192 protein-coding genes, 3 tRNA genes and 1 riboswitch (1 of these 196 cut by a window edge) are annotated in these 230,686 nt (G+C 38.4%); of the genes, 108 read left to right on the top strand and 87 right to left on the bottom strand.

Annotation, left to right across the window (positions count from 1 at the left end; all coding sequences use genetic code 11):
• The 3 genes from ACSVH6_RS00975 to ACSVH6_RS00965 form a co-directional block, all read right to left on the bottom strand.
• Nucleotides 1–915 carry the 5' portion of a saccharopine dehydrogenase family protein gene (locus tag ACSVH6_RS00975; protein WP_438074658.1) on the bottom strand. Its footprint begins 459 nt before the window's first position, so only the first 915 of its 1,374 coding nucleotides appear in the window; the start codon lies at nucleotides 913–915; its stop codon lies off the left edge, out of view.
• 77 nt (nucleotides 916–992) lie between these two features.
• Nucleotides 993–1,316: a hypothetical protein gene (locus ACSVH6_RS00970; RefSeq protein WP_438074656.1), complete on the bottom strand. Its 324-nt coding sequence runs from the start codon at nucleotides 1,314–1,316 to the stop codon at nucleotides 993–995.
• Nucleotides 1,317–1,328: 12 nt separating this feature from the next.
• Complete coding sequence (locus ACSVH6_RS00965; RefSeq protein WP_438074654.1) at nucleotides 1,329–2,090, bottom strand: DUF3108 domain-containing protein; 762 nt, start codon at nucleotides 2,088–2,090, stop codon at nucleotides 1,329–1,331.
• Nucleotides 2,091–2,217: 127 nt separating this feature from the next.
• Here ACSVH6_RS00965 and ACSVH6_RS00960 point away from each other — a divergent pair, with 127 nt between their 5' ends.
• On the top strand, nucleotides 2,218–2,604 hold the full coding sequence (locus tag ACSVH6_RS00960; RefSeq protein ID WP_438074652.1) for a DUF423 domain-containing protein: 387 nt from the start codon (nucleotides 2,218–2,220) through the stop codon (nucleotides 2,602–2,604).
• A gap of 82 nt (nucleotides 2,605–2,686) precedes the next feature.
• Entirely contained in the window at nucleotides 2,687–4,312 is a 1,626-nt protein-coding gene (pckA, locus tag ACSVH6_RS00955; protein WP_438074650.1) for a phosphoenolpyruvate carboxykinase (ATP), read from the top strand.
• Between the two features lie 71 nt (nucleotides 4,313–4,383).
• On the opposite strand, the gene ACSVH6_RS00950 is transcribed toward pckA, so the two are convergent.
• Both ACSVH6_RS00950 and ACSVH6_RS00945 read right to left on the bottom strand, forming a co-directional pair.
• On the bottom strand, nucleotides 4,384–5,133 hold the full coding sequence (locus ACSVH6_RS00950; RefSeq protein WP_131475235.1) for a uroporphyrinogen-III synthase: 750 nt from the start codon (nucleotides 5,131–5,133) through the stop codon (nucleotides 4,384–4,386).
• Nucleotides 5,134–5,143: 10 nt separating this feature from the next.
• The gene (locus tag ACSVH6_RS00945) at nucleotides 5,144–5,818 is read right to left on the bottom strand and encodes a DUF4271 domain-containing protein (protein WP_438074648.1); all 675 of its coding nucleotides are present in this window, start codon (nucleotides 5,816–5,818) and stop codon (nucleotides 5,144–5,146) included.
• 106 nt (nucleotides 5,819–5,924) lie between these two features.
• On the opposite strand from ACSVH6_RS00945, the gene ACSVH6_RS00940 reads away from it, so the two are divergent.
• From ACSVH6_RS00940 to ACSVH6_RS00930, 3 genes are read left to right on the top strand one after another with little or no spacing between them, the layout of a single operon-like run.
• Nucleotides 5,925–6,650 (top strand): polyprenol monophosphomannose synthase, encoded by a 726-nt coding sequence (locus ACSVH6_RS00940; RefSeq protein ID WP_438074647.1) that lies wholly within the window; start codon nucleotides 5,925–5,927, stop codon nucleotides 6,648–6,650.
• Between the two features lie 10 nt (nucleotides 6,651–6,660).
• Nucleotides 6,661–8,001, top strand: a complete 1,341-nt coding sequence (locus ACSVH6_RS00935) for a dihydroorotase (protein WP_438074645.1) — start codon at nucleotides 6,661–6,663, stop codon at nucleotides 7,999–8,001.
• 11 nt (nucleotides 8,002–8,012) lie between these two features.
• Entirely contained in the window at nucleotides 8,013–8,399 is a 387-nt protein-coding gene (locus tag ACSVH6_RS00930; protein ID WP_438074644.1) for a DUF4296 domain-containing protein, read from the top strand.
• On the opposite strand, the gene ACSVH6_RS00925 is transcribed toward ACSVH6_RS00930, so the two are convergent.
• A complete protein-coding gene (locus ACSVH6_RS00925) occupies nucleotides 8,400–9,398 on the bottom strand; it encodes an NAD-dependent epimerase/dehydratase family protein (protein ID WP_438074643.1) in 999 nt (332 codons plus the stop codon). It lies immediately after the preceding gene.
• A gap of 263 nt (nucleotides 9,399–9,661) precedes the next feature.
• On the opposite strand from ACSVH6_RS00925, the gene tyrS reads away from it, so the two are divergent.
• Nucleotides 9,662–10,957: a tyrosine--tRNA ligase gene (gene tyrS / locus ACSVH6_RS00920; protein WP_438074642.1), complete on the top strand. Its 1,296-nt coding sequence runs from the start codon at nucleotides 9,662–9,664 to the stop codon at nucleotides 10,955–10,957.
• Here the strand turns inward: tyrS and ACSVH6_RS00915 are convergent.
• The 5 genes from ACSVH6_RS00915 to ACSVH6_RS00895 all read right to left on the bottom strand — a co-directional run bounded on the left by ACSVH6_RS00915 (nucleotide 10,950) and on the right by ACSVH6_RS00895 (nucleotide 18,230).
• Nucleotides 10,950–11,930, bottom strand: a complete 981-nt coding sequence (locus tag ACSVH6_RS00915) for an acyl transferase (RefSeq protein ID WP_438074641.1) — start codon at nucleotides 11,928–11,930, stop codon at nucleotides 10,950–10,952. The two genes, tyrS and ACSVH6_RS00915, sit on opposite strands and share 8 nt — an antisense overlap.
• Before the next feature lie 81 nt (nucleotides 11,931–12,011).
• Nucleotides 12,012–13,724: a T9SS type A sorting domain-containing protein gene (locus ACSVH6_RS00910; protein WP_438074640.1), complete on the bottom strand. Its 1,713-nt coding sequence runs from the start codon at nucleotides 13,722–13,724 to the stop codon at nucleotides 12,012–12,014.
• Nucleotides 13,725–13,828: 104 nt separating this feature from the next.
• Entirely contained in the window at nucleotides 13,829–14,143 is a 315-nt protein-coding gene (locus tag ACSVH6_RS00905; RefSeq protein WP_438074639.1) for a T9SS type A sorting domain-containing protein, read from the bottom strand.
• A 110-nt stretch (nucleotides 14,144–14,253) separates the two neighbouring features.
• Nucleotides 14,254–15,444, bottom strand: coding sequence for a hypothetical protein (locus ACSVH6_RS00900; RefSeq protein ID WP_438074638.1), 1,191 nt, complete (start codon nucleotides 15,442–15,444; stop codon nucleotides 14,254–14,256).
• A gap of 38 nt (nucleotides 15,445–15,482) precedes the next feature.
• Nucleotides 15,483–18,230 carry a TonB-dependent receptor domain-containing protein gene (locus tag ACSVH6_RS00895; protein ID WP_438074637.1) on the bottom strand — a complete coding sequence of 916 codons (2,748 nt, stop codon included), beginning with the start codon at nucleotides 18,228–18,230 and terminating at the stop codon, nucleotides 15,483–15,485.
• Between the two features lie 195 nt (nucleotides 18,231–18,425).
• Here ACSVH6_RS00895 and ACSVH6_RS00890 point away from each other — a divergent pair, with 195 nt between their 5' ends.
• Together ACSVH6_RS00890 and ACSVH6_RS00885 are read left to right on the top strand one after the other, a co-directional pair.
• Nucleotides 18,426–19,109 (top strand): response regulator transcription factor, encoded by a 684-nt coding sequence (locus ACSVH6_RS00890; RefSeq protein WP_438074636.1) that lies wholly within the window; start codon nucleotides 18,426–18,428, stop codon nucleotides 19,107–19,109.
• Complete coding sequence (locus tag ACSVH6_RS00885) at nucleotides 19,110–20,153, top strand: sensor histidine kinase (protein WP_438074635.1); 1,044 nt, start codon at nucleotides 19,110–19,112, stop codon at nucleotides 20,151–20,153.
• Here the strand turns inward: ACSVH6_RS00885 and ACSVH6_RS00880 are convergent.
• Nucleotides 20,127–21,191 (bottom strand): glycosyltransferase family protein, encoded by a 1,065-nt coding sequence (locus ACSVH6_RS00880; RefSeq protein WP_438074634.1) that lies wholly within the window; start codon nucleotides 21,189–21,191, stop codon nucleotides 20,127–20,129. The genes ACSVH6_RS00885 and ACSVH6_RS00880 overlap by 27 nt on opposite strands.
• 86 nt (nucleotides 21,192–21,277) lie before the next feature.
• On the opposite strand from ACSVH6_RS00880, the gene trmB reads away from it, so the two are divergent.
• The 7 genes from trmB to ACSVH6_RS00845 all read left to right on the top strand — a co-directional run bounded on the left by trmB (nucleotide 21,278) and on the right by ACSVH6_RS00845 (nucleotide 26,362).
• Nucleotides 21,278–21,952, top strand: coding sequence for a tRNA (guanosine(46)-N7)-methyltransferase TrmB (gene trmB, locus ACSVH6_RS00875; protein WP_438074633.1), 675 nt, complete (start codon nucleotides 21,278–21,280; stop codon nucleotides 21,950–21,952).
• Nucleotides 21,953–22,579 (top strand): LysE family transporter, encoded by a 627-nt coding sequence (locus ACSVH6_RS00870; protein WP_438074632.1) that lies wholly within the window; start codon nucleotides 21,953–21,955, stop codon nucleotides 22,577–22,579.
• Nucleotides 22,579–22,905, top strand: coding sequence for an MGMT family protein (locus ACSVH6_RS00865; RefSeq protein WP_438074631.1), 327 nt, complete (start codon nucleotides 22,579–22,581; stop codon nucleotides 22,903–22,905). Before ACSVH6_RS00870 ends, ACSVH6_RS00865 begins: the two co-directional genes overlap by 1 nt.
• A 524-nt stretch (nucleotides 22,906–23,429) precedes the next feature.
• Entirely contained in the window at nucleotides 23,430–24,563 is a 1,134-nt protein-coding gene (locus ACSVH6_RS00860; protein ID WP_438074629.1) for a P-loop NTPase, read from the top strand.
• Between the two features lie 80 nt (nucleotides 24,564–24,643).
• Nucleotides 24,644–24,883 (top strand): NifU family protein, encoded by a 240-nt coding sequence (locus ACSVH6_RS00855; RefSeq protein ID WP_438074627.1) that lies wholly within the window; start codon nucleotides 24,644–24,646, stop codon nucleotides 24,881–24,883.
• 85 nt (nucleotides 24,884–24,968) lie between these two features.
• Entirely contained in the window at nucleotides 24,969–26,027 is a 1,059-nt protein-coding gene (locus tag ACSVH6_RS00850) for an NAD(P)/FAD-dependent oxidoreductase (protein ID WP_438075751.1), read from the top strand.
• Between the two features lie 2 nt (nucleotides 26,028–26,029).
• A complete protein-coding gene (locus ACSVH6_RS00845; RefSeq protein ID WP_438074625.1) occupies nucleotides 26,030–26,362 on the top strand; it encodes a ferredoxin in 333 nt (110 codons plus the stop codon).
• A 39-nt stretch (nucleotides 26,363–26,401) separates the two neighbouring features.
• On the opposite strand, the gene ACSVH6_RS00840 is transcribed toward ACSVH6_RS00845, so the two are convergent.
• The 6 genes from ACSVH6_RS00840 to ACSVH6_RS00815 form a co-directional block, all read right to left on the bottom strand.
• Complete coding sequence (locus ACSVH6_RS00840; protein WP_438074623.1) at nucleotides 26,402–27,187, bottom strand: DUF3050 domain-containing protein; 786 nt, start codon at nucleotides 27,185–27,187, stop codon at nucleotides 26,402–26,404.
• Nucleotides 27,188–27,309: 122 nt separating this feature from the next.
• Nucleotides 27,310–28,488 (bottom strand): acyl-CoA dehydrogenase family protein, encoded by a 1,179-nt coding sequence (locus tag ACSVH6_RS00835; protein ID WP_438075749.1) that lies wholly within the window; start codon nucleotides 28,486–28,488, stop codon nucleotides 27,310–27,312.
• Between the two features lie 140 nt (nucleotides 28,489–28,628).
• Nucleotides 28,629–29,354, bottom strand: a complete 726-nt coding sequence (locus ACSVH6_RS00830) for a hypothetical protein (RefSeq protein WP_438074621.1) — start codon at nucleotides 29,352–29,354, stop codon at nucleotides 28,629–28,631.
• Between the two features lie 97 nt (nucleotides 29,355–29,451).
• Complete coding sequence (locus tag ACSVH6_RS00825; RefSeq protein ID WP_438074619.1) at nucleotides 29,452–30,114, bottom strand: tRNA1(Val) (adenine(37)-N6)-methyltransferase; 663 nt, start codon at nucleotides 30,112–30,114, stop codon at nucleotides 29,452–29,454.
• A gap of 127 nt (nucleotides 30,115–30,241) precedes the next feature.
• Complete coding sequence (rimM, locus tag ACSVH6_RS00820; RefSeq protein WP_438074617.1) at nucleotides 30,242–30,766, bottom strand: ribosome maturation factor RimM; 525 nt, start codon at nucleotides 30,764–30,766, stop codon at nucleotides 30,242–30,244.
• A gap of 16 nt (nucleotides 30,767–30,782) precedes the next feature.
• Complete coding sequence (locus ACSVH6_RS00815; RefSeq protein ID WP_438074616.1) at nucleotides 30,783–31,382, bottom strand: 30S ribosomal protein S16; 600 nt, start codon at nucleotides 31,380–31,382, stop codon at nucleotides 30,783–30,785.
• A 199-nt stretch (nucleotides 31,383–31,581) separates the two neighbouring features.
• Here ACSVH6_RS00815 and ACSVH6_RS00810 point away from each other — a divergent pair, with 199 nt between their 5' ends.
• The 11 genes from ACSVH6_RS00810 (at nucleotide 31,582) to ACSVH6_RS00760 (ending at nucleotide 46,308) form a co-directional block, all read left to right on the top strand.
• Nucleotides 31,582–32,343, top strand: coding sequence for a DUF6252 family protein (locus ACSVH6_RS00810; protein WP_438074614.1), 762 nt, complete (start codon nucleotides 31,582–31,584; stop codon nucleotides 32,341–32,343).
• Between the two features lie 121 nt (nucleotides 32,344–32,464).
• The gene (locus ACSVH6_RS00805; protein ID WP_438074612.1) at nucleotides 32,465–32,785 is read left to right on the top strand and encodes an RNA recognition motif domain-containing protein; all 321 of its coding nucleotides are present in this window, start codon (nucleotides 32,465–32,467) and stop codon (nucleotides 32,783–32,785) included.
• A gap of 134 nt (nucleotides 32,786–32,919) precedes the next feature.
• Nucleotides 32,920–37,416, top strand: coding sequence for a DNA polymerase III subunit alpha (gene dnaE, locus ACSVH6_RS00800; protein WP_438074610.1), 4,497 nt, complete (start codon nucleotides 32,920–32,922; stop codon nucleotides 37,414–37,416).
• Between the two features lie 115 nt (nucleotides 37,417–37,531).
• On the top strand, nucleotides 37,532–37,849 hold the full coding sequence (gene trxA, locus ACSVH6_RS00795) for a thioredoxin (protein ID WP_121312549.1): 318 nt from the start codon (nucleotides 37,532–37,534) through the stop codon (nucleotides 37,847–37,849).
• Between the two features lie 118 nt (nucleotides 37,850–37,967).
• A complete protein-coding gene (locus ACSVH6_RS00790) occupies nucleotides 37,968–38,894 on the top strand; it encodes a DUF58 domain-containing protein (protein ID WP_438074608.1) in 927 nt (308 codons plus the stop codon).
• Nucleotides 38,895–38,979: 85 nt separating this feature from the next.
• A tRNA-Asp gene (locus ACSVH6_RS00785) sits at nucleotides 38,980–39,053 on the top strand.
• Between the two features lie 393 nt (nucleotides 39,054–39,446).
• Nucleotides 39,447–40,775 carry a DNA phosphorothioation system sulfurtransferase DndC gene (gene dndC, locus ACSVH6_RS00780; protein ID WP_187656012.1) on the top strand — a complete coding sequence of 443 codons (1,329 nt, stop codon included), beginning with the start codon at nucleotides 39,447–39,449 and terminating at the stop codon, nucleotides 40,773–40,775.
• Nucleotides 40,776–40,777: 2 nt separating this feature from the next.
• The gene (dndD, locus tag ACSVH6_RS00775) at nucleotides 40,778–42,895 is read left to right on the top strand and encodes a DNA sulfur modification protein DndD (protein WP_187656013.1); all 2,118 of its coding nucleotides are present in this window, start codon (nucleotides 40,778–40,780) and stop codon (nucleotides 42,893–42,895) included.
• Nucleotides 42,885–44,462, top strand: coding sequence for a DndE family protein (locus ACSVH6_RS00770; protein ID WP_187656014.1), 1,578 nt, complete (start codon nucleotides 42,885–42,887; stop codon nucleotides 44,460–44,462). The genes dndD and ACSVH6_RS00770 overlap by 11 nt, the downstream gene beginning before the upstream one ends.
• Nucleotides 44,463–44,467: 5 nt before the next feature.
• Nucleotides 44,468–44,968: a hypothetical protein gene (locus ACSVH6_RS00765; protein WP_438074604.1), complete on the top strand. Its 501-nt coding sequence runs from the start codon at nucleotides 44,468–44,470 to the stop codon at nucleotides 44,966–44,968.
• Entirely contained in the window at nucleotides 44,968–46,308 is a 1,341-nt protein-coding gene (locus ACSVH6_RS00760) for a DGQHR domain-containing protein (RefSeq protein WP_438074602.1), read from the top strand. Before ACSVH6_RS00765 ends, ACSVH6_RS00760 begins: the two co-directional genes overlap by 1 nt.
• Before the next feature lie 296 nt (nucleotides 46,309–46,604).
• Here the strand turns inward: ACSVH6_RS00760 and ACSVH6_RS00755 are convergent, their stop codons facing one another.
• The 4 genes from ACSVH6_RS00755 to ACSVH6_RS00740 all read right to left on the bottom strand — a co-directional run bounded on the left by ACSVH6_RS00755 (nucleotide 46,605) and on the right by ACSVH6_RS00740 (nucleotide 49,871).
• Nucleotides 46,605–47,633: a hypothetical protein gene (locus ACSVH6_RS00755; RefSeq protein ID WP_438074600.1), complete on the bottom strand. Its 1,029-nt coding sequence runs from the start codon at nucleotides 47,631–47,633 to the stop codon at nucleotides 46,605–46,607.
• The gene (locus tag ACSVH6_RS00750; RefSeq protein WP_438074598.1) at nucleotides 47,624–48,085 is read right to left on the bottom strand and encodes a hypothetical protein; all 462 of its coding nucleotides are present in this window, start codon (nucleotides 48,083–48,085) and stop codon (nucleotides 47,624–47,626) included. The genes ACSVH6_RS00755 and ACSVH6_RS00750 overlap by 10 nt, the downstream gene beginning before the upstream one ends.
• 5 nt (nucleotides 48,086–48,090) lie before the next feature.
• A complete protein-coding gene (locus tag ACSVH6_RS00745; protein WP_187656019.1) occupies nucleotides 48,091–48,360 on the bottom strand; it encodes a hypothetical protein in 270 nt (89 codons plus the stop codon).
• 191 nt (nucleotides 48,361–48,551) lie between these two features.
• Nucleotides 48,552–49,871, bottom strand: coding sequence for a hypothetical protein (locus ACSVH6_RS00740; RefSeq protein ID WP_438074596.1), 1,320 nt, complete (start codon nucleotides 49,869–49,871; stop codon nucleotides 48,552–48,554).
• A gap of 96 nt (nucleotides 49,872–49,967) precedes the next feature.
• On the opposite strand from ACSVH6_RS00740, the gene ACSVH6_RS00735 reads away from it, so the two are divergent.
• Nucleotides 49,968–50,204 (top strand): helix-turn-helix domain-containing protein, encoded by a 237-nt coding sequence (locus ACSVH6_RS00735; protein WP_187656021.1) that lies wholly within the window; start codon nucleotides 49,968–49,970, stop codon nucleotides 50,202–50,204.
• Here the strand turns inward: ACSVH6_RS00735 and ACSVH6_RS00730 are convergent.
• Together ACSVH6_RS00730 and ACSVH6_RS00725 are read right to left on the bottom strand one after the other, a co-directional pair.
• The gene (locus ACSVH6_RS00730) at nucleotides 50,188–50,607 is read right to left on the bottom strand and encodes a hypothetical protein (protein WP_187656022.1); all 420 of its coding nucleotides are present in this window, start codon (nucleotides 50,605–50,607) and stop codon (nucleotides 50,188–50,190) included. The two genes, ACSVH6_RS00735 and ACSVH6_RS00730, sit on opposite strands and share 17 nt — an antisense overlap.
• Before the next feature lies 1 nt (nucleotide 50,608).
• On the bottom strand, nucleotides 50,609–51,787 hold the full coding sequence (locus ACSVH6_RS00725) for a site-specific integrase (RefSeq protein ID WP_187656023.1): 1,179 nt from the start codon (nucleotides 51,785–51,787) through the stop codon (nucleotides 50,609–50,611).
• Nucleotides 51,788–52,421: 634 nt separating this feature from the next.
• Between ACSVH6_RS00725 and ACSVH6_RS00720 the strand changes: the two genes are divergently transcribed.
• Entirely contained in the window at nucleotides 52,422–52,799 is a 378-nt protein-coding gene (locus ACSVH6_RS00720) for a hypothetical protein (protein ID WP_438074592.1), read from the top strand.
• Nucleotides 52,800–52,801: 2 nt separating this feature from the next.
• Nucleotides 52,802–53,281 (top strand): hypothetical protein, encoded by a 480-nt coding sequence (locus ACSVH6_RS00715; protein ID WP_438074590.1) that lies wholly within the window; start codon nucleotides 52,802–52,804, stop codon nucleotides 53,279–53,281.
• A 420-nt stretch (nucleotides 53,282–53,701) separates the two neighbouring features.
• Here ACSVH6_RS00715 and ACSVH6_RS00710 read toward each other — a convergent pair whose 3' ends face one another.
• Nucleotides 53,702–54,835 (bottom strand): glycosyltransferase family 2 protein, encoded by a 1,134-nt coding sequence (locus ACSVH6_RS00710; RefSeq protein ID WP_438074588.1) that lies wholly within the window; start codon nucleotides 54,833–54,835, stop codon nucleotides 53,702–53,704.
• Entirely contained in the window at nucleotides 54,817–55,749 is a 933-nt protein-coding gene (locus ACSVH6_RS00705) for a hypothetical protein (protein ID WP_438074586.1), read from the bottom strand. Before ACSVH6_RS00705 ends, ACSVH6_RS00710 begins: the two co-directional genes overlap by 19 nt.
• 62 nt (nucleotides 55,750–55,811) lie before the next feature.
• On the opposite strand from ACSVH6_RS00705, the gene ruvC reads away from it, so the two are divergent.
• Nucleotides 55,812–56,366, top strand: a complete 555-nt coding sequence (gene ruvC / locus ACSVH6_RS00700) for a crossover junction endodeoxyribonuclease RuvC (protein ID WP_438075748.1) — start codon at nucleotides 55,812–55,814, stop codon at nucleotides 56,364–56,366.
• Between the two features lie 40 nt (nucleotides 56,367–56,406).
• On the opposite strand, the gene ACSVH6_RS00695 is transcribed toward ruvC, so the two are convergent.
• Entirely contained in the window at nucleotides 56,407–56,940 is a 534-nt protein-coding gene (locus tag ACSVH6_RS00695) for a DUF6252 family protein (RefSeq protein ID WP_438074584.1), read from the bottom strand.
• 170 nt (nucleotides 56,941–57,110) lie between these two features.
• Here ACSVH6_RS00695 and hemW point away from each other — a divergent pair, with 170 nt between their 5' ends.
• Genes hemW through ACSVH6_RS00665 form a run of 6 tightly spaced genes read left to right on the top strand, consistent with a single transcriptional unit; the run spans nucleotide 57,111 to nucleotide 60,885 of the window.
• The gene (gene hemW, locus ACSVH6_RS00690; protein ID WP_438074582.1) at nucleotides 57,111–58,244 is read left to right on the top strand and encodes a radical SAM family heme chaperone HemW; all 1,134 of its coding nucleotides are present in this window, start codon (nucleotides 57,111–57,113) and stop codon (nucleotides 58,242–58,244) included.
• Nucleotides 58,245–58,255: 11 nt separating this feature from the next.
• Complete coding sequence (locus ACSVH6_RS00685; RefSeq protein ID WP_438074580.1) at nucleotides 58,256–59,008, top strand: cyclase family protein; 753 nt, start codon at nucleotides 58,256–58,258, stop codon at nucleotides 59,006–59,008.
• Nucleotides 59,005–59,406 carry a GNAT family N-acetyltransferase gene (locus tag ACSVH6_RS00680; RefSeq protein ID WP_438074578.1) on the top strand — a complete coding sequence of 134 codons (402 nt, stop codon included), beginning with the start codon at nucleotides 59,005–59,007 and terminating at the stop codon, nucleotides 59,404–59,406. The genes ACSVH6_RS00685 and ACSVH6_RS00680 overlap by 4 nt, the downstream gene beginning before the upstream one ends.
• Entirely contained in the window at nucleotides 59,403–59,759 is a 357-nt protein-coding gene (locus ACSVH6_RS00675) for a DUF4260 domain-containing protein (RefSeq protein ID WP_438074576.1), read from the top strand. The genes ACSVH6_RS00680 and ACSVH6_RS00675 overlap by 4 nt, the downstream gene beginning before the upstream one ends.
• Nucleotides 59,760–59,761: 2 nt before the next feature.
• Nucleotides 59,762–60,133, top strand: a complete 372-nt coding sequence (locus ACSVH6_RS00670) for an MmcQ/YjbR family DNA-binding protein (RefSeq protein WP_438074574.1) — start codon at nucleotides 59,762–59,764, stop codon at nucleotides 60,131–60,133.
• A gap of 44 nt (nucleotides 60,134–60,177) precedes the next feature.
• Nucleotides 60,178–60,885: a PH domain-containing protein gene (locus ACSVH6_RS00665; RefSeq protein WP_438074571.1), complete on the top strand. Its 708-nt coding sequence runs from the start codon at nucleotides 60,178–60,180 to the stop codon at nucleotides 60,883–60,885.
• A 35-nt stretch (nucleotides 60,886–60,920) separates the two neighbouring features.
• Here the strand turns inward: ACSVH6_RS00665 and ACSVH6_RS00660 are convergent, their stop codons facing one another.
• Nucleotides 60,921–62,021 carry a DUF4407 domain-containing protein gene (locus tag ACSVH6_RS00660; RefSeq protein WP_438074569.1) on the bottom strand — a complete coding sequence of 367 codons (1,101 nt, stop codon included), beginning with the start codon at nucleotides 62,019–62,021 and terminating at the stop codon, nucleotides 60,921–60,923.
• 282 nt (nucleotides 62,022–62,303) lie between these two features.
• On the opposite strand from ACSVH6_RS00660, the gene ACSVH6_RS00655 reads away from it, so the two are divergent.
• Nucleotides 62,304–63,122, top strand: coding sequence for a hypothetical protein (locus tag ACSVH6_RS00655; protein ID WP_438074567.1), 819 nt, complete (start codon nucleotides 62,304–62,306; stop codon nucleotides 63,120–63,122).
• A gap of 31 nt (nucleotides 63,123–63,153) precedes the next feature.
• Here the strand turns inward: ACSVH6_RS00655 and ACSVH6_RS00650 are convergent, their stop codons facing one another.
• Entirely contained in the window at nucleotides 63,154–64,542 is a 1,389-nt protein-coding gene (locus tag ACSVH6_RS00650) for a dipeptidase (RefSeq protein WP_438074565.1), read from the bottom strand.
• A gap of 134 nt (nucleotides 64,543–64,676) precedes the next feature.
• Here ACSVH6_RS00650 and ACSVH6_RS00645 point away from each other — a divergent pair.
• Together ACSVH6_RS00645 and ACSVH6_RS00640 are read left to right on the top strand one after the other, a co-directional pair.
• Nucleotides 64,677–64,758: transfer RNA gene (locus ACSVH6_RS00645), tRNA-Leu, on the top strand.
• A gap of 150 nt (nucleotides 64,759–64,908) precedes the next feature.
• Nucleotides 64,909–65,673 carry a hypothetical protein gene (locus tag ACSVH6_RS00640; protein WP_438074563.1) on the top strand — a complete coding sequence of 255 codons (765 nt, stop codon included), beginning with the start codon at nucleotides 64,909–64,911 and terminating at the stop codon, nucleotides 65,671–65,673.
• A 31-nt stretch (nucleotides 65,674–65,704) separates the two neighbouring features.
• Here ACSVH6_RS00640 and ACSVH6_RS00635 read toward each other — a convergent pair whose 3' ends face one another.
• The 6 genes from ACSVH6_RS00635 to ACSVH6_RS00610 all read right to left on the bottom strand — a co-directional run bounded on the left by ACSVH6_RS00635 (nucleotide 65,705) and on the right by ACSVH6_RS00610 (nucleotide 71,976).
• On the bottom strand, nucleotides 65,705–67,471 hold the full coding sequence (locus tag ACSVH6_RS00635) for a DUF885 domain-containing protein (protein WP_438074561.1): 1,767 nt from the start codon (nucleotides 67,469–67,471) through the stop codon (nucleotides 65,705–65,707).
• 66 nt (nucleotides 67,472–67,537) lie between these two features.
• A complete protein-coding gene (locus ACSVH6_RS00630; RefSeq protein ID WP_438074559.1) occupies nucleotides 67,538–67,900 on the bottom strand; it encodes a nuclear transport factor 2 family protein in 363 nt (120 codons plus the stop codon).
• A 58-nt stretch (nucleotides 67,901–67,958) separates the two neighbouring features.
• The gene (locus ACSVH6_RS00625) at nucleotides 67,959–68,867 is read right to left on the bottom strand and encodes a pseudouridine synthase (RefSeq protein ID WP_438074557.1); all 909 of its coding nucleotides are present in this window, start codon (nucleotides 68,865–68,867) and stop codon (nucleotides 67,959–67,961) included.
• 148 nt (nucleotides 68,868–69,015) lie between these two features.
• A complete protein-coding gene (locus ACSVH6_RS00620; RefSeq protein WP_438074555.1) occupies nucleotides 69,016–69,936 on the bottom strand; it encodes a geranylgeranylglycerol-phosphate geranylgeranyltransferase in 921 nt (306 codons plus the stop codon).
• Nucleotides 69,937–69,952: 16 nt separating this feature from the next.
• Complete coding sequence (locus tag ACSVH6_RS00615) at nucleotides 69,953–70,891, bottom strand: mevalonate kinase family protein (protein WP_438074553.1); 939 nt, start codon at nucleotides 70,889–70,891, stop codon at nucleotides 69,953–69,955.
• Complete coding sequence (locus tag ACSVH6_RS00610) at nucleotides 70,888–71,976, bottom strand: diphosphomevalonate/mevalonate 3,5-bisphosphate decarboxylase family protein (RefSeq protein ID WP_438074551.1); 1,089 nt, start codon at nucleotides 71,974–71,976, stop codon at nucleotides 70,888–70,890. Before ACSVH6_RS00610 ends, ACSVH6_RS00615 begins: the two co-directional genes overlap by 4 nt.
• An 87-nt stretch (nucleotides 71,977–72,063) precedes the next feature.
• Between ACSVH6_RS00610 and ACSVH6_RS00605 the strand changes: the two genes are divergently transcribed.
• The gene (locus ACSVH6_RS00605) at nucleotides 72,064–72,540 is read left to right on the top strand and encodes a TspO/MBR family protein (RefSeq protein ID WP_438074549.1); all 477 of its coding nucleotides are present in this window, start codon (nucleotides 72,064–72,066) and stop codon (nucleotides 72,538–72,540) included.
• A 41-nt stretch (nucleotides 72,541–72,581) separates the two neighbouring features.
• Here ACSVH6_RS00605 and ACSVH6_RS00600 read toward each other — a convergent pair whose 3' ends face one another.
• From ACSVH6_RS00600 to ACSVH6_RS00545, 12 genes are all read right to left on the bottom strand, one after another.
• Nucleotides 72,582–76,316, bottom strand: a complete 3,735-nt coding sequence (locus ACSVH6_RS00600) for a DUF7619 domain-containing protein (RefSeq protein ID WP_438074548.1) — start codon at nucleotides 76,314–76,316, stop codon at nucleotides 72,582–72,584.
• Between the two features lie 181 nt (nucleotides 76,317–76,497).
• Nucleotides 76,498–80,142, bottom strand: coding sequence for a DUF7619 domain-containing protein (locus tag ACSVH6_RS00595; RefSeq protein WP_438074546.1), 3,645 nt, complete (start codon nucleotides 80,140–80,142; stop codon nucleotides 76,498–76,500).
• A 34-nt stretch (nucleotides 80,143–80,176) separates the two neighbouring features.
• Entirely contained in the window at nucleotides 80,177–82,594 is a 2,418-nt protein-coding gene (locus tag ACSVH6_RS00590; RefSeq protein ID WP_438074544.1) for a DUF7619 domain-containing protein, read from the bottom strand.
• A gap of 158 nt (nucleotides 82,595–82,752) precedes the next feature.
• On the bottom strand, nucleotides 82,753–83,997 hold the full coding sequence (locus ACSVH6_RS00585; RefSeq protein ID WP_438074542.1) for an NAD(P)/FAD-dependent oxidoreductase: 1,245 nt from the start codon (nucleotides 83,995–83,997) through the stop codon (nucleotides 82,753–82,755).
• Entirely contained in the window at nucleotides 83,994–84,641 is a 648-nt protein-coding gene (locus tag ACSVH6_RS00580) for a glycerophosphodiester phosphodiesterase (protein ID WP_438074540.1), read from the bottom strand. Before ACSVH6_RS00580 ends, ACSVH6_RS00585 begins: the two co-directional genes overlap by 4 nt.
• On the bottom strand, nucleotides 84,641–86,281 hold the full coding sequence (locus ACSVH6_RS00575; RefSeq protein ID WP_438074538.1) for an alpha-amylase family glycosyl hydrolase: 1,641 nt from the start codon (nucleotides 86,279–86,281) through the stop codon (nucleotides 84,641–84,643). The genes ACSVH6_RS00580 and ACSVH6_RS00575 overlap by 1 nt, the downstream gene beginning before the upstream one ends.
• A 4-nt stretch (nucleotides 86,282–86,285) precedes the next feature.
• The gene (locus ACSVH6_RS00570) at nucleotides 86,286–88,679 is read right to left on the bottom strand and encodes a TIM-barrel domain-containing protein (RefSeq protein WP_438074536.1); all 2,394 of its coding nucleotides are present in this window, start codon (nucleotides 88,677–88,679) and stop codon (nucleotides 86,286–86,288) included.
• Between the two features lie 20 nt (nucleotides 88,680–88,699).
• On the bottom strand, nucleotides 88,700–90,532 hold the full coding sequence (locus tag ACSVH6_RS00565) for a glycoside hydrolase family 13 protein (protein WP_438074534.1): 1,833 nt from the start codon (nucleotides 90,530–90,532) through the stop codon (nucleotides 88,700–88,702).
• Between the two features lie 63 nt (nucleotides 90,533–90,595).
• Nucleotides 90,596–92,902, bottom strand: coding sequence for a glycoside hydrolase family 65 protein (locus ACSVH6_RS00560; protein ID WP_438074532.1), 2,307 nt, complete (start codon nucleotides 92,900–92,902; stop codon nucleotides 90,596–90,598).
• A 34-nt stretch (nucleotides 92,903–92,936) separates the two neighbouring features.
• A complete protein-coding gene (gene pgmB / locus ACSVH6_RS00555) occupies nucleotides 92,937–93,590 on the bottom strand; it encodes a beta-phosphoglucomutase (RefSeq protein WP_438074530.1) in 654 nt (217 codons plus the stop codon).
• Entirely contained in the window at nucleotides 93,583–95,112 is a 1,530-nt protein-coding gene (locus tag ACSVH6_RS00550; RefSeq protein WP_438074528.1) for an MFS transporter, read from the bottom strand. The genes pgmB and ACSVH6_RS00550 overlap by 8 nt, the downstream gene beginning before the upstream one ends.
• A gap of 444 nt (nucleotides 95,113–95,556) precedes the next feature.
• Nucleotides 95,557–96,579, bottom strand: coding sequence for a LacI family DNA-binding transcriptional regulator (locus ACSVH6_RS00545; protein ID WP_438074526.1), 1,023 nt, complete (start codon nucleotides 96,577–96,579; stop codon nucleotides 95,557–95,559).
• A 227-nt stretch (nucleotides 96,580–96,806) separates the two neighbouring features.
• Between ACSVH6_RS00545 and ACSVH6_RS00540 the strand changes: the two genes are divergently transcribed.
• The 8 genes from ACSVH6_RS00540 (at nucleotide 96,807) to ACSVH6_RS00505 (ending at nucleotide 111,351) form a co-directional block, all read left to right on the top strand.
• Nucleotides 96,807–99,761 carry a SusC/RagA family TonB-linked outer membrane protein gene (locus ACSVH6_RS00540; protein ID WP_438074524.1) on the top strand — a complete coding sequence of 985 codons (2,955 nt, stop codon included), beginning with the start codon at nucleotides 96,807–96,809 and terminating at the stop codon, nucleotides 99,759–99,761.
• A gap of 11 nt (nucleotides 99,762–99,772) precedes the next feature.
• Nucleotides 99,773–101,362 (top strand): RagB/SusD family nutrient uptake outer membrane protein, encoded by a 1,590-nt coding sequence (locus ACSVH6_RS00535; RefSeq protein WP_438074522.1) that lies wholly within the window; start codon nucleotides 99,773–99,775, stop codon nucleotides 101,360–101,362.
• A gap of 24 nt (nucleotides 101,363–101,386) precedes the next feature.
• Nucleotides 101,387–102,388 (top strand): SusE domain-containing protein, encoded by a 1,002-nt coding sequence (locus ACSVH6_RS00530; protein ID WP_438074519.1) that lies wholly within the window; start codon nucleotides 101,387–101,389, stop codon nucleotides 102,386–102,388.
• A gap of 19 nt (nucleotides 102,389–102,407) precedes the next feature.
• On the top strand, nucleotides 102,408–103,181 hold the full coding sequence (locus tag ACSVH6_RS00525) for a SusE domain-containing protein (RefSeq protein ID WP_438074517.1): 774 nt from the start codon (nucleotides 102,408–102,410) through the stop codon (nucleotides 103,179–103,181).
• A 64-nt stretch (nucleotides 103,182–103,245) separates the two neighbouring features.
• Nucleotides 103,246–106,098: an alpha-amylase family glycosyl hydrolase gene (locus tag ACSVH6_RS00520; protein ID WP_438074515.1), complete on the top strand. Its 2,853-nt coding sequence runs from the start codon at nucleotides 103,246–103,248 to the stop codon at nucleotides 106,096–106,098.
• 122 nt (nucleotides 106,099–106,220) lie between these two features.
• Entirely contained in the window at nucleotides 106,221–109,007 is a 2,787-nt protein-coding gene (locus tag ACSVH6_RS00515; protein WP_438074513.1) for a hypothetical protein, read from the top strand.
• Between the two features lie 55 nt (nucleotides 109,008–109,062).
• Nucleotides 109,063–110,388 (top strand): hydroxymethylglutaryl-CoA reductase, degradative, encoded by a 1,326-nt coding sequence (locus tag ACSVH6_RS00510; protein WP_438074511.1) that lies wholly within the window; start codon nucleotides 109,063–109,065, stop codon nucleotides 110,386–110,388.
• Between the two features lie 27 nt (nucleotides 110,389–110,415).
• Nucleotides 110,416–111,351 carry a GYDIA family GHMP kinase gene (locus ACSVH6_RS00505; protein WP_438074509.1) on the top strand — a complete coding sequence of 312 codons (936 nt, stop codon included), beginning with the start codon at nucleotides 110,416–110,418 and terminating at the stop codon, nucleotides 111,349–111,351.
• A gap of 137 nt (nucleotides 111,352–111,488) precedes the next feature.
• Here ACSVH6_RS00505 and ACSVH6_RS00500 read toward each other — a convergent pair whose 3' ends face one another.
• The 7 genes from ACSVH6_RS00500 to ACSVH6_RS00470 form a co-directional block, all read right to left on the bottom strand.
• Nucleotides 111,489–113,579 carry a peptidylprolyl isomerase gene (locus tag ACSVH6_RS00500; RefSeq protein WP_438074507.1) on the bottom strand — a complete coding sequence of 697 codons (2,091 nt, stop codon included), beginning with the start codon at nucleotides 113,577–113,579 and terminating at the stop codon, nucleotides 111,489–111,491.
• A 108-nt stretch (nucleotides 113,580–113,687) separates the two neighbouring features.
• Nucleotides 113,688–114,947 (bottom strand): hemolysin family protein, encoded by a 1,260-nt coding sequence (locus tag ACSVH6_RS00495; RefSeq protein WP_438074505.1) that lies wholly within the window; start codon nucleotides 114,945–114,947, stop codon nucleotides 113,688–113,690.
• A gap of 2 nt (nucleotides 114,948–114,949) precedes the next feature.
• Nucleotides 114,950–115,147, bottom strand: a complete 198-nt coding sequence (locus ACSVH6_RS00490) for a hypothetical protein (protein WP_438074503.1) — start codon at nucleotides 115,145–115,147, stop codon at nucleotides 114,950–114,952.
• A 2-nt stretch (nucleotides 115,148–115,149) separates the two neighbouring features.
• The gene (lptC, locus tag ACSVH6_RS00485; RefSeq protein WP_438074501.1) at nucleotides 115,150–115,701 is read right to left on the bottom strand and encodes an LPS export ABC transporter periplasmic protein LptC; all 552 of its coding nucleotides are present in this window, start codon (nucleotides 115,699–115,701) and stop codon (nucleotides 115,150–115,152) included.
• Nucleotides 115,701–116,975 (bottom strand): tetratricopeptide repeat protein, encoded by a 1,275-nt coding sequence (locus ACSVH6_RS00480; protein ID WP_438074499.1) that lies wholly within the window; start codon nucleotides 116,973–116,975, stop codon nucleotides 115,701–115,703. The genes lptC and ACSVH6_RS00480 overlap by 1 nt, the downstream gene beginning before the upstream one ends.
• A 13-nt stretch (nucleotides 116,976–116,988) precedes the next feature.
• Nucleotides 116,989–118,269, bottom strand: a complete 1,281-nt coding sequence (locus tag ACSVH6_RS00475; RefSeq protein WP_438074497.1) for an outer membrane protein transport protein — start codon at nucleotides 118,267–118,269, stop codon at nucleotides 116,989–116,991.
• Nucleotides 118,266–118,994 (bottom strand): type III pantothenate kinase, encoded by a 729-nt coding sequence (locus ACSVH6_RS00470; protein WP_438074495.1) that lies wholly within the window; start codon nucleotides 118,992–118,994, stop codon nucleotides 118,266–118,268. Before ACSVH6_RS00470 ends, ACSVH6_RS00475 begins: the two co-directional genes overlap by 4 nt.
• A 100-nt stretch (nucleotides 118,995–119,094) precedes the next feature.
• Here ACSVH6_RS00470 and ACSVH6_RS00465 point away from each other — a divergent pair.
• Nucleotides 119,095–119,167: transfer RNA gene (locus tag ACSVH6_RS00465), tRNA-Phe, on the top strand.
• Nucleotides 119,168–119,222: 55 nt separating this feature from the next.
• Here ACSVH6_RS00465 and ACSVH6_RS00460 read toward each other — a convergent pair.
• Nucleotides 119,223–120,242, bottom strand: a complete 1,020-nt coding sequence (locus ACSVH6_RS00460; RefSeq protein ID WP_438074493.1) for a hypothetical protein — start codon at nucleotides 120,240–120,242, stop codon at nucleotides 119,223–119,225.
• Nucleotides 120,243–120,417: 175 nt separating this feature from the next.
• Here ACSVH6_RS00460 and ACSVH6_RS00455 point away from each other — a divergent pair, with 175 nt between their 5' ends.
• The 4 genes from ACSVH6_RS00455 (at nucleotide 120,418) to ACSVH6_RS00440 (ending at nucleotide 126,233) form a co-directional block, all read left to right on the top strand.
• The gene (locus tag ACSVH6_RS00455; protein ID WP_438074491.1) at nucleotides 120,418–122,586 is read left to right on the top strand and encodes a S9 family peptidase; all 2,169 of its coding nucleotides are present in this window, start codon (nucleotides 120,418–120,420) and stop codon (nucleotides 122,584–122,586) included.
• A gap of 26 nt (nucleotides 122,587–122,612) precedes the next feature.
• A complete protein-coding gene (locus ACSVH6_RS00450) occupies nucleotides 122,613–124,136 on the top strand; it encodes a peptide MFS transporter (RefSeq protein WP_438074489.1) in 1,524 nt (507 codons plus the stop codon).
• Nucleotides 124,137–124,212: 76 nt separating this feature from the next.
• Nucleotides 124,213–125,712: a peptide MFS transporter gene (locus ACSVH6_RS00445; RefSeq protein ID WP_438074487.1), complete on the top strand. Its 1,500-nt coding sequence runs from the start codon at nucleotides 124,213–124,215 to the stop codon at nucleotides 125,710–125,712.
• 53 nt (nucleotides 125,713–125,765) lie between these two features.
• Nucleotides 125,766–126,233: a thioredoxin family protein gene (locus tag ACSVH6_RS00440; RefSeq protein ID WP_438074485.1), complete on the top strand. Its 468-nt coding sequence runs from the start codon at nucleotides 125,766–125,768 to the stop codon at nucleotides 126,231–126,233.
• An 8-nt stretch (nucleotides 126,234–126,241) separates the two neighbouring features.
• On the opposite strand, the gene ACSVH6_RS00435 is transcribed toward ACSVH6_RS00440, so the two are convergent.
• The 4 genes from ACSVH6_RS00435 to surE are packed head-to-tail and all read right to left on the bottom strand — an operon-like array spanning nucleotide 126,242 to nucleotide 130,918.
• Nucleotides 126,242–128,269 (bottom strand): ComEC/Rec2 family competence protein, encoded by a 2,028-nt coding sequence (locus ACSVH6_RS00435; protein WP_438074483.1) that lies wholly within the window; start codon nucleotides 128,267–128,269, stop codon nucleotides 126,242–126,244.
• A 38-nt stretch (nucleotides 128,270–128,307) separates the two neighbouring features.
• Entirely contained in the window at nucleotides 128,308–128,973 is a 666-nt protein-coding gene (locus ACSVH6_RS00430) for a C40 family peptidase (protein ID WP_438074481.1), read from the bottom strand.
• Nucleotides 128,974–129,018: 45 nt separating this feature from the next.
• Complete coding sequence (lpxB, locus tag ACSVH6_RS00425) at nucleotides 129,019–130,131, bottom strand: lipid-A-disaccharide synthase (protein ID WP_438074479.1); 1,113 nt, start codon at nucleotides 130,129–130,131, stop codon at nucleotides 129,019–129,021.
• Nucleotides 130,132–130,147: 16 nt separating this feature from the next.
• On the bottom strand, nucleotides 130,148–130,918 hold the full coding sequence (surE, locus tag ACSVH6_RS00420; RefSeq protein ID WP_438074477.1) for a 5'/3'-nucleotidase SurE: 771 nt from the start codon (nucleotides 130,916–130,918) through the stop codon (nucleotides 130,148–130,150).
• 216 nt (nucleotides 130,919–131,134) lie between these two features.
• On the opposite strand from surE, the gene ACSVH6_RS00415 reads away from it, so the two are divergent.
• The gene (locus ACSVH6_RS00415) at nucleotides 131,135–133,408 is read left to right on the top strand and encodes a carboxy terminal-processing peptidase (protein WP_438074475.1); all 2,274 of its coding nucleotides are present in this window, start codon (nucleotides 131,135–131,137) and stop codon (nucleotides 133,406–133,408) included.
• Between the two features lie 103 nt (nucleotides 133,409–133,511).
• On the opposite strand, the gene rodA is transcribed toward ACSVH6_RS00415, so the two are convergent.
• The 6 genes from rodA to purH all read right to left on the bottom strand — a co-directional run bounded on the left by rodA (nucleotide 133,512) and on the right by purH (nucleotide 140,730).
• Nucleotides 133,512–134,771, bottom strand: a complete 1,260-nt coding sequence (rodA, locus tag ACSVH6_RS00410) for a rod shape-determining protein RodA (protein WP_438074473.1) — start codon at nucleotides 134,769–134,771, stop codon at nucleotides 133,512–133,514.
• Between the two features lie 12 nt (nucleotides 134,772–134,783).
• Nucleotides 134,784–136,721, bottom strand: coding sequence for a penicillin-binding protein 2 (gene mrdA / locus ACSVH6_RS00405; protein ID WP_438074471.1), 1,938 nt, complete (start codon nucleotides 136,719–136,721; stop codon nucleotides 134,784–134,786).
• Nucleotides 136,718–137,224, bottom strand: coding sequence for a rod shape-determining protein MreD (locus ACSVH6_RS00400; protein WP_438074469.1), 507 nt, complete (start codon nucleotides 137,222–137,224; stop codon nucleotides 136,718–136,720). The genes mrdA and ACSVH6_RS00400 overlap by 4 nt, the downstream gene beginning before the upstream one ends.
• A complete protein-coding gene (gene mreC, locus ACSVH6_RS00395; protein WP_438074467.1) occupies nucleotides 137,217–138,044 on the bottom strand; it encodes a rod shape-determining protein MreC in 828 nt (275 codons plus the stop codon). Before mreC ends, ACSVH6_RS00400 begins: the two co-directional genes overlap by 8 nt.
• 73 nt (nucleotides 138,045–138,117) lie before the next feature.
• On the bottom strand, nucleotides 138,118–139,146 hold the full coding sequence (locus ACSVH6_RS00390) for a rod shape-determining protein (RefSeq protein ID WP_121312631.1): 1,029 nt from the start codon (nucleotides 139,144–139,146) through the stop codon (nucleotides 138,118–138,120).
• A 57-nt stretch (nucleotides 139,147–139,203) separates the two neighbouring features.
• The gene (gene purH / locus ACSVH6_RS00385; RefSeq protein ID WP_438074464.1) at nucleotides 139,204–140,730 is read right to left on the bottom strand and encodes a bifunctional phosphoribosylaminoimidazolecarboxamide formyltransferase/IMP cyclohydrolase; all 1,527 of its coding nucleotides are present in this window, start codon (nucleotides 140,728–140,730) and stop codon (nucleotides 139,204–139,206) included.
• A gap of 186 nt (nucleotides 140,731–140,916) precedes the next feature.
• Here purH and ACSVH6_RS00380 point away from each other — a divergent pair, with 186 nt between their 5' ends.
• On the top strand, nucleotides 140,917–142,173 hold the full coding sequence (locus ACSVH6_RS00380) for an ABC transporter permease (RefSeq protein WP_438074462.1): 1,257 nt from the start codon (nucleotides 140,917–140,919) through the stop codon (nucleotides 142,171–142,173).
• 332 nt (nucleotides 142,174–142,505) lie between these two features.
• On the opposite strand, the gene accD is transcribed toward ACSVH6_RS00380, so the two are convergent.
• The 3 genes from accD to ACSVH6_RS00365 form a co-directional block, all read right to left on the bottom strand.
• Nucleotides 142,506–143,360 carry an acetyl-CoA carboxylase, carboxyltransferase subunit beta gene (accD, locus tag ACSVH6_RS00375; RefSeq protein WP_438074460.1) on the bottom strand — a complete coding sequence of 285 codons (855 nt, stop codon included), beginning with the start codon at nucleotides 143,358–143,360 and terminating at the stop codon, nucleotides 142,506–142,508.
• 73 nt (nucleotides 143,361–143,433) lie between these two features.
• Complete coding sequence (fbaA, locus tag ACSVH6_RS00370) at nucleotides 143,434–144,501, bottom strand: class II fructose-bisphosphate aldolase (protein ID WP_438074458.1); 1,068 nt, start codon at nucleotides 144,499–144,501, stop codon at nucleotides 143,434–143,436.
• A 50-nt stretch (nucleotides 144,502–144,551) separates the two neighbouring features.
• Entirely contained in the window at nucleotides 144,552–147,095 is a 2,544-nt protein-coding gene (locus ACSVH6_RS00365) for a BamA/TamA family outer membrane protein (protein ID WP_438074456.1), read from the bottom strand.
• Between the two features lie 37 nt (nucleotides 147,096–147,132).
• Here ACSVH6_RS00365 and ACSVH6_RS00360 point away from each other — a divergent pair, with 37 nt between their 5' ends.
• Complete coding sequence (locus tag ACSVH6_RS00360; protein ID WP_438074454.1) at nucleotides 147,133–147,858, top strand: TrmH family RNA methyltransferase; 726 nt, start codon at nucleotides 147,133–147,135, stop codon at nucleotides 147,856–147,858.
• Nucleotides 147,859–147,881: 23 nt separating this feature from the next.
• On the opposite strand, the gene ACSVH6_RS00355 is transcribed toward ACSVH6_RS00360, so the two are convergent.
• Nucleotides 147,882–148,583, bottom strand: a complete 702-nt coding sequence (locus tag ACSVH6_RS00355) for a porin family protein (protein WP_438074452.1) — start codon at nucleotides 148,581–148,583, stop codon at nucleotides 147,882–147,884.
• 23 nt (nucleotides 148,584–148,606) lie between these two features.
• On the bottom strand, nucleotides 148,607–149,338 hold the full coding sequence (ubiE, locus tag ACSVH6_RS00350) for a bifunctional demethylmenaquinone methyltransferase/2-methoxy-6-polyprenyl-1,4-benzoquinol methylase UbiE (RefSeq protein ID WP_438074450.1): 732 nt from the start codon (nucleotides 149,336–149,338) through the stop codon (nucleotides 148,607–148,609).
• 343 nt (nucleotides 149,339–149,681) lie between these two features.
• Here ubiE and ACSVH6_RS00345 point away from each other — a divergent pair, with 343 nt between their 5' ends.
• Nucleotides 149,682–149,849 (top strand): hypothetical protein, encoded by a 168-nt coding sequence (locus ACSVH6_RS00345; RefSeq protein ID WP_438074448.1) that lies wholly within the window; start codon nucleotides 149,682–149,684, stop codon nucleotides 149,847–149,849.
• Between the two features lie 53 nt (nucleotides 149,850–149,902).
• Here ACSVH6_RS00345 and ACSVH6_RS00340 read toward each other — a convergent pair whose 3' ends face one another.
• Both ACSVH6_RS00340 and ACSVH6_RS00335 read right to left on the bottom strand, forming a co-directional pair.
• A complete protein-coding gene (locus ACSVH6_RS00340; protein ID WP_438074447.1) occupies nucleotides 149,903–150,385 on the bottom strand; it encodes a dihydrofolate reductase in 483 nt (160 codons plus the stop codon).
• Nucleotides 150,382–150,720 (bottom strand): 2TM domain-containing protein, encoded by a 339-nt coding sequence (locus ACSVH6_RS00335; RefSeq protein ID WP_438074445.1) that lies wholly within the window; start codon nucleotides 150,718–150,720, stop codon nucleotides 150,382–150,384. Before ACSVH6_RS00335 ends, ACSVH6_RS00340 begins: the two co-directional genes overlap by 4 nt.
• A 238-nt stretch (nucleotides 150,721–150,958) precedes the next feature.
• Here ACSVH6_RS00335 and ACSVH6_RS00330 point away from each other — a divergent pair, with 238 nt between their 5' ends.
• Nucleotides 150,959–151,255, top strand: a complete 297-nt coding sequence (locus ACSVH6_RS00330; RefSeq protein WP_438074443.1) for an isoamylase early set domain-containing protein — start codon at nucleotides 150,959–150,961, stop codon at nucleotides 151,253–151,255.
• Nucleotides 151,256–151,305: 50 nt separating this feature from the next.
• On the opposite strand, the gene ACSVH6_RS00325 is transcribed toward ACSVH6_RS00330, so the two are convergent.
• The 6 genes from ACSVH6_RS00325 to ACSVH6_RS00300 all read right to left on the bottom strand — a co-directional run bounded on the left by ACSVH6_RS00325 (nucleotide 151,306) and on the right by ACSVH6_RS00300 (nucleotide 157,208).
• Nucleotides 151,306–152,256, bottom strand: coding sequence for a TonB family protein (locus ACSVH6_RS00325; protein ID WP_438074441.1), 951 nt, complete (start codon nucleotides 152,254–152,256; stop codon nucleotides 151,306–151,308).
• A gap of 10 nt (nucleotides 152,257–152,266) precedes the next feature.
• Nucleotides 152,267–153,691 carry an FAD/NAD(P)-binding protein gene (locus ACSVH6_RS00320; protein ID WP_438074440.1) on the bottom strand — a complete coding sequence of 475 codons (1,425 nt, stop codon included), beginning with the start codon at nucleotides 153,689–153,691 and terminating at the stop codon, nucleotides 152,267–152,269.
• An 84-nt stretch (nucleotides 153,692–153,775) separates the two neighbouring features.
• Nucleotides 153,776–154,600 (bottom strand): thymidylate synthase, encoded by an 825-nt coding sequence (locus ACSVH6_RS00315; protein WP_438074438.1) that lies wholly within the window; start codon nucleotides 154,598–154,600, stop codon nucleotides 153,776–153,778.
• 1 nt (nucleotide 154,601) lies between these two features.
• Complete coding sequence (locus ACSVH6_RS00310) at nucleotides 154,602–155,228, bottom strand: bifunctional nuclease domain-containing protein (protein ID WP_438074437.1); 627 nt, start codon at nucleotides 155,226–155,228, stop codon at nucleotides 154,602–154,604.
• 249 nt (nucleotides 155,229–155,477) lie between these two features.
• Nucleotides 155,478–156,446, bottom strand: coding sequence for an electron transfer flavoprotein subunit alpha/FixB family protein (locus ACSVH6_RS00305; protein ID WP_438074435.1), 969 nt, complete (start codon nucleotides 156,444–156,446; stop codon nucleotides 155,478–155,480).
• A gap of 15 nt (nucleotides 156,447–156,461) precedes the next feature.
• Nucleotides 156,462–157,208: an electron transfer flavoprotein subunit beta/FixA family protein gene (locus ACSVH6_RS00300; protein ID WP_438074434.1), complete on the bottom strand. Its 747-nt coding sequence runs from the start codon at nucleotides 157,206–157,208 to the stop codon at nucleotides 156,462–156,464.
• A 245-nt stretch (nucleotides 157,209–157,453) separates the two neighbouring features.
• Here ACSVH6_RS00300 and ACSVH6_RS00295 point away from each other — a divergent pair, with 245 nt between their 5' ends.
• From ACSVH6_RS00295 to ACSVH6_RS00260, 8 genes are all read left to right on the top strand, one after another.
• Complete coding sequence (locus ACSVH6_RS00295; protein ID WP_438074432.1) at nucleotides 157,454–158,431, top strand: pyruvate dehydrogenase complex E1 component subunit beta; 978 nt, start codon at nucleotides 157,454–157,456, stop codon at nucleotides 158,429–158,431.
• Nucleotides 158,432–158,492: 61 nt separating this feature from the next.
• The gene (locus tag ACSVH6_RS00290; protein ID WP_438074430.1) at nucleotides 158,493–160,982 is read left to right on the top strand and encodes a DUF5686 family protein; all 2,490 of its coding nucleotides are present in this window, start codon (nucleotides 158,493–158,495) and stop codon (nucleotides 160,980–160,982) included.
• Between the two features lies 1 nt (nucleotide 160,983).
• Nucleotides 160,984–161,577 (top strand): DNA-3-methyladenine glycosylase family protein, encoded by a 594-nt coding sequence (locus ACSVH6_RS00285; RefSeq protein WP_438074428.1) that lies wholly within the window; start codon nucleotides 160,984–160,986, stop codon nucleotides 161,575–161,577.
• Nucleotides 161,578–161,685: 108 nt separating this feature from the next.
• The gene (locus ACSVH6_RS00280; protein ID WP_438074426.1) at nucleotides 161,686–164,259 is read left to right on the top strand and encodes a sodium-translocating pyrophosphatase; all 2,574 of its coding nucleotides are present in this window, start codon (nucleotides 161,686–161,688) and stop codon (nucleotides 164,257–164,259) included.
• Nucleotides 164,260–164,354: 95 nt separating this feature from the next.
• Nucleotides 164,355–166,622, top strand: a complete 2,268-nt coding sequence (locus ACSVH6_RS00275) for a beta-N-acetylhexosaminidase (protein ID WP_438074424.1) — start codon at nucleotides 164,355–164,357, stop codon at nucleotides 166,620–166,622.
• A gap of 3 nt (nucleotides 166,623–166,625) precedes the next feature.
• Nucleotides 166,626–167,618: an isoaspartyl peptidase/L-asparaginase family protein gene (locus ACSVH6_RS00270; RefSeq protein WP_438074422.1), complete on the top strand. Its 993-nt coding sequence runs from the start codon at nucleotides 166,626–166,628 to the stop codon at nucleotides 167,616–167,618.
• A complete protein-coding gene (locus ACSVH6_RS00265; RefSeq protein WP_438074420.1) occupies nucleotides 167,618–168,286 on the top strand; it encodes a copper homeostasis protein CutC in 669 nt (222 codons plus the stop codon). Before ACSVH6_RS00270 ends, ACSVH6_RS00265 begins: the two co-directional genes overlap by 1 nt.
• Nucleotides 168,283–170,769, top strand: a complete 2,487-nt coding sequence (locus ACSVH6_RS00260; protein WP_438074418.1) for a beta-mannosidase — start codon at nucleotides 168,283–168,285, stop codon at nucleotides 170,767–170,769. The genes ACSVH6_RS00265 and ACSVH6_RS00260 overlap by 4 nt, the downstream gene beginning before the upstream one ends.
• 3 nt (nucleotides 170,770–170,772) lie before the next feature.
• Here the strand turns inward: ACSVH6_RS00260 and ACSVH6_RS00255 are convergent, their stop codons facing one another.
• From ACSVH6_RS00255 to ACSVH6_RS00245, 3 genes are all read right to left on the bottom strand, one after another.
• Nucleotides 170,773–171,156, bottom strand: coding sequence for a hypothetical protein (locus ACSVH6_RS00255; RefSeq protein ID WP_438074416.1), 384 nt, complete (start codon nucleotides 171,154–171,156; stop codon nucleotides 170,773–170,775).
• Nucleotides 171,157–171,272: 116 nt separating this feature from the next.
• Nucleotides 171,273–171,887 carry a deoxynucleoside kinase gene (locus ACSVH6_RS00250; RefSeq protein WP_438074414.1) on the bottom strand — a complete coding sequence of 205 codons (615 nt, stop codon included), beginning with the start codon at nucleotides 171,885–171,887 and terminating at the stop codon, nucleotides 171,273–171,275.
• Nucleotides 171,888–172,682, bottom strand: coding sequence for a hypothetical protein (locus ACSVH6_RS00245; protein WP_438074412.1), 795 nt, complete (start codon nucleotides 172,680–172,682; stop codon nucleotides 171,888–171,890).
• A 118-nt stretch (nucleotides 172,683–172,800) separates the two neighbouring features.
• Here ACSVH6_RS00245 and ACSVH6_RS00240 point away from each other — a divergent pair, with 118 nt between their 5' ends.
• Together ACSVH6_RS00240 and ACSVH6_RS00235 are read left to right on the top strand one after the other, a co-directional pair.
• Complete coding sequence (locus tag ACSVH6_RS00240; RefSeq protein WP_438074410.1) at nucleotides 172,801–173,715, top strand: GLPGLI family protein; 915 nt, start codon at nucleotides 172,801–172,803, stop codon at nucleotides 173,713–173,715.
• A gap of 18 nt (nucleotides 173,716–173,733) precedes the next feature.
• Nucleotides 173,734–176,427, top strand: a complete 2,694-nt coding sequence (locus ACSVH6_RS00235) for a carboxypeptidase-like regulatory domain-containing protein (protein ID WP_438074408.1) — start codon at nucleotides 173,734–173,736, stop codon at nucleotides 176,425–176,427.
• A gap of 128 nt (nucleotides 176,428–176,555) precedes the next feature.
• On the opposite strand, the gene metK is transcribed toward ACSVH6_RS00235, so the two are convergent.
• Complete coding sequence (metK, locus tag ACSVH6_RS00230) at nucleotides 176,556–177,806, bottom strand: methionine adenosyltransferase (protein ID WP_438074406.1); 1,251 nt, start codon at nucleotides 177,804–177,806, stop codon at nucleotides 176,556–176,558.
• Nucleotides 177,807–178,489: 683 nt separating this feature from the next.
• On the opposite strand from metK, the gene ACSVH6_RS00225 reads away from it, so the two are divergent.
• The 9 genes from ACSVH6_RS00225 (at nucleotide 178,490) to ACSVH6_RS00185 (ending at nucleotide 189,450) form a co-directional block, all read left to right on the top strand.
• Nucleotides 178,490–179,782 (top strand): O-acetylhomoserine aminocarboxypropyltransferase/cysteine synthase family protein, encoded by a 1,293-nt coding sequence (locus ACSVH6_RS00225; protein WP_438074404.1) that lies wholly within the window; start codon nucleotides 178,490–178,492, stop codon nucleotides 179,780–179,782.
• 3 nt (nucleotides 179,783–179,785) lie between these two features.
• A complete protein-coding gene (locus ACSVH6_RS00220; protein ID WP_438074403.1) occupies nucleotides 179,786–180,244 on the top strand; it encodes an OsmC family protein in 459 nt (152 codons plus the stop codon).
• 80 nt (nucleotides 180,245–180,324) lie between these two features.
• Nucleotides 180,325–181,326, top strand: a complete 1,002-nt coding sequence (locus ACSVH6_RS00215; protein ID WP_438074401.1) for an alpha/beta fold hydrolase — start codon at nucleotides 180,325–180,327, stop codon at nucleotides 181,324–181,326.
• Nucleotides 181,313–182,413: an aspartate kinase gene (locus tag ACSVH6_RS00210; protein ID WP_438074399.1), complete on the top strand. Its 1,101-nt coding sequence runs from the start codon at nucleotides 181,313–181,315 to the stop codon at nucleotides 182,411–182,413. The genes ACSVH6_RS00215 and ACSVH6_RS00210 overlap by 14 nt, the downstream gene beginning before the upstream one ends.
• A gap of 161 nt (nucleotides 182,414–182,574) precedes the next feature.
• Nucleotides 182,575–182,678: riboswitch (SAM riboswitch) on the top strand.
• Between the two features lie 168 nt (nucleotides 182,679–182,846).
• The gene (locus tag ACSVH6_RS00205) at nucleotides 182,847–183,836 is read left to right on the top strand and encodes a homocysteine S-methyltransferase family protein (protein ID WP_438074397.1); all 990 of its coding nucleotides are present in this window, start codon (nucleotides 182,847–182,849) and stop codon (nucleotides 183,834–183,836) included.
• The gene (gene metH, locus ACSVH6_RS00200; protein WP_438074395.1) at nucleotides 183,836–186,499 is read left to right on the top strand and encodes a methionine synthase; all 2,664 of its coding nucleotides are present in this window, start codon (nucleotides 183,836–183,838) and stop codon (nucleotides 186,497–186,499) included. The genes ACSVH6_RS00205 and metH overlap by 1 nt, the downstream gene beginning before the upstream one ends.
• A 2-nt stretch (nucleotides 186,500–186,501) precedes the next feature.
• A complete protein-coding gene (gene metF / locus ACSVH6_RS00195; RefSeq protein WP_438074393.1) occupies nucleotides 186,502–187,458 on the top strand; it encodes a methylenetetrahydrofolate reductase [NAD(P)H] in 957 nt (318 codons plus the stop codon).
• 140 nt (nucleotides 187,459–187,598) lie between these two features.
• Nucleotides 187,599–188,690, top strand: coding sequence for an acyloxyacyl hydrolase (locus tag ACSVH6_RS00190; RefSeq protein WP_438074391.1), 1,092 nt, complete (start codon nucleotides 187,599–187,601; stop codon nucleotides 188,688–188,690).
• A 10-nt stretch (nucleotides 188,691–188,700) separates the two neighbouring features.
• Nucleotides 188,701–189,450 (top strand): GIN domain-containing protein, encoded by a 750-nt coding sequence (locus tag ACSVH6_RS00185; protein ID WP_438074389.1) that lies wholly within the window; start codon nucleotides 188,701–188,703, stop codon nucleotides 189,448–189,450.
• A gap of 28 nt (nucleotides 189,451–189,478) precedes the next feature.
• Here ACSVH6_RS00185 and gldA read toward each other — a convergent pair whose 3' ends face one another.
• Nucleotides 189,479–190,381: a gliding motility-associated ABC transporter ATP-binding subunit GldA gene (gene gldA / locus ACSVH6_RS00180; protein WP_438074386.1), complete on the bottom strand. Its 903-nt coding sequence runs from the start codon at nucleotides 190,379–190,381 to the stop codon at nucleotides 189,479–189,481.
• Nucleotides 190,382–190,479: 98 nt separating this feature from the next.
• Here gldA and ACSVH6_RS00175 point away from each other — a divergent pair, with 98 nt between their 5' ends.
• The 20 genes from ACSVH6_RS00175 (at nucleotide 190,480) to ACSVH6_RS00080 (ending at nucleotide 216,903) form a co-directional block, all read left to right on the top strand.
• Nucleotides 190,480–191,403 (top strand): M20/M25/M40 family metallo-hydrolase, encoded by a 924-nt coding sequence (locus tag ACSVH6_RS00175; protein ID WP_438074384.1) that lies wholly within the window; start codon nucleotides 190,480–190,482, stop codon nucleotides 191,401–191,403.
• Between the two features lie 247 nt (nucleotides 191,404–191,650).
• Nucleotides 191,651–192,478 (top strand): prephenate dehydratase, encoded by an 828-nt coding sequence (locus tag ACSVH6_RS00170; protein ID WP_438074382.1) that lies wholly within the window; start codon nucleotides 191,651–191,653, stop codon nucleotides 192,476–192,478.
• Nucleotides 192,475–193,617, top strand: coding sequence for a pyridoxal phosphate-dependent aminotransferase (locus tag ACSVH6_RS00165; protein ID WP_438074380.1), 1,143 nt, complete (start codon nucleotides 192,475–192,477; stop codon nucleotides 193,615–193,617). Before ACSVH6_RS00170 ends, ACSVH6_RS00165 begins: the two co-directional genes overlap by 4 nt.
• A gap of 10 nt (nucleotides 193,618–193,627) precedes the next feature.
• Entirely contained in the window at nucleotides 193,628–194,476 is an 849-nt protein-coding gene (locus ACSVH6_RS00160; RefSeq protein WP_438074377.1) for a prephenate dehydrogenase, read from the top strand.
• A gap of 4 nt (nucleotides 194,477–194,480) precedes the next feature.
• A complete protein-coding gene (locus tag ACSVH6_RS00155; RefSeq protein WP_438074375.1) occupies nucleotides 194,481–195,563 on the top strand; it encodes a chorismate mutase in 1,083 nt (360 codons plus the stop codon).
• A 93-nt stretch (nucleotides 195,564–195,656) separates the two neighbouring features.
• Complete coding sequence (locus ACSVH6_RS00150) at nucleotides 195,657–197,312, top strand: hypothetical protein (protein ID WP_438074373.1); 1,656 nt, start codon at nucleotides 195,657–195,659, stop codon at nucleotides 197,310–197,312.
• Between the two features lie 72 nt (nucleotides 197,313–197,384).
• The gene (rsgA, locus tag ACSVH6_RS00145; protein WP_438074371.1) at nucleotides 197,385–198,368 is read left to right on the top strand and encodes a ribosome small subunit-dependent GTPase A; all 984 of its coding nucleotides are present in this window, start codon (nucleotides 197,385–197,387) and stop codon (nucleotides 198,366–198,368) included.
• A gap of 2 nt (nucleotides 198,369–198,370) precedes the next feature.
• Nucleotides 198,371–198,823 (top strand): D-aminoacyl-tRNA deacylase, encoded by a 453-nt coding sequence (dtd, locus tag ACSVH6_RS00140; RefSeq protein WP_438074369.1) that lies wholly within the window; start codon nucleotides 198,371–198,373, stop codon nucleotides 198,821–198,823.
• Nucleotides 198,824–198,873: 50 nt separating this feature from the next.
• The gene (locus ACSVH6_RS00135) at nucleotides 198,874–200,781 is read left to right on the top strand and encodes a DUF3857 domain-containing protein (RefSeq protein WP_438074367.1); all 1,908 of its coding nucleotides are present in this window, start codon (nucleotides 198,874–198,876) and stop codon (nucleotides 200,779–200,781) included.
• 3 nt (nucleotides 200,782–200,784) lie between these two features.
• On the top strand, nucleotides 200,785–202,788 hold the full coding sequence (locus ACSVH6_RS00130) for a transglutaminase domain-containing protein (RefSeq protein WP_438074365.1): 2,004 nt from the start codon (nucleotides 200,785–200,787) through the stop codon (nucleotides 202,786–202,788).
• 2 nt (nucleotides 202,789–202,790) lie between these two features.
• Complete coding sequence (locus ACSVH6_RS00125) at nucleotides 202,791–204,773, top strand: hypothetical protein (RefSeq protein ID WP_438074363.1); 1,983 nt, start codon at nucleotides 202,791–202,793, stop codon at nucleotides 204,771–204,773.
• A gap of 1 nt (nucleotide 204,774) precedes the next feature.
• Nucleotides 204,775–205,101 carry a nucleotide pyrophosphohydrolase gene (locus tag ACSVH6_RS00120; protein ID WP_438074361.1) on the top strand — a complete coding sequence of 109 codons (327 nt, stop codon included), beginning with the start codon at nucleotides 204,775–204,777 and terminating at the stop codon, nucleotides 205,099–205,101.
• 2 nt (nucleotides 205,102–205,103) lie between these two features.
• Nucleotides 205,104–206,372: a 3-phosphoshikimate 1-carboxyvinyltransferase gene (locus tag ACSVH6_RS00115; RefSeq protein ID WP_438074359.1), complete on the top strand. Its 1,269-nt coding sequence runs from the start codon at nucleotides 205,104–205,106 to the stop codon at nucleotides 206,370–206,372.
• 121 nt (nucleotides 206,373–206,493) lie between these two features.
• Nucleotides 206,494–207,543 (top strand): tRNA preQ1(34) S-adenosylmethionine ribosyltransferase-isomerase QueA, encoded by a 1,050-nt coding sequence (gene queA / locus ACSVH6_RS00110; RefSeq protein WP_438074357.1) that lies wholly within the window; start codon nucleotides 206,494–206,496, stop codon nucleotides 207,541–207,543.
• A 218-nt stretch (nucleotides 207,544–207,761) separates the two neighbouring features.
• Complete coding sequence (gene kynU, locus ACSVH6_RS00105; RefSeq protein WP_438074355.1) at nucleotides 207,762–209,042, top strand: kynureninase; 1,281 nt, start codon at nucleotides 207,762–207,764, stop codon at nucleotides 209,040–209,042.
• A 74-nt stretch (nucleotides 209,043–209,116) separates the two neighbouring features.
• Nucleotides 209,117–211,174 (top strand): T9SS type A sorting domain-containing protein, encoded by a 2,058-nt coding sequence (locus ACSVH6_RS00100; protein WP_438074353.1) that lies wholly within the window; start codon nucleotides 209,117–209,119, stop codon nucleotides 211,172–211,174.
• 112 nt (nucleotides 211,175–211,286) lie between these two features.
• Complete coding sequence (locus tag ACSVH6_RS00095; RefSeq protein WP_438074351.1) at nucleotides 211,287–212,372, top strand: agmatinase family protein; 1,086 nt, start codon at nucleotides 211,287–211,289, stop codon at nucleotides 212,370–212,372.
• A 204-nt stretch (nucleotides 212,373–212,576) separates the two neighbouring features.
• On the top strand, nucleotides 212,577–212,984 hold the full coding sequence (locus tag ACSVH6_RS00090; RefSeq protein WP_438074349.1) for a YMGG-like glycine zipper-containing protein: 408 nt from the start codon (nucleotides 212,577–212,579) through the stop codon (nucleotides 212,982–212,984).
• Between the two features lie 113 nt (nucleotides 212,985–213,097).
• Nucleotides 213,098–215,482 carry a penicillin acylase family protein gene (locus ACSVH6_RS00085; RefSeq protein ID WP_438074347.1) on the top strand — a complete coding sequence of 795 codons (2,385 nt, stop codon included), beginning with the start codon at nucleotides 213,098–213,100 and terminating at the stop codon, nucleotides 215,480–215,482.
• Between the two features lie 80 nt (nucleotides 215,483–215,562).
• Nucleotides 215,563–216,903 (top strand): FAD-dependent oxidoreductase, encoded by a 1,341-nt coding sequence (locus tag ACSVH6_RS00080; protein WP_438074345.1) that lies wholly within the window; start codon nucleotides 215,563–215,565, stop codon nucleotides 216,901–216,903.
• A gap of 25 nt (nucleotides 216,904–216,928) precedes the next feature.
• On the opposite strand, the gene ACSVH6_RS00075 is transcribed toward ACSVH6_RS00080, so the two are convergent.
• Nucleotides 216,929–217,294, bottom strand: coding sequence for a cupin domain-containing protein (locus tag ACSVH6_RS00075; protein WP_438074343.1), 366 nt, complete (start codon nucleotides 217,292–217,294; stop codon nucleotides 216,929–216,931).
• 11 nt (nucleotides 217,295–217,305) lie between these two features.
• The gene (locus tag ACSVH6_RS00070; RefSeq protein WP_438074341.1) at nucleotides 217,306–217,674 is read right to left on the bottom strand and encodes a DMT family protein; all 369 of its coding nucleotides are present in this window, start codon (nucleotides 217,672–217,674) and stop codon (nucleotides 217,306–217,308) included.
• Between the two features lie 362 nt (nucleotides 217,675–218,036).
• On the opposite strand from ACSVH6_RS00070, the gene ACSVH6_RS00065 reads away from it, so the two are divergent.
• From ACSVH6_RS00065 to ACSVH6_RS00025, 9 genes are all read left to right on the top strand, one after another.
• Nucleotides 218,037–218,858: a MotA/TolQ/ExbB proton channel family protein gene (locus ACSVH6_RS00065; RefSeq protein ID WP_438074339.1), complete on the top strand. Its 822-nt coding sequence runs from the start codon at nucleotides 218,037–218,039 to the stop codon at nucleotides 218,856–218,858.
• 44 nt (nucleotides 218,859–218,902) lie between these two features.
• Nucleotides 218,903–219,532 (top strand): ExbD/TolR family protein, encoded by a 630-nt coding sequence (locus ACSVH6_RS00060; RefSeq protein ID WP_438074337.1) that lies wholly within the window; start codon nucleotides 218,903–218,905, stop codon nucleotides 219,530–219,532.
• Between the two features lie 17 nt (nucleotides 219,533–219,549).
• Complete coding sequence (locus ACSVH6_RS00055) at nucleotides 219,550–220,113, top strand: ExbD/TolR family protein (RefSeq protein WP_438074335.1); 564 nt, start codon at nucleotides 219,550–219,552, stop codon at nucleotides 220,111–220,113.
• Nucleotides 220,114–220,141: 28 nt separating this feature from the next.
• Nucleotides 220,142–220,930, top strand: a complete 789-nt coding sequence (locus ACSVH6_RS00050; protein ID WP_438074333.1) for an energy transducer TonB — start codon at nucleotides 220,142–220,144, stop codon at nucleotides 220,928–220,930.
• 234 nt (nucleotides 220,931–221,164) lie between these two features.
• Entirely contained in the window at nucleotides 221,165–222,085 is a 921-nt protein-coding gene (locus tag ACSVH6_RS00045; RefSeq protein ID WP_438074330.1) for a PstS family phosphate ABC transporter substrate-binding protein, read from the top strand.
• A 12-nt stretch (nucleotides 222,086–222,097) separates the two neighbouring features.
• Complete coding sequence (locus ACSVH6_RS00040; RefSeq protein ID WP_438074328.1) at nucleotides 222,098–223,759, top strand: tetratricopeptide repeat protein; 1,662 nt, start codon at nucleotides 222,098–222,100, stop codon at nucleotides 223,757–223,759.
• A 114-nt stretch (nucleotides 223,760–223,873) separates the two neighbouring features.
• The gene (locus tag ACSVH6_RS00035; protein WP_438074326.1) at nucleotides 223,874–224,506 is read left to right on the top strand and encodes a 7-carboxy-7-deazaguanine synthase QueE; all 633 of its coding nucleotides are present in this window, start codon (nucleotides 223,874–223,876) and stop codon (nucleotides 224,504–224,506) included.
• Nucleotides 224,507–224,561: 55 nt separating this feature from the next.
• Complete coding sequence (locus ACSVH6_RS00030) at nucleotides 224,562–225,266, top strand: energy transducer TonB (RefSeq protein ID WP_438074324.1); 705 nt, start codon at nucleotides 224,562–224,564, stop codon at nucleotides 225,264–225,266.
• Between the two features lie 55 nt (nucleotides 225,267–225,321).
• Entirely contained in the window at nucleotides 225,322–226,527 is a 1,206-nt protein-coding gene (locus ACSVH6_RS00025) for an aminotransferase class V-fold PLP-dependent enzyme (RefSeq protein ID WP_438074322.1), read from the top strand.
• A 64-nt stretch (nucleotides 226,528–226,591) separates the two neighbouring features.
• On the opposite strand, the gene ACSVH6_RS00020 is transcribed toward ACSVH6_RS00025, so the two are convergent.
• A complete protein-coding gene (locus ACSVH6_RS00020; protein ID WP_438074320.1) occupies nucleotides 226,592–227,290 on the bottom strand; it encodes a class I SAM-dependent methyltransferase in 699 nt (232 codons plus the stop codon).
• Nucleotides 227,291–227,343: 53 nt separating this feature from the next.
• Between ACSVH6_RS00020 and ACSVH6_RS00015 the strand changes: the two genes are divergently transcribed.
• The gene (locus ACSVH6_RS00015) at nucleotides 227,344–227,841 is read left to right on the top strand and encodes a YkgJ family cysteine cluster protein (RefSeq protein ID WP_438074318.1); all 498 of its coding nucleotides are present in this window, start codon (nucleotides 227,344–227,346) and stop codon (nucleotides 227,839–227,841) included.
• 206 nt (nucleotides 227,842–228,047) lie between these two features.
• Here the strand turns inward: ACSVH6_RS00015 and ACSVH6_RS00010 are convergent, their stop codons facing one another.
• A complete protein-coding gene (locus ACSVH6_RS00010) occupies nucleotides 228,048–229,262 on the bottom strand; it encodes an exo-beta-N-acetylmuramidase NamZ family protein (RefSeq protein WP_438074317.1) in 1,215 nt (404 codons plus the stop codon).
• A gap of 4 nt (nucleotides 229,263–229,266) precedes the next feature.
• Between ACSVH6_RS00010 and ACSVH6_RS00005 the strand changes: the two genes are divergently transcribed.
• Nucleotides 229,267–230,499, top strand: a complete 1,233-nt coding sequence (locus tag ACSVH6_RS00005) for an ABC transporter permease (protein WP_438075746.1) — start codon at nucleotides 229,267–229,269, stop codon at nucleotides 230,497–230,499.
• Nucleotides 230,500–230,686: the final 187 nt, after the last annotated feature.

The following is a 230,686-nucleotide window of genomic DNA, read 5'->3' as shown; positions in this document are numbered from 1 at the left end:
CAATTGCAAACGGGTTTTGATTTCTACCGAATCGGTTGGGGAATAAGGAAGAAACAGGTTGATAAAATCGCGGTAGCTCAGATTTTCGGAATCATCTAAAATATAAGTGTCATCGGTCATGCCCAGTTGCACAAACATGTTCCAAGCCTTGGAAAACCCAACACGACGAATGGTGCCGCGGTATACGGTCAACGCATCGTCTAAGCCGTAAACACTTCTGTATTTCAAAGAATCGCGATTGGCATATCCTTCAAATTTTCCGTAACCTTCAACGTATAAAAACTCTGTTCTGCGGAACAATTTGTGGTATGGGATGTACTTGTATTTCCCTTCCTGAATGAACTTGGCAGCTCCGCCTTGTCCGGCCAATACCACGTTGCGCGGTGCCCAGGTAAATTTGTAATTCCAAAGATTGTCATCGCTTTCCGGGGCTACCAGTCCGCCACAGAACGATTCAAATAAAATCATTTTACCGCCTTTGGCTTCAATTTCATGAATCACTTTCATGGCACTCATGTGGTCAATGCCCGGGTCGAGTCCGATTTCGTTCATAAAGATTAAGCCGTTGGCTTTTACATCGGCATCCAGACTTTGCATGGCATCAGAGACATAAGAAGCGGTGACCATGTTTTTTTTGAAAGTCACACAGTCTTTAGCGACTTCGATATGCATGTGAGCCGGCAACATAGAGATGACAATATCCGCTTTTTGAATTTCGCTTTGGCGTTGTGTCACATTGTTTATGTCTAAAGCGATAGCGGTAGCATTCGGATGATTGTTGGTTTTGCGTTGGGCCAATTCTAAAGACAAATCGCCTATGGTCAGATGTAAATTTTCCTGAGTGGATTTGTTTAACAGGTATTGTATCAGGGAAGATGCCGAACGTCCGGCTCCTATGATTAAAATATTTCTCATGCGTTTGTTTGTTGGTGGTAGCAAATGTATGAATTTGATTCAAACAAAAAGCCCATCGTTTCGGATGAGCTTTTGACTTATTCTAAGCCTTCGATTTCTTCAAGTTCTTTTTTGGCTTCTTTATTATTTTCTATTTTTTGTTCTTCAAATTGTTTGTCTTTGGCCACTTCATCTTTAATTAGTAGTGTTTTTCCAAGAACAAAGGCTGAGCAAAGAACGCCTGTGAACAGCAATATTTTTGGCAGTCTTTTTTGACGATCTTCTGATTTTGTGAGCAATAATAAGCTAAACAGTATTGCCAATCCGATAGGCAAAAAGGCCAAAGTATCCATAGGCAAGACGGAGAAAATCAAAGCCAAAACGGTAAAGACAATTGCTGCAATTAAAAACAGTTTTCTCATAATTTTTTCAGATTAAATTCCGCTGGCAGAGGTTAGTACCAATTGTCCTGTACCTACAGGAATACTGAATTTCAATAAAGCCGGAATTTTTTTGGCATCGGCCGTCAGCCAAATCAGGTTTTTATCTTTCCCGCGCAAAGCATCGGTTTTGGCGCCAATAGAAATTTTATAACATTCTTTTTTGCCCAAATTACCGGCACTTACGGTCTCTCTCCCCATGAATTTAATGGTCACCGGGATTTGTTTTTCGTCAAAAACAATCATTAATGTTTGGGTTTGACCTTCTTTGAATTTACTGAAATCCAAGGTTCTCACTTTGTAAAACATAGAGATGACATCCTGAGTGGAACCGCCAATTGTAAAGGTTTTTTGGGATTCGGGTCTCTTTCTTTTTTTAACGGTACTGTTTACCGTGTTGTTTTTGAAAATGTATTTTTCTTTTTTGGTCCATCCGCCTTCATCAATGCTTCTTTTGTACAAACTGGGTCTGAGACTCACAGGGTCTACATAGGTTTCATAAATATCTCTGATTTTGAAAAACGAATCCCATTTGCTGTAGGTTGATAATTCACAGCTCAAATGCAAATACGAATTTTTGGCAGTGGCCACTGTTTCTGTGGTCATGGTTACCTGAGCCAATTGGGTCATTAATCCGCTCATGTTATAGGAGCCGGCAAACACAAATTTTTCTCCTGATTTTATGGTTTGACTGTTTGCAGTAGTAAATAAACCGGAAATGAATATTGAACAAAGGATAAAGAGTATCTTTCTCATGATAGAATTATAAAGGTGCAAATATAAAATTTTTAAAACGGTTGAAATACCAAAAGAAACGTGAAATTTCTTTATTCGTAAACAGATAACGGATAAATTTGTGATTTTGTATACTAAACTTAAACCAATGGAAACAAAAATACTACGCACTGCGGCTTTATTCGGAATGACAGCGATAATTTTGGGAGCTTTCGGGGCTCATGCTTTAAAAAAAGTTTTAACAATCGAGGAACTTGCCACCTTTGAAACGGGCGTAAAATACCAGATGTATCATGCATTGTTTTTGTTGTTTTTGGGACTCAACTCGTTCCTTGATGAAAAAGCCAAAAAAATGATTTTTCGATTGGTTGTTTTTGGAGTATTTTTCTTCTCAGGGTCTATCTATTTGCTGGCTACTAAAACATTAACCGGCTTTGATTTTAAACCTTTCGGTATTGTAACTCCAATTGGAGGCGCCTTGCTGATAGCGGCTTGGGGCGTTTTCTTTTGGCAAATTGGCAAAAAGAGAGCATAATATTTTCAACAAAAAAAACGGTTTCTGCAATTTAATTTTTACCTTTGTAGCCTGATTTATAAAACAACACAAACTAATTTCTATGGAGAACTACGCTCAAATTACGAAATCGATTTCGTTGGACAAATACGGAATCAAAAACGTTAACGAAATTATCCACAATCCTTCTTTCGAAAAATTATACAACGACGAACTAGATCCCAATTTGGTAGGCTATGAAAAAGGCCAACTTTCTGAATTAGGAGCAGTGAATGTAATGACCGGTGTTTTTACCGGAAGATCACCAAAAGATAAATACATCGTTAAAGACAGCGTTACCGAGAACACTATTTGGTGGACTTCGGATAAGGCAGTAAATGACAACAAGCCTATTACCCAAAATACCTGGGAGGCTTTAAAAGAAACTACCGTTGAACAACTTTCCGGCAAAAAATTGTATGTGGTAGACGCTTTTTGTGGCGCCAATGAAAATACGCGATTGAAAGTGCGTTTTATTATGGAAGTGGCATGGCAGGCACATTTTGTGACTAATATGTTTATCCGTCCAACAGAAGCCGAGTTGGAAAATTTTGGAGAGCCTGATTTTATTGTAATGAACGGTTCTAAAACATCATTCAAAGACTATGCGTCTCATGGCTTAAATTCTGAAGTATACATTGCGTTTAATTTAACTGAAAAAATGCAGTTAATCGGAGGAACTTGGTACGGTGGAGAAATGAAGAAAGGAATGTTCTCCATGATGAACTATTATTTGCCATTACAAGGCATTGCTTCAATGCACTGTTCCGCCAATAAAGGAAAAGACGGCGACGTTGCTGTGTTCTTCGGCTTGTCCGGAACAGGAAAAACGACTTTGTCTACAGATCCGAAACGTGAATTAATCGGTGATGATGAGCACGGTTGGGATGACGAAGGAGTATTCAATTTTGAAGGCGGATGTTATGCCAAAACCATTGATTTGAGTAAAGAAAATGAACCGGATATTTACGGAGCCATCAAAAGAGATGCTTTGTTGGAAAACGTAACGCTTGATGCTAACGGGATTATTGATTTTACAGATGGTTCTGTTACGCAAAACACGAGGGTTTCCTATCCGATTTATCATATTCATAATATTGTAAAACCAATTTCCAAAGCAGGGCACGCGACCAAAGTGATTTTCTTAACTGCTGATGCTTTTGGTGTGATGCCGCCGGTTTCTAAATTAACTCCGGAACAAACCAAATACTATTTCCTTTCCGGATTCACGGCAAAATTAGCCGGAACAGAAAGAGGAGTTACTCAGCCGGAACCAACATTTTCCGCTTGTTTTGGGAAAGCATTTTTATCATTGCACCCAACCAAATACGGAGAAGAATTGGTAAAGAAAATGGAACAGCACAATGCAACAGCTTATATGGTTAATACGGGCTGGAACGGTACCGGAAAACGTATTTCGATTAAAGATACACGTGCGATTATTGATGCAATTTTAGACGGTTCGATTGAAAAAGCGGAAACCAAAACGGTTCCGGTGTTTAATTTGACTGTACCTACGGCATTACATGATGTGAATCCGTCTATTTTAGATCCGAGAGACACCTATGCTGATGCTTCTGAATGGAATGTTAAAGCTGAAGATTTAGCGTCACGTTTCATCAAAAACTTTGCGCAATATACCGATAATGAAGAAGGACAAAGCTTGGTAAAAGCAGGTCCTCAATTATAACAAACAAAACCCGACCAAAACGAAAAAGCCATTCAATTTGAATGGCTTTTTTTATGTTGTTATCTTATATTTTATTTTCCTTTATTGGCGTCTGCGATGTACTTTTCCAAAGCCATGGTCATGGATGGAGTTTCAGGTGTCGGGGCCAAAATGTCAATACGTAATCCGTGTTCCAATGCTTCTTTCTGCGTAGTACTGCCAAATACGGCAATACGCGTGTTATTTTGCTTGAAGTCGGGGAAGTTTTTGAACAATGATTTGATTCCTGTTGGGCTAAAGAAAGCTAAAACGTCATAATACACATCGGCTAAATCAGACAAGTCGCTCATTACGGTTTTATAAAAAGTCGCTTGTGTCCAGTCTACTTTTAAATTGTTCAGTGTTTGTGGGACGTCATAATTTAATTGGTCAGAAGCCGGTAAAAGGAATTTTTCTTCTTTGTATTTTTTGATGAGCGGAGACAAATCAACAAAGTCTTTTTGACCCACATATATTTTGCGTTTGCGGTAAACCACATACTTTTGTAAGTAAAAAGCAATGGCTTCAGATTGGCAAAAATATTTCAAATCTTCAGGTACTTTATAACGCATTTCTTCTGCTACTCTAAAGAAATGATCCACCGAATTTCGACTTGTTAGTATAATCGCTGTAAAGTTATTCAGGTCAATTTTTTGAGCCCTTACGTCTTTTGCACTTACACCTTCGACATGTATAAATGATCGGAAATCAATTTTTACCTTATGCTTTTGCTGTAATTCAAAGTAAGGTGAATTTTCCACCTTTGGTTCTGGTTGTGACACCAAAATTGTTTTCACTTTCAAATTTGACATTTTAATGTGCTAAATTTTTTGTAATCAAATAATATATAAAATAGTAGGGCGCTATTTCGAGTGCGCAAAGATACAAAATAAAATAAAACAACTTGCTCAATAGCAAATTTTGATAAATCTTCAGAGAAACCAAATAAGTATACATGTTAATTGCTAAAATCACAGCGATAATGCAAAAAATAAGAATATTTGATGAAGAATTGTTATAAAATAAATAGATGTTTACCGGAAGCAGCAGCAATGCGATAAAGGTTCGGTAACTTACTTTCTGTAAATTGAGTTGTTCGGTGAATTCTTCAATGTTGAAAGTAGTAGCTACAATTTTTTCGATTAAAAATTTTGAAAGCACAAATACACCAAAAAAAGTGAATATCCGGATAAAAAGAACCCAATCCGTTTTGGAAACATACCCAAAATGACTGAGTGCAATTTGAATAAAAAAGGAAAAAGAGATTACCTGAACAATAAATAAAAGAATGGTAAATCCGCTCATTAAGTGCGAGGTGTCTTTATAAACTTTGATGTATTTGTCTGAAACTAAAATGCGCAGAAAGTCATTGAAGCGGGTTTCAAAAGCAGTTCGGGTGACAGCGATTAAAATAAAAGCCAAAATAAATAAATAAGTAGCCCAGTCTTTGGGTTCCAAAACGCGCGGTTGTAAAACGGTTTCTATCATAATCCCGACAAAATTACTAATTTTTTATTTGTTAAATTATTATATAATTATTAAGATGAGGCTCTGATAAAAAGTTTATTTTTGCAATGAAGTTTGACTGTATTTTATGACCGACGGCATTGTAATTATTCCTACCTATAACGAAATTGAAAATATCGAAAGTATTATTCGAGCTGTTTTTTCTTTACCAAAATCTTTTCACGTTTTAATTGTTGACGATAATTCGCCTGATAAAACGGGAGACAAGGTGATGGAATTGCAGCGGGAATTCCCGGACCAACTGTTTTTGTCGGTCAGAAAGAAAAAGTCAGGACTAGGAACAGCTTATGTTCACGGTTTTAAATGGGCATTGAAGCAAAATTATGACTACATTTTCGAGATGGATGCTGATTTTTCGCACAATCCAAATGATTTGGAAAAGTTATATGACTGTTGTGTTAAGGATGGAGCAGATTTAGCTATAGGTTCTCGCTATGTCACGGGAGTAAATGTGGTCAATTGGCCGTTAAGCCGTGTGTTGCTTTCGTATTTTGCTTCGGTATATGTGCGAATGATTACCGGTATGAAAATCATGGACGCCACCGCCGGATTTATTTGTTACCATCGGGAGGTGCTCGAAAAAATAAGTTTAGACAAAATTAAATTTATTGGTTATGCTTTTCAAATAGAGATGAAATACAGAGCATTTTCCAAAAATTTTAAGATCAAAGAAGTGCCTGTGATTTTTACTGACCGAACCAAAGGACAATCTAAAATGAGCGGAGCCATTATCAAAGAAGCCATATTTGGGGTTATCGCTTTGCGATTCAGAAAATTTTTCAACCGATTATAATTTAGAAAATATGAACACCGTTTTAATTAAGAATGCCAAAATTGTAAATGAAGGAAAGATTGTTGAAGGCGATGTTTTGATTGAAAACGAATTTATAGTTGAAATTGCCGAAAGCATCAGTCCCAAATCAGTTGATTGCAAAATTATTGATGCGGAAGGGAACTATCTTATTCCCGGAGCCATTGACGATCAGGTGCATTTTCGAGAGCCTGGTTTAACGCACAAAGGCGATATCGCATCCGAAAGTCGTGCAGCTGTTGCCGGCGGAATTACGTCTTTTATAGAACAACCCAACACCGTCCCGAACGCAGTTACTCAGGAAATTTTAGAAGAGAAATATCAAATAGCCGCCCGAACTTCTTTTGCCAATTATTCATTCATGATGGGCGGCACCAATGATAATTTAGATGAAATTCTGAAAACCAATCCCAAGAATGTTGCCGGAATCAAATTGTTTTTAGGCTCTTCCACCGGAAATATGTTGGTGGATAACCAAGAAACGTTGGAAAAAATATTCTCCTCGACAAAAATGCTGATCGCTGTGCATTGTGAAGATGAAGCAACGATAAAAGCGAATTTGGAGCGATACAAATTGCAATTTGGAGAAGACATACCTGTAGAATTCCACCATTTGATACGCAGCGAAGAAGCTTGCTATTTGTCCTCTTCGAAAGCGATTGCCTTAGCCCGGAAGACAGGAGCCCGTTTGCATATTTTCCATCTTTCTACAGCCAAAGAAATGGAATTGTTTACCAACAAAATTCCGTTAGAAGAAAAACAAATTACGGCAGAAGTTTGTGTGCATCACTTATGGTTTTCGGATGAAGATTATAAAACAAAAGGCAATCTTATTAAATGGAATCCGGCGGTAAAAACAGCATCGGACCGCAGTGCTTTGTGGGAGGCATTATTGGATGATCGCATTGATGTTATTGCTACTGACCATGCGCCCCATACTTTGGAAGAAAAACAGCAATCCTATTTAAAAGCACCTTCAGGAGGACCTTTGGTACAACATGCTGTTGTGGCTATGTTTGAAGCCAATCACCAAGGAAAAATTTCTGTAGAGAAGATAGTGGAAAAAATGTGTCACAATCCGGCTAAGATTTTCAAAATTGAAAAGCGTGGTTTTATCAAAGAAGGATATTATGCTGATTTGGTAATTGTAAACCCGAGCATGCCTTGGAATGTTACTAAGGAAAATATACTGTATAAATGTGGTTGGTCACCGTTTGAAGGATATTCTTTTAAATCGAGAATCACACATACTTTTGTGAATGGAGAATTGGTTTATCAAAATTTTAAAGTAAAAGAAACTCCGGTTGGACAGCGCCTGCTTTTTGACAGATAAAATACTGCCAGATGAAAAAAATTATAACACTATTCGGATTGCTCTTCTTGATAATAAGCTGCAACTCTAAAGGAATTGAAAAACCAAAAAACCTGATAGATAAAGATAAGATGGTTAACATTTTGTATGACCTGTCCTTACTTCAGGCTATTAAATCTCAGAATGTTGGAGGCGGAATCGAAAATAAAGAAGCCAATGAATACCTCTTTAAAAAATATAATATTGACAGCATTCAGTTGGCCGAAAGCAATAAATATTATGCTTCTGATATGGAAGAATACAAAAAAATGTATGAAGAGGTTAAGTCGAGATTGGAAGAGGAAACTCAAAAATCCGGCGGGGCTACTACAACCCCGAGCGGAACTCCTGTTTTGTCTGATGCTCCGCAAGTACAGTAATTAATTGCTTTGTAGAGAAATAACTTCTTTAATAACCGAACGAATGCTTTGGAATTCAAAATTGAAAGTGGTTGCAATTTTTTGATTGGAAATAGTTTCGGATGAGGTTAGTGCATTGGCACTGTATTTTGATAATTTTCTTTTACGATTAAGAAAAGTGGCTAAGAACCAATCCAATCGCCAAGCCAAAGACAACATCCAGGGTTTTGCTTCGCGTTGTGGTTTTCTGACGTTCAAGTTTTCAGCGATCTCAAAAATAACTTCTTTAAAAGTGAGATTTTCAGCAACTAAAGTGTAGCGTTCCCCCACTTTGTTATTTTCCATTAATCGAATCATGATTCTTACGACATCTGTAATCCCCACAAATCCGGTAGTTCCATTGGTGTAAAACGGCAGTCTTTCTTTTACCGAAGTGAAAAAAGCTCCACTTCCTTGTTCCCAAAAACCAGGGCCAAAAATAATTCCAGGATTTACTACAATTACATTTAAACCTTCCTGTTGGCCCCGCCAAACTTCCATTTCGGCTCCGTATTTTGAGATGGCATAATCGCTGTGGTAGGCTTCCGGATTCCATTCGGTGGTTTCTGTTATTTCTTTTTCCTGTGGCGCCAAGTCGCCTAAAGCGGCTATGGAGCTGACATGACAAAGACGAGAAACAGATTTGGCCAAACAGAGATTCACAATATTTGCAGTGCCTTCAATATTAGTTTTTCGGAGTTTTTCTTCATCGGCCGGATCATAGGAAATTAATCCGGCACAGTGGTAGACAAACTGAATGCCTTCAAAGGCTTTTTCTAAAGCAGGAATGTCGTTGATATCAGCTTGAACCCACTCAATACAATCAAACTGATTGTGTTTTTGATACAAGATGAAGAGGTCTTTGGTTTTTTGAATGCTATTCGTTTGACGGTATGTTGCACGGATTTGCTGCTCATTTTCGGTTAAATGCAGCAATAAATGGGCGCCTACTAAACCTGTTCCACCTGTGACTAATATCATAGGTGCGAATTTACGAATTCCGAATTAGGATTAGCTATTTTTTGTTGGCTAACGAGTCAAAAGATTTGATAGTAAAAGGAGAGCTGCCATTGGCAGTCGGATTTTTAATTTGATTTAGCATAGAATAACCTGAACAATGGCCCCGATTAAAGCAAGCTACCTTGTAGCACGGAAAGCGGGGGCAAGTGCCCTAAAAAAAGAAATGTCACGCTCCTAAAATTCCCAATTCTGTTTATCTTTGCGCTCATTAGAATAATTACAAAATGAGGAATTTAGTAGCAGAATTGCAATGGCGTGGCTTGGTGCACGACATTATGCCCGGAACCGAAGAACAACTTTTAAAAGAAATGACTACGACCTACATTGGGTTTGACCCCACAAGTGATTCGTTGCATATTGGGAGCTTGGTGCCGATTATTTTGTTGGTGCATTTGGAGAAATTCGGTCATAAACCTATTGCTTTGGTAGGTGGTGCCACAGGTATGATTGGCGATCCGTCTGGAAAATCAGATGAGAGAAACCTTTTGGATGAAGCTACTTTGGAGCATAATGTGGCGGGTATCAAAGCAGTGTTGTCGCGTTTTTTGGATTTCAATTCTACGGCAGCCAATGCGCCGATTTTGGTCAACAATTACGATTGGATGAAAGATTTTTCGTTTATCAATTTTGCACGTGATGTGGGCAAACGAATCACGGTAAATTATATGATGGCTAAAGATTCGGTAAAGAAACGATTGAGCGGTGAAAGCGGAGAGGGAATGAGTTTTACCGAGTTTACATACCAATTGATTCAGGGGTATGATTTTCACCATTTATACAAAACACACCATTGCTTGTTGCAAATGGGAGGTTCTGATCAGTGGGGGAACATTACCACAGGAACGGAATTAGTACGCAGAATGAACGGCGACGGAGCTAAGGCTTATGCGATGACCTGTCCATTAATTACAAAGGCTGACGGTTCTAAATTCGGGAAGTCTGAAGGAGGAAATGTTTGGTTGACTGCGGATAAAACTTCGGTATACAAGTTTTACCAGTTTTGGTTGAATATTACCGATGTGGATGCCGAGAAATACATTAAGATTTTTACGTTTCTGGATAAAGAAACCATAGATGAATTAATTGCAGAGCATCATGAAGCTCCGCATTTGCGAGTGCTGCAAAAGCGCTTGGCTGCTGAAGTGACAACTTTTGTTCACGGAGCGGAAGAGTTAGAGAAAGCGATTTTTGCATCAGGTGCATTTTTTAGCCCAACGATGGATGACTTGAAGAAGCTGGATATCAAAACCTTTTTGGAAGTGTTCGAAGGTGTGCCTCAAGCTGAAGTTGCTAAGGGAGATGTTGAAGCGGGTATGGATATGATAGCGGCGCTTTCGGCTAAGACAGGATTCTTAGCCTCAAACAGCGATGCCCGTCGTGAGCTGCAACAGAATTCCATTTCGTTGAATAAAGAAAAAGTAGCGGCTGACTATAGCATCACTCCGAAAGACCTAATCAACAATCAGTTTTTGATGTTACAAAAAGGGAAAAAGAACTATTATTTGATAAGGGTTATATAACCATCAGGTTACAACCCCGAATGTCAGAGTTATCAAAGCGACCCAATATTTCGAAAGAGTTATTGGGTTGTTTTTTGCCCAAATCCTGCGTAGCAATAAAAGAACAGGAATTGATATTTGCCAAATCAATGATATTGACGCCGCCTGTTTTACCATAATCAACATAAGTCAAAGCATCTTCAGGGTCGCGAATGAGGATTTGCATCCAGGCCGGACATTCAAAAGTGCCGTTGCCCAAAGAATAAGCCTGTGAAAGAAGTTCCGTCATGCCATATTCAGAATGAATACTGCTTACTCCAAAACCTTTGCAGAGGATGTTGTGTAATTCTTCACGAATCATTTCTTTACGTTTGCCTTTCATACCACCGGTTTCCATGATGACGGTGTTTTTAAGTTGAAAGCTTTGTCGTTCTATCAAATCCAACAGCGCATAAGTCACACCAATCAGAATTACATTTTGTCCGGAGCTATCCAGTTCAATGAGTTTAGTGATTAATGCATCATAATCGTTCAAATAAAACCCACTGTGCTCATTGTTGGACAATTCGATTAGGTCCTTGACCATATAAATTAATGACGAGCCTTCTCTTTCCAAATAGGAAGGGAGCAAGGCTAAAACGGCATAGTCTTCAATATTTCCATAAAATTCTGAAAAGGCTAAGCGATAACTTTGTTCGTATAAAGAAACATCTGTTACTAAATGTTTGCTGGTAATCATTCCGGTTGTGCCACTACTGGTAAAGGTTTCCTGAATGGCATCAGAATTAGAAACAACATTGTGGCTTTTGAAAAACTGTATTGGGAGAAACGGAATTGCTTCCAATGATTTTATTTTCTGTTTATCCACATTCAGAAAGTCACAAAATTCTCGATAGACCTTATTGTTTTCGTGTTGGTGACGAAAAACTTTCAATGCGATTTTTTCAAACTGCTTTTGAGAAGAGATGGTAAATATGTCTTGAGAATTGATCAAGGAATTATTTTTTGGCAAAAGTAAGGAAAATAAAAAAAGCCCTGACTTTCATCAGAGCTTTTAAGTATGTTAAAGAAATGATTATTTAATAACCAATTTTCGGGTAGCAGTTTTACCTTCTTCAGTAATTTTTACTACATACACACCTGCATTTAATGAGCTAACATTAATAGCATTGTCAGCAGTAGTAGCGTTCAAGACTTGTTTTCCTAAAACATCATAAATGGTCACAACTTTAGTAGCGTTAGCAGTCGTTTCAATGAATAAAGTTCCGTGAGAAACTGGGTTAGGATATACTTTTAATCCAGTGATGTTGTTTTGAGCAACGGCTAACAATCCACCGATGGAGTCAGCAATTCTTAACTCATCAAATGTAATTGATGGAGTAGTTGTGTTTGAATCTTGTCTTAAAATAAACCCGCCTAAATCAGTTATTGCAGCTGTAGGAGTGCTTGTTAAAGTCGCTGGTGTTGATGCGTTTAAAGTTGATAAGTCTGGGTTAATCCATGCACTCAAAGTGTTTGCTGTAAAATCATATCCCACAACTACAAGAACTACATCGCCTGGATTTCTTAAGGTTGCATCGTAGTTTGTAGTTGTTGATGCAGCATCAAGACCTAATTGGTATTGACCTGAAGTAACTTTGGTAAAAATTCTGGCTTTGTATCCTTTAGCAGGATCGGTTAAACCTGCAAAATAAGTTTCAGGAACAGTAGCAGTAACGTTAGTTAAATCAGTAACATTAACTAAAAATGAAGCGTAAATGTTTCCTGAAGTAGTGCTGGTAAAAGGAGTGAAGCAATCAATTCCGGTTCCTGAGAAAGTAACTGAATTACCAGAAGAAGTAAGTCCAGTGTAGTTTAAACTTCCGGCTGCAGCTACGATGTCGTCTCCTGAGTTCACATTGGTCCATTTTTGTTGTGATCCTAATGTAGCACCAGTGCTGTATGGGAAGCTTTCGCTGTATGGTAAAGTATTGATTGGTTTACATTCCGGTGAGTTTGCGTTTGTGCTTAAATTGCATGTGCCTCCTGTTACTGTAGCGGAAAAGTTTGTTCCTTCTGCTACTCCAGAAATGGTGATGTTACCTGCGGCAACGGTAGAAGGGTTGTCTCCACCGATAGTTCCTGAAGAAGGTGTTATGGTATATGTTGCATTTCCACCTCCTGTGTAAGGAATGGTAACGGTATAAGTATCAATACCGGTAGTTGAAGCATCACACAAAGTTGTTGGCGTTCCTAAAGCAAGAGTACAAGAAGCAGATACATTGCTCAATTTAATGTCATCTAATCTGTTGTTTTTTGGAGTTGCCAAATTTTGGGTGAATCTCAAAGATAAAGTTGTTGTAGAAGGAATCGTATTTCCCGGGATAGTCACTAAACTCCATCCTGTTGCTCCCGGAGTATAAGTGATAGGTGTCCAGGTTGTACCCCCGTTTGAGCTGAATTCTAATGTTAATGTGTTAGCCACGTTTCCATCAGCATTATATCCAAAACTTAATTGTATGTCAGCCGTATTGTAAGCTGAAGTATTTATGCCGTCAATTTGAAAATACTCGGCTGCGGTATTTACTAATACGTTTCCGCTTCCGGAAGCTCCTGTGTAACCTGATGATACAGAAGTGCTTCTGACATCAGCTGTTCCTGAGTATACAATAGGAGAAGTGTTTTGCCAACCGGTATATGCTGTCACTAATGTGGTAGCAGCCGGTGTTCCCATGTTTTCAGAATAAAACGTCTGTGCAAATGACACAGAAGTCATTACTAAAAGTAATAAAGAGTAAATTTTTTTCATTTTTTTAAATTTAATTAGCCTACAAATATAATCACAAATTTTCTTTGCAGAAAAAAAGAATGTAAAAAAATGATTAAATAAAGATTAAAAAACTAAAAGTTCAACTATCTGACAATTAGTTTTCTAGTGGCGGTTGAGTCGCCTTCGGTAATTTTGATGATATAAACTCCCGGAGGTATGGAAGCAATACTCAATTCGCGTGAAGAAATGGTAGTTTGCAACACTTTTTTTCCTAAAACATCAAAAATCAAAATCTCTTTGTCTAAGCTGGTTTTTGAGGTAATGTAAATCTTTCCGTTGTTCACAGGATTTGGATAAAAACCTAAGGCATCATTCCCTTGTTGTTTTCCATCCTGCGCCAAAGCGGAGAAAGAAAACAATAATATAAGGAGTGTGATATTAAAGTAGTTTTTAGCCATGAGATTTATTTGGTTGTAACAAAGATATAAAATTTATTTCAAATACTATACCAAAAAATATCCCTCAAATTACAATTGAGGGATATTTTAACATATTCTAACTTAATTGTTTATTGGATAAGGTTTACACTTCCCACGGTAGCCCAAGCTCCGGTAGTCAGTAAAGCGCCTGTTGCAGTGGTACCGGTAGTGTATTGTCCGGCCGGAAAACTGATAGAAAAACTGGCGTTCAGAGGAGCTCCGATTTCGTTGTCTGTATTGGTAAACGTAATGTTAGTCAGTTTAATTTTTGAACCGTTCACCTGATTGGTGTTAGTGGTGGCATCTTGAATTTTAACTATATTAGCCGGATATAATATAGATCCTTCAGTATAGTTTTTGTATCCATCAATGATGATATTACTGAAATCACCATTGCCTTCTCTTTTAAACTGAAAAGCATCAACTTGTACATCTCCAACTGCTTCTGGAGTACACCCAGGAGCTCTTTTCAGAGTGATATTTGTAATTACCGGCCAATAATCGTTATTTTGAGCCGAAGCCTCGATTTCCATTCCGTAGTTTCCTTTGGTTACCTGATAGGCATACCAGTTGGAATTGTTTTGCCCCTGCCATCCGTCTTGCCAGTCAAAAGCATCATCATAATTTCCGTAAGAAATAGCATTAGTCATGCTCACGGTTCCACCAAAGAACTCGAACCCGTCATCTGCTCCTTTGTAGGATACCAAGTGATCCAAAATGGTTCCTGAACCACAAGAATAAAAAGTAAATCCATTGTTTTCTTTAGTTCCGTCAGCCAGTTTTGACCCGGCATATTCTACACGAACATATTTTAAAGAGCCTCCATTGTGCAATGGATTGTTTCCGCCATATTGTTGTACGTTTCCGTCTTCAGACATTAAACTGGTCAATCCTCCGGCACCGTGGATAGGAGCATCACCATACATAATAATTCCACCCCAAGATCCCGGAATTCCGGAAGCTTCTGTAAAAATAACCGGTTGGGATGAAGTTCCGTTCACGATTAATTTTCCGCCGTTTAACACCACCAAAGCATTATCTCCGGTAGCTTTGTTACAGGTAATGGTTGAACCAGCCTCAAAAGTCAACGTCGCTCCGGGTGCTACTTTTACAATTCCTTTCAAAGTATAATTCCCGAATTCAAAAGTTTTGTCAGTAGTATAGGTTCCTGAGATTTCGCCCGAAGCGGGTTGCGTTACTGTGATAGTATCGTTGTCACTAATAGTGCAACTGGTAAAAACAGTGCTTAAAAGGATTAAGCTCAATACAATTTTTTTCATTTTCATTTATTTTAATTAATGTGTTGTTTTTTGTTTTATTAAAAGGTGTAAGAAAAACTCAAAGAGAAACCAACGCCTTTTTTATAGGCTTCATAGGTGCGTGAATTTGCAACGAAATTGATCAGGCTGGTATCGTTGTTTTTTCCTAATTCATATTTTCTTGTTGGGTTTAGGATATTGTTTACGCCAAATTTCAAGGCATATTTTTCAGATATTTTACTGTTCCAAACAAAGTCTAATTGTTGGAAAGGCAATTCATAAATATGGTCGTAGCCCAATGATCCCACACTGTAAATTCGTTTTCCAAAAACACCATACACCAAAGAAACTGTGTTGCTCCATTTTTCGCTGAATTCAAATTGGTATTTTAAATCGGAATTGATTAACCATTTAGAAGCACCCTGCAATTCTCTGTTTTTATGCGTTTCTGCATCCGAACTCGCGGTTACTTTTGAATTCATTAAGGTCGCATTTAAACCTAAGGAGAAATTAGACAAGCTTTTATTTAATCGGGCTAAATCCAAAATACCTTCCATTTCAATTCCGTATAAATCGGCTTTGTCTGAATTTAAGAACGTGGTGATAAACCCACCGGCTTCTCCTCTGAAAGTTCTTTCAATAGGATTATCCAAATGTTTGGCAAAAGCACCAATGACAAAAAGTTCCTTGTTTGTCGGGAAAAATTCATATTTCAAATCGGTATTGATGTTGTCACTGTTTATCAAATCAGGGTTTCCTTGAACAATGGTGCCGTCTCCGTTGATATAGGATATTGGGATAATCTCCATAATTACCGGTTTGGTGAAATTTTTAGAGGCGGCAAATCGAATGTTGGCTCTTTCTGTTGCGGCATATTTCACATTTATCGAAGGGAGTACGTAGTCTTTGTCGGTTTTCAATTTATCGTAAGGCGCTGAGAAATTTCCCAATGGGCGGTATCGGATATCACGGTTGAATTTTTCAAAACGAAGTCCGCCGTTTATCTCCCATTTATCTCCGAATTTTAACAGCAAATTCGCGTAGGCTGAGTTGCTGTTTTCTACCATTTTTGTTTTGTAGTTGGAGGTAGAACTTTCTAAATAAGAATAAACACCATTTTCAAGGTCAATATTCATCTGATCGTCAAGACTATTCAAAGGTTGATTAATGATACCTGCCCCATCCGTTTTAATAAAGCGATAAGTGGTTTTGGTATACCCTCCGTTTCCGTTGTATCCCAAAGCAAGATTGTTTTGTTTTTTCCCGAATTTCAAATTGTATTCTAAAAATCCGGAAGCAAAGACATCACCCGAAACATCTAAGTACTGGCGTAAAAAGTTGTTAGCACCATAACTAATGGCAACATTCTCGCCCTGAATACCTCCTTTGAAAATTTTTCTATCGGGTTGTTTGTAGCTGGTTTTTGCCATCGAAATTCCTCCTTTCAAGGATTGAGACTTATCTTCTTTAAGGTGCAACTCGCCTAATAATTGAGAGTTCAGGTAGTCGGATTGTTCAAACTGGTTGGTTCTCACAATTACATTGTGATTGTCCAAATTGTTATCGAAAGCACCTACCTGGTCTTGGATTAAATTGTCTGTCGAACGCAGGTAAAAAGTATTTGAGGTAAGATTGAATCGGCTGGCTTTGTAATTTAAGCTCAACAAGGAGGCTACCGATGTTTTATAGTGGCTTTCCGTTTTGATGGCATTATTATTAAAATCACCATTAATGTTAAAAGTGTTGTCAGGCCCTTTGGTTTGCGTATAGCTGTTATCCGCATTGATTGACAACAAATACGAGAAAGACTGGTCGTTTTTGAATTTGAACTTTTCTGAATGTAATAGTCCAATACTAGTGTTTAACGGACTTTTGGTCTCATCAACATTCCAGCCCGATTTGAAACCTTCTTGAGCCTGGGCTACAGTTAGTTGTTGACCCGTTGGAACACTGGTAATAACACTTGGCAAACTTCTGTCGCGACCGGTTAACCCGAGAAAACCTTTAGTTGAATTCGCATCTTTGGAAAGTGAAAAAGAATGCAGGTTGTTGTCAGTTGTATATCCCAAACCAATACTTAATTTGGTTTGACTGCTTACGTTTTTAGTAGTCGCTACGTTAAAAGTCGCTCCGGCAAAATCACCCGAAATACTCGGGTTAAAGGTTTTGTATACATCAATTACCCCAACAATATCAGTAGAAAACATGTCCAATGGGATGATTTTTCGGTATGGGTTATTCGAAGGCACGGCCAAATCATTCACCAATAAGTTGTTGTACCGGTCTTCTAATCCGCGAACAAAAATCCCGCGGGAGCCTACTTTGCTGATTCCGGTGATTTTGGTCAATCCCTGTTCTACATTGCTAACGCCTTTTCTGGACATTTCCTGCGCTCCGATACTTTGTTTGATTTCGGTAGCTTTTTTCTGTTCCAGTAACAAAGCGGTTTCCTTTTCCCGGTTTGAAGTATTTTGGACCACTACATCTTTTAGCTGGTAGTTTCCTGAGCCTAATGCTTTATTCAGTACTATGGTTTCACCGGCTTTTACTTCCACTTTTTCCTCTATGGTTTCATAACCCAAAAAGCTGAATTGAATGGTATAACTACCGGCAGCTAAGCTCAGCGTATATTTTCCGGTTGCGTCAGTAGTGACTCCGATAGTAGTGCCTTTAATTACTACATTAGCAAAAGGCAAGGTTTCATTATTCAAATCTTTGTCTGTTATCGTTCCGGTAATGGTTCCTTTGTTTTGAGCAAAAGCAAAAACGGTCAGCAATAAGAATGTAATAACTAATTTAAATTTCATTTTTTGTTGTGTTTAATTTTGGGGCAAAGTAACTACCGTTGTGTAAAGGTCACGTTACTCCATTATTACCATTTTGTTCGATTAGTATTACCAAATTGTTAACATATTAAATTACCGTTAACTCGAATTTTACACAGTGTAATCATTTTGTATTATCTTTACCTTTACATCCACAAAACAATTGTGTCCCTGCATATGAAAAAAAAAGACATCAAGATTTTATTGGTAGATGATGAGCAAGATATTCTAGAAATCGTGGGCTATAATCTCTCTCAGGAAGGGTACCAGATAGTCACGGCTTCCAACGGAAAAGAAGCGATTACAAAAGCAAAAAAGGAATTGCCTCAACTCATCATTATGGATGTAATGATGCCCGAAATGGACGGTATGGAAGCCTGTGAGAACATCCGAAAAATTCCGGAATTGGGTAACGTAATCATTACCTTTCTTACGGCCCGTAGCGAAGATTATTCTCAGGTTGCCGGATTTGATGCCGGAGCCGATGACTACATCACTAAACCCATCAAACCAAAACTGTTGGTGAGTAAGGTAAAAGCGTTGCTGCGACGCTTAAAAAGTGACGATCATGCTTCTGAAACACTGAATGTAGGTGGGATTGAAGTCAATAGAGAGGAATACAAAATCATCAAAGACGGCGTTGAAATTGTTTTACCCCGTAAAGAATTTGAGCTTTTTTATCTCTTGGCTTCCAAACCCGGAAAAGTATTCAAACGCGAAGAAATTTTGGATAAAGTTTGGGGTAATGAAGTTATCGTTGGCGGAAGAACCATCGATGTTCACATAAGAAAACTGCGCGAAAAAATCGGGGAAGATTTATTCAAAACAATCAAAGGCGTAGGCTATAAACTGGAAGTGTAAATGAAAATAAATTTCAAGAAAACCTATCGTTTTGCCGTAATTTCCTCAACCTATATTACGCTCTTTGCTACCGGTTCTCTTGGTTTGTTATTGTGGTTTTTCCATGAGTTTTCCTGGCAAATATGTTTGGTCTTTGCCGTTTGCATGTTTACCTTTTCTTTTTTTGTTATTCAATATCGCGTAGAACATTTTATCTATCGCAGGGTAAAAAAAATCTACGATGATGTATCGCTTCTTGAATCTACTTCTTTCCGAAACCAACCGATTACTACTGATATGGCCACGCTGACCCGGCAGGTAAAACAATTTGCTACCGATAAAAAGATGGAAATTGAAACACTGAAAGTACGCGAGGAGTACCGTCGGGAGTTTTTAGGGAATGTGTCTCATGAACTCAAAACCCCTTTGTTTACCGTACAAGGCTATCTTTCCACTTTGTTAGACGGCGCTATGGATGATAAAAAAATCCGCAAAAAATATTTGGAACGGGCCGAGAAAGGGGTAGAACGCTTGGTATATATAGTTGAAGATTTAGACATGATTACCAAACTCGAAATGGGGGATGTGAATCTGGAAATGTCGAAGTTTAATATTGTGGATTTGGTGCAGAATGTCTTTGATTTGCTCGAAATCAGAGCGGATAAAAAAAATATTATTCTGATGTTTGACCGAAAGTATAACAAGCCGGTCAAGGTGTTTGCAGATCAGGAAAAAATTCAACAGGTGCTGACCAATTTAATTATGAACTCCATCAAATACGGCAAGGAAAACGGGACAACCGAAGTTTCCATAGAAGACTTAGTTGATGACAAAATCATTGTTCGTGTCCGCGATGACGGTGAAGGAATTGAAAAGCACAACATCCCGCGCTTGTTTGAACGTTTCTTCAGGGTAGATAAGAGTGGGGCCAGAAGCGAAGGAGGTTCGGGTCTTGGCCTTTCTATAGTGAAACACATCATAGAAGCACACGGCGAAAAAATTTATGTGGAAAGTGAATTCGGTAAGGGTTCTGAGTTCTCATTCACGCTCGAAAAGCATCAGTAGAGCGGCCCAGTCAACATCTTTGCGCAGTTGTGGCAAACCCTTATAAAGGCCGACTTCCAAAAGGTTTTCAATCACAAAATCATCTTGAGTGGCAAAAGGAACAAAACCGTCCCGTTTTAGTTTTTTAGCCAAATACTCTTGTTCAAATTGTCCGGGAGTAGGAATGAAAAAAGCCATCTTCTTCAGTTTGGCCAAATCCATAACCGTAGTATACCCGGAACGGCACAGCACCATTTTACTTTTATTGAACGTGCGCTCCAGCTCCTCCGAAGTCATGTAGTTATAGAAAAGCACATTGCGGCTTTTTTCCTTTTTTTGCTCGGGCTCGATAATCCCTTTGACAAAAACAATTTTGCCCTTAAAGCTGCGGATTTCTTTTTTTAATTTCTGCTCCAAAATGGTGCGTTGCGGCTCCGGCCCCGACAAAATAATCATCAGGTCATAAAGGGGTTTCAGCTCTTTTTTTTCCAGTCGACTGAGCGGACCGATATATTTTACACGCAGTTTTTTGTCTTTTAAATGGCCCAGTTTTCCCGTCAGATTTGGTTTTTCTTCGATGTCGGGAACCCAGCATTCCGTAAATTTTTTAATAAAATGCTGATGGAGTTTGCTCGAAATCCAGGTGGTGTCTCCTGACAACACATTGAGTTGGTGGGTAATGATCACACTGGGCACTTTCTTATTATGCACCCCCAAACGGTTATCGGATATAATGCCTTGGATGTTGAACTCGGTCAGCCACTTTTTGACTATCTTTTTTTCGGTAAAAATGGCGGCAATCATCTTCGGACTGTTCTTAATCAATGTCCATTTAAAGTCATCTTCATTCTGGGCATACTCAATATCATATGACGGTAATTCCAATGAAAGCAGCTGCGGAAATTCTTTTTGGAGCATGTGGAGTGCTGCCCCGTCTGAAGCGATAATAACGGTAAATCCATTTTTTTGCAGCTCACGAATAATCGGAATGCATCGGGTAGCGTGTCCCAATCCCCAATTTAGCGGAGCTACAAGTATGTTTTTGGTAGTTGTTTCCAAGTGCCTAAGTTACCAATTATGATTCTGCAAGATAAAAAAGATTTCCAATAGTTTATATTTCGCTAATTTTGCCAAAAATTAAATTTGTGGGAAGTAAGAATAAATTAAAACGGTTCAAGGAAAACGAGACATTTGAAAATGTTTTCCAGCCAACCCGTGAAGAAGTAGTCAGCGGTAATTTTCCGCTCAGAGGCAAATGGTCATCCGACTTTTTTAAAAATAACAATCCCATCATTATCGAGTTGGGGTGTGGCAAAGGCGAATACTCTGTCGGTCTGGCCGAGCGGTTCCCTGATAAAAATTTTATCGGAATTGATATCAAAGGGGCCCGTTTTTGGAGAGGAGCCAAGACAGCCGTTGAAAACGGCATGCACAATGTGGCTTTTGTTCGTACTCAAATTGAGCTCATCAATTTTATTTTTGCCGAAAACGAAGTAGACGAAATCTGGATTACTTTTCCCGATCCGCAAATCAAATACAAGCGCACCAAGCACAGAATGACCAACTCCGAATTCTTGCAGTTGTACAAAAAAATACTGAAGCCCGGTGGTGTGGTGAATCTCAAAACCGACAGCGAGTTTATGCACGGGTATACTTTGGGATTGTTGCACGGAGAAGGGCATGACGTACTGTACGCCAACCATAACGTATATAAAAATGAGGGCGCTCCGGCTGAAGTTATCGGCATTCAAACCTTTTACGAAAAACAATATTTGGAAATCAACAAAGCAATTACGTATATTCGTTTCAAAATCAAATAGATGACTTTTTTACTGCCGCTTGTTTTCGGTTTCTGCATTGCTTTTTTGGCGGTAATCCTCCCGGGTTTGCTCAACATGACAGCAGCCAAAATCAGTGTGCAGGAAGGACGAAGTGAGGCGCTCAGTTTTGTTTTTGGAGCTTCGGTGGTTGTTTTTTTTCAAACCCTTATTGCAGTCTTGTTTTCCCGTTTCATCAGCAACCATCAGGAAATTGTGACCACACTGCAGGAAATAGGAATCTTTGTGTTCTCCGGCTTAAGCATTTACTTTTTTTGGATTGCTAAAAAACCCAAAAAACTGAATCCTGAAATCAAAATCAAAGGCAAATCCAATCGGTTTTTCTTCGGAATGTTTTTGTCGATGCTTAACTTTTTACCCATTCCCTTCTATGTGTTTGCCAGTATGAGTTTGGCCAGTTCACGCTATTTTCGCTTTGAAAAAGTGCAAATTTATTCCTTTGTTTCCGGTGTGGTTTTGGGGTCGTTTTCGGTATTTTACTTATACATCGTATCGTTTAAAGCCATACAAAACAAAACCGATTTCCTGCTGCGCAACATCAATACCATCATTGGTTCTGTGACCACTTTTATGGCAGTGATTACCATCATCAAACTTTTTTGGGGCTAATGGAAGAGAATTTCTTTGAACGGGTCTATGCCATCGCACGTCAAATACCGGAAGGCAAAGTCACCTCCTATGGTGCCATTGCCAAAGCATTAGGTACTGCACGTTCTGCCCGAATGGTTGGCTGGGCCATGAATGCCTGCCATGGGAGAGAGGATGTGCCGGCTCACCGCGTGGTGAACCGAATCGGAGTGCTTTCGGGCAAACACCATTTTGAAGGAACCAACCTGATGCAGCAACTTTTGGAAAACGAAGGCATTGAAGTCGTCGATAATCAGATTGTGGATTTCGAGAAGCATTTTTGGCAGCCCGAAATGACTAAGCCATAAATACCTCGGGACTGTTTTTTCAAAACATCAAAGCCTTTTTTACTATTCCTCCTGAGGAGTTTTCCAAAAGATATATATCTTTTGGGTAAAACATATATATCTTTCTGATAAAACATATATATCTTTTTGGTAAAAGATGTACATCTTTTGCAAAAGACCTCCGTATGAATTTATTTTCTAATCAGCACGGTTGGATTTTATGATCAGGATGAGGTGTGTGCAGACGGCTGTGGGTGTTTTGAAAACAGGAATACTATTTTCATTTCTTTTCCGCTGTTTATTTAAAAAGGGTTTTGTTTTATAGCCGGCTGTAACGGTCCCTAACGAAGAAAGTGTTGTCTTTGATTCCCCGTATTGTCAAAAGATAAAGATACTTGATACCCGATGTCCTGATAATTTGAATATGAAATTCTCCTATAAACATTTTCAATTCTTTAAGGACACTTTCAATACATTTCCTATTATCTTTGCAATCTAAATTCAGTTTAAATAAACGCAACTGAAAAGCTTAATTACAATTCGAAATGAAACTAGATAGAAAAGAAATCTTAGCGGCATTGGAAACCATTACCATTGCCGGTGAAGGAAAGAATATGGTTGAAAGCGGAGCCGTGAAAAACGTGCTGACTTTCGGCAATGAAGTAGTAGTGGATTTGGTCATCGCAACACCGGCCATGCATATTAAAAAACGGGCGGAAGACGATATTAAAAAGTTAATCCACGAAAAATTTTCACCGGAGGCGGACGTAAAAGTCAACATCAAAGTTGAAACACCCGCACAAAACCCAAATGAGATTAAAGGCAAAGCCATTCCGGGCATCAGCAATATTATTGCCGTAGCTTCCGGAAAAGGAGGTGTAGGGAAATCAACGGTTACGGCAAACTTAGCAGTGACTTTAGCCAAAATGGGCTTCAAAGTCGGAGTATTGGATGCCGATATCTACGGGCCGTCCATGCCGATTATGTTTGACGTAGAAAACGAAAAACCCATCTCCATTGAAGTTGACGGAAAATCAAAAATGAAACCCATCGAAAGTTATGAAATCAAATTGCTGTCGATAGGGTTCTTTACGGCTCCGAGTCAAGCGGTTATTTGGCGCGGGCCCATGGCTGCCAAAGCGTTGAATCAAATGATCTTTGATGCCGCTTGGGGCGAATTAGATTTTATGTTGATTGATTTACCACCGGGAACCGGCGACATTCACTTGTCGATTATGCAATCGCTGCCTATTACAGGTGCAGTGGTGGTGAGTACTCCACAGGCCGTGGCTTTGGCTGATGCTAAAAAAGGGGTTTCAATGTTCTTGTCAGACAGCATCAATGTACCGGTATTGGGAATCATTGAAAACATGGCATATTTCACTCCAGAAGAATTGCCGAATAACAAATATTACATCTTTGGGAAAGAAGGCGCTAAAAATCTGGCAGCAGATTTAGAAGTACCGTTCCTGGGAGAAGTGCCATTGGTACAAAGCATCCGTGAAGCAGGCGATTATGGTCGTCCGGCAGCTTTGCAGACCGCTTCGGTCATCGAAAATGTTTTTGAAGAAATTACCAGGAATGTGGTCCAGGAAACGGTAAACCGCAATGAGAGTTTACCGCCAACTGAAGCCATCAAAATAACCACCATGGCCGGATGTTCGGCTGTGAAAAAATAAATTAATTTGAAGATTTGAAGATTTAAAGATGTCAAACCATTTTCAAATTTTCAAATTCTCTAATTTTCAAATTAAAAATCATGACAAACGAAGAATTGACTTTAAACATCGAAAAAGCACTTGATGAAATCAGACCGTTTCTGAATTCGGATGGTGGCGATATCAGTTTGGTTTCCATTGAAGATGCAAAACATGTCAAAGTACGCCTTCAGGGAGCCTGTACATCCTGTAGTTTGAGCATCAGCACCATGAAAGCAGGTGTAGAAACCACAATCAAAAAATATGCGCCACAAATAGAAACGGTAGAGAATATAGCGTAGGTTTAATGATAAAAATCATATTATTTGATTCGGGGTTTGCCAATCTTTGCGGCTTTAAACTTCGATAATTATGCCAAGAAAAAAAATGATTGAAACAGATATACTGATCATCGGTGCCGGACCAACGGGGCTTTTTGCCGTTTTCGAAGCCGGATTATTAAAACTACAATGCCACCTTATTGATGCGTTGCCGCAACCCGGAGGACAATTGGCAGAATTGTATCCCAAAAAGCCTATTTATGATATTCCCGGCTATCCTGAAGTGTTGGCCGGTGATTTGGTAAACAATCTGATGGAACAAATCAAACAGTTCCAACCGGGCTTTACCTTGGGGGAAACAGCCGAAACCATAGAGAAACTCGAAGACGGAACTTTCATCGTAACCACTAATGAAGGTACAAAACACCATGCCAAGGCGGTGGCTATCGCAGGAGGTTTAGGAACATTCGAACCCAGAAAACCAATTTTGAAAGATTTGGAGTTTTATGAAAAAGAAGACCGTGGTGTGGACTATTTTATCAAAGACCCTGAAAAGTACAGAGGTAAAAATGTAGTCATCTCGGGCGGAGGGGATTCTGCTCTGGATTGGAGTATTTTCCTTTCAGATGTCGCTTCATCCGTTACTTTGGTACACCGAAGAAATGAATTTCGCGGGGCTCTGGATTCCGTTGAAAAAGTGCAGGAGTTGAAATCAGCAGGAAAAATAAAATTGATTACACCAGCTGAAGTTATCGGTTTCAAAGGTTCAGAACGAATAGAATCCGTGGATATCGAAGTTAACGGAGCCCGTATGAATGTCATAACCGATTATTTTATTCCGCTTTTCGGCTTAACGCCAAAATTGGGGGCCATAGCCAACTGGGGATTGGAAATCGAAAAGAATGCCATCAAAGTAAACAATGCTTTGGATTACCAAACCAATATAGACGGGATATATGCCATTGGAGATGTCAACATTTATCCGGGCAAACTCAAATTGATTCTGTGCGGTTTCCATGAAGCGACACTGATGTGTCAAAGCGTTTACAACCGAATCAATCCGGGAAAAAAATACGTACTCAAATATACTACGGTTTCCGGTATTGACGGATTTGACGGTACCCGAAAAGAAGCTGAGAAAGCAGTAGTAAAATCGATAGACTAAGTATGGCACAAGATATAACTGTAACCATCACGGACCGAGAAGGTGCTACCCATGAAGTGCAGGCACCAACAGATATGAACATGAGCATTATGGAATTGGTTCGTGCTTATGAACTGGCTCCGGAAGGAACCATTGGTATTTGCGGGGGTATGGCCATGTGTGCTTCATGCCAGTGTTATGTGCTGAACGATGTGCCTTTACCCGAAAAAGGACCCGATGAAGAAGCCATGCTGTGGGAAGCTTTCAACGTGAAAGAAAACAGCAGGTTGGGATGTCAAATTCATATTACCGAGGCGATAGACGGATTGGCCATTGAATTGGCACCGGAAGCATAAAAATAAAAAGGCGGGAAGTATTACTTCCCGCCTTTTATATTATATCAATTCCATTTCTTTTTTAATGATTTTTTCTTCAATAGCATCCCAAAGACCAATTCTTTTTTCCAGGGCTTCGATAGAAGTTTCTTCAACCGCTGCCCACTTTTGTTCGTCTTCTTGACAAAGTTCGGTAATCATTTGCATTGCCATGGGTCCGTGCTCGTCAGCATCCAACTCGATATGTCTTTCGAAATAATAAATTAATTTGGACAAATCCGTTTCGGGGAAATTTTGTTGGAAATTTTTAAGAATTTCGGTAAACATAGCCGGAATCAAGTCTTCTCTTCCAAAGGTAAAAGCGGCCGCAATTTTATGGGCTTTTCCCTCTTCGATTACTCGGAAAGTAAAGTTCAGAAACTCTTTAATATTGGGATGCAAGTTGCTTTGCTTAATCGCGATGAACACGTTTTTAGTGTCGATTACGTTTTGTAAAAAAGCTTCTAGTTCAGTTGTTTGCGCACCGCAACTTTGCATGGCTTCCACATACATTTCAAAATGACTTAATCTTTTACCGTCTAACGTCAGGTCACTTTCTTCTGCCAAAACGATTTCATTAATTAAGTAACGGGTTTCCGGATTAGCGGAAGCAAACCATGGGGTAGTGGTACAAGTTAATTTTTGTTGTAAAGCTTTTAAAAGCGACATGAAATCCCAAACGGCATACACATGGCCTTCTAAGAACTGGTGCAAATCCTCTACTGTTTTTACTTTTTCGTAAAGCGGATGTTGCCAAAGTGTTTCTTTGTGTTTTTGAATTTTTTGGTTAATTGAAGCAATATTCATAGCGTGGTTTTTTTAGATATACGGATGATTAATCCATCAGGATTTTAATCACCTTGTACAAAAGTAAAAATGCTTCCCAGAAAAGAGAAGCATTTTATATCAATTTTATTTATTGTTTAATCTTATTTGAAAGCCGAAATTCCGGTGATGTCCATTCCGGTAATCAACAAGTGAATGTCGTGGGTTCCTTCATAAGTAATCACAGATTCTAAATTCATACTGTGACGCATGATAGAGTATTCTCCTGTGATTCCCATTCCGCCCAGGATTTGACGGGCTTCACGGGCAATGTTAATCGCCATATCCACATTGTTTCTTTTCGCCATTGAGATCTGTGCTGAAGTCGCTCTGCCTTCATTTCTCAACACACCTAATCTCCAAGTTAATAATTGAGCTTTAGTGATTTCGGTAATCATTTCGGCTAATTTCTTTTGTTGCAACTGAGTTCCGGCAATAGGTTTGTCAAACTGAATTCTTTCTTTGGCATAACGCAAAGCGGTGTCATAACAATCCATGGCAGCACCGATAGCACCCCAAGCAATTCCGTATCTTGCTGAATCTAAACAGCCCAGTGGCGCTCCAAGACCTGATTTATTAGGTAGTAAGTTCTCTTTAGGAACTTTTACATTGTCAAATATCAATTCGCCTGTTGCTGATGCACGAAGCGACCATTTATTGTGCGTCTCCGGAGTGGTGAAACCTTCCATGCCACGCTCTACGATCAAACCGTGAATTCTGCCTTCTTCATTTTTGGCCCAAACTACAGCAATGTCAGCAAAAGGTGCATTCGAAATCCACATTTTGGCACCATTCAACAAATAGTGGTCGCCCATGTCTTTGAAGTTGGTTGTCATTCCTCCGGGATTAGAGCCGTGGTCAGGTTCTGTCAAACCAAAACAACCCATCATTTCTCCGGTAGCCAATTTTGGCAAATATTTCATGCGTTGTTCTTCGTTTCCGTATTTCCAAATCGGATACATTACCAAAGAGGATTGTACTGAAGATGTTGAACGCACACCCGAATCACCTCTTTCAATTTCCTGCATGATTAAACCATACGAAATTTGGTCTAAACCGGCACCGCCGTATTCCACCGGAATATAAGGACCAAAACCACCAATTTCCCCCAAACCTTTGATGATTTGTTTTGGAAATTCAGCACGTTGTGCATAGTCTTCTATAATTGGAGAAACTTCTCGTTTTACCCACGCACGGGCTGAATCACGAACTAATTTGTGCTCTTCCGTTAGTAAATCGTCTAATAAGTAGTAATCAGGAGCTTGAAATAAATCTGGTTTCATAATGTAATAGTTTTTCGAAAACGTTTGCAAAGCTACTGAAATTGAATCGAAATTCCCATTCAACAAATGATAATTTTCAGGAGCCAATCCGGCTGTCCGCGCTACACGGTAGCTTGCTTCCATCCGGGCTGGTAACGATACTATTTTAGTTTGTCAAATTCATTTTTTTTGATAATCAGAAATTCCAAAATGGCTAATTCGTCGTTGCCTTGTGTAACTGTAGCCGATTTTGGGTCTGCCTCGCAGTACTCTAAAAAACGGGCAGTGTCACCGGGTTTGACCTTCAATGTTTCGGTAAAAAACTTAGGATTGAAATTGGCATTAGCATATTCTTTAAGAGGGATAGGTGTGGATTGCTCTGTTTTTGGTTTTTTGCTTTTAAATAATTTTCCAATCATTTTCCCAATTTGTACAAAGTCCGCAGCATATGGCATCTCGCCGGTATACACTTCTTTGTTTGTCAAACCGGATTGTTCTTTTTTGAGTTTTTCCATCTTGATATCGGCAAAAGAAACCTCGGCAGCCTTTATGGTTTTGACCTGTTGAATCTCTACTTCGTCAAGCGGAATTGGTTTTTCAGCTAACTTGATAAGGATACCGCTTTTTTCAAAGTCTTCTGGAGTTATTTTATATTTCTGATCGGCGAAGTTGTTTGACATGAAAATAAGCACATCATTCACTTTGGCCTCCAGACTAAATTCTCCGAGAGCATTTGTTTGTGTGAGTTTTCGTGTGGTGTAATTGATAACATCAATGTTTTTTTGATCAATGTCCTGGTACGAAACTTTGCCGTGGATCAATTTTGTTGTTTGTGAAAAAACGGCACACGAAAACAATAAAAATACGATGGAAACAATTTTTGGCATAAATAGTCTTATTGGTTAATACTTCAACCATTAAAGTTAGCCAAATCCCTGTAGTTTATTCTCAAGGCTTTGTTAAATTTTTATGCGAAACGTAAACTTACAGTTTTAGGTAGAAGTCCTTGGTCAGTTCAATGTATTCGGGAGTGTATTGGTGACGGCTGATTTCAATTACTAACTCGTCAGCCGTTAGTGTGCTCAATTCGTAGCGTTTGAAAGCCAATAAACTTCTGATGATTGGCGTGTCCGGAGTTCCTTTGACTCGGGTAACTTTTACCGGATATAAATCAAAATCGGCACAAAGAGTAATGAACTTTTCTTCTTCTTTATGCGGAATAATCACCGCAAAAATTCCGTTTTCTGACAGTAGTACTGAAGCTACCTCGATTAAATCATCAAACGGTAAGGCGTCTTGAAATCGGGCTAAGTCTCGGGACTGATTGTCAGTCTTGAAGTTTTCACTGTAAAAAGGCGGGTTGGAAACGATAATGTCGTATTCGTCTTCGGGTTCCTCCATAAATTCATCCAGCGAAGCATGAAAACAAAACAATCGGTCGTTCCAAGGGGAATTTTCAAAATTGTCCACGGCTTGTTCGTAAGCGTCATCGTCAATTTCGATAGCGTCAATTTGTTCGGCTTGAGAGCGCTGAGCCAACATTAAAGCAATTAATCCGGTGCCACTTCCGATGTCTAAAACAGAAAACGGTTTGTTGTCAATAGGACACCAGGCGCCAAGCAATACACCATCGGTGCCTACTTTCATAGCACAGCGGTCTTGGTTTACAGCGAATTTTTTGAATTGGAATTTAGACATTTGATACTAGGAGGGGGAGGACCAAAGGGTTTCAGATGTTGTAAATAGTATTTTTACTGAAGCGTAAAAATGGCTTCTATAAATACATCTCAATCAAGCCTTCCGGTAAATCCATCTTGACTTTTTTGTTTTTCCGGTCAATTTCTACCAGAAAGTGATCTATCATGGGGATAAGGATTTCCACTTCACCATTCAGTACTTCGAATAGAGGTTGAGCGGTTGTGTCATTTATTGATTGAATGATTCCGACTATCCCGAGGCGTTTGTCTTCGACTTCAAAACCAATCACTTCGTGAAAGTAAAATTTATTTCCTTCCAGTTTAGGCAACATCGATAATGGGAGGTAAATATCACAACCAATTAATTTGTCGGCTTCTTCTTCAGAGTCTACATCCTCAAAATGTACTCTGAGAAAATCATTTTTGTGAAGCGAACAATTTTCAATAAAAAATGGAATCAGATCCTTGTTGAATTCAACAAATACTGATTCCATGTTTTCATATAATTCGGGTTCATCGGTATCTAAATAGATGAGAAGATCCCCTTTGAAACTAAATTTTTTAGCAATTTTACCTAAGTAGAAGCAATCCTCTTTACGCATAATTGCCGAAAAAATATTAAGCTTCTGTTTCTTCGCTGGTTTCTTCAGCAGCCGGAGCTTCTTCAGCAGCAGTTTCTTCAACAGCTACTTCAGCTACAACTTCCTGAGTTTCTTCAGCTACAGTTTCTTCAACGGCAACTTCTTCAGCAACTTCTTCAGCTTTTGCAGCTTCTACAGCGGCAGCAGCACGTTTTTCGTTGGCAGCTTTTTCAGCTTTTAAAGCTTTTGCTTTTTCAGCTTCTTGTGCTTTTGATAAACCTTCTTTTTTAGCGGTTACTTTACCTGCTTTTTCTTCTAACCATTTTGCCAATTTAGCATCTGCTTGTTCTTGAGTTAAAGCTCCTTTACGAACACCTCCGTCTAAGTGGTGTTTCATTAAAGCACCTTTATACGAAAGAATAGCTCTCGCTGTATCGGTTGGTTGTGCTCCATTGTGTAACCATTGTACCGCTTGGTCAAGGTTTAAGTCAATAGTTGCAGGGTTAGTGTTTGGATTGTAAGTTCCTAATTTTTCTAAGAATCTACCATCTCTTTTTGAACGAGCATCTGCGGCTACGATCCAATAAAAAGGTTTCCCTTTTTTTCCGTGTCTTTGTAATCTAATTTTTACTGACATAATCTTTTTGATTAATTTGAGGTACTCGACCTCGGTTATTTAAGGGCGCAAAGATAGTTTTTTTTCATAAACAAACAACCACAAAAAGATTTTTTGTAAAAGAGAAGTTGTTGAAACTAAATCTTTAACATTATTTTTTTCTGAATATGTTAGCATTTTTCCATTAAAAAACTATTTTTGTGGAGTAATATTTAGAAAAATGAAAAAATTTTTGTCCCTATTTATACTGGCTTTAGCCTTTTCCTCTTGTCAGGAAGATTTGAAAACCAACAATCCCGGGTTTCAAGCGTTGAAAGACGATATGATGTGGAGAGGTACTGATGCAAGAGCTTATATTTCTACAACGGGAGAGTTGCGTATTGAGGCGCTTAATCAATATGATCAGGTTACACTTTCTACAGAAAGTGCTGATGAAGATGTTTATGTTTTAGGAACTACAGACAGTGCTAACTCAGCGTCTTATTTTTCGAGTTTTAACGATCTTGATTTAGAATATGGTACAATTCCGGTATCGGGTCCGGTTTACAGTGTTGTGTTAATAGGCGGTGGGACAGGATATACTCCTGATTGTGATATGCAGCCTAATGGACTTTACACTTGTGATTCCGCGCACAATACTACGGGTGGTTCCGGAACCGGTTTGACATTAGCCATTGGGACTAATGGTCTGGGTGGGGTTAATAAAATTGTTAAAGTGGTGTCAAGAGGAAACGGATATTTACCAGGAGATATTGTAACAGTGACTTCAGGTGATTTGAATTGTCAGGTGAAAGTAGTCAATGTGGAAACCAGTAACGGTGAAATAGAAATTACCGATTATGACCCGTTAAATATGACTGTTACAGGAACATTCAAGTTTAATGCGGTAAATGTGGATAATAACCCTTTTGGTTTGCCAGTCGTTAATTTCCAGTATGGAGAGTTTTACAAAATCCCGATTTATCCGGATTCAAAAAAATAAAAACAAATCGATAAGCCGTCCGAAAAGACGGCTTATTTTTTTAACACAATATAAATTCCAAATAGATAGTAGTTTACATATTATTTAAGCTACCTTTGTAATCGAATTTTAAATATACAATATGAACATTTTTGTTGGAAGTCTTCCGTTTAGTATAGACGAAGCAGATTTAAGAGATTCTTTCGAGGTCTATGGAACGGTTAACTCCGTAAAAGTTATTACTGATAAATTCACAGGAAGAAGCAAAGGTTTCGGTTTTGTGGAAATGGAAAATGATGCGGAAGCTGAAAAAGCTATCGAGGAGTTAAACGGTGCAACTGTGAGCGGACGTACTATCGTGGTAAATAAATCAGAGCCAAAACCGGAAGGTGAAAGAAGAAGTTTTAACAACAACCGTTCAGGTGGTGGTTACAACGGAGGAGGAAATAGAGGAAGATACTAATCTACAGTCTAAAATACCATAAAAAGCCATCTCAATTGAGATGGCTTTTTTGCTTTTGTTGATAACTAAAATTGATTTCCTAGCTCTTAAAATGTATTTTTGAAACATTACTTTTATAAAATTCCAACCTCAATATGTATTTAATTTTTGATACAGAAACTACCGGTTTGCCCAGAAATTGGGCAGCGCCGATTACCGATACCGACAATTGGCCGAGATGTATCCAAATTGCCTGGCAGTTGCACGATGCCATGGGGAATCTTATTGAGCATCAGGATTATTTAGTAAAACCGGAAGGGTTTAATATCCCTTATGATGCCGAAAGGATACATGGTATTTCGACCGAATTAGCTTTGGCACAAGGAGTTTCTTTGACTGAAGTTTTAGAAAAATTTAATCTCGCACTGTCCAAAGCCAAATTCATAGTAGGCCAAAACGTAGGCTTTGATGTCAACATCATGGGGTGTGAATTTTACCGCGTGGGCATAGCTTCAGACATGAGTACCATGCCGGTTCTGGATACTTGTACCGAAGTTACGGCAGAACTTTTGAAACTTCCCGGGGGTCGCGGAGGAAGGTATAAATTGCCTACACTTACTGAATTACACGGGTATCTGTTTGGTGTTCCGTTTGCTGAAGCGCACAATGCTACAGCTGACGTAGAGGCTACAACACGTTGTTTTTTAGAGTTAATCCGAAGAGAGATTTTTACCAAAGAAGAACTCGATGTGCCGGCTGATTACTTTAGAGAATTTGGTGAAAACAATCCCAAAGAAATCCAACTTATAGGGCTAAAGCACATCAACCTGAAGCAAGCTTCTGACGAGATCAGAAAGCAGTTTCAGTTAAAAGAAGAGGTTCCAAGTGATGAAAATCAACAAATACAACACGATTTAGCTGATGTTGATTTTGTGCATCTACACAATCATACCCAGTTTTCAGTGTTGCAATCCACCATCAGTGTTAAGGATTTAGTTGCAGCTGCCATAAAAAATAAGATGCCGGCGGTAGCCATGACAGATCATGCTAATTTGATGGGTGCTTTTCATTTTGTTCGCGATATTTTATACCACAATAAATCAGCACAAGCCAAAAACAAACAAGCCGAAGAAAATGGAGAAACGCCAACCGAAACAATTGTAAAACCCATTGTAGGATGTGAGTTTTATGTGTGTGACAATTTAAGTGACAAGTCCCGAAAAGACAATGGGTATCAAATTGTGTTTTTAGCCAAAACCAAAAAAGGCTATCACAATTTGGCGAAATTATCTTCTATTGCTTACACTGAAGGATTTTATTACGTCCCGAGAATTGATAGGAGAGTCATACAACAATACAAAGAAGATATTATCGTTTTATCCGGAAATCTTTATGGTGAAATACCCAGTAAGGTCCTGAATATTGGTGAAAATCAAGCTGAAGAAGCCTTGCTTTGGTGGAAACAAGAGTTTGGCGATGATTTCTACATTGAACTCATGCGGCACAATCAGGAAGATGAAAATCGTGTAAATACCTCGCTCATTGCTTTAGCTAAAAAGCATCAGGTGAAAATTGTGGCGACCAATAATGTATTTTATATCAATAAAGAAGATGCCAATGCGCATGACATTTTGTTGTGTGTGCGTGACGGTGAAAAACAATCCACGCCAATAGGAAGAGGCCGTGGTTATCGTTACGGATTTGACAATCAGGAATACTATTTCAAATCGGGTGATGAAATGAAAAAGTTATTTCACGATTTGCCCGAAGCTATTCTTACAACCGAGGAAATTGTAAATAAAATCGAAATTTTCGATTTGTCCCGTGAGGTATTGCTCCCTAAATTTGATATCCCTGAAGAGTTTTTAGTACCTGAAGATGAGACCGACGGAGGAAAGCGCGGAGAAAATAAATATTTGGCTCATCTTACTTTTGAAGGAGCAAAAAGACGATATGGTGACATTACGCCGGAAATTCAGGAGCGTCTGGATTTCGAATTAAAGACTATTGAAAATACAGGTTATCCGGGTTACTTTTTGATTGTACAGGATTTCATCGCTGCTGCCAGAAAAATGGATGTATCTGTAGGGCCCGGTCGTGGTTCTGCGGCAGGTTCTGTAGTGGCCTATTGCTTGGGAATTACTAATGTTGACCCATTGCTTTACGATTTGCTTTTTGAGCGTTTCCTCAATCCCGATCGTGTGTCGATGCCCGATATTGATATTGACTTCGATGATGAGGGACGTAGCCGTGTAATGGATTATGTAATCAACAAATACGGTTCCAAACAAGTAGCGCAAATTATAACCTACGGAACGATGGCGGCAAAATCTTCGGTTCGTGATACCGCACGTGTGTTAGATTTGCCTTTGTTTGAAGCCGATAAAATTGCCAAGTTAATTCCGACTACACTTAATTTGGCCAAGATTTTCACTCTTGATAATGACAAATTAAAAGCCGCCCTTCGGGCAGAAGAATACGATAAAGTAAAAGAACTGATTGAATTAGCCAATGCCAATGATCTAGGCGGAGAAACGATACAGCAGGCTAAAGTGTTAGAAGGAAATCTCAGAAACACAGGGATTCACGCTTGTGGAGTCATCATTACCCCGGATGATATTACCAATTTTGTTCCTGTGGCCACAGCTAAAGATTCCGATTTGTATGTGACACAATTTGACAACTCGGTCGTGGAAAGTGCCGGGTTGCTTAAGATGGACTTTTTGGGACTGAAGACCCTAACCTTGATAAAAGATACGGTTAAACTTGTCAAATACAGAACCGGAATTGAATTGGATCCCGATACGTTTCCGATTGATGATGTGAAAACCTATGAGCTGTTCCAAAGAGGTGAAACGGTTGGAATTTTCCAATACGAGTCGCCCGGAATGCAGAAGTATTTGAAGGACTTGAAACCTACTGTTTTTGGGGATTTGATTGCGATGAATGCGCTGTATCGCCCCGGACCGTTGGAGTATATTCCTTCTTTCGTCAGACGAAAAAACGGTGAGGAAGAAATCACCTATGACTTAGAAGCCAACGAAGAATACCTGAAAGAAACTTACGGGATTACAGTTTATCAGGAACAGGTAATGTTGCTGTCACAAAAGCTGGCTAATTTCTCTAAGGGTGACGCCGACGTATTGCGTAAAGCAATGGGGAAAAAGCAAAAAGATGTGTTGGATAAAATGAAATCCAAATTCATTGAACAAGCTGTGGCCAATGGTCATGCCGAAGATAAGTTGGAGAAAATTTGGAGAGACTGGGAAGCGTTTGCGCAATATGCGTTTAATAAATCACACTCTACCTGTTATGCTTGGATTGCCTATCAGACGGCTTATTTAAAAGCACATTATCCGGCTGAGTATATGGCAGCGGTACTGTCGAATAATATGAATGATATCAAACAAGTATCATTCTTTATGGAAGAATGTAAACGGATGGGCTTACAAGTTTTGGGGCCTGACGTCAATGAGAGTTACTATAAGTTTACGGTGAACGAAAACTATGCGGTTCGCTTCGGTATGGGAGCCATCAAAGGTGTAGGAATGGGGGCTGTTCAAACTATAGTTGAAAACAGAAAAGACGGAAAGTACAAATCTATATTTGATTTGGCCAAACGAATTGACTTAAGAGCGGCTAACAAAAAGGCATTTGAAAACTTAGCTTTAGCCGGCGGATTTGATTGTTTTGCAGATACGCACCGGGCACAATACTTTCATACCGATGGTGATAATATCACTTTTTATGAAAAAGCCATGCGGTATGGTGCCAAGTTTCAGGAAAATGAAAACTCTTCACAGGTAAGTTTGTTTGGCGATGCCAGTGATGTTCAAATTGCGGAGCCAACAGTGCCTCCGTGTGAAGAGTGGAGTACTATGGAAAAATTGGCTAAGGAAAAAGAAGTGGTTGGTATTTATATTTCGGGGCATCCTTTGGATGATTTTAAGTTTGAAATGAAATATTTCTGCAACAGCAAATTAGAGTATTTAAAAAATCTCGGAAGTTATGTTGGGAAAACACTAACCTTTGCCGGAATTGTAACCAATGTGCAATACAAAACGGCCAAAAACGGTAAAGATTGGGCTATGTTTACTTTGGAAGGCTATGATGAAAGTCATGAGTTCCGAATTTTTGACGAAGAATATTTAAAGTTCCGACATTTTTTAGTCAATAATCAGTTTGTGTATTTTAAAGTCACCGTAAAAGAAGGTTGGGTAAACAAAGAGACAGGAAAAAAATCGGACCCGAGATTGCAGTTTACCGATGTAAAACAATTGCAGGATGTGTTGCCTCAGTTTGCCAAAAAACTCAGTATTCAGATGGATATAAAAGATTTACATCAGAATGTTATCCAACTGTTGAATGGTATTTTTACTTCCAACAAAGGAGAAAATACAGTTACATTTGAAATTGTTGAGATTGAAAAAGTAAAAAAGTCAACGCCGCTGTTGCCGAAAGTTGTGTTAGATGAGGATATGGCTGCAGAAGAGGAAAACCCGGATGAAATGGAAATGGAGCTTCCGACAGTGGAAGAAGAGAATCAGATAGTTACACGGGTTTCCTTGCCAAGCCGAAAATTAAAAGTCAAAATTTCACATGAATTGCTGGTAGAGTTAGAAAAACTCAACGTTAAATTCAGCCTGAATTAGTTATCAGTTCTGACAATGATTTTATAGTCAAAACTGATTTTTTTGACGCGGAAAACTGAAATAAAATGCCTAATTTTGGCATCAAATAAATACACTAATTTTAAAAATATAAAATATGGCTTTAGCAATTACAGATGCTACTTTTGACGAAGTAGTATTAAAATCAGATAAACCGGTAGTGGTAGATTTTTGGGCTGCATGGTGTGGTCCGTGTCGAATGGTAGGTCCGGTTATTGATGAGATTTCTTCAGAGTATGAAGGGAAAGCAGTAGTAGGAAAAGTGGATGTAGATGCCAACCAAGAATTTGCTGCAAAATACGGAGTGCGTAACATTCCGACTGTTTTGGTTTTTCAAAACGGAGAAGTAGTAGGACGTCAGGTAGGCGTAGCTCCTAAAAAAACATATACAGATGCTATTGACGCATTACTGTAATTGAAAATAAACTTCAACGAAAAGGTTTGACGAAAGTCAAGCCTTTTTTTATACTTTTAAATTCAAATATTCACCCGAGGCGTAGCCGAATTGTATGAAATAAAATTATCTTTGAGACATGAAGATAGAAGAACAAAAAGAACTCGTTTCCGGTTTTAAACACTTGGAGCTACTGGCGAATCAGGTGGTAGAGGGTTTTATTTCGGGGATGCATAAGTCACCATTTCATGGGTTTTCAGCTGAATTTGCAGAACACAAAGTGTATAATTCAGGGGAAAGCACGAAGCATATTGACTGGAAATTATTTGCCAAAACAGATCGTTTGTATACCAAGCGATTTGAAGAAGAAACCAATCTTCGTTGTCATTTGATTATTGATAATTCGTCTTCCATGCATTATCCGAAATTGAAAAATGACGACTTGTTTTTTCATAATAAAATTGGTTTTTCTGTTCTGGCTTCTGCCGTGTTGATGAATTTATTGAAAAAGCAACGCGATGCTGTCGGGCTTAGTGTTTATTCCGATACTTACGAGTATTATGCTCCTGAGAAAGGCAGCGACCGTCACCACCGCATGATTTTAAACAAACTGGAGGATTTGTTGGAAAATCCAAAAGAGTCCAAGAGTACGGATACGGTCACTTTTTTGCATCAGATAGCTGAAAAGATTCATCGTCGGTCTATGATTATATTGTTTACCGATATGTTTCAAACCGGAAATCAGGAGGCTCTTTTCAATGCGTTACAGCATTTGAAACACAATAAACACAAGGTAGTGGTGTTTCATGTTATTGATAAAAAGACTGAAATTAACTTCCATTTTGACAATGCGCCGCGCAAATTCATCGATTTAGAGACCGGAGAGCAAATCAATATTTTTGCGGATTCGGTGAAAGAAGCTTATGCGGAAAAGGTAAATGCTTATTTTAAAACGTTAGCGATGACATGTGCGCAAAACAAAATTAAGTATGTTCCGGTGGCAGTGGAAGAAATTTTTGAAAAAATACTTACGACCTACCTGGTTGAGAAACAAATGTTTGGGTAGCGCAAAAAAATAGATTCGTTTTTTTATTAAAAAAAACTTGCAAAGTTCAAAAACGGTTGTATATTTGCAACCGCAATTAAGCGATGGTTTGGTAGTTCAGTTGGTTAGAATACATGCCTGTCACGCATGGGGTCGCGGGTTCGAGTCCCGTCCAGACCGCTAGAAATAGCGAATTTAGGAAAAGGTTTTCAGAGATGAAAACCTTTTTTGCCCTAAATCCTAAACGGTAGTTGTGTTGTTTACCCGAGTAAAATCGGGCGGTTTAGTAGTTAGACCAAATGAAAAGCTTTCCCTAATGGGATGGCTTTTTTGCTTTATAGAAGTTTCTATTTATTGATTTAGGCGAAATTCTTTTTACTTCTTTAGCTTTTATTTGCCCAATATCCATCCCCTAATCCGTTACCTCAAAACTATACATTTAATTAAGTTTTGTTTTGAACCTCAAAATTGAGTAAAAAAAACAAAGAAAATTAGTAAAAAAATCATAATATTGTAGGATTTGAGCAACCCTAAATATTTGTGGTTGTAAATATATATCAGAAAGCAATTAAAATGAATAAGTTTACTCAAAATATAGTTGATGAAATAATCGACCAGTACATGTTTGCTGATGATACAAAACGCCCATGGATTATTGGTTTTAGCGGAGGGAAAGATTCAACAGTAATGCTTCAATTAGTTTGGGAAGCATTAACACAAATAAAAGATTTTCATGGTGTTGTTGGAAGGGATATTTATGTAGTTTGTAATGATACTATGGTTGAAAATCCTGTGATAACCGAATATGTATATAGGGTTTTAGATAAAATTTCAGAAGCTGCTAGAGACCAAAATTTACCAATACAAGTTATAAAGACATTACCTAGATTAGAAGACTCTTTTTGGGTTAATTTAATAGGTAAGGGCTATCCTGCTCCAAATAATGCCTTTAGATGGTGTACTGAGAGATTAAAAATCAAACCAACTTCACGATTTATCCTTGAACAGTTAGACGAATTTGGAGAAGCCATAATACTAATTGGAACTCGTTCTAGCGAAAGTGCAAGTAGAGCTAAATCAATGAAAAAACATGCTATTAAAGGTAAGAGATTAACAAAACATCCTACCCAAGCAAATACTTATATGTATGCACCAATTAGACATTTAATGCTAGAGCAGGTTTGGTATATAATTAACACAATGCCCTCGCCTTGGGGTGCTAGTAATGAAGAATTATTTCAAATATATTCAGATGCAAGTGCAGATGATTATGAGTGTCCAACTGTTGTTACTGATAAAGAACACAAATCTTGCGGGCAAAGTAGATTCGGTTGTTGGGTTTGTACCGTAGTAAAACAAGATAAGTCGATGTCTGCCTTAATTGATAATGGATTGACTTGGCTAAAGCCGTTGCTAACTTTAAGAAATGAACTAGCAGAGGAGAGAAATATTATTGAAAACAGAATGCCACAAAGAAGAAATGGTACAGATGCCATTAATGGTATGGGACCATATTATCCTAAATATAGAGCATCAGTACTTGAAAGACTTCTGAAAACTCAAAGAGAAGTACAAAAAGAGAAACCTCATGTTGAATTAATTACCAATCAGGAGTTAATTGCTATTCAAACAATTTGGTATAGGGATTTTGTTTTCGGTCAGAAAGTTTCAGATATTTACAAGAACGCATATAAAACAGATTTGGATATGAATAACCAAAATGAAAAAAGAGAAAAAGAGTTAGAATTACTTAAAAAAACATGTGAAAATAGTCCACAAGATTTTGAGTTAATACAAGAACTTTTAACTCTACAAAAAAATAAGTCATTATTAAATAGAAAAAGAGGACTTAAAGACGATATTGAAACAAGAATTGAAGAATATCTAAAAAAAGAGCAATAGATATGTTCATTAAAGAAATTGAGTTAAATAATTTCAGGATATATAAAGGAAGTAATAAAATAAATCTTCTGCCTGAAAAGGATAAAAACATTATTGTTGTAAGTGGTAAAAATGGATTTGGAAAGACAACTTTTCTAATGTCATTGGTTTGGTGTTTATACGGCAAACAAATGGAAAAAGTAGATGAGTTGTATCAGAAAGAAATTGCCGATAAAGGAGGTTATGGAAAATACATAGGTAATAGTTTAAATCGTCTTGCAAAAGTTGAAGGAGAAACGAAATTTTCCGTTTCAGTAACTTTTAGAGATGTTAAAATTCCTGAAATTACTTGTAATGAAATTAAAATCACTAGAACTTATGATATTGTTACAAGTGCAAGTGATAAAGTCGAAGTCTTGATTGATGGTTTTCAGAATGAATTGATTCAAGATTTAACGACTGATGGTAAACAAGACGGCGAAGAGATATTTATTAGGGACTTTATTTTACCAATAGAAATTGCAAAATTTTTCTTTTTTGATGCTGAAAAGATAGTTTCACTCGCTGAAATCAATTCTCCCGAGCAAAGAAGATTATTGAGTAAAGCTTACACGGAAGTTTTAGGTATCAAAAAATATGAAGATTTAAAGGAGCAATTAGAAAATATTCAGGATGAATATAGAAAGAAGTTTGCTAAACCTCAAGAGAGAACAGAGTTCAATCAGATTATTGCTGACATCGATAATCGACAAATAAATATTGATGAAGTTGAATTACAGATTCAACAACTTAATCAAGAAAAAATTGAAAAGCAAAGCAATTCAAATGAAATTCAAATGAAGCTAATTCAAGAGGGTAATATGATGACTCTTGAACAACTAAACGAGCTTAAAGAATTTGAAAATACGTTAAATGGAAAAATTGGAGATTTACAAAATGATTTAAAAGAATTATTTGATTTAATACCATTTGGATTAGCAGGAGAAACACTTATGGATATATCTACTCAATTAGATGTTGAAAAAAGTTACAGAGAGAGTAAATATAAACAAGAAGATGTAGGAGATAAAACAAATAAAATTCTCAATGATATTGAAGCTCAAAAACGCAATTTTTCGGGTGTAATACCAACTGACATAAGAGATTTTTATGAAAACCAAATAAAATTTTTAGTAAAAAAATATTTTTATTCAGATTTACCTGAATTAGAAACAAACTTTAATGCTTTACATGATTTTTCTGATGTTGAAACTAATGAATTAAATTCATTAATCAATAATCTAAAACATACCTTTAAAGATGTATTTACAAAATTGAATGATGAATATACTCGTTCTAAAAGCGATTTAGATTCTATAAGAAGAAAAATTAGAGCAGCAGAAAAAGATGCTGAGGATGAATATATAGCAAATTTAAGGTCTGAAAAAGAAAGACTTGATAAAAGAATTTTTTCTATTGACAAAGATATTTACGATTTAGGGGAAAGAATAGGAGGTTTTAAAAATGAAATTAAAACTTTGAAACAAAGACAAGAAGAGTTGAGAAAAAAGATTGATGATTCAAGAAGATACTCTGAAAAAGATAAAAAAACCCAAGAATTAATTTCTAAACTCAAAGAATTCATTAAAGAGTTTAAAGTTACAACTAAAAAGAAGTTGGAAGAAAATATATTGAATGAATTAAATACATTAATGCACAAAAAGGGATTTATTAAAAATGTTGTTGTAGATATTAATCAAGCAGGAGATGATGTTGATATAAATTTATTTAATTCTAGGGGAGAAAAAATTGATAAAGGTTCTCTTTCAATGGGGGAAAGACAGATGTATGCTTCAGCTCTTTTAAAAGCTTTAGTTGATGAATCTGATATTGAATTCCCTGTATTTATAGATTCTCCAATGCAGAAATTCGATAAAGAACATGCTGAAAATGTAATCAAAGAGTTTTATCCAAATGTTTCCAAGCAAGTAGTTATTTTTCCACTTATTCATAAAGAATTGACAGAAAGTGAATTTGAATTATTAAAACCAAATATTAGTAAATCATATATTATACAAAATTTCAGTACAGACGCATCAAAATTTGTTGAGTCAACTCCTGAAAATTTAATTAAAACATACAACGATTTATATGCAAATTAATATAAGGACATCAGAAGCTAATCAAGAGATAGTTAGAAAAATAACATCCAAATTACCAGTTGGCACTAAAGAAAATGTTATTGCTAGAATAGCTCTAGGATATTCTCTTCAAAATGGTAAAAGATTTACAGTATCAGAATTTAATATTTACGATTCAAAAGGTAAGGAATATAAAGATCACATATTGTTTGATGCAAAATATAGAGATTTTTACATTGCTTTAATTTGTCAGTACTATGGGATTTATAAAACGCATGAGAATATTCCAAAGTATATAAAGCTTCATATCGACCATGGATTAGAATTAATGGATACTTTATTTGAGAATAATAACAATTACACTTTTTTAGATTTTTTAATTGAACATTTAGACAAAGGTATTTCAATGTTAGATACCGTAAAAGTAAGTCTTGATGCAGTTAAAAATAACAATCAAGGAATTGAGAAGAGTTATTTTTCTGAACCAATTAAGATTCTCATTGGGAATAAACTTGAAAATAAAAATGAAGAGATAGAATTAAATTTTAATAACACATCTCTTTACAACAACAATCATATAGCTGTTGCAGGTAGTTCAGGAACGGGTAAGACCCAATTTGCGCTACAATTATTAAAAGAAATTTCAGAAAAATCAAATCACCATGTAAACTTTATTTACCTAGATTTTAAAGGATTAAAAGATGATGATTTGATTGAAATGCAACCATTTTTTGATAAGACAAAAGCTAAGTTCATTGACGCTCCAAAAACTGCATTTCCAGTAAATCCACTATCTTTTATTGACAGTATAAACGAGGTCAATAAGCAAATGGGAATAGATAAATTTGTTGATATTATTTGTAAATATTCAAATATTGGAATTAAACAAAGAGGAAAATTAAGAGAAGCAACATATGAAGCATTTTTAACGAAGAAGCCAGGTGAATATCCAAACTTTTCCGAAATTAATGAGCAGTTATTAGAATTAGTAGGAGATAAACGTGATACTTTGACTGAGATTATTGATGAATTAAGTAGATACAACGTTTTTGAGGATAATAAGAAATTAGGTAATTTTTTAAATCAAAATATTTATTTATCATTATCAGGGGATTTATCTAATTCTGTAAGGTTCACTTCACTTTTTTTAATAATAAATTACATTTACAATGTATTTATGAACATGGAAAATACACCGAATGACAATGGTTATAGGTCTATGAGATATGTATTGTTGATTGATGAAGCTCATGTGATTTTCAAAGAAAAAAAGTATCAAGAAATTTTAGAAAAAATTTTAAGAGAGATTCGTTCAAAAGGTGTTTCAGTCGTGCTCTTGTCTCAAGGTATTGAGGAGTTTAATCAACCAACATTTGATTTTTCAAGCAATTGTGAAATCTCATTTTTATTAAATGTCAAAGATAAAAACAATGCAAAAGCTATAAATAAATTTTTAGGTTTTAGTGAAAAAGATGGAATTAAAGCATATAGAAGTTTAGAAAAGATACAAAAAGGTCAATCAATTTCTAATATAAAAGAATTTCCTAAAGGAGAATTATTTGAAATAAAACAATTTTACAATAGTTAGTTAACATGGAGAATGCCAAAGTACCTCATTTTTTTAAAGAAATTAAAGAAAGAATGAAATTACAATTTTATCCTTTCAATGATTTATATTTAACTTATCTTGTTTTTTTTGTATTACTCATAGGCGGTATTGGAATTTGGGTTTCAATTTTTCAAGAGTTTAATAAAGAAGTAGCAAATTATACAAATGTTGTTTTGAATATGGGTACTTATTATTTAGCATTAATAACAACTTCATATATTGATATTACTACAAATGATAAAATTGTAAACAAGAAAAGTTTACAGGTATATTCTTTTATCTTTTTATTTATTGTAGCTTCAATTTTTGTCTCTTCATTTTTTCTAATAGATAAATATTCGCTTTTATTATCATCAATAGGAATAATATTAGGATTATTTATTTGGCATCTTGCAAATTGTGAAAATGAAAAATTTAATGACGAAAGTTATAGTGCTAAAATTAGAGCTGGAGCAAAAAACACTCATGGTAAAGGATGGAAATAATGAATAATCTAATTAATAATAAAATTATAGGTTTCCCAATTTTTCAAAATCAACAAGATTTTATTGTGGGAAAATTTAGCATATCTCAAATTTTCAAATTCACTAGATATACTTCACGAATTTTAAATTCTTTTGATGAGGAGGGAAAACCATTATATAATAATGAAATTCAGAGAGAGATTGAAAATCCAAGAGCAAATAAGATAGCTGATTTTTTAATCGAAGACCCAGAAGCAACATTTCCAACAAATATAGTTTTGCACATTCCTAAAGAAGCAATCGAAGAGCAGAAAGAACATCAAAACTTTGTTGAAATTAAAATAAAGCAACAAGTTTTTGAAGAATTAAATAAAGCAAATGGAGATATTTACATTACAGTTATTGATGGACAACATAGAGTTAGAGGGATTGAGATTGCATTAAAAAGAATAAAAGATGAAATTAACAACTTAATAAGTGATATAAATAAATATCCCTCTAAAATCGATTTACAGGAGAAACTAGCATTTAAAAAGCAAAGATTATCCGATTTAGAAAAAATAGAGTTAGTTGTTTCTTTTTTTATAGATAAAACAATTGAGTATCAAGCAATGATTTTTTCAACTATAAATAGAACTCAAAAAAGAGTTTCTCAAAGTTTGGTATATGATTTGTTCGGTTTAGATTTAGACGACACTCCCCAAAAAACAGCAATTCAAGCTATTATTGCTTTGAATGGTCATAAGACCTCTCCATTTTACAATAGAATAAAATTTTATGGTGGGGATTATTCTAATGACTATAGTCCACCATTATCTCAAGCTACAATGGCAAAATCTATAGTAAATTTAATTTCAGAAAATCTCAGAGAATCAGAAAGGGATAGAAACAGAAAAAGGAATGAACTAAAAACCAGAACTCCTGGGTCAAATAAATTCTTGCCATTTAGAAAATACTATGCTAATAATCAAGATGAGTATATTTCTGATATTATGTTTTATTATTTCAATTGTGTAAAGTCAACCTTTAAAAATGAGCAAGGAACTTCATATTGGGATTTTAGGGATTCAACTCTAAAACCAACAAATATTTTACAAACAACAGTTGGTTATGAAGCATTATTAAATATTTTAGTTGATATACTTGAAAAGGAAAAGTTAACAGAATTCAATGTAAATGTATTTACTCCTTTCCTTGACAAATGTAAAAAAATAGATTTTGGAAACACTAACCTTTACACATTCAATAATAGAGGGAAAAAGATATTATATTTAAGTATGAGTTTAGCTATTTGGGAAACAAATAAATTAGATTCTCAAGACAATAGATATAAAGAATTAATGGAGTTAATTAAAGTTTAAATTAGTTATAAACGAAAGAGCCAAAATAGATGTTGGCTCTTTTTTTTTAGATAATATACAAGAGAGTTTATTTAAACCCATTCTAACCAATTATTATTTTTTAAAAATATAGAATTGGGTTTTTACTTTAATAAATCATAGAATCAAATAAAAAGACCAAAATCAACACAAATTAAAAACAAATCGGCAGTTAATTTATTATGTCCTTGTTATCTTATAATCGCTTTGGCTTATTTTTCAATTTCGTTTGGCTCTAAAAGGGTATTCTATTTATTATATACCTTGTTATATTTACATTAGGTATTTATATATCGAAAGTTACCCTTATTATATAACCTGTCTGTTTTCTTCCTTAATTCATATAAAATAATAGCCTTGTAATCCTTTTCGCTGATAATATGCGATTTGTATATATTCATTAAATCATTAAAAAATTTAGATTTATTGTTTGGCAAAACCATTTTATTAAAGTCTTTTATTGTGTTATGTATTCCATGACTTTTCATAAATGAATAGAACCCCCACTTTATAAAATCATTTTTGGAAATTTTCGTTTTATTATTTTCATTGATCACTTCATTTTTTGAAATAGTATCGACAAATTTAATTGCATTCAGATATTTATAAAGTTCTTTTGGTAATTCATTCCAATTAGATTTCAATGAACTTAATTTGTGATATTTCATTTTAAAAGTAGGAATACTAACTTTATTAATGTCTATTTCAAATCTTAGCATTAGATATTTACTGATAATTTTTTTATCCGTTTTGGTAAACTCTTTTTTGCCTAACATTTCAAGATATTTGTCATAAATTAACAAATCGTAATTAGTAAATCTAAAGTAGATACTGGTTACATTTTTATCATCTCTTTTAGCATTTCTATATTTTACAAAACAATCCAGTATGTCATTAGTAAATGATTTTAATAATAACGTAACTCCAATTTCCAATTGGGTAACTTTAAACATTCTCCAGATTTCACCTTTTTTTAAACCAAGTTTACAACCCAGTATTTCTATACAATCAATAAATTCATAATAGTTTAAGTCTTTTCGAGAATTTTTATCAAAATACCATTTTCTAACACTTCCGTTTATTGATAATGAATAAGTACCAGTTTTTAAATTTTCAGTCAATAGCATTCTTAAACTAAACATCCTTGATTTTTTAGTTATATTAGTCTGTAAATATCTATTTAATTCAAAATCAAGTTCTGTAAACTCTTCATCGTCAATTTCAATCTCTCTCCATTTAAAATTTTCCTTAATGAAGTCGGGATTAAAATTTTCAGCCATTAATTTAATTTTATCTATCATATCCATGTTTCCTTTAAGTGTTTTTCAAGTCTATTTAATTTTTCATAACTAAGATAATCCATACAAATACGGTATCTATACTCATCATTTTTATGATATAAAAGCATATGTTTTGATTTAAAAAGTCTTCTTTTTCTAGGAGTAAAAATCAAATCAAGTTCTGTATGTAATAATTTCAAGCACTCTTCATATTCTTCATCTGTTAATTCATTTTCTAAATATTCTTGATGGAACCAAAACTTTAATTTGCCCATAATTAATAAGACACAAGAATTATCAAGTTCATTGTATATAGTCCATAGTCTTAATGAATACTTTTTTCTCTTCTTAACACTATTGTACAAATCAGCTTTAAAAAATATTAAATTTTTATTATCAGATGAGTCATCTCTTATCCATTTTATTTTTTTAATTGGATAATAATTTTCACAACATAAGGCGGTATCATATATTATCATGTTTTCTATTTTTTAGTTAAAAATTTTTCAAGTTCACTTCTTCTGATTAGAATTTTTCCATTTCGGGTTTTCTGATTAGTGTTTAAACCTTTTCTTCTAAATCCATCAATGATTTTTCTACTCAATCCGAACTCTACTTCTACATCAGAAATAGACATCCATTCTTTGTTAAATTCGGGACGATTTGATAGTTCCGTTAATAGTTTTTTAGTTTGGATTACAGTTTTAACTAGGTTGCTGTAAACTCTTCTTTCAATTTCAATTTTTGTTTTCATATTTTAAAAAAATTTGCCGTTGTATAAATACATAATACTCGGAAATCAATTTTTTTGTTTTGAAAAATGAATAATTTAACATTTTTATTTTATTAAAAAACATAAATATCAGATAATCAGTATTTTGCATGAATAAAAAAACGACCTGATTTTTTCAGGTCGCTTTGATAAATTTTGATTTTTTTACAATTTTAATTCAATCGAAAGTTATATTCAATTTTTCCAATTTGTTTATCAGGAGCGTTATTATCGGGTTGCCATTTCGTCCCTAAAGCAGCAATTTTTGAAGCATTCAATAAACAAGCAGATTTATTTGTAGTTCCATTAACTCCAGCAATTGCGTTAATAACATTTCCATTTTTATCGACAGTAATTTCAACAACTACTTTACCTTGTTCATTACAATTATACTCTGGGGATGGTTTTTTAATAATTTTTCTTCCGTTCAATCCCGTACCGTTATTATTGTAATTTTCATAATTACTTTTACTATTAATAGTAGCTTTTAATGGAGTAATGGATAATTCAACCTTGTAATTTCCTTTTTTAGATGTTTTATTATCAAAGAATATTGTAATTATATCTTCATTATTTACATAAGTTGAATATTCTTTTGTCGTTTCCTCAAGCTTAAAATCGGTTTTATTCAAATCAATTATAATATTGTCCAATAGATTTTTATCTGAAAATTCAAAAGTAGTTATTCTGACATCTTTATTGATTCCATTATCCCAACCAACATAACTTTCTAAATATTGCTTTTCATTAACAAAAGAATACCATTCATTAAGCGGTTCTTCATTTTTTGGGTAATCAATATTTTTCCAATTAGAATTTAATTTTGAATAGATTTCGCTAGATGAAGTTTTTGAAATTAGAATCAATTCAGAAAGATTTTTGACAAGGTTAATTTTTTCTTTTACTGAATTACTCGAATTGGAAATGTTGTTAAGTGCGTTATTACTAGTCTTATTTTTAGTATTTTGGTTTTCTTTGTTCGATTTTATATACCCACCATTTATTATTTTATCTACAATTACGATTATAGAATAACAGCCATTAGGTAATTTATAATTATCATCAGATTCGGTTTGAATAGTTACAATTCTATTTCCATCTTCATACATTGAATTAGATTTCGATTTTACTTTTAATTCAAATCCTTGATAGACCAAGTTTTTTGTTATTCTATTCAATAATTCTTTATCATCAGAAATAAAATTAGTTAGCCACATTGTCTGACTAGATAGGAGATCCATTCTTCCACATTTTTTCAAGACTTGTTTTTTATTATCTTGATTGTATGAAAAAATATATCGTTCAGTAATAAATCCTTTCTCTGATGTGTCTTGTTCGGGATTGTTTAATTTCCATATTCCTTGTAATTCACTTACCACTTCTTCAACGTTTAGTTCAGAGATTTCAAGTAAATCTTTTAGATTATTAATTTGAGAATTACAATTTGTTATACCACAAATCAGAAACACTAGTGCAAATATTATTTTTTTCATTGTCTTAATTTTTCAGCTAAAATATAAAAATTGTCGCATTTATTAAGTTTTATTAATGTGGTAAATTTTAAGCGACAAATTTCCAAAATTCGCTGTATGGAAAAGTCAAAAGAAGAATTAGATAAAGAGATACTACTAGTTGCTGAAAAAATTAAAGCTTTAAGGTTAAAAGCTGGTTTTACAAGCTACGAAACTTTTGCTTTTACAAACGACATTAATAGAGTACAATATTATAGAATAGAAAAGGGTCAGAACATTACGCTCAAGACCCTTATCAAAGTGCTTAAAATTCACAACTTAACGTTACAAGAATTTTTTAAAGATTTGGAGTAAATTTACTTTTGTGTTTTTTACTTCTACTAGTCGGATTTAATAATACGGACAATCTAATTTCAGCATTTTTCATTTTCGCATTTATTAAGTCATTTCTTTCAACATCAAGTTGACCTAATAATAAATTTATACAATCTTTGTATTCTTCAACAGTTAGAGTTCTTCCTAGAATTTTTTGAGAATACCAATTGTTTAAATTACCTCTTACAAGCAAAGTAAATTTTTCCTTATGTTCATCTGCTAGCATGAATAAGGTTAAAAAATAGTTTTCCTTTTTTTTATTACTATTGTATAATAAAGCTACAAACAAGGTTTTCTTTTTATAGGTATCATCAACACTTACCCAATTTATTCTTTCTGTTGGGGAGTAATTATAGCAAGTCAATTCAAAATTATCTAACATATTACAGTCTATTAAGGTTATTATTCTCGTTTTTTGGCTGAAAGTTTACAGTACCCATTATGTCTTTCATTTTATTTACATTAATTCCAGTATAAGCATAAGTTTGGCTCAATTTTTTATGTCCCATCATTTTAGAAATATAAAATACATTAACATTATTATTTAATAAGGTAGTCCCAAAAGTATGACGTGCAACATGAAAATGAAGTGTCTTTTTTAATTCAGCTATCTCTCCAATTTTCTTTAAGTATCTATTTACTGTTTGGTTTTCTATTCGTGGAAAAATATTTTCATTCTCTTTCCTTTTAGACCAATATTTACAGATAATTTTTTTGGCTTCTAAATTCACAGGTACTTTTAAATCAACTCCAGTTTTAACTTGTTTTAGTGTAATTACTCCATTTTTGTAATTTTCCTTTTTTAAAGCTACTACATCACTATAACGCATTCCAGTATAACAACTGAATAGAAACATACATCGGGTTAGTTCTAAATGCTTTTTTGTAGATAAATCACAAATCTCAATTTGGTTTATTTCAGCAGGAGTTAAATATACCTCTCTAGCATTTGGACTTACATTTTTTAAACCTTTCCAAGATTCGTTTTTTAAAACACCTAGCTTTACAGCTTCTTTTAACACAGTTTTTAAAAATTTAATCATGTTGTATCTACCGCTTTTAGTTTCTACAAGATAATTATCAAACTCAACCATAAAAGAATAATCAATTTCTGAAACCATTAAGTTCGGTTTAAAGTCGTCTATTTTTTTTCCAAGTGTAGTGTAATGGATTTGAGTACTTTCTCTTATAGTTTGGAAATGGCGTTTACAAAAAGATTCATAAAATGTAGAAAACAAAATTTCATTATCGGTTTCAGTTTTTCCATTCCAAAAGTTTGAAATGTCAGTTTTAGATAATGGTCTGCCAATACTTTTAGATTCTCTGATAAAGTCTTCCAGATTTTGTTTTTTCTTTTTAATTACAGCATTTAGATTTCCAAAGCCTTTTCCGATACCTTGTTCTTTATCTTTATCCCAATACTTCTCTTCAATAAATTCAGATGTAGAAAATTTTTGAGTTACATTGTTGTATTGTAGTACAACGTAGATTGGACAAGTTCCATTTTTTCTAATTTTGTCCGTTCTTAAAACGGCTCTTACTGTGTAATAATTAATTGTCATTTTTAAAATATTTAATATTAATACTTACATTAACTCTAGTAAGCATTTTTTTCTCTTATTTTTTCAAGAGCTAAATTAGATACTTTTTTACAATTAAACTACTGATTATCAAATAATTATAAAAATTTAACTAAATTTGGTAACATTAAATTAACATAAATATAACATTAAAATAACATTAAGAGCCTATTTTTAAGGAAAAAAACTACAAAAAATGAATTTTAAATGACAGTTTATTTAAAAAAAGAGATTAGGGAGTGTTTTTTTTGAATAAAATGATATATTTGCACTGTTGAAATTTACAGGAAACATCCCCTAGGACATTACCTATTTAATTCCAACCTTTGTAAAGCCTAGTATTTACTCAAAATATATGGTCGAGTTCGAGTCCCGTCCAGACCGCTAAAATTGGGAAAGGTTTTCAGCAATGAAAACCTTTTTTGCCCAAAATAAGATTCTTAAAAGAACTTGTTTTCGGCTTCCAAGAAAGTATCTAAGATTAGTTGTGTTGTTTCGATACGAATTTGTAACTCGTATCAAGGTTTAGTAGTTAGACCAATGAAAAGCTTTCCCTTAACAGGGATGGCTTTTTTGCTTTTAGGAACATTGGTTTTTTTTCTTTATTTTTGATTCGATGATGAAAAAAATAATACAGCTTTCTTTTTGCACTCTTTTGTTGGTTTGTTTAACCGGCAGTGTTTTTGCTCAGGATAAACAAACTGGTGACCCCGACGGACCGTTGAAGGCAGTGTTGTATCAAAAGTATAAGAGACAGGCCCAGGCCTACGATAAGAAGGAATTTGATGCCTTGTTTTTTGAGTTTTTCCAAAAGCAAAAAAATCCGGAGTTGATACTTACCAAAGAAGAGTTCTATAGTTATACCGTTAAAATAGCGGCCTATTCTGAAAAATTAGGTCTTTTATACAAAGAGCAAAAAGAAGAGGCGCTCCGTACAAAACAAGAATGGTTGGCTAAAAGCTATGCTGATTATTTACAATCCAAAAAACATTAATCTTGAAAAAGCTCTTACCAATACTGCTGGGTGTTCTACTGCTGCAATCTTGTCAATACTTTGAGAAGCGGGTGCCTACGGAACAAGAGTTGCTCGAGAAGCAAATGAAAGAAATCAACTGGCAGGAAGTAGATGAATATCCTTCGGTGGCTGATTGTGAAACCCTGACAGATGCCCTGCAGCGCAAGCAATGTTTTTTTGATTTTATGCAAACCGTCATTGAACAAAAACTGGCGGTAGATACGTTGGCCACTTTATTCCCTAAACTGGATACGATTGAGGTTAAAGTCACCGTTTTGCCTAATGCTTCTTTAACTTTTGAGCCCCAATTTCCCAAAGACTCGGTGGCTTATGATACGATTAAAATAGACAGTATACTGCACGCCCGATTGATAGACTTTCCTAAAGTAAATCCGGCGATTAAAAGAGGTATTCCGGTGAAGACGCAGTTTGTGTTGCCGGTGATTATTAAGCAGGAATAGTTTTTACCGGTTTCCTTTATCCTTTCTTTATTTTGATTTTTGCTTTGCAGGTTTCGTTTTGTGCAAAACAGATTTCGATTTTAGCTTACCTCATTTCGTTTTGAGTCTTACTGATTTCGATTCGAATTACACCCGTTTTGTTTCAGGCAACGATTATTTTGATTTAAGCTTACCTCATTTCGGTTTGAGCTTAGCACGTTTCGTTTTGTGTTTTGATTATTTTGATTTGAGTACTACCCGCTTCGTTTCAGGCAACACTCATTTCGATTTAAGCTTATCTCATTTCGTTTCAAGCTTTGCCGGTTTCGGTTTAGGCGTGGCCGATTTTGATTTGTGTTTCATTCATTTCGATTTTTGCAAAAACGGTGTGTTTTTTTGCGAAGGGTTTCCTTTTTGTAATTTAACCGAAAAGCTATTGGATTATTTTTTAAAGGTTCTTCCCTTCCAGCTGAAGCTTCCGAACAGCGAATAGATTCCTACTGAGCTTGAGAATAAAGGATAGACCAGACTGCTTGCCAATGGGAGTACCCATTTGCCTTTTAGCAGGTATTTGTTTGCTTTGTAGAGCAGGGCATAGTCAACGGCATATTTGATTAAAAAGACGGTCAGAACGATTCTCCAGTCCAACAGGCCCATAACGGATGCGATACCTCCTGTGACCAAGCTTAGGTTCATTAGTAACACTACTAAAGCCAAAAGTTTGGCGTAGGTGTTTTGATAGCCGGTAGTTTTAGCTGCCCAGCGAACCCTTTGCATAAAGAGTTTGTACAAATCGTTCTCGGGTTTGGTTCTGACAATGGTTTCCAGGTGTTTGAGGTAATGCACTTTTTCGGGTGCTTTGGCCACGGCTTTTTGCAGCAGGAATACATCATCGCCGCCGGCTATTTTTTCATTTCCATTGAAGCCATCAAGTTCCCGAAATAATTTTTTGGTGTAGGCAAAATTAGCACCATTGCACATAAAAGGCTTACCGATACCAAAACTGCCTATAGTGGTTCCCTGCAAACTCAGTAAGTCCAATTGTTGGAAATGATGGAACCAGTTGTTCTTGGTTTTATACGCTACAGCACCCACGATCATTTCGGGGTGGTGGGATTGAATGTAATTGTCGATGGTATGCAACCAATTTTTAGGCACCGTACAATCGCCGTCGGTGGTGATAATCCAATCGTTTTTGGCAATGGGCATGGCTCGGGCTATGGCGTCTTTTTTGGGCGAATTGGTGAGTCTGAGGTTTTCTAAAAGGGTGGTATCAATGTCGTCATGCTGCACGCGCCACTGTATGCAAATGCGTTCGGATTTGTCTGTAGAGAAATCATCTACCATGATAATTTCAATCAACTCGCGCGGGTAATTCAGTTTGGAAAAAGAACGCAACAACTTGGGCAGGTTCTTTTCTTCATTTCGAAAAGGGACAATGATGGTGAAAGCGGTTTTGGGTGTTGCCTCGGTGCGTTTAAACGATTTTACTTTGTTATACCCCAAAATCAACTGGAGAATGAGTAGGGTGTAGGCGATTAAAATGAGGACTAAAACTAAGGTGCTTGTTTCCATTTCGGTTTAAATTTTAAGACAAAATAACTGCCGATAACTACCGGCAACACGACGTTCAAAAACCACATCAGGGTACTGATGAACACCACTATCCACTCGTTGACCCCTAATTTTCCGAAGAAATACACCGCAACACTTCCTTTTACGGCAAAATCAAGGAACTGAAAACTCGGTAAGGAAGACGCCAAAAAATAAACAGTGGCGATGGTAGCCATCATCGTCAGATAGGGTAAATCTACATCAAAAGCCAGAAATAAAAAATAGTATTGATGCGAAAAAACCAAATAGCGGAGGATGGCCAGCACTATATTTTTTTGATGAATGCGTTTGGGAATCTCGTTTATTTTATGTGTGAGTTTTTGAATAGAGTAGCCTTTTATTTTGATGTTTTTTGAGGCGATGGATATCAGATAAAAGAAAACAGCCAATAAAAGAATTGCTGATGCCCATTGCCAATAGCCCAATACGAACAAACCCATCGTTCCAAACAGTATGGTTAAGACCATTTGAATTCCGTTGCAGATGAGGTTGAGGAAAATGATTTTTTTGGTTTTGGTTTTTTCAAAGTACAGTGCTTTTCCGGCGTATTCTCCGAGTCCGTTTGGCGTGAAAATTCCGGCGGTCAAGGCTCCCAGGACTTGTTTTGTTGATTCGCCAACGGATATGGGTTTCAAATGAGACACCAAGTTTTGCCACTTTAGGATTTCGAGATAACGATTGGCCACACTAAAGGAGAGCAAGAACAAAATCCCGGCGACGGATTGCTTCTTTTTGAGTAGCGCGGTGAATTTGGGCCAGTCTAATTGGTCATTATGAACGAGTTGGTTGTAAATGAAATAAAAGGCGGCAGTTACAATCAAAAGTTTGATGATAAAAACGGCGAATTGCTTAGCTTTGTGAGGAATTGAAATCATTGGTACAAAAGTAGTCAATTTGAAAATGACGGTATCATTATTTGAAAACGATTAACTTAAGCATGGCAAACGAACGCATCATATTAGGGATTGACCCGGGGACTACCATTATGGGGTTTGGACTGATTAAAGTGGTCAACAAAAAGATGGAGTTTCTGCAACTGAATGAATTGATTCTGAGTAAGTATGACGATCATTACACTAAACTCAAGGTTATTTTTGAGCGCACGATTGAACTCATTGAAACCCATCATCCCGATGAAATTGCCATTGAAGCTCCTTTCTTTGGCAAAAATGTACAGTCCATGTTGAAATTGGGAAGAGCACAAGGAGTTGCCATGGCAGCCGGATTGTCGCGTCAAATTCCGATTACGGAATACGAGCCCAAGAAAATAAAAATGGCCATTACCGGTAACGGAAATGCCAGTAAAGAGCAAGTGGCTAAAATGCTGCAGCAACTGTTAGGGTTGAAAGAATTGCCTAAAAACCTGGATTCTACCGATGGTTTGGCGGCGGCGGTGTGTCATTTTTTCAATTCGGGGAAAGTGATTGGCAGTAAGAGTTACAGCGGTTGGGATGCTTTTGTGAAGCAGAATGAAAATAGAGTAAAAAAATAGCCGGAAGAAATTCCGGCTATTTTTTTATTTTAATGGCTGTTTATTCAGCATATTGGTATCTGAAGGTTCCTTCAGTGATTGTATAATCAGGAGTAGTTTGATTCTCAAGATCATCAACCGTGTTAAACTGGAAAGTTCCCTTTACAATTTTAGTTGTAGTATTTACTTCCGTTATGATGATGGTTCCGTTTTTCGTATTTTCAGAAATATTATTAGAATTATCGATTAAATCAATAAAATGAGAAGGGGGGGTGTCAAAGGTTTCCTGACCAAGGGTATAAGTACCCACTGCAATATCGGATCTTTTTAACCAGATATTAATTTCGGGATTACCCCAAACCCCACCGGATCTTCCTTGTAGCATCACGTAATCTTCCAAAGGGAAATAACTCCAGATGTTAGTGGTTGAAAACATGTTGCCGCCAAAGGGATTATTGGCTTGGAATGTTGTGCCATTGATTTTTGCTGTCATGGCATAAGTTGGAATTTGTTCTGTGCTTCCGCTGTCAGATGACGAGGAGCATGATGTTAATGCTAACGATACAGTTAGCAGTAAAAAAGCGATTTTTTTCATAAAGAGAGTTTATTGTTTATGCTAAAATAGAATTTTAATTGATTGGTTAAAGTTGTAAGACTGTTTTTTTTAGGAAAAAACAGAATAAATTTTGACACAGCCCGAATTGTCTTTTAATACGCTTTGATAGAAGGGAAGTTCTATAGAGATTGAATATATTTGCCAAATCTATGTCCGGCATCTACATCCATATTCCATTTTGCAAGCAGGCGTGTCATTACTGTGACTTTCATTTTTCGACTTCGTTAAAGAAGAAAGATGAAATGGTTGCGGCCTTGGCCAAGGAAATTGCGTTGCGCAAGGAGGAGTTTAACGATGAGGTGGTAGAGACGATTTATTTTGGCGGAGGTACGCCCAGTATTTTGGAAGTTTCGGATTTGCAACTGTTGATTGATGCCGTTTACCACAATTACGATGTAGCTGAAAACCCTGAAATTACAGTTGAAGCCAACCCGGATGATTTAACCGAAGAGCGCATCATTCAATTGTCAAACAACCGAATAAACCGTTTGAGTATTGGCATACAATCGTTTTTTGAAGACGATTTGAAGCTGATGAACCGTGCCCACAATTCGGCGGAAGCCCAAAAATGTTTGGAAATAGCTACCCGCTATTTTGATAACATTACCATTGATTTGATTTACGGCATGCCGGGGATGAGTCATGAAAAATGGCTTCAGAATATTGAAACAGCTTTGTCGTATAATATTCCGCATATTTCCAGTTATGCCTTGACCGTGGAGCCCAAAACGGCTTTGCATTCCTTTATTCAGAAAGGAATTATCCCGCCACTCGATGATGAGTTGGCTCAGGAACATTTTCATTTGCTGGTGGATACACTTGAGGCCAACGGATTCATCCATTATGAGTTGTCCAATTTTGGGAAAGAAAACTATTTTTCTAAAAACAATTCGAGTTATTGGTTGGGTAAAAAATATATAGGCATTGGTCCATCGGCGCATAGTTATAACGGAGTTTCCCGAAGCTGGAATGTGTCGAATAATTCACGTTATTTAAAAGATATAGTCGAAAATCAATTGCCTTCGGAAACAGAAACCTTAACCCGAACAGACCGGTACAACGAATACATCATGACAGGACTCCGAACCATTTGGGGTGTTTCTTTGGACAGGATTCAGGCGGAATTTGGTAAGTCCTATTTGGAATATCTGAACCAACAGGCGGCAAAGTATATCGAAGATCACTTGTTGTATGTAGACGATAACATTCTGCGAACCACTAAAAGCGGGAAGTTTTTGGGAGATGGGATTGCGAGTGATTTGTTTTTGCTAAATTTGGAGTAAAATCATTTCCATTGAAAGCACTCATTAATAATCAATTCGAAATCGACTTATCAAAACCCATCGATATTTCGATTCCTTTATCCAATACTGAAGCCAATCCGATTGCCTGGTATATTGAAAAACCAACTATAGAGCCGGTAAAATTTGGGGATTGGATAGGGAAAGTTTCGGAAGGCAGCTCGACAAATTTCAACAACATTTTCTTCAATCCTCACGGACACGGAACACACACGGAATGTCTCGGTCATATCACCAAAGCATTTTACAGTATTAATCAATGCCTGAAGCAGTTCTTTTTTATGGCCGAATTGGTTTCCGTAAAGCCGGAAGAAAAAGAGGAAGATTTGATTATTACCAAAAAACAAATCGAAACGGTTTTAAACGAAAAAAACCCTGAAGCGCTTGTCATCAGAACCATACCCAATACCGAAGCCAAACAACATAAAAATTATTCCCACACCAATCCGCCGTACCTTGAAGAGGCTGCGGCAGCTTTCATGCGCGAACAAGGAATCAAGCATTTATTGATAGATTTACCCAGTGTGGACCGGGAAGAAGACGAAGGAAAGCTGTTGGCTCACAAAGCATTTTGGAATGTGAAAGAGGTCAATAATCTAAATGCTGATGCCCGATTGGATTGTACGATTACCGAAATGGTTTTTGTAAAGAATGATATTAAAGACGGAAGTTATGTTTTAAATTTACAAATCGCTTCCTTTGAAAATGACGCTTCTCCTAGCAAACCCATTTTATATGCCCTATGATTACTGTTTCTACAGATAAAAGCAAATTGGATTTACCGTTTATTCAAAATTTCCTGAAGGATATTTACTGGGCGGCCGGGAGAACCTTGGAAGAGGTGCAAACGACTATTGATGCTTCGGTGTGTTTCGGGATTTATTTGGATGAAAAACAAATTGGTTTTGCCCGTGTGATTACTGATTATGTGGTGTTTGCCTATTTGATGGATGTTTTTATTGATGAAAAGCACCGCGGAAAGGGGTATTCTTCTATTCTGATTGAGGCGATGATGAAAGAGCCCCAACTGCAGCAGGTAAAGATTTGGCGATTGGCCACTTCGGATGCGCATTTTTTATATGAGAAATTCGGATTTACCGCCTTGGCACATCCGGAGAAAATGATGGAAAAAGTAATAAAATGAAAACAACAATTCAATTAGAGGAAGCGGGATTGTTTCTTTTGGGAATATTCATGTTCAGTCAGCTTTCTTTTGCCTGGTGGTGGTTTTTAATATTGATTTTGGCTCCTGATGTATCAATGATTGGGTATGTCTTTGGAAACAAAACAGGGGCGGTGAGTTACAACCTTTTTCACCATAGAGGAATAGCGGTTTTAATCTATTTGTTGGGTACCATCACTGTAAATCATGGGTTGCAATTAATCGGTATCATACTATTGGCACATGCATCTATGGATCGAATGCTTGGATATGGTTTGAAATATGAAAAAGGGTTCAAATACACTCATTTGGGTGAAATAGGTAAAAAGCAATAAAAATGAATATTCAACAACTTTACGAATATTGTCTTTCTAAAAAAGGAGTTACGGAACATTTTCCGTTTGATGAAGATACCTTGGTGTTTAAAGTAGGCGGGAAAATGTTTTGTCTGACTTCTTTAAAAGAATGGGAAAAAGGCACGCCGGCACTCAATTTAAAAGGAGACCCCGAGAAAAACGAGGAACTGCGGGCGGAATATGAAGGGGTGCATCCCGGTTTTCACATGAGTAAAACCCATTGGAATACGGTTGATTTTAACCGTGATGTGTCTGACAAATTGATTTGTGAGTTCATCAACCATTCCTATGATTTGGTTTTCAAAAGTTTGACTAAAAAAATTCAAAACGAAATTCTCGAAAATGAGAATTAGGCATTACTTTTGCAGAAAATTTGCCGGACATTAAAAATCAAACCATGTTAGATAATTTAAAGAAAATATTAAACGAAGACCAAGACCCTAAGGCGATTGAGAAAATCACATCTAAGCTGAATAATTTATTGATGACCAATGAAGAAATTGGTTATATCGCTGTTCAGAAAAAACCGGCTGTTACTATACTGCCTGACAGCATAGTCGTGACGAACAAACGCATCATTCTATGCAAACCAAAGAATTTGGGATTGTCCATGGAGTTTGTTGATTACGATTGGGATGATGTTGCGGCCAGTTTTGTGAAAGAAGGGATTTTGGGAGCCGATTTCACTTTCAGCACTAAATCTGAATTAACGCATACGGTAGATTATTTGCCTAAAAATCAAGCCAGAAAACTATACACCTTTGCCAAAGAGCAAATGGATGCTCTTAAGAATCCTAAAGCAGAAATGCCGGTACAGGAACAGCCAAAAGATTTGGGTTCGTTTCAAGAAGCGGAAGCGGTTGAAGAAGTTGTTGTGGAAGAGGTGACTGATTTTGCTGAAATCATTCCGGTATCTCAATCAGGATACAGAGATGAGAAGCAATTTCCGGATGAAAAACCGGAGTCAAATGAGAAAGCGCTAAGCCAATTGTCGCAAGACGAATTATTCGAAAAGTTACAGAACTATAAAAAGCTTTTGGATAATGGATTGATTATGCAAGGCGAATATGATGCATTGAAAAAAGAAATTTTGAGTTATATGTAATAAAAAATCCCTTTCGAGCAGAAAGGGATTTTTTATTACAATGATTTTTTCTGTTTGTCTACGAAACCGTCAGCCTGAAGTTTCAGTAATTCCAAAGCACCTTTTTTCTTATAGAGGTAGAGTTCTTTGTCAGTTTTGATGTCGGCATATACTTTATCATAAATTTCCGCATCCGTTTGTTTCTGCAATTCACTTTGAAAGCGATTTTGAGCGATGATATTTTTAATTCCCATTTCCATGTCTTCCTGTTTGAAATCATACTCTCCTTTTGGAGATAATAATTTGGCAATGATGGGTGAAGTTTCGATTGCTAAAAATAATAGCATGATAAAAAATGAGGGCAACCACGGTAATTTATTGAGTGCATGGATACGAGCCATCAAACCGTCAAAATTGTCAATGACAGGCTGTGTTTCTGCAACCTTTTTATCCAAATCTGATTGAAGTGTTTTCGCTTTCGCTTCTTTTTCGGCTATATTTTTAGCATTGATAATCTTTAATGAATCTAACTGTTTGGCTGCCAAATCATGAGCAGCTCGTTTTTCCTTATAGATGGGACCTTTCCCGATTTTTTTAGTCCCGGCACTTCCTTCGGCTTCGGTGATATAGGAATTGTATAAAGAAGCAACTTCCTTTTCTTTTTTGGTAATGCTCGATTTCAGACTGTCGATTTCGGCTTTATTTTTGTCTACATCCGCTTTGAAGTAATTGCTGACCTGCGTTTTGTTGGCTGCAGCCAATTCGTTTTTTTCTTTTAGTAAGACGGTGTTGATTTCTTTTTCAAAAATTTTGATTTCCAATGGTTTTGAAATCACGATAGCAATGATGACCGCCAACACAATCCGCGGAGAAGCCTGTATGAATTCATCCAAAAAACGTTCTCTTTTTTTGATGGTGGAAACGATAAATCGGTCAAGATTAAAGATTAATAACCCCCATATCAATCCGAAGAAAACGGATGTATATACCTGATCAAAAACGGTATAAAGAGCGTAAGTAGCGGCCAGGAATGCCATAAATGCAGTAAAGAAAACGGTGGCGCCAATCCCGGCATATTTGTTTTGCTCACCGTTAGAGCAGGAGTTCACTATGTCTTTATCGACACCGGAACACAGGAGGAAAAAACGTTTTAACATGATGATTTATTTTTGATTGATAATGATTAGTACAAATTTAAAGCCAAAAGTTTCAAAGGGTTCTGAATGTGGAAATTAATTTGACAATTGTATTATAAATCATATGTTTTTTAAGAAACGAGCCCATTTAATGTTGTTTGTGTAAATAATTTATTATCAGCAATATAACTTAATAAAAAATTGTAAATTAGTAGTCCTCAAAAAAAACACCCTCAAGTCTTTTCTGTCCCAAATTTCAAATTTGTAATCGATAACCAATTATAAATCACAAATTTTGAAATTATGAAAACATTGAAAATGATTTTTTTAGTAGCGCTTTTTGGCTTGCTGCTATTGGGCAATAAAAGTTTTGCTCAAGATGATAAAAGTTACTTAGTAACAGTAACTAAGCTCCATTGGAATATGAACCTGAAGAATTTTTCTATGGATGAGTGGATCAAAACGGAGAAGGAGTATTTGGATAAAGTGACTAAGAAGAACCCCTTGATTGTAGGGCAGGAGGTGCTGCTTCACAATTTCACGGCTGACAATACAGAGATATTATTAGTTACAACTTACGCCAAATGGGAAGACATTGAAAAAGCCGGCGATAAAGATGAAGAGCTTATAAAAGCAGCTTGGCCTGATGAAAAAGCACGTAAGGCTTATTTCGAAAAGAGAAATGAATATTATGCCCATAATCATTCAGATGAAATTTATGCTACCATTCCCGGAGGGAAAATACCTAAAAGCAATTTTGATAAGGATATGATTTATTATGTGAGAGTAAGTCATTTTACCTATCCGAAAGAAGGCACAGATAAAGAATACAAAGACCTAACCAAACAGTATTTTGATGCTGTAATTAATAAAAATGATTTAATCAAAGCGTATTATCCTAACCGACACGCCTGGGGAGCAGATAATACACAATTTACAGAAGTGTTTTTAGTTGACTCTTTAGCAGATTTGGATGCTGCTTTGAATAAAAACAGGGATTTATTTAAAACAGCTTGGCCGGATGAAGCGAAACGGAAAGAATTTAATGAAAAACTCGGAAAATATTACGATGGCACACATGCTGATTATATTTATAAGTCGGTGCATGAGCTGGTCAAATAATAAATAAAAAGGCGGCCCTGAGGCCGCCTTTTTATTTACTTAATTCAACAAAATATTTGTAAAACAACGGTATGGTTTCAATACCTTTCAGATAATTGAAAACACCAAAGTGTTCGTTTGGCGAGTGAATAGCATCACTGTCTAAGCCAAATCCCATCATGATGGTTTTGGATTTTAGTTCTTTTTCAAATAAAGCCACAATAGGAATACTGCCTCCGGAACGCACCGGAATGGCCGGAACTCCGAAAGTTTCGGTGTAAGCTTTAGACGCAGCTTGATAGCCGATGCTGTCAATTGGCGTCACATAACCCTGTCCTCCGTGATGTGGTGTTACTTTTACTTTAACAGCTTTGGGAGCTATGCTTTCAAAATGTTTGGTGAATAATTCCGTGATTTCTTCCCAATCCTGATTCGGTACTAAACGCATCGAAATTTTAGCATAGGCTTTACTGGCAATCACAGTTTTGGCTCCTTCACCGGTATAGCCTCCCCAGATGCCGTTCACATCCAATGTAGGGCGAATGGAGTTTCTTTCATTGGTTACATAACCGGTTTCGCCAAAAACATCATCAATGTCTAACGCTTTTTTATAGTTCTCTAAAGAGAAAGGGGCTTTGGCCATTTCAGCTCTTTCCGCTGCGGATAATTCTTCCACTTTGTCATAAAATCCGGGGATGGTAATGTGGTTGTTTTCATCGTGTAACGATGCAATCATCTTAGTCAAAACATTTATCGGATTTGCTACTGCTCCGCCATATAACCCTGAGTGTAAATCGCGGTTAGGTCCGGTTACTTCTACTTCTACATAACTCAAACCACGCAATCCTGTTGTGATTGAAGGTTGCTGGTTGGAAATCATACCGGTGTCAGAAATTAAAATCACATCGTTGGCCAATTTATCCTGATTTCTTTCTACAAACCAACCTAGGCTTTTGGAACCGACTTCTTCTTCGCCTTCAATCATAAACTTAACATTGCATGGAAGACAGTTGTTTTGAATCATATACTCAAACGCCTTTACATGCATGTACATTTGGCCTTTGTCGTCACAGGCGCCGCGGGCAAAAATGGCTCCTTCCGGATGAATGTCAGTAGTTTTGATAACCGGCTCAAATGGAGGCGATGTCCACAACTCCATAGGGTCCGGTGGTTGTACATCATAGTGTCCGTATACCAAAACCGTTGGCAAATTCCTGTCGATTATTTTTTCACCGTATACAATTGGGTAGCCAGGTGTTTCGCAAATTTCGACCAAATCACAACCGGCTTTTTCCAAAGAAGTTTTTACAGCATTGGCCGTGTCAATAACGTCCTGTGCATAGGCACTGTCAGCACTAACGGAAGGGATTTTTAACAATTCGATTAATTCATTGATAAAACGTTCTTTGTTTTGTTGAACGTAGTTTTTTATGTTGTCCATTTTGGTTTAATAAATGATAATGTCAAATATACAAATTCCGAATGCAGAAATCTCAAATCCCAAAATTTTTAGAAAATAAAAGTTATTGAGATTTGGTATTTGAAAAATATGGCTATATTTGCACTCACAATTTTGCGGGTATGGCGAAATTGGTAGACGTGCCAGACTTAGGATCTGGTGCCGCAAGGCGTGTAGGTTCGAGTCCTATTACCCGCACTGAAAAGCTCCGATGAAAGTCGGAGCTTTTTCATTTTCAATAAATTGGTTAATAAAATGTTTAAAGTTTCTTTTGGGGAATCTTTACAACTTGGTGAAATGCAGTTATTTTTACTGTATTAATTCATAGTTTGAATTTATTGTATTTAAATGAAAGGGAACCGGCTTATGATGACTGCGTTATTGGCAATTTTTGGATTTGTTTTATTGGCATTATCGGTGTATTTGCTAACTAAAAACAGTTCCAATACTATTTCTGCCGAGAAACAAAAACAATTGGATGAAGCCATCAAGCAAATTGAGGTGCTCCATGCCGAGATATTAGAGAAAGACAAAATCGTTGCTGAAAACGAGCAAAAACTGAAGAGTTTAAAATCTGAAGCCATGAGCCGATCCATGGGACAAAACATGCCTATCATCGAAATTGCAGATAATGATTTGAGTGAAGGCAGTACCCAAGAAGAAGGCAATAAAAAAGTTCATAAACTGATGTATCATCATCAGATTCGTTTCTTTTTGTTGAATGCCGGGAAAAATTCTTTGAAGGATGTGATTTTCTCTGTTAAAGATGATTATAATCGCAACAAAGAGAAAAAGAAAAAAAGTTCTGTAACAGCCAATATTGATTATACAGGAAAAAAAGTAGACAGTGAGGAACTAGGGGTTTATGAAAACATAGAAGTCAATACCCTGAATTTAAAATCCAAAAAACTAATCTACACCAGTAACCTTCCGGGGAGCTTTGGCACAGGGGATTATGAATACCATTTGATTATAGAATGGAGTCAAGGGTTTTATCAAATGCTGGTCAAGATTGAAGAAATTGATGGCAAACTGAAATACAACTACGAGTTTTTTGATGTTGACGGAAAGCCTATTGATTTTAAAAGTTTGGAAACCAGTATGGCCAATTAAAAAAGCCTCTCGATAGAGAGGCTTTCTTTTTTTATTTACCGGAGGCAATCCAGTTGTTGATTTTCTTTTCCAGTAAAGCTAAAGGCATTACGCCCGATTCCAATACTTTTTGGTGAAAGACTTTGATGTCAAATTGATCTTTCATCTTATCTTGTGCTTTTTGACGCAATTCCAAGATTTTTAATTGCCCGATTTTATACGACAAGGCCTGCCCCGGAATGGCCATATAGCGTTCAATTTCAGCAATAATGCTGGCTTCGCTTTCTGCTTCATTTTCTAACGAGTATTTGATGGCTTGCTCGCGTGTCCAACCTTTGCTGTGGATGCCCGTATCTACTACTAAACGAATGGCACGGTGCATTTCATTGCCCAGCATCCCAAAATACTGGTACGGGTCGGTATACAATCCTAAATCTTTCCCCAAGCTTTCGGTATACAAAGCCCAACCTTCGCCATAGGCTCCAAACCAATTGAATTTTCTAAAATCAGGTAATTGTTGGTTTTCCTGTTGCAGTGATATTTGAAAATGGTGACCCGGAATCGCTTCGTGTAAAAACAAATCTTCATCGCCATAGGTGTTGTAGTTGGCTACATCAGGAACCGGCACATAAAAAGTCCCCGGTCTGGAGCCATCGGCAGCCCCTTGCATGTATTCTGCACTGGCTGTTTTCTCTCTGAAAGCTTCTGTTCGTTTGATTCGGAAAGGTGTTTTGGGTTGCAAGGAGAAAAACCGGTTTACATTAGGTTCAATGATTTTATGAATTCTTTCAAAGTTGGCAATCACTTCTTCAGGAGTTTTGAAAGGCTTCAGTTTCGGGTTGTTTCTCACATAATCAAAGAATTCAATAATGGTTCCTTTAAAACCTACCTGAGCTTTTACTTTTTCCATTTCGGCTTTGATGCGTGCCACTTCTTGTAAACCTAATTTGTGTATTTCTTCCGGACTTTTGTTGGTGGTAGTCCATTGTTTTACATAGGCTTTGTATAAATCGTTGCCGCCTTTTAAACTGCCCAGGCCACTGGTTGTTCTACAAGCCGGAACATATTCGTTTTTCATGAACGCAATAAGTTTTTGAAACTGCGGCATCAGTTTGGTATTGATGAGTTCCGCATATTGTTTTGACAAATTGCTCTTTTGTTCTTCGGTGAAATCAGTTGGGAATTTTTTACAGCTTGAGTAGAATAAATTGTCTTCCACTTTAGGTGTGATAACTTCTTCAAATTGGGGGATTACTTTTTCGGCCAAAGCTTTCGGCAACACTACTTTTTGCTCCATTCCTTTTTTCATGTATACCATCGCCGAGTCAATCCAAACAGTGTAGGCATCCATTCTTTTTAGGAAATTCTGATAGTCTTTCTCGGTTTTGAAGGGTTGAGCACTTTCGGCGCTGGCAAATTGCCCCATGGTGATATGTGTGCCATCAAATTGCTCAATCGGCATTAAATTGGCATTTTGCTTAAGTAATTCAGTCCCTACTTCAGCTTCCCATTTGATAATTTCGTAGCTGTTTTTCTCTTCTTCTGAAAGTTGGGTGGTGTCTATTTCTTTTAATTCGGTTAAGTATTTTTCATAAAAAGCGTTTTTCTTTTTTCGGTACGAATCGGTCATTTCAAAAACCATTTGGTCGTTGTACTGATTCTGTCCGTTTTGGGTCGCTTCTAAAGGATTCAGCTCATTTTTTTCTTTGAAATAAGCAGCTGTTATATCTTTAAAATTCTGCGGATTTTTCTCAGATTTGCAGTTTACCAAAAGCAACGACAAGCATAGCATGGCTGAAAAGGAATATAAATTTTTCATAGTTAATGGTTTGGTAGTGTAAAACTATTGGTTTTTATGAAATGGTTTTGTTAAGGCAATGATAAATTATCCGTGATATACTCGTGAGGCAATAATCTTGCCCTCTTTGATTTCCAATACTTCAGCAACCAACATGTCCTCCTCATCCACAACGGTTCTGATGTATTCCATAAAAACACGATCGGAATTTGAGGTTAGTGAAGTTACTTTATAATGGAGTGTGGGCAATCGGTCAAACGCATCTTGCCACCAATTTCGTAAAGCCTCTTTTCCGGTAACCAGGCCCTTGGTTTCCGGATGTCGGATTTTCAGTTTCGGACTGAAATGTTCGGCTTCGTCGTCGTATAATGACAATAATTTTTCAAGGTTATGAGCGTTAAATGCTTCAAACCAAAGATGGGCAATAGATAAGTTTATTTCTGCTGACATTGTTTCAAATAAAAAATCCCAAAATTGCTTGGGATTTCATGTTGTAAATATAGTTTTTTTAAACGTTTTTCAAATTGATAATTTCCTGTTCGGTAAGGAAACGCCAATTGCCGCGAGGCAAATTCTTTTTGGTCAATCCGGCAAAAGCGACCCGGTCGATTTTCAATACATCGTATTTGAAACTTTCAAAAATGGCGCGAACTACTTTTACGTTAGGCGTTCTGAGTTTTAGTCCTATTTCGGTTTTGGGTTCACCGTCTATATAAGAGATTTCGTCAACGAATAGTTTGTGACCGTCAAGGGTGACACCGCCGGCAATTTTTTCCAAATCTTCAAATTTCAGATTTCTGTCTAAAGTCACTTGGTAAATCTTGGTCGATTTCTGATTCGGCAAACTGAACTTTCGAATCATATCGGTATCATTGGTGAATACCAAAAGCCCAGTCGTGTTCTTGTCCATTCTTCCAATGGGTTGCAGCTTGGCTTTTGTTGCGGCGCGAACCAGTTCCAATACATTGCGGTGGTCGGCATCATCTTCGTTGGAAGTGGTAAAGTTTTTGGGCTTATTTAAAAGCACGTATTCTTTGCGTTCCGGAGTTAAAACAGCACCATCAAAGTTAACAACATCACCCGGTTTTACTTTGTATCCCATTTCCGTAACTACTTCTCCGTTTACTTTTACATTACCCGATTGAATATAGATGTCGGCATCGCGGCGCGAGCATACGCCTGAGTTGGAAATGTATTTGTTCAAACGAATATCGTCTGATTTTAAAGGTTTAGGAGAATTGTTGCCGGTAGTTTTGGCTGGTTTTGGAGTTCTTTTTACAGAAGCTTCATCCGCTGCCGGCTTTGCTTTTTGGGGTTTTTGGGAACGTTTTGGCAAACCTCCGGGGATTGATTTTTTTGAACTCGGGCGAGAGCTGTTGGCTCTCGAACTGTTTTTGTTGCCGTCCTTCTTGTTCATGATTCATTGTTATTTATGACGGCAAAGATACGTTTTTAAAAGGACAAAGCTATGTATTGTTTTCAGCCCCGATTGGAACGAATTACCTCGTAATGTGGAAAGCGGGAAAAAGGTGCAGCAATTGCCAAAGTCTTTCGCTCCAAACGAATTATAATTTCAACAATCTTTTGCCGTGAATTAATACTTCAGGATTGATGAGTGCAATGGAAAAAACGCCCGACACCACTAAGAATTTCAGGGTGTTGTGTAGTTTTAGATAATCGGGTTTGGAATTGGATTTCCAAAGTTTCTTCAGAAAGAAAATCAAGACAATCATACTGATGTAAAAGTAAAGATCCATATAGCCAACATCGAAAATTTCAATCAAATAATAAATTGGAACGACAGTGGTAAGGGTAAGTAAGGTGATGATTTTTTTGGACATACTTTCGCCAAACATCACCGGTATCGTTTGATAATCATTGGCAATATCGCCTTTAATGTTCTCCAAATCTTTAATCATTTCCCGAATTAAAATGAGTAAGTACAGGAACATGGCATGAGCCAAGATTTGAGGGTACAGGTGTTTGTAGTAAAGCAGTATGGCAAAAAAAGGAAGGACAGCTAAGAAAGCGGCGCTTAGGTTGCCAACCACTAATATTTTTTTGAGTTTGTGTGAGTAAAACCAAATCAGGAAAATATAAACAGAGAAAAAAAGTACCGCGCGACCTGATACTAAAAATGCAATCAACGCCACAATAAAATTAACGGTGAAATAGACCTGGAGTTTGGTTTTTTGGCTGACCAGTCGGTCGAGTTGCGACTTGTTGGGCCGATTGATTAAATCTTTTTTACTGTCGTAAAAGTTGTTGATGATATAACCTGAGGCAATCGTCAAACTGGAAGCCAACACAATTATAAATAAATTGAAGTCGAACAACACAGCCAAGGCTCTCTTGTTTTCGGGAGCCAAAATAAAAATAGCGGAAAGGTATTGTGCCAGGACAATAACGGGAATGTTGTAACCGCGAACCACAGAAAACAAACTGATAATTTTCATTACACGAAGTTTGTTTTTACGGCTTAACATGGGTTGTTTTTCTCAATTAGAATTGGTAAACCACTTCCAGTTTATAGTCTTTCAAAGATTGTTTTGCTTTTTCTAAATCTTGCGTAAAGCCAAGAATGTATCCACCTCCTCCTGAACCACAAAGTTTTAAGTAGTAATCGTTGGTGTCAATGCCGCGTTGCCATACACCATGAAAAGCTTCGGGAATCATCGGTTTGAAGTGATTCAAAACCACTTTTGATAGTTGTTTGGTGTTTTCGAAGAGCGATTTCATATCGCCACCCAAGAAGTTTTCCACACAGGCATCGGTGTATTTTACAAACTGGTTTTTCAGCATTTTGCGGAAGCCCTCTTCTTTAAGGTTTTCCATGAAGATATTTACCATTGGAGCGGTTTCGCCTATGATTCCGGAATCCAACAAAAATACAGCTCCTTTACCCGTAGCACTTTGTGACGGAATACCGGTAGCTTCGATATTGTCTTTGGAATTGATTAAAATCGGAATGCTTAAGTAACTGTTTAGCGGATCAAGACCGGAAGATTTTCCATGGAAAAAAGATTCCATTTGGGCAAAAATGGCTTTGAGTTGCAACAGTTTTTCACGAGTTAAATTCTCTAAAACCGTGATTTTGGCATTGGCATATTTGTCATAAATAGCGGCTACCAAAGCTCCGCTGCTACCTACGCCATAACCTTGCGGTATGCTGGAGTCGAAGTACATACCTCGAGCCACATCGGCTTTCAGTGCTTCTAAATTGAAAGTCACTAATTCGGGTTGTTCCTTTTGTAATTGCTCCAAATACGTGGCAAAACGTTGCAGGCTTTCATTCGATTTAATCGCATCTTGTGACGGATGTTCGTCAACCTTCAATGCTCCGTTGTAAAAATTGTAGGGGATGGATAAACCTTTGGAATCTTTGATAATTCCGTATTCTCCGAAGAGAAGTATTTTTGAGTAAAATAAGGGTCCTTTCATAGAATTTGAATTGCTCCTGTTCCAATTGTATCACAAATATAATTACCATTTTGACAATAGCCAACTAATTCGGTGGTAATAAATTGTAAAACAGCTTCTCTAACGTTTTCGGGAAATAAAACATGCACATTAGCACCGGCATCGAGCGTAAAACAAACAGGAATTTTCGTATAATTTCTAAACTTCCAGATGCGGTTGATGATTTCCAACGTATTGGGTTTCATTAAAATGAAATACGGTAAAGAGGTCATCATCATGGCGTGCAACGTTAAGGCTTCGCTTTCCACAATCTGGATAAATTCGTCCAGATTTCCATTTTCTAAAACGGTTTTTAAGTTGGATAGGTTGTGATGTGCCTGGCTAAAGCGCTGTTCGGCAAAAGGATGGTTGTGCATTAAGTCATGCCCAATGGTACTCGATACCTGTTTTTCTCCTTTGTCTACCAGTAATATGGTATCTTGGTAGTTTTTGAAATTGTTGTGGATGGCTGATGGGAATGTTACCCCAAACAAATCCGAACTACCTGCTATTTCGTTGTGATGCCCCCAAACGACCATACTTCCTTTTACACTACGACATGCGCTTCCCGAACCCAAACGAGCCAAAAAAGATGCTTTTTGAAAAAAATAGTCATCGGGTATTCCTGGGTATAAAGCCTTTTCCATACTCATGATATTCATAGACAATGCGGCCATGCCCGAAGCAGATGAAGCAATGCCTGAGCTGTGTGGGAAAGTATTTTCGGTAGCGATGGTCAGATGGTAGTATTTCAGATACGGACAATAATCGGCGATGCGCTCCAAAAACTTTTGAATTTTGGGTTTGAACTCTTCTTTGGGTTGGCCTTCGAACAGCAAATCGAAAGAAAAATTATTTTGGTTGTCTTTTTTGGCAAAATCTATTTTGGTAATGGTTTTACAATTGTTTAAAGTAAAACTAATGGAAGGATTGGCCGGTATCTGACGGTCTTTTTTCCCCCAATATTTTACCAAGGCAATATTACTGGGAGCACTCCATTGGAAACTGCCTTTTTCGATTATATTGGAAGGAGCGTTCTGGCAAATAAAATCCTTTTCGGAAAGCATAGATTATAAATTTTGACAAAGATACTTTTTTTATAAAAACAGCTGGGTTTCGTTTAGTACATTTGAATCGTTTAAACAGAAAATGTCATGCAGAAAATATTACGAATTGCGACTTGTGTCACTACGTGCTTGGTTGTTGGTTATTTATCCAGTTTGGTGACCAAGGAAAGTATCGCTACTTGGTATTCAACACTTATAAAACCACCGTTCAATCCGCCCAATTGGATTTTTGCACCGGTTTGGACTGTGCTTTATATTTTAATTGGTGTTTCGGCAGGAATGATTTGGAACCGATTAGAGGATGATGAAGCAGCCGTGAAAAGTGCTTTTAAATTATTTATTTTCCAATTGGCTCTCAATGCTCTTTGGTCGTATCTTTTTTTTGGATTGCACAATCCTTTATTGGCTTTAATCGAAATTGTATTGTTGTGGTTGTTGATTTGGGAAACTTATACCAAATTTAAAACCCTTGATAAAAAGGCAGCCAAGTTGTTGCTTCCTTATTTGGGATGGGTCAGTTTTGCTACTATTCTTAATGCCTCTATTTGGTGGCTCAATAAATAAAAAAGTCCCGTTTAACGGGACTTTTTAGTTTTATAATTGAATTACTCAATAATTAATTTCTTAGTTAATTTTGAGTTGGTATCGGAAGTAATTTCCATTAGGTATACTCCTTTTGACAAATGAGAAACATCAAGGCTGATATGGTCAACAGCGTTAGCAGTAACATTCGAAACTTCTTTTCCTAACAAGTCAAATAGTGTCACTTTGTTTATTCTTTCAGTACTGTCGATCAAATTGATTTGAACAATACTACTTGCCGGATTCGGATAAACAACCAAGCTTTGACTGTCAAAATGAGCAGTGCCCAAGGCCTGGGTAAATTTCACATTAAACGTGTTGGTTACAATAGCCGGGTTGGTGTCAAAATAAATGGAAGCATTATTCGGCACTATAGTTCCAGCGTGGAAGCCTGCTTTTAGTTTTACTTTAAACTCGACGTATCCAATGCTTGATGTTGCATTCACTGCAGATGAAGGCAAATAGATGTCTTTGAAGGTCCATACCAAATGGTTGCCTACTCTGTCCATCACATAACTGTGACTGGCACTTTCCATGAGTACGGTTTCTTCATCCACCAAAGGACTTAAATAATCTTCAATGCTCACATTAATGGCACTGGCTGTTCCGTTGTTTTGGAATCGAATGGTGTAATGGAAGTAATCACCAGCCGCAAATTGATTAATCGGAATTTTATCTCCATGAGACTCCATTTTATTGTTGGGATCATATGAGTTTACAACAATTTGAGAATTACTGCTTGAGTTATTTACCGAGTTAATATCATTAGCGACTCCCGAAATAACTGCAGTATCGGTAAGCAAGTCGTTTAGGTTTACAGTTGGTGTTGCCGGTACAGTCATGGTGACATCAATTGTGCGTGTTTCATTCGGTAGTAGGTTCGTAAAGTTATATGTGAACCCCGAAACATTAGTGGTAGTACCTGTTTGACTAATAGAAGCAATGGTTACCGGAGCCGGTTTGGCAAAAGTTAATGTCCCGCTGGCTGACGCAATACCCATATTTCTGTAAACAATTCTGTTAATATAATTCAGAGAAGGTCTTGGGGCATTTACAGGAACAATGGTAACAACAACATCGCTGTAGGTTTGGGTAAGAGTCATCGGGAAATACAATACTTGGGTTCCACCACCCGGAACTATACTTATATCATTGTAAGCAGTTGTACCGGCACTAAAATACGGAGTATATTCAGTTTGCATTTGATAACTGAAATCATAAGAGTTAGCAGTGTCATAAATCGGATAACGTCCCGTTGGTGAATATGCTTCTACGTTAATTCCGTCATTATTTTGTTGGTAAACAAATGAACCTCCGGTAAACAAATTCTCGTTGGTATCTTTAATACCATTACCGTTGGCATCAACAAAAGCGACCAACATAATTTTATCAGAGTCGGGAGCGCAAATCACATTGGCCGTCCAGCCACCTCGGTTTACAGTGTTATCACTGCGGAAACGAAATGTTAAACAGCCATCAGGGCTTGATGAGGTAAAAGGTCCCGGGAGAGTTGTACCCCAATATCCACCGGCAACTCCACCCGGTACATTAGAAGCCGGGTTGTTACTGGCTATTTGAGGGGAAGAAATTGAATTTCCGTCATAAACGTATAAAGCATCCCAAGTCGCTTCTGTATCAAAAGAAGTGAATACGACTGTGACAATTTCACCGGGATTAGTCGGACAAATGGTATAAGTGTTATCCGAATTGTCGGCATAGTTAGCATTAGGTCCACCGTTGTCTACAAATTGACCTCCACAAGTTGGAGGGGTTAGCAGGGAACAGAAATTAGCCCCCACTGACCAAATACTGCTGTCAGTTTCAGAACAAATGGCTCTCACGTAAAAATTATAACAAGTGTTTGGAGTTAATCCGGTGATTGTAACCGGATTTGTAGTAACTGCAACACCTGTTGTTGAGACAGTAGGTTCCGGAGTTCCATTTACTGCCAAATAATATTCCCAAGAGGTGGCATTACTGTTATTAGTCCAACCTAAAGTGACCGAAGTAGCTGTAATGTTAGTCGTGGTTAAGGCCGTTGGTTTAGGACAGGTAGGAGGTGGAGCACAAGTGACATTGGCTATCCATCCCGGATTGTTAATCGTTGTATCGCTTCGGAAACGGAAGGTTAAGCAACCGTCCGCACTTGTTGAGGTAAAAGGACCGGGCAAAGCTGTTCCTGTTAGATTACCCCAAAATCCTCCGGCTAATCCTCCTGGGACATTGCCTGCTGCGTTAGTGCTTACAATCTGAGGAGCGCTAATCGAATTTCCGTCAAAAATATATAGTGCGTCCCAAGTAGCCTCAGTATAAAACGAAGTAAAAGTAACGGTAACCTTATCTCCAGGATTGGTTGGGCAAATGGTTGTAGTAGCATCGGTGCTATTCGCATAGTTGCCATTTGGACCGCCATTATCAACAAATGTGCCGCCGCATATAGGTGGCGCCACTAGGGTATTAAAGGCATAAGGGCCTGCCCATGAGCTGAAAGTCCCGTTTCCACAATCTGCCCGCACGTAATATTGATATGCAGTGCCAGGGGTTAAATTGGACACAAGATAAGAGGTGTTCGTATTGGCTGTTACTCCTGGTCCGGTAGGAGTGGGAGACCCTGCTGCTTGAACAACAACTTCCCAAGAATTGGCATTGCCCAGATTAGCCCAAGATAATTGTACCGAGGTAGAAGTGATACCGGAAACCGCTAAGGTAGTTGGAGCAGGACAAGTAAAAGGTTGCAACACTAAAGTATAACCAGTGGTTTGCGGAGCTGCCCATGTAGAAATCACAAAATAGTAGGTTTGGCCTGCAGTTACCGATAAATCAAAAGTTCTGGGAGTCGTACCGGCATTAGCCACGCCGTTTACACAAGCAGTACCAATATTAGCACAATCGGTATATACAAAAATCCCCGAATAGGTTGCTGTTGGGGTCATCATCACATTAATGGTGCCCGTGGTTGTGGCCGTATAAGCATATACCACATCATTTCCGTTTAAATAGGAGTTGGTGGAACCACATCCGGAACTTCCCGGGCTTCCTTCTATAGTCGCATTATCGGAGAAATTTGCAGTGTCGTTAGTCGTGCTGTAGGGTAATGCGGTTATTTGTATAGGATTGTTACAAGATATTCCCGGTGTCGGATTAATCGTTCCAGAATTCACCGAAACATCGTCAATCATCCATCGGTCTCCACTAGTCGTAGTGGTGGTTTGGGTGTTTACCTTAACAAAGGCAATATAAACATCCTCGCCTGAATGAGAAGTCAAGTCCACTACTTTTTCCTGATAAATATTGAATGTTGTGTTTAATTCTGTTTCAGACCATTGTTGGATTAATGTATAGTTTTGAGTAACAGATTGGTCACTCGATGCTGGGGCTATTTTGATTTGGTATAAGGTTCCTTGATCTCCATTGGTAAAACTTCTGGTGTAAAAATGCAACTGCCCGTTTGCAGGAACATGTATTCCCGGTGTTATCAGATAGTCTTCGGAAGTATTTCCCTGTCCTATATTTTCGGTACCGACATAGGCAGCGTTACTTCCCTGATAGACCATAGGAGGGGTAGCTACCGTATTAGTAAATCCCCAACGGACGGCATTCCCGACGCCGTTGTCAACGATCATCCAATTGCCCGAACTCAGTGTCCAGTTTGTGGAAGGCAAGGCATCAGGCCCGTTGGTGTTTTCAAATCCTTCAAAGAATTGGGAGTAAGATGATAGGGAGCAAATCAACAGTAAAAAGAGTAGTGTTTTTTTCATAATTGGTTTGGTTATTGACCATCAAATATAATTATTTTTTTGTATTAAATTTAGTGTCAGCAAATTAGTTCTGGAGAATTATTGCTTTTTAATGTCCTTACTTCAAGTAATGTGGGCGAATAACAAAATGAGCCTGACTAAAAAAGGCCTCGGAATTTTCCAAGGCCTTTTGAGGTCTTTTTTATTTTACGACCAATTTCTTAATTACACGGCTATTGCTCTCCGAAGTTAGCTCTATCAGATACATTCCTTTAGCAAAATGAGAAACATCAATTGTAATTTCATTAACGATGTTGTGAGGATGAGTATAAATTCTTTTACCTGAAACATCATAAATTACGAGGCTGACAATTTTTTCATTGTTGCCATGATTTGTTATCATTACGGAACTATGGGCAGGATTGGGGTATAAATCAATAGCATTAGTATTAAAAGTGGCTGTTCCCAGAGCTTCCACAAATTCAGTATTAAAAGTATTGGTAGTGATGGCAGGATTGCTGTCAAAATAAATATCAGCAAAATTTGGAATTATATCACCTACAGCATAACCCGGTTTAGGTCTGATTTTGAATTTAATATATCCTTTGCCAACATCCGTATTGGCAATTGAAACAGGAAGCATAATGTCTTTAAATTTCCATTGTAAGGCATTGGATACTCTGTCCAGAATATAATCGTGACTGGCATCTATCATGGTTACCGTGCTTTCATCCAAACGATTGTCTAATAAATCATTGACAACGACATCAAGCGCCGGGGAATTACCGGTGTTTTCAAACCTAATGGTGTACTCCAAATAATCGTTTGCTGTAAAGGAACTGAAGAGGATTTTTTCACCATGCGATTCGATTTTGTCATTCGGGTCATAAGAAGCAATTACTGCCTGAACACTACTACTGCTGTTATTCCCGGATACAGCATCATCCGATGCTGAAGTAATACTAGCCGTATTGGTTAACAATTGACCAATAGCTACTGTTGGTATTGGGGGAACTGACAAGGTCACAACGATGCTTCTGGTTTCAAAGGGTAGCAGATTAGTAAAACTATAAGTGAATCCGTTTGAGACAGTCGTTGTACCAGTTTGTGAAATATTAGTAATAGTAGTTCCGTTAGCATTGTTAAAAGTAAGTGTGCCGGAAGCAACAGATTGATTACCGCTATTGAAATAAATAATTTTGTTTTTATAGGTGAAACCGGCTCTTGGTGCACTCAAAGGAATCATACTAATACCTACATCATTAAAATTTTGCAAAACAGTAATGGGAAAATTATAAGTCGTCATCATTCCTCCGGAAGTAGGAGTAATGTTAGTATAGCTCACAGAAGTTGAATACATGTTGTTGTATTCCGAATTAATGGCATAGCTGAAATTATAGCTGTTGGTAAGTAAATTGTCGTAAATCACATAAGTTCCTGATGGCGATGTTATGTTATGAATCTCACTGCTATTGTTTAGGGTGTAATGAAATTGTCCCAAAGGAAAATTCATTTCCCCACTGTCTTGAACCCCGTTGCCATTGATGTCTAAAAAAGCATTGAGTCTTATTCCTGAACAGTCTATAGAACCGGCTCCCACTTCACCAATGTTGCTTTGAAGCACATTGATGATTCCCGGTTGATTGCTGTAATTGGTTACTAGTAAAATATAATATTCTCCTTCTAAAGCATTGGTAATATTGAGGTTTTCGGTTGGGCTGGCAGAATAGCTGCAACCTGTGGTTTGATTTTGTATGCCTCCAATTTCAGGGGTAGCATAAGGTTGAGAAGACCCAATGTAATTACAAGCATCGCTTTGAGAAGCAAAGGGTCCCCAGGCAGCATAATCTACATCTAAATTAGGTACTGAACTTCCTATCGTCGATTGCTTTATATTTAAATTTACGGCACCACTCGAAGCGATTCGGAGGGTGAAAAAAGTAGCGTTTGGCGTTGTGAATAAGCAACCAATTGTTCCCATATTAGGGATGTTAGTCGAGTTGTGATAGCTATTGGCCCCACAAATGGATTGTGCACTGTTGCAAGTGGAAGGCGTTGTGATGCATACACTAAAACTCACCGTCTGTGCAGTGGCCTGATTTGAATACACCCGCAGATAATAGGTTTGGCCAATAGTTAAATTACTCAGGGTTACAGAAAGAGAGTTGGCAGAGCTACACGTAACTTGAGTTAAATTGTCACAGGTTCCTGAATAAACGATGAAATTCAGGTTGTTTGTTGAACCTGTAACTTCCTGCAATGAAACTGCCAAAATAGGCGATGAAGCAACAAAATTAAACCAAACATCATCATCTGGAGTTCCGATACAGGCAGATGAAATTCCTTCAGAGGCGGTAGCTCCCGCAACCGAGCCCGCAACGAGCTGATTGCACCCGTTGTAGTTTATCGGAATTGACAGGGCGCCGGAGCATTCGTCATTAGACGGTAAGGTAAAGCCCGAGGCTCTGATTGACCAATCGCTTTTGTCTGCTGCCGAACAGATTGAACGAACATAAAAGTTATAACAAGTTCCCGGAGTCAAGCCGGTTATCGTTGAAGGATTTGTGGTTACAATTTGACCAAAATCAGCTGCTGTCGGATTAGGGGAATTACAAGGGAGCACTAAAACCTCCCAACTCGTGGCTGTGTTGTTTTCTGTCCAGTTTAAAGTGGCTGTAGTTAAAGTAAGTGAACTAACTTGTACCCCCGAAGGTCTGATACAAGTAGGAGCTGTATCACAAGTTACATTTGCAACCCACCCGGGATAATTTCCACTGCCATCACTTCTGAAACGGAAAGTCAAACAGCCATCCGGACTGGATGAGGTAAAAGGACCCGGTAGAGACGTTCCGGTTAGGTTACCCCAATACCCACCGGTTAATCCACCGGGAACATTAGCGGCCGGATTGCTACTGGCGATTTGCGGAGCATTGATAGAGTTTCCGTCAAAAACATATAATGCGTCCCAATTGGTTTCTGTAAAGAAAGAGACAAAGGATACGGTAACCAAATCGCCTGGGAGTTCCGGACAAACGGTATAAGTTTCATCAGCATCATTGACATAGTTGCCATTAGGCCCTCCAATATCAACAAACTGTCCTCCACAAACAGGTGGTGCCACAGTTGTACAAAAATTTTTTCCTGTAGACCAAATACTTCGATCAGTTTCTGAACAATAGGCTCTTACATAGACCGTGTAACAGGTTAAAGGTGTCAAGCCGGTAACGATTACCGGATTGCTGTTAGCGGAAACATAACCGTTAACATCCATAGTAGGGGCAGGGCTTCCGACAGGTAATACGATATATTCCCAAGCTGAAGCTGTCCCACTTTCCGACCAGCCCAAGGTTGTGGTAGTCGCTGTGATATTGGAAGTGCTTAAGAGAGTTGGTTTTAGACAAGTGGGAGGTGTGCCACAAGTTACATTCGCAACCCAACCGGAATATGAAAAACTGTTGTCACTTCTGAACAAGAAAGTTAAACTACCATCAGGACTGGTTGAGGTAACAGGTTCAGGAATAGTGCTGCCCCAATACCCGCCGGCTAAACCACCGGGTACACTCCCGGCCGGATTATTACTGGCTATTTGCGGTGCATTGATAGAGTTTCCATCAAAAATATACAGCGCATCCCAACTCGATTCTGTGCTAAATGATAAGAAAGTAACGGTCACGACTTCTCCCGGATTTGTTGGAAATATGGTAACAGTATAATCGGAGTTGTTGGCGTAGTTAGCATTTGCTCCAGCTGGGTCTGTAAATGTCCCTCCGCATATAGGCTGCGCTTTTACGCTAATGACAGATACAAAAAACAGTATCCAAAAAAGGCAAGGTAATTTTGTTTTCATAATTGTTGGTTTTTTGATTGACAGGATTATAAGATTATTTCAAAATAAGTTTTTTAGTGATTTTGTGATTTTGTCCGGAAACCAATTCCACAAAATAGAGTCCTTTAGCAAAATGAGAGGTATCAATAGTGGTCATTTCCGAAATGATATTATTCTTGTGGTATACTTTCTTTCCCAAAACATCATAAATACTAATAGTTGTAAGATGTTCATCCAAATTTTGATTTGCTACTGTAACAAAGTTGCTGGCAGGGTTGGGATACAAACCGATATGGTTAAAACTAAATGTTGAAGTACCCAAAGACTCCACAAATTCGGTATTGAAGGTATTGGTTATTATAGCCGGGTTGTAATCAAAATAAATGGAAGCAGTGTTCGGAATGATATCGCCCAAGGCATAACCGGTTTTTGGTTTTATTTTAAAATGCACATAACCATGGCTGTCCGCAGGGTTTGTAGTGGTTGGAGGTAAATTGATGTTATAGAAATGCCAAGTCAGTTGGTTTCCATCACGTTTGGTATTGACCGGATGACTGGCACTGATCATTTCAAAAGTAGTTTCGTCTAATTGGTAGTTTAAGACATCGGTAACTTTTACAAATTCTGCGTTGGCGGTTCCGGTGTTTTCAAATTGAATGGTGTAATATAAATAATCACTGGCCGTAAAATCAGTATAAACAATCTTGCCGCCACGCGCTTCGCACTTGTCGTTCGGGTCATATGAACCTACAATCGTTTGAGTTATTGTCGAGTTATTGTTCGATGAATTTGCATCATTAGTAATGGCAATGGAGGTCGAATTGGTAACCAATTGGCCTAAAGTCACTGTAGGGATGGTTGGAACCAACAACTCTACATAAATGTATCGGCTTTCAAAAGGAGCTAAGTTGGTGAAATTATACGTAAACCCATCACTGGTTGCAGTAGTTCCCGGTATTGAAATCGAAGCAATACTTAGATTAGGATCTTTGGTAAAAGTCAGTGTGCCATTGGCTATAGTTTGCAAACTGTTATTTTGGTAATAAATGATATTGCTGTACGTAAAGCCCGGTCTTGGTTGGCCTATGGGGTATACATATACCTGAACATCATTATACGGTTGAGTCATGACCACCGGGAAGTATAACATATTGGCACCGCTACCAGAAGGAAGCGTAATATTATTGTGTGACACAGTGCAAGCATAATATCCGCTGAATTGATCATTCACCACAAAACTGATATCATAGGAATTCGCCGGATTTTGATCAAAAATATAGTAAGAACCATTGTTGGCATAGCCGTATTCAGGTATTCCGGTGTTATTTACCTGATAAACAAAGGAACCGTAATTAAAATTGATTTCTCCACTGTCTTTCACCCCGTTATTGTTGGTGTCTAAAAAGGCATTTAAAACCAAACTTTGCGGACATGAGACATTGTTTTCACAGTTGACCATACAAAAGCTTACCGTGTTCGACCAATCGGATATTCCGGAAGAAGAGTTACAGGGAAGGCTTATGGAAGCTGTATAACACTGGTTTGGAGTTAATGGTAAAATGATAGTATTTGATGTGGCATTAACAGCATACATGTTAGTCAATCCATTAGAATTCAGTAGAATATGCACGGTAGTCGGAAAGCTAAGGTTGGCACTATTCCATGAAAATACTGCAGTTGACTCTGTTATACTCGAAACGGCAAGGCCGCTAGGAACGTCACAAATCACAGGCAGACAATCTACGTTCGCTGTCCAACCTTCTAAGGTAGTGGCAGCATCGCTAACAAATCGGAATGTTAAACAACCATCTGCACTGGTTGAGGTAAATGGCCCGGGAATTGAATTGCCCCAATACCCGCCTGCTAAACCACCCGGTACACTTCCTCCCGGATTGGAGCTTGAAAGTTGTGGGGCTGCCATTGAATTTCCGTTGTAGACATACAAAGCATCATGTTCGGCCTCGGTATTAAAGGAAGAAAAAGTGACCCTAACGGCTTCCCCCGGTATACTTGGGCAGATAGTTACGGTGTTATTTTCATTGTTGCCGTAATTGGCTATGGTGTCTCCTGAGTCTACAAAGTTGCCCCCGCAAACCGGTGGTGCAGAAAGTGTTGTAGCCGAAACCAAGTTCGACCAGTCACTGATTTCTCCACCGGGACAAACCGATCTTACGTAAAAATCATAAGTGGTATGTGGATTTAACCCAGTTATCATTGCAGGATTTGCGGTTAGAGGTATCGAACCGTTAGTGCTGGGTAATGGAGCTGGGGAGCCCGCTGGCAGCATCAGTACTTCCCATTGAGTGGCTGTTCCAGTTTCAAGCCAATTAAGCGTGAGCGAAGTAAAGGTAATTTGGGTAACTGTAACGGATATTGGTGCTGGGCAGTTAAAGGTATCGGTTGTCTCTAAAGATTTGGAAAACCCGGTATAACTAAGTAAAAGGAGTAAGCTGAAGAGTAGTTGTTTTTTCATAAGTTTTAAAACGTGAGTTGTGCGATACTCAAAAGTAACTGTAAACTTTTTAAACTTTGATTACAAATGAGTAAAAGCGATATCTGACTGAGAATTTGTTTTTTCTGACAAATCAAATATAATTGATTTTTAAACAACTAGGTTCAAAAAAATAAGAATTATTCAGTAATTTTTTGAGCAGCGATAAAGCCCGAAGTCCAGGCGTTTTGAAAGTTAAATCCACCGGTAATAGCGTCAATATTGACAATTTCTCCGGCAAAGAATAGGTTGGGATGGAGTTTACTCTCCATGGTTTTGAAGTTGATTTCTTTTAAGTCAATCCCTCCGGCCGTGACAAACTCTTCCTTAAAAGTGCTTTTGCCATTCACTTGAAATTGTCCGTTGGTGAGTTGGTTGGCCAAGTCGGTCAGTTGTTTTTTTGAGAGATCGGCCCATTTGGTTTCGCTGTCAATACCAGAAGCCATTACCAAACGTTCCCACAACCGGTTTGGCACCCTCATGTTAGTAAATTGGCTGTTAAGCAAATCAAATGGGGATTTTTTGCTTACCACTTTTTTGGCATGTTCTTGCTTAAGATCTTTCAGTAGCTCTGTCGTTTCCTCAAAAGAGAGATCATTCAGCCAATTGACTTCTAAGGTAAACTGATAGTTTTTGTCAAAAAGATCGCGGGCTCCCCAAGCGGAAAGTCTTAAAATTCCCGGGCCGCTCATGCCCCAATGGGTAATTAACAGGGGTCCCGAAGCTTCCAGTTTGCTGTTTTTTACTTTCACGTGCGCAAAAGCCGACACGCCCATCAGGTCTTTGATTCGGGGGTCCTTGATGTTAAAAGTAAATAAGGAGGGTACCGGAGGCACAATAGTGTGTCCCATCCCTTGCAGCATATCCCAAATTTTAGGATTGCTTCCGGTAGTCATAATCAGTTTTTGGCAAGAGAAGGTTTCGTGTTGGGTTTCTACTTTCCAATAATTGTCTCCTTTGAAAAGCGATTGTACGCTTTGGCCGGTCAGTACTTCTATTTTCAGTTTTTGAACCGAACTCAAAAAACAATCAATGATGGTTTGGGAACTGTCGGAAGTTGGAAACATGCGACCGTCGTCTTCTATTTTCAATGCAACACCGTGCTTTTCAAACCACTCAATGGTATCGCCGGAGCAAAACTGATGAAACGGTCCGCGCAATTCTTTTTCGCCCCGCGGATAAAATTTGACCAAATCATTCGGGACAAAACAAGCATGGGTGACATTGCAACGTCCTCCGCCTGAAATGCGCACTTTTTCCAAAACAGTTTTTCCTCTTTCCAGGATGGCGACTTTCAACGACGGATTGTTTTCCACGATGTTGATGGCCGTGAAAAAACCGGCTGCCCCGCCGCCTACAATGATAATATCGAAGTTGTTGTTCATAGTCTGTCCGGAAAATCGCTGATGATGCCATCTACACCCAGCGATTGGACAAAGATAATATCTTCAGGCTCATTTACCGTCCATGCAAAGACTTTAAAATGCTTAGTCTGCATTTGCAGGGTATTTTCTTTCGTTAGCAAATGGTAGTAAGGATGAATTGCATACGCTTTTATGAATTTGGCAAAAGCCATGGCCAAATCAATATCGGTTTCTGTCAAAACGCCTATTCGGATGTCGTCGTCATGAAAACGGACTTCCTGTAATGCATTCCAGTCGAAACTGGAAATCAGGATTTTTTCTTTGGGGAATTTATGAGAATCGATGATTTTCAGAATATTTTGGGTGGCTTCAAACGTTTTGATTTCGATGTTTATTTCACACTGCTCCTGAACCAGATGAAACACGTCTTCCAAAGTAGGAATTCCTAATTGTTGCAATTCATTTGCAGTAAAATCAGCTACCAAGCCCGTAGCCGGTGTCGTTCGGTCAACCGTTTTGTCGTGAATTACTACCGGGATATTGTCTTTACTTTGGTAAACATCCAATTCAATCATGTCCGTCTGCAGTTCGATTGCCTTTTGAAATGAATCCAATGTGTTCTCGACACTGTATCCTTTCGCTCCGCGATGACCTATTTTAAGCATTATATTTTCTCCAATAAAACAATATCGAAATCAGTTTCTAAATTGACACTTCCTTTGGTAACCGTTGCGGTTTTCCCCGAATAAGCATCTCTCACCAGCGTTCCGTTAGCAAAAACAGCTTCGGTTGGAATGACTTTTTTTCCTAACGGCAAATCCAAACCAATGACCACTTTATCACTGTATTTTCCTTTAGAATAAATGCGACTGAATACATAAGGCGTGCTCGCAATTTGTTTGTGAGTTCCGGCTCCTACAGCCGGGTGATTTTTTCTGAAGAGTCCCAGTTTTTGCCAGTGTTTTAAAATCAGAGGACTTTTACCGGTGGACCAAATCATGTCGGAACGCAAATTGGCATCGCCTACGGCTCCTTCTATTTCTAGAGGACGCGATACTTCATCACCGTAATAGGTCTGCGAAATACCTGGGGCCAATAATAGTTTTGTTCCGGATTCAAAGGTTTTTTCTCTCGTTTTATCAAAAGGGTAACTGTCGTCATGGGATGAAATATAATTCATAACGGTGTGCCCTTTCAAATCATTCTGCAGTATGTTGGAATATTTGGAAAACAACTCTTCATAATTCATTTTGGCTTCATTTCTGAAATCAAAATTGATTAAACCCGTAAACCCGTTATCGAAATAGTTCACTTTTTTGTCCCCGAAGTCATAGTATTTTTTGTTGCCAATGTTATAGCCATACACTTCTCCTACTGTAAAAAAGCCATTCTTGTCCAAGACATCTTTGGGATGATTCTTTTTGTATTCGGCAAAAGCGCGGTCACAAACTTTTTTAAAATCAGCCCAAACGTCTTCAGTAGTGTGTTTGGCGGTGTCAATGCGATATCCATCAATCCCATAGTCGCGGATGTAATCTGAGAGCCACTTCATGATATAATATTTCGGAGCTCTCGGGTAACCGGTTTTTTTGAAAAACACTTCCAGCGAGGCCATTTCTTTATCGTAACGACCTTCTTTTTTCCATTTGTCCGTTAGGAAATTGGGCACGGCCACATTCTCATTGCTTTCGGTTTTTACATCCGGAAGGTTGTCCACCAAGGTACAGTTGATATAAGTGTCATATGACTTATACGTACATTTTGGCGAAGTTCTGACCCAGTCGCTTGGGTAAACAGAATCCTCTGAAGTAACCGGCCCGGTATGATTGATTACGGCGTCGAGCATGATTCGGATGCCGTGAGCATGTGCTTTTTTTACCAGCTCTGCCAAATCTTCTTTAGTTCCAAAATTAGGATCGAGTGAACTCCAATCACGGGTCCAATAGCCGTGAAAGGCATAGGTGAAACCGGTGCCTTCATCCACGCCATCGTGAATTTGCTCCACCAATGGTGTCATCCAAATGACATTGATGCCGAGTTTGTCAAAATAACCTTCGTCCAACTTTTGAATTACTCCTCGAAGATCCCCTCCGTCAAAACCACGCAATTTTCCGGTCGGGCGGTTGCGGTGAAAATTCTGGTCGTTGGTCGTATCGCCGTTGTTAAACCTGTCGGTTACGATAAAATAGACATTAGCCGCTTCCCAAACAAAAGGGGTTTTGGGAGTTGTGGTTTTTTTGGACTGCGCAAATGTGATGTTGCTGTATGCCAAAAACAGTAAGATAAAAAGACTTGTTTTTTTCATGCGATTAGTATTCTATTTTTATTTCCTGAACGGTTCCTTTTTTCCACTCTACCGGGATTTGAAGCGGTTCATGAAAGGTTTTGTAAATCTGCTCCTGACCGTTGACAAAAATCCGTTTGGCTTTGATATTGTGTATCAATACCGATACCTCTTTGTTGCTTGAAGTATAGTTTTTTCCGGTCGTGCTATTCAGTTTTAAAACTAATGATTTTCCATCATTTGTGCTGTTGAAATTCAAGATTTCATATTGTCCTTTTTCATAAGCATTGGGCGTTGTACCGTCATCATTGTAGATTTTTCCGGTTGAGCCGGCTACACTTTCATCAAAATAAAAATGCAAATCAAAGTTTTGTAACGAATAGGCTGAAGTGTTTTGGATCGTCGGAATCATTGGAATGAAAGCACCGCCGCGTATAAAAACAGGGAGGTGGTCTTCGTTTACGGCCACCATTGCCGTTGAACCGCCAGCATGATGGTCTTTGCTGTAAAAATCAAACCAATTGCTGCTTTTCGGGAAATAAATTTCGGTTGAAGTAACTGCGGATTTTGTGATAGGGGTTACTAAAATGTCATTCCCCCAAAGATACGTTCCGGCCATTGTCGACAGCGTTTTATTGTCCGGTTCTTCAAAAAACAATGGTCGCATCAGTGGAATTCCTTTTAGGTTATTGTCGAACGCCAAGGTGTAATTATAAGGGAGTAATTGGTAGCGCAATTCCACTTGCTTTTTAGCTTTAGCCATAGTTACAATGTCTTTGCGTGCTACTTCAGAAGCCACGTCTTCCTGAGCATGTGGACGAAAAATGGGCTGGAATACCCCATATTGTAACCAGCGTAAATACAATTCATTGTCAAAATAATCACCGGCAAATCCTCCTAAATCGGAGTGCATATAAGCCATGCCCTGCATGCCCATTTGTAATGAAATTTCCATTTGCGATTGCAATCCGCCCCAGGAACGGCTCACATCACCACTCCAGGGAATCATACCGAAACGCTGTGAACCCGAGTATCCTGAACGCATTAGAATAAAGGGACGCTGGGTAGGGAAGTCTGTTTTATACCCGTCAGAAACCAATTTGGCCCAATGGTGCCCGTAAATATTGTGGACTTCATCCGCTTTGCCTGCGGCTGTGATTGCTTTGGAAGGGAATACTTCAGGCTCTCCCAAATCTCCCCAAAGACCCCCAACGCCTTGGTTGATTAATCTTTTGTAAACAGTCCAAAACCAATTCTTTCCTTCGGGTTTGAAAATATCAACCACACTGGTATTGCCGAAATAGAAGTCCCAAGTGGCCGGTTTCCCGGTTTTATCCGTGACTAAAATGTTCTTGCTAACGGCTTCTTCCCATTTGGATGAGGTCGTTAAAATAAAAGGCTCTGTTATCAATACCGTTTTTACGCCTTTGGCATTCAGGTCGGCAATCATTTTATCGGGATTGGGGAACTTGTCTTTGTCCCAATCTAAATTACCCATAGTGCCTTTTACTTCTTTTCCAAACCAATACAAATCCAAGATTATGGCATCTACCGGAATTTGGTTTTGTTCGAATTTTTTAATCGTATTTTCTACTTCTTCCTGTGAATGGTAGCCAAAGCGACTGGAGAAATTACCGAAAGCCCAGCGCGGCGGCAGCGGTTGTTTTCCGGTAAGCCGAGTGTAATTGGAAACCAAATCGGTCCAGGTATCCCCAGTAATTACTTGGTAGGTTTTTCGACCTGATATGGTCTCATAAGTTAAGGTGTTGTCTTTTTTACTATCCAAATCCAAATAACCAATGGCAGGATTGTCAAAATGCACCGCATACATTTTAGATGACAATACCATAGGAATACAGAAGTTCATTAACTCGGCATGGGTTTCGTAACCATAATGAGCCCGGTTGTATAACTGCAAACGATTGCCGCGACGGTTCATGCCCAAAGCTCTGGCACCTCCACCATAAAGTGCTTCTTCTGAATCTAAGTTGAAGGACAGGGTTTCAGTGGAATCTTTTTTGGTATAACCATTTTTCTCAGATAAGAAGATTTTGCCTTTATTAGAATAGGCAATTTGGAATGGCGATTTCGTGATGATGGCAGCAATACCTTTAGTGGTAAGTATCAGCGTATTTGTTCCTTTTGTCAAACTGGTTTTTACCTTTTCGGGGGCTTGAATCACAGCATGTGAATCAGGATTGAATAACTGCCCGTTTGGAATAAAAGAAGTTTCCATGATTTTTTCCGAATAGGGGAGTATTCGAAAGGTACCATCATTGGTTTTAATCTCTAAAATGTTTTTTTTCCAGGTATGCGAAAGGTATTTCCTGTTTACATTTTGAGCGAACGCAACCGAAGTAACCAGTAAGAGTAAAAAGATTTTTTTAGTCATGTTTAAATCATTGGTTTTTGAATTCATGAATCTTTTATTTCACGATGTTATTTTAATTCCAAAATCAAGGCCGCTTTTCCGTCAATAGTGATGTCATTTTTCAAATCAAAAGACTTCCCGGTTACAACGTCTTTCCCGGAAGTGTGATTTTTGATGCTTTCCGCAAAGCGATTGGTTTTGAAGGTCTGCTTGTCGGGACTGTTATTGATGACCACCATTACGGTTTCTTTTTCGTTGTATCGGAAGTACACATACACGTTGTTTTCCGGTACATAATGCATCATTTTGCCAAAATGAATCACATCTGCCGTTTTGCGCCAGTGAAACAATTTGGCTGTGAAATCATAAAACTTATTTTGCTCCTCGGTTCTTCCCGATGCGGTAAAGGCATTGTTGGTGTCGCCATGCCAACCTCCCGGAAAATCACGACGGATATCGCCATCGCCTTTGCCTTTATCACCCGCCATGCCAATTTCGGAACCGTAATACAATTGCGGAATTCCGCGAATGGTGGCAATCAAGGTCATGACCATTTGGTATTTTCGGAAATCGTTTTGATAGGCTTGGTTGAAACGGTTGGTGTCGTGATTTTCGGCAAAAACCAATATATTGTTGCTGTTCGGATACAGAAAATCGTTGGCAAAATTGTCATAAATCTTAATCATGCCTTTGTCCCATTCTGCTTTGTCTTCATTGAACACAGTGCCTAAAGCGTCGAACAAAGTAAAGTCCATGACACTTGGTAGATGCGAATTGAAACTTTCTATGGCGCCTACTTTGCTGTCTTTTTGCCAATAGGCCATTTGTGCCTGATTGTGCATCCATACTTCACCCACAATATTGAAATTAGGGTATTCATCGGTGATGGCTTTGGTCCATTTGGAAATACCCTCTTTATCATTGTATGAGTAGGTGTCTACCCGGAAACCATCCAAATCAGCATATTCAATCCACCAAATAGCATTTTGAGTCAGGTAATTCAAGACCAGAGGATTGGACTGGTTCAGGTCGGGCATCGATTTGACAAACCAACCGTCCACACAATTTTTCTTATCAATGGCTGAAGCATTAGTGTCAAACTGTGTAGTCATTCTGTAATTGGATTGCGAGTAGCCGGGGAATTGATGAATCCAGTCATAGGTTGGCAAATCTTTAATCATCCAATGTTGCCAGCCCCAGTGATTGGTTACGTAATCCAAAATATTCTTCATGCCGCGTTGGTGTAATTCGGCACTCAGTTTTAGGTAGTCTTCATTGGTTCCGAAACGCGGGTCGATTTTGTACACATCCGATTGCCCATAGGTATGATAAGAGCCTCTTTCGTCATTGTCTTCACAAAGCGGCGTTGGCCAAACGGCGGTAGCCCCCAGCGATTGAATATAGTCTAAGTTTTTGATGATGCCCTGAATATCGCCTCCGTGTCTCCCGTTGGGATTGCTGCGGTCTGCTTTTTCGGTTACCGAGGCATCGCTGTCGTTGTTGGGATTTCCGTTGGCAAAGCGATCCGACATAATCAAATAAATCATATCCGAACTGTCATAGCCTTTTCGGAATTTAGAACCGGCTTTTCTGGCTTTGAGTGAATAGTTTTGAGTGAATGATTTTTTACCGTTTTTGAAAGTGAAGACAAAATCCTGTGCCGGAACATTTTTGGTGTCGATGGTTACGAAAACGTAGTTAGGATTTTCTGTTTTTTGAATGCCTTTGATGACAATGCCGTTGGAAACCGATACCTCACTTTGTGCTATGTTTTTTCCGTAGAACATAATTTGCACTGCAGAAAGATTCATATCACTCCACCAAAACGGCGGTTCCGTTTTTTGAACCTGAGCGAATGAAACCGCTGAAAACAAAAACGACAAGAAGACTATTTTTTTCATACTATTATAAAATTAAAAACCCGACAGGTTTTCAATGTCTGTCGGGTTTAACTATTCCTATTTTTAAACCGTAACCAATCCGTTAGGTTCTACCAATATTGCTTTTCCGTTGACATAAACGGTCAGTTCTTTGTCGCCTTCCAGTGAAAATTTGGTTTCGTTTTGATGCACGGCTACTTTCAGAATTTGATTTCTGAAGTTGATTTTAAACGAGTAACCATGCCATTCTGCCGGAATTCTCGGTTCGAAATGCAAGGCATCGTTTTTAACCCGCATACCGCCAAAACCTTCCACAATACTCATCCAGGTTCCGGCCATGGAAGTGATGTGTAAGCCTTCTTCGACCTCTTTGTTGTAATCGTCCAAGTCCAAGCGGGAAGTTCTTAAATAGAAGGTGTAAGCCTGTTCCATTCTTCCCAAAGTAGCTGCCTGAATAGAGTGGACACAAGGAGAAAGCGAACTTTCATGTACGGTAAACGGTTCGTAAAAATCAAAGTGTTTCTCCAATTGTTCTTTGGTAAAATGGTCTTCAAAGAAATAGAAACCCTGCAAGGTATCCGCTTGTTTGATATAAGGCGAACGCAGGATGCGGTCCCACGACCATTTTTGATTGATTGGTCGTTGGCTTTTGTCTAAATCATGCACTTTTACCAATTCTTTGTCCAGAAAACCGTCTTGTTGCAAATAGACTCCGTGTTCTTCCGAGTAAGGAAAATACATGTGGTCGGCTACTTTTTTCCAATGCGTAATCTCTGCATCGGATAATTTGACTTTGTTCATGATGCGAACATAATCCGCATGGTATTCTTGTTCTACCTTCTTGATTTGTGCCATAGTATAATCGATACACCATTTGGCCAAATAATTAGTATAGAAATTATTGTTGACGTTGTTTTCGTATTCGTTGGGACCTGTAACCCCTAAAATCATGTATTGATTTTTATGGGTAGAGTAGGTGGCTCTTTGATGCCAAAAACGGGCAATACCAATCAGTACTTCCAAGCCTTTCTCAGGGATATAACTGTAATCTCCTGTAAATCGGTGGTAGTTGAAAATGGCAAAAGCAATAGCGCCGTTTCGGTGTATTTCTTCAAAGGTAATTTCCCATTCGTTATGACATTCTTCTCCGTTCATAGTCACCATAGGGTACAAAGCCGCACCATTGGTAAATCCTAATTTGCCGGCATTTTCAATAGCTTTATCCAACTGGTTGTAGCGGTAGGTCAATAAGTTTCGGGCGACCTGCTGGTCTTTGGTGGCCATGTAAAATGGGATGCAGTAGGCTTCCGTGTCCCAATAAGTAGAACCGCCGTATTTCTCTCCCGTGAATCCTTTAGGACCAATATTCAATCGGCTGTCTTTACCGAGGTACGTTTGGTTGAGCTGGAAAATATTGAAACGAATCCCTTGCTGGGCTTTCACGTCGCCTTCGATGGTGATGTCGCTCATCTCCCAAATTTTGGCCCAGGCCTCGATTTGATTTTGCAACAAGGTGTCATACCCTAAAGTCAGTGCTTTTTGGATATTGTGCTGTGCTGCCGGAATCAGATGTTCCGTAGCGTGATTCATAGAGACGGTGTACCCTCCCAGTTTTTGCAGGGCTATAGTTTGTCCTTGACCTACCAGTGTTTCATAGGTAAAAACCACTTTATTAGAAGAGGTGTCTACAAAGGCAGGTTTGAAGTGTTGGTTTTCATTGTTGATTAAAATGGTATTGTGCATGTAAGTAGCTACCTCAAAATGGGTTTTGAAGGTGCGGGCTACTACAAAAGCTTCGTTCTCGTTGTGTTGGGTTTGTAATGGTTCCCAAAATTTCTCTTCCCAGTTGGCGTCTTCGTTATGAACCCCCGCATCCAAGTACGGTTTGAAAACTACGGTTGCCTGCTTGTTTTTGGGCGTGATTTCATATTTGATAGCGCCCAGTTCGTCTAAATCCAACGAAAGAAAACGACGCACATTCACCGCAATCTCGGTTCCGTTTGGTAAGGTTGCGGTAAAGGAACGATGGTACCAACCCTCTTTCATGTTTAACTGGCGTTTGAAATCGGCTACTTTGCAAGTAGCTAAATCCAACACTTCTCCGTTAACTTCGATGTCGATACCAATCCAGTTCGGGGCGTTGAGTACTTTGGCAAAATATTCGGGATACCCGTTTTTCCACCAACCCACTTTGGTTTTGTCCGGATAATATATCCCGGCAATATAACTTCCCTGAAAGGTGTCTCCGGAATAGTATTCTTCAAAATTGGCACGTTGTCCCATGGCTCCGTTCCCAATACTGAAAAGACTTTCGGAAGATTTCACCTGCTCGGCATCAAATCCTTCTTCAATAATCGACCAGTTGTCTGGTTTGATATAATCTTGGTTCATTGTAATTTTTTTATTGTCCTTTGATCATTCAATTTTAGTTGATGAGTGCTTCGATAAACGAAGTATCCATAAAAGTAAAATCTTTAAAATTGTATTTGGCTTCGTGTAGAATTTTATCATCGCCTATCCCTACACTAATCATGTTGGCGATGTTGGCCGCCTGTATCCCCGCCACAGAATCTTCAAATACGATGGCATCTTCATTTTTGGCATTAACCAGTTGAGCCGCTCTGAGGAATACCTCAGGGTCGGGCTTGGCATTGGTGACATCATTGCCGTCGACAATGGCGTCAAACAGGTGTAATATCTTTACTTTTTCCAATATGGGTCTGGCGTTTTTGCTGGCCGAGCCCAATGCTATGAATTGTTGTTTCTCTTTAATAAATTGGAGCACATTGATGACTCCCGGCAAAATTTCGCTTTCATCCATATTCTCAATATAGGAAAGGTAGTCTGCGTTTTTTTGGGTCAGCCATTTCTCCTTGTCTTCGGGAGTTGCTTTGATGTTGCCCAAAGCCAAAATAATGTCGAGTGAACGCACACGGCTCACCCCTTTTAATTCTTCGTTGTGTTCGGGTGTAAATTCGATTCCCAGTTCGGCGGCAATTTTTTGCCAGGCTAAAAAATGGTATTTAGCCGTGTCCACAATTACGCCGTCGAGGTCGAAAATAAATGCTTTTTTAGTCATTAATGTTAATCTTTTTGTTGGTCGCTACCGTCAAGGTTAATAATCCTGCCAATATCATAGACAGTCCGCCGATAATCAGGGCATAAATAGGTTCGTCATTGAAAAATGTATTCACTAAAAAGCCCAGTATGGTTCCGGCTACAATTTGCGGAATCACGATAAAGAAATTGAAAACTCCCATATAGTATCCCATTTTGCTCGAAGGCAAGGCTCCTGAGAGCATGGCATAAGGAATAGAAAGGATACTGGCCCAAGCAATTCCCACACCAATCATGGCCAAAAGCAATCCCACTTTATCCGAAAGGAAATAAATAGAAATTAAGCCTAATCCGCCGGCAATCAGCGCCAGCATGTGGGTAAATTTGTTGCTGGTTCGTCGGGCTAAGACCGGCAATAAGAAGGCAACTGCGGCAGCTACCCCGTTGTATACCGTAAACATCACAGAAACCCAGTCGGCAGCATCATTGTAAAGTTTTGATGTAGTATCATTGGTTCCAAAAACGTGACCGGTGACCGCTTTAGTCGTATAAATCCACATGGCAAATAAAGCAAACCAGGAAAAAAACTGTACCCAAGCCAACTGTTTCATGGTTTTAGGCATGTTTAACAAATCGGTTACAATAATGGTGAAGCCGTTTCGGATGTTGTTTTTTCGCAATTGGGAAACTATAGCAAACAGGACTCCGGCAGTCAGGATGCCTACAGACAGAATATACAGCTCTTTGTGGCTGTTTTTGCTGTTGGTGTTGATGTCGTGTACAAAATAGGACAAGATTAGCCCTATGATGGCCAATACGAGTCCAATGCTGAACTGTCTTTTCTCGGTACACCCGTTTTCAGCTTGCGAATCTGTTGGTTTGACCGCGTCTTTTTTGGCATTTTCAAAAGCTTCCAACTCTTCCGGGGAATATTCCTTGGATTTTACCACGGTCCAAATTACAGCCAAAAGAAAGACCAGTCCGCCTACATAAAAAGACCATTTTACAGAGGGCGGTACAATTCCCTCGGGAGCTGTGTTTTGAATGTTAAACCAATTGGTAAACACATAAGGGAGCGCCGAACCGACAACTGCACCTAATCCGATAAAGAAACTTTGCATGGCAAAACCAAGAGTTCTTTGCTTTTCAGAAAGGTTATCGCCTACAAAGGCACGAAACGGTTCCATCGAAATGTTTATCGAGGAGTCCATAATCCAAAGCGTGCCAATGGCAATCCACAGTGTGGGAGAATTAGGCATACAAATCAATGCCAAAGACGACAGTATAGCCCCGGCTAAAAAGTAAGGCCTGCGGCGTCCTAATCGGGTCCAGGTTCTGTCTGAGAAATAACCCACTATAGGCTGAATAATCAGTCCGGTTAACGGTGCCGCTAACCAATACAGTCCTATTTTATCGACTTCTGCGCCTAGGGTATCAAAAATTCTTGAGGTGTTTGCGTTTTGAAGGGCAAAACCGAATTGTATTCCCAAGAAACCGAAACTCATGTTCCAGATTTCCCAGAAACCTAACTTACGCTTTTCCATTATCGTAATTTATTGGTTTATAGTACGATAAGCGTTATACTTATCAAAACTTACTCTGTTTTCGAAGTAAAGTATAAGCTTTGATTATTGTGGTAAAGATACTAAAGAATTTAAATTGTGTTGGCTTTCCATAAAAAAAATGCCCTCCTGAGCTTACGAAAACGTTTTTTGTTGATAAATAGCAGCAGACTGAAACCAGTCTTCGAGAAGATGAGCTATCTTTTTTCGCTAGCCTTGGTTCAGGATGTGTGCGTGATGAAAGCATTATGTCTCCGATGTGTGTCCGATGAAAATACCTTTTTACTCGGACACACATCGCACACACATCGCACACACATCGGACACACATCGGACACACTCCGAACAAAACCCCACAAAAAGCCCTGTTGAGTACGGAGTGGAAGCGTCTCAATTTTTTATAAACAAGGAGCCTGAAAGGCGCGGTTAAATGGTGGATTCCCGTTCGACCAAATCGGTTTCGATCACTTCGGTGCGGTATTGTTCTTCTTCCTCTTCTTCGGCTTCCAGTCTCTCAATGAGCATTTTGGCCGCTTTGCCACCCATTTTGATTCCGTTTTGGCTCACAGTAGTAATGCTGGGGGAAGAATATTTGGAAATAATGCCGTCGGTAAAACCGATGACAGAGAGGTCTTCAGGGACTTTTTTACCCAATTTATTGGCCGTTTTAATGGCGGTTACGGCAAATAATTCGTTTACGGCAAAGATGGCTTCCAGGTCCGGATTGGCGGTAATCAATTCTTCTATGGAAGCTTCAAAGTTTTCGGTGTCTTCGATTTTTAAAATGATACTTTCATCCACTTTCAGGTCGTTGTTTTTCAACGCTTTGCTATAGCCTTCGGTTCTGAGTTTTCCAACGCTGACGTAGTCTATGGTGGTAATCAGTGCTATTTTTTTAAAGCCTTTGTCTATCAGGTACTGGGTGGCGTTAAAGGCGGCAAGGTTGTCGTCAATAATCACTTTGTCACACAAAATATCATTGGTTACGCGGTCAAACATCACCACGGGCATTCCCTGGTTGATGACCTCGACGATATGGTGAAAATCTTTCTTCTGTTGGGTTTCTTTAGACAGCGACATGATGAAGCCATCGATACTTCCGTTGGCCAGCATCTCCATGTTAATCACTTCTTTGTCAAAGGATTCGTCTGAAAGACAGACCAGTACGTTGTAGCCGTTTTCGTTGGCAACACTTTCTACACCGCTGATTACGGTGGCGAAAAAATGATGAATAATTTCAGGAATAATAATACAAATTGTCTTGGTTTTTTTGTTCTTTAAACTCAGGGCAATGTTGTTGGGTTTGTAGTTGTATAATTTAGCAAAAGCCTGAACTTTTTGTCGGGTATCTTCGCTGATTTCCATGCTGTTACGCAATGATTTTGATACGGTAGAGATAGAAACATCAAGTTCTTTGGCGATTTGCTTTAAAGTTACTTTTCTTTTCATGAGGTTAGTTTGGTAAAGCTGATTTCTGAATAAAGATAGATGTATTTTTTTATTCTTTCAATTTTACTATTAATTTATTATAAAATATAAAAAGTTTTCAACACGAAAACGTTTTCGATGGACATTTAACAATTGTTACATCAGGTAGGTTGAAATTTTTACATAAATTTAACATTCGAAGTATAAGTATAAGCACAAAATTCAATTTTTTAACCTAAACAAAATGTATGAAAACAATTTACAAAAAGTTGTTATTTTTATTCCTGTTGCTGCCTTTTAGTGTTTTGGCTCAGAGCACTTTAAGCGGAGTTGTTGTTGATAAAAAATCAAACCAACCCTTACCAGGAGTAAATGTAACTGTTCAAGGTGCTAAATTAGGTACCTCAACAGATTTTGACGGAAAATTTCAGTTAGGTGGACTTAAAAACGGAGACGTTGTTGTCTTCAGTTTTATTGGGTACGCCAACGAAACGGTAAAATATACCGGTCAAAAATCTGTAAACGTAAGCTTAGAAGAATCGTCCAATCAGCTACAAGAAGTAGTGGTGCAAGTGGGGTATGGTTCTGTTAAGAAAAAAGATGCTACCGGATCGGTGGCGGTTTTGGCTGCTAAGGATTTCAATAAAGGAGCTAATGTGACAGCAGAAAATTTATTAAACGGAAGAATAGCGGGTGTTACTGTTAACACTTCGGGAGCGCCGGGTTCAGGTTCTGAAATCAGAATCCGCGGAGGAGCTTCTTTGAATGCTTCCAATGACCCGTTGATTGTAATCGATGGATTGCCATTGGATAACAATACCGGTACAGGTTCCACTTCGTTTTTGGCATCACTTAACCCAAGTACCATCGAATCGATTTCGGTGTTGAAAGATGCATCAGCAACAGCCATCTATGGTTCTCGTGCATCGAATGGGGTTATCTTGATTACTACTAAAAAAGGAGCTAAAAAACTGGCCGTGGATTACAATTTCCAATATGGTTCGGGTAAGCTGGTAAAAACAGTCGATGTTTTCGGTGCAGAACAATTCAGACAGGTAGTTACCGATCATTATCCGGATGTATTACCAAGATTGGGTACTGCAAATACCGATTGGCAAAAAGAAATTTACCGCAGAACGGATTATGTAGATAACAATATTTCATTGCGCGGTAATTTATTCAATACGATACCGTCCCGCTTGACTTTGGGGAATACCTATCAGGAAGGTTTAAGGCTTACTAACTCTTTCAACAGAAACACTGTAGGAGTAGCTTTAAACCCTTCTTTTTTTAAAGATCATTTGAAATTTAAGGTAAATGCCAACTACTCAAACGAGCGTAACCGCTTTACCGATGCTGTTGAAGGTGCTGCCATCAACTATGACCCAACACAGCCGGTCTATGATGCTGCTTCTCCTTACGGAGGTTTTCATGAGTACTACAATACAACAACTAATGAGTTGATTAGTCAGACTCCGAGAAACCCGGTTGCTCAATTATTGCAAACACATGATACGGGTGAGTATAACCGATTATTTGGTAATATCGAATTGGATTATAAATTGCACTTCTTCCCTGACTTGAGAGTAGTTTTAAATGCAGGGTATGACGAAGGAGACGGTAAAAGAAGAAAACTGGCAGGTAGCGATGCTGCTTCGTCAGGACAAAACAACAATATTCCTTACGGGACAAATGAATATTCTACCTCAAATAAAAAGAATAAATTATTCGATTCTTATTTAGCGTACAACAAAACTTTTGGAAAAACAGTTTTCGATGCTACAGCAGGGTATTCATATCAAAAAATTGAAAGTAAAACCTATGTAACAGGAAATGTCAATGACCCGAACCTGGCTACTACAGGACCAACAGGATTTCCACAACACCGTTCTAAAACTCCTGTAGTATTAGTTGGTTTCTTTGGAAGAACCAATTTCAATTATGATGATAAATACTTGTTGACCTTGTCTTACAGAAGAGACGGTTCTTCAAGATTTGCAAAAGATAACCGTTACGGGAATTTCCCGGCAGTAGCTTTTGCTTGGAAAGTGAATAAAGATTTCTTCAAAGAAAACAAAACCCTAACTGATTTAAAACTTCGTTTAGGCTGGGGGGTTACCGGACAACAAGATTTAGGTCAGGATAATGCAACGGTTTACCTTCAAAGTTATGTGACCGGAAGTGGTTCGTCTCAATACTATTTTGGACCATCTCCAACACCTATTGCAGTTTCTACAGCTTACAACCCTATCATTAAATGGGAGGAAACAACTACATATAATGCCGGAATTGATTATGGTTTCTTTTCAAACCGTTTAACAGGTGCGGTAGATGTATTCTATAAAGAATCAAAAGATTTATTGGTTAACGGTCCGGTGGCTGATGGAGGTAACTTTTCGAACGTAGTGTATCAAAATGTTGGTAGCTTTACCACTAAAGGTATTGAGTTCAACTTGAATGCTGAAGTAGTAAAAGCCCAAGACTTCAATTGGAATGTAAACTTTAACGTTACTCATTTTGACAGAAAGATTACTGAACTAATCAATAATGCTGACATTAGAGTAGGGGATAACATTACCGGAACCGGTACCCAAGCTCAAATTTACAGAGAAGGGTATGCTCCATACTCGTTCTTTGTATACAAACAATTGTATGATACCGCCGGTAAACCAATTGAAGGGGCTTATGCCGATTTGAACGGGGACGGAATCATCAACGCTTCGGATAAATACATCTACAGAAACCCGGCACCAAAAGCTACTTTTGGTTTTGCTTCTTCTATGAATTATAAAAATCTTGATTTTTCATTCAACTTAAGAGCCAGTTTGGGTAACAGAGTCTTCAATGCAGTGAATGCCGGTAGAGCACAATTCCAAAACCTAAACACAGGAAACGCAGCCGGAAACATTCCGACCAACGTATTGGAGACCGGTTTTGTGACTAAATCAGACAGCAAACTACCATTGTCAGATATTTGGATTGAAAATGGTTCGTACTTAAAAATGGACAATATTACTTTAGGATATACCTTCCCGAAATGGTTAGAAGGAAAAGCCTCTGTAAGATTGTTTGCCGGTTGTCAAAATGTATTTACCATTACAAAATATAGTGGGTTAGACCCTGAAGTTGATAAAAATGGAGTTGACTTGGCCATTTACCCAAGACAACGTACTATCTTATTTGGAGCTAACGTGAAATTTTAAAAAATAGCGATATGAAAAAAATAACAATAATTGTATCCCTTATGATGTTGGCAGGACTTCAGTCTTGCACTAACGATATGGATGTAGCATCTACAGACCCGACTGTAAATTCTGCAGAGGTTTTATTTTCAACACCTCAAGGATATAAACAAGCATTAGCCGGGGTGTATGGTAATTTATCATTAACCGGTACCGGTGACGCAGGTTCCTCATTCCTGCAAGGGATTGATGCAGGAACCAGTCAGTTTGGAAGATGTATGTGGTACCTTCAGGATTTGACTACAGACGAAGCCGTTTGGAGTTATGAAGGTGACGAGGGTGTAGCTGAATTGCAAAGAAACACTTGGACTTCTGCCAATCCAATTTTATTGGGAATGTACAGTAGAACCATGGCTGAAGTGGCCATTGCCAACGATTTTTTAAGACAGTCAACTCCTGAGAAATTGGCTTCAAGAGGTATTACCAACGCTACCGATGTGGCCAATATTGCCTTGTACAGACAGGAAGTAAGAGTGTTGAGAGCGTTGGCGTATTATAACATGATGGATTTATTTGGCAAAGCCGCATTCATTACGGAAAATGACCCGATTAACTTTGTAGGTCCTGAATACAGCAGAGCACAACTCTTCACTTTTATTGAAGATGAGTTAAACGCAGTAATGCCTGATTTGAAACCAGCCAGAACCAACGAATATGGCAGGGTAGACAAAGCTGTAGCTCAAATGATTTTAGCTAAAATCTATTTAAATGCTGAAGTATACATTGGCACACCTAAATATGCTGAATGTATGGCGGCCTGTAATGATATTATGGATGGCGGCTATACTTTGAATTCAAATTATCTGTTCAACTTTACGGCGGATAATAATTCGTCACCTGAAATGATCTTCACACTGCAATCAGACGGGCAAGTAACCCAAAACTATGGGGCTACTACTGTAATTATCAACGGAGAAGTAGGTTCTGTTGAAAACAATGGTTCTGACCTGGGTGTTGGAGGCTGGGGAGGTGCACTTCGACTCAGAAAACAATTTGTTCAGAAGTTCGATGGTGCTGAATTTACCAACGATACACGAAATACTATTATCTCAGGTTCAAGACCAATTGATATCACCAACATCTCTACTCAGGGGCAAGGGTATATTTTGGCAAAATACTCTAACAAATCATCACTTGGTGTGGCAGGAACAAACTCTACCTTTGTAGATACTGATTTCCCACTGTTTAGATTGGCTGATGTATACCTAATGTATGCCGAAGCGCAAATGCGTCGTGATGGGGCTACCAATTCAACTATTGCTCCTAATGCCGATGCTACTTCACTGGGCTATATCAATGCCTTAAGACTCAGAGCAAACAGTCCTGTTGTTACTTCTGCTAACTTGGCCTTTATACTTGATGAAAGAGCCAGAGAATTACACTGGGAAGGACACAGAAGACAGGATTTGATTCGTTTTGGAAAATATACTACGGGATATAACTGGGCATGGAAAGGAAACAGTTTGAACGGAACGTCTATTTCAGATAACCGAAAAGTATTCCCAGTGCCGGATAATTCTCTTAAGGCAAATAAGAATTTAACCCAAAACACAGGTTATTAGTAAATAATTTATAGATAAATAATTATGAAAAATACACTTAAAATAGTTTTGGCTTTTATCAGTATCATGACACTTTCATGTACAGAAGATGTTCAGGATACCGGAGGAGGCACGACTGAGACAGGTTTAAAGTTATTGACACCCAATTCAAGTTTCAATATCATTATAGATGGATCTAAATTAGGGAATCTGGCTACTACCTTTGTATGGACTGATACTGAAAATCCAACCGGGAGTGATGTAACTTATACGGTTGAAGCAGCAGTTGCCGGAACCGATTTTGCAACACCACTCACTATTGGAACAACAACGGATCATTTTTTAGATGTTACTCAAGGAGGGCTTGATACTGCAGCCAAAAATTTAGGCTTGGCGCCTAGAGTTGAGGGATTGATGGATGTGCGTATAACCAGTTCAGCGGGAACTTCGAATTACTATACTTTGAAAGTGACACCTTATCAGCCTATTTGGAGCATTATTGGTAGTGCTTTGACGGGAGACGGTGGCGGATGGAGTATCGATAAAGCAATGCGATTCAATCCAATGACCGAAACTTATTCGATTACTACTGAGTTGTTCACAGGGGAATTTAAGTTTAGAGTTGACGGCAGTTGGACTACCAATTATGGTGATGACGGAAATAATCTTTCATTAGAATCCGGAGGAGCCAACATTTCGGTAACAGCCGGAACGTATACTATTGTAGCTGATTTTGTTAACCATACTTATACCATTACACCAGTGGTTGATGCTTGGGGTATCATTGGAGATGCAACACCAACAGGGTGGGGTTCTGATACCCTTATGGATTATAATCCCGTTACCGGTAAATATACCATTATCATGAACATGAGCGTAGGAGCCTTTAAATTTAGATTGAACCATGATTGGTCAACTAACTATGGGGATGATGATACCAACCTGTCTTTAGATAATGGAGGAGCCAATATTCCGATTTCGGCTGCCGGAACCTATTATATCACCGTAGATTTTACGGGCTTGACGTATACCATTACGCAATTATAATTTTAAAGAAATGCATATTATGAAAAATATATCTAGATTTCTAGTTGGTTTTATGGGGGTTGCCCTTGCGGTTTCATGTACCGATGATGTGGACAAAAGACAACCGGTATCAACAGATACAGCCCCAACACTGAAAGCACCAGCCACTCTCAGTATGGTTTTGAATCACGATACTCCCGATGATTTGGCAACGACTTTCGTGTGGGATTATGCCGCCTATGACGGTACCCAGACAGTGGTTAATTACAGTATTGAATTTGATGAGGCAGGAAACGATTTCGCATCTCCTGTAACTGTGGCTACTACTATTAGCAAATATCAAAACTTTACGGTAGGAGAGTTAAACTCAGCAGCCTTAAATGCCGGTTTTGCACCTTTTGTTGCCAGTAATATTGAGGTTCGCATCAAATCTACAGTGGGTAGTTTAGGAAGCTTACCACAATATTCAAATTCATTTACCATTACATTAACCCCTTATCCAGCTTGGCCAAACTGGGGTATCATTGGAGATGCTACACCAACTGGTTGGGGTTCTGATACCAACATGGACTATGATTTGACTACACATCTGTATTCTATAACAATCCACATGACAGCGGGAGGAGGTTATAAATTCCGATTGGATGATGGTTGGTCAACTAACTTTGGAGATGATGGTAATGATTTGTCTTTAGAAGCAAACGGGGCTAATATTCCGATAACAGTTACCGGGGACTATTTGATTGTGGCTAATTTCAGTGAAGTAGCTACTGGTGGCATTGAACCAAAACACTACACTGTTACGTTGTTATAAACTAACTTAAATTAAAATAAAAGGCTATTCTTTTTGAATAGCCTTTTTTAACTGAATAGATACTATGAAAAAAATTGTTTTGTTTTTCTTATTGGTAACCTCATTAGGGTTCTCTCAAATGACTACTACACCTTCTCCGGCAATAGCTTCCGGGGTAGTGACACTTAATTTTGATAAAACCGGAACGCCATTAGCCAGTTATACGGGTACAATTTATGCCCATATTGGCTTGACTGTTGACGGGGTACAGTGGAGTGCAGTGAAAGGGACCTGGGGTAACAACACCACCCAGCCCGCTTTGACGTTTGTTTCAGGAACGACCTATTCGCTTACCATGAGTCCTGATTTGTATACCTATTTTGGGGTTTCAACCAGTAGTTCTATCACGCAAATTTGTGTGGTTTTGAGAAATGCTGCGGGAAGTGCACAAACTGCTGATACTTTTTTAAATGTTGGAGCCTTCCAATCTTCTTTGGTAACGCCAACAGAGAATACAACCACAATTATTAACTCTGGACAAAACCTTTCCATTACAGCAAATAATACTAATGGCAATGCTGATTATAATTTGTTTGCGAATGGCGTAAGTATCAATACTAGTACTGGGGCTTCCTACAGCTTTACAGATACCAACATTACGGCCAATAAATCCTATGTGTTGCAAATAACTCAGGGGATTACTGTTTTCAACAAGCGTTTTAGCGTTATTGTTGTACCACCAACAGTCAACCAGGCCATGGCAGCCAATCTGGAAGACGGAATCAATTACAATACTTCCGACGCTTCAAAGGCAACCTTGGTGTTAACGGCACCAGGAAAGGACTTTGTTTATGTTGCAGGTAGTTTCAACAACTGGACGCCAGATGGAAACTATGCTATGAAAAAAGACCCATCAACAGGTAAATTTTGGTTGGAACTTACAGGTTTGACTCCCGGAGTGAATAACACTTTTCAATATTGGGTAGTCGATCAAACACCAACGACTAATTCACAAGCGGTTGTAAAAGTGGCTGATCCTTATTCAACTTTGGTATTGTCTCCTTATGATGATTCCACTATTCCTGCTACTAACTATCCTAATATGCCAACCTATCCTGCCGGACAACAGTTTGAAGTGTCTGTGTTGCAAACTGGACAAACTGCCTATCCATGGAGTAGTGCGACAACTAATTTTGTAAAACCAAACAAAGACAATCTGGTAGTTTATGAAGTATTACTTCGTGATTTTGACGCTAACAGATGCTTTCAGTCGTTAATTGACCGTATCAATTATTTCAAAAACCTTAAGATAAATGCAATCGAATTAATGCCTGTTATGGAGTTTGAAGGGAATGAAGGTTGGGGCTATAATCCTGCTTTCCATTTGGCCTTGGATAAGTTTTACGGAACCAAAGCCAAAATGCAGGAGTTTATAGATTTATGTCATCAAAATGGAATTGCCGTTATTCTTGACGTGGCTTTGAATCATGCTTTTGGAAGATGTCCTTTGGTACGCATGTGGCAAACAGACCCAAACAATACCGGTTATGGATCACCAGCTTCGGATAATCCGTATTTTAATACCGTTGCCAAACACAGCTATGGAGTAGGAAATGATTTTAACCATGCCTCTGTCTATACCAAATATTTTGTAAAAAGAGTCATCAAGCAATGGGTAGAGGAATTTAAAATAGATGGATTCCGTTGGGACTTAACCAAAGGGTTTACTCAAGCATGCTCTGCCGGTGACGATACGTGTACCAACGCGTATCAAGCAGATAGAGTAGCCATCCTTGAAGACTATGCGGACTACTCTTGGTCATTAGATCCTTATCACTATGTTATTTTTGAACATTTGGGCATTGACAGCGAAGAACAAGTATGGGCTAATTACCGTCTGTCTGAAACACCAAGTAAAGGAATTATGATGTGGGGAGAAATGACCTATGCCTATTCCCAATTAATGGAAGGATATACTACCGGCGCAGATATTAGTCGCATAGGAGCAACAGCACACGGTTTTTCAGGAAAACGTTTGATGGGATATCCTGAAAGCCATGATAAAGAAAGGTTGATGTACTCCGGAATTACTTATGGTTTGGGCAGCGGAACGAATCCACCAGTGGGAAGTTTGAATAACTGCCTTACCCGAATGTCATCAATTGGAGCTATTTCATTATTAGTACCCGGGCCAAAAATGATTTGGCATTTTGGCGACTTGGGAATGAATAGTTCCATCTTTACTTGTACCAATAACAGCGTTAATACTGATTCCGATGCTACTGCGGGTGATTGTAAATTAGCGACAAAACCGCAACCACAGTGGACCAACAATTGGCTGGGTGTTTCACAACGTGCTACCGTTTACAACAATTGGGCGAAAATGATTAATCTCAAAAAGAATAACGTTGTATTTAACGGTAATTACGCAATCAGTCCGGTATCCACAAATGTTCTTTTGCAACGCATCTATGTTTATGATAATTCCTTGCCGACTTCCCAATTAAAGAATGTTGTTATCTTAACCAATTTTGGTACATCTTCCCAAAATGTTACTCCCGATTTTCCCTATACCGGGACTTGGGTGAATTTAATGGATAATACCACAATTAATGTTTCCAATACTACAGCAGCAATTACCATTGAAGCGGGTGGTTTCAGAATTTACGGAAATCAGGCAGCTTTGGGAACTGAAGATTTCAATGATTTGGAAGAAGTGGTTTTAGCACCTAACCCCGCTACGGGTCATTTTACTATAAATGCCAATACTGCCAAAGTCGAAATCTATTCTGTGACCGGTCAATTAGTGAAAGCTTTTACCAATGGCCAACTGGAAGAATATGAATACAATGTCAGTGATTTGAACAAAGGAATTTATTTAGTAAAAGTTACCGATGGGAACAGTCACACCAAAACGATGAAGTTGATGAAACAGTAAGGTTAGATTAGTTAGTATAATTATTTTGAAGAGCCGTGCAGAAATGTGCGGCTTTTTGTATTTTTATGGAAATAATGTTTACAAATCTTTTGTACTCTTTTTATGAGTAGTATTTTTGTCCTATGAAAAAGCCTTCAAAATCAATAATCTTCAGGATTTTAAAGATTACCGGAGTTACCGTTGGGACCATTCTTTTAGTCCTGTTTTTGATACCTGTGCTTTTTCCCGGAAAAATTGCAGAAGAGGTAAAGGCTTTTGCCAATAAAAAACTGAACGGGGAGCTCAACTTTAAAGAAGCCAACCTGTCTTTCTTCAATCATTTTCCTTCTTTAACACTGACACTGACGGATTTCTCTTTAAAAGGTTCTGCTCCTTATGCCAAAGAAACGCTGGTTTCGGCTCACGAAATAGCTTTCGGTATTAATATCAAAACCCTGATTTTTGACAAGAAAGTGACGATAGACGAGATATATGTTTCCAATGCTTTGATGAATGTTAAAGTCAATGCCAACGGGGAAGCCAATTATAATGTTTATAATTCGGAAGAGAAGGAGACCGAAAAAGATACCACAAGCAATACTTCCCTGCGCTTGGAAAAAATTGCCATTGAAGACAGCCATCTGGTGTATGACGATAAATCAACCAAAATTTTAATCGATGCCAAAGGATTTAATTATGAAGGAAACGGTGATTTGAATAAAGCAATTTTCGATTTGTATACCGAAGCCAGAATCGAATCGTTTGACTTGAATTACGGAGGAGAACAATACCTCAAAAACAAAAAAGTCAACGCCGATTTGATTACCAAAATCAATACCAATTCCCTAGCGTTTATCTTTGAACAGAACAATCTAAAAATTAATAAACTCCCCGTAGAGTTCAAAGGAAAATTTGATTTCCTGAGCAATGGCTACGACATGGATTTTAACATCAAATCCGAAGACAGCAAACTCAACGATTTCTTTACCGCGTTGCCGCCTCACTATGTGACTTGGCTTGAAAAGTCTAAAGTACAAGGCAGCACCGATTTACTGTTGACACTCAAAGGAAAATACATTGCCTCCCTGAACCAAAAGCCCGATTTGGCATTCAACATGAAAATCAGAGACGGATTTATAGCCTATAAAAAAGCGCCTTTTCCGGCATCAAACATCTATCTGAATTTTGATACTAGACTGCCTTCGTTGGATACCGAAAAGCTCAAGGTAAACATCGATTCCATTTTCTTTAATGTGGATAAAGATTATTTCAAAGCTATTATTAAAACCGAAGGTTTAACCCAACCCAAAATAGCCGCCCGCATCAATGCTAAAATGGATTTGGCCAAAATGGATCGGGCCTTGGGACTGGAAAATATGGACTTGCGGGGGATGCTACATGTGGATCTAAACTCCAACGGGGTATACGACAAAAAGCAGAACAAAATTCCAGTGACACATGGAACCCTTTCCTTTAAAAATGGTTTGGTTAAAACGGTTTATTATCCGCATCCGATTCAAAATATTAATGTGTTGGCCACAGTTTTGGACCAAAAGGGTTCGCTGCAGGATTTGCAAGTCAATATCACGCCTGCTTCCTTCGTGTTTGAAGGCAAACCCATTTATGTGAACGCCCGATTGCAGAATTTTGACAATATCAACTATGATATTAAAGCCAAAGGCGAATTGGATTTGGGCAGAATATACAAAGTCTTTTCCCGAAAAGGGTTAGAAGTACAAGGCTATGTCAAAGCCGATCTGGCATTCAAAGGAACGAAAGACAATGTGGTGAACGGACAGTATAAAAAACTGCAAAACAAAGGCACCTTGGTGATTCGCAACATAAAAACCACTTCTGAGTATTTGCCGAAGCCATTTTTGATTAAAGACGGGACTTTTATCTTTAATCAGGACAAAATGCATTTTGATGATTTCAATGCGGCGTATGGCCAATCTGATTTCAACATGAATGGGTATTTACAAAATGTAATCGACTTTGTATTGACCGATAAAGCTATACTTAAAGGCAATTTTACCTTGCATTCGGGCTATATCAATGTGGATGAGTTTATGACCAATACTGCTGCAACACCAATTGCTACAAATGATTCATCAAAAAATGCCCCGTCAAAGTCTTCTGCTTCAGAAGGAGTCGTGGTGATTCCTCCCAATTTGGATTTGCAGTTCGTTGCGACTGCTGCTAAAGTCAATTTTCAGGAGCTGCAATTAGACCGATTGAAAGGGCAAATGAGCCTCAGTAAGGGTAGGTTAGAACTTAAAAATTCCGGATTTGATTTGATAGGCTGTAACGTCAATATGGATGTGGTTTATGGCAGCCTGTCTCCCCAAAAAGCATTCTTTGATTTTAAAGTATTGGCCAAAGACTTTGATGTAAAAAGGGCTTATAATGAAGTGCGACTCTTCCGTGAAATGGCTACCGCTGCTGAAAGCGCAGAGGGGATTATTTCTCTTGATTATAAAGTAGCCGGGATATTAGATGGTAATTTGCAGCCTGTCTATCCTTCCTTGGCTGGTGGGGGAACTCTTTCGGTTAAGGAAGTAAAGATGAAAGGGTTCAAGCTCTTTGGAGCCGTAAGTAGTAAAACCGGCAGAGAAGCTATGAGAAACCCTGATTTGTCTCAAGTAGATATTAAAACGACTATTAAAAATAATATTATTACTATTGAACGTTTCAAATTCAAGGTGGCAGGCTTCCGTCCGCGTATTGAAGGGCAAACCAGTTTTGACGGAAAACTGAATATCAAGATGCGATTGGGTTTACCTCCTTTTGGCATCATTGGTATTCCGATAAAAGTAACCGGAACTCAGGAAAATCCTAAGGTTCGTTTAGGAAAACAAACGGAAGATTTAAAAGAAACCGAGTATCAGGGAGAAACACCACCACCTTTATCCACGGAACCAAAACCCTAGGATTCTTTTTAAAATCTACTTGCTATCCACTATCTTTGTGGCATAAACTTTTACCATGTCTATGAATACTAATGCAGTGTCGGGTTTTTCCAAATTGTCCAAAGAAGAAAAAATCAATTGGATTGCCAATGAATATTTTGCTCAACCAACGAAAGCGGTTGCTACAATAAAACAATATTGGAATAGCGATGCCAAGTTGCAGCAACTGCACGATGAGTTCATAGAAAATACCATTACCAATTTCTACCTTCCTTTGGGCATAGCACCTAATTTCCTGATTAATGGTCGTTATTATTCAGTTCCGATGGTCATTGAAGAAAGTTCGGTGGTGGCTGCTGCTGCTAAAGCTGCTAAATTTTGGAGCACTCGCGGTGGTTTTAAAACCATGGTACTCAACACCGAAAAGATTGGTCAGGTGCATTTTTTATTCAAAGGAACTACAGCTCAATTACAATCGTTTTTCGATAAAACAAAAGATGCTTTATTGGCTGCGACTGAGAACATCACCAAAAACATGCAAAAGCGTGGCGGTGGGATTCTTTCCTTGGAATTGAGAGATAAAACAGCAGAATTACCACACTATTACCAACTGCATGCTACCTTTGAAACCAAAGACAGTATGGGAGCTAATTTTATCAACTCCTGTTTGGAGCAATTAGCCAAATCGCTGAAAGAGGCAGCTCTGCATTATGCTGATTTTTCTTCTGCAGAAAAAGACCTTACTGTGGTGATGAGTATCCTTTCTAATTATGTTCCGAATTGTATCGTTCGGGCCGAAGTTTCCTGTAAAGTGGAAGAATTGGCTGAAAAGAAAATAGAAAATCCACAGGAGTTTGCCGAAAAACTGGTACAAGCGGTTCGGATAGCTGAGATAGAACCGTTTCGAGCTGTAACACATAACAAAGGAATCATGAATGGGGTGGATGCAGTAGTATTGGCTACGGGGAATGATTTCCGGGCGGTAGAAGCAGGAGTACATGCCTATGCCTCGCGCTGTGGCCGTTACAGCAGTTTGTCGCATGCTCAAATTGAAAACGGAATCTTTACCTTTTGGGTGGAAATTCCGTTGGCTTTAGGAACTGTAGGTGGTTTGACTTCCTTACATCCGCTGGTGAAAATGGCATTGGAAATTTTAGGAAAACCTTCAGCAAGTGAGTTGATGCAGGTTGTTGCCGCTACCGGATTGGCACAGAACTTTGCCGCCTTGAGGTCATTGACCACTACCGGAATTCAGGAAGGTCATATGAAAATGCATCTGAATAATATACTCAATCAATACCAGGCAACTGCTGATGAGCGTAAAACCATAGCAGCCTATTTTGAAAAACATACCGTATCGCACGCCTCGGTAGTGGAACTCATTGAAAAATTAAGAAAGTAACTTTTAGCGAAGCATTGAGCCGATAGTATGGAGCAAAACGAAACAAGACAAACTTTTTACAGCAACGGCAAACTGCTCATCACCGGTGAATATTTAGTGTTGGAGGGAGCCTTGGCTTTTGCCTTGCCAACCAAGTTTGGTCAGAACCTGAAAGTCGAAGAAGGAACCGGGCAACTCTTGCATTGGACCAGTTACGACAGTGATGGCAGCATTTGGTTTGAAGATTACATTTCGTTTGACTCGATCATTCAAAAGGAGCGCTTTGTTGAAGAGAAGAGCATCAGAAATACATTAATCGAGATTTTGCATGAGGCCTATTTGGTTTCTCCTCATTTTATCAAGGAGTCTCATGGTTACAAAATCACTACCGAATTAACTTTTCCGAAATCATGGGGTTTAGGGACTTCTTCTACCTTAATTAATAATATTGCTCAGTGGTTGCAAATAGATGCCTATGAACTCCTGAAAAACAGTTTTGGAGGCAGTGGTTATGATATTGCATGTGCACAAAAAAAATCAGGTATTCTCTATCAGTTGATAGATGGTAAGCCTGTGGCGGAAGAGGTTCATTTTCATCCTGACTTTACTAATAAAATCTTTTTTGTATATCTAAATAAAAAACAGAACAGTAAAGCTGCTATTGCTTCTTTTTACGGTAAAAGAGGACATCATGATCAAAGCATAGCGACTATTAATAAACTGACGCAAGCCGTTGTTAGTGCTACAGGGCCCGGGCCTTTTGCATTGGCTCTCCAACAACACGAAATTGAGATGAGTAACGTTTTGGAGTTGGCGACCATCAAAGAGATATTGTTTCCCGATTTCAACGGGACAATAAAAAGTTTAGGTGCCTGGGGTGGTGATTTTGTGTTGAGTATTGCCAAAGATGATCCTACGGCTTATTTCAAATCAAAAGGTTTTCCGGTTGTAATTTCTTATCAGGAGATGATACTGTCGCAATAAATACGTTTTATTTATTCGTAATTCAAAGTAAAGTACGATTAGAAAAGCTTGGTCTGTGTAATGTTTATTTTGAATTTAAAGCATAAAAAAATCCTGAAGCATCTTCAGGATTTTTTATAGAATATGAGTACGATTTCTTAGTAAAAATCAGCGCGGTTGTCTTCAATATCAGCATCGTTTTTCAACGCCGGCATTACTCTTCCTGCATAATTTACTACTTGTTGTTGTACTTTAGTAATGTAATCTGTGTGTTTTGGAAGGGCAGGAGCTTTGGTAACTGATTTAGTTACAATTACAAATACGCCTGAGTTTCCATCAATGGTTTTAGAAAGCTGACCTGCTTTTGATGAGAAGGCAGTACCAACTACTTTTGGTTCGTAGCCTGCTCCAGCTAAAGCCGGATTATCCAAAGTAACATCTACTGCATTCATAACGGTAACTTTGTTAGCAGCTGCAATAGTAGCCAAAGAAGTTCCTGTCATTTTTGCTCTGATTTTCTCAGCTTTCTTTTTGTTTTTCAAAATCAATTCCACTTGTGGTCTTGCTTCTTCAACAGCCATCAAGCCTTTTGGTGTGATTTTTTTCAATTTAGCAATCACATGACCTACGTTGACTACTTCAAAACGTTTTACATCACCAATGCTGGTGCTGCTGTCAAACGCCCATTTTACAATTTGTCTTTGGTTGCTAACGTTACCGAAACTTTCGTCAATTGCTTTAACACGTACCGAAGGGTTCACGTTTAAATTCATTTTTTTCGCTAAAGCAGCGAAGTCACCTTGAGCCGCTTCCATTTCGAATTTAGTAGCCTGCTCATAGATTTTGTCATTAGTAGCTTCAGAAGGCTGAATTTTTTGAGCGATAGTAGCTAATTTAACTGCATCTTGCTTGTCAGTCACATTAATGATGTGGTAACCAAATTCTGTTTCTACCAAACCGATAGTTCCGATAGGGTTATTGAAAACAAAATCATTAAACGGTTTTACCATTTGACCCGGAGCAAAGAATCCTAAATCACCACCTTGTTGAGCCGATGAATCATCAGAGTTAGTCATTGCCAATACCGGGAACATTCCAGGATTTGCTTTTGCTTGAGCTAATAAACCTTCTGCTTTAGCTTTAGCTTGCTCTTTAGTTCTTTTCTCTTTTTTGTTAGGAACTCTTGTTCCTTCCCAGCTGATTAAGATGTGACTGGCTTTGGCTTTTGCTCCTGCTTTTCTGCCTAAGGCTTTTGATAAACAGTAGAAATTTCCTTTCATGTAAGGTCCGTAAACTTGACCTGCCGGTAAGTTGAATAAGGCATCAGCGTGTTCAGCAGGTAAATCTTGTTTGCTTACGTAAGTGGAATCAAAAGGAACATCAGAGTTTAAGTTTACAAATTCTGCATTGTCAGTAACTGATTGGAATGCCGGTATAGTATCGTTTTTACCATCTTTAAATTCTACATGTGAAGTCAATAAAGCGTTCACTTTGTTTTTGATTTCAGCTTCGTCAGCGGCTGATGGTTTTTCTTCAACCAAAACATAATCCAATTCACGTGATTCTTCTGATTTGAATTTTTTCTCTTTGGTTTTCATGTAAGCAACGATTTCATCATCGCTTATTTTTACGTCACTGTCTTTTACAGAAGAGTATGGAACCGATACAAAATCAAAATTCACTTTATTCGTTTCGGCTTCATATTTTAATTTGCCTTCCGTTTCTGTAGTGTACATTGCCCCTTTTACCAAAGAGGTATAGATTTGGTATTTTGCATTTAATTCTGCGTCTTTCTCTTTGTCTTTCAACATTTGAAGACCTTCAGGATTTGATTTGAAATAGTCTTTGAATTTAGCCAAGTCAAATTTCCCAGCAGCATTCAAAAACATTGGGTTTTGACCTATGTTTGGATCTGATTTCAAAACTTCAACGATGTGTTTTTCTCCCACACGGATACCTAATTTATCGAACTCAGCCGAAAGCAAAGCAATGTTTACTTCCTGATTCCAAACTTGATTAGAAGCTTGCATAGAAGTCATTCCTTGACCTTGACTGTTTTTTTCAACATTAGCCACTTTTACTCTAAAGTCTTCAAACGAAATATCTTTCCCGTTAACGCTTCCTACATCTTTGGATAAACTTTTAAAACCTTTGGTAAACAAATCCTGCACGACAAAAGCCAATAATGCAAAACCTATCGCCAGTAAAAGTAAACCGGAACGTTTTCTAATTTTTGATAAAACTGCCATTTTTATTTATGTTAAATTTTTATTCAGTTTGCGAAAATACAATTATCTGTGAAATAATAATACTCACCCAGTTATAATTTCAATTAATTTTTTATTTTTTTTAAGAAATTAATCAATTAGGGTCATTTTGACCAATTCAATCTTTTTGTTTGAAGCTTCTTCGATGACAAATTGGTAGTTTCCGATGGTAATTTGTTCCCCTTTTTGCGGAATCTCTTTAGAGAAATCCACTATAAATCCACCCAAGGTGCCATACGAATCACTCTCGGGAATATTAAGTTTATAGGTTTCGTTGAGGTATTCAACATCCAGTCGGGTCGAAAACAAATAACTGTTGTCTTCCAGCAGTTGTTCTGTAAGGGTTTCGTCAGAGTCATGCTCATCTTCAATTTCCCCAAAGAGTTCCTCTACAATGTCTTCCATGGTTACGATACCTGAGGTGCCGCCGTATTCATCAAGTACAACTGCCACACTTTTTCTTTTTTTGGTTAATAGGTTCATCACCTCTTTGATGAAGATGGTTTCTGGAACAAATTCTACCGGAATCATCACCGATTTGATGCTTCGGGGTTTTTTAAATAATTCAAACGAATGGACGTAACCTACAATATCATCGAGTGAATTAAAGTAGACTAATATTTTGGAGTAACCGGTTTCAATAAAAAGTTCCCGTAAATCCACAATAGAACTGTGCAGATCTACAGCGACCAGCTCAGTTCGGGGTGTCATGATATCGCGTGCTTTTACGCCTGAGAATTCTAAAGCATTTTGAAAAATCTGGATTTCAGAGTCTACATTTTCATGGTCTTCTACTGAGTTCATTTGTTCCGAAATGTAATTGCCCAGTTCACTTTTGCTGAACGAAAGGTTGATTTGGTCACCCTCGGTTTTGAAAAATTTCTTGAGGATAAAATCAGAAATCCAAATCATAAATGAGGAAATGTAGTAGAATAAGCGATAGAAAAAGTAGGCAGGTAGCGCAAAAAACTTGATAAAACTGTTGGCGTAAATCTGAAAAAACACCTTAGGTAAAAACTCTGAAGTCATCAATACAATCAGAGTGGAAAGAGTGGTTTGTAACAGTAAATTCGTTAAGTCAGTAAAGTGCAATCCAAAAGATACAAAGCAACGCATCAATACATCTCCCATAAAGAAACCATAGATTACCATAGAAACATTGTTTCCGACGAGCATGGTCGCTATGAATTTGGAAGGTTTTTGGGTAAGTTTCGTTAGGATTTTGGAAATAAAATCGTCTTGTTTTTTTTCAATTTCCAGATAGATTTTGTTGGAAGAAACAAAAGCGATTTCCATACCGGAAAAAAAGGCGGAAAGGATTAAACATAAAATGATTATTCCAATTTCCATGTTTACGGCTTTTTATTGCGTTCTTCAAATTTTTTGGCAAAATTTCTTCGGAAGAAAAACATAAAGACACCAACAAGAGTGAAAATACCCATGATGATGGCTTTGTTCATATCGCCGGCCTGATATTGATTGTAACTTTCTATTGCTACAAGGATGGCTGCCAGTAAGTAGGCGTATTGTGTAAATTTTAAATAGTTCATAGTTATTCTGATTGGACTTCTCCGGATATTTTTTTGGAGTTTATTTTTTTGAAATCTTTACTGAAGTCTATACCTTCACCATAAGAAGTTCCTTTGGCTGAAGTAAATTTAAACTTTTTTTCGGTAAAAAACCATTCGTTTTTCTGGTCGTAATACAGCTGATCGGTTTCGAGCCTGTCACCACTTTGATTGGAAATAACCACATTGCCTTGTAAGTCAATGAGATTGGTTGCCTTGTGCGATATGGCATAGTTGGCTACTATAAAGGTTTGTTTGCCGTTTTTGTCATATAGCGTGAGGTGAATGCCATTTGGAAATTCGGTAAAAGGGAATTCTACCGTGGCATAATCCAGCATTTTCGGGCTTATTAAATTGGCTGTTATTCGTCCGGAATCCGTGTATTTTAAATTGATGGAATCCGCATCGCCACTGGGAGCAAATTCAGAAACGCCCATTTTCTGCACTTCGCGAAAATTGCTTTCGCAGGCAATAATCAGGCAGCAAAAGGGAATTGCCAACAATAAAGGAATGTTATTTTTTGAAAATGAACCCATTATTTTTCAGGAAACATAACGGTTTCATTAATCCAGCAATCAATTTTTACCGATTTTCCGTTGAGTTTTGCTTTGCTGATATCAGCCGCTGACCAAGATTTGCTCTCGTACTCGCTGTTCATCTTGTCTACTGTGGGTTTTAGCCTTGGTTCTGCTGTAATTGCTTTTTTCAGGGTTTCCATGGCGAGATAGTAGACGGTTTTTTTCTGAATGTCAGTTGTGCCGCATTCTTCCGCTGCATTGCCGTACATTTCTCCCAAGAACAAGTAGGCTCTTCCGAGTTTTGGATCTAAGGAAATGGCTTTAAGTAATAGTGCTTTCGACTTAGGTTTGTCATTGCTTAGTAAACCGGTTGCCAGTGAATAGTCTAACAATGCTTTTTCCGCCGGATTTGTTTCAAGAGCTTCGGCTTCGGTGAAGTATTGAATGGCTTCCGGGAATTTACGTTGTTTCAAACAAGCATTGGCCAAATAATAAGCCGATTTTGAAGTGGCTTTTAGTTTATAATTGGTTTCGGCCAATAAGTTGTAAATAGGCATGCCACCGCATTTCAACGTGAAATTTGACAGTGCGGCGTTCAGCCATTCTGCATTGTCTTTGTTGGTTTCAAAACGGAGTTCGTAATATTTTGAAAGTGTTTCACAAGTGCTCAAATCCTTTGTCAGGGCACGCATACCTCTTTGCGCGGTTTTGTATTCAACACTCTTTTCGGGTTTGGTGCTGCTTAATTTGTCGAGCTGGCTGTTGAGTTGAAGGTATTTGTCTAAAAGCACTTCGACCGGAAATTTGGTGTTGTCTGCTTTGTATTTGTCATAACAAAGGCTGTAATATGTGTAAATAGCAGTTGCGTCTGTTACTGATGCAGAAGCTTTTGCGAAACCGCTTTCCAGTAAAGCATAAATTTCTGCAGGAGCTTTAATTCTACGTTTTTGCAATAGCATGGCTTTTTGCACTTCAAAATCCGGTATAGCTAACGGGAAGTTTTTATTATACTGATCATAAATCCTCATAGTTTCACGAACCAGTTTTTCTTTGGCTATAGTGTCGGTAGCATTGTCTGTTTTGTATTCCAGAATAGCAATACCGTCCGGGTAGATTTTTTCATCTTCTTTCGGGCAATTCAATCGGACTTCATTCCAGCTGTCATATGCTTGGTCCATCTTTTTGGCCTGAAAAAAGTCTTTGTATTCCTTTATTTTTGAAGAACAATCAAACTTTTGTGCATTGATGTTCATAAAGAACAGCACACCAACAATAGAAAAAATCGTTTTCATAGCTTTACTTTTTTTAGTCGTATTTACGTTTCACGAACCATTCATCACTTAATGATAAACCGATACTTAAATTTACATAATTTTCTTCAACTAAATTATAATACTTTGTCCCTCTTCTGCCTACTTCCAATCCAATGTTCATGTTGGAGATACTTCCTCTTAGAGGCAAACCCACTCCAATATTTCCGGCAAAGTCGTTGATGGATTTATTTTGAATTACTAAGCCGGTATTTTCATAACGAATTCCGGCACGATAGGTTATTCTCTTAAAATAGTTGGAATAAGAAGTCAGGTTAGGAGTGTAGTAACCCCCAAGACTGTATCGCACTCCGTTTTTAAATGATGAGCCCCCGTCAATGTCTGAAAAACGATTAGACATTACGCTGTAATTGATCAAGGTTACTTCTGCTCCCAATAACCAACGTTTCACATCTCCAAAACCGGATCCCAAAGCAAGTTTAGAAGGCAGTTTGATAGTGGTGTCTGCTACATCTATGGACTGATTGTCGTATACAGTTGACCCGGAAGTGAATTGTTGAACGGTTTCAATATTTCGAGTGTTGTTGGAAAATAATTTTGACTCCGGGGTGTAAGCAATGCTTCCGAAGTAAGACAGTTTTTTGTTCAACTTGGTTTGGTAGCTGATGCCCAAATCAATATTAAAGCCGTGCAATTCGGAAGTGTTTAATTCTTTTGTGCTTAGCTGAATGACATCATAATTCAACGATTCAGAACGCAGACCGGTTGTTTCTACGGTTCCGAAATTGTATTGAATGTCAGCCCCAACGTTGATTTTTTTGGTGACCTTGTAACCAAAGCCTAAAAATACTCTGTTTACGCCGCCAATCCCCCTGTAGACATTATTGATACGGGTGGTGTCGTTGTTGGAATGTGGTATAACGGTTACTTTTTGTATCTTATATCCAACAGAGGAATAAGGAATAAGTCCAAAACCGATGCCCAACTTTCCGACAGGAATTCCAAAAGCCAAATAATCCAGAGCCGTTCTTCGAGACTTGTCATAATCGGACTCTGTTTTTGCTTTTGTATTGAGATAAGAAGCTCCGACCGAAAGATTGGTGCGTTTTAAACTGGCAAATTGTGCCGGATTCTGAAGGTTGATATGAATACTGTCAGGAAAAACAGAAAGCCCACCCATAGAACGGTTTTCTACTGTTCCTTTAAATTTAATATCACCAATTCCGTAAAAAGAATAAGGGGAAGAGGTCCCTTCTTGAGCTAAGGCGGACAATGAAACAAGTAAACATAAGCTTACTATAATTTTTTTAATCATTTTTGATTGTATTGAAATGTTTGGTTCAAACTTTCCAACAGAAAATTTGAATTGGCAAATATGGTATTTTTTAATCGTTTAGCCAAAAAATCTGCATCGCCACCCGTTAAAATTATGATAAATTTAGCGTATTGGTCACTATACTGTTTCACAAACCCTTCGATTTCATGCAGCAGTCCGATAATAACCCCGGAATGAATAGATTCATCCGTAGAATTTCCTATAAAGTTTTTGGGATAACTTTGGTTCAATAACGGTAATTTGGCAGTGAATTGGTGCAAGCTTTCGTAACGCAAGCGGATGCCGGGCGATATAGCGCCACCCAAATAGTGATTGTTTTCGTCCACAAAATCATAGGTAATGCACGTTCCTGCATCTATCACCAAGCGATTTTGATGCGGAAACTGCAATGCGGCACCCGAAGCTAAAACCATACGGTCAATGCCAAGCGTTTTCGGCGTGGCGTACCGATTCTGAAACGGGAATTTGCTTTCGGGAGTAATAAATTCTATTTTGACTTTGTTTTCGAAACTTTTGACGTCATTTGGATTCAAATTTCCAACCGAAGCAATGACCAAAGTGTTAATTTTTGGGTATTGTTGTAAAATAAAATCAACTTTTGGCAAAAAAAAATCTTGGGTAAAAATAATAACTTCCAAGAGTGTATTGTCTTCAAATACAGCAGCTTTAATTCGGGTATTTCCAACATCGATGGCTAAAAGCATGGCGGCGGTTTTAAAGAGGCTAAGGTATGAATAGTTTTTTTTTATTATTTGTTTTGGATAAATTAAAAATCGTTCTATATTTGCACCCGCAACAAAGCAAGGTATCTTAGCTCAGTTGGTAGAGCAATGGACTGAAAATCCATGTGTCCCTGGTTCGATTCCTGGAGATACCACAAAAAAGCCCGAACAATTCGTTCGGGCTTTTTGTTTGCTCTTTATTCTTGTCTTTTATTTTGCGCCAATCTTTTGCAAAATTCCTTTGATAGAAGTCATGTTTAAAGGAAATTCTAAAAACACATGCACTAAACTCAATAATAAAAGCGCCATAAAACCTATTTTGAAACTATAAATATACAAGGCTACACTCACTGCCCAAATGATGAGAATAGTATAGACTTTGGTTTTGGATAAATTTTTATTCCAACCAATGACAGAGGTTTTAGAAAACCAATTCAAGTAATGGTAGGTATAAGCAAAGGCAATGAAGATTTGAGTTTTAATTCCGATAACGGATAGTAATGTAAAATTCTCTTCTTGTGCCGGCAGTAAAAATTTTGAAATTCCAAGATTCAACATCCCAAAGCCACTATCATTAAATGAGGTGACGACAGTTTCTCTTATGGGGATATAATCGGCCAAATTCACTTTGCTCAACATGATAATGACAGGGACCAATATTACAAGCACGATTGCGATAATGCCCGGAGTGCTTTTGGAATTCAAGGTGCCGTAGATCATAAACAACAACGTAAAAAGATAGACGTGAATAATTGTTGGAATAAACACCGCCATTGCCAGAGCAAAATCCGGAAAGTAATGCAAGGCTAAATAAGTTACTACGGTTGACGGAGCCAGAAACAATAACAGTTTTAGTTTGTTTTTAAAGTAAATCAGTCCTAATGCCAACAACACAGCAAACATTACAATTTCATCCGAGGACTTGTTCAGCAATGTACTGATGTTTTTTACCAATGGCTGTTCGTTCAAGTTACCCGGTAAATTCGCTCTTAAAAAGTAAGGCACAGTAACCAAAAAAGCCAGAAAAATAAAAATGACAATCCATTTGGTTTCTTTCAGAAAATAATTTTTCTCCTTCAACCAATTGATTTCCGTCAGATAATGCAAGGGTCCCAAAAAGGCATATGAAAACAGGAAAAGTTGAAACGGCAGGTTAAACGCCAACGCCAGAGAAACTACTATCAAAAACACGTTCAGGATGTCAATTTCTTTGCTATTTAGTATTGCCATATTTTTAAAGTGTTTTAAATGAGAAACAATTATACAATAATTAATTAAATCACAGAGTTTCATCAACTTTCTTTTTTCGGGTTTTTAAAAACCTAAAAAATGCATTTAACATAAAAATAGGAGGTGGATTGTAAAATTTTCACTAAAATTGACGGTTTTTATAATTAATCAGAAAATGAAGTCGAAACAATTACTGGTCTTTTTTTTAGCAACGTGCTTTTCTGCTTTAGCACAACAAAAATTAAGTGTTGAAGAAATTTATTCAGGTGCTTTCCGCCCGGAATCTATGGATGAGCTTTTTGCCATGAAAAACACCAACCAATATACAGTCTTAAATTTTGACAGAAACTCACGCAGCATGCAAATCGATTTATATGATTTTGCGACGCTTCAAAAAGTGAACACCCTTATTGATACTAAAAATTTTCCGGAGTTGGCTGATGGTATTGACAGCTTTGTTTTCAGCAGAGATGAAAAACAATTGTTAATCGCTAACAATACAAATCAAATCTACCGACATTCCTTTACAGCCGATTATTTTCTGTACAATTTGGAAACTAAAAAACTTACTAAAATTTTAGAGCAAGTTCAAGAACCCACTTTTTCTCCGGATGGTTTGAAAATTGGTTTTGCAAAAGCAAACAATCTTTTCATTTACGAAATAGCCTCAGGGAAGACCATTCAGGTTACTTCCGATGGCAAGAAGAATAGCATTATTTACGGTATTACCGATTGGGTTTACGAAGAAGAATTTGCTTTCGTAAGAGCTTTCGATTGGAGTGCGGACAGTAAAAAAATTGCTTACATCCGTTTTGATGAAAGTCAGGTTCCTGAGTTTTCCATGAATATTTACAAGAAAGATTTGTACCCTACGGTAGAGACTTTTAAATATCCTAAGGCGGGTGAAAAGAACGCTTTGGTTTCTCTGTTTGTTTATGATGTGATTGACAAAAAGGCGAAAGAAATAAATCTGAGTAATTATAGTGATTTTTACATTGCCCGAATGAAATGGACCAATGATGCTAATGTCCTTTCTGCACAAGTACTCAACCGCCATCAGGATAATTTGGACTTATTATTTGTTGACGGAACAACGGGTGCAGCCAAAATAGTGATGAACGAAAAGGATAAAGCTTATGTTGATGTCACCGATAATTTGACCTTTCTAAAGGACAACAGTTTTATATGGACATCTGAGCAAGACGGCTTTAACCATATTTATTTATACGACAAAACCGGAAAACTGAAAAACCAAATTACCAAAGGCAATTGGGAAGTCACAGCTTATTACGGTCTAGACGAGAAAAATAAAACAGTTTTTTACCAATCGGTAGAGAACGGATCCACGGTAAGAGATGTATATCGAATAGGATTAGACGGGAAAAACAAAGTGAAACTATCGCAGCAATCAGGGACCAATAATGCTACGTTTAGTCCCAACTTTCAATATTTTATAAATACTTTCTCGAGCCCTACCGTACCGCCTACGTATACTTTAAATAATGCTAAAGACGGCAAAGAAGTAAAATCAATTCTGGATAATAAAGGGTTGTTGGAAAAAATAAAAAAATACGATTTACCCAATAAAGAATTCTTTGAACTGACTACTGAAAAAGGCAACAAGCTCAATGCCTGGATGATTAAACCTAAAGATTTTGATGCGGCTAAAAAATATCCTGTTTTCATGTATCAGTATTCAGGGCCGGGTTCGCAACAGGTGGCCAAAGACTGGTTAGATACTAATGATATGTGGTTCATGATGTTGGCTCAACAAGGGTATATCACAGTTTGTGTAGATGGAAGAGGGACTGGGTTTAAAGGAGCGGCATTCAAAAAATGCACTCAGAAAGATTTAGGAAAATTGGAAGTAGAAGACCAGATTGATGCCGCCAAAGTCATCGGAAATTATTCGTATGTAGATAAAACTAGAATTGGTATATTTGGCTGGTCATTCGGAGGTTTCATGTCAAGTAATTGTATTATGAAAGGTGACGATGTGTTTAAAATGGCAATTGCTGTAGCACCGGTGACCAACTGGCGTTTTTATGACAGTATTTATACAGAGCGTTATCTGCAGACACCACAAGAAAATGCGAGTGGATACGATGACAATTCGCCGATAAATTTTGTGTCAAAACTAAAAGGAAATTTCCTTTTAATTCACGGAAGCGCTGATGACAATGTGCATGTGCAGAACAGTATGCAGATGATCGAAGCTTTGGTGCAAGCCAACAAACAATTTGATTGGGCTATTTATCCGGATAAAAACCACGGCATTTACGGTGGCAAAACCAGAATCCAGTTATTTAACAAAATGACCAATTTTATCAAAGAAAAACTATAAAACCAAAATAAATTAAAACTATAATTATGAGTGAAACTAAAGCGAAAACTGGACATCCAAAAGGATTATACTTTCTCTTCTTTACAGAGATGTGGGAGCGATTCAGTTACTATGGAATGAGAGCCATCTTCATTCTGTTTATGACCAAAGTATTGTTGATGAAAGATGCCGATGCGTCCGAAATTTACGGAAGTTATACCGGATTGGTTTATTTAACGCCACTTTTAGGGGGCTATCTTTGTGATAAATTTTTAGGAAACAGAAGAAGTATCGTTATTGGAGGATTGCTAATGGCCATCGGACAGTTTTGTATGTTCTTCAGTGCTTCTGTGGGTGCCAACGGAGGTGTAGCCATCATGTGGATGGGGCTTACAGCTATCATCATTGGTAACGGATTCTTTAAACCGAACATTTCTACCATGGTTGGACAGTTATATCCTGCTAACGACAGAAGAATTGACAGTGCTTTCACCATTTTCTATATGGGAATCAACTTGGGAGCATTCTTTTCGCCTTTGGTTTGCGGATCAATGGATTTTAAATGGGGATTCTTGGCAGCAGGGGTTGGAATGTTACTTGGGTTAGTCGCTTTTGTATTTGGTCAAAAGAAATTCCTTGTTTCCGAAGAAGGAAAACACATTGGTTTGCCGGTAAAAAAATTAGACACCAAAAGTATTGCAATGATTATTGGTTCAATCGCTATTATCTTCTTTATGTTGAACTTCAAACAAATGTTCAAAAGCGATATCGACATCATTAGTTATTTCATTTATGGTGCTATGGTGGCTATGCCGATTATCATTTTCAGTGATAAAAGCTTGACCAAAATTGAAACACAAAGAATTACGGTAATCTTCATTCTGGCGTTTTTTGTGATTTTCTTTTGGGGTGCTTTTGAACAAGCCGGTGCTTCATTAACGCTTTTTGCAGACAGACAAACAGACAGAAACCTTTTTGGATTTGAAATTCCTGCCAGTTGGTTTCAATCGGTGAATCCGCTTGCGGTAATTTCATTGGCTCCTATTTTCACCATCATTTGGGGATTCTTATATGCCCGTAAATTAGAGCCTTCATCACCAAAGAAAATGGCTATAGGTTTAGGCTTAGTGGCTTTAGGTTATGTGGTTATTGCCATTGCTGTAAAAGGATTGGGTGTAGGAGATAAGGTTTCTATGTGGTGGTTGTTTTCGTTATATGTAATTCATACGATGGGAGAATTGTGTTTGTCTCCGATAGGGCTGTCTATGGTGTCTAAGTTGGCTCCCTTGCGTTTGTCTTCCTTGATGATGGGAACATGGTTTTTGGCCAATGCTGCAGCCAATAAATTTGCAGGTACTTTGAGTGCTTTAATCCCAGGTGGAGAAGACGGAAGTGGTGGAGCAACCCATTTTTTAGGATTCCAAATCACCAATTTATATGAGTTTTTTGTGTTGTTTATAATCATGTCAGGAGTTGCTTCTGCGATATTGTTTGTGTTGAGTTCTTGGTTGGAAAAAAGAATGCACAATGACCACGTAGAAGGTATTGACTTAGAAGTTGAAAACAGATAATACATTTGAAAAAAATATTTTATATCTTTCAAACCTACAAGAATGCTTGTAGGTTTGTTTTTTTAAAGTAAAATCGATGAGTGAAAAATTGACATTAGAACAAATTCAGAATTTTGAAGGAAAGTATCCTAAACAGTTATGGTATCTTTTTACAGTGGAAATGTGGGAACGTTTCTGCTTTTATGGTATGCGCGGGGTGCTTACGATATTTATGGCCGATAAATTGTTGGGTTTGGCCCTGTCCGATAAAGAGGCAAATTTGAAATACGGGGCCATACAAGCTTTTGTTTACGCCTTTACTTTTTTAGGCGGCATTTTTGCAGATAAAGTTTTAGGATTCAAAAAATCACTCTTTTTTGGTGCTGTGATTATGATTACGGGTAACTTACTTATTGCCTTTTCGCCTCAGGATATGTTCTATCTTGGTATAACCCTGTCTATAATCGGAACCGGTTTCTTTAAACCCAATATCTCTTCTATGGTAGGCGAATTGTACAAAGATGGTGACAGTCGTCGTGATGCCGGTTTTGGATTGTTTTACTCGGGAATTAATATTGGAGCGTTGCTTGGTGGAGCGGTTTGTGTGTATTTCGGAACCAGTAAAGAGTATGGTTGGAGTTATGCATTTCTATCAGCTGCCGTAGTCATGTTCATCGGACTGGTTACCTTTATGTTTACCAAAAAATCCTTAGGCCCCATTGGAGATTCACCACTTTTAGAGTTGCCTGTAAAGAAAAGAACAACCAAAGAAATAATGGTTTATATTGGTGCCCTAATCAGTATTCCTTTAATTTTTATCATGATTAAAAATACGGATTATACCGATTATTTCATGTATACCATAGGCCCTTTGGCAGTACTTTATTTTTTTTATGAAACTTATATCGAGAAAGACAGTAAAGCGCAACGAAAATTAATTGCAGCTTTTGTATTTATTTTGTTTTCAGTTATTTTTTGGGCTTTTTTTGAGCAAAGCGGAGGCTCATTGGCTTTATTTGCCAAAGATAACTTGCATCACAGTTTATTAGGATTTGATTCCAACCCGAATATTATAAATAATACCGCCAATTCCTTATTTGTTATTGTCTTCAGTCCTATTTTAGGATTGGTGTGGTTAGCCATGGCGAAAAAGAAAGCCGAACCCAACACGGTAATTAAATTTGGATTAGGCTTTTTGTTTTTAGCTGCTGCGTTTTATGTGTTTTTCTACACCAAATTTTTTGCTGATGCGAACGGGCTTACATCGTTAAATATATTTACGTTAGCTTATTTTGTCATCACCTTCGGAGAGTTGTGCCTGTCACCAATTGGGTTGTCTATTATGACAAAATTATCCCCAAAAAGATTATCCGGGATGATGATGGGAATGTGGTTTTTAGCCAGTGCATACGGTCAATATGCTGCCGGACTTTTAGGGGCAGGAATGTCATCGCCTGATGAAAATGCTGCGCCCTTGACTAAGTTAAATGGGTATACTGCAGGGTATTATCAGTTAGCTGTTTATGCCTTGATCGCCGGATTGATTTTAATACTAATTTCCCCGTTAATTAGAAAATTGATGCAAGAAGTAAAGTAGCCGACATTTGGTTTGGCACTTTTTTTGTTATATTTGATAAAAAATTTTATAATATGAAAAAAATAGCATTAGCGTTATTCCTTGTTTTAGGAAGTTTAACGATACAAGCACAAGAATTGACCTGGCAAACCGATATGAATAAAGCCATGGAGATTTCAAAAAAGACAAAAAAACCGTTGTTGATGTTTTTTACCGGAAGTGATTGGTGCGGATGGTGTATGCGTTTACAAAAAGAAGTTTTAAAAACACCTGAATTTGCCAAATGGGCTAAAGACAATGTGGTTTTAGTAGAGCTAGATTATCCTAGAAGAACGCCACAGTTGCCGGAAATTCAGAAACAAAATGCTGAATTACAACAAACTTTTGCCATTCAAGGGTTTCCTACAGTTTGGTTTGTGAATGCTACCAAAAAAGACGGTAAAATCAATCTGGAAAAAATCGGAAGTACGGGATATGTTGCAGGTGGACCAAGTGCTTGGTTAGCAGGTGCTGATCAGATTCTTGGAAAAAAGAAAGCCTGATTTTGATTCTATAACTTATAAAATCCCTTTTCATTAGTGTTATGGAAAGGGATTTTTTCTTTCCTGCAGGTCGTTTCCCACATGCGAGAATAGCTTTTGAAGTTGGAACCATCAGCAACGATTACCTTGGGTTTAATGATTTTTAACAACCGACTTAAATTGAGTTTTGGAGATTGGGTGATTATGAGTATATCAGGATTAACAGATTTGATGTAAACGCAAGAACTGTCTATAATCAATATTTTTTTATGCTTGAAACTCATTAAATCGGGCAATGATTTTCGGGCTTTAATTTTGCAAAAATTACCTACCAAATATGAACGAAGCGGTATGTTGTTGTCCAAGTTTTTCTCAGTGCTGTTATTGCAGTACACCGTTACATTTTGACCGATTCTTTCCGATAGTAATGTTTGTTTTTTACAGTTAAAAATGATTAGCTCGGTTTCGCTCAATGTTTCTTTTTTTTGGAAAATAAAAATAATCTGTAAAAGAATAACCGATGTAAATGCTAAAGATAAACGGCTGAAGTCAGGCTTTTTCAACCAAATGATAAGCAGTATGATTGCCAAATAAGAACCCCATAGCATCTCCTTTGAAAATGAAATGTTTCGAATAACAAATTCGTCTAAAGATGCAATCCAATGAATAATTCCGTTAAGCAGGCTTATCATTATTGCCAATGGTTCTATGATATAAATGGGAACCGTTGAAAAAACAGCAACTGATATAGCCAAAACCCCAACTGCCATGATGATTCCAAGTAAAGGCAATATGAGCAGGTTAGTCAGAAAGAATAATCCGGGGAATTGATGAAAATAATAAATGCTTAAAGGCATAGTCCCAATTTGAGCAGCAAAAGAGACTGTAATTATATCCCAAAAGTATTGTGTGATTTTGTTCTCAGGACGCCATAATTTTGTCAAAATGGGCTGTAACCATAGGATAAAAAACACAGCCAAATAACTTAATTGAAAACCAACGTCAAATAGAAAAGAAGGTTTAAACAATAGAATTAAAAGCATTGAAACCATCAATGTGTGATACATATTTACCGTTCTTCTAAGTTGCACTCCAACGGCTACAAATGAAAACATAGTTACAGAACGCACGATCGAGGGAGATAATCCGGCTAATAACGCAAAGGACCAAAGTGAGCTAATAATGAGAATCAGTTTTAAGAATGAACCTCTTCGCGTATTACCAATTGGCTTAAGCAAAAAGGTAATAAACAGCAGAATGAATCCGACATGCAAACCCGAAACAGAAAGGACATGTACCGCACCGGCATATTGATAATCTTTTAAAATATCCGATGAAATCTCTTGTTGCTGTCCCAAGATAAGCGCATTCAGCACATATAATTCGTCTTTAGAGATAGCAGAACGTTTTAAATTTTCAATGATTTTTTCTCTGAAATTGGAGAAGTTGGCCCACAGACCGGGCTCATAGCGTGAAACTTTTATTTGATTTGATTTAGCATAAACTTGAGCATAAATCCCCTGATTTTCCAAATACTTGCCATAATCAAATAAATTTGGATTGAAAGGCTTTTTGTTTTTATAAACAATGCCATTTGCAGTAAGTAGTGTGCCAATTTTATAATTTTGATTTCCGGTTTTCGGGACGGCAAGAATTAATTTTCCCAAGCTTTTCAGGGAATCAAATTGAACTACCTTGCATACATAGCGTTGATTTCTTGAGGAACTTTTTAATTTTTCATTGATTAATAAAAGAATTTTGTGTCTTTCTTCATCTTCAGTTATTTGATTAATGTAATGATTTGGGATTAAGGTGTCTGTATGGAAAGTAGCGGTGAGGAGTCCTGTAAGTAATGAAATTGCATAAACAAAACAACCAAAACTGATTTTCCAAAATTGCTTGTTGCGATAAAAAAAATGAGCAATAGCCATTCCGGAAAAGCAAATGATAATCCACAGGATAATCCACACCCATGATAATTGAACTATTTGGAACAAACTAAGTCCAAACAGGAAACCGATAAAAATTTTCGATAATGGAAATTGTAAGATTTTCATGTAACTAATTTACGTAAAAAATCTTTTTTGAAAGAAAATTATTCTACAACTCTGTTGATTTGTGCAAAAGTTCTTTTGTAGTAAGGCTCATTCATTGAAGAAACTACTACGCCGCTTTGTGTCGAAGAGTGAATGAATTTAACGTCATCGCCGGTAACCTCTACGACCATACCAACGTGATTGATGTGGTGTTGTCCTCGGTTGATAAAGAAAATCAAATCTCCTTTTTTGGCGTTACTCAAATCTATTTTGGATCCGATTTCGGCCATTTCATTTGAAGAACGAGGTAAAGTAATGTCAAATTTTTTAAAAGTGGAATAAATCAATCCCGAACAATCAAACCCCTCTTTTGTTGTGCCTCCACCTCTGTAGCTAACACCCAAATTATCAGAAGCCGTGTTTATCAATTGTTCAACCAAATAACTTACATCTTCATTTTCAATAACAATATCATTGTCATTTTGGTTGTTAATACCTGGTAAGTTTTTAGGCTCAGGAGTTTGTTTTTTAGGAACAAAAGCGACAGCTTTAGTTACTTTTTTTGGTTTGCTTTCTTCTGTTTTAACTACAGGTTTTGGTACGTACACCGGTTCACTATACATTCCTTTTTTAACAGCTACATCTTTAGAAGTTATGATGGTAGCTGCAGGTTTACAGGCGGTAAATAGCGTGATTATGAATGATATGAAAATGAGTTTCTTCAAAAGAAATGATTTTGGCAAAGGTAAAAAAATCAATTCAGAATCAAACTATTTTAGCTCTTTTAAGATTAATTTAGCAGTTTTGTCACTGGCGCCAATGCCGCCCAACTTATTCTCTAATTGATTGTATTTATCCAGCAATTGCCTTCTGTAACCAGAATCAAGAAGTTTGGTAAGCTCTGATTTCAGGTTTTTTGTATTGAATTTATCCTGAATCAGCTCGGTGACCACTTCTTCATCCATTATCAAATTAACCAGAGAAATATATTTTAAAGTAATGATGCGTTTCGCAATTTGATACGAAGCCCAGCTTCCTTTATAGCAAACCACTTCAGGTACTTTAAATAAAGCCGTTTCTAGAGTAGCTGTTCCTGACGTTACCAGAGCTGCAGTAGCTATGCTGAGTAAATCATAGGTTTTATTCGAAATAAATTTTACATTTTTATCATTTAAGAATTGCTCATAAAAATGATAATCCTGACTTGGAGCTCCGGCAATGACAAATTGGTAATCAGAAAAGTCTTCTGTGATACTCAGCATTACGCCTAACATTTTGGCAATTTCCTGCTTTCGGCTTCCCGGCAACAAAGCAATGATTGGTTTTTCGTCTAAATCATGTTCTCTTCTGAAGGTGGCTTCGTCTGTTTTTGTTCGATTGTGAATAGCGTCAATCAAAGGATGCCCTACAAAATCAACCGGATAATGGTGTTTGACTTCAAAAAAATATTTCTCAAAGGGTAAAATGACAAATAACTTGTCGAAATCTCTTTTTACAGCTTGAATACGATTTTCTTTCCAGGCCCAAATTTGTGGTGCGATATAATAATGGGTTCTGATTCCGTGTAATTTGGCCCATTTGGCAATACGCATATTGAATCCGGGATAATCAATGAAAATAATTACATCAGGCTTGAATTTTTCAATGTCGCGCTTGCAGATTTTTATGTTGTTAAGAATCGTTTTCAAATTCATTACCACCTCGGCAAAGCCCATGAAAGCCAATTCTTTGTAATGCTTTACCAAAGTGCCGCCTACATTTTGCATTAAGTCACCTCCCCAAAATCGAATATCAGCGGACGGATCTTCTTTGTAAAGAGATTTCATTAAGTTGGAACCATGTAAGTCGCCCGATGCTTCACCGGCTATGATGTAATATTTCATTTTTGTATGTTTAAAATCAAAAATCCCAAGTGTTTAAGTATTGAATGGCATGATGCGCTGTCAAATCAAACTGAACGGGAACAATTGAAATGTAGCCATTGGCCAAAGCCCATTCGTCGGTGTCTTCTCCTTTATCTTGGTTGACAAATTCTCCGGTTAACCAATAATAGTCTTTGCCGAAAGGGGTTTGACGCTTGTCGAATCTTTCCGTCCAAATGGCTTTTGCTTGGCGACAAACTTTAATACCTTTAATTTCGTCTTGTTTGAGCTTAGGGAAATTGACGTTTAAGATTGTGCTTTCGGGTAATTTTTTAGAAAGAACTTCCAGAGCTATTTTTTTAATAAATGGTTTTATACTTTCAAAATCAGCGCTCCATGCGTAGTCTAACAAAGAAAAACCAATGGCCGGAATTCCTTCTATACCCGCTTCAACCGCAGCACTCATGGTACCGGAATAGATGACGTTAATAGAGGAATTTGATCCGTGATTCACACCAGATACGCATAAATCCGGTTTCTTTTTCAGGATTTCGTTAACTGCCAACTTGACACAGTCTACCGGAGTCCCGGAACAGGCATATTCGGTAATGACTGCATTTTCGGCGGAAACTTTGTTTAAATAAAGCGTGCTGTTAATGGTAATAGCGTGTCCCATAGCGCTTTGAGGGCTGTCAGGAGCTACCACAATGACATTGCCAATTTCGGCCATTACGGAAATTAATGCACGAATACCGGGAGCATTGATGCCATCGTCATTAGTAACTAAAATAGTAGGTTTGGAAGTCATTGATTTTTTTACGAATTAAGTAACAGTTTGAAGGTTTTTATGTCTAATTACCGTTTGCAAAATTAACTTTTTTTAAAGTTTTATAAAGATACATTTTTTATAACTTTGATGCTTCAGGTGTTGTAAAAACAATATCCATTATGTTTTTAACAAAAAATTATCTCCCTCAATAAAACTTGGCATGGTTTTTTGTTTACTTTAGACCAAAACTAATTAATGAATGTTATAATTCAATTTATGAAAAGAAATTATAAAATACTGCTGGTAATTATAGCTTTATCAGTAGGGCTGTGGAGTTTTATGCCTAAACAAGGTGCCTCAAAGGATCCTGAAAAGGATAAATTACTTTTAGAGTTGTTGACTTTTGTCATAGAAAAAGGACATTACAATCCGGCTGCTATTGATGATACATTCTCCAAAGGGGTTTACAAAGACTATTTGAATGCTTTGGATCCTTCCAAACGTTTCTTTCTGCAATCGGATATTGATGAGTTTGTCAAATATGAAACACAATTGGATGATCAAATCAAAAATAAAGATTTAACGTTCTTTGATTTGACTTATAATCGTTTAATGCAACGTATGGAAGAAAGCAAAAGCTATTATAAAGAGGCTTTAGCTACTCCGTTTGATTATAAAAAAGACGAGTCGTTCAATACCGATTACGAAAAAATGCCGTTTGCCAAAAGCACAGCAGAGTTGAAGGAAAGATGGCGCCTGCAAGTAAAATTGTCTGCCTTGTCTTCATTAGTAGAAAAGCAAAAGCTACAAGAAGATTTAGCCAAAGATGCCAAGAAAACCATAGAAGAAAAGTTAGCGGATTATCGTAAAGATTCCAGCGAAGAGATAACTCCTGAGATGGAGAAAAAATTTCGTGAAGATGATGCTAAAAAGAAGAATGAGAAGCCAAAAACTTACGAACAGTTAGAAAAAGAAACTCGAGAAGCAACATTGAGCTCTTTGAATGATAACTTCAGTTTTATCAAAGATTTAGACCGCGAAGATTGGTTTTCGATTTACGTAAATGCAATCGCTTCCCGTTTTGACCCACATACCTCTTATTTTGGACCAAGCGAAAAAGAAAAATTTGATGTGAGCATGAGCGGAAAGTTGGAAGGGATAGGAGCTCGTCTACAAAAGAAAGGTGATTTTACTGAAATTTCAGAATTGATTTCAGGTGGGCCGGCTTGGAGAGGAAAACAATTAGAATCAGGAGATGTTATTTTGAAAGTAGCTCAAAAAGATGCAGAACCGGTTGATGTCGTTGGGATGCGTTTGGATGATGTGGTTAAAAAAATAAAAGGACCTAAAGGTACTGAAGTACGTTTGACAGTTAAGAAACAAGACGGAACCATCAAAGTAATTACGATTGTTCGTGATGAAGTGGAAATTGAAGAGACCTATGTGAAATCGAGCATAGTTGAAAAAGATGGTTTCAAATACGGTGTGATTTATTTGCCTAAATTCTACATTGATTTTGAAGATCAAAATAGCCGTGATGCCGGGAAAGATGTTGCACAGGAAGTAGAAAGATTGAAAGCAGCCGGTGTTCAGGGAATCGTGATGGATGTGCGTGATAACGGAGGCGGCTCTTTGAAAACGGTGGTTGATATTGCCGGGTTGTTTATTGATCAAGGCCCGATTGTACAAATCAAATCAGCAGCCGGTAAAAAAGAAGTGCTTTATGATAAAGATCCTAAAGTACAATGGGACGGACCGCTGGTGGTTATGATTAATGAGTTTTCTGCTTCGGCTTCCGAAATTTTGGCGGCTGCAATTCAAGATTACAAACGCGGAGTCATTATTGGTAGTAAACAATCGTATGGTAAAGGAACCGTACAAAATGTGATTGATTTAAATCAGTTTGTTCGAGGAAGTACGTACGGTGATTTAGGAGCCTTAAAAACCACTACACAAAAATTCTACCGAATTAATGGTGGCTCAACACAATTGGAAGGCGTGAAAAGTGATATTGCAATCCCAGACCGTTATTCTTATTTGAAAATGGGCGAAAGAGATATTGACAATGCTATGCCATGGGACAAAATTGATCCGGCGGATTATCACATTTGGAACAAACAAAACAATTTTGATTTGGCTATTGCCAAAAGCCGTGAGAGAATGGCAGCAAACGCACAAATGAAATTGATTGATGAAAATGCGAAGTGGTTAGACGAGCGCAACAAAGAAAATGTGTACAGTCTTAATATTGATAAGTTCAAAGCGGAGCAAAAAGCATTAGAAGATAAAAGTAAAAAATACAAATCGTTAGCAGATTATAAAAATTCATTTGTATTCAATTCTTTGCCTTATGAAGTCGATGCAACCAAAAAAGATCCAGTGCTCAAAGAAAAAAGGGATCGTTGGCATGAAAGTTTGGCCAAAGATATTTACATAGAAGAAGCCATCCACATTCTAAATGATTTGCAATCAGAAAATAATAAAGGATTGACCAGCAAAGTAAAAAAAGATAAATTGGTTAAATCATAATCACATTGATACTGAACAAAAAAGCCACCTGTTAAGGTGGCTTTTTTTATGTCATACTTTAAAAGTAATTGTTCAGATGGATTTTCTCGGTAATAACTTAAAATTACCACTCATTCACTTTGTTAGCATCCATTTTCAAGAAGATAAACAACAAAATGGTAAAGCCCCAAAGCCCAGAGCCTCCGTAAGAGAAAAACGGTAACGGCACACCGATAGTCGGAAAAATACCGGCCACCATGGCAATATTTACAAAGAAGTGAATGAATAAAATACTGGCCACACAATAGCCGTAAACCCTACTGAACTTGGTCTTTTGTCGCTCGGCTAAATAGATAATCCGCATGATGAGACAAAGGAAAAGTGCAATAACAAATAAAGAGCCCACGAATCCCCATTCTTCACCAACGGTGGTAAATATATAATCGGTATGTTGTTCCGGAACGAATCCACCTTTAGTTTGGGTGCCTTCGAGATACCCTTTGCCAAACCAGCCTCCGGAACCAATAGCGATTTCAGACTGATTGGTGTTGTATCCAATTCCTTTCATGTCAACTTCTTTTCCCAATAAGATATTGAAACGATCCCGATGATGCTGTTTGAAAACATTTTCAAAAACATAATCTACCGAAAACACAAACCCACCAATAAGAACAAAAATGATGGCACTTAAAATCCAGTTTCGATTGATGATCCGACTTCTGTAGTAAATAAAAATAATCACTGCCAAGGCAATACCCGTCAGGACTAAAGGCTTTATGATCAGCGCTAAAACAAAGAGCACTAAAGCAATAAACCCAGTCCAAACATACCAAGACGGCAGTCCTTCTCGGTATAAGACTAAGATAAAAACACTGTAAATTAAGGCACTCCCGGGGTCATGCGGTATAATTAATAAAATAGGTAATCCAAGAATTCCAAGCGCCTGAATTTGCCTATTGGTATCTTTTAAATTCACTTGTACATCACTCAGGTATTTGGCTAATGCCAGAGCTGTGGAGGCCTTCACGAACTCTGAAGGCTGCAATCCGAAGGAGCCGAATGAATACCAGTTGGCCTGTCCTTTAATCGTTTTACCAAAAACAAAAAGTCCGGCTAAGGAAAGTAATCCAATGACGTATATCACACTGGAGAACTTTTCATAAAATTTTCCATCAACCGATAATACGACAAATATTAAAGGAACAGAAAGAATGATAAACATAAATTGCTTTCCGTAAATCTGTGTGAAATCAAAAATCGATGTCTCTTCAGGAATTGAAGACAGGGAAGAGGAATAAATGTTGAGCCAACCTAATATTACTAGGGTAATATAGATGGCGACACTTATCCAGTCTAAATTATTGGTTACACTTTGATTTTTCATCCTGTACAGAAATTATGGTTTTGGAGCTGTACTCTTTTTAACACTGCTGGTATCCTTGATTGTAACTTTTTCCGGTTCGGCTACTTTGGTGTTGATTAATGTATCTTTTATTGGCTTCGCAATAAAACGGTTGTATTCCGGTTGTAAATCCTTGGCCAGGATACGTGTTTCTAAATCCTTGCGCGTAATTTTTCGTTTCACATATTTTTCAATCATCAAACTCGCAATCGGACCCGCGATGGTCGCTCCGAATCCTCCGTTTTCTACAAGAATAGCGATAGCTATTTTCGGGTCGTCTTTAGGAGCAAAAGCGACAAAAATGGAGTGGTCTTTTAACTGAACTCGTTTGCCGTCAACTTTTGCAAAGTTCTCGGCGGTTCCTGTTTTACCACAAATGTCAATTCCTTCCACATTTAATCCGTGAGCAGTTCCAAAGTTATACACATCAAATAAACCACTAATCATGGTTTCAAAATGTTTTCTGTCAATGGTTGCCGTGTGTTTGGTGGTGAATTTTTTATCGATGGGTTTGCCTTTTATTTTTCGTACAATGTGAGGTGTATAATAATATCCTCTATTGGCTACTGTGGCCATCATATTCGCCAATTGCATTGGTGTCATCAAAACTTCACCCTGACCAATGGCGTTTGAAACAATGGTTTTACTACTCCATCTCCAACCTTTGTATACTTTGTTATACGTTTTGGAGGTTGGGATGTTTCCTTTTCTTCCTGTGGGTAAATCATACCCCATAAACTGACCGAGTCCAAAAGTCTTCAAGTGTTTACTCCACACATCCACTCCAACAGAAGCATCCGAAAACTTATCCAAAGTGCGCATGTACGAAGTAGAGAAAAAGGTATTACACGATTCATAAATCCCGCGGTGCAATTGCATTACACCACCGTGACAGTGACAACGCATAAACCGCCCTGGGGCATAACTGAAGCCGTGATTACAAACTACAGTGGTGTTTTCGTCTATGGCATTTTCCTGCAAAGCAATTAATCCGGTGAGTATTTTAAAAGGTGACCCGGGTGGGTATTGCGCCAAAAGTCCTCTGTCGTATAATGGTTTTGCAATAGAGTCATGATACAACATGGTATAGTTTTTTGAACGTTGTCTTCCCACTAATATCGCAGGGTCATACGAAGGCGCTGTAACCAAAGCCAAAATCTCGCCTGTCTTGGGTTCGATAGCAACGATTCCACCTCGTTTGTTGACCATCAATTCTTCACCGTATTTTTGAAGATCGCCGTCAATAGATAAGGTGATGTCTTTTCCCTGAACCGCAATAGTATCAAACTTACCCTCTTTGTAAGACCCGATTTCCCTGTTGTATTTGTCTTTTTGAATGTATTTTACCCCTTTGATTCCGCGTAAAATATCTTCATAACTTTCTTCTACTCCCTGTTTTCCAATCAAATCACCGCTGTTGTAGTACTTGTTTTTTTCGATGATTTTATCGTTAACCTGAGTGATGAAACCAAAAACATTAGCCCCATAGGCCACCTGATAATCCCGCAAAGCACGCTTTTGAATATAAAACCCGGTGAAATTGCGTTGTACTTCCTGAAATGCGGCGTATTCTTTTTTGTTGAGCTGCGCTAAGAATACTGATGGCAAACGCGGACTGTATACTTTGGCTTTGGCCATTTTGGTCAGGAAGTCTTCTTTGGTGATTTTTAACAACGCACAAAATTCGGTAGTATCTAAATCTTTGACGTCTTTAGGAATCACCATGATGTCATACGAAGGTTGATTTGCCACCAAAAGCTTTCCGTTTCGGTCATAGATATAACCTCTTTCCGGGTAATCGTATTTAATTTTTATTGCATTGTTGTCGGACTTCAATTTCAGGGTGTCGTCAATTACCTGAAGATAAAAAAGACGAATTACCAATAAAATTGTAGCAATGAAAATGATTGTAGGCAACAAAACTTTTCTCATCGTTTACTGGGCTTAATGATGTAAATGATAATTATACAAGTAATGATGGTAAAGAGTGTACTTAATAGGGTTCGAATCAAAATATCCCAAAGGAAACTGATTTTGAATACCTCTAAAATAAACAGGACAAAGTGATGAATCACTACCGAAATCAGGATAAAAGAAAAACGTTCGGGCGTTAAAACATCGTTCAGCTTAACCGTTTGGTATTCATAACTCAAACCGAAAGAGAACTTGAATATGGCAGGACGGTAATAGGCCAATACCACACAAGCAGCGGCGTGAACACCTCCCGAATTCCAAAACATGTCCATTAAAATGCCCAGAAGAAAGCTGGCTGCCAACAATCCGGTTTTGTTTCCGTTTACCGGATACAAAATGATGAATAACACATAGGGAAACGGATTGATAAACCCGAAAAGGTCAATTCGGTTGAAGATCAAAACCTGTGCAGCAAGCAACAGCATGAATCGGGCACTATTTCCAAGCAAGGCACTATTCATCTTTCTTATCCTTATTTTCTAAATTTGAAATTTCTTCAGCGTCTTTGTTCTTGATGATGTATACGTGGCCTAAATTGGTCATATCGTTAAACAATTTGATATCCAAGGTGTAATAGTTCGTCACATTGTCAATGTATACCTTGTCAATCGTACCGATACCGATATTTTCCGGAAAGATGATAGATTCACCACCGGTGACAATTGTATCCCCTTTGCGTACTCCGGCCAAACGTGGTACGTCAATCAATTGCACAAATCCGGTGCTTTTACCGTTCCAAACCAAGGAGCCAAAGTGATTAGACTTTTTGATTTTGGCATTAATTTTTGAGTTTACATTTAGAATGCTGATAACTGTAGCATAATTTTTTGAAGTCTTGTCAACAATACCAATAATACCGGCACTGTTGATTACCCCCATGTTGGGCTTGATTCCCGAAGCCTCTCCGCTGTTGATAGTCAAGTAGTTTTCATGAATGCTATAGGAGTTGTGAATCACTTTTGAGACAATAATATCCGTCTTCTTAACGCCTTTGATGCTGTCAATTTCAGGGAGTTTTGTGGTGTCTTTTAAGTTGAATAACAACGATTTCAAACGGGCATTTTCTTTGGCCAATTCTTCGTTCTGAGCTTTTAAACCAAAATATTCATTGATGTTGTTAATCCTCTCGTAGATGCCGCCGGTAAAGAAATTGGCCGAACTGATGATTTTACTTCTGTGATAGGAATGGGCCTGAATGGTCAGCAGGAACGATATCAGTAAAAGCAGCAAAAACAGTAAGCGATTACTGTTTTTTAGTATAAAATTAAAAATTTGCTGCATTTTTAAACTGTATAATGATTGTTGTAAATATCCGTCGAAATAAAGATAAAAAATAAAAAGTCTTGGCGTCTAATTATTTAATTAAAATACTTCTGAATTTCGGAATATTTTTAAGTGCCATTCCAGTTCCGCGTACTACCGCTCTAAGAGGGTCTTCAGCGATGTAAACCGGTAAGTCGGTTTTTTGAGAAATACGTTTGTCCAAACCTCTCAACATCGAACCTCCTCCTGCAAGATAGATACCGGTATTGTAGATATCCGCTGCTAATTCCGGTGGCGTTTGTGATAAGGTTTCCATGATGGCATCCTCAATACGTTGAATGGATTTATCCAACGCTTTGGCGATTTCCCGGTAGGACACCTCTACTTGTTTTGGTTTTCCGGTCAACAAGTCACGACCTTGTACCGACATATCATCCGGCGGAGTTTCCAAGTCATCAGTAGCGGCTCCGATAGTAATTTTGATTTTCTCTGCAGTACTTTCTCCCACAAATAAATTGTGTTGGGTTCTCATGTAGTACACGATATCGTTGGTGAATACGTCACCGGCAATTTTTACCGACTTGTCACATACAATACCGCCCAAAGCGATAACCGCAATTTCAGTAGTTCCTCCTCCGATATCTACAATCATGTTTCCTTTAGGTTGCATAATATCGATACCAATACCAATAGCAGCAGCCATCGGTTCGTGGATTAAGTAAACTTCTTTTCCGTTTACGCGTTCACAACTTTCTTTTACGGCGCGCATCTCCACTTCAGTAATTCCAGAAGGAATACAAACGACCATTCGCAATGCCGGCGTAAACATTTTTTTCTTTAAAGCCGGTATGCTTTTGATGAACATGCTGATCATTTTCTCAGAAGCATCAAAGTCGGCAATAACCCCGTCTTTCAACGGACGTATGGTTTTGATGTTTTCATGGGTCTTACCTTGCATCATGTTGGCTTCTTTTCCAACGGCGATGATTTTTCCTGATATTCGGTCCCGGGCTACAATCGACGGACTGTCAATGACAACTTTATCATTATGAATTATCAGAGTGTTGGCTGTACCAAGGTCAATTGCAATATCCTCGGTCATGAAATCAAAAAATCCCATAGGTTTATTTAGGGTTTAACGTTTATATATTTTTTTTAACGCACAAAGTTAAACAAATTAATGTTTGAAATGACGCGTGCCTGTAAATACCATAGCAACTTTATTTTCGTTGCAAAAATTAATGCTCAACTCATCTTTAATTGAGCCTCCCGGCTGTATAACTGCCGTAATACCTGCGTTGTGAGCAATCTCAACGCAATCCGGAAACGGGAAAAATGCATCGCTGGCCATTACCGCACCATGCAAGTCAAAGCCAAAAGTGTGGGCTTTTTCAATAGCTTGTTTCAAAGCATCCACACGTGAGGTTTGTCCTGTTCCTGATGCCACTAATGTACTGTTTTTTGCAAATACAATTGTATTTGATTTGGTATTTTTACAAATTTTTGATGCAAATAATAAATCTTCGATTTCCTGTTCGGTTGGAGCGGTGTTGGTTACCACTTTTAAATTCGATTTGGCGTCGGTAACAGTGTTTCTGTCCTGAACCAACAAACCATTCAAACAGGTTCTTACCTGACGGTTCGGAAGTGGCACATCGTGCTGTACTAAAATAATTCTGTTTTTCTTTTCCGACAGGATGGCGATGGCCTCTTCGTCAAAGCTTGGCGCAATCACCACTTCACAGAACAAGCTGTTGATTTCGGTTGCTGTGGCGGTGTCAATGGTGCCGTTAGCAATTAAAACCCCTCCAAAAGCTGAGGTAGGATCACCGGCCAAAGCGGCCAAGTACGCCTCTTTCATGGTGTTTCTGGTGGCCAATCCGCACGCGTTGTTGTGCTTTAAGATGGCAAATGTGGGTGCGTTGTTTTTGAATTCCAAAATCAAATTCACCGCAGCGTCCACGTCTAACAGGTTGTTGTAGGACAGCTCTTTGCCGTGTAATTTGGTAAACATTTGTTCAAACTCCCCAAAGAAGAAGCCTTTTTGGTGCGGGTTTTCGCCGTAGCGCAACACTTGCCCTTTATCCGTGCTAACTTTGAAAATGGTTTCGTCAGTGTTGAAATAGTTAAAGATGGCGGTGTCATAATTGGAGGATACATGAAAGGCTTTGGCGGCCATCATTTTTCTTTGTTCCAATGTGGTAGCGCCGTTTTGTGTTGTAATCAAGTCCAACAAAAGCGCATATTCATTTACCGAAGCCACTATGACGGTGTCCTTGAAATTTTTTGCGGCCGCTCTGATTAGAGAAATTCCGCCTATGTCAATTTTTTCGATAATGTCTGCTTCACTCGCTCCTGAAGCCACTGTTTTTTCAAACGGATACAAATCAACAATCACCAAGTCAATCTGAGGAATGTCGAATTCCTTCATTTGGGCCACATCGGACGAATTGTCCTGACGGTTTAAGATGCCACCGAAAATTTTCGGGTGTAATGTTTTTACCCTTCCGCCGAGAATTTCAGGAAATGACGTGATTTCTTCCACCGGAACCACCGGAATTCCCAAGTTGTTGATGAATTCCTCAGTACCACCGGTAGAGTAGATAGTAACGTTTTGTTCGTGCAGTTGGCGAACAATTGGCTCCAAACCGTCTTTGGAAAAGACAGAAATCAACGCCGATTGAATTGTTTTTGTAGTTGTCATGTTGTGTGTGTTTTGTCTACCGTTCGGTAGTTAGTTTTAAGGCCACAAAAGTAGTTTTTTTGAATCCAAAATTCAAGCAAGTAGTGTAACAATATTTTATTTTCTGACACCAATAAAACAATCTGTAAAATAGTGGTGTTTTTCATTATTTTTATGGAAAATTAACCACACCATAAATCAACCTGCATGCTACTCTACTTAAGACTGCTGAAAGAAAGTTTTGCTTTTGCCATGAATGCCCTGCGCAACAACAAATTGCGGACGATGCTTTCTCTCTTGGGTGTAACCATTGGTATTTTTTCTATCATTGCGGTGTTGGCAGCGGTAGATTCCCTCGACCAAAAGATTCAAAAAGACTTAAGTACCTTAGATAAAAACACCATCTACTTAACCAGTCAATCCTTCGGACCCACCGAAGTGCCGCGTTGGAAGCGGGAACAGTTTCCCAATGTCACCTTTGAAGAATACCAGTATCTCAAGACTTCGTTGAGTCATGTGGAGAATTCCTGTTTTCAGTATTTTACGTCGAGTCAAACCATTACCCATGAGTCTAAAACATCCGACAATGTGAACATGGTAGCCGTTACTTCAGAGTTTGTAGATGTGCAGCGTATGGAGTTTTCGGAAGGACGTTTCTTCAACGAGTCGGAATCGTATTCCGGGAAACAAGTGGTGGTCTTAGGTTATGATATTGCTAAAAATTTATTTGATGAAGTCGACCCTATCGGCAAAACCGTTCGCATGTACGGACAGCGTTTTGTGGTGATTGGCGTGACCAAGAAAAAAGGAAATTCCGGTATTGATATTGGGGGAGGGGATGATACTTCTGCCTTTTTCCCGTCGACTTTCCTCCGAAGAATTTATGGCGATAATAACCCGCAGGTGTTGCCTGTTATTGTCATAAAACCTGAGAAAGGGACGGATATAGCCGCTCTTAAAGGAGATATTGCTCAAAAGCTCCGCAACTTCAGAGGGGTGAAGCAGGGCGATATCGACAATTTTTTTATCAATATTCTTTCCGGTCTTACGGACATGATTGACAAATTATTGGGCAGTGTTCGCGGCGGCGGAATTATCATCAGTTGTTTCTCCTTTTTGGTGGGCGGTTTCGGTATTGCCAACATTATGTTTGTTTCGGTAAAAGAGCGCACCAACCTTATCGGAATTCAAAAATCACTGGGCGCCAAAAACCGTTTCATCCTGTTGCAGTTTCTTTTTGAGGCTATTATCCTTTGTTTGATAGGCGGTCTAATCGGTTTGGTCATCGTTTGGTTGCTCGCCATGTTACTCACCAATGTCCTCGAATTTGAATTTGTACTCAGCTTGGGGAACATCATCATCGGTACCGGTTTGTCTATCGTTGTGGGACTCATTTCCGGTATCCTTCCTGCTATTTCCGCTTCCCGTTTAGACCCGGTAGAGGCCATTCGCAGCGGGATGTAATTACCGGCTACCCCAATCTCTTGGGGAAGTATTGCTACGCATAAGCTCTTTTTTAATAATTGCCGCCCATGGTTCTGTTTGCGGCTCAGGAAGTTGTTTGCAATTCCAACGGAGGAGCATCCGGACTCTTCAGCAGGACTTTGTGAAGTTACCGCGGTAACTGCTCTAATTTACCGCGGTAACTTGTTTGATTTACCGCGGTAAAATGTCAGACCGGTCCTTACGACTTTTACAAAAGCTCTTGTTCGTATGACCCTCTTATCCTAATAAAAAAACACAAAGCGAGAGCTTTGTGTTTTACTTTATATTGATGTTCTTTTGAAAAGAGCAGACTATCGGATTTCCTGATTCAAAATCAAATCGATGTATAAGTTGATTTTGTTCTTTAATTCTTTACGGTGAGCAATGAAATCAAGGAAACCATGATCCAGTACAAACTCTGCGGTTTGGAATCCTTCCGGTAAATCTTTTCCGGTGGTATCACGCACTACACGTGGTCCGGCAAAGCCGATTAACGCTCCGGGCTCCGAAATATTGATGTCGCCCAACATGGCATAAGAAGCGGTAGTCCCTCCTGTTGTAGGGTCAGTACACAATGAGATGTACGGAACTTTAGCTTCAGCCAACTGGGCTAACTTAGCCGAAGTTTTCGCCAACTGCATCAAGGAGTAAGCGGCTTCCATCATACGTGCGCCACCACTTTTGGAAATCATGACAAAAGGGGTTTTGTTTTTGATGGCATAATCAATCCCGCGGGCAATTTTTTCACCCACAACAGCTCCCATAGAACCGCCGATAAAAGCAAAGTCCATACAACAAACGACCAAGTCTTTTCCTTTGGATTTCCCCACACCGGTTCGTACCGCATCTTTCAATCCGGTTTTGTCGATGGCGTCTTTTAAACGGTCAGAGTATTTTTTGGTATCCACAAAATGTAAAGGGTCTTTGGCAGTCATATTGGCGTCCAATTCTTTGAATTCATTGTTGTCAAACAAGATTTCGAAGTATTCTTTACTTCCGATTCTCACGTGAAAATCATCCTCAGGGCTTACCCAAAGGTTGCGGGCCAATTCGTCCTGATCAATAATTTTTCCGGTAGGCGACTTGTACCAAAGTCCTTTTGGTACGTCTTTTTTATCTTCGGTTGCGGTGGTAATCCCTTTTTCTGTTCTTTTAAACCAAGCCATAGTTAATTGTGAATTATAGTATAAATCAGGAATCAGGAGTGTAGTCCGTAATTCGCAATTTGTAATTTGAAATTTATAATGTGTTTACATTGTTTAAATCAGCAAATGCCTGCTCTAATCTTTTGTTGAAGGTCATTTCTCCTTCACGCACCCATTTTCTTGGGTCATAGTGCTTTTTGTTAGGAGCATCCGGCCCTTCAGGGTTTCCGATTTGTGTTTTCAGGTATTCGATATTGTTGGTGATGTAGTCGCGGATGCCTTCAGTGAATGCAAATTGCAAGTCGGTGTCAATATTCATTTTAATCACACCGTATGAAATAGCTTCTCTGATTTCTTCCAAAGTAGAACCCGAACCGCCATGGAAAACGAAGTCTACCGGATTGTGACCGGTATTGAATTTGTTTTGCACGTACTCCTGAGAGTTTTTCAAAATTTTCGGAGTCAGCTTCACATTCCCCGGTTTGTATACCCCGTGTACATTTCCAAAAGAAGCGGCGATGGTGAATCGAGGCGATACTTTTGATAACTCTTCATAGGCATACGCTACTTCAGAAGGTTGGGTGTATAATTTTGAGCTGTCTACATCAGAGTTGTCAACACCGTCTTCTTCTCCTCCGGTAATACCCAGTTCTATTTCTAAAGTCATTCCCATTTTACTCATACGAGCCAAATAAGTTTTGCAAATTTCAATGTTTTCTTCAATAGGCTCTTCAGACAAATCAATCATGTGTGAAGAGTAAAGCGGTTTTCCGGTTTCGGCAAAATGTTTTTCAGAAGCATCAAGCAAACCGTCAATCCAAGGCAACAATTTTTTAGCACAATGGTCCGTATGCAGGATAACCGTAGCACCATAAGCTTCGGCCAAAGTATGGATGTGCTTGGCTCCGGCAACAGCTCCGGCAATGGCTGATTTTTCACCGGCATTGGAAAGTCCCTTTCCGGCATTAAACTGAGCCCCTCCATTAGAGAATTGAATAATCACGGGCGCATTGAGTTTGGCCGCGGTTTCCAAAACCCCGTTGATAGTGCTTGAACCAATTACGTTGACGGCCGGAAGTGCAAATCTTTTTTCTTTAGCATAAGCAAAAATTGCCTGAACCTCGTCTCCGGTTGCTACTCCTGGTTTGATATTGTGAGCCATTGTCTTGTGTTGTTTTTATGTTGAGGGTACAAAAATAATAATTTCTGATTTTAGAAAGGATAATTTATTCCAATATTTAGGACCGATTTGTCAAAGCGCATTTCGCGGAACCATTTCTCATTATCTATAATAGCCGGATTGTAGGTTTTGAAGCCCATATCCAGACGAAGGATGAAGAAACTAAAGTCGTATCGGAACCCGAAGCCGGTACCCAAAGCCATGTTTTCAAGCGATTTTATGCCGCTGAACACAGCGTTTTCAGTAGTTACATTGTCGAGCACGTTCCAGATGTTTCCGCCATCGGCAAATAGGGCTCCGTTCAGTTTTTGGAAAATATTAAAACGCAATTCGGTACTGAGGGTCAGTTTCATATTGGCATCGTTGAAATCCAGGAAACTTCCGCTGCTGCCGGGACCTAAACTATAGGACTGCCAGGCTCTGATGTCATTGGATCCTCCTGCAAAATAACTTCGGGAAAACGGCACACTGGTGGAGTTTCCGTAAGGAATAGCCATACCGAAAAAGGCACGGGCAGCCAAAACTTTTTTACGTCTTAAATCCCAATGTTTGATGTATTCAAATTCGCCTTTGACATATTGTGAAAACTCTACATCAAAAATGGTATTGGCTCCGTTTTGATTTTTCAGCTGTTTGGCGGCGCGTGCAAAAGCCGACAATACGTTCCCGGCCGATTCGAATTTGGTTTTAATGGCGTAAAAATCATTGTCGAATAAATCTTTTTGGGAGGTTTTGGTATAGGACAAACTCGAAGCAAAAATCAGATTGTTTTCGGTGAGTCGGGTCTTTCTTTCCACGATACTCAAAATAGATTTCGCGTCGGTGAGACTGACCGGAGTGGTTTGATTGGCCACATCAGTTATAAACCCGTTAACACCGTCTTCAATGATAAGATTTCCGTTGGTGTCAAAATAGGTCGGGTTAACCGGATAACCTTGGGCAATGTTATTAATGGTGTTGTAGGACGATTTATAGATGTTGTAATAATTGCCCGGGTTCAGGTTTTTAACAAACTGGATGTTGAACAGTTCAAACTTGAAATTCCTGCCTTTTTTGGGAGTCCAGTTGTAGGTTAAGGAACAGGTGAAGTTTTGTTTGTCCAATCCGATGTTGGTCTGTTTGGAATACCCAACGCTGAGTTTGGTAAACGGAATCATCGTTTTCGGGATGATTTTGTCGGTTTTGAAAGGCAAAAACAACCTTGGAAAATTCAGGTTGGCATCGACTCCGATTTCAGAAATATTAAAGAAATTATTGTTGGGATTGGCCAAATCTTTGGAAGAGCCAATGTTGCCGCGGAAACCCACGTCAAAGGTTTCGGCACCATTAAATACGTTGCGGATGGCCAACAGTACATTTCCTGAAATCCCGAAATCCTGAATGTTGGAGTGTAAAAAATCGGTAGAAGAACCAAAAGTGTATTTTTTTCTCGGCGGCAGGTAAATATTGGCAATCAAACCGTTGGGCTGGTTTTTGTCTTCAACATACTGAATTAAAGGGTAGTTGAATACTTTCAGATTACTCAGGTATTTCGAAGTGAGCGCATTTTTATAATCTGCATAGTAATTGCCTTTGGTTACAAAAACACCATCAGTGATAGCTTTAGGACGGTATTTAATCTTGTTTACCCCATACAGAGTAAAGTCTTTGTAGGTGATACTATCGGTGATTTTAGCATTCGGTTCACTGGGATTGTGGTCGGTAAATATATTTACCTTACTGATTTTATATAACTCAAAAGGCGCTGAAATTAAGCTGTCTTCTGTTCGTATAGACTCGTTTTCTATGAGCAATTGAATATTGACCTTGTGGGTTTTCCCAATGGTGTCCAGATTGTAATTTACATAGTTTTGCTGAAAACGATAAGCTCCGTTATTTCTGAAATCTTCTGTGATTCGGGCTTTTTCTTCATCGAACTTTGCCTTGTTGAATTGCTGCCCCGATTTTATCAGGGAGTTGGGTTTCTTGAGTTGGTAAATAGAATCCAACGGATGACTCGAAATGGAAGAGCTCAAAGTATCTAAGACGTAGGGGGTTCCGTTTGCAATGTTGTATTTCAGTTTTATTTTTTTGGGACCTATACTGTCTATGGTATAGCCGGTGGTGACATCAAAGTAGCCTTTGTTGAAATAGTAAGATTTCAAACGACGCAACGATTTTTTGGTGCTTGCGGTATCCAAAATAACCGGTGCTTCCCCTGTTTTTCTCAGAAAATTATCAAAACCCGAATAAAGGAATGACTCGCCCAGGCGTTTGACTTGTTTTTTAGACAGCCATTTGGCTTTCCAATAATAGCGTTTCGGATGCTTAATCATTTTAGCTTTGAAGAGCGAATCGGATTTGGGTTTTGCCAGATTGTACAGATTCAATCGCAGGTGGTATCCTAAAATCGAAGAGTTTTGCTTTTGGTACAACTGATTGTAAACGTCTTCAAGGTTGTTTTTTTTCTCGTCAACATAAATATCGTTTTTGGTTAAGAGTTTTTTCCCGTCGGGAACTCTTTTTGTGGTGTTACAACCAAAGATTATTAGCCCGGTTAGAATAAATAATGATATTTTTGTGAAACTATTTTTCAAGTGGTGCGAAATATTTAATTCAAAAGTACAGTATTTTATGGTTAGTAAAAACCAAATAAAATTAATTACCAGTCTTCAGCATAAAAAATACCGACAAGAGCATCAATTGTTCCTGGCTGAAGGTGTAAAAGTAATACAGGAATTGTTACTATCAAATATTGTGCTGGAACATTTATTCGTTACCGAACCGCTGTTTGAACAAGTTCCCGATTTCCAAAAAACCATGTTGAAAGAAGCGGATATGAAACGAATTTCCGCTTTAAGTTCCCCGAGCTCGTGTTTGGCTATTTTCAAAATTCCCCAAGAAGTCCCGGTCAGTAACCGGGGCTTGATCGTCGCTTTGGACGACATCCGGGATCCGGGCAATCTGGGGACGATTATTCGCCTTTGCGATTGGTTTGGCGTAACCCAACTAATATGTTCCAGAGAAACGGTTGATCTTTACAATCCGAAAGTAGTGCAGGCCACCATGGGGTCCATTACCCGTGTGCAGGTCAATTATCTGGATTTAGTTGATTTTGTAAAACAGAGTGAGTTACCCGTTTTCGGTACTTTTATGGATGGGGCCAATGTGTATGATGAAAAACTGCCGGCAGAGGCTATTTTGGTTTTGGGCAATGAGGCCAACGGAATTTCTCATGGTTTAGAGAAGGTCATCACGCGTCGTATTGCGATTCCTCGTTTTGGTGAAATTCAAAAAACAGAAAGTTTAAACGTAGCCACCGCCACTGCTATTTTTCTGAGTGAATTCAGGCGGAACTAAATGTAGCGAACAGTTAGGGTAGGTTAGTGGAAGGTAAAGTTAATCAAAACAGCACGTGTCTTGAGTGACTGTATGCCTCCGGTCCAAGGGCTGTTAGGGTCTTCATCGCGAATCAATTCGTCTTTAAATCCAAAAACGCCTCGAATGGAAGGGGAGAATTTGAAATATTCAAAATACAAATCAATACCAAAGCCCAATTGATAGTTCTGAGTCCATGGCTTTACTCTGAATTTTTGCTGTAGATTGTCATCTTCCGATTTTGAATTACTGGAAAGATTCAACGTTGTTGAAACACCACCTACCAGATAAGGGCGAACATTCCCGGTTCTTAGGGAGCAAAATTTCAAAAGTAACGGAAAGTCTATGTAGGTAGCTTTTACTTCTCTGATGGCATCTCTATCATTGGTAAATCCCGAGTAAGTCAGCGTTCGGCTGGCATAATATAAGCCCGGTTCAAAGCGTAACTCAACATATTCGTGAAGACGTAAACTGCCCACCAAGCCTACGTTAAATCCGGTGTGTCCCTTTACATCAATGTTGTATCCGGAAACTTTGTAGTCTGTTTTGTAATCAAAAGTACTGAATCCCAAAAAATAACCCCAATACACTCGTTGTTTGTCAAAATTCTCCAGATTGATAATCGGGTCTTTGGTAAACAAGCTTTTGCCCAGTTGAGCCCGCACCTGAAAGGATAGTAAGAGTATTAGAATGAATATTTTTTTCATGGCTTGTCTGAACAATTCCGTTTTTATTTTTTTGTTGCGGTGTAAATGGTAGCCACTCCAAAAGTCTGAGGCATGGCTTTACAGTCTATAAACGAAACTTTTTGTAAAATATTGTTTAAGGCTTCACCAAAAGGGAAATTTGCAGCAGATTCTGAAAGGTAGCCGTAAGCGCTATTGTCTTTAGAGAAAAGTTTACCAACCAAAGGTAAAATGTATTTGGTGTAAAAATGATAACCCTGTTTATAAGGAAACTTAGTTGGGACCGAAGTTTCTAAAATCACAAAAATCCCGCCGGGTTTCAATACCCTGTAAATTTCTGCCAATCCTTTTTCCAAGGTTTCAAAATTTCGAATGCCAAAGGAAACTGTAATGGCATCAAAATGATTGTCAGGATAAGGAATGTTCTCACTGTCACCCACCACCATTTCAATTTTATCATTTAAATTTTTGGTCTCGATTTTCTTCTTACCAACTTCCAGCATCCCTACTGATAAATCCAGCCCAATAATTTTTTTAGCAGAAGTAGTAGTCATCAATATGGCTAAATCACCTGTGCCGGTAGCAATATCAAGTATGGTTTCCGGTTTTTTTTCAGCTACTAACGCCACTACTTTTTTTCGCCATTTGACATCGATTCCCATAGAAATTACTCTATTCAATCCATCATAGTTCCCTGAGATGGTATCGAACATCTGGGTTACTTGTTCTTTCTTTCCCAGAGAAGAGTTTTTATAGGGTGTAATACTTTTAGGCATTGGTTATTTTTCGACAAATATAAACCAATATTTTAATTAGAAGAAACTGGACTAAAATGACTGTTTTTAGAAAAGAAAAACATAATTGTAGTAAAAATACATCGTTTTTTGGTTAAAAATCCCCATTGTTGGGGATTTTTTTCTCATTTAGAATGCCAAACTTTGTAACATCAAAACCAAAGCAATTAGTAATATGAATGCAAGAATAGTAATATCAGAAATAAAATGGATTGGGATTTCCATAATAGTCACTTTCGTTCTTTTATTTCTTTTGAAGGATTCTATCAACTTAATTGGGGGCAATGCAGTTGATTTACATTTATTTATTGGGTTAAATAATTTTTTGGAAATTTTAACATATTTCACCTTTAGCACTTTTGTGGTATTTGGCGTTAAAGGGTTTTATGAAATGTATTCTCATAAAGTTTCCAATGTTATCATGATTGCTTCAGGATTATTCCTGGTACTGATCATCTTCATCCTAAGTTGCCAAATTTTATTGGAAACTTAAAGAGTAATGCATTATTTATTTTGGTTTTGTAAAACACCCGTTAGGGTGTTTTTTTATTTTCGGATGTAGGTTATAAACGTAAAATCAAAAGCATGCTTTTCGTCTTTGGGATGAAATTCTTCAAAAACGGGCTGCCAAACTTTTAAATCAATTTCCGGAAAGAATGTATCCGCTTCAAAATGGTGATGTACGCGTGTGATGTCGACCTTATCTGCTTTGGCAATAGATTGATTGTAAATTTCACCGCCGCCGATAACAAAACATTCTTCGTTTTTCGGACAGGCGGTTAGGGCTTTCTCTAAGGAATTGACCACGATACAACCGTCAGGAGCATAATCTTTTTGACGGGTAATAATTATATGAGTTCTGTTGGGCAAGGGTTTTGGAAAACTCTCAAATGTTTTTCGGCCCATAATAATATAATGTCCTGAAGTCAGATTTTTGAATCGTTTAAAATCATCGGGTAAATGCCAAAGAAGTTGGTTGTCTTTGCCAAGGGCATTATTTTCAGCTACAGCCGCTATTAGTGTAATCATTTCGCTGTAGGGTTTGAATTGTCAATGTTGTTTTTCAATTGTTCTATTTTTTTGGCTTGTTGGAGCATTAGTTTGTCAATCTGTGCCCTTTCCCAATGTTTGTTCATAAAGCTGCTGAAGATAAAGACATTGATAAAATGCAGTAAAAAAAGGAAAATCCAAATGGCAACTGCCCATGTCCACCATGTTCTGTCAGGATAGAAAGACAGCCATTTATTGGTTACAAACAGAAAAAGACTTCCGATAAGCAACACCATAAAGTGAAAATACAATCGCTTTTTTTGTTTGATACGGTCGCGGGCATACTCGTATAATTCGTGTTGATTGTTATCCATAAGACGAAATTTGTGCTTTAAAGGTAAAATTTATTTTTAAAATGATGAAATCGTCTTTTGAGATAATGCAGTAAGAAAACGTTTTCTTGATTACAGATGTGAAAATTAAAGGGGGTTAAAATGTAAATGCTTACTGAAATTGGCCAGCTTTTTAGTAATTCCCTAAAAGTGAAAAGGCCTGTAAAATGTATATAGAAATCACGTTACTTTGTTTCAGTAATCTATAAATGAATTAGTTATGGCTATTAAGAAACAAGTTATAAAAACAAAACCGGTTGTGAAAGTTACTTTTTCAATCGAGGCTAAGGAGGCAACTGCAGTTGCTGTAGTTGGGGATTTTAACAATTGGAATCCGGCTGAAGGGGAATTGTCAAAATTAAAAAACGGAACTTTTAAAGCTGTTTTTGATTTGCCGAAAGACCATTCGTTTGAATTCAAGTACTTAGTGGACGGTTCATATGTGAATGATCCGGAAGCAGACGGGTATGCTTATAACGACTTTGCCGGAGCAGAAAACAGTGTGCTGGCGCTGTAATGTTTGAATGATTTATAAATAAAAATCCGCTCTTGAGCGGATTTTTTTATTTAGTTTTCGGCATTAACTGTAATTGGCAGTGAATATTGGCATCTGACTTTTCTTCCTTTTTGCTCACCGGGAATCCAGTTTTCATAACTGCTCACTACTCGTATGGCTTCTTCATCGAGCCCGTATCCCAATCCTTTGATAATGCTCACCTCAGTAATTTTTCCTTCCTTGTCAATAATAAATTTTAAATACAATTTACCTTTAATTTTATTCCGAATGGCCTTGTTGGTATAGCTAAAATGGTTGCCAATATATTGATAAAAATCTGCTAGTCCTTTTTTGGGCTCGGGTTTTTTCTCTAGGACTTTATAATTAAAGGTAGTTCCCGTTTCATCGGTTAAAACACCATAAACAAAATGTCCGTTTTCATATGATTCATGATAGGTCCCCAATGATTTTTTAGTGCCTTTTCCATACCAATCACCTTCTTTATAACCGTTTTTATAGGCACCGTTTTCGGTATAAGATTCATTTGAAGTTTCGCAGTTGCCATTTCCGTCAATAACTGTCTGGTTTCCTTTTTGATCCCAATAATTACTTATCTTATAATAGTTGTCTGTGCCCAATTTCTCACTGTCATAAAAGCCTTCTTCCTTTAGTTTTCCGTTTTCATGCCATTTCTTAGAAAGTCCTTTTAGCTTTCGCTCCTCATATGAAAAAATGGCCTTTTTATTCCCGTTTTCATAATACAATACTTCTTCGCCAATAGGAAAACCACCGTCTTTTCCGCTTAGTGTTTTTTCAGATTTTAAATTTCCGTTACTGTAATATTCAAGATATTTGTAGGCCGGTTTCTCCAAATTATAATCTTTTACGACTTTCTTGGTGAAGTATTTATCTTCAGTAGCCACATTGCCTAAGGAATCCAGATAGGATATTTTATCTGTAGGCTCCTGGGCAGTGATTTGATTTGAAAAAAGAATAAAGAGAAACAGTATTTTTATTTTCATTAGATGTAATTTATGTAGTACCGGTTTCTTGTTTTGCTGTTTCCGGTTGTGCTTTGATACATAGCTGTCCTACCAGGTTTTCGGCTTGTCTTCTTAGTTCATTTACAGCTGTACTTTCCCATAATTCTCCTTTTAAATTGCCTCCGATAGTAAACAAATGGGAATGTGTTTTCCCTTCAGCATTGATGATTTGAAAGGTGTCAGTATTGGTTACAATTCCCAGTTTTAGGCTGTCCTGAGTCAAAATTCCTTTGAGTAAACAGTTTTTAAGAAAGCTTTTTTCTACATTCATTAAATCGGTTTCAGGCCCTGTACAATTGATGATTCGCGATACTTTCAATGTTTTGACGACATGTTCTTTTTTGTCAAAATACTCTACGGTGATAACATTCTGGTCTTCGGTGAAATTGAGTAATCTTCCGGAGCTGATTTTCAGTTTTCCATCAATTCGCAGCTGTTGTAGTTTGTCATGTGTATGAATCGGAATACGATGACGGGCAACGCCCCATAAGTGTCGTAATCTTGACATGAATATGCTTTTTTCTTCTGTTGAGAAACGCTTCCAGAGGTTTTGTGTGAATGGGCGCAATGAGTCAATCACCGGTTCGGCAGTCGCACCATATTCTCTTACGGCCTTGATGTGTTTGTGAACCAATTTTACTAAGTCAAACAAACTCATGTCTTCTCTCAATTCTTCAATAAGTTTGGTGTATTTTAATCCATTGTGTCGATGAGGTAAAATATTGAATCCGTTTGGCGATATAGAATAGATGTCGTTTTTAAAACCTTGTTCCATTAGCCCCACAACGGTATCGACCATGGTTAATCCGTTACCGACAATTAATACCGGTAAATCGGGATTTGTATTTTGAACGGAATCCGCTTTCCATGGATTTTGAAAATAGTTTGGACTCTGATAAAAGTCCGGGTTTTTAATTCGGGGATTTCTAGGAACTAAGTTCCCCGACGCAATCACGCATTCATCAACAGTTAACATTTGATTATTGTCCAGCCAAAGTTGTACGGATTCTTCCCGAGGGTCCAAATCTACTACGAAACTGTCAATTACCGTTACGGTTATGTTTTTGGTTTGTGCGATTTTTAAATAGGTATTCCAAACAGACACCAAGTATTCTCCATATAATTTTCTTGGCAGAAAGGAATTTGCAATCAGTGTTCTGTCTTTGTCGCTAAATGACTCTCTTTCCATGACCCAATCCAAGAAATGATCCTGATTGTCGGGAAAAGCACTCATCTTTCCGGCAATTACATTCAGCAGATGTTTGTCTGAGTAAGGGTTGTAGGCAAAACCCTTGTTGAGGGTTTCTCTTTCGTTGATTACAATAATCTCACAAGGAGTAGTTGATTTTTCAATAAGTTGAACCGCTGTCATGGTCCCTGAAAAACCGGCACCAATGATTCCGATAGTTTTCATGAGTAAGTTTGTTTGTGATAAAAATAAACAAAAAACCTCACCATCTAATTCGGGTTCGCCTTTTTTAGAAAATTTGGAAAGAATTTAAATAGCTACAGCACCTTTGATGTGGGGATGCGGGTCATAATCTACCAAAGTAAAGTCTTCAAATCGGAAGTCAAAAATGTTTTTCACCTCAGGATTGATTAGCATTCGCGGCAAAGGTCTTGGTTCACGTGACAACTGTAATTCTACCTGTTCAAAGTGATTGTTGTAAATATGGGCATCACCAAAAGTGTGAATGAATTCTCCTGCTTGTAATTCACAGACTTGGGCTATCATCATGGTTAACAAAGCATAAGAAGCGATGTTGAACGGGACTCCCAGAAAAATATCAGCGCTTCTTTGGTACAGTTGACAGGACAGTTTTCCGTCGGCTACATAAAACTGGAAAAAAGCATGGCATGGCGGCAAGGCAGCTTTGCCGTTGGCTACATTTTCGGCAAATGATTTTGATGTGTCCGGCAAAACAGAAGGATTCCATGCTGAAACCAGCATACGGCGGCTGTTAGGGTTTTTCTTTAAAGTATCTATCAACTCTGAGATTTGGTCAATTTCTTCGCTGTTCCAATTGCGCCATTGGTGGCCGTATACCGGACCCAAATCGCCGTTTTCATCAGCCCATTCGTCCCAAATTTTCACTCCGTTTTCTTTGAGGTAATTGATGTTGGTGTCGCCTTTCAAAAACCATAACAATTCATAGATTATCGACTTCAGGTGCAACTTTTTGGTAGTTACCATTGGGAAACCTTCGCTCAAATCAAATCGCATTTGATACCCAAAAACGCTTTTGGTTCCGGTTCCGGTTCGGTCTCCTTTTTGACACCCGTTTTCCAAAACGTGTCGCATTAAATCCTGATACTGTTTCATATTATGATTCTCTTTTCGAAATTTCGTCTCTTATTTTGGCAGCTTTTTCATAGTCTTCATCCTGAACGGCTTTTTCTAAAGCATCGTGCAATTCGACTAGGCTCAAGCTGGTATAAATATCGCTGGCTTTGCCTTCAGTGTCTAAACCAAAAGTTTCGGGTGTCGAAAGCACTCCTTCATCATCAGGATTTTGACCTTCAATTTCGGCGGGAGTATTACTTAAGTAAATACCGGCTTTGTCTAAAATGTTTTTATAGGTGAAAATCGGGGCCGAAAACCGCAGTGCTAAAGCAATGGCATCTGAAGTTCGGGCATCAATGATTTCTTCTATTTTGTCTCTTTCACAAATGATACTGGAATAGAAAACACCGTCTACTAGTTTGTGAATAATAACTTGTTTTACCACGATGTCGAATCGGTCGGCAAAACTTTTGAATAAATCGTGAGTGAGTGGACGTGGTGGTTTGATTTCTTTTTCTAAAGCGATGGCTATCGATTGCGCTTCGAAAGCACCAATGACAATTGGTAACTTTCGTTCCCCGTCCACCTCATTTAAAATCAATGCATACGCGCCATTTTGCGTTTGACTATAGGATATTCCTTTTATTGTTAGTTTTACTAAACTCATTATTTTTTAGTGTCAAGAGTTGCTTTTAAACTTGAAACTCTTTGTTTACGAATACAAAAACGATTGCTTTTTTTGTCCTGATGACCTTAAAAATCCCTTTTTGGTTTACGTAAAAAGATTGCAATGTGCAGCAGGAAAGCGGACTGCAAAGTAACAAAAACTTTTCGCTTCTAAAAAAGAAAGCACAAAAAAAGAGCTGCCAAAAAAAATATTTGATGGCAGCTCTGATTTGAATTAATAAATAGGGAATTATGCGTTTTGTGCCTTGAATTCTTTTAGTTTTTGAGTTAAGCGAGGCAGGATTTCCAAAGCATCGCCTACAATACCGTAATCGGCAACTTTGAAAAAAGGTGCTTCCGAATCGGTATTGATGACTACTTTTGTTTTTGAAGAATTGATTCCGGCGATATGTTGGATAGCACCCGAAATTCCTACTGCTATGTATAGATTGGCGGCTACCGGTTTACCGGTTTGGCCTACGTGTTCGCTGTGAGGTCTCCAGCCTAAATCGGATACCGGTTTAGAACAAGCAGTGGCAGCGCCCAATACAGATGCTAAGTCTTCCAAAATTCCCCAGTTTTCAGGACCTTTCAAACCGCGTCCTCCTGATACAACAATATCAGCGTCCGCAATGGTTACTTTGCCTGAACCTTTTTCAACTGATTCAACTGTTACATTGAAATCAGCGTCATTAAGGGTCGGAGTGAAGTCTTCTTCAGAAGCTGACGCCGCACTTTCTAACAATCCGAAAGAATTTTTGGCCAAACTTAATATTTTAATGTCTGTGTTGATTTCGGTGATGTTGAAGGCTTTGTTGGAAAAAGCATTTCTTTTCACTTGAAATGGAGAAGTGCTTACCGGCAATCCTACTACATTGGAAGCAAAACCGGCATCAAGCCCAATAGCAACCAACGGAGCCATGTAAAGACTGTCAGTTGTTGAAGATAATAAAATGACTTTGGCGCTTTCTTTTTGAGCGGCTTGTTTTACTACATCGGCATAAGCTTTAGCATTAAAATTGGCCAACTTGTCGTTGGTTACTTTTAATACTTTGTCCACTCCATATTTGGATAAATCGGAAACGTTACCGGCATTTACTGTTACAGCGGTTACGGTTGTTCCTAATGATTCGGCTACTTTTTTTGCATAAGACGCCAATTCAAAAGCTACTTTTTTGAATTTTCCGTCTGCCGATTCTGCGTATATTAATAGTGACATGTTGTGTTTTTTTAATTAGATAACTTTCGCTTCGTTGTGTAATGCATTTATTAATCCGTCCAAATCATCGGCGGCAAACAATTTTACTGCTGATTTTGGGGCCGGTTTTTCAAATTTTACTGCTTTCGTGTTAATGTTAGCATTAACCGGTTCTAATACAGTCAGTACTTTTGTTCTGGCGGTCATAATGCCGCGCATGTTCGGAATACGCAGGTCTTTTTCTTCTACTAATCCTTTTTGCCCTCCAACAACCAAAGGCAAAGCTGCCGAGATGGTTTCTTTTCCACCGTCAATTTCTCTTTGTACTTTAGCTACTGAACCTTCGATTTTTAAATCGATACACGAGTTAACAAAGTTGTAGTCTAATAATGAAGCCAGCATTCCCGGAACCATCCCGCCATTGTAATCTAAAGATTCTTTTCCGCAGATGATTAGGTCATAGCTACCTGATTTGGCAACTTCCGCTAGTTGCTTAGCTACAAAAAAACCGTCGGTTGGATTGGCATTTACTCTGATAGCCTCGTTTGCTCCTATGGCTAAGGCCTTTCTAAGGGTTGCTTCAGCATCAGCACCACCTACATTAACAACAGTGACATTGGCTCCTTGTTGTTCCTGAAACCAGATAGCTCTGGTTAAACCAAACTCATCATTGGGATTGATCACGAACTGTACACCATTTGTGTCAAATTCGCTGTCTCCGTTCACGAAATTGATTTTGGAAGTAGTATCAGGCACGTGACTGATGCAAACTAATATTTTCATAAGATTTATGTATTTGTTGTGAAATTAGAGGCACAAAATTAGAATATTATTTTGAATAATGTACTATGCATGCATAATAATTTACACTATTATATCGATTTCGTGAAACATAAAACGCAGAATTCCTTTTTCCTCCTAATTGTTATCGTTTTGGTGTGTTATGATTTATAACTCAAATATGTTTTTTAATCGTATTTAATTTTTATTTTTGCCATTCGAAAATATTGAAAAAAGATAATCCTACTATGAGAACGATACAATTTAGAGAAGCAATTGCCGAAGCAATGAGTGAAGAAATGCGTCGCGATGAGTCCGTATATTTAATGGGTGAGGAAGTTGCCGAATATAACGGTGCGTACAAAGCTTCTAAAGGGATGTTAGATGAATTTGGTCCCAAAAGAGTAATCGATACACCAATTGCAGAACTTGGTTTTGCCGGAATTGCGGTTGGCTCTGCCATGAATGGTTGTCGACCGATTGTGGAATACATGACGTTTAATTTCTCCTTGGTAGGTATTGATCAAATTATAAATAATGCTGCTAAAATGCGTCAGATGTCTGCCGGGCAATTCCCGATGCCGATGGTATTCCGTGGTCCTACGGCTTCTGCAGGACAATTGGGGGCGACACACTCACAGGCTTTTGAAAACTGGTTTGCCAACACTCCGGGATTAAAAGTAGTGGTGCCGTCTACCCCTTACGATGCTAAAGGATTATTAAAATCAGCCATCAGAGATAATGACCCGGTGATTTTCATGGAATCGGAACAAATGTATGGAGACAAAGGAGAAATTCCGGATGAAGAATATACTTTGCCATTAGGAGTTGCTGATATCAAAAGAGCAGGAACTGATGTGACTATTGTTTCTTTCGGTAAAATTATCAAAGAGGCTTATATCGCTGCCGATGAATTGGCCAAAGAAGGAATTTCTTGTGAAATTATTGATTTGAGAACTGTGCGTCCAATGGATTACGATGCCATTATCAACTCGGTTAAGAAAACAAACCGATTAGTAGTATTGGAGGAAGCTTGGCCATTTGCCAGTGTGGCTTCTGAAATTACGTATATGGTTCAGGAACGCGCTTTTGATTATTTAGATGCGCCTATTCAAAGAATTACAACCGCTGATACTCCGGCACCGTATTCGCCTACTTTGCTGAAAGAATGGTTGCCAAACGCAGAAGATGTTGTTAAGGCTGTCAAAAAAGTGACTTACAAATAATATAAATTTACTTATATTTGAAACTTCATCAGACTTATTCTGATGAAGTTTTTTTTTGCCAATGAAAAAGATTTTTACTCTACTTATTGTTTTTTTTGCTTTTGCAAATTTAGGTTCTGCCCAAACGAAAGTGAGCGGAATTGTACTTGACAATTCCAAGGAACCCATACCGTATGCCAATATTGTTTTTAAAGGTTCTAAAACCGGAGTAGTTTCCAATGAAGACGGGCGATTTTATATTGAATCCCCGGAAAATTACACAGAGCTGATTGTTTCTTTTGTTGGATTTCCCGATAAAGTGGTGAAGCTTCCTAAACAAGTGAACTACGATTTTAAAATTATTCTGACCGAAGGCAATACCCTGAAGGAAGTGAAAATTTATGCCGGAAAAACATCAAAGAAAAACAATCCGGCCTTGGATATTTTGCGCAAAATATGGGAACGCCGCAGAAAGAATGGACTCAAAATGTTCAAACAGTACCAATATGACAAATACGAAAAGGTAGAGTTTGATATGAATACCATTGACAGCGCTTTTATGAAAAGCAAAATTTTTAAAGGAATGGAGTTCGTCTTTAAAAACGTAGATACTTCCAAAGTAACCGGAAAAACATATTTGCCGATTTTTATCAACGAATCGATTTCGGAATTCTATGGCGATAACGAAAACAAGCGTTCCAAGGAGATTCTAAAAGCCAATAAAAATTCGGGACTTGGGAATGGTGACGGTGTAAATATGTTTATCAAGGATTTGTACAGTGACTTTGATATTTACGAAAATTATCTCAATCTGTTTGATAAAAGTTTTACCAGCCCGTTATCGCGCACGGGGATAGACGTTTACAACTATGTTTTGGCGGATACCGCAGTCATTGACAATAAACTGTGTTACAATATAGTATTCTATCCAAGACGTAAAAATGAGTTGACATTTAAAGGAGATTTTTGGGTTAACGATACCACATTTGCTATCAAAACCATCAATATGGCGGTAACCAAAAGTGCCAATATCAACTGGGTAAAAGATATTTATATTGAACAGGAATTTGAAGTATTAAATGATTCGGTCTTTTTGCCAACGCGTGATTACATGATGTCGGATTTCGCCTTGAGAAAAAAGGAGGAGTCTAAGGGAGTCTATGGAAAGAGAACCACTCTCTATAAGAATTTCAAGTTCAATGAAAAAAAACCGGATAAGTTTTATAAAGACGAGGTGAACTACATTGACAATTCGGTTTACAACAAAAATGACGACTATTGGGCTGAAAACCGTTTTGAAAAACTCAATAAAGATGAGCAGAAAATCTATAAAATGATTGACACGCTCAAAACCGTTAAGAAGTTCAAACATTTGTATAGTTTGGTTTCCATTTTGGGAAGCGGTTATATTGAAATTCCGAAATGGCATCTGGATTACGGACCTATTTTTTCTACTATAGGGTACAATGAAGTAGAGGGGCTGCGACTTCGTGCCGGAGCCAGAACTTATTTTGGGCCAAATGATTTGTGGCGATTGCAAGGTTACACGGCTTATGGGTTTGATGACAATAAATTCAAGTACGGAGCTTCCGGAAAATGGATGATTGACAAAAAAAACAGAATTATTATCTCAGGAGGAAACAGGCGCGATGTAGAGCAGATAGGTGCCAGTTTAACTACAACAAATGATGTTCTGGGAAGAAGCTATGCTTCGTCAGGCTTGTTTACAACAGGTTCCAATGGAAAGTTAACCAACATTAACCTCAGTACGCTCGAGATTGAAATGGAACCCATCAAAAACCTGACGTTCCAATTGGGCTTCTCTTACCGAACGCTTGAATCGGCCTCGTCTACCTTTAAATTGGATTATTTTACCGATGATACTTTTACGTCTACCAAAAGTGATGTGACACAGTCCGAATTGAACTTCCAAATTGAGTTTACTCCTAAAAAGAAAAATATAGGATACGGAGTGGAAAGACGTATTATTGACAGTCCGTTCAGTCGCGTTTTTATCAACTACAGTCAAGGATTTAAAGGGTTCATCAATAGTGATTTTGATTATCAAAAAATACAACTTTATTACAAGCAGCCAATTGTTATAGGAGGTCTAGGGCGTTCTAATTTAACAATGGAGTTAGGGAAAACCTTTGGTAAGATTCCGTTAGGGCTAATGAGTGTGGTGCCGGGGAATCAAACCTATTTTATCATTGACAATACTTTCAGTAACCTGAATTTCTACGAGTTTGTAACCGATAGCTATGCGACATTCCAATGGCAACATAATTTTCAAGGTAAGATTTTTGCCCGTATCCCGGGATTGCGCAAGTTGAATCTGCGTGAAATCATTGGTATCAAAGGGGTTTACGGAACGATTACCGATGAAAACAAAGCCATCAACGCATCGGGCTTGATTTATCAGGCTCCTGAAAAACCGTATTGGGAATACAATGCCGGTATCGGGAATATTTTCAAGGTATTCCGTTTAGATTTTGCTTGGAGAGCCAACTACCGCGATTTGCCGGATACCAATAATTTTACCATCAAAGGATCTTTTGGGTTTTACTTCTAAGATGTTGGAAGGAATAGCTTTTTTGTCTGAGAAAGATGAGGTGCTTAAAAAAATAGTTGCCGATTTTGGCTTTCCTATTATTCAAAAAAGAGATGAAGGCTTTGCTGCACTATGCCACATTATTTTGGAGCAACAGGTATCCATCGAATCGGCAAATGCTTGTTATGTTAAATTGCAGAATCATTTAGGCGAAATTAATCCGGAGAATGTTTTGCAGGTTTCGCAGGAAGAACTGCGTAGTTTTGGAGTTTCCCGACAAAAGAGTGTGTATCTGAAACATTTGGCCGAAAAGGTCGCCAGCCAAGAGCTTGTTTTGGAGAGCTTTCGGGTAAAATCTGATGAACAAATTCGGGAAGAGCTTCTGAAGTTAAAAGGCGTAGGCCATTGGACTATCGATGTGTACCTGATGTTCTGTCTGCAAACCCCTGATGTCATACCGCTGGGAGATATTGCCATCAAAAATACTATCAAAGAGTTGTACGATATTCATGCTTTGGAGGCTATGGAAATATTGTCCAAAAACTGGAAACCATACCGAACTCTTGCCTCCTATATCTTGTGGCATTACTACCTTAAAAAAAGGAATAAAATTTAGATACCTATACGAAATTAGCAGTTTTGTTTTTTATAAACTGACACAACTTGTATAAGTTCTTAAAATTTTGTTATTTTTGCCCCCGATAAAATTTATAATAGAACATTTATGGAATCATACATGATTTATGTGCCGATAGTTATGGCATTGATTGGATTGGCGTTCATGTCAATCAAAAGATCTTGGGTTTTAAAGCAGGATGCGGGTGATGGAAAAATGAAAGAAATTTCAGATTTCATCTACGAAGGGGCATTGGCTTTCCTAAAAGCAGAGTACCGATTATTGGCCATATTCGTAGTTGTTGCGAGTTTGGTTTTGGCCGGAATTACTTTCTTGCCAGGAGTTAAAACGCATTTATTAATTGTAATTGCATTTGTTTTTGGTGCGTTCTTCTCGGCTTTGGCTGGAAATATGGGGATGAAAATCGCTACCAAAACCAACGTAAGAACTACACAAGCCGCCCGTTCTAACTTGCCACAAGCTTTGAAAGTTTCTTTTGGTGGTGGAACTGTAATGGGATTAGGTGTTGCCGGTTTGGCAGTGCTTGGTTTGACAGGGTTCTTTATTATATTATTCCAAAAATTCATGGGAGGTGTATGGACTTCAACTGAAGACATGACCGTAGTTTTGGAAACATTGGCCGGGTTCTCTTTAGGGGCTGAGTCTATCGCTTTGTTTGCCCGTGTGGGTGGAGGTATTTATACTAAAGCCGCTGACGTTGGTGCTGACTTAGTAGGTAAAGTTGAAGCTGGTATTCCTGAGGATGATCCGAGAAACCCAGCTACTATCGCCGATAACGTAGGGGATAACGTAGGTGACGTTGCCGGTATGGGAGCTGACTTATTCGGTTCTTATGTGGCTACGGTATTAGCTGCCATGGTATTGGGTAACTATGTGATTAAAGATATGGGCGGAAAAATCGAAGATGCTTTCAACGGTATTGGTCCCATCTTATTGCCAATGGCTATCGCCGGTTTCGGAATCTTGTTCTCAATCGTGGGAACGATGTTGGTGAAAATTTCAAGCGATGACGCTAAAGAAGCACAAGTACAAAAAGCATTAAACATCGGAAACTGGGTTTCTATTGTATTGACTGCTGTGGCTTGTTTCTTCTTGGTACAAAATATGTTGCCGGCTACTATGAAAATGGAATACTTCGGTGAAGGGTTGCAAGACATTTCATCCATGAGAGTATTCTATGCTACTTTAATCGGATTGTTTGTAGGTGGAGCGATTTCATCTGTAACAGAATATTATACAGGATTAGGTACAAGACCGGTATTGGCTATCGTACAAAAATCATCTACGGGAGCAGGAACCAACGTTATCGCTGGTTTGGCAACAGGTATGATTTCTACTTTCCCAACGGTATTATTGTTCGGAGGAGCTATCTGGGCTACTTATGCTTTGGCTGGTTTCTATGGTGTGGCTTTGGCTGCTTCTGCAATGATGGCTACAACAGCGATGCAGTTGGCTATCGATGCATTCGGACCAATCTCTGATAACGCCGGTGGTATTGCTGAGATGAGTGAGTTACCAAAAGAAGTTCGTACACGTACAGACATCTTGGATTCAGTAGGAAACACTACGGCAGCTACAGGAAAAGGTTTTGCTATCGCTTCTGCGGCTTTAACTTCATTGGCATTATTTGCAGCTTATGTAACGTTTACAGGTATTGACGGAATCAACATTTTCAAAGCTCCGGTATTAGCGATGTTATTCATCGGAGGTATGATTCCTGTAGTGTTCTCAGCTTTGGCTATGAACTCTGTGGGTAAAGCAGCTATGGATATGGTATACGAGGTACGTCGTCAGTTTAAGGAAATCCCGGGTATCATGGAAGGTAAAAACAAACCTGAATATGGTAAATGTGTTGAGATTTCTACTAAAGCCGCTTTACGCGAAATGATGTTGCCGGGCGTATTGACTATCGGTTTCCCTATTGCTATCGTGTTGTTAGGTAAATTAGTTTACGGAGACAACAACCAATTGATTGCTGAAATGTTGGGAGGTTATATGGCTGGTGTTACCGTATCAGGTGTACTTTGGGCTGTGTTCCAAAACAACGCCGGTGGTGCTTGGGATAATGCTAAAAAATCATTTGAGGCTGGTGTAGAAATCAACGGTGAAATGACATACAAAGGTTCTGATGCACACAAAGCGGCTGTAACCGGAGATACTGTTGGAGATCCTTTCAAAGACACTTCTGGTCCATCAATGAACATTTTAATCAAATTGACTTGTTTGATCGGATTGGTTATTGCGCCAATCTTGGGAGCTGGTCACGGTGAGAAAAAAGAAATGAAGTGCACCATGGAAATGAAAAAAGAATGTTCTATGGACATGGGCAAATGCGATATGAGCAAATGTGCTACCATGACTAAAGAAGAATGTGCTGCCATGTGTGATTCTTTAAAATGTACACCAGAGCAAAAAGAAATGTGTTTGTCACATTACGGAGCTGACGGTAAATTCATCGCTGAGAAGAAAGGTGATTGTTGTGCAAAAAAAGGAGAAGGAGACATGACTTCTACTGCTGAAAAAAATGTAAAAGTAGTAATCACCAACACTAATGGAAAAGCCAAAGCTACAGTTACTACTACAGTGGGAGGAACTTCAACAACAGAAAGTTTTGAAGGAACTGAAGCTGAAGTGAAAGCTAAAGTAGATGCTTTAAAATAATTAGATTGATTTAATATATTTGGAATGCCTCACGAAAGTGGGGCATTTTTTTTGGCTTTTTTTGTTTATTTTTAGCCTTGACAAACAACACTTCAATGAATACTAAACTGATTGCCTTTTTACTTCTTTTTTTTGCTGTTGGATTTTCTCAAAATGCATTACCGCTGATTCCGCAACCACAATCCGTTGAAATTCGAAAAGGCTATTTTGTGTTGAGTAAAGAAACAATTATTCAGGCCGATGCCTCACAGTTTGAAGCCCAATATTTACAACAGGCTATAAAGCAACAGTCTGGGCTTGATTTAAAGATACAACCGGTAGCGGGAAACGTGTCCAAAATCAGCTTGAGTCATACTGTTGAGAAAATGGGGAAGGACATAGAGGCATATCAGCTCAACATTTCCAAAAACGCGATAGGTCTTTTGGCCGAAAATGGTCCCGGCTTTTTCTACGTTGTGCAAACCTTATTGCAATTAATGCCGGCTGAAAAAAAGGAAACCATACAATTACCTTGCTTACAAATTAATGATGCGCCCAAGTATGCATGGCGCGGCATGCACCTCGATTGTGCCCGACATTTCTTCCCAGTCGATTTTGTCAAAAAGTACATTGATTATCTGGCCATGTATAAATTCAATACTTTTCATTGGCATTTAACTGATGACCAGGGGTGGCGCATCGAAATCAAACAGTACCCGAATTTAACTGAAGTTGGTGCCTGGCGCAATGGCTCAATGGTTGGGCACTACAATGATCAAAAGTATGATTCGGTTCGTTATGGAGGTTTTTATTCGCAGGAACAAATCAAAGAAGTGGTCGCCTATGCCACTCAACGTCATATTACCGTGGTTCCCGAAATTGAAATGCCCGGTCATGCGGTTGCCGCATTAGCAGCGTATCCTGAATATTCCTGTACCGGAGGACCATTTGAAGTGTCCAAACAGTGGGGTGTTTTAGACGATGTGTTTTGTCCGAAAGAAGAAACGTTTACTTTTTTAGAAAATATCCTAACCGAAGTCATAGCCTTATTTCCCTCGCAATATATTCATATTGGCGGAGATGAATGTCCCAAAACCCGCTGGAAAGCTTGTCCGCATTGCCAAGGCTTGATGAAAGCCAAAGGGCTGAAAGATGAACACGAACTTCAAAGCTATTTCATCCGTCGAATAGAAGCATTTGTCAACAACAAAGGCCGAAAAGTCATCGGTTGGGACGAAATTCTTGAAGGAGGATTGGCGCCTAATGCCGCAGTGATGAGTTGGCGCGGTACCGAAGGAGGTATGGCTGCAGCCCGACAAAAACATTATGCGGTAATGACTCCGGGTTCCTATTGCTATTTTGACCATTATCAAGGCAATCCTAAAAATGAACCGTTGGCCATAGGCGGATATACTCCCATTGAAAAAGTATATTCGTTTGAGCCTACTCCTAAAGAGCTTTCGGCAGATGAAAGGCAATACATCCTTGGGGCACAGGCCAATCTTTGGACGGAATATATAGACACGCCCGAAAAGGTGGAATACATGATATTTCCACGTATGCTCGCTTTATCTGAAGTGCTTTGGGGTACTTCAAAACCTTCCGATTATGCTAATTTTCAAAAACGGTTGACCCAACAACTCAAGATACTTGAGGCTAAAAAAATAAACTACAGCAAAGCCGTTTTTGAAGTGACTTCCAGTGTGATGCCAAAACCCGGTGGCAATGGGGTGTTGTATCTGTTGCAATCAAATTTGGCCAATGGCACGATTCGGTATACTACCGATAGCAGCCTTCCCACAGCAGCAGCAAAAGCTTATTCGCAACCGTTGGACCTTTCAAAATCACAAACCGTCAAAGCTGTTTTTTTTGAGGACAATACGCCTAAGAGCGCTGTTTCAGAGCAATCATTTTGGATACATAAAGCTACAAGCCGATTGGTATCATTGCAAAATAAGCCCCATCCTGATTATGATAGAGGAGGCGCTTTTACCTTAGTAGACGGAATTAAAGGCGATACGACTAAGTTTGGGCGCGATTGGTTAGGGTTTTCAGGAACCGATTTAAATGCTACCATTGATTTAGGAAGTAAACAAAAAATCAGCCGTTTGGGAATTGGTTTGCTGAGCAGCCTTTCTTCATGGATTTATTTCCCCAAAAAAGTAACGTTTTGGGTTTCGGAAGACATGATTAAATTTGAAGAAGTTAAAACTTTTTCGTTAGAAGAAATTCAAAAAAGCAACGGCCAAATCATTGCTGATTGTAATTATAGGAACATTCAATTTGTAAAAGTAACGGCAGAAAATTTCGGCACTATACCCGACGGTCAACCCGGAGCCGGAAACAAAGCTTGGCTTTTTGCAGATGAAATAACGGTAGAATAAGATATGTCAAATCGCAGAAATTTTATTAAAACAGCGGCTGCCGGTTCGGTAGCTTTAGCTTTAAATGCTTTTTCCTCAAAAGAGGAAAATCAGGCAAAGCCAAAAGGCAATATCAATAAACCCATCGTAATTTCTACCTGGAATTTCGGAGTGCAGGCCAATGGTGCTGCTTGGGAAATTTTAAAAAATAATGGTCGTGCCCTTGATGCCGTAGAAGCCGGAGTTCGTGTCCCCGAAGGAGATCCAACCGAAAGAAGCGTAGGCTATGGCGGAAGACCCGATCGAGACGGGAGAGTAACACTCGATGCCTGTATTATGGACGACTTTGCCAATATCGGTTCAGTGGCCTGTTTGGAACACATCAAACATCCGATATCAGTGGCTCGGGCCGTAATGGAAAAAACGCCGCATGTGATGTTAGTGGGAGACGGAGCCTTACAGTTTGCCTTGTCCCAAGGATTTACCAAAGAAAATTTACTGGTGGAAGCCTCAGAAAAAGAATGGAAAGAATGGCTCAAAACCAGCCAATACAAACCGATTGTGAATATAGAAAATCACGATACCATCGGTATGATTGCCTTGGACAGTTCGGGCAATTTATCCGGAGCTTGTACCACCAGTGGGATGGCCTACAAAATGCATGGGCGTGTCGGTGATTCGCCTATTATCGGTGCGGGTTTGTATGTCGACAATGAAATTGGTGCCGCTACAGCTACCGGCCATGGAGAAGAAGTAATACGCATTGCCGGCTGTCATTTGGTGGTCGAATTGATGCGGCAAGGAAAATCCCCTCAGAAAGCCTGTGAGGAAGCAGTTTCCCGTATCGTGAAATTGACCAAAAATCGTAACAAAAACCTGAAAGACATTCAGGTGGGCTTTATCGCCTTGAATAAAAAAGGGGAGTATGGGGCATACTGTATTCAAGGTGGATTTAATTATGCTGTGAATGATAACTCCGGAAACAAATTAATAGATTCCGATTACTTTTTAAAATAATGGCCAAACTTGAAATTGCTTGCTTTAACTTAGAATCGGCCATAATCGCTCAAGAACACGGGGCCGACAGAGTAGAATTGTGTGACGGTATTGCCGTTGGAGGAACAACACCAAGTTTAGAAATTGTTCAGCGGGCAAGAAAAGAGCTGAGCATCGACTTGTATGTAATGATTCGGCCGAGAGGAGGTGATTTTGCATATACCGAAGCTGAGTTCACACAAATGAAATCGGATGTTGAAATCTTAAAGAAAGAAAATGTGGATGGTTTTGTGTTCGGAATTTTGAATGAGGACAAGACGATAAATTTAGAACAAAATAGGCTTTTAGTCGATTTGGCTAAACCTTTTCCGTGTACATTTCACCGCGCTTTTGATGAGGTGGAAAATGCTTTTGAATCTTTGGAAGACATTATAGCTTGCGGATTCAAAACCATTTTAACATCGGGTCAAAAACCCAATGTGAGTGAAGGAATGCATCGTTTGGCGGAATTAGTTTTCAAAGCTGATAACCGAATCGTCATCATGCCAGGCGGTGGTTTACGCTCGACTAATATCGAAACGATTCAGCAAAATACCCAAGCAGTTTTTTATCATTCTTCAGCTATAACCCACGGAAGTGAAGTAACTTCTGCGATTGAAGTCCAAGTCTTAAAATCCAAACTCTCATGAGAGCTTTCTCGTTATCATTCTTACTCTTTTTTTTATGTCCAATGTTGCTTTGGGCACAAAATACGGAGCGCAATTTAAGTTCCGAAAAATGGCAGTTCAAGAGTGTCAACAATGACAAATACAAATGGTTTCCGGCTAAAGTACCGGGAACGGTTCATACCGATTTATTGTCCAATCAATTAATCTCCAATCCGTTTTTAAGTGCCAATGAAAAACAGTTGCAGTGGATTGAAAAAGAAGATTGGCAGTACCAAACGACTTTTACTATCACCAAACCAGAACTCAAGCATCAAAATGCCGTTTTGCAATTCGATGGCTTAGATACTTTTGCCGAAGTTTATTTGAACGGCACTAAAATCCTTTCCGCCAATAACATGTTTCGCACCTGGAAAGTCGACGTTAAAAAAGTCCTGAAAGTAGGACAGAATAAACTTCAAATCACTTTTGCTTCTGCTGTTAAAAAAGGAAAGGGAGAAGCCAAAAAACTACCTTATACTTTACCCGGTGATGAAAAAATATTCACCCGAAAGGCGCAATACCACTTTGGTTGGGATTGGGGGCCGCGTTTCGTTACGGCCGGAATTTACAAGAAAGTTGCACTTCGTTTTTGGGACAATGCCGCCATAATGCATGTCAAAACCAATCAGGATTTGACTGATAAAACGTTGGCGAAAGTGGTGTTTTCTATCGACATCAACAGCGATACTGTTGGGCAATACCAATTAACAATCAACGATAAATCTGAAGTAATCCAAATCCAAAAAGGGCAAAATGCTTTGTCGTTGACTTATGAAATCAAGAACCCAAAACTTTGGTGGCCAAATGGTTTGGGCGAGCCCAATTTGTATCCTTTTGAAATCAGTCTTGTAGCCAACAATAGGGTAATCGATTCTAAAGAAATCAACATCGGCCTGCGGACTATTGAATTAGTTCAGGAGAAAGATGCCATTGGAAAGAGTTTTTATTTCAAAGTGAATGGACTCCCGGTTTTTATGAAAGGAGCTAATTATATTCCGCCTGACAGTTTCTTGCCGCGAGCGACCAATTCAGTTTATGCTTCTATAGTGAAAAATGCCAAAGAAACGAATATGAATATGTTGCGCGTTTGGGGAGGCGGAGTATATGCTGACGATGCTTTTTATAACGAATGCGATAAAAACGGGATCTTGGTATGGCAGGATTTTATGTTTGCCTGTGGGATGTATCCGGGTGATAACGCTTTTTTAGAGAATGTAAAACAGGAAGTTATCGATAATGTAAACCGATTGCAAAATCATCCGAGTATCGCGCTTTGGTGTGGTAATAACGAAATGGATGAAGGTTGGCACAATTGGGGTTGGCAAAAGCAATACAATTATTCAAAGCAGGATTCGACCAAAATTTGGAATGATTATCAGAAGCTTTTTCATCAATTGATTCCGCAAACGCTCGATAGCTTATTGCTAAAGAATGAAAACCGGTATTGGCCGTCTTCGCCATCAATCGGTTGGGGAAAAAAGGAGAGCCTGCTCAGTGGTGATTCCCATTATTGGGGTGTTTGGTGGGGTATGGAACCGTTTGAAATGTATAAAAAGAAAGTGGGACGCTTCATGAGTGAATACGGTTTTCAAAGCATGCCGGATATCAAAACGTTTCAGTCTTTCGCTCAAAATGACGAGCTCAATTTCGATTCGGAAGCAGTGAAGAGCCACCAAAAACATCCAATGGGTTATCAAACCATTAAGGAGTACATGGCACGCGATTATAAAACTCCGAACAATTTTGAAGATTATATTTATGTGTCCCAATTGCTTCAAGCGGAAGGCATGAAAACGGCTATTGAGGCGCATCGCAGGGCAAAACCCAATTGCATGGGAACGTTGTTTTGGCAGCTTAATGATTGTTGGCCGGTAACTTCGTGGAGCTCGGTGGATTATTACGGAAGATGGAAAGCGTTTCAGTATGAGGCGAAGCGGAGTTTTAATCCAATATTGGTTGATATTGCTGAAAATGAGGTCAATTATGAAGTCAGAGTCATCAATGATGAGCCAATACCGCATCACATTACTTTGGTTGAAGAAGTAATGGATTTTAACGGAAATTATATGGATGGTTACGAAGTGGAGTTTACTATTGAAGCCAATTCGAATGTGGTGCTTTCAGCGACGCCTAAAGACAATTACAGTACTAAAAATCTTCATCAAATGGTTATGTCGGTAACTTGTACAACAGCGACCGGCAAAACGTCAAGAGCCTTATATTATTTTGTCAAACCCAAAGAACTGCAATTGACAAAACCCAATATTCAAATTACAAAAACAGATGAACTGACTTATGAAATTACGTCGGATGTATTGGCCAAGAATGTCTTTCTTTCTGCGGTTGAAGATACTTTTTTCAGTGACAATTTTTTTGATGTCTTACCGCATCAGAAGGTTGTTGTGAAGGTATCGAATCCGGTTTCTAAAATTGCCGCCAAATCGCTGTTTGATGTCTTCCAATAGTAATTAATTTTCATCGCCAAATGATCCCCAGCTGTTGTTGAAATCATTGATTAAAACACCCAACAAAACGGCAACAATGGAGGTAAACACCAATCCGATAGTGGCAAAGTTTGACCCCCCGCGATTATAAGGGCGTATTTTTTTGACTTCCAATTCATTAATCTGGACTCTGACGTTTTCGCCTTTTACCTTTTTAATGCCATAATACAAACTGTCAGTCCTTTCGATTCTTTTCAGTGGAATTCTCTTGTCTTTAGTAGTTATTAGTAACACCTTTTGGTTTGATTCGGAAGCTTCAGCAATTGACACCGGCGTTTTTTTATAAACAGTACAACTTTGCAGGGTTATAATCAGGGCAAGAAACAGGCATGAGGATTTTGTTTTCATGATAACTCAAATTAAGTGACTAATCAGTGCATCATGGTAAAGTAACAAGCAGACTTGGAAGTTGTCTGATTTGGGAAACTAAAGATACAAAAAAAGCCCATAAAAGAGCTTTATATTTAAAACAAACCGTTGATTTCAGCGTCAATGCGGTTGATAATCATTCCTAAATCTTCGGGGTTGTTGACAAAATCTACGTTGTCTACATCGATAATTAATAATTTTCCTTTGTCATAGGTGGTAATCCAGGCTTCGTAGCGTTCGTTGAGGCGACTCAAATAATCAATAGAAATGGTGTTTTCATAATCACGGCCGCGTTTGTGTATTTGCGAAACCAAATTGGGAATCGAACTCCTTAAATAAATCAACAAATCAGGTGAACCTACTAAGCCTTCCATCAATTCAAAAAGATCGGAATAGTTCTGGAAATCACGGTTGGTCATTAATCCCATGGCGTGCAAATTGGGAGCAAAGATGTGGGCATCTTCATAGATGGTTCGGTCCTGAATGATGTTCTTGCCACTTTCGCGAATTTGCAACACTTGACGGAAACGGGAATTTAGGAAATAGATTTGCAGGTTGAAAGACCAACGCTCCATCTGGTGATAGAAATCATCCAAATATGGGTTGTCTACTACGTCCTCAAAATGAGGCTCCCACTTAAAATGTTTGGCTAAAAATCGGGTCAATGTTGTTTTTCCTGCGCCTATGTTTCCTGCTACCGCTATGTGCATTTATGGTAATTTTAATTTGAAATTCTTAATTTGTTGGTTGGTAAAAATAGCTAAAATTTGGTCTTTGTAATAAAAATTCTGAAACGATTTCTCAACAATTTCTATTTCGTAAATGACCTTCGTTTTATTATTTAGACAATATAAAATGCTGTCGTAAGAAAACAACAGTCTGTCGTTATCAATGATTTGAATTTTCTCCCAAGGCGGTACATTGGCCAATAAAGTGACTTTTCCGAATATATCCATAGCGTACCAATTGTTGATTTCGTCTATCCAATAGAAATTATTAAAATCGGATTGAGTATATTTTATCGCTTCCGGTATGGGGTTACCAAGATTTGTTGCTGTGTTTTTAGAATAATTGAACAGCATGATTTGCTGAGTCAAAGCATTGTAAATCCAAAACTGATTTTGCGACGCCATTCCTATTTTTGAGGCAAAAATGGTGTTGTCAATATCGAATAAATTGAGCTTCTGAATTTCGTTTAATTGGTTGTCGAGCGTTACGATAGTATTGAAATTTTCATAGAAAATCACTATTTGCAAAGGATTGATGAAATCAACCGAGGTAATTTTGCCCAAAGCGATGTTCTTATATTCCCACTTTTGTTTGGCATCTTGTTTGATAAAAATATTGTCCTTGATGTAATAGTTATTGTCCAAACCATCAAAACCTATGTAGATTTTGTTCTCGAGTGTTTCGGTGTCCAAAGCAGTGGTTTTCAGTTTTGGTTTTTGGCAAAAACCAATTGCTGTTGCCCATATCAAAAAGCTGTAAATAACAAATTTCCTCATAGTGCTAATTTACAGTAAACCAAATTAATTTCCACAAGTCTAATTCGCTATTTTAACAAAAAATTGGTAACACATTTCGTAGCGAATCGTCATATTTGCTACTCAAAACAAAAAAGCAATGAAAAACATAGTTTTAACCTTTAGTTTGCTGTTGGTATTTGTCACTTCACAGGCCCAAAAAGATTTTCAGGGCATGGCGGTTTACGAGTCAAAAACAAGTACCGCCGATTTCAAATCCCGTTTTGAAGGGAATAAAGAAATCTCTCCCGAAATGCAGAAAATGATTGAAGAGCGTATGAAAAAAATGTTTGAAAAAACATTCATCCTCAATTTTGATAAATCGGCTTCCATCTACAAAGAAGAAGAAAAACTGGATACGCCAGGCCAACAAGGCGGTGGCGGATTCAGAATGATGACTTCCATGATGGGCGGTGGCGGTACCTATTACAAAAACGTAAAAGAGAAAAATTATACCGTGGACAAGGAGTTTATGGGGAAAGAATTTTTGGTAAAAGACTCCTTGCCCAAACTGAACTGGAAAATGGAATCGGAAACCAAAGTGATTGGCGGGTATACTTGTTTCAAAGCCACGGCAGTGCGCCCGGTAAGTCAGTCGGATTTTAGAAATTTCCGCCCAAAAAAGCAAGACGATAAAAAAGAAGAGCCAGCTAAAACGGAAACCAAGCCGGAGGATAAAGACAAGAAAACCAATTTCATGGACGATATTGAAATGCCGAAAGAAATTAATATTACCGCTTGGTATACACCCGAGATTCCGGTTAATCAGGGACCTGAAAACTATTGGGGATTACCGGGGCTTATTCTGGAAGTGAATGACGGGAAGACTGTAATTTTATGTTCTAAAGTGGTCTTGAATACCAAAGACAAAGTGGAAATTAAAGCGCCAACCAACGGCAAAGTGATTAGTCAAAAAGACTATGACGAAACCGTCATCAAAAAAATGCAGGAGATGCGCGAGATGAATCAAGGACAAGGAGACGTAAGACGAATGGAATTCAGAATGGGTCACTAATTCACAGCGGTACGCTCTATGAAAAAAATACTATTAGGCTTGTTGTGGTGTCTGTCGGTCACGAGTTTTGCCCAAAATATACGTTTCGAAGGAGTTATTCAGGACGCCAACAAGGCGCCATTGGAAATGGCTAATATTATGGCTACCAATCAAAGCACCAAAGCCATGGATGCCTATGCTATTACCAATGACAAAGGGAAGTTTTCACTCAATTTAAAAGCCAACACCGCTTATGCTATCAAACTGAGTTATCTCGGGATGAAAAACAAGGAAATCAGCATTACTACCCAAAGTGAAAACATCACTCAAAACATCACGATGGAAAGTGGCGGTATCGAATTGGAAGGTGTAGAGATAGTACGTGAAATGCCGGTTTCCATCAAAGGCGATACGATAGTCTACAATGCCGATTCTTTTAAAACCGGAACCGAAAAAAAACTCGAAGATGTTTTAAAGAAGATGCCGGGTGTCGAAGTGAATGCCGATGGGGAAGTTGAGGTAGAAGGCAAGAAAGTATCTAAGTTAATGGTGGAAGGGAAAGACTTCTTTGACGGCGATACCAAGCTTGGGGTCAAAAATATTCCGGCAGATGCCGTCGATAAAGTACAGGTATTACGCAACTACAACGAGAATTCCATACTGAAAGGAGTAGAAAACAATCAGGACAACATTGCGATGAACATCAAGCTGAAGGAAGGCAAGAAAAACTTCTGGTTTGGTGATATTACCGCCGGGGGAGGTATAGGAGCCCGAGATAAAATGGATCGTTATATTGCTAACCCCAAAGTGTTTTACTACAGTCCGAAATACAGTATCAATCTGATTACCAATTTTAATAATATAGGCGAACTGCCACTGACTATACAGGATTATTTCAAGATGACCGGTGGATTTAGGAATATGATGTCCAAAGGCGGCAGCAGTTTTAACGTGTCGTCCAACGACTTGGGTATCTCATTGTTGAGAAACAATCGCGCCAATAACATTGACACTAAGTTTGGCGCAGCCAATTTTTCCTATAATCCTACTAAGACTTGGACGTTGAGTGGGTTTGGTATTTTTTCTTCTTCCAAAACCGATATACTGACAACCTCACAAAGAAATATATTATCAAATAATGTGTTACAAAACACTACCGAAAACTCCAATCAAAAAAGTAATTTCGGTCTGGCCAAACTAAGTTCCAGTTACAAACCGAACACCAATTTTCAGTTTGATTATGATGTCTTAACTAAGTTGTCCAAACAAGAAGAAGCGTCAACTTTGAATCAGGAGACTATAAACAATCAAGGGAGTAATTTTCAGGATATTTATACCCGTAAAAAGCAAGCGCCTGTGTCAGTCAATCAGAATGTAGGATTGTATTATACTATGGACGACAAAAATGTGTTTGCCTTTGAGGCGCAACATTTGTTTCAGGAGGAAGACCCTTTCTACAATGCCAATTTAGAAAACCAGCCTTTTAATCTGCAGGACTATGTAACGAACCAGGCACGTAATGATATCAACCAAAATCGTTTGGTAAAAACCAATAAACTCGATGCCAAGTTGGATTATTATTATATGGTGACCCCAAAAAGTAATATCAATGTGACATTAGGGAATACCTATTCGCATCAAAATTTCAATTCCCATATTTTCCAGATTTTGGATAACGGCTCCCAAAATGATTTAAACTCAACTACCAACAACAATGATGTTAATTATGATTTTAACGATGTTTTCTTGGGGTTGCATTACAAAATACTGACCGGTAAGTTTACGTTTACACCCGGTGTAAGCTTTCATGCCTATACTATGAACAACAGACAGTTGGGTTCCGACTTCAAGCGCAATTTCACCAAGGTATTGCCCGATTTTTATGCGTTGTACCAAATTAAAAAGGCAGAAACACTAACGTATAACTTCTCGCTAACCAATGATTTTACTGATATCGCTAAGTTGGCAGAAGGTTTTGTGTTTTCCAATTATAACAGTTTGTTTGGTGGAAAACGCGATTTGGAGAATGCAACCTCACAAGTACATTCGTTGCGTTACTTCAAATACAATATGTTCAACTTTGAGAATATTTTTGCCAATGCTACCTATACCCGCAGAATCGATGCGATAAAATCTCAGGTTGTATTTACCGATGGCAATCAGATTGCAACGCCCTATAAATCGAATTTTGCCGATGAGACTTTGTCAGGTATGGGAAGCTACGGGAGGTCCTTTTTAAAGTACTATAAAGCCTCAGGTAGTGCCGCTTTGAATTGGTCTAAGTTCTATAATAAAGTGGGGCCTATGGCAAAAAGCACCGAGAGTTTCACTCAAAGCTACACGCTGAAAGCCTCTACCAATTTTAAGAATGCACCCAATTTGGAGTTAGGATATACCTATTCATTAAACGAGTACAATCATACCAAATACACCACTGATAAGCCTTTTGCACGACTGGATTATTTCTTCCTGAAAAGTTTTTCTTGGGTAACAGAGTATGAGTTTTACCATTATTACAACAACAATAAAACAGTAGATAACGAATATGATTTCCTGTCAACAAGTTTGGTATATCAAAAGAAGGACAGTAAATGGGAGTACAAAATATCAGCTACAAACCTACTGAATACCAAATCACTGAATGATAACAGCTTTGATCAGTTGATTATTTCCAATTCGCAGTACTATGTGCAACCACGCTATTTGATTTTTACTTTAAAGTATAATTTGTAGCTATTCCTGCTGTCCGCTATATCTTTTGTTTGTCCGAGGGACAAAACAAAAGGATGCCGCTTCCATCAGGGCTAAAAAACAAAAATCCCGCTATTGCGGGATTTTTTATACATAGTGGTTTTCAAATATTACAATCCGAAAGCCGCTTTTACTTTGTCTACGAAATCCAATTTTTCCCAAGTAAATAACTCAACCGTTACTGATTTAGGAGCACCGTTTGGTAATTGGAAAGTCTTTGTTACTGTTTCAGGCGTACGACCCATATGTCCGTAAGCCGCAGTTTCACTATAAATAGGATTTCTCAGCTTCAAACGTTGTTCGATGAAATAAGGACGCATGTCAAAAATGCCTTCCACTACTTTGCTGATTTCACCATCGGTCATGTTTACTTTGGCAGTACCATACGTATTCACGTTGATTGAGGTAGGTTTGGCTACTCCAATAGCGTAAGACACTTGTACTAAAATTTCATCACACAAACCAGCGGCTACCAGGTTTTTGGCAATATGACGTGTTGCATAAGCTGCTGAACGGTCCACTTTAGATGGATCTTTTCCGGAGAATGCTCCACCACCGTGAGCTCCTTTTCCACCATAGGTGTCCACAATAATTTTTCTTCCGGTTAATCCGGTATCTCCGTGAGGCCCCCCGATAACAAATTTTCCGGTTGGGTTGATATGGTAGGTGATATTGTCGTTGAATAAATGCGCATACTGAGGGTATTTCGCTTTAATTCTCGGAATCAAAATAGAGATTAAATCGCTTTTGATTTTAGCTAACATGGTAGCTTCATCGGCAAAATCATCATGTTGAGTTGAGATAACGATAGCGTCAATACGTACCGGTTTGTTGTCATCAGAATACTCTAAAGTAACTTGTGATTTGGCATCCGGGCGCAAGTATTTGATTTCGTTGTTTTCTCTTCTTATGTTGGCTAATTCAATTAACAAAGCATGAGATAAATCCAAAGCTAATGGCATGTAGTTTTCGGTCTCATTCGTTGCGTAACCAAACATCATTCCTTGGTCACCTGCGCCTTGCTCTTCTTTACTGGCTCTGTCAACTCCTTGATTAATGTCTGCAGATTGCTCGTGAATGGCAGATAGTACACCACACGAATCAGCCTCAAACATATATTCACTTTTAGTATATCCTATTTTACGAATGACCTCTCTGGCAATTTGTTGCACATCAAGATAAGTATTCGATTTTACTTCGCCGGCCAATATGACCTGACCCGTTGTTACCAAGGTTTCGCAAGCTACTTTTGACTCAGCATCAAAGGCTAAGAAATTATCAATTAATGCATCTGAAATTTGGTCCGCAACTTTGTCTGGATGTCCTTCACTCACTGACTCCGACGTAAATAAATAAGCCATAATTATATTTTAATTTAAAATTAATTCTAACGAAGAAAAAGGGGGATTGCTACAAAAAGCTAAAGGAGAGTTTCTGCTTTAGCATTTTTTAACGAGGTTGCAATCAGTTCAAATTTTTCCTCTTATTTTTCGAGTGCAAATGTATAAAGACTATTTAGAATACAAAAAACAATTAGCTTTTTTTTATTTTTTTATGATTTCATCAAAAATCTAAATACGTAGTATTTAAATATATACAAACAAACTTCAAATGTTAAATTTTCAATTTTTATTTTGCCAAATGAAAAATACTTCAGAAGTTTGTTCCATCAAAAACAACGAAAAATGAATTTTACAATGTGCCATATGTGTCGTATGATGTCGGAAACTTCCGCAGAGCGCACTATTGCATAATTTTAAATTTTTTAAAACATATCAATCGAACCTCTGCACACCGCAGAGGTTTTTTATTTACAGTAAAATTCAAAAAATAAAAACAATGAAAGCAACAGCTAAAAATATGATGATGACCCGCATGATGCACATGATGATGTGTTGTATCACCATACCCTGTTGCCAAAAGCGGATGAATTAATCGTAGTTATTCTATATCCTAGAGCCCTTTTGGTAAGCCATCCAAAAGGGCTTTTTTATTCCTAAACATTAAAAATTTTCATAAACAGTAACTATTAAATTTTAAAATCATGAGCACACAAAAATTCGCAACAAACGCGTTGCACGCCGGACATGACGTTACCAAAAACGCAGGAACCAGAGCCGTTCCGATTTACCAAACGACTTCGTATGTATTCAACAATGCAGAGCACGCCGCCAACCTATTTGGCTTAGCAGAATCTGGATTTATCTACACCCGTTTGAACAATCCAACCAACGATATTCTCGAGCAACGCCTTGCCGCGCTTGAAGGCGGAATCGGGGCTGTAGTGACAGCTTCGGGGACATCAGCCATTGCCACGGCTTTATTAGTTTTACTCAAAGCGGGGGACCATATTGTCGCTTCGAATAGCTTGTATGGCGGGACCTACAATTTGCTCAACGTCACTTTACCAAGATTGGGAATCACTACCACTTTTGTTGATCCATCTAATCCGGATAACTTTACCAAAGCCACACAAGAAAATACCAGAGTGTTTTTTGCCGAAAGCTTAGGGAATCCAAAACTAGATGTGCTGGACTTGAAAGCAATTTCCAAGGAAGCCAAAGCGTTTAAAGTTCCTTTTGTCGTTGACAATACCGTGGCGACCCCTTATTTGCTAAACCCAATATTACATGGTGCTGACATAGTAATCCATTCGTTAACCAAATACATTACCGGCAACGGAACCTCTTTGGGAGGTGTTATCATCGATGCCGGAAATTTTGATTGGAGCAATGGCAAATTCCCGGAATTCACAGAACCATCAGCGGGATATCACGGACTGAAATATTACGAGTCTCTGGGTGCAGCCTCTTTCATTGCCAAAGTGCGCATCGAAGGCTTGCGTGATTTTGGTGCGGCATTAAGTCCGTTCAATGCTTTCCAAACGATACAAGGATTGGAAACCTTGGAAATTAGAATCAAAAAGCACAGCGAAAATGCCTTGGCTCTGGCCCAATGGTTAGAAATCCAAGAGCAAGTAGCTTGGGTAAACTACCCGGGTTTAACCAGCTCTAAATACAAAACCTTGGCCGACGAATATTTGCCTGAAGGCAAAAGTGGTATTGTAACTTTCGGATTAAAAGGTGGTTTTGAAGCGGCCAAAAAAGTAGCAGATGAGACCAAGTTGTTTTCGCTATTGGCTAACATTGGCGACACCAAATCCTTAATCATCCACCCCGCTAGTACCACACACCAACAGTTGTCTGATGCCGAACAAGAAGCTACTGGAGTGACCAAAGATTTAATTCGTCTCTCTGTTGGATTGGAAAACATTGACGATTTAAAGGCTGATTTGAAAGCAGTATTTGCCACCATTAAAAACCCACAAACTGTATAAATCATGAGCACAAAAACAGTAAACGTAGTAGGCTATTCCAAAGACAATAACCAGTTCATTGTCAAAGCACAGCACTTAGATATCAGAATCAGTAAAAATGCACAATCTCCTGAATTGGAAGGCCCAAGCCCTTTAGAATATCTCTTGGCGGGATATGCGGGTTGCATTAATGCCGTGGGTAAATTGGTGGCCAAAGAGCAGGGTATCGTTCTCAAATCACTGCAGGTGGAAATTTCAGGAACTCTCAGTTTAGACAAATACCAAGGAAAAATCAGTACTGAACGAGCAGGATTCAAATCCATTGAGATAGTGGTTAAACCGACATCCGATGCCACCTTAGAAGCACTTCAAGCTTGGTTGATTGATGTCGAAAACCGTTGCCCGGTCCAAGACAATTTGGTCCGTCCCACGCCGGTTTCGGTGGTATTATTCAAAGAGTATCAAACATCGGAAGTGGCGTAACATAAAAAAACATTGTTTAGAGTTGTTTGGTAAGGCTGCCTCCAATTTTTCAAACAGAGTCAGCCTATAAAAAAAGAAAAATGAAAAATTTAGAAAAAATAGATCTCTTCAACTTTGATTTAGAAAACGGAAAACAAAGAACGTATCTTCCGTTGTTCTATCAAACGTTTGGTCAACCTGTGGGAACAGCGCCGGTTGCGGTGGTGAATCACGCTTTGACCGGAAATTCAAATGTTACCGGAGAAGACGGCTGGTGGAATGATTTGATAGGTGAAAATAAAATCATCGATACAGTCTATTTTACTGTGATTGCTTTCAATATTCCGGGGAATGGCTATGATGGTAATTTCGGAAATCTGATTTCAGCCTATGTGGATTTTACCATTCGCGATGTGGCGCGTATTTTTTGGGAAGGCCTACAGTTTTTAAACGTCAAAAAAGTTTTCGCTGTAATCGGAGGTAGTTTGGGAGGAGCTGTAGCATGGGAAATGGCTGTTTTGCAACCCAACAAAATCGACCATTTAATTCCAGTGGCTACGGATTGGAAGGCGACTGACTGGGTCATTGCCAATGTGCTGATCCAAGACCAAATTCTGAATAACTCTGATGATCCTATAGCCGATGCTCGTTTGCATGCCATGCTTTTATACCGAACACCTCAGTCGATTAATCAGCGATTTCAAAGAAACAAACTCGACGATTTATCAATATTTCAAATTGAAAACTGGCTGATTACTCACGGGTTCAAACTCAAAAACCGCTTTCGTTTGTCGGCTTATAAGTTGATGAATCATTTATTGAAGACCAATGACATCACTCGGAACAGAAAAGATTTTTTGACTGTTGTTCAAACAATCCAAGCCCATATTCATGTGATTGCTGTTGATACGGATTATTTTTTCATTCCCGAGGAAAACCGCGAATCGCATCAGCAGTTGCAAACCGTAAAAGAAAATGTCTTTTATCACGAAATACAATCCATCCACGGGCACGATGCTTTTTTGATAGAATTCGAACAGTTAGCTCAAATTTTGGAGCCTATTTTTAACAAACAAAAACAACATAATTATGTCAGCGCTTAGAGTCAATGTCATCCTTTTCGGCATCGGAAATGTCGGAAGCACTTTAATCAATCAGGTAATTGAAAGCCAACAATTCTTCCTCGAAAAAAGAAATATTGAGTTGCGTTTTCCCATCATTACCAATTCCACTTTGGCCTTTTTTGAAAAAGAGGGCGTCAAAAACCAATGGGAAGCCAACTTTGCTCAATCGGCTATTCCGTTCCGAATCGAAGACATCATTGAATACGTTCAAGAGCAACAATTGGAAAACCTGATTGCTGTGGATGCTACGGCCAGTTCGGAATTGATTAAAAGCTATATTCCACTCATTCAAAACGGTTTTGACATTGTTGCCGCTAACAAAAAGGCCAATACATTAGGATTGGATTTTTATAAAGAACTGCGAAACAATTTCAAAAAATATGACAAAACCTTTTTGTATGAAACCAATGTAGGTGCCGGATTACCGGTCGTTCAAACCATAAATGACTTGCACTTCTCCGGCGAGGAAATCAGCAAAATAAGAGGAGTGTTTTCCGGCTCGTTGAGTTATATTTTCAATCGGTTTTCTGCTGAAGACATTCCGTTTTCAGCTATTCTTACGGAGGCGGAAAAGAAAGGGTACACTGAGCCCGACTCCCGGGAAGATTTATCCGGAAACGATGTGGCTCGTAAATTATTGATTCTGGCCCGCGAAATAGAACAAGAGTTTGAATTTACAGACATAAAAACAGAAACTCTTTTGCTTCCCAATCTGAATGAAAAGAATACCAAAGCAGAATATTCAGTAAATAAATCGCTTTTTGACAAACCGTTTCAAATTGCCAAAATCACCCAGGCCGATAACCATGTTTTGCGCTATGTAGGTGAATTAGATGTGGCGACAAAAAAACTGGAAGTCAAATTAATTTCGGTTCCTAAAAGTTCTGCATTGGGCCAACTCAAAGGCGCCGATAATCTGATTGAAATTTACACTAAATCCTACGGCGACATTCCCATTGTCATTCAGGGTGCCGGGGCTGGAAAAGAAGTCACCGCCCGAGGTGTTCTCACCGATATTCTCAAAATTGCCGAGAAAACAAAAATCAAAGAAACGGTTTGGTTGTGAGTACAATCAAGCCCGACTTTGCTAACTAACCTTCAACCACCTGCCTGCCGACAGGCAGGCAAAAACCTGCAACACTACAACGTTGTAGGTTTTTATTTTTTCAAATCCCTTGCAAATTAGAATTCTATAGCGTTACTTTGCACCGTTCATAATCATATTGTTCGTTATCACGAAAGCCGGAGGGAATAGACCCAATGAAAGCTTAGCAACCCTACACCCGTAGAAGGTGCTACATTCTATCTCAATTTTTGAGAGCAGATAACCACGAGAAATTTTCTCCCTTTTTTGATAACGTATATTTATGTCTGACTGAGCTTGTCAAAGTCATGAGCGAAGGGCTTGCGCGTTATTGCCATCCCTGTTCCCGCTGTCCGCACTACAAGGTAGTTGCTGCCATCGGGGCTAGTAAGTTATCCATTTTGTAAAAAAGTATATGTCAAAAATTCAAGAGGCTATCAAAGAAAGAATCCTCGTCCTCGACGGCGCCATGGGAACCATGCTCCAACGCAATAACTTTTCTGAAGAAGATTTTCGAGGAGAACGCTTCAGAGATTTTCCACATCCCTTAAAAGGCAATAACGATTTGCTTTCCATCACCCAGCCCGAGGCAGTGAAGGAAGTCCACCGGCTATATTTTCAAGCCGGTGCTGATATCGTTGAAACCAATACCTTTTCAGGAACCACCATCGGGATGGCCGATTACCATATGGAAGATTTGGTATATGAACTCAACTACCAATCCGCAAAAATTGCCCGCGAAGTCGCCGATGAATTTACCGACCGACCGCGCTTTGTTGCCGGTTCGATTGGACCAACTAACCGTACTGCTTCCATGTCACCCGATGTAAATGACCCGGGGTTCCGTGCCGTGACTTTTGACGATTTGCGCATCGCCTACAAACAGCAAGTTGAAGCCTTGATTGACGGCGGTTGCGATGTGCTTTTGGTCGAAACCATCTTCGATACTTTAAATGCCAAAGCGGCTTTATTTGCCATAGAAGAAGTCAAAGAAGAACGCAATCTTGACATTCCCGTTATGGTTTCCGGTACCATTACCGATGCTTCAGGCAGAACTTTATCAGGTCAAACAGTAGAAGCGTTTTTAATCTCCATTCAACACATTCCGCTGTTATCCGTTGGATTTAATTGTGCTTTGGGTGCCGACCAGTTGAAACCGTATTTAAAACGATTAGCCCACAATACAACCTTAAATATTTCTGCACATCCTAATGCCGGCTTGCCCAATGCTTTCGGGCAATACGATCAAACACCACAGGAAATGCAAGCCTTAATCAAAGAGTATTTACAAGATAATCTAGTAAACATTATAGGTGGCTGTTGTGGCACCACTCCGGAGCATATCAAAGCCATCTCTGAAGTGGCAAAACAATTCAAACCCAGAACAATTTTAGAAGCGATATAATGGCGGAAGCAACAAAATATTTAAAATTATCAGGATTAGAACCGTTAATCGTTACTCCGGAATCTAATTTTATTAACGTTGGAGAGCGTACCAATGTAACCGGTTCGCGCAAATTCCTGCGTTTGATTAAAGAAGAGAAATACGAAGAAGCCCTTGATATCGCTCGAAACCAAGTAGAAGGTGGGGCCCAAATCATTGACGTCAACATGGATGAAGGGATGTTGGATGGCGTGTATGCCATGACCAAATTCCTCAACTTGATTGCCGCTGAACCTGATATTGCACGTGTTCCGGTAATGATTGACAGCTCCAAATGGGAAATTATCGAAGCAGGCTTGAAAGTCATTCAAGGGAAAGGCATCGTGAATTCCATTTCCTTAAAAGAAGGAAAAGAAGCGTTCATTCATCATGCCAAATTGATTAAACGGTACGGTGCTGCCGTCATTGTGATGGCGTTCGATGAAAAAGGTCAGGCTGATACTTACGAACGCCGCATTGAAATCTGTAAAAGGAGTTATGATATCCTCGTCAATGAAGTCCACTTTCCGGCGGAGGACATCATCTTTGATCCCAATATTTTTCCGGTAGCTACCGGAATGGAAGAACACAAATTGAACGCGGTTGATTTCTTCAAAGCTACCAAATGGATACGCGAAAACCTTCCCTATGCAGGGGTTTCGGGTGGCGTAAGCAATGTATCATTTTCGTTCCGCGGCAATGATAAAGTACGTGAAGCCATGCATTCGGCATTTTTGTATCATGCGATTAAAAATGGGATGACGATGGGAATCGTGAATCCGGAAATGCTGGAGGTTTATGATGAAATCGATCCAATATTGTTGGAACACGTCGAAGACGTTTTATTAAACCGAAGAGAAGACGCTACGGAACGCTTGCTCGAACTGGCCGAAAGCTACAAAGGTGAAGCCAAATCGAATGAAAAAGCAGTGCAAGAGTGGCGCAACGGTTCATTACAAGACAGATTGACCCATTCGTTGGTGAAAGGGATAGACGAGTTTATAGAGCTTGATGTAGAAGAAGCTCGATTGACGGTAGAAAAACCCATTGAAGTCATCGAAAACCATTTGATGAACGGGATGAATGTGGTGGGCGATTTGTTTGGCAGCGGGAAAATGTTCCTGCCACAAGTGGTAAAATCTGCCCGTGTCATGAAGAAAGCAGTGGCCTATCTTTTACCTTATATAGAAGCTTCGAAAGACGGAAAATCGTCTTCGGCCGGTAAAATACTGATGGCTACGGTAAAGGGCGATGTGCACGATATTGGAAAAAACATTGTATCCGTAGTATTGTCGTGCAACAATTTTGAAATCATCGATTTAGGGGTAATGGTGCCTCCCGAAAAAATTATAGAAACGGCTGTTAAGGAAAATGTTGATATCATTGGTTTGAGTGGTTTGATTACCCCTTCGTTGGACGAAATGGTATACCTTGCCAAAGAGATGGACAAACTCAATATCAAAATCCCGGTAATGATTGGAGGTGCCACGACCTCACGTGCCCACACAGCGGTAAAAATTGCCCCCGAATATACTGCAACCGTAGTACATGTGAATGATGCTTCTCGTGCAGTGACTGTGGCGAGTAATTTGTTGCAATCAGAAACTAAAACCGATTATGCACAATCGGTTCGAGCGGAATATGATAAACTAAGAGAAGGCTATTTGAATAGAAGCAGAGAAAAAAAATATCTTTCCATTGAGGAAGCCAGAGCCAATAAACTGCAATTGGATTGGAATGCATTTACTCCGGTAAAACCCAACTTTATCGGAACTAAAACCGTTGAGGTGGCACTCTCGGATTTGGTTGGCTTTATCGACTGGACGCCATTTTTTCAATCGTGGGAACTGTACGGAAAATATCCGGCGATTTTAACTGACGAAGTGGTAGGCGAGCAAGCCACTAACTTATTTGCCGATGCGCAAAAAATGCTGAACCAAATTGTATCTGAGCAATGGTTTACCGCCAAAGGAGTCCTGGGGATTTTTCCGGTAAATACCATAAACGATGACGATATCGAAATTTCGGGAACAGATTCCAAATTCCTGACACTACGACAGCAATCCCAAAAAACAGCCGGAGCCCCTAATATGGCTTTAGCCGATTTTATTGCCCCAAAAGAAAGTGGGAAACAAGATTTTATGGGTTTTTTTTGTGTGACCACCGGTTTTGGTGTGGATGAAAAAGCGGCCGAATTTGAAAAACAATTAGACGATTACAATTCGATTTTGGTCAAAGCGCTTGGCGATAGACTGGCCGAAGCCTTTGCCGAATACTTGCACTTAAAAGTTCGTAAAGAGATCTGGGGTTATGCATCCGAAGAATCGTTGTCCAATCAGGAATTGATTGACGAGGAGTACAAAGGTATCCGCCCGGCACCGGGGTATCCCGCCTGTCCCGACCATTTGGAGAAACCCACCATTTGGAAACTATTAAACGTAGAAAGCGAAATTGGGGTAAAGCTTACCGAAAGTATGGCTATGTGGCCGGCGGCTTCCGTTTCGGGCTATTATTTTGCTCACCCGCAAAGCAAGTATTTCGGACTCGGAAAAATCAAGACTGACCAAGTGGAAGACTACGCCAAAAGAAGAAACATAAGTACAACACTAGCCACCAAATGGCTGAATCCTAATATAGCAGAATAGCAATGAAAGTAACCCAACATATAGCAAACGCCAACGGAAAACCTTTATTTTCGTTTGAAATTTTACCGCCGTTAAAAGGACAAAATATTCAATCTATTTTTGACAGTATTGATCCGCTAATGGAGTTCAATCCGCCTTTTATTGATGTAACGTATCACCGTGAGGAATATGAATATAAGGAGTTGCCCAATGGTTTGTTGCAAAAGAAGATTGTAAAGAAACGTCCGGGAACGGTGGGGATTTGTGCAGGAATTCAGAATAAATACAATGTAGATGCGATTCCGCATATTCTGTGTGGAGGCTTTACTAAAGAAGATACCGAAAATCTGTTGATTGATTTGGATTTTCTAGGAATTGACAATGTGGTGGCCTTGCGTGGGGATGCGTTGAAAACCGAAACCTATTTTCGTCCGGAGAAGGAAGGGAACGCCAATGCCACTGAGTTGGTGACTCAAATCAGTAACCTGAATAACGGAATTTATTTGGATGAAGATCTAAAGAATTCGGCGAGTACTAATTTTTGTATTGGTGTGGCAGGGTATCCCGAGAAACATATGGAAGCCCCAAGTTTGGACAGTGACATTCATTTCCTAAAACAAAAAATCAAGAATGGCGCCGAGTATATCATTACGCAGATGTTTTTTGACAACCGCAAGTTTTTTGATTTTGTAGACAAATGCCGGGCAGCCGGCATCACGGTGCCTATTATTCCGGGTCTCAAACCTATTGCAACGAAGAAGCAACTGAACTTAATTCCGCACCGTTTCAGTGTGGAGTTGCCTGATGATTTGATTATGGCTGTGGTCAAGGCCAAAGATAATGATGAGGTTAAGCAAATAGGAATTGAATGGTGTACACAACAAAGTAAGGAATTGGTAGCTGCCGGCATTCCGGTACTGCATTATTATTCCATGGGTAAGGCAGAGAATATTAAGGCCATCGCTTCCAAAGTTTTTTAATTCTTCAAATGGCCCTTTCCGTTTAGCCCCGACAGTAGCGGCACCGTGTATAGCGGATGGCGGGAACAAGGATGTTAAAAATGCCCGAACCCTTCGCTCCTAATGATAAACTGCTATATTTGTGCGGTTTTAATTTTAGGATGAGACATTTTTTCTATTTTATTGTATTGATTTCAGGGGTGGCTTTGGCGCAAAACAATGCGTTTTCGATAGAAGCTTCGGTGCTTCGCGGGAATACGCTGGCGCACAAAGAGGATATGTACCACCTTATTCAAGGGCATCCCGAAGGGTTGATGCTAAACTATACCGTGAAAACGTATGGCAAAAAAGAGTGGCAGCGGGTGTATAATTTCCCTGATTATGGTGCTTATTTTTTGTATCAGGATTTTAACAGCCAGCCACTTGGACAGGCGTATGCTTTGGGCGGATTTTACAACTTTTACTTTTTGAACCGCCATTTGCAGCTGCGCATTTCGCAAGGGATAGCTTTGGTGACCAACCCGTATGACAAATTTACGAACAGCAAGAACAAAGCCTTTGGAACTCCTATTTTGGATAATACGAATTTGGGGTTGACCTACGATAACCAAACGCTATTGAAACCTATTGGGTTTCATGCCGGACTCATGTTTACACATTATTCGAACGGAAGGGTGAAATCGCCTAACAGCGGGATTAATACTTATTTGTTAAACATCGGGCTGAATTATAATTTAGACAAAGAAAATCCAAGAGTAACAACTTTAGACTCGACAGCAAGCAAGAAGAATTATAGAAGTCACATTTATTACAATTTTGTTTTCCGTACCGGAATTAATGAAAGTCCCATCATCAGAAGCGGGCAGCGACCATTTTACCATCTCGGGTTCTATGGCGAAAAAAGACTGAACCGGAAATCGGCCCTACAGTTGGGGACAGATTTGTTTTTGACCGAATCGTTTAAGGATTATATTAAATATTACTCGGTGGCTTACCCCGAGAAGCATATCGATGCCGATACCGATTATAAGAGGGTGGGTATTTTTGTTGGACATGAGTTATTCATCAATAAAGTTTCGCTCGAAACTCAGGTGGGCTATTATGTGTACCAGCCGTTTAAGAAGGATATTGCCATTTATGATCGATTGGGGATGAAGTATAATTTTAATGAGCGGATTTTTGCCAGTTTTACCATTAAGACGCATATGTTTTTGGCAGAAGCCTTAGAGTTTGGAGTGGGAGTCAGATTATAAACAAAAAGAAATGAAAAAAATTATAATGTTCTTGGTTTTGGGTTTCATTTTCAATTCCTGTGAAAAACCCAGTGATTGTGTAGAAAGCACGGGTGTATTAGTGGTTAAAGACGTAACGGTAATGCCGTTTAAAAAAATCAAAGTATACCGAGGCATTGAAGTTGTCATTACCCAAGGCGCGGATTATAAAGTGCAGATAGAAGCCGGAGAAAATTTTATTGACAATGTGGAAGTGCTGCAAGACGGCGATCAACTGATTTTTAAGGATGAGGCCAGTTGCAATTGGGTGAGAGCCTATGGTACCACACGGATTTTGGTTACTACTCCAACTCTCGAAGAGGTGTATTCCAAAACCGAAAAGGACATCAGTTCCAACGGCGTTTTGACATTTCCTAACTTAACTTTCACTTCTTTTGATAAAGATGCTGATGGCGAGAAAGGCGCAGGAACCGGCGATTTTATCCTTAATTTGAATAATGATTTGTTGAATATTAACAGCAATAATGTGTCGCGGTTTTTTCTGTCAGGACAAACCAATACAGCCAACCTGAATTTTTATTTTGGTGACGGAAGAATTGAAGCTCAAAACCTAATCGCTCAAAATATTATAGTGTACCACCGCGGTTCCAATGACATGATAGTGCATCCGGTGCAAAGCATCACCGGGGTGATGAACAGCACGGGGAATTTGATTCTGACTAATGTGCCGCCTGTGGTAGATGTACAAGAGTTGTATACCGGACACGTTGTATATCCATAAAAAAATCCCGAAGACCGGGATTTGATAGTTATTTTTTCTTGGTTTTCTCGCGGAAAATTTCTTCCAGATTTTTATTTTTCAGACTGATTTGCAATGTTCTCAAACCATTGTCGTGCGCTAGGTCAAACACACTTGGGCGTCGGTCTTCTTCAGTGCTGAAGGTTAGTAACCAGATATTGTCGGCAGTATTTTTATAGGTTTTAATGTTAGGCAACTCAGCCAATAGTGCTTCGTTGATTGCCTGGTCGAATTCTACTTCAATGATTTGCTCTTTTTCTTCGGTTACCAGTTTGTCCAGTTTTTTATCGGTTACGATTCTGCCATTATCTATGATAATTACGCGGTCGCAAATGGCTTCTACTTCCTGCATGATGTGGGTAGAAAGAAATACCGTTTTGTCCTTGCCCACATTCTTAATCACATTTCTGATTTCTACCAACTGATTGGGGTCGAGCCCGGTGGTCGGTTCGTCCAAAATAAGAACATCGGGGTTGTGCAGTAAAGCGGTGGCCAAGCCTACACGCTGGCGGTATCCTTTGGATAACTGTCCTATTTTCTTATGACTTTCGGGTGCTAAACCGGTAAGCTCAATTACTTCTTCGATACGGGATTTGGCTACTTTATATACATCAGCATTAAATGCCAAATATTCGCGAACGTACAAATCCAAGTACAGTGGGTTGTGTTCGGGCAAATATCCTACTGATTTTTGGACATTGAGTTGCGCTTCGGCTACATCATTTCCGTTTACTGAAGCGGTGCCTTCATCGGCCGTGATAAAAGTGGTTAAGATTTTCATCAGAGTAGATTTTCCGGCTCCGTTTGGCCCCAGAAATCCCACAATTTCTCCTTTTTTGATGGAAAAAGAAACACTGTCCAAAGCTTTTTGAGTGCCATAACTTTTGGAAATATTTTGTACTTCAATTGACATAACGCTGAAATTTGGAACAAATGTAAACAGAAAAATGACGGCTTTCGTATTTTTTAGATTCCTTTAGCTAAATTTGGTTTTATAATTGGGAACACGCTATGAAAAAATTTCTTTTAGGATTTTTAGCTATTGGTTTTTGGGCACAGGCTCAAGTGAAGCCAATCATTCAAAAAAGTGAAATCGTCCGAATCGAAACGACATTGGCTTCGGATAACATGCAGGGCCGGCAGATTTTTTCAGCGGGCATTGATTCTGCTTCTGCTTTTATCGAAAAAGAATTTACCAAAATCGGATTGCAGTATTACGGCGATTTGAAGAGCTATCGCCAGGATTTCAAAGCTAAAGGGAAGTCGGCTAATAATGTCATCGGAATGTTGCCCGGGAAATCTAAACCTAATGAATATGTTGTGTTTTCGGCTCATTACGATCATTTGGGAATTGTGGATTACGGTGATGATAAAGTGTATAACGGAGCTAATGATGATGCCTCGGGTACTACGGCTGTGATTGCGTTGGCGCGCTATTTTAAAGAATTGAACAACAACGAGCGCACCATTGTTTTTGTAGCATTCACCGGAGAGGAAGTGGGCGGTTATGGCTCCAAATATTTTACTAAAAACATCAATCCCGATGCGGTGGTGGCGATGTTCAATATTGAAATGATAGGCACGGAAAGCAAGTGGGAAAGGAACTCAGCTTATATTACGGGTTTCGAAAAATCAGACTTCGGGACTATTTTGCAAAAGAATTTAAAAGGAACCAATTTCAATTTTTATGAAGATCCTTATCCTAGCGAGCACCTTTTTTACCGTTCGGATAATGCTACGTTAGCGGCACTCGGTGTACCGGCACATACGATTTCGACTTCAAAAATGGACTCAGAACCCAATTACCATCAACTCAGTGATGAGTTTACAACTCTAGATTTGGACAATATGACCGAAATTATCAAAGCCATTGCCCTCAGTTCAGAAAGTATCATCAGCGGAAAAGATACACCAAGCAGGGTAGAGAAGTTGTAAGCAAAGGTTTTTTACGAAAACGTTACCGTAATTATTTTTGCTGTTCCTTGTAAAACTTACGGTTTAATTTTTTACATTAGCCAAACATAAAAACAACAAATGAACTCATTTAATACGTTTTATACCTATTTCTTTTATTTCTTCTTCGGACAGAAAAAGGGATTGGTATTGTGTTATGTGAAAAGATAAAAAAGAAAACATACGATATATAAATCCCAACGAGAGTTGGGATTTTTTTTTGATTATTATGGAAACAAAAATTGCAATACAAGGCATCAAAGGTTCGTTTCATCATCAGGTGGCACAGGAATATTTTCATGAGAATGTTTCCGTGAATGAATGCCTGTCGTTTGAGGCGCTGGTCGACAGCCTGCTGCAGGGCAAATCCCAGTTGGCGGTGATGGCAATTGAGAATTCTATTGTCGGCTCAATCATTCCTAATTATGCGTTGATTGATAAGAAAGGGCTGCACATCATAGGCGAATATTATTTGGATATTATTCAGAATTTAATGGTGCTCAATGGCCAAAAAATCAGTGAAATCAGCGAAGTGCATTCGCATCCTATGGCCTTGTTACAGTGCATGGATTTTTTGAAAAAGCATCCGAAGATTAAATTGGTCGAAGACAAAGATACCGCTGAAACCGCACGACGAATTCATCAAAAACAACTCAAAGGTATAGCGGCCATTGCCAGTAAAGCCGCTGCATCGATGTACGATTTACATATCATAGCCCCCGAAATCCAAACGGTAAATAACAACATGACGCGCTTTTTTATCCTCAGCAAAGAAGTCGGCATTTTAGCCAAAGAAGAAATCAACAAAGCATCCTTGAAATTTGAGTTGGATGATACGCCCGGAAGCTTAGCCACCGTATTGAACGTGATGACCAATTGTAAACTCAATCTAACGAAGATACAATCGATGCCAATTATTGAAACCCCGTTTCAGTATTCATTTTTTGTGGATGTGGTATTTGAAAAGTATAAACACTATGAAAAAGCCATGAAAATTCTAGTCCTAATGACCAATCATTTCAAAGTATTGGGTGAATATAAAAACAGAAAATTATGATTACCACAGCCGACAGACTACAAAGTGTTCAGGAATATTACTTCTCCCGAAAATTGCGCGAAGTGCGCCAACTCATGACCGAGGGAAAGCCAATAATCAACATGGGAATTGGTAGTCCTGATTTGGCTCCCGATGCTACAGTGATTGAAGCCATGCATCAGGCTCTGTGGGATGACAAAGCCCACGAATATCAGAGTTATCAAGGACTTCCCGAGTTGCGCAGAGGTATGGCTGATTTTTATAAAAAACACTTCAATGTCGATTTGGATTTTGCCACCGAGATTCTGCCGCTGATGGGTTCCAAAGAAGGAATTATGTACATTTCCTTGGCGTTTTTAAATCCCGGCGATGAAGTTTTGATTCCGAATCCGGGCTATCCAACTTATGCTTCGGTGACCGAATTGGTTCAGGCAAAAGCGGTGTATTATGATTTGAAAGAGGATAATAAATGGCAACCTGACCTTGAGAAATTAGAACAAATGAATCTGTCAAAAGTCAAGCTGATGTGGGTTAGTTATCCGCATATGCCTACGGGAGCGAACGGCACTTTAGAACTGTTTGAAAAACTAATAGTGTTTGGGAAAAAACATAACATTTTGATTGTGAATGATAATCCGTACAGCTTCGTATTGAATGATTACCCACTGTCTATTTTGCAGGTTGATGGCGCCAAAGAAATTGCCTTAGAACTGAATTCCCTGTCCAAAACCTACAACATGGCCGGTTGGCGTGTGGGCATGGTAATGGGTAATGCCTTTTTGATTGAAGCAGTACTGAAAGTCAAAAGCAATATGGACAGCGGCATGTTTTATGGCATTCAAAAAGGGGCGATTGAAGCCTTGATGTTGGGTAAAGATTGGTTCGATAAACAAAATAAAGTGTACGCCAAACGAAGAGATTTAGTATTCCAATTAGTAGAAAAAATGGGTTGCACATTTGACAAGAATAGTATAGGGTTGTTTGTTTGGGCCAAACTTCCGAAAGGTGTTTTAGCTGAAAAATTCATTGATGAGGTGTTGATTGAGAAGCATATTTTCATCACGCCGGGGACTGTTTTTGGGAGCAACGGAGAAGGTTATATTCGATTTTCCCTTTGTGTTTCCGAAGCAAAAATTCAGGAAGCAATTGAACGATTTTAAAGCGATAAAGATGAAAGTATATATAATTGGAATTGGTTTGATTGGCGGTTCGATGGCGCTCGACATCAAAACACATTATGCTGAAGCAGTGATTTTTGGTATTGATGCCAATGAAAATCATTTGAACCAAGCACTCAAATTGGGTATTATTGATAAAAAAGCTCAGATGGAAGACTTGAATAAAGCAGATTTAGTCATCGTTTCCGTTCCGGTTGATATCGCTTTAGTACTTTTGCCAGTAGTTTTGGATGTGATTGAAGAAAACGCTTTGGTTTTGGATGTGGGTTCTACCAAGCTGCCGGTTTGTGAAGTCATTTCAACACATTGTAAAAGAAGAAATTTTTTGGCAACACATCCCATAGCAGGAACGGAGTTTTCAGGGCCTTCGGCGGCCATCAAAGGGTTGTTTCAAGGGAAAACGAATATTATTTGTGAGGTAGAAAAAACAACGTTTAAATTGCAGGAACGTGCTATGGAGTTGTTTCAAAGATTGGAAATGCGCATTCGGTATATGGATCCCAAATCGCACGATAAGCATATTGCTTATGTGTCGCACCTGTCACATATCAGTTCTTTTATGCTGGGCAAAACGGTGGTGGAAAAAGAAAAAGATGAACGCGATATTTTTGACATGGCCGGTAGCGGATTTGAGAGTACGGTACGGTTGGCCAAAAGTTCGCCAGCTATGTGGACGCCCATTTTTAAGCAAAATAAAAAACACGTGATTAAATCGTTGGAAGAATATATAGCCAATTTAACTCAATTTAAAACTCTGTTGGAAAGAGAAGACTATGACCAAATATTTAATGAAATGGCCAATACCAACAGAATCAAAGAAATATTAAACGGAAAAAAGTAAGACTATGAATATCACTATAGAAAACAAACAATGGCTGGATGACTTTAAATTGACACATCCCTTGGTAATTGCTGGGCCTTGCAGCGCCGAGACCGAAGAGCAGGTGTTGAAGATTGCACACGAATTGAAAGATTCGGATGTGAGTATTTTTCGCGCCGGAATTTGGAAACCCCGTACCCGACCGGGCGGATTTGAAGGAGTAGGAGCCATCGGGCTGAAATGGCTGCAAAAGGCCAAAGCCGAAACCGGTTTGTTGATGGCCACTGAAGTAGCAAATGCTGCCCATGTAAAGTTAGCTTTGGAACATGATATTGATGTGTTGTGGATTGGTGCCCGTACTACGGTAAACCCTTTTGCTGTGCAGGAAATCGCAGATGCCTTGGTGGGAACCGATAAGATTGTATTGGTCAAAAACCCCGTGAACCCCGATTTGGCTTTGTGGATTGGTGGTGTGGAACGGTTGTATAATGCCGGAATTAAAAAGTTAGGGGTCATTCACCGAGGGTTCTCAACTTATGAAAAGACCAAGTACCGCAACATTCCCGAGTGGCAGATTGCCATAGAATTACAAAGCCGTTTTCCCGATTTGCCCTTGATTTGCGATCCGTCACACATTACCGGCAGACGTGATATGATTCAGGAAGTGTCTCAACAGGCACTGGACTTGAACTATGACGGATTAATTATAGAAACGCATAACGACCCAGATAATGCTTGGAGTGATGCAGCACAACAGCTTACGCCAAGCGTTTTGAAACAGTTATTCCGAGATTTGAAAGTCAAAAAAATGACTACAGAAGAAGACGATTACAATACGGAAATGATAAAACTGCGTGCCAATATTGATGTAGCTGATAGTAAACTGTTAGAGATTTTGGGCCATCGCATGAAAGTGGCGGAGCAAATAGGAGCCTTGAAAAAAGCCAAGAATGTGGCCGTTTTACAAAACAAACGCTGGAATGAAATCTTAGGCAAAATGATTTTGGACGGAGAAGAAAAAGGACTGAGTGAAGAATTCATCCTGAAACTCTTCAAAGCTATTCATCAGGAAAGCATCAGTCATCAGGAGAAAATCATCAACGGGTAGTACCGCTTTTCAAAAAAATTAAACCTACTGTATTTCAGTAGGTTTTTTTTGTATCATTGTGGCAACAATAAAAACAACCTAAAAATAACCAAAATGAAAAAAATCTTTTTGGGTTTTATTTTTTTTGTTTGTAGCGGTATAAGCTTGAATGCCCAAAACAAAATTGATAAAATCAACATGACCTATGGTGAGGAAATCACCGATGACAGTGGTAAAATTGTCAGAATTATTGGGGAAGCCAATAACAAAATTTACACTTTAGTGCTTAAAGGGAAATCAGATTATTTTTTGAAGATATTTGATTCGGCTGCCATGAAGCAAATTTCCCTGAATCCGATTGTGCTTCCGGAACTGAATGACAAAGATCTTGATTTTGAAGATATCGCACTGATGAATGATAAATTGTATGTTATCGGGAGTGTGTTCCATCGCAAAGAGAAAAAGTTCACTTTAGTAGCTATACCGGTTTCTGAAAAAGGAATTTTAGGTAAAGACATGATTACCCTATTTGAATCCATCGTAGCTAAAAGTGCTGACCGCGGCGGTTTCTATTTCAAAAAATCTCCTGACGACCAAATGTTGTTAGTAATGCATACGGCTCTTTTTGAAAAAGAAGATGCCATGAAGTATGAAATCAAATTGTTTGACGAAACGATGAGAGCCACATTTTCTACTGAAGACAAAGTTTCGTACGATGACAACAAAAAAGATTATCAATTTACCATTTCTGATTTTGATGTAAACAATAAAGACGATGTTTTCTTGGTAGTAAACGAAGGATACCGTGATAAAAAGAAAAAAGAGAAAGTAGAAAAAGTAGAGCTTCATATTTTCAAACAAGCCAACAGCTACAAAAAAGAAGTGGTTAAAATTGACATCATCGATAAGGAAATCATCAATTGTCGTATGATGGCTACCGCCAAAAACGATGTAAAGTTGACCGGATTTTTCTCGAGTGTACGCGATAACGGAAAAGCGAACAAAGAGCTTAAAGGCGTATACAATATTACGGTAAACTTAAAAAACAACACTACCGAAAATGTGAAGTTCAACGAATTTGACATGCCTACTAAAATCAAATTATTAGGAGAAAGAAGAGCCAATAAAGGCAAGGATGTAAAACCGTTGTACAACATTCAATCCATCGTTGAAAAAAATGACGGAGGTTTGATTGTTATTTCCGAATACCGAATGATTTATGTAGGTCAAAAGCAAGGAATCGGACCGTTTGGCTTACAGCCAATTACCTATACCGCTAACGAAATGATTGTTAATTGTCTTAAGCCTGACGGATCATTGGAATGGAGTAATGTAGTGGCCAAAGAACAATCGGCATCTGTAACTGTTGCCAGCTTTAATTTTTTTAGCGGAGGCAGTAACGGTAGTTTCAGTGTAGATGTAGCGGCCAGTATTCCTTTGACCGTGATGGGAAGAGGACCTGAGTATTTGAGCGCCATTCCTATTTATAAAAACGGACAGTTAAACATACTTTTTAACGATAATGTTAAGAATAAAGGAATCACCGATATCGAAAAAATTAAATCGATGGGGAACTACAACAATGCGGTTCCTACCCTGTTCATTTTTGACGATAAAGGAAACATCACCCGAAAAGACCCGGAAGAAGTGATTAAAAATGAATTGGTTATTCGTCCCGGAATTTTTTACAGAAAAACAGATAACGAATACCTGATTTATGCTTCCCGCAAGTCTAAGGACAAAATCGGAAGAATGATTCTGGAAGATTAAAACTAAAAAGTTGCCCGAAACGGCAACTTTTTTTATGTACACAAATAAAGCAGGAAAACGTATCTTTGCGACATGACAGGACTTGTTTATAAATCTACCGGAAGTTTTTATACCGTAAAGACGGATGATGGTCAAAGCTACGAATGCCGTATCAAAGGAAAATTTCGGATGAAAGGCATCAAGAGCACCAATCCCATTGCGGTGGGCGATGTCGTAGATTTTGAATTAGACAACACAACCGACGAAATTATCGGACAGATTCATCATATTCATGACCGCAAGAATTATATTGTTCGCAAATCGGTAAACCTGTCAAAACAAACGCATATTATTGCCTCCAATATTGATGTGGTTTTTTTGTTAATTACCATCAACAATCCGCCAACGACGACCAGTTTTATAGACCGTTTCTTAGTGACTGCTGAAGCGTATGGTATCGAAGCGGTTTTGGTATTTAACAAAATTGACACTTTTGATGACGCCATGTTGGACGAGCAATTGTATCTGCAGCATATCTATTCCGAAATAGGCTATCAATGTCTGCGGGTTTCGGCCAAAGATAAAAAAGGGTTAGAAGCACTGAAAAAGATGATGACCGGCAAAGTATCGATGTTCTCCGGGCATTCGGGCGTGGGAAAATCTACTTTGGTCAATGCCTTGGAACCCGAGTTGAATCTGAAAACCAAAACCATATCCGAACAAAGCATGCAGGGGCAGCACACCACTACTTTTGCCGAAATGTATGACCTTTCTTTTGGAGCCAAAATCATAGATACTCCGGGAATCAAAGGTTTTGGAATTGTGGATATGGAGCCCGGTGAAGTGAGCGATTATTTCCCTGAGTTTTTCCGACTCAAAGACCAATGCAAATTCAACAATTGCCTTCACAAAGAAGAACCCCATTGTGCGGTGAAAGCCGCTTTGGAAGAAGACAAAATTGCTTGGTCGCGCTACAACAGTTATCTCAAAATACTCGAAGGGGATGACGAGCACTACCGCACTGATATTTACAACGACGACCGCATTGCCAGTGACCAAACCCGCAAATCAGAGTAAGCATGAGAGCCGTTATTCAAAGGGTTTCTGAGGCTTCGGTAACGATTGAAGGCGAAAAAGTAGCAGCTATTCAACACGGATTACTGGTGCTTTTAGGTGTTGAGGAAGCTGATAACCAAGAAGATATTGACTGGTTGACTGCCAAGATTGCCAACCTTCGAATTTTTGGCGATGCTGAAGGGGTTATGAACTTATCTGTAAAAGAAGTAGCAGGAGATATCATAGTGGTAAGCCAGTTTACACTGCATGCTGCTACCAAAAAAGGCAACCGCCCCTCTTACATCAAAGCGGCCAAACCTGATGTGGCTATTCCCATATATGAAGGATTTATTAAACAAATGGAAACTGAACTGGGCAAGGCCATTCAAACCGGACAGTTTGGAGCCGATATGAAAGTAGCCCTGCTCAACGATGGCCCGGTGACGATTATCATTGATACAAAAAATAAGGAATAAGATTGTTAATTAAATTAAAATATTTTTATATTTGGTAAAATTTAGTCTACATGAACTTCAAAATTTTACCTTATTTCCTACTGATTATTTCTTTATCAGTTTTTGGTCAAAAAGAAAATTACGCCACTTCAATCATTCCGGATAGTTTAAAACAAAATGCGAATGCGGTTATTCGGCTGAATGAAGTTGATATCACTATTGACTCCCAAAAATCGATGGTGTTAAAAACGGTTACAGTTACAACTGTTTTAAATGAGTTAGGTTTGAGGAATCTTGATTTAAGCGAGAGTTATGATAAAAACCGCAGAGTTAATAAAATTGTAGCCACGGCTTATGATGCTTCCGGTAGAGAGTTGAGAGTGTACAAAAGGAAAGATTTCAAAGACAACAGTGTGGCAGACGGAGTGTCTATTTTCAACGATAACCGAGTTTTATATTTAGATTATACACCTATTACTTATCCTTTCACCATTGTTTTTGAAAGCGAGATTGAAACCTCTAATACAGCTTTTATTCCTGCGTGGAGTCCATTGGAAGGCTATCTGGTAAGCACTCAAACGAGTTCAATTAGTATTACTTATAAATCCGAATTGCATTTAAAATCAAAGGAAGTTAATTTTTCAAAAGGGATTCTTGTCGAAAAAAAAGAATCAACCGGTTTTATAAATTATTCTGTAAAAAATTTAATCGCCAGAAAGCAGGAAGAAATGAGTCCGAATTTCTCGGATATATTTCCTATGGTATATTTTGCTTTGGAGAATTTCCAACTGGAAAATGTGGAAGGCTCGGCTACAAATTGGTCTGAATTTGGAAAATGGATGTACAATTCACTTTTGGCCGATACAGAGGAAATACCTGAAGCTACTGTTCAAAAACTGAAGCAATTAATAGGGAATGAAAAAAATCCCATAGAAATCGCCCGTATAGTTTACAAATATGTACAAGAAAAAACACGTTATGTCAGTGTTCAGGTGGGTATAGGAGGTTGGAAACCAATGTTGGCCAAAGAGGTAGATAAATTAGGATATGGCGATTGTAAAGCTTTATCTAATTATACCCGCTGTCTATTAAAATCAGTAGGAGTTCCATCCTATTATACAGTGGTTTATGCGGGTTCGGATAAACGAAATATTCAGAATGATATTGCCTCAATTCAGGGGAACCACATTATTTTGGCTTTGCCCACGGATAAGGAGTTGCTTTGGCTGGAGTGTACCAGTCAAATTCAGCCTTTTGGTTTTCAGGGCGATTTTACTGACGACAGAAACGTATTGATTGTGAAACCCGAAGGCGGAGAAATAGTGAAAACTAAAATATTTACCGAAAACGAAAGTACCAAATCAATAAAGGCCAGCTATTCGATTTCTGAAACTGGGGACTTAACAGGTAAAGTGAATATGATTTCTAAAGGGATGGAGTATGATGCTGAATTTTCAAAAGAAAGAATGAGCCGGGATAACCAAATCAAACAATACAAAGAAGAATTTGATAATATTAATAACCTTAAAATCGATAAGATTACGCTAAACAACAATAAGGAATCTATTGAATTTACAGAAAATATCGAGTTCAATGCTGAAGGTTACGCACAAAATTTAGGAGGCAAATTAATGTTTGCTCCAAATGCCTTTGATCAAAATTCTTATATACCAAAAAAATACAGAACGCGTGAATTCCCCTTTGAAATAAAACGAGGATACAGCAATCAAACTGAAACCGAAATCAACCTGCCTAACGGTTTTTCGATTGAGGCCAAACCTAATGGGACTGAACAGCAGACGGAGTTTGGGCGCTACAAAATTGAGTTTACGGTAGTGAGTCCGAACAAGATTTTGTGTAAACGGGAGTTAGTTATCAAAAAAGGGCTTTATGATAAAAGTAAGTATGAAGATTTCAGAAAGTTCAGAGAAACCATAGCCAAAAACGATAATTCAAAAATAGTCATTTCAAAAGCCTAACCCATGAAAAAAATAATAGTAGTTTTAGTTGTATTTGTAAGTTGCCTTGCTTTTTCCCAAAAACAAGAATTGGGTAAGGTAAGCATTGAGGAGCTCAAAGAGAAAGTGTGTCCAACAGATACCTCGGCCGTTGCAGCAGTATTGTTTAATATAGGTAAGAGCAGTATCGAATATTCAGAAGCCAGTGGTTTTGAAACCATAACGGAAATTATCACGAAAATAAAAATTTATAAAAAAGAAGGTTATGCTTTCGCCAATAAAAGTATGGGATATTATACACCCAATAATGGCAGCTCAGAAAGGATTGATGTTACAAAAGCGGTTACTTATAATCTTGTAAATGATAAAATTGAAAAGACAAAGCTGAGTAGTAATGGTGAATTTGATGAAAAAGTTGATAAATATTCCTCGCGAAAAAAAATTACAATGCCTAATGTTAAAGAAGGATCAATAATTGAATTTAGGTTCGAAATACGTTCTCCTTATGTATATATTCCTGATTGGGAATTTCAAAATAAGATTCCGGTACTCTATTCTGAATTCTCGACCTGTATTCCGGAATATTACATCTTTAATACTAGATTTAAAGGCTTCTTGTCGCCGCAAACACTGACTGAAACTAATCAGAGAACAATTTCATCTACCAACAAGGAAAGGTCTAATGGGTATTCTACCAGTACTACTTTTAGTACCAATAGCACTTCCTATGTAGAGACAAAAAATAAATATATTCTTGAAAATATTCCTGCTTTGAAAGATGAAATCTTTGTGAATAATATTGATAATTACAGAGTAACGATTTTACACGAGTTGTCAGGAAAAAGGTTCCCTCAACGCCCTTTTGAAAATTTTGCAACAGATTGGGAAAGCATAGTGAAAAAGATTTATGATAACGAAAGTTTTGGCTCAGAATTAGACAAAACTGGATATTTTGAAAAAGATATTGATGCCATACTAAAAGGAATAACAGCTCAGGAAGAAAGAATAGGAGCTGTTTTAAGCTATGTGAAAACAAAAATGAATTGGGATGAATATTATGGTATTTATTGCGATAACGGCGTCAAAAAAGCCTATCAGGAAAGCAAAGGAAATGTAGCTGAAATCAATCTGATGCTGACTGCAATGTTGCGTTATGCTGGTTTTGAGGCTAGTCCAATTTTAGTAAGCACACGGGATAATGGGATTTCACTGTTTCCCAGTCGAACGGCCTATAACTATGTTATTGCGGGGATTGAACTTCAAAATCAGGTGATTTTGTTGGATGCCACTAGCAAATATTCCCTGCCGAATATTTTGCCCATCAGGGACTTAAACTGGTTCGGTCGGATTGTCAGAAAGAACGGAAGCTCAGCCGAAATTGACTTAATGCCTAAATCGAACTCAAAAGACATCACCATGATTATGGCTAGTATTAATGTTCAGGGGGAGATTCAAGGAAAAATAAGAGAGCAGTATTTTGACTACAATGCTTTTTTGTTCCGTGAGCATTATAATAGTGTTGCTAAGGATAGCTATGTTGAAAAATTAGAAAAAGTCCACCAAGGGCTTGAAGTAGAGGAGTATGAGGTGCAAAATAAAACGGATTTGGCAAAACCAATAGTAGAAAATTATTCATTTAAGGCGACTAATTCAGTAGAAATCATAGGAGACAAAATGTATGTCTCTCCATTTCTGTTTTTTACCATGACAGAGAATCCGTTTAAACAAGAAACTCGTGAATATCCGATAGATTTTATTTACCCCGATCAAGACAGATTTAATATCAGTTTAACATTGCCGGAAGGATACGTTGTGGAGACTCTGCCACAACCAAAAGCTATTGCTTTGCCCGACAACATAGGAAGTTTTAAATATTCGATTACTAACAATGGCAATCAAATCCAGCTAGTGTATAGTTCTGATATGAATGAGGCTATCATTAAAGCTGAAGATTATGAAATACTAAAGAGTTACTATAAAGAAATGGTAAATAAGCAAACGGAAAAAATCGTACTCAAAAAAGTCTAATTGTGATTAAAAAATACAGCATTATTTTTGTATTGCTTTTTAATGTTAGTGCTTTTTCACAACTTACCGATAAAGAAAGTGTTACAAAACAAGAGCTACAGCAAAATAGTTATGCAAACGACACTACAGCATCAGCAGTAATCCTGAGTAAAAAAGCCAGTACCTACTTCAGGTATAAAAACAAAACAGGGTTTGATTCTTTTACCGAAGTGGCTCTCAAAATAAAAATTTTGAAATCCGAAGGACTGGTGTGGGCAAACTTTGAAATACCGTACTTTACAGGATATAAATTTTTAAATGATGAATGTGTTTTTATAAAAAAAGCATTTACCTATAATTTTGAAAACGGGCGAATTACAAAAGATAAAGTAACAGGTGAGAGCAAGTTTACGGATAAAGTTAATGAAAATTGGAGTGTCAAAAAATTAACTTTCCCCAATGTAAAAGTAGGCTCAGTCATTGAAATCAATTACGAATTCAGAACGGAGAACTTATCCGAGCTTCCGGAGTTTCAGTTTCAGTACACTATTCCGGTGGCTAAAATGGAATACACTACCAAAATCCCTGAGTTTTATATTTACAAAGGAATCCAAACCGGTTATGTTGAAGTGGTCAGTGAAGCCGTTTTGGAAAACACCTCTCAATCATTTGAAGGAGAGCATGGCAACACCCTGTCTATGAATTATAAGCAGATAAGAACCGTTTATAAAGCCGAAAATATTCAAGCGCTCAAAGAAGAAAAGTATGTCAATAGTATTAAGAACTATTACGGCAAAATCATACATGAATTAGAAATCATCCGCATGCCCGAGGAAGAGCCAAAGCATATAGCTTCAACTTGGGACGACATAGCCAAAGCTCTTTACAGTGAAAAAAATGTTGGCCCCCAATTGGAAAAATTCAACTATTTCCTAAATGATTTGAAAGTGCTCATAAAAGATGTCGATTCTGCCCAATCCAAAATGACCAAAGTGTTCCAATTTGTAAAAAACAAAATGAATTGGAACGGTAAGTATGGGTATTCGGTACGGGATGATGTAGCGTTGGCTTATGACCAAAGAACCGGTAATGTTGCCGAGATAAATTATATATTAATTGCCATGCTGAAATTGTCAGGTCTAGAGGCAAACCCCGTAGTGCTCAGCAGCAGAGATAATGGTTTGGCACTTTTCCCCAACAAAACATTCCTTAACTATGTTATTGCTTCGGTAGAATTGGACGGTAAAAAGTATTTGCTAGATGCCACAGATAAGTTTTCGGGAATCAATCAAATTCCGGTCAGAGCCCTAAATCTTTATGGAAGATTAATCAAAAAAGATGGAACTGCAACCGAAATTGATTTAATGCCAAAGGCCAATTCCAAAGAGGCCATTAATGGCATGGTAAGTTTGGATAGCCAAGGCGGAATCACGGGAAAAATCAGGCATCTTTATAACGATTATAACGCATTAATTTTTAGAGAAAATAAAGGAGGACTCACAGAGAAAAGCCTTGTGGAGCAACTAGAACGTCAGTATCAGGGAGTTGAATTTTCAGAATATAAAGTGCAGGATGTCAGAAATTTGTCGCAGCCTGTAATTGAATGCTATTCTTTTTCCCAGCCAAATGCAGCAGAGATTATCGGGGATAAAATTTATGTGCAGCCTCTGCTTTTTTTTACCGTCTCCGAAAATCCGTTTAAACAGGAAAGCAGGCAATACCCAATTGATTTTGTTTACCCATACCAAACCCGATACAATATAGGGTTGACCATTCCCCAAGGATATACGGTTGAAATGTTACCACAATCCAAAGCCATCGCTATGCCCGATAATTTAGGAAATTTTAAATACAATATTATCCTCAATGGGAATCAAATTCAGTTACTTTGTACTATCGATATCAATCAGGCAACAATTCCGGCCGAAGGGTATGGGGCATTGAAAAATTTCTATGAAGAAATCATAAGCAAACAAACCGAAAAAATAGTACTTAAAAAGAGCTAATATGGATTTGAAAAACGCACAACTCGAAGTTGACAACTGGATTAAAAACCACGGAGTACGCTATTTTAACGAACTCACTAATATGGCCCAGCTTACCGAAGAAGTAGGCGAGGTGGCACGCATCATTGCCCGCCGCTATGGCGAACAATCGGAAAAAGAAAGCGATAAAAACAAAGACCTGGGCGAAGAACTGGCCGATGTGGTTTTTGTGGTGCTTTGTCTGGCCAATCAAACCGGAGTAGATTTGCAGGCTGCGTTTGATAAAAAAATGGATTTGAAAACCAAACGCGATCACGACCGCCATCATAACAATGAAAAATTGAAATAAGAGTGGACTTACTTCTCAAATCTTCTGTAGCCAATCCTAAGTCGGCAATAGCCATTACCGGAAGCAAATCAGAAACCAATCGATTATTATTGCTTCAGGCATTGTATCCTAATCTTACCTTGCAAAATACTTCCAATTCGGATGACTCTCAGGTAATGCAGAAAGCACTCTCTTCTTCTGAAGAAGCTACTATTGATGTGCATCATGCCGGTACCGCCATGCGGTTTCTTACCGCCTATTTTGCCATTCAGCAAGACAGAGAAGTAGTGTTGACCGGTTCCTCGCGCATGCAGGAACGTCCTATACAAATTCTGGTGGAAGCCCTGCGTCAGTTAGGTGCTGATATACGCTATGAAAAAAATGATGGATATCCGCCCATTCGCATCAAGGGAAAAAAATTACTATTAAACAGGGTTTCATTACCCGCCAATGTGAGCAGCCAGTATATTTCGGCTCTGCTGCTAATCGCTCCCAAACTCGAAAATGGTTTGGAACTTATTCTTGAAGGTGAAATCACCTCAGTGCCTTATATCCAAATGACACTGGCACTGCTGAATGAAATAGGCGTGGAAACAACTTTTTTTGAGAATGTGATTTCAGTAAAACCACAATTCACAATTAGCTTCGCTCCGTTCGCCTTCGGCTCGAGTCACAATTCACAATTCACAATTGAATCAGATTGGTCTTCGGCTTCTTATTTCTATTCTATTGTGGCGCTTTCGGATATCGGTACAACCATCACCTTAAGCAGCTACAAAAAAAACAGTTTGCAAGGCGATTCGGTTTTAGCGGAAATCTATCAGAGTTTTGGAGTAGAAACCGTTTTTGAAAACAATACCATTCGTTTATCCAAAACAGAAAAAGTTAATTTGCCTTCGGTCTTTTTTGATTTAAACAATACACCCGACATAGCCCAGACCATAGTGGTCAGTTGTTTCGGATTGGGGATGGGCTGCCATTTAACAGGATTGCATACCCTGAAAATAAAAGAAACAGACCGGTTGGAAGCTCTAAAAAAAGAACTCACCAAACTGGGTGCCTCGGTTTCAGTAACGGATGACAGCCTCACTTTGGAACCCTCAACAACAATACGCGACACAGTTGTTATAAAAACCTATCAGGACCACCGAATGGCAATGGCCTTCGCAGCATTAGCCTTAAAAACCAATATCATCATCGAAGAAGCTGAGGTGGTTTCAAAATCCTATCCGTCATTTTGGGATGATTTAAAAAGCATTGGTTTTCAAATCGCTGAACAACCCAATGAATAAGTTTTTTCAAAAATAAAAGCCGTTTTACTTGACAACGCCTCATTTGCAATAGTATATTTGCAGGCTGTTAAAATTATGACACAATTCATAACTTATAACTCATAACTCATAATTCTTTTACATGAAATTATCTCATTTCCAGTTCAATCTCCCTAATGAATTATTGGCCGAATTCCCGGCAGAAAACAGAGACGAATCACGTTTAATGGTGGTAAACCGAAAAACCAAAACCATTGAACACAAATTATTCAAAGATATTATCGACTATTTTGACGATGGTGATGTGATGATTTTGAATAATACCAAAGTATTTCCGGCCCGTATGTATGGTAACAAAGAAAAAACCGGTGCTCGTATAGAAGTATTCTTGTTAAGAGAGTTGAATGCGGAGCAACGTCTTTGGGATGTATTGGTTGATCCGGCACGTAAAATCCGTATCGGGAACAAATTGTACTTTGGTGACGATGATTCATTAGTAGCTGAGGTAATTGACAATACCACTTCTCGCGGAAGAACATTACGTTTCTTATATGATGGTTCGTACAACGAATTCAGAAAAAAATTAACCGAATTGGGTGAAACCCCAATTCCGAAATACATCAACCGTGAGGTAACCGAAGAAGATGCGGAGCGTTACCAAACCATTTATGCCAAAGAAGAAGGAGCCGTAGCAGCACCCACTGCCGGTTTACACTTTTCTAAGCATTTGTTGAAGCGTTTGGAAATCAAGGGAATTGATTTTGCAGAAGTGACGTTGCACGTGGGATTAGGAACCTTCAACCCGGTGGAAGTTGAGGATTTGTCGAAACACAAAATGGATTCGGAAGAGCTAATCATTACGCAGCAAGCGTGTGATATTGTAAACAAGGCTAAAGCCAACAAGAAAAGAGTATGTTGTATCGGAACCACTTCCATGCGCGCTATTGAAAGTTCGGTTTCTTCAGCCAAAACATTGAATCCGTACGAAGGTTGGACAAACAAGTTTATCTTCCCTCCTTATGATTTCAGTATAGCCGATTGTATGGTGACTAATTTCCATACTCCGAAATCGACCTTGTTGATGATGATTTCCGCTTTCTGTGGTCACGATCTCATGAAAAAAGCCTACGAGGAAGCCATCAAAGAAAAATACCGTTTCTATTCTTATGGCGATGCCATGTTAATCCTGTAAGATTTATATAGTTTACTGAAGTCCCATCTTGTTACTAATGAGATGGGATTTTTTTTAGAGCCAATCGCTCGTGCAATTGCCAAACCATTTTCCTGCTGTCCGCGCTACATGGTAGCTGCTTCCATCAGGGCTAAGACAATCTTTAGTGAACTTTGTGAAGCGCTAACTTTGCCACTTTACCACTTTTCAATACTTTTACACCACAAATTAAACCACACATGACTTTTCAAAATACCCGAGAGTTTGCACAGCAACTCGATGCACAAGACGAATTAAGAGCGTACCGAAATGAGTTTATTTTTCCGCAACACAACGGGAAAAACGTAGTGTACTTCACCGGAAATTCCCTAGGATTACAACCCAAAAGAGCCAAAAAATATGTTGATGATGTAATGAGCGACTGGGCCAATATGGCTGTTGAAGGACACTTCTATGCCGAAAAACCTTGGTGGGATTACCATGAAAGATTTGCCAATCCGTTGAGTAAACTGGTAGGAGCAAAACCCTCAGAAATTACCGTCATGAATACCCTGACGGTGAATTTACATTTGCTTATGGTGTCTTTCTACCGTCCCACAAAAACACGTTACAAAATCATTTGTGAGGAAAAAGCTTTCCCGTCTGATCAGTACATGTTCCAGAGTCAAGTTAACTTTCACCAACTGAATCAGCAGGATACTATTTTGGAAATCAAGCGCAGAGAAGGCGAACACAACATTCGGTTAGAAGATGTGTTGGCTAAAATTGAAGAAGTTGGCGATGAGTTAGCATTGGTTTTAATAGGAGGGGTAAACTATTATACCGGACAGGTTTTTGATATGAAAGCCATTACTGAAGCCGGACACAAAGCCGGAGCAATAGTGGGTTTTGACTTAGCCCATGCCGCCGGAAATATTGAATTGCAATTACACGATTGGAATGTTGATTTTGCCGCTTGGTGTAGTTATAAATACATGAACTCCGGTCCAGGGAATGCCTCAGGATGTTTTGTTCACGAAAAGCACCACCACAGCAATTTGCCCCGATTTGCCGGTTGGTGGGGACATAACAAAGAGTGTCGTTTCAAAATGGAACCCCAGTTTGATCCGGTACATGGAGCAGACGGTTGGCAGGTGAGTAATTTGCCGATACTGACCTTGGCGCCTTATTTAGCTTCGGTAGAAATGTTTGCCGAAGTAGGTATGGTGAAACTAATAAAAAAGCGCAACCAACTGACATCGTATTTAGAATTTATTTTGCATGAAATTGATAAAGAAATTCCGGGGGCGGAGTTTGAAATTATAACACCAAACCGCCAGGAAGAAAGAGCCTGTCAACTTTCAGTTTTTTTACATGGGCAAGGCAGAAATTTGTTTGATTATTTAATGAAAAACGGTGTCATTACCGATTGGAGAGAACCCAATGTAATACGACTCGCACCGGCACCATTTTATTGTTCGTATGAAGATATGTATGAATTCGGACAAATCCTTAAAAGCGGAATTTTAAGCGTTAAATAATTTGTTTTCTGAAAAACAATTTGTTGATTTGCAATTCATTATTAAACCAAAAACCACAAAACCAATAAATTAAAATGAAATTAAAATTACTGTTTACAGTTGCAGCCTTGATTGTTGTTTCAGCAACGAGTCAGGCACAGGAATCTAAGCATGAAGCTGCCGCACGCGAGTGGATTAGAAATCATGCAAGTGAACTCAACGTTAATCCAGCTTCAACGTTTAAATTATCGTATGTTGTCAAAAGCCAAATAGGAGAGACTTTACGTTTTCAGCAGATGATGAATGACGTACCAGTGTATCATTCTGAAATTGTGATCAATTTTAATCCAAGTGATGAGTTGGCTTTTATATCAGATTCTGTTGATGGTTCGATACAAACGATAGCTACTTCACCGGCTATTACTAAACAAGATGCTTTAGACGCGTCTGTAGCCAGTTTAAAGATAGAAGGGGCATATACCGTGGCTGAAAATGATTTAATCGTTACCAAGGTGAACGACCAAACGAAGTTGGTTTATCGCATAGTAACCAATCCTGCCAGTGGAAACGGAAGTTGGGAGGTTTTAGTGGATGCCCAGTCAGCCAATGTTTTAAGTACTAAAGATGTGGCTGTTTATCACCATAAAAAGACAATAGCTAAGAATCCTAAAAGCAATCCGCCGGTAGCTATGGCTCCATTGGCTTTTGTTCCCGGGACGGCTATGGTTTATATGTCGGATCCTTTGTCTTATGCACACGTAGCTTATGGAACCACAGGTTATGTTGACGGAAATGATGCGGCAACAACCCAATTGAACAATGCTAGGACTTCAGTCGTACTTCCTGAAATTGATTTGACCTCAGGAGTATACAAGCTTAAAAGTTCCTATGTGGTAATCGTGGATTCTGAAGCACCTAATAAAGGTTTATTTACACAAGCAACTCCTGATTTTAATTTCAACAGAAATCAGGACGGTTTTGAAGCGGCTAATGCTTTTTACCAATTAGATAAAAGCATGCGATACATCAATCAAACCCTAGGAGTTGTTTGTTTACCACAATTAAACTCAGGGGTCCTACAATTTGACCCTTCAGGCTTGAGCGGGGCAGATAACTCGCATTTTATCCCGTCAAGTGACCAATTGGCTTTTGGTGAAGGTTGTGTTGATGATGCTGAGGATGCAGATGTAGTTTTACACGAATTAGGACACGGACTTCATGATTGGCTTACCAATGGAAGTTCTTCCAATTACATAGGTGAAGGAAACGGAGATTATTGGGCACAATCCTATAGCAGAAGTTTAAACCAATGGAGTTCAACAGATGCGGCATATCAGTACATGTTCAGTTGGGATGGTCATAATACTTGTTGGGACGGAAGAACTACTGATTATTTTGGGATTTATCCAACAGACTTAGTGGGAGGTTCAGGACATGATGACGGACAGATTTGGGCTACAGCCCTAATGCAGATTTATGACGTGATTGGAAGAACGGAAACTGACAAAGCCTTTTTAGAAGGATTGCGATTAACTAACAGTTCTACCAATCAGCAAAATGCGGCAAGAGCTGTAAGACAAGCTGCAATTAATATGAATTTTCCGTGCGCTGATATCAAAGTAATGACAGAGAAGTTCACCGACAGAGGTTATATAATGCCGGCTTTGACATTGACAATGGCTGCAATGGTTAACCAAACAGTTCAGGCCGGTGTAAGTAATACTTATACATTACCGAGTTATGCAACTTTAGCCAATCCAATCACGGATAACTGTGATGCTGCTTTAACTCAGACCCCTAATGCTGGGACGGTATTGGCTCCGGGAGTTTACACTATTACAATGGTGGCAACCAGTGGCACTTCATCAGTAACCAGAACATTTCAATTAACCGTTTTACCTTATTTAGGAGTTAATGAGGCTGTGAAAAATAACTTTGTATTATATCCTAATCCGACTACTTCTGTTTTGAATATCAAAGGTGATTTTGATATTACTGAAAATGTTACGGTATACAATATGTTAGGACAGGCTGTGTTAAGACAGAATGTGACTGGCAATGAAGAAAGTATTGATGTTTCATCATTAGCAAAAGGAGTTTACAATTTGTATTTCAGTGCTGCTAAAGTATCTTATAAGTTTGTGAAAAACTAAGATCATATCACACTCAAGTGAAACCACAATATGAAAGTATTGTGGTTTTCTTTTTTATATCGCTCTAAAGTATTTCCAACTTTGTAACTTTGTCCCCTTAATTTAAAATAAAATGAACAAACAACAAATCATAGATGCATTTGATCCAAGTCAGCCTGGTTTAGCTGATGCTACCGTATTTGGATTGCCCTTTTCTGCCGAACAGTCAGAGATTATTGTTATCCCGGTACCATGGGAGGTAACTGTAAGTTATGGAGCCGGAGCCTCAGAAGGACCTGCTGCTGTGTTAGACGCTTCTTTTCAGGTGGATTTGAATCATCAGGATTTTCCCGAGCTATGGAAACTGGGAATTTATATGGATGAGGCACCAAAACATTGGGGTACTAATTCCGAAAAATACAAAGCTTTAGCACAACCTATTATAGCATTGTTGGAAAGTGGTGAAGCAGTAGAAAACTATCCGGACGTGCAAGCAGATTTGGATAAAATCAATGAAGTGTGCCGAGAATTGCATACTGAAGTAAAGGAAAAAGTGTTGTATTGGATGAATCAAGGGAAAAAAGTGGTCTTGTTGGGTGGTGATCATTCAACGCCATTAGGGTACTATGAAGCGTTGGCTACAAAACATGATGATTTCGGAATTCTTCATCTGGATGCACATATGGATTTACGTATTGCCTATGAAGGATTTACATTTTCACATGCTTCTATTATGTACAATGCACTCCAAATCCCACAAATTTCAAAATTAGTGCAAGTGGGAATACGCGATTTTTGTGAGCAGGAAGTTGCGGTTGTGCAACAGGCCCAAGGGAGAGTGCTTGTGAATACAGATGCAGATTTAAAAGCAGAAGTATTTGAAGGAAAAACTTGGCAGCAACAATGTGATGCCATCATAGCGTCATTACCCCAAAAGGTATGTATTAGTTTTGATATTGATGGTTTGTACCAATGGTATTGTCCCAATACGGGAACTCCGGTTCCGGGAGGATTGTCTTTTGAGCAGGCGAGATATTTGTTTAACAGATTATCTGCTAGTGGAAAAGAAATAATAGGTTTTGATTTGGTAGAAGTGGCCCCGGGAGAGACTGATTGGGATGGGAATGTAGGGGCTCGCATGTTATTCCATATGTGCGGTGTTTTAGCCAAAAATAATGGAATGAATGTGGGTCAGAATATTAGTTTTCAAAGACAATAGAATTATTTCAATAACGAAGCAAGCCCAACAATTGTTGGGCTTTTTGTTTGTTTAGAAATTAAATTCAACCGCTGGTGGCGATTCTGGTTGTCACTGTGGATTAATTACGATAGTTAAAATTCTATAAATCTTATGCCAAATTTTATAACGATTACCCCCTAATTACTCAGTTTCTTTGTTGTGTAATCTTTTAACTTTTTTATTATGAAAAATACAGTAATGATTTTAGCAGCTGTTGTTATTTTGGCTTCATGCAAAAATACCGACAGACATGGAGAAATAACAGACGATGTAAAACAAGTTACCATAGATTCAATGAAACAAGTTGCCGAAAAACAAAGAATCATTGATTCGATGAATATCGAAAAAGAAAAAGCGCTACAAGAGCAAGAGACTGCAGCAGTCAATAATCAGCACTCGACAGCTGCTGCTCCTACTAAGAAAAAGGGATGGAGTAATACTGCCAAAGGAGCCGTAATTGGAGCCGGAGTAGGGGCGGTAACCGGAGCAATCGTCAGTAAGAAAAAAGGAGAAGGAGCCATTATTGGGGGCTTGGCAGGTGCCGGAATTGGAGCCGGGACGGGAGCAATAATTGATAGTAAAAAGAAATAAGTTAAAATTATTTCTTTTAATAAACGAGTTGTCAGCAGGGATGGTGACAACTCGTTTTTGTTTTGGTTAAATATACAGGGGTTATTAGTACATTTGTGTAAATCCCTCTGTTTATGAAAGTAATAAAGAAAATTCTTTTAAGCTCATTGATTCTGATTGTTATAGTAACAGTAACTGCATTCAGTTATCTTGAATATTCTAAACCCCAATACGATGGAGAACTCAGTCTCAAAAATATCACTAAGGAGACAACAGTGTATTTTGATGAGTATGGAGTCCCCCATATTTATGCTGCCAATCAAAAAGATGCTATGACGGCATTAGGTTATGTTCATGCACAGGACAGGCTTTGGCAAATGGAACTCATGCGTCGTATTGCTCCCGGAAAACTTTCTGAAATCTTTGGAAATTCAGTATTAAAAACGGATAAGTTTTTTGCAGGAATTGGTATTGATGAAAACTCTGCCCAAGCAGTGGCGAGGTTAGATAAAAATTCACAGACTTACATATTGGCAAATGCCTATTTGGACGGAATCAATCAATATTTAGCAGAAGGTACTACTCCAATCGAGTTTAGTTTACTTGGAATTAAAAAGGAAAAGTTTACCCTGAAAGATGTTTATAATGTTTTCGGTTTTATGTCATTTAGTTTTGCCATGGGGCAAAAGACAGATCCTTTGCTCACTGATATCCGCAATCGTTTTGGTATGCGCTATTTGAAGGATTTTGGGATTCATGGTGAATTTGGTACTAAGCAATTAAAAAGCTACAAAGGTGATTTAAAGGAATATGCTGCTATTTCAAAATCGGTGTCTGTGCTGTTGGATAAATCCCCTGTTCCGGCTTTTATCGGAAGTAACAGTTGGGTAATTGGTGGGGCAAAAACTAAAAACGGGAAAGTCATTCTAGCCAACGACCCCCATATTTTATATTCGCAACCCGGGACTTGGTACGAGGCACACATTTCGTGTCCCGATTATGAAATGTATGGTTATTATATCGCCGGAACGCCATTCCCATTGTTGGGACACAATAGGGACTATGCTTATGGTTTGACTATGTTTGAGAATGATGATGTTGATTTTTTTCAGGAAGAGGATAATCCCAATGATAACAAGCAATATAAAACTGTTGAAGGCTATAAAAATTATTCATACCATCAGAAAACAATAAAAGTAAAGGACAGCTCCGATGTGAAATTGAATGTCAAATTCAGTCAGCACGGGCCAGTGATTACCGGTTTGTTAGATGGATTGACAAGTAAAAAAAGCGTGGCAATGTCATGGATGTATACTCAGCAGAGAAATAAAATTCTTGAAGCTGTTTACGGATTGTCACACGCTAAGGACTTGACGGATTTTCATAAAACGATAGCGTTGATTCATGCGCCCGGACTTAACATTATGTATGGTGATGCTAAGGGAAATATTGCTTGGATTGCTTCAGGGAAATTATATAAAGTCGATTCGAGTATCAATACAAATTTTATTCTCAATGGGTCAAATGGGGTAGACGATAAAAAGGAATTTCTACCTTTTGACAAAAACCCTTCTGCCATTAATCCGTCATGGAATTATGTTTATACGTCCAATAACCAACCCGAAGCGATTGACGACTATTTATATCCGGGATATTATTTGCCAAGAGACCGAGCTGAGCGTATAGACGGTTTGTTGGCTCCGAAAAATGATTGGACTAAGGAAGAGGTTGGTAAGATGTTGTTTGATAATACTTCGGCCACAGCAGAAAAGATAGTTAAAAGCATGACTGCTTCGGTTAAAATGTCGCAGTTAAGTCCAATTGAAAAACAAGCCATGCAAGTATTGCAAAACTGGAAAGGTAAACACAACATGAAAAATGTATCCCCAACAATCTACAACAAGTGGATCTATTTTTACTTGCGAGATACTTTTGAAGATGAATTTGGTAAAGACAATTTCAAACTGTTGCTTGGCACGCATATTATAAAGCAGGTTATTGAAAACCAAACTCAGAATGCGGAGTCGCCTTGGTGGGATAATATTGGAACCAAAGACAAAAAAGAGACACGTTCTGATATTCTTACACAATCGTTCAAAGAAGCTGTTGTGTCACTTGAAAAACAGCTTGGTTCCGACGTAAAAGAATGGAAGTGGAAACGGGTGCATCAAGTAACTTTTGAACATCCTATCGGAAAGCTGGCTTTGTTTAGTCGGTTTTTTAATGTGGATGCCTATCCTGTTTCGGGAAGCAATGAAGTTATCAATAATCAGTTGTTTTTGTATTCGGATGATGAGGTGCTTCGGGTAAAAGGCGGGCCTTCTACAAGACGTATTATCGATTTCTCAGACATTGAAAACAGCTGGAGTGTATTGCCAACAGGGCAATCGGGGAACCCAATGAGTATCCATTACGATGACCAAACACCACTCTTTATCAAGGGAAAATTCCGCAAAATGAAATTGAACAAAAGAGAGATTGAAATGACTTCCACCAAGCTAGTTTTTAAGCCTATATAGCAAATTTGCAAAATTATCTTAAATACATTCGCTCATTAATGGCAAACCCTTAAATTTGCATAACCGTTTACAAAAATTAAATGCAAACTCCTCAAAAAATTGCTGTAGTAGGTTCGGGCTTAGTCGGGACTTTATTAGCAATCTATCTCAAAAAACAAGGTCACACGGTTCACGTTTATGACAGAAGCCCCGATATCAGGACGGTAGAATTCTCCGGACGTTCCATCAATTTAGTAATGTCTAATAGGGGTTGGAAGGCTATGCAGGATGTTGGTTTGGATGATGAAATCCGAAAAATAGGAATTCCTGTAGACAAACGAGCCATTCATTTGCAGGACGGTCAACTCAACTATCAATATTACGGCAAAGACGGAGAAGCAATTTTTTCGCTTTCCCGTGGGGTTCTGAATCGAAGAATGATTGATTTGGCAGAAGCAGAAGGCGTGACTTTTTTCTTTGAGCATAAAATTTGGGATGTTACTTTAGCCGATGCTACTTTGCATATAGGAGAAACTGAAAGAGGTGAGTGGACAGAACTAAAATACGATAAAGTTTTTGGGGCTGACGGCGCGTTTTCCAGAATAAGACACCGCATGCAACGTCAAAGTATGTTTGATTATTCGCAGGAGTTTATGAAAATAGGTTACAAGGAGTTGCATATTCCTGCTAATGCTGACGGAACACATAAGATTGATCAAAACTCTTTACACATTTGGCCCAGAGGAAACTTTATGTTAATGGCTCTGGCTAATTTAGACGGTAGTTTCACCTGTACCTTGTTCATGCCGTTTGAAGGAGAAAATTCGTTTGAACAATTAAAAGATGAGCAGGCTTTGGTTGCTTTTTTTGGTCATTATTTTCCCGACACTAAGGAGGTTATCCCGGATTTGGTAAAAGATTTTTTTAAAAATCCAACCAGTTATTTGGCTATAATGAAATGCTATCCTTGGACCTACGAAGACAAAATTGCCTTAATAGGGGATTCAGCTCATGCTATAGTTCCTTTTTACGGACATGGAATGAATGCAGGCTTTGAAGATATCACTGTTTTAAATGAAATGATGGAGCGATATGGGGATGATTGGAAAGCCATTTTTAGCGAATACCAAAAGTCGCGTAAGCCCAATGCCGATGCGATTGCAGAACTATCGTTGCGAAACTTCATTGAAATGAGTACCAAAACGGCTGATTCCAGCTTCTTATTGCAAAAGAAAATTGAAAAATGGTTCTCTGATAAGCATCCGGATAAGTGGATGCCGCTTTACAGTCGCGTAACTTTTAGTTTGCAACCTTATTCCGAAGCCTTAGCTATAGGGGATTTGCAAAATAAAATTATGGAAGAAGTGATGCAAATGGACAACATTGAAACCGAATGGAACAGTGAAGCAGTTGAGCAAAAAATTATAGGATTGTTACAGTAAAAAAAGTCCTGATTAATCAGAGTTTTTATTCTTCTTCCCGGTGTACTTTATTGAAATCAAAAGCCGGATTGCAAATGGCAATGTATTCACAGGGTTCGTCAAAAGGGTTGGAATATTGTACCCTTGTATTTCTCTCAATTTTAATAGACTGACCTGCTTCCAGAATTACAATTTCATCTTCAATAATGAACTGCTTTTTGCCTGAAATGATATAGGTGTATTCGTCAAATTCCGGGGTTTGAAAAGGTTCCTTCCAATGAGGAGGAGCTACCATGTGTGCTATCGAAATTTCTGAATTGTTTGTAGTAGCTTTACCATGGTGTTCTTCTATTAGTTTGCCATCGGTAGTAGGCACAATGAAAGGTTTTTTTTGGATATAATATTTTTTCATTACAACGAGAGTTATTTTTTAAACATAAAATAGACCGCCAACACCAAAAATACGAATCCAATGGCGTGGTTCCAACGAAAATTTTCTTCTTTGAAAAACAACAAAGAAAAGCATACAAAAACCAACAGGGTTATAACCTCTTGAATCACTTTCAGTTGCAAGAGGGAAAAAGGGCCTCCGTTGCCTTCATATCCCATTTTGTTGGCGGGTACCTGAAAGCAATACTCAAATAGAGCCAATCCCCAACTGATTAAAATGACAGTGATGAGTCCGGCATTTTCAAACCATTTCAATTCCTTAAATTTCAAGTGGCCATACCAGGCCAACGTCATAAAAATGTTGGATAAAATGAGCAAACCAATGGTGAAATAACCTTTCATGTGACGTTTAGTGTTAAGAAAATGTTGCTTCAAAAATAAGGAAATGTTAATTGATTTCCATTCCCTCACAAAAAGTTATAATTTTAGAGATGTTAAAAAAGATAAGCCAGAAAATACATTTTTTATACTTTTTGCGTTATACTTATGAATACGCAGTAAAACACTTAAAATAAGTGTGATTTTTGTTTAAAATTCAGTGATTTTTTCAAATGTCCAAATTCGGCTTTTGGACTCGTTTCAGGCTACTTTAGATTAAATCTAAAAAAAGTTTTTTTATTTGAAGTAAAAAATTAAATTTGCTCCTATTCAAGTTTATTAACAACTAAAACTTATAAATTATTTAAAAATTAAAATTTAGAAAAATGGCAAACGTTAAAAAAGAAAGTGGTTCAAAAGGAGGAAATATGTTCTCTGGAATTGTGATTGTAGCATGTATTGGAATTGGAATTCTGGTTTGGAATTTCATTATGGGGGCCGGCTCAAACTTTGAAGGTGGAGTAAACACAGGACACCCGCTACCAGGAAACTATTTAGCAATGGTTTATAAAGGAGGGCCAATTGTACCGGTTTTGATGGGGTTATTATTAATGGTAGTTGTTTTTTCAATAGAGCGTTTTGCTGTGATTTCTAAAGCAGCAGGGAAAGGAAATTTAGATGTTTTCATGAACAACATTACAGCAAGTATCAAACAGGGAAATATTGATGATGCTATTGCTGCTTGTGACAAACAACAAGGTTCAGTTGCAAATGCTGTAAAAGCGGCTTTGGTTAAATACCAAGAAGTAAAAAAAGAAGGTTTCAACAGCGAAGAGGCTTCTGAAACTATTCACAAAGAAATTGAAGAAGCTACAGCTCTTGAAATGCCAATGTTAGAGCAAAACTTAACAATCCTTTCTACCTTAGTAGCTCTAGGTACTTTGGCAGGATTATTAGGTACGGTAACAGGTATGATTAAAGCGTTTGGTGCGTTAGCTTCTGCAGGAACACCTGACCAAGCTGCATTAGCAAATGGTATTTCTGAGGCGCTTATCAACACTGCAACAGGGATCTCAACTTCAGCCTTGGCAATCATTACGTACAACTTCTTTACATCTAAAATTGACACGTTGACTTACTCTATTGATGAAGCAGGTTCAACTATTGTGAATACATACAGAAAATTCAGAGGAAGTTTAAAATCATAATTCAATTATAGAATTTTCTATTAATTGTATAAAACAAATAAATAATGGCTAAAGTAAAAATGTCAAAAAAAGCAACTTCCATCGACATGACCGCGATGTGTGATGTGGCTTTCCTTTTACTTACGTTCTTTATCCTTACTGCAACGGCCAAAGTGCCTGAGCCACTTCCGGTAGACACACCGGCTTCAACTGTACAAACCAAATTACCTGAAACGGGGTTGGTGATGATTACAGTTGGGAAAAGTGATGGAAAAGACCGAGTATTTTTTGGTATGAAAGACAGAGCAATACGTTCAGGAGCCCTTGATTATATGGCTCAAATGTATAAAGTGGATTTCACTGAAAAAGAAAAAGAACAATTTGCACTTGTTGAAGAGTTTGGAGTGCCGGTACAAGGTTTGAAAGCTTTGTTAGCCATGAAAGGCGCCGATCGCTCTAAAAAAGGAGTACAAGAAGGTATTCCAATTGACTCTTTGGACAATCAATTAAAAGATTGGATTCAATATGCCCGTAAAGCAAATATAGACGAAGGAGCTACTAAAGAACTTCAGTTTGCTATCAAGGGAGATGCTAAAGAACAATATCCACAAATCAAAAAAGTGATGGATATTTTACAAGACCAAAAAATCAATAGCTTTAATTTAGTTACTGGTTTAAGAGGAAAAGATTATTAAAATTAATAATATAAAAAATGGCTGAATTAAATACCGGCGACGGTGGTGGCAAAGGCAAAGGTGGCAAGGTAAGAAGTAAAAAATCCAACGCAAAAGTGGATCTTACTGCCATGGTGGATTTGGCATTCTTATTGATCACGTTCTTTATGTTGACAACATCATTATCCAAGCCGCAATCTATGGATTTGGGTTTACCGGATAAGGATGAGAAAAAAGATGAAAATAAAGATATTAAAGTTGACCAAAGAAGAACAGTTACCATCATCTTAGGGAAAGACAATAAAATTAAGTGGTTTCATGGCTTAATCGAGGCACCTGAAGCCGGTGGAGCACCAGCAGATGCTGTATACGGCAAAAATGGTATCCGAAAAGAAATCTTGAAAAGAGTTGTTTCCATTCCACAAGTAACGGGGGATAAAAAGAAAGGAATGATTGTTATTATCAAACCTACTAAGTTGTCAACCTATAGAAATTTGGTGGATATTTTGGACGAAATGGCAATTTGCGATGTGCCTACCTATGCTATCGTAAATGATTTCTCTCCAGAAGAAAAGAAATTGGCTGAAGAAATGAACAAGTAATGCGCAAGCGCAATAAAACTTTAAAAAAATGAAATTAGACTTATTAACCAGAAAGTGGATTGATATCGTTTTTGAAGGACGTAACAAGGCTTATGGAGCCTATGAGTTGCGTAAAGATAGTCCGAAAACAACGATGCGTGCGCTACTTATTGGTGGGTTGATTTTTTGTTTTGCAGTAGCGGCACCGCTAATTATAAGCTTAATTCCTGAAAGCTCTGACCAAGATGCTAACATGGATAAAAAAATCGTAACCATCAAATTACCACCAAAAGAAGAGCAACCAAAAGATTTACCTCCACCTCCACCTCCTCCTCCAAAAGTGGATCAGGTAAAGTTCGTTAAACCGGTTGTGGCCAAAACAGAAGAGATTACTGAGGAGCCACCAAAGATTGAAGAAATCAAAGATAAAAAACTGGGAGACGAAACGATTAAAGGAGATCCGGATGCACCGTTGACCGTTGAGCCTGTAGGAAACGGTCCAAGTCAGGTAGTAGAAGAAGATAACAATATCTACAACACTGCGGGTATTGAAGTAAAACCTGAATTTCAAGGTGGAATGGATAAATTCTACAAATTCATTGGTAAAAACTATACTACTCCCGAGGATTGTGCCGGTGGAAAAGTATATGTTAACTTCGTTGTAGAAAAAGACGGTTCGTTAACTGATATCAAAGTAATCAGAGAAGCTTGTCCCGGATCAGGAAAAGAAGCTGTAAGAGTTTTGAAATCTTGTCCTAAATGGAACTCAGGAGAGCAAAACGGTAAAAAAGTAAGGGTGTTGTTCTCCTTGCCAATTACCATACAATCTACCGAATAATGGTTTCAAGATTTATAGAAAATTTTCAGAAGAAATCGCTTAAAGAGCGATTTCTTCTCGTTATAGGAGTTTTGTTTTTTTTGATTTATTTAACATTTGGGTTAATTATCATTTTTTGGAAATCACTTCCATTGGCATTATCCTATAAATACAGAATTGTTTTTGGAATTTTACTAATAGTATATTCTTTTTTACGATTTTTGCGTTTTTTTAATAAAGACTAGTTTTCTCGTTATGAAAAAAATAACCAAAACCGTCATAGGGTTTCTATTATTAATGCTTCTTTTCTTTTTTTCCTGCCAAAAGAAAAATAATGAAAGTTTAGATACAATTATAGAAGGAAAAGCAACGCTCTACATTGATGAATCTATTTTGCCTATTGTTGAAGATGAGCAAGCTGTTTTTGAAACCCAATATAATGCTAAGTTGCATTTGGTTGCAAAATCAGAAAACGAAGTGCTGAATTCCATGTTAAATGACACAGCGAAGATTGCTGTATTGACCCGAAATCTTTCGGCCAAGGAATTGAAAGCATTTCAAAGCAAAAAAATAAACCCAAGAATTACTCCTTTTGCTACCGATGCGATAGCTTTGGTTAGGAATAAGTCCGTTAATGATACGTTGATTTCCGTGCAAAATATTATTGATTTTCTCAATGGGAAAGAGGTTCAGGGAATTAAAGGATTAGTGTTTGATAATGCCAATTCAAGTACAGTGAGATACATGTCCGATTTAACCGGATTGAAAATTGAGAATCAGAAAAATATTTTTTCTCTCAAAACCAATCAGGAAGTGATTAAATATGTCGCAGCCAATAATGGAATGGTAGGAGTAATAGGGATGAATTGGATTTATCAACCTCCATTAGATTTAGAGGAGGACGTGAATAAAGTTGCGGTTTTGGCTGTTAAAGGAATGAAGTCGCAGGAGTATGTTGCTCCCACTCAAGATAATTTAGCATCAGAAAAATATCCTTTGGCACGCCATTTGTACATTATCAATTGCCAAGGTTATTCAGGTTTGGGAATGGGATTTGCTTCCTTCCTGGCCGGTGAAAGAGGCCAGCGTATCATTTTAAAATCCGGCCTAGTGCCCGAACGCATGCCATCCCGGAAAATAGTGATTAGAAACAGTATTACTAAAGAAAAAAAATAATTTATAAAAGAGATGAACAAGTTTAAAATTTTCAGTTTAGCGTTAGTAGCAACCACAGTTGCTAAAGCTCAAGATTTGGAACCGGCGAAGAAAGCGATTGATGCTGAACAATTTGAAAAAGCAAAATCCTTATTGAAATCAGTTATACAAGCGAAACCAACCAATGGAAGGGCAAGTTTTCTTTTGGGAACCATTTATTTAAAACAAAATATTGCAGATTCGGCCGCTGTATTTTTTAACAAAGGATTGTTAGCTGCCGATGGAGCCAAATTTAACAACATTGGCTTGGCCCAAATTGATTTAGATGCAGGTAATAAAACAGCCGCTCAGGCTAAATTTGATTTGGTAACCAAAGATGTTAAAAAAAGAGACACAGAAGAATATGTTTACATCGCACAGGCTTTAATGAATGCGGATAAGCCGGATTATAAAGCGGCTATCGCAATTTTGACTAAGGCTGCTACTGCCAATCCAACGGATCCACAAGTGCAATTGGCTTTGGGTGATGCTTACTATGGCGATAAAAAGCAAAATGAAGCCTATGTGGCTTATCGAAATGCTTATCAAACAGACAGCTCATTGCTTAGAGCAAAAATGCAATTAGGTGTTTTATTGAAAGGAGCAAAAGCCTATACTGAAGCAGTGAAAGCGTATAATGAAGTTATAGGGATTAATCCGAATTATGGTCCTGTATACAGAGAATTAGCAGAAACTTATTATTTATGGGGAAATAATGAGCCTAAAACCTATAACGAGAATATTCAAAAGGCTTTAAGTTTCTATGAAAAATATATGAGTTTAACGGATTATTCAATTACATCTCGTATGCGTCATGCCGACTTTTTAATTTTGGCCAAAGATTACAAAGCGCTTGAAGTTGAAGCCAATAAAATGAAAGAGTTGGATAATGTAAACCCTAGAATTTTACGTTATTTAGGTTATTCTGCATATGAAAACGGAAATACTGATGCTGCTTTGGACGCTTTACAAAGGTTTACTTCCAACCCGGCAAATAAAATTATTCCACGAGATTATATGTATTTGGGTCAAGCCAAAATCAAAAAAGGAACCAGTGTTGACGGTAAAACAGTTGATGCAACATTGTTGACAGCAGCTCTTGCTGATATCAAAAAAGCGATTGAAATGGAACCGCTAATGGCTAATGATTTAAATGAGATTGGGAAAAAATTATACGACCAAAAAGCATTTACAGCTGCGGCCGCAGTATTTGAAATAGCAGTGTCAGTTCCAACTTCTAAAAATTACTTGATTGATAATTTTTACTTAGGAAATGCACTTTACTACGATAATACCAGAAAAGATGTGGTAAAACCGGATCCTATTGCTTTGCAAAAGGCAGATGTGGCTTTTGGAAATGTGATCACTGCTTCGCCTACAACACAAGACGCTTATTTGTTTAGAGCCAGAACCAATCGTTTGTTAGAAAATGATGCTATGATGACAACATACTATCAACAATATATTGATACAGTAACAGCAAAAGGTGAAGCTGAAATTACTAAAAATAAAGCAAAATTTATTGAAGCCTATAACAACATGGCGGCCAGTTATGCCAATACGGATAAAGCAAAAGCAAAAGAATTATTCAATAAAACTTTGGCATTAGATCCTGCTAATTCCTATGCAACTGAATCTTTGAAGCTATTAAAATAGGCTTTAAAGTTCTCAATACACAAGACCGATAGCGTGAGCTGTCGGTTTTTTTATTTCCCAATTCAAATTAACTCTTTTTCAAATTGAGTATCTTTGCTCTCAATATATTTTAAAATGTTATCAAAAGAAACGCAATTAGCTGTCGAAAAAGGAGAAATGCTTCCGCTGATGGAAGAGTTTTATACCATACAAGGAGAAGGTTTTCATACCGGAACAGCAGCTTATTTCATTAGAGTAGGAGGTTGTGATGTGGGATGTCATTGGTGTGATGTCAAAGAAAGTTGGAATGCGGAGTTACATCCGCCGACAAATACAGATACCATAGTAGAAAATGCTGCAAAATACGCGGATACTATAGTTGTTACAGGAGGGGAACCGCTGACTTGGGACATGACTTTGTTGACAAAAAAGTTAAAAGATAAAAAACTGAGAGTACATATCGAAACTTCCGGAGCTTATCCGGTGAGTGGTACTTGGGATTGGTTTTGTTTGTCACCCAAGAAAAATAAGTTGCCGGTAGATGATGCCTATGCAATTGCGAACGAATTAAAAGTCATTATTTACAACAAGCACGATTTTATTTTTGCCGAAGAACAAGCAGCTAAAGTCAATCCGAATGCAATTCTTTTTTTGCAGCCTGAATGGAGTAAAAAAGAGGAGATGACACCGTTAATTGTTGATTATGTAATGAGCCACCCAAAATGGAGAGTGTCGTTGCAAACCCACAAATACCTCAATATTCCGTAGCAAACATCTTATGAAGACAGTGGTTTTAGTTGCCTTTTTTTTATTTTTTCCGACTATGCTTTTCTCACAAATCGTAGGAGAAGATGAAGTTTATCTGAATGGGGAAAGGATAGAAGCTAAATTCAATGGTGGCGGAATAGAAAATTTTACCGAGTTTGTCCATAGAGAATTTGATTATTCAAAAGTAACCAAACCGGGAAAACTCGAAGCGACCTTTACTATTGACGAAAACGGTGATGTCAAGAATATTAAAATTACACAAATTTTGGACATCGAATCTGCTACGGAATTCATAAGAGTTTTAAAAAAGTGTCCAAAATGGGAACCTGCTATGCGTAACGGAAAACCTATCAGCATTGATATAAAATATCCAATGGTTTTTAAAGAAAAGAAAAAAACCGGAGTAACTCAAATGCAGCCAAAGCCGGAATCAATAGGAGACAGTAATTTGTTAACTACAACTGAAGTGGAAAAGGCACCCAGATTCCCTAATGGAATTGCTGGTTTTTACAAATACATCAGTGCAAATTATAACGTGCCCAGAGATAAGAACTTCAAAGGAGGAAAAGTTTATGTTACTTTTATCATTGAGAAAGATGGCGCTGTTACTGAGGTTAAAGTAATAAGGGATTGCGGTTTCGGTACCGGGGAAGAAGCAAAAAGAGTACTGTCTTTATCTCCAAAATGGTTGCCCGGTGAACAAAAAGGAATCCCGGTAAGAGTACAGTATTCTTTGCCCATCACCTTACCGAGTAACTAAAATACTTCCCAAATAACATTTGGGATTTTTTATTTTTATCTAATAATCATCCATCATGAAATCATCAAATCAGGAAATCACAAATAACGAATTAGGAAATGCAAGTAAATCAGAATTTTTACTGAATCCGTCTATTACCTTTTTGAATCACGGCTCTTTTGGAGCTTGTCCCAAACCCATTTTTGAAGAATACCAACGTTTTCAAAGAGAACTCGAATCAGATCCGGTTGAATTCATTACCCAAAAGCAACCCAAATATTTAAAAACAGCTCGTGAGAGCTTGGCTCAGTTTGTAGGGTGTCGCGCTCAGGATTTGTTTTTTACTCCCAATCCTACCTATGCTGTAAATGTTATCATGCGCAGCTTAAAGCTAAATCCCGGAGATGAAATTTTGGCTACGAATCATGAATATGGTGCGATGGACAGAACTTGGAATTTTTACTGCAAAAAAACGGGTGCCAAGTACATTCGTCAAAACATCAGCCTGCCGGTGACTTCCAAAGAGCAAATGATAGAGGAGTTTTGGAAAGGCTACAATGCCAAGACCAAAGTTGTTTTTCTGAATCAATTCTCAAGTGCTACCGCTTTGATTTTTCCGGTCAAAGAAATTTGCGACAAAGCCAGAGAGTTGGGGTTGATTACGATTGTGGATGGCGCTCACGTGCCGGGACATATAGCTCTCAATATTACCGAGCTCAATCCCGACTATTACACCGGCACTTTGCACAAATGGATGCTCGCGCCAAAAGGCAGTTCCTTTCTGTATGTGAGACCCGAATGGCAGAATGAATTGGAGCCATTAGTGGTGAGTTGGGGGTATCAAAGCATAACTCCCGGTGAAAGTCAGTTTTTGGATTATCACGAATTACAAGGAACACGAGACGTTTCGGCGTTTTTGTGTACGCCAGCAGTGATTGAGTTTTTGACAGTAAATAATTGGAAAGCGGTATCAGCGCAATGCAAGCAAATGGTGTTGGATAATTACCAACGTTTTTGTGATTTGCTCCATACACAACCGATAGCGCCTATGACTACCGAATTTTTAGGGCAAATGGCCAGTATTCCTGTCAACACAAACAGACCAGTTGAGCTTAAAGAGTTGCTGTATTCAAAATACAAAATACAAATTCCGGTGATGCCGCTGAATGACAAGGTGTACATTCGCTATTCGGTTAATGCTTATAATTCACAGACGGATTTAGATATTTTGTACAACGCTTTGGAAGAAATTATCAAAACAACGGATTTGATACAAGCATAAAACCCTAGCCCGGATGGCAGTGTAAATCCTCGAAGAGATTGTAACGAACAGCCGGAATATGCTCCTAAAAAAGTCGGGCTAAATAATCGTAATGTTTGCCTTCTGCTACGAGCTCGCAATTCAGGCCGTTAGCATGAGCGGCATTTTGCAGGGTGTTATAATCCAAATACAGCCAGGGGAAAGGGGTTTCGGTTTCTCCTTTATAGGAAACCGTAAAGGTCAATTCCCCATAATAGCCATCTCCCGGAATCCATTTTCCACCATCTTCATCTTCATCAAACATGTAAATGATGTCTGAGCTGTCAATGAGAATTTGTCCGTTTGGTGCTAATAAAGATTTTAATTTTTGTAAATATTTTGAAGTTTCGGCCAAGGTTCCAAAGATGCCCGTGCCATTCATCAATAATAATAGGGTGTCAAATGTGCCGTGGTCTAAATCTAAAATATTCTGAACTTTTACATTTTTAAGTCCGCGAAGTTGGCAAGCTTCAATAGCTTTGGGAGAAATGTCAATTGCGGTGACCTCAAAACCCTTGCTCTGCAGAAACAAACTGTGACTTCCGGCACCGCAACCCACATCAAGAACTTTGCCCTTGGTGAGTTGCAGGGCTTTTTTTTCCGGTTTTGGCATTTCCCCGTAGTTTCTGAAAAGATAAGCAACACTCATTTCATCCGCTTCCGAAATATTGGTTTCGGTAATCAAGTCTTCGGGAGTATTATTGGTTTGAAAATCCAGTATGGCTTTTCCGAAAAGGTCTTTCATAAATGTAATTTAGAAGTGTAAAGTTGGTACTTTTGCATCAGAAATAAAATGCAATGCTCAAGCCATCCTTAAACGAAATTCAAAAGTTAGCCAAAGATAAGCATATCGAAAACAAAAAGTATTTTGATAAGCTTAAAAAGAAACCGCCAAAGAATTTAGATTATGTCATGCAGGATTTGCATGATGCCGAATTCAAGCGGACTGATTGTTTGCAATGTGCCAATTGTTGTAAAACGACCGGGCCTTTGTTTACGTCGGCAGATATTGAGCGTATTTCAAAACATTTGAAACAAAAACCCCAGCAATTCATCGATCAGTATTTGCGGATTGATGAAGACAACGATTATGTGCTTCAAAGCGTTCCGTGTACTTTTTTGGATCATGAAAATTATTGTATGATTTATGATGTGCGCCCCAAAGCCTGTCGCGAATTTCCACATACCGACAGAAAAAAATTCCAACAGATTTCAGATTTGACCTTAAAGAATGTGGCGATTTGTCCGGCGGCCTACAATATTGTGGAGGAGATGAAGAAGAAATTGCCTTTGTAATATGAAAAAATCACGATTCCTATTCGTTGTTTACCTTATTTCGCTTTCAGTTTCATTTGTGGGCTTTTGGTTGGATACTGACAAGTCGCAAAGCTCATTAGGGTATCAAATTCTTGAAATTTTTCTATTGTCACTTTTCGTGTTTTTATTTCTGTCATTACCTATGTTTTTTATGCGGTCTTTATTTCTTTCGATAAAGAAACGTTTTAATATATAAGATACTTTTTTCGCATGGCTTTAAAATCCTGCAATCCTTTTTCCCACGATTTTCTGATGTCACTTTCCGACGTTCCGGATTCAATCTGCTGTTGCAGTTTTTGGGTTCCGGCCAATTTGGTGAAGAAAGAGGTAAAGAACTTCGATTTGTCAGCGGTGGTTTGATAGGCTTTAATCAACCACTTCAATTCCAATTGGCGCAACTTAGGAGTAGCGCTCAAATCCTCTCCATAACACAATTGATTTTTATAAGGTGGTTCTTTGGCTCCCAAATTCGGTACCGGTGTGAAGCTAAAGTCGCTTTTCGGCAAATAAGGGGAGCCGTAAATCTGGAATTGCTTTTCGGTACCACGCCCCACACTCACATTGGTGCCTTCAAACAAACACAAACTGGCATACAAGTTTACAGCCTGATCATTCGGCAAATTGGGAGAGGGTTTTACCGGTAAACTGTAGGCCATTTCTCTTTTGTAATTCAGGCAGGGAATGACAGTAAGCCTGCATTGGATTCCGTCTTTCAACCATTTTTCACCGTTAATCATTTGAGCGTATTCGCCTATAGTCATCCCGTGCAATAACGGAATGGTATGCATTCCCACAAAACTGGTGTATTCTTTTTCCAAAATAGGGCCGTCTACAATGCTGCCATTCGGATTCGGTCTGTCTAATACAATCAGCGGAATGTTGTTCTCGGCACACGCTTCCATAATATAATGTAGCGAAGAAATATAAGTGTAAAAACGCGCACCCACATCCTGCAAGTCGAAAACCATGACATCAAGACCAGTCAGTTGTTCCGGTTTGGGTTTTTTATTGTTGCCGTATAAGGAAATAATCGGCAAGCCGGTTTTTGCATCTTTGCCGTCCACTACATGCTCTCCGGCATCGGCGGTACCACGGAAACCGTGTTCGGGAGCGAATATTGTTTGAACAGTTATTTTTTGGTCCAAAAGAAAATCAACCAAATGGGTTTTGTTCGAAAGAATTCCGGTTTGATTAGTGACGACCCCCACTTTTTTATTTTTCAACAATGGCAGGTATGCGCTATAATTGTCAGCTCCGGTTTGAATGTTTGAGGTGGTGTTTTCAGTCACAACTGTTTTTTCCTTTTCTCTTTGTTCGATATTCTTCCCTGAGCTCCCGCAAGAAACCATTAGCAAAACCGAGAATAAAACTGTATTTTTGAACACCAAATTTGACATCATACCATTGAAATTAGAATATTTTATAGCGAAACGACTTATTACTGCTAAAGACCATAAAAGTAGTATTTCCGCGCCAATAATAAAAATCGCTATCACGGCCATTGCCTTGGGTATGATTATGATGATGATTTCTGTTGCTACCGGTATGGGACTCCAACAAAAAATACGTCAAAAAGTTTCCGCTTTCAACGGTCATATGATGATATCAGGGTATAATGATAACAATTCTGATGTCAGTACCGATCCAATTTCTATCCATCAGCCTTTTTATCCCAAGTTTAAAAATGTAACGGGAATTGCTCATGTTCAGGCTGTGGCAAGCAAAGCCGGAATTATAAGAACCGAATCGGCTTTCGAAGGGATTATTTTCAAAGGGGTAGGCAAAGACTATCAAACCGACAATCTCAAAGAATATCTGATTGAAGGGCGATTGCCTGATTTTAAATCCGGGCTCAATGAGGAAGTGCTCATCTCGCAATACTTGTGCAATAGATTAGGATTGAAACTCGGAGACAAATTTGTAACCTACTTCATGAAAGAAAACAGCGAAGGATACAACCTGCGCAATTTCAAAATTGTCGGCATTTACAATTCGGGCTTTCAGGAATTCGATGCCAGTTATGTTATCGGCGACATTCGTCATGTCCAACGCATCAACAAATGGCGTCCCGATGAGATTGGTTCCTTTGAGGTGTTTGTAGACGACTTTACACAAATACAACAAAAAGGGCAGGAAGTGTACCAGGAAACCTCCTCTACATTGGACACCCAAACCATAGTCGAAAAGTTCTATTATATTTTCGAGTGGCTCAAACTGTTCGACTTTAATATTATTGTCATCCTCATTGTCATGATAGCCGTGTCTACTATTAATATGGTAGTTGCTTTATTGGTTTTGATTTTGGAACGAACCCAAATGATTGGGATTTTAAAATCACTGGGTGCCGGCAACTGGACCATTCGGAAAATATTTCTCTACAATGCTGCTTACTTAATAGGAAGGGGATTGTTTTGGGGTAATGTTGTCGGAATAGGTTTGCTGCTAATCCAAAAGTACTTTGGCATCATTAAACTTAATCCCGAAAGCTATTACGTCAACGAAGCTCCGGTCGACATCAATCTGTTTTACATTTTACTCTTAAATATAGGTACTGTAGTTGTTTGCTTGCTGGTTTTACTCATCCCGTCCTATATTATTACCAAAATCACTCCATCCAAATCCATTAGGTTTGAATAGTTAGGAGCACCACTCCTGTTTTCACAAGCTATTTTCACCCGCTGTTTGCTATATCTTTTGCGGCTTAGCGCCACAAAAGGATGCCGCTCCCATCGGGGCTAAAGTTCGCTTTTTTGAGATTCATCGACCAACTGCATTTGCAAAATACATGATATCAGTGGATTAAAAAAAAGATAAAAAAAGGGAT

The sequence above is a fragment of the Flavobacterium sp. XGLA_31 genome (assembly GCF_051547105.1).
Taxonomy (GTDB): domain Bacteria; phylum Bacteroidota; class Bacteroidia; order Flavobacteriales; family Flavobacteriaceae; genus Flavobacterium.
This window is presented reverse-complemented; position numbering and strand designations above follow the sequence as displayed.

Excerpts from the sequence above, each read along its gene's own strand:
- ACSVH6_RS00505 (WP_438074509.1), top strand. The coding sequence starts at position 110,416 with ATGGAGCAAAACGAAACAAGACAAACTTTTTACAGCAACGGCAAACTG.
- ACSVH6_RS00040 (WP_438074328.1), top strand. The coding sequence starts at position 222,098 with ATGAACAAGTTTAAAATTTTCAGTTTAGCGTTAGTAGCAACCACAGTT.
- ACSVH6_RS00705 (WP_438074586.1), bottom strand. The coding sequence starts at position 55,749 with ATGATTTCAATTCCTCACAAAGCTAAGCAATTCGCCGTTTTTATCATC.
- ACSVH6_RS00435 (WP_438074483.1), bottom strand. The coding sequence starts at position 128,269 with ATGAAAATCTTACAATTTCCATTATCGAAAATTTTTATCGGTTTCCTG.
- ACSVH6_RS00135 (WP_438074367.1), top strand. The coding sequence starts at position 198,874 with ATGAACTTCAAAATTTTACCTTATTTCCTACTGATTATTTCTTTATCA.
- ACSVH6_RS00840 (WP_438074623.1), bottom strand. The coding sequence starts at position 27,187 with ATGAATATTGCTTCAATTAACCAAAAAATTCAAAAACACAAAGAAACA.
- ACSVH6_RS00585 (WP_438074542.1), bottom strand. The coding sequence starts at position 83,997 with ATGAACAACAACTTCGATATTATCATTGTAGGCGGCGGGGCAGCCGGT.
- ACSVH6_RS00495 (WP_438074505.1), bottom strand. The coding sequence starts at position 114,947 with ATGGAAATTGGAATAATCATTTTATGTTTAATCCTTTCCGCCTTTTTT.
- ACSVH6_RS00225 (WP_438074404.1), top strand. The coding sequence starts at position 178,490 with ATGAGCACACAAAAATTCGCAACAAACGCGTTGCACGCCGGACATGAC.
- ACSVH6_RS00815 (WP_438074616.1), bottom strand. The coding sequence starts at position 31,382 with ATGTCAGTAAAAATTAGATTACAAAGACACGGAAAAAAAGGGAAACCT.
- ACSVH6_RS00210 (WP_438074399.1), top strand. The coding sequence starts at position 181,313 with ATGTCAGCGCTTAGAGTCAATGTCATCCTTTTCGGCATCGGAAATGTC.
- hemW (WP_438074582.1), top strand. The coding sequence starts at position 57,111 with ATGTCCGGCATCTACATCCATATTCCATTTTGCAAGCAGGCGTGTCAT.
- ACSVH6_RS00250 (WP_438074414.1), bottom strand. The coding sequence starts at position 171,887 with ATGCACATAGCGGTAGCAGGAAACATAGGCGCAGGAAAAACAACATTG.
- ACSVH6_RS00455 (WP_438074491.1), top strand. The coding sequence starts at position 120,418 with ATGAAGTCGAAACAATTACTGGTCTTTTTTTTAGCAACGTGCTTTTCT.
- ACSVH6_RS00960 (WP_438074652.1), top strand. The coding sequence starts at position 2,218 with ATGGAAACAAAAATACTACGCACTGCGGCTTTATTCGGAATGACAGCG.
- ACSVH6_RS00545 (WP_438074526.1), bottom strand. The coding sequence starts at position 96,579 with ATGAAAAGAAAAGTAACTTTAAAGCAAATCGCCAAAGAACTTGATGTT.
- ACSVH6_RS00310 (WP_438074437.1), bottom strand. The coding sequence starts at position 155,228 with ATGAGTTTAGTAAAACTAACAATAAAAGGAATATCCTATAGTCAAACG.
- ACSVH6_RS00315 (WP_438074438.1), bottom strand. The coding sequence starts at position 154,600 with ATGAAACAGTATCAGGATTTAATGCGACACGTTTTGGAAAACGGGTGT.
- ACSVH6_RS00300 (WP_438074434.1), bottom strand. The coding sequence starts at position 157,208 with ATGAAAATATTAGTTTGCATCAGTCACGTGCCTGATACTACTTCCAAA.
- ACSVH6_RS00595 (WP_438074546.1), bottom strand. The coding sequence starts at position 80,142 with ATGAAAACAAAATTACCTTGCCTTTTTTGGATACTGTTTTTTGTATCT.
- ACSVH6_RS00080 (WP_438074345.1), top strand. The coding sequence starts at position 215,563 with ATGCAAACTCCTCAAAAAATTGCTGTAGTAGGTTCGGGCTTAGTCGGG.
- ACSVH6_RS00805 (WP_438074612.1), top strand. The coding sequence starts at position 32,465 with ATGAACATTTTTGTTGGAAGTCTTCCGTTTAGTATAGACGAAGCAGAT.
- ACSVH6_RS00940 (WP_438074647.1), top strand. The coding sequence starts at position 5,925 with ATGACCGACGGCATTGTAATTATTCCTACCTATAACGAAATTGAAAAT.
- lptC (WP_438074501.1), bottom strand. The coding sequence starts at position 115,701 with ATGGGTTCATTTTCAAAAAATAACATTCCTTTATTGTTGGCAATTCCC.
- ACSVH6_RS00255 (WP_438074416.1), bottom strand. The coding sequence starts at position 171,156 with ATGAAAACAAAATCCTCATGCCTGTTTCTTGCCCTGATTATAACCCTG.
- rsgA (WP_438074371.1), top strand. The coding sequence starts at position 197,385 with ATGACAGGACTTGTTTATAAATCTACCGGAAGTTTTTATACCGTAAAG.
- metF (WP_438074393.1), top strand. The coding sequence starts at position 186,502 with ATGAAAGTAACCCAACATATAGCAAACGCCAACGGAAAACCTTTATTT.
- ACSVH6_RS00835 (WP_438075749.1), bottom strand. The coding sequence starts at position 28,488 with ATGAAACCAGATTTATTTCAAGCTCCTGATTACTACTTATTAGACGAT.
- ACSVH6_RS00055 (WP_438074335.1), top strand. The coding sequence starts at position 219,550 with ATGGCTGAATTAAATACCGGCGACGGTGGTGGCAAAGGCAAAGGTGGC.
- ACSVH6_RS00945 (WP_438074648.1), bottom strand. The coding sequence starts at position 5,818 with ATGATAGAAACCGTTTTACAACCGCGCGTTTTGGAACCCAAAGACTGG.
- ACSVH6_RS00675 (WP_438074576.1), top strand. The coding sequence starts at position 59,403 with ATGAAAACAACAATTCAATTAGAGGAAGCGGGATTGTTTCTTTTGGGA.
- surE (WP_438074477.1), bottom strand. The coding sequence starts at position 130,918 with ATGACTTCCAAACCTACTATTTTAGTTACTAATGACGATGGCATCAAT.
- fbaA (WP_438074458.1), bottom strand. The coding sequence starts at position 144,501 with ATGGCTCACAATATCAAACCAGGAGTAGCAACCGGAGACGAGGTTCAG.
- ACSVH6_RS00265 (WP_438074420.1), top strand. The coding sequence starts at position 167,618 with ATGGCCAAACTTGAAATTGCTTGCTTTAACTTAGAATCGGCCATAATC.
- ACSVH6_RS00755 (WP_438074600.1), bottom strand. The coding sequence starts at position 47,633 with ATGGATATGATAGATAAAATTAAATTAATGGCTGAAAATTTTAATCCC.
- ACSVH6_RS00490 (WP_438074503.1), bottom strand. The coding sequence starts at position 115,147 with ATGAACTATTTAAAATTTACACAATACGCCTACTTACTGGCAGCCATC.
- ACSVH6_RS00305 (WP_438074435.1), bottom strand. The coding sequence starts at position 156,446 with ATGTCACTATTAATATACGCAGAATCGGCAGACGGAAAATTCAAAAAA.
- ACSVH6_RS00720 (WP_438074592.1), top strand. The coding sequence starts at position 52,422 with ATGATGAAAAAAATAATACAGCTTTCTTTTTGCACTCTTTTGTTGGTT.
- ACSVH6_RS00440 (WP_438074485.1), top strand. The coding sequence starts at position 125,766 with ATGAAAAAAATAGCATTAGCGTTATTCCTTGTTTTAGGAAGTTTAACG.
- ACSVH6_RS00475 (WP_438074497.1), bottom strand. The coding sequence starts at position 118,269 with ATGATTAAAAAAATTATAGTAAGCTTATGTTTACTTGTTTCATTGTCC.
- ACSVH6_RS00970 (WP_438074656.1), bottom strand. The coding sequence starts at position 1,316 with ATGAGAAAACTGTTTTTAATTGCAGCAATTGTCTTTACCGTTTTGGCT.
- ACSVH6_RS00640 (WP_438074563.1), top strand. The coding sequence starts at position 64,909 with ATGAAAGGGAACCGGCTTATGATGACTGCGTTATTGGCAATTTTTGGA.
- ACSVH6_RS00130 (WP_438074365.1), top strand. The coding sequence starts at position 200,785 with ATGAAAAAAATAATAGTAGTTTTAGTTGTATTTGTAAGTTGCCTTGCT.
- ACSVH6_RS00600 (WP_438074548.1), bottom strand. The coding sequence starts at position 76,316 with ATGAAAAAAACACTACTCTTTTTACTGTTGATTTGCTCCCTATCATCT.
- ACSVH6_RS00280 (WP_438074426.1), top strand. The coding sequence starts at position 161,686 with ATGGAATCATACATGATTTATGTGCCGATAGTTATGGCATTGATTGGA.
- rimM (WP_438074617.1), bottom strand. The coding sequence starts at position 30,766 with ATGCGTAAAGAGGATTGCTTCTACTTAGGTAAAATTGCTAAAAAATTT.
- ACSVH6_RS00770 (WP_187656014.1), top strand. The coding sequence starts at position 42,885 with ATGCAAATTAATATAAGGACATCAGAAGCTAATCAAGAGATAGTTAGA.
- ACSVH6_RS00745 (WP_187656019.1), bottom strand. The coding sequence starts at position 48,360 with ATGAAAACAAAAATTGAAATTGAAAGAAGAGTTTACAGCAACCTAGTT.
- ACSVH6_RS00905 (WP_438074639.1), bottom strand. The coding sequence starts at position 14,143 with ATGGCTAAAAACTACTTTAATATCACACTCCTTATATTATTGTTTTCT.
- ACSVH6_RS00205 (WP_438074397.1), top strand. The coding sequence starts at position 182,847 with ATGTCAAAAATTCAAGAGGCTATCAAAGAAAGAATCCTCGTCCTCGAC.
- ACSVH6_RS00735 (WP_187656021.1), top strand. The coding sequence starts at position 49,968 with ATGGAAAAGTCAAAAGAAGAATTAGATAAAGAGATACTACTAGTTGCT.
- ACSVH6_RS00450 (WP_438074489.1), top strand. The coding sequence starts at position 122,613 with ATGAGTGAAACTAAAGCGAAAACTGGACATCCAAAAGGATTATACTTT.
- ACSVH6_RS00155 (WP_438074375.1), top strand. The coding sequence starts at position 194,481 with ATGAATATCACTATAGAAAACAAACAATGGCTGGATGACTTTAAATTG.
- ACSVH6_RS00085 (WP_438074347.1), top strand. The coding sequence starts at position 213,098 with ATGAAAGTAATAAAGAAAATTCTTTTAAGCTCATTGATTCTGATTGTT.
- ACSVH6_RS00725 (WP_187656023.1), bottom strand. The coding sequence starts at position 51,787 with ATGACAATTAATTATTACACAGTAAGAGCCGTTTTAAGAACGGACAAA.
- ACSVH6_RS00575 (WP_438074538.1), bottom strand. The coding sequence starts at position 86,281 with ATGAAAAAAACAAGTCTTTTTATCTTACTGTTTTTGGCATACAGCAAC.
- lpxB (WP_438074479.1), bottom strand. The coding sequence starts at position 130,131 with ATGAAATATTACATCATAGCCGGTGAAGCATCGGGCGACTTACATGGT.
- ACSVH6_RS00235 (WP_438074408.1), top strand. The coding sequence starts at position 173,734 with ATGAAAAAAATACTATTAGGCTTGTTGTGGTGTCTGTCGGTCACGAGT.
- ACSVH6_RS00260 (WP_438074418.1), top strand. The coding sequence starts at position 168,283 with ATGAGAGCTTTCTCGTTATCATTCTTACTCTTTTTTTTATGTCCAATG.
- ACSVH6_RS00095 (WP_438074351.1), top strand. The coding sequence starts at position 211,287 with ATGAACAAACAACAAATCATAGATGCATTTGATCCAAGTCAGCCTGGT.
- ACSVH6_RS00240 (WP_438074410.1), top strand. The coding sequence starts at position 172,801 with ATGAAAAACATAGTTTTAACCTTTAGTTTGCTGTTGGTATTTGTCACT.
- ACSVH6_RS00160 (WP_438074377.1), top strand. The coding sequence starts at position 193,628 with ATGAAAGTATATATAATTGGAATTGGTTTGATTGGCGGTTCGATGGCG.
- tyrS (WP_438074642.1), top strand. The coding sequence starts at position 9,662 with ATGAGGAATTTAGTAGCAGAATTGCAATGGCGTGGCTTGGTGCACGAC.
- ACSVH6_RS00175 (WP_438074384.1), top strand. The coding sequence starts at position 190,480 with ATGAAAAAATTTCTTTTAGGATTTTTAGCTATTGGTTTTTGGGCACAG.
- dndD (WP_187656013.1), top strand. The coding sequence starts at position 40,778 with ATGTTCATTAAAGAAATTGAGTTAAATAATTTCAGGATATATAAAGGA.
- ACSVH6_RS00570 (WP_438074536.1), bottom strand. The coding sequence starts at position 88,679 with ATGAATTCAAAAACCAATGATTTAAACATGACTAAAAAAATCTTTTTA.
- ACSVH6_RS00565 (WP_438074534.1), bottom strand. The coding sequence starts at position 90,532 with ATGAAAAAAATAGTCTTCTTGTCGTTTTTGTTTTCAGCGGTTTCATTC.
- ACSVH6_RS00035 (WP_438074326.1), top strand. The coding sequence starts at position 223,874 with ATGTTATCAAAAGAAACGCAATTAGCTGTCGAAAAAGGAGAAATGCTT.
- ACSVH6_RS00730 (WP_187656022.1), bottom strand. The coding sequence starts at position 50,607 with ATGTTAGATAATTTTGAATTGACTTGCTATAATTACTCCCCAACAGAA.
- ruvC (WP_438075748.1), top strand. The coding sequence starts at position 55,812 with ATGGCAAACGAACGCATCATATTAGGGATTGACCCGGGGACTACCATT.
- dnaE (WP_438074610.1), top strand. The coding sequence starts at position 32,920 with ATGTATTTAATTTTTGATACAGAAACTACCGGTTTGCCCAGAAATTGG.
- accD (WP_438074460.1), bottom strand. The coding sequence starts at position 143,360 with ATGGCTTGGTTTAAAAGAACAGAAAAAGGGATTACCACCGCAACCGAA.
- ACSVH6_RS00900 (WP_438074638.1), bottom strand. The coding sequence starts at position 15,444 with ATGAAAAAAATTGTATTGAGCTTAATCCTTTTAAGCACTGTTTTTACC.
- ACSVH6_RS00070 (WP_438074341.1), bottom strand. The coding sequence starts at position 217,674 with ATGAAAGGTTATTTCACCATTGGTTTGCTCATTTTATCCAACATTTTT.
- ACSVH6_RS00630 (WP_438074559.1), bottom strand. The coding sequence starts at position 67,900 with ATGTCAGCAGAAATAAACTTATCTATTGCCCATCTTTGGTTTGAAGCA.
- ACSVH6_RS00090 (WP_438074349.1), top strand. The coding sequence starts at position 212,577 with ATGAAAAATACAGTAATGATTTTAGCAGCTGTTGTTATTTTGGCTTCA.
- ACSVH6_RS00540 (WP_438074524.1), top strand. The coding sequence starts at position 96,807 with ATGAAAACAATTTACAAAAAGTTGTTATTTTTATTCCTGTTGCTGCCT.
- kynU (WP_438074355.1), top strand. The coding sequence starts at position 207,762 with ATGACTTTTCAAAATACCCGAGAGTTTGCACAGCAACTCGATGCACAA.
- ACSVH6_RS00525 (WP_438074517.1), top strand. The coding sequence starts at position 102,408 with ATGAAAAATATATCTAGATTTCTAGTTGGTTTTATGGGGGTTGCCCTT.
- ACSVH6_RS00220 (WP_438074403.1), top strand. The coding sequence starts at position 179,786 with ATGAGCACAAAAACAGTAAACGTAGTAGGCTATTCCAAAGACAATAAC.
- ACSVH6_RS00925 (WP_438074643.1), bottom strand. The coding sequence starts at position 9,398 with ATGATATTAGTCACAGGTGGAACAGGTTTAGTAGGCGCCCATTTATTG.
- ACSVH6_RS00550 (WP_438074528.1), bottom strand. The coding sequence starts at position 95,112 with ATGGAAAAGCGTAAGTTAGGTTTCTGGGAAATCTGGAACATGAGTTTC.
- pckA (WP_438074650.1), top strand. The coding sequence starts at position 2,687 with ATGGAGAACTACGCTCAAATTACGAAATCGATTTCGTTGGACAAATAC.
- ACSVH6_RS00670 (WP_438074574.1), top strand. The coding sequence starts at position 59,762 with ATGAATATTCAACAACTTTACGAATATTGTCTTTCTAAAAAAGGAGTT.
- ACSVH6_RS00065 (WP_438074339.1), top strand. The coding sequence starts at position 218,037 with ATGGCAAACGTTAAAAAAGAAAGTGGTTCAAAAGGAGGAAATATGTTC.
- ACSVH6_RS00910 (WP_438074640.1), bottom strand. The coding sequence starts at position 13,724 with ATGAAAAAAATTTACTCTTTATTACTTTTAGTAATGACTTCTGTGTCA.
- ACSVH6_RS00295 (WP_438074432.1), top strand. The coding sequence starts at position 157,454 with ATGAGAACGATACAATTTAGAGAAGCAATTGCCGAAGCAATGAGTGAA.
- ACSVH6_RS00045 (WP_438074330.1), top strand. The coding sequence starts at position 221,165 with ATGAAAAAAATAACCAAAACCGTCATAGGGTTTCTATTATTAATGCTT.
- ACSVH6_RS00030 (WP_438074324.1), top strand. The coding sequence starts at position 224,562 with ATGCTTTTCTCACAAATCGTAGGAGAAGATGAAGTTTATCTGAATGGG.
- ACSVH6_RS00340 (WP_438074447.1), bottom strand. The coding sequence starts at position 150,385 with ATGATTACACTAATAGCGGCTGTAGCTGAAAATAATGCCCTTGGCAAA.
- ACSVH6_RS00680 (WP_438074578.1), top strand. The coding sequence starts at position 59,005 with ATGATTACTGTTTCTACAGATAAAAGCAAATTGGATTTACCGTTTATT.
- gldA (WP_438074386.1), bottom strand. The coding sequence starts at position 190,381 with ATGTCAATTGAAGTACAAAATATTTCCAAAAGTTATGGCACTCAAAAA.
- ACSVH6_RS00825 (WP_438074619.1), bottom strand. The coding sequence starts at position 30,114 with ATGAAAGTAGGCACCGATGGTGTATTGCTTGGCGCCTGGTGTCCTATT.
- pgmB (WP_438074530.1), bottom strand. The coding sequence starts at position 93,590 with ATGACTAAAAAAGCATTTATTTTCGACCTCGACGGCGTAATTGTGGAC.
- ACSVH6_RS00855 (WP_438074627.1), top strand. The coding sequence starts at position 24,644 with ATGACAAACGAAGAATTGACTTTAAACATCGAAAAAGCACTTGATGAA.
- ACSVH6_RS00930 (WP_438074644.1), top strand. The coding sequence starts at position 8,013 with ATGAAAAAAATTATAACACTATTCGGATTGCTCTTCTTGATAATAAGC.
- ACSVH6_RS00445 (WP_438074487.1), top strand. The coding sequence starts at position 124,213 with ATGAGTGAAAAATTGACATTAGAACAAATTCAGAATTTTGAAGGAAAG.
- ACSVH6_RS00810 (WP_438074614.1), top strand. The coding sequence starts at position 31,582 with ATGAAAAAATTTTTGTCCCTATTTATACTGGCTTTAGCCTTTTCCTCT.
- ACSVH6_RS00325 (WP_438074441.1), bottom strand. The coding sequence starts at position 152,256 with ATGAAAATAAAAATACTGTTTCTCTTTATTCTTTTTTCAAATCAAATC.
- ACSVH6_RS00710 (WP_438074588.1), bottom strand. The coding sequence starts at position 54,835 with ATGGAAACAAGCACCTTAGTTTTAGTCCTCATTTTAATCGCCTACACC.
- ACSVH6_RS00520 (WP_438074515.1), top strand. The coding sequence starts at position 103,246 with ATGAAAAAAATTGTTTTGTTTTTCTTATTGGTAACCTCATTAGGGTTC.
- ACSVH6_RS00665 (WP_438074571.1), top strand. The coding sequence starts at position 60,178 with ATGTTAGATAATTTAAAGAAAATATTAAACGAAGACCAAGACCCTAAG.
- ACSVH6_RS00460 (WP_438074493.1), bottom strand. The coding sequence starts at position 120,242 with ATGGCAATACTAAATAGCAAAGAAATTGACATCCTGAACGTGTTTTTG.
- ACSVH6_RS00845 (WP_438074625.1), top strand. The coding sequence starts at position 26,030 with ATGGCACAAGATATAACTGTAACCATCACGGACCGAGAAGGTGCTACC.
- mrdA (WP_438074471.1), bottom strand. The coding sequence starts at position 136,721 with ATGAGAAAAGTTTTGTTGCCTACAATCATTTTCATTGCTACAATTTTA.
- ACSVH6_RS00015 (WP_438074318.1), top strand. The coding sequence starts at position 227,344 with ATGCTCAAGCCATCCTTAAACGAAATTCAAAAGTTAGCCAAAGATAAG.
- ACSVH6_RS00075 (WP_438074343.1), bottom strand. The coding sequence starts at position 217,294 with ATGAAAAAATATTATATCCAAAAAAAACCTTTCATTGTGCCTACTACC.
- ACSVH6_RS00400 (WP_438074469.1), bottom strand. The coding sequence starts at position 137,224 with ATGAATAGTGCCTTGCTTGGAAATAGTGCCCGATTCATGCTGTTGCTT.
- ACSVH6_RS00610 (WP_438074551.1), bottom strand. The coding sequence starts at position 71,976 with ATGCTTTCCGAAAAGGATTTTATTTGCCAGAACGCTCCTTCCAATATA.
- ACSVH6_RS00185 (WP_438074389.1), top strand. The coding sequence starts at position 188,701 with ATGAAAAAAATTATAATGTTCTTGGTTTTGGGTTTCATTTTCAATTCC.
- ACSVH6_RS00335 (WP_438074445.1), bottom strand. The coding sequence starts at position 150,720 with ATGGATAACAATCAACACGAATTATACGAGTATGCCCGCGACCGTATC.
- ACSVH6_RS00650 (WP_438074565.1), bottom strand. The coding sequence starts at position 64,542 with ATGGACAACATAAAAAACTACGTTCAACAAAACAAAGAACGTTTTATC.
- metK (WP_438074406.1), bottom strand. The coding sequence starts at position 177,806 with ATGGCTTATTTATTTACGTCGGAGTCAGTGAGTGAAGGACATCCAGAC.
- ACSVH6_RS00270 (WP_438074422.1), top strand. The coding sequence starts at position 166,626 with ATGTCAAATCGCAGAAATTTTATTAAAACAGCGGCTGCCGGTTCGGTA.
- ACSVH6_RS00190 (WP_438074391.1), top strand. The coding sequence starts at position 187,599 with ATGAGACATTTTTTCTATTTTATTGTATTGATTTCAGGGGTGGCTTTG.
- ACSVH6_RS00560 (WP_438074532.1), bottom strand. The coding sequence starts at position 92,902 with ATGAACCAAGATTATATCAAACCAGACAACTGGTCGATTATTGAAGAA.
- ubiE (WP_438074450.1), bottom strand. The coding sequence starts at position 149,338 with ATGCCTAAAAGTATTACACCCTATAAAAACTCTTCTCTGGGAAAGAAA.
- ACSVH6_RS00320 (WP_438074440.1), bottom strand. The coding sequence starts at position 153,691 with ATGAAAACTATCGGAATCATTGGTGCCGGTTTTTCAGGGACCATGACA.
- ACSVH6_RS00890 (WP_438074636.1), top strand. The coding sequence starts at position 18,426 with ATGAAAAAAAAAGACATCAAGATTTTATTGGTAGATGATGAGCAAGAT.
- ACSVH6_RS00150 (WP_438074373.1), top strand. The coding sequence starts at position 195,657 with ATGAAAAAAATCTTTTTGGGTTTTATTTTTTTTGTTTGTAGCGGTATA.
- ACSVH6_RS00470 (WP_438074495.1), bottom strand. The coding sequence starts at position 118,994 with ATGCTTTTAGCCATCGATGTTGGAAATACCCGAATTAAAGCTGCTGTA.
- ACSVH6_RS00275 (WP_438074424.1), top strand. The coding sequence starts at position 164,355 with ATGAATACTAAACTGATTGCCTTTTTACTTCTTTTTTTTGCTGTTGGA.
- ACSVH6_RS00660 (WP_438074569.1), bottom strand. The coding sequence starts at position 62,021 with ATGTTAAAACGTTTTTTCCTCCTGTGTTCCGGTGTCGATAAAGACATA.
- ACSVH6_RS00535 (WP_438074522.1), top strand. The coding sequence starts at position 99,773 with ATGAAAAAAATAACAATAATTGTATCCCTTATGATGTTGGCAGGACTT.
- ACSVH6_RS00510 (WP_438074511.1), top strand. The coding sequence starts at position 109,063 with ATGTCTATGAATACTAATGCAGTGTCGGGTTTTTCCAAATTGTCCAAA.
- ACSVH6_RS00330 (WP_438074443.1), top strand. The coding sequence starts at position 150,959 with ATGGCTATTAAGAAACAAGTTATAAAAACAAAACCGGTTGTGAAAGTT.
- rodA (WP_438074473.1), bottom strand. The coding sequence starts at position 134,771 with ATGAAAAATCAAAGTGTAACCAATAATTTAGACTGGATAAGTGTCGCC.
- ACSVH6_RS00895 (WP_438074637.1), bottom strand. The coding sequence starts at position 18,230 with ATGAAATTTAAATTAGTTATTACATTCTTATTGCTGACCGTTTTTGCT.
- ACSVH6_RS00870 (WP_438074632.1), top strand. The coding sequence starts at position 21,953 with ATGACTTTTTTACTGCCGCTTGTTTTCGGTTTCTGCATTGCTTTTTTG.
- ACSVH6_RS00020 (WP_438074320.1), bottom strand. The coding sequence starts at position 227,290 with ATGAAAGACCTTTTCGGAAAAGCCATACTGGATTTTCAAACCAATAAT.
- ACSVH6_RS00515 (WP_438074513.1), top strand. The coding sequence starts at position 106,221 with ATGAAAAAGCCTTCAAAATCAATAATCTTCAGGATTTTAAAGATTACC.
- ACSVH6_RS00500 (WP_438074507.1), bottom strand. The coding sequence starts at position 113,579 with ATGGCAGTTTTATCAAAAATTAGAAAACGTTCCGGTTTACTTTTACTG.
- ACSVH6_RS00380 (WP_438074462.1), top strand. The coding sequence starts at position 140,917 with ATGCTACTCTACTTAAGACTGCTGAAAGAAAGTTTTGCTTTTGCCATG.
- ACSVH6_RS00580 (WP_438074540.1), bottom strand. The coding sequence starts at position 84,641 with ATGCTTAAAATAGGTCATCGCGGAGCGAAAGGATACAGTGTCGAGAAC.
- ACSVH6_RS00010 (WP_438074317.1), bottom strand. The coding sequence starts at position 229,262 with ATGATGTCAAATTTGGTGTTCAAAAATACAGTTTTATTCTCGGTTTTG.
- trxA (WP_121312549.1), top strand. The coding sequence starts at position 37,532 with ATGGCTTTAGCAATTACAGATGCTACTTTTGACGAAGTAGTATTAAAA.
- ACSVH6_RS00750 (WP_438074598.1), bottom strand. The coding sequence starts at position 48,085 with ATGATAATATATGATACCGCCTTATGTTGTGAAAATTATTATCCAATT.
- queA (WP_438074357.1), top strand. The coding sequence starts at position 206,494 with ATGAAATTATCTCATTTCCAGTTCAATCTCCCTAATGAATTATTGGCC.
- ACSVH6_RS00765 (WP_438074604.1), top strand. The coding sequence starts at position 44,468 with ATGGAGAATGCCAAAGTACCTCATTTTTTTAAAGAAATTAAAGAAAGA.
- ACSVH6_RS00740 (WP_438074596.1), bottom strand. The coding sequence starts at position 49,871 with ATGAAAAAAATAATATTTGCACTAGTGTTTCTGATTTGTGGTATAACA.
- ACSVH6_RS00935 (WP_438074645.1), top strand. The coding sequence starts at position 6,661 with ATGAACACCGTTTTAATTAAGAATGCCAAAATTGTAAATGAAGGAAAG.
- ACSVH6_RS00050 (WP_438074333.1), top strand. The coding sequence starts at position 220,142 with ATGAAATTAGACTTATTAACCAGAAAGTGGATTGATATCGTTTTTGAA.
- ACSVH6_RS00170 (WP_438074382.1), top strand. The coding sequence starts at position 191,651 with ATGGAAACAAAAATTGCAATACAAGGCATCAAAGGTTCGTTTCATCAT.
- ACSVH6_RS00390 (WP_121312631.1), bottom strand. The coding sequence starts at position 139,146 with ATGGGATTTTTTGATTTCATGACCGAGGATATTGCAATTGACCTTGGT.
- ACSVH6_RS00605 (WP_438074549.1), top strand. The coding sequence starts at position 72,064 with ATGCAGAAAATATTACGAATTGCGACTTGTGTCACTACGTGCTTGGTT.
- ACSVH6_RS00860 (WP_438074629.1), top strand. The coding sequence starts at position 23,430 with ATGAAACTAGATAGAAAAGAAATCTTAGCGGCATTGGAAACCATTACC.
- ACSVH6_RS00480 (WP_438074499.1), bottom strand. The coding sequence starts at position 116,975 with ATGAAAACGATTTTTTCTATTGTTGGTGTGCTGTTCTTTATGAACATC.
- ACSVH6_RS00620 (WP_438074555.1), bottom strand. The coding sequence starts at position 69,936 with ATGTTAAGCCGTAAAAACAAACTTCGTGTAATGAAAATTATCAGTTTG.
- ACSVH6_RS00165 (WP_438074380.1), top strand. The coding sequence starts at position 192,475 with ATGATTACCACAGCCGACAGACTACAAAGTGTTCAGGAATATTACTTC.
- ACSVH6_RS00695 (WP_438074584.1), bottom strand. The coding sequence starts at position 56,940 with ATGAAAAAAATCGCTTTTTTACTGCTAACTGTATCGTTAGCATTAACA.
- ACSVH6_RS00635 (WP_438074561.1), bottom strand. The coding sequence starts at position 67,471 with ATGAAAAATTTATATTCCTTTTCAGCCATGCTATGCTTGTCGTTGCTT.
- mreC (WP_438074467.1), bottom strand. The coding sequence starts at position 138,044 with ATGCAGCAAATTTTTAATTTTATACTAAAAAACAGTAATCGCTTACTG.
- metH (WP_438074395.1), top strand. The coding sequence starts at position 183,836 with ATGGCGGAAGCAACAAAATATTTAAAATTATCAGGATTAGAACCGTTA.
- ACSVH6_RS00615 (WP_438074553.1), bottom strand. The coding sequence starts at position 70,891 with ATGAAAGGACCCTTATTTTACTCAAAAATACTTCTCTTCGGAGAATAC.
- ACSVH6_RS00590 (WP_438074544.1), bottom strand. The coding sequence starts at position 82,594 with ATGAAAAAACAACTACTCTTCAGCTTACTCCTTTTACTTAGTTATACC.
- ACSVH6_RS00245 (WP_438074412.1), bottom strand. The coding sequence starts at position 172,682 with ATGAGGAAATTTGTTATTTACAGCTTTTTGATATGGGCAACAGCAATT.
- ACSVH6_RS00760 (WP_438074602.1), top strand. The coding sequence starts at position 44,968 with ATGAATAATCTAATTAATAATAAAATTATAGGTTTCCCAATTTTTCAA.
- ACSVH6_RS00830 (WP_438074621.1), bottom strand. The coding sequence starts at position 29,354 with ATGCCAAAAATTGTTTCCATCGTATTTTTATTGTTTTCGTGTGCCGTT.
- dndC (WP_187656012.1), top strand. The coding sequence starts at position 39,447 with ATGAATAAGTTTACTCAAAATATAGTTGATGAAATAATCGACCAGTAC.
- ACSVH6_RS00415 (WP_438074475.1), top strand. The coding sequence starts at position 131,135 with ATGAATGTTATAATTCAATTTATGAAAAGAAATTATAAAATACTGCTG.
- ACSVH6_RS00865 (WP_438074631.1), top strand. The coding sequence starts at position 22,579 with ATGGAAGAGAATTTCTTTGAACGGGTCTATGCCATCGCACGTCAAATA.
- ACSVH6_RS00655 (WP_438074567.1), top strand. The coding sequence starts at position 62,304 with ATGAAAACATTGAAAATGATTTTTTTAGTAGCGCTTTTTGGCTTGCTG.
- ACSVH6_RS00290 (WP_438074430.1), top strand. The coding sequence starts at position 158,493 with ATGAAAAAGATTTTTACTCTACTTATTGTTTTTTTTGCTTTTGCAAAT.
- ACSVH6_RS00790 (WP_438074608.1), top strand. The coding sequence starts at position 37,968 with ATGAAGATAGAAGAACAAAAAGAACTCGTTTCCGGTTTTAAACACTTG.
- ACSVH6_RS00215 (WP_438074401.1), top strand. The coding sequence starts at position 180,325 with ATGAAAAATTTAGAAAAAATAGATCTCTTCAACTTTGATTTAGAAAAC.
- ACSVH6_RS00360 (WP_438074454.1), top strand. The coding sequence starts at position 147,133 with ATGGTTAGTAAAAACCAAATAAAATTAATTACCAGTCTTCAGCATAAA.
- ACSVH6_RS00965 (WP_438074654.1), bottom strand. The coding sequence starts at position 2,090 with ATGAGAAAGATACTCTTTATCCTTTGTTCAATATTCATTTCCGGTTTA.
- ACSVH6_RS00025 (WP_438074322.1), top strand. The coding sequence starts at position 225,322 with ATGAAATCATCAAATCAGGAAATCACAAATAACGAATTAGGAAATGCA.
- purH (WP_438074464.1), bottom strand. The coding sequence starts at position 140,730 with ATGACAACTACAAAAACAATTCAATCGGCGTTGATTTCTGTCTTTTCC.
- dtd (WP_438074369.1), top strand. The coding sequence starts at position 198,371 with ATGAGAGCCGTTATTCAAAGGGTTTCTGAGGCTTCGGTAACGATTGAA.
- ACSVH6_RS00850 (WP_438075751.1), top strand. The coding sequence starts at position 24,969 with ATGATTGAAACAGATATACTGATCATCGGTGCCGGACCAACGGGGCTT.
- ACSVH6_RS00355 (WP_438074452.1), bottom strand. The coding sequence starts at position 148,583 with ATGAAAAAAATATTCATTCTAATACTCTTACTATCCTTTCAGGTGCGG.
- ACSVH6_RS00530 (WP_438074519.1), top strand. The coding sequence starts at position 101,387 with ATGAAAAATACACTTAAAATAGTTTTGGCTTTTATCAGTATCATGACA.
- ACSVH6_RS00885 (WP_438074635.1), top strand. The coding sequence starts at position 19,110 with ATGAAAATAAATTTCAAGAAAACCTATCGTTTTGCCGTAATTTCCTCA.
- ACSVH6_RS00625 (WP_438074557.1), bottom strand. The coding sequence starts at position 68,867 with ATGAACAAGAAGGACGGCAACAAAAACAGTTCGAGAGCCAACAGCTCT.
- ACSVH6_RS00120 (WP_438074361.1), top strand. The coding sequence starts at position 204,775 with ATGGATTTGAAAAACGCACAACTCGAAGTTGACAACTGGATTAAAAAC.
- ACSVH6_RS00060 (WP_438074337.1), top strand. The coding sequence starts at position 218,903 with ATGGCTAAAGTAAAAATGTCAAAAAAAGCAACTTCCATCGACATGACC.
- ACSVH6_RS00100 (WP_438074353.1), top strand. The coding sequence starts at position 209,117 with ATGAAATTAAAATTACTGTTTACAGTTGCAGCCTTGATTGTTGTTTCA.
- ACSVH6_RS00285 (WP_438074428.1), top strand. The coding sequence starts at position 160,984 with ATGTTGGAAGGAATAGCTTTTTTGTCTGAGAAAGATGAGGTGCTTAAA.